At 72.3% G+C, this 198,737-nt stretch carries 57 protein-coding genes, 1 rRNA gene and 4 pseudogenes (1 of these 62 cut by a window edge); 39 read left to right on the top strand and 23 right to left on the bottom strand.

Annotated features, from left to right (window positions below; genetic code table 11):
• A 5S ribosomal RNA gene (gene rrf / locus QSK18_RS17960) occupies window positions 1–95 on the top strand; the annotation flags it as partial.
• Between the two features lie 170 nt (window positions 96–265).
• On the opposite strand, the gene QSK18_RS17955 is transcribed toward rrf, so the two are convergent.
• Both QSK18_RS17955 and QSK18_RS17950 read right to left on the bottom strand, forming a co-directional pair.
• Complete coding sequence (locus QSK18_RS17955) at window positions 266–646, bottom strand: ester cyclase (RefSeq protein WP_232814983.1); 381 nt, start codon at window positions 644–646, stop codon at window positions 266–268.
• A 10-nt stretch (window positions 647–656) separates the two neighbouring features.
• Window positions 657–1,301, bottom strand: a complete 645-nt coding sequence (locus tag QSK18_RS17950) for a LysE family translocator (RefSeq protein WP_232814982.1) — start codon at window positions 1,299–1,301, stop codon at window positions 657–659.
• Between the two features lie 175 nt (window positions 1,302–1,476).
• On the opposite strand from QSK18_RS17950, the gene QSK18_RS17945 reads away from it, so the two are divergent.
• A complete protein-coding gene (locus QSK18_RS17945; protein WP_285620789.1) occupies window positions 1,477–2,316 on the top strand; it encodes an SDR family oxidoreductase in 840 nt (279 codons plus the stop codon).
• A 108-nt stretch (window positions 2,317–2,424) separates the two neighbouring features.
• Here QSK18_RS17945 and QSK18_RS17940 read toward each other — a convergent pair whose 3' ends face one another.
• Window positions 2,425–3,441 (bottom strand): hypothetical protein, encoded by a 1,017-nt coding sequence (locus QSK18_RS17940; RefSeq protein WP_285620781.1) that lies wholly within the window; start codon window positions 3,439–3,441, stop codon window positions 2,425–2,427.
• Between the two features lie 93 nt (window positions 3,442–3,534).
• Between QSK18_RS17940 and QSK18_RS17935 the strand changes: the two genes are divergently transcribed.
• Entirely contained in the window at window positions 3,535–4,143 is a 609-nt protein-coding gene (locus QSK18_RS17935) for a TetR/AcrR family transcriptional regulator (RefSeq protein ID WP_232814979.1), read from the top strand.
• A gap of 59 nt (window positions 4,144–4,202) precedes the next feature.
• Here QSK18_RS17935 and QSK18_RS17930 read toward each other — a convergent pair whose 3' ends face one another.
• Window positions 4,203–5,027, bottom strand: a complete 825-nt coding sequence (locus QSK18_RS17930; RefSeq protein ID WP_285620772.1) for a helix-turn-helix transcriptional regulator — start codon at window positions 5,025–5,027, stop codon at window positions 4,203–4,205.
• Between the two features lie 144 nt (window positions 5,028–5,171).
• Here QSK18_RS17930 and QSK18_RS17925 point away from each other — a divergent pair, with 144 nt between their 5' ends.
• On the top strand, window positions 5,172–5,546 hold the full coding sequence (locus tag QSK18_RS17925) for a nuclear transport factor 2 family protein (RefSeq protein ID WP_285620767.1): 375 nt from the start codon (window positions 5,172–5,174) through the stop codon (window positions 5,544–5,546).
• A 70-nt stretch (window positions 5,547–5,616) separates the two neighbouring features.
• On the opposite strand, the gene katG is transcribed toward QSK18_RS17925, so the two are convergent.
• The 3 genes from katG to QSK18_RS17910 all read right to left on the bottom strand — a co-directional run bounded on the left by katG (window position 5,617) and on the right by QSK18_RS17910 (window position 8,771).
• Complete coding sequence (gene katG / locus QSK18_RS17920; protein WP_285620765.1) at window positions 5,617–7,851, bottom strand: catalase/peroxidase HPI; 2,235 nt, start codon at window positions 7,849–7,851, stop codon at window positions 5,617–5,619.
• Window positions 7,848–8,303, bottom strand: coding sequence for a Fur family transcriptional regulator (locus QSK18_RS17915; RefSeq protein WP_232814975.1), 456 nt, complete (start codon window positions 8,301–8,303; stop codon window positions 7,848–7,850). Before QSK18_RS17915 ends, katG begins: the two co-directional genes overlap by 4 nt.
• 201 nt (window positions 8,304–8,504) lie before the next feature.
• Complete coding sequence (locus QSK18_RS17910; RefSeq protein ID WP_232814974.1) at window positions 8,505–8,771, bottom strand: GlsB/YeaQ/YmgE family stress response membrane protein; 267 nt, start codon at window positions 8,769–8,771, stop codon at window positions 8,505–8,507.
• A 639-nt stretch (window positions 8,772–9,410) separates the two neighbouring features.
• On the opposite strand from QSK18_RS17910, the gene QSK18_RS17905 reads away from it, so the two are divergent.
• The 5 genes from QSK18_RS17905 to QSK18_RS17885 all read left to right on the top strand — a co-directional run bounded on the left by QSK18_RS17905 (window position 9,411) and on the right by QSK18_RS17885 (window position 14,838).
• Entirely contained in the window at window positions 9,411–11,684 is a 2,274-nt protein-coding gene (locus QSK18_RS17905) for a rhamnogalacturonan lyase (RefSeq protein ID WP_502894211.1), read from the top strand.
• Window positions 11,685–12,142: 458 nt separating this feature from the next.
• Complete coding sequence (locus tag QSK18_RS17900; protein ID WP_285620751.1) at window positions 12,143–12,526, top strand: hypothetical protein; 384 nt, start codon at window positions 12,143–12,145, stop codon at window positions 12,524–12,526.
• Between the two features lie 107 nt (window positions 12,527–12,633).
• A complete protein-coding gene (locus QSK18_RS17895; protein WP_285620748.1) occupies window positions 12,634–12,993 on the top strand; it encodes a hypothetical protein in 360 nt (119 codons plus the stop codon).
• 123 nt (window positions 12,994–13,116) lie between these two features.
• Window positions 13,117–13,653 carry a hypothetical protein gene (locus QSK18_RS17890; protein ID WP_285620746.1) on the top strand — a complete coding sequence of 179 codons (537 nt, stop codon included), beginning with the start codon at window positions 13,117–13,119 and terminating at the stop codon, window positions 13,651–13,653.
• 141 nt (window positions 13,654–13,794) lie between these two features.
• A complete protein-coding gene (locus QSK18_RS17885) occupies window positions 13,795–14,838 on the top strand; it encodes a hypothetical protein (protein ID WP_285620743.1) in 1,044 nt (347 codons plus the stop codon).
• Between the two features lie 3 nt (window positions 14,839–14,841).
• Here the strand turns inward: QSK18_RS17885 and QSK18_RS17880 are convergent, their stop codons facing one another.
• The 4 genes from QSK18_RS17880 to QSK18_RS35980 all read right to left on the bottom strand — a co-directional run bounded on the left by QSK18_RS17880 (window position 14,842) and on the right by QSK18_RS35980 (window position 18,688).
• The gene (locus QSK18_RS17880) at window positions 14,842–15,156 is read right to left on the bottom strand and encodes an immunity protein CdiI family protein (protein ID WP_502894206.1); all 315 of its coding nucleotides are present in this window, start codon (window positions 15,154–15,156) and stop codon (window positions 14,842–14,844) included.
• 137 nt (window positions 15,157–15,293) lie between these two features.
• Window positions 15,294–16,862: a TROVE domain-containing protein gene (locus tag QSK18_RS17875; protein WP_285620737.1), complete on the bottom strand. Its 1,569-nt coding sequence runs from the start codon at window positions 16,860–16,862 to the stop codon at window positions 15,294–15,296.
• A 269-nt stretch (window positions 16,863–17,131) separates the two neighbouring features.
• Window positions 17,132–18,388, bottom strand: a complete 1,257-nt coding sequence (gene fmdA, locus QSK18_RS17870; protein ID WP_232814968.1) for a formamidase — start codon at window positions 18,386–18,388, stop codon at window positions 17,132–17,134.
• A 24-nt stretch (window positions 18,389–18,412) separates the two neighbouring features.
• Complete coding sequence (locus QSK18_RS35980) at window positions 18,413–18,688, bottom strand: FmdB family zinc ribbon protein (RefSeq protein WP_352396575.1); 276 nt, start codon at window positions 18,686–18,688, stop codon at window positions 18,413–18,415.
• A gap of 174 nt (window positions 18,689–18,862) precedes the next feature.
• On the opposite strand from QSK18_RS35980, the gene QSK18_RS17865 reads away from it, so the two are divergent.
• A complete protein-coding gene (locus QSK18_RS17865) occupies window positions 18,863–20,236 on the top strand; it encodes an L-lactate MFS transporter (protein WP_285620664.1) in 1,374 nt (457 codons plus the stop codon).
• A 22-nt stretch (window positions 20,237–20,258) separates the two neighbouring features.
• Window positions 20,259–20,396 carry an MFS transporter small subunit gene (locus QSK18_RS17860; RefSeq protein ID WP_232814966.1) on the top strand — a complete coding sequence of 46 codons (138 nt, stop codon included), beginning with the start codon at window positions 20,259–20,261 and terminating at the stop codon, window positions 20,394–20,396.
• Window positions 20,397–20,458: 62 nt separating this feature from the next.
• Here the strand turns inward: QSK18_RS17860 and QSK18_RS17855 are convergent, their stop codons facing one another.
• From QSK18_RS17855 to QSK18_RS17845, 3 genes and pseudogenes are all read right to left on the bottom strand, one after another.
• Window positions 20,459–22,663 (bottom strand): MMPL family transporter, encoded by a 2,205-nt coding sequence (locus tag QSK18_RS17855; protein WP_285620662.1) that lies wholly within the window; start codon window positions 22,661–22,663, stop codon window positions 20,459–20,461.
• A gap of 310 nt (window positions 22,664–22,973) precedes the next feature.
• A pseudogene (locus QSK18_RS17850) lies at window positions 22,974–25,297 on the bottom strand (galactose-binding domain-containing protein).
• 370 nt (window positions 25,298–25,667) lie between these two features.
• On the bottom strand, window positions 25,668–26,462 hold the full coding sequence (locus QSK18_RS17845; protein ID WP_232814963.1) for a MerR family transcriptional regulator: 795 nt from the start codon (window positions 26,460–26,462) through the stop codon (window positions 25,668–25,670).
• A gap of 78 nt (window positions 26,463–26,540) precedes the next feature.
• Here QSK18_RS17845 and QSK18_RS17840 point away from each other — a divergent pair, with 78 nt between their 5' ends.
• From QSK18_RS17840 to QSK18_RS17830, 3 genes are read left to right on the top strand one after another with little or no spacing between them, the layout of a single operon-like run.
• Window positions 26,541–26,903 carry a nuclear transport factor 2 family protein gene (locus QSK18_RS17840; protein ID WP_285620654.1) on the top strand — a complete coding sequence of 121 codons (363 nt, stop codon included), beginning with the start codon at window positions 26,541–26,543 and terminating at the stop codon, window positions 26,901–26,903.
• A 14-nt stretch (window positions 26,904–26,917) separates the two neighbouring features.
• Window positions 26,918–27,706: an SDR family oxidoreductase gene (locus QSK18_RS17835; protein ID WP_285620651.1), complete on the top strand. Its 789-nt coding sequence runs from the start codon at window positions 26,918–26,920 to the stop codon at window positions 27,704–27,706.
• Between the two features lie 30 nt (window positions 27,707–27,736).
• Window positions 27,737–27,994, top strand: coding sequence for a hypothetical protein (locus QSK18_RS17830; protein WP_285620648.1), 258 nt, complete (start codon window positions 27,737–27,739; stop codon window positions 27,992–27,994).
• Between the two features lie 113 nt (window positions 27,995–28,107).
• Here QSK18_RS17830 and QSK18_RS17825 read toward each other — a convergent pair whose 3' ends face one another.
• From QSK18_RS17825 to QSK18_RS17810, 4 genes are all read right to left on the bottom strand, one after another.
• Window positions 28,108–28,560 (bottom strand): peptidase inhibitor family I36 protein, encoded by a 453-nt coding sequence (locus QSK18_RS17825; RefSeq protein ID WP_232814959.1) that lies wholly within the window; start codon window positions 28,558–28,560, stop codon window positions 28,108–28,110.
• Between the two features lie 103 nt (window positions 28,561–28,663).
• Window positions 28,664–29,503 (bottom strand): sugar phosphate isomerase/epimerase family protein, encoded by an 840-nt coding sequence (locus tag QSK18_RS17820; RefSeq protein ID WP_285620645.1) that lies wholly within the window; start codon window positions 29,501–29,503, stop codon window positions 28,664–28,666.
• Window positions 29,500–30,660: a dihydrodipicolinate synthase family protein gene (locus QSK18_RS17815; protein ID WP_232814957.1), complete on the bottom strand. Its 1,161-nt coding sequence runs from the start codon at window positions 30,658–30,660 to the stop codon at window positions 29,500–29,502. The genes QSK18_RS17820 and QSK18_RS17815 overlap by 4 nt, the downstream gene beginning before the upstream one ends.
• Window positions 30,660–31,829 (bottom strand): Gfo/Idh/MocA family protein, encoded by a 1,170-nt coding sequence (locus tag QSK18_RS17810; RefSeq protein WP_232814956.1) that lies wholly within the window; start codon window positions 31,827–31,829, stop codon window positions 30,660–30,662. Before QSK18_RS17810 ends, QSK18_RS17815 begins: the two co-directional genes overlap by 1 nt.
• A gap of 396 nt (window positions 31,830–32,225) precedes the next feature.
• Here QSK18_RS17810 and QSK18_RS17805 point away from each other — a divergent pair, with 396 nt between their 5' ends.
• From QSK18_RS17805 to QSK18_RS17770, 8 genes are read left to right on the top strand one after another with little or no spacing between them, the layout of a single operon-like run.
• On the top strand, window positions 32,226–33,140 hold the full coding sequence (locus QSK18_RS17805) for a carbohydrate ABC transporter permease (protein ID WP_352396585.1): 915 nt from the start codon (window positions 32,226–32,228) through the stop codon (window positions 33,138–33,140).
• Complete coding sequence (locus QSK18_RS17800; protein WP_232814955.1) at window positions 33,130–34,044, top strand: carbohydrate ABC transporter permease; 915 nt, start codon at window positions 33,130–33,132, stop codon at window positions 34,042–34,044. The genes QSK18_RS17805 and QSK18_RS17800 overlap by 11 nt, the downstream gene beginning before the upstream one ends.
• Window positions 34,044–35,357: an ABC transporter substrate-binding protein gene (locus QSK18_RS17795; RefSeq protein ID WP_232814954.1), complete on the top strand. Its 1,314-nt coding sequence runs from the start codon at window positions 34,044–34,046 to the stop codon at window positions 35,355–35,357. The genes QSK18_RS17800 and QSK18_RS17795 overlap by 1 nt, the downstream gene beginning before the upstream one ends.
• A gap of 53 nt (window positions 35,358–35,410) precedes the next feature.
• Window positions 35,411–36,532: a Gfo/Idh/MocA family protein gene (locus QSK18_RS17790; protein ID WP_285620629.1), complete on the top strand. Its 1,122-nt coding sequence runs from the start codon at window positions 35,411–35,413 to the stop codon at window positions 36,530–36,532.
• The gene (locus QSK18_RS17785; RefSeq protein WP_285620626.1) at window positions 36,529–37,428 is read left to right on the top strand and encodes a DUF6807 domain-containing protein; all 900 of its coding nucleotides are present in this window, start codon (window positions 36,529–36,531) and stop codon (window positions 37,426–37,428) included. Before QSK18_RS17790 ends, QSK18_RS17785 begins: the two co-directional genes overlap by 4 nt.
• Window positions 37,425–38,177 carry a cupin domain-containing protein gene (locus QSK18_RS17780; protein WP_285620623.1) on the top strand — a complete coding sequence of 251 codons (753 nt, stop codon included), beginning with the start codon at window positions 37,425–37,427 and terminating at the stop codon, window positions 38,175–38,177. Before QSK18_RS17785 ends, QSK18_RS17780 begins: the two co-directional genes overlap by 4 nt.
• Window positions 38,178–38,217: 40 nt before the next feature.
• On the top strand, window positions 38,218–39,333 hold the full coding sequence (locus tag QSK18_RS17775; protein ID WP_285620620.1) for a LacI family DNA-binding transcriptional regulator: 1,116 nt from the start codon (window positions 38,218–38,220) through the stop codon (window positions 39,331–39,333).
• Between the two features lie 44 nt (window positions 39,334–39,377).
• Window positions 39,378–40,118 (top strand): class I SAM-dependent DNA methyltransferase, encoded by a 741-nt coding sequence (locus QSK18_RS17770; protein ID WP_285620616.1) that lies wholly within the window; start codon window positions 39,378–39,380, stop codon window positions 40,116–40,118.
• Between the two features lie 10 nt (window positions 40,119–40,128).
• On the opposite strand, the gene QSK18_RS17765 is transcribed toward QSK18_RS17770, so the two are convergent.
• On the bottom strand, window positions 40,129–41,385 hold the full coding sequence (locus QSK18_RS17765; protein WP_285620613.1) for a hypothetical protein: 1,257 nt from the start codon (window positions 41,383–41,385) through the stop codon (window positions 40,129–40,131).
• A gap of 136 nt (window positions 41,386–41,521) precedes the next feature.
• Window positions 41,522–42,187 carry a hypothetical protein gene (locus tag QSK18_RS17760; RefSeq protein ID WP_285620610.1) on the bottom strand — a complete coding sequence of 222 codons (666 nt, stop codon included), beginning with the start codon at window positions 42,185–42,187 and terminating at the stop codon, window positions 41,522–41,524.
• A gap of 85 nt (window positions 42,188–42,272) precedes the next feature.
• Here QSK18_RS17760 and QSK18_RS17755 point away from each other — a divergent pair, with 85 nt between their 5' ends.
• A complete protein-coding gene (locus QSK18_RS17755) occupies window positions 42,273–42,848 on the top strand; it encodes a hypothetical protein (RefSeq protein ID WP_285620607.1) in 576 nt (191 codons plus the stop codon).
• On the opposite strand, the gene QSK18_RS17750 is transcribed toward QSK18_RS17755, so the two are convergent.
• Window positions 42,825–43,262, bottom strand: a complete 438-nt coding sequence (locus QSK18_RS17750) for a MarR family winged helix-turn-helix transcriptional regulator (RefSeq protein WP_232814945.1) — start codon at window positions 43,260–43,262, stop codon at window positions 42,825–42,827. The genes QSK18_RS17755 and QSK18_RS17750 overlap by 24 nt on opposite strands.
• 71 nt (window positions 43,263–43,333) lie before the next feature.
• Between QSK18_RS17750 and QSK18_RS17745 the strand changes: the two genes are divergently transcribed.
• Together QSK18_RS17745 and QSK18_RS17740 are read left to right on the top strand one after the other, a co-directional pair.
• Window positions 43,334–44,278 carry an NAD-dependent epimerase/dehydratase family protein gene (locus tag QSK18_RS17745; protein WP_232814944.1) on the top strand — a complete coding sequence of 315 codons (945 nt, stop codon included), beginning with the start codon at window positions 43,334–43,336 and terminating at the stop codon, window positions 44,276–44,278.
• A 134-nt stretch (window positions 44,279–44,412) separates the two neighbouring features.
• Window positions 44,413–45,396 (top strand): oxidoreductase, encoded by a 984-nt coding sequence (locus tag QSK18_RS17740; RefSeq protein ID WP_285620603.1) that lies wholly within the window; start codon window positions 44,413–44,415, stop codon window positions 45,394–45,396.
• 4 nt (window positions 45,397–45,400) lie between these two features.
• On the opposite strand, the gene QSK18_RS17735 is transcribed toward QSK18_RS17740, so the two are convergent.
• Window positions 45,401–45,892, bottom strand: a complete 492-nt coding sequence (locus QSK18_RS17735; protein ID WP_232814942.1) for a hypothetical protein — start codon at window positions 45,890–45,892, stop codon at window positions 45,401–45,403.
• Between the two features lie 182 nt (window positions 45,893–46,074).
• Between QSK18_RS17735 and QSK18_RS17730 the strand changes: the two genes are divergently transcribed.
• Window positions 46,075–46,299 carry a hypothetical protein gene (locus tag QSK18_RS17730; RefSeq protein WP_232814941.1) on the top strand — a complete coding sequence of 75 codons (225 nt, stop codon included), beginning with the start codon at window positions 46,075–46,077 and terminating at the stop codon, window positions 46,297–46,299.
• Between the two features lie 2 nt (window positions 46,300–46,301).
• Here the strand turns inward: QSK18_RS17730 and QSK18_RS17725 are convergent, their stop codons facing one another.
• Window positions 46,302–49,019: an FAD/NAD(P)-binding protein gene (locus tag QSK18_RS17725; protein WP_285620591.1), complete on the bottom strand. Its 2,718-nt coding sequence runs from the start codon at window positions 49,017–49,019 to the stop codon at window positions 46,302–46,304.
• A gap of 707 nt (window positions 49,020–49,726) precedes the next feature.
• On the opposite strand from QSK18_RS17725, the gene QSK18_RS17720 reads away from it, so the two are divergent.
• The 13 genes and pseudogenes from QSK18_RS17720 to QSK18_RS17660 form a co-directional block, all read left to right on the top strand.
• Window positions 49,727–62,692, top strand: coding sequence for a type I polyketide synthase (locus QSK18_RS17720; protein WP_285620587.1), 12,966 nt, complete (start codon window positions 49,727–49,729; stop codon window positions 62,690–62,692).
• 42 nt (window positions 62,693–62,734) lie between these two features.
• Window positions 62,735–81,469: pseudogene (locus QSK18_RS17715) on the top strand (type I polyketide synthase); the annotation flags it as partial.
• A 34-nt stretch (window positions 81,470–81,503) separates the two neighbouring features.
• Window positions 81,504–91,586 carry a type I polyketide synthase gene (locus tag QSK18_RS17710; protein ID WP_285620581.1) on the top strand — a complete coding sequence of 3,361 codons (10,083 nt, stop codon included), beginning with the start codon at window positions 81,504–81,506 and terminating at the stop codon, window positions 91,584–91,586.
• A gap of 27 nt (window positions 91,587–91,613) precedes the next feature.
• Window positions 91,614–110,285 carry a type I polyketide synthase gene (locus QSK18_RS17705; RefSeq protein WP_285620578.1) on the top strand — a complete coding sequence of 6,224 codons (18,672 nt, stop codon included), beginning with the start codon at window positions 91,614–91,616 and terminating at the stop codon, window positions 110,283–110,285.
• A gap of 35 nt (window positions 110,286–110,320) precedes the next feature.
• The gene (locus QSK18_RS17700) at window positions 110,321–130,057 is read left to right on the top strand and encodes a type I polyketide synthase (RefSeq protein WP_285620573.1); all 19,737 of its coding nucleotides are present in this window, start codon (window positions 110,321–110,323) and stop codon (window positions 130,055–130,057) included.
• Between the two features lie 48 nt (window positions 130,058–130,105).
• On the top strand, window positions 130,106–146,638 hold the full coding sequence (locus QSK18_RS17695; protein WP_285620570.1) for a type I polyketide synthase: 16,533 nt from the start codon (window positions 130,106–130,108) through the stop codon (window positions 146,636–146,638).
• A 55-nt stretch (window positions 146,639–146,693) separates the two neighbouring features.
• On the top strand, window positions 146,694–168,191 hold the full coding sequence (locus QSK18_RS17690; RefSeq protein WP_285620567.1) for a type I polyketide synthase: 21,498 nt from the start codon (window positions 146,694–146,696) through the stop codon (window positions 168,189–168,191).
• A 178-nt stretch (window positions 168,192–168,369) separates the two neighbouring features.
• Window positions 168,370–187,749 (top strand): annotated as a pseudogene (locus QSK18_RS17685) (type I polyketide synthase); the annotation flags it as partial.
• Window positions 187,750–187,760: 11 nt separating this feature from the next.
• Entirely contained in the window at window positions 187,761–188,663 is a 903-nt protein-coding gene (locus QSK18_RS17680; protein ID WP_285620561.1) for a 3-hydroxyacyl-CoA dehydrogenase family protein, read from the top strand.
• Window positions 188,660–188,923: a hypothetical protein gene (locus QSK18_RS17675; RefSeq protein WP_285620558.1), complete on the top strand. Its 264-nt coding sequence runs from the start codon at window positions 188,660–188,662 to the stop codon at window positions 188,921–188,923. Before QSK18_RS17680 ends, QSK18_RS17675 begins: the two co-directional genes overlap by 4 nt.
• Window positions 188,916–190,028, top strand: coding sequence for an acyl-CoA dehydrogenase family protein (locus QSK18_RS17670; protein WP_285620556.1), 1,113 nt, complete (start codon window positions 188,916–188,918; stop codon window positions 190,026–190,028). The genes QSK18_RS17675 and QSK18_RS17670 overlap by 8 nt, the downstream gene beginning before the upstream one ends.
• A gap of 10 nt (window positions 190,029–190,038) precedes the next feature.
• Complete coding sequence (locus QSK18_RS17665; protein WP_285620555.1) at window positions 190,039–191,121, top strand: HAD-IIIC family phosphatase; 1,083 nt, start codon at window positions 190,039–190,041, stop codon at window positions 191,119–191,121.
• Between the two features lie 141 nt (window positions 191,122–191,262).
• Window positions 191,263–198,737 (top strand): annotated as a pseudogene (locus tag QSK18_RS17660) (SDR family NAD(P)-dependent oxidoreductase); its annotated part runs 10,768 nt beyond the window's last position; the annotation flags it as partial.

Genomic DNA, 198,737 nt, shown 5'->3' with positions numbered 1-198,737 from the left:
AAACGCCCGGTCCCATTCCGAACCCGGAAGCTAAGCCTGCCAGCGCCGATGGTACTGCACTGGTTACGGTGTGGGAGAGTAGGACATCGCCGGACAAAAATTGAAGACAGTGATGGCGGCCCCCGCCCTCGAGCCCTTAAAGGCTCAGGGTGGTGTGGGCCGCCATCACTGCGTTTGCCGGTCCTGAATCGGAATAATGAGTGACCGGATCACCGGGTCGGCCTCGGTGTTCACGGACAGGATCGGTCCCCCCTCGGGACGAGAGTCACAGGCGCAGCCGCGCGTTGTCGGCGGTACCCCAGACCTCATGGATATGACCGTCGGCGACCCGGTACATGACGAATTCGTCGGTCTCAACCGCGGATTGATCGCCCGGGGCACCCAGGAACGGCTGATGCCGGGTTCCGCGCGTGTGCAGGTGGACGGCGAACCACGGGGGCTGATGCAGCATCCGCTGCAGTTCCCAGAAGTAGTCGGGGAACACCTGCGTCGTCTTCAGGATGTCGTCCACGTACTCCTGCCGGCTGCGGACCACACCGTTCACCAGGACCGACGAATGAACGAAGGTGGCCAGGCGATCCCAGTCCCGGTCGTTGCAGGCCGCGAGATAGGACTCGTACAACTCGGTGAACTGGTCGGCGCTCATCGGTGCGCGCTCACGCGGCCACAGCGCGCGAGCGGTCGGTCGCCAGTCGGACAGCGAGGGCGCCCAGGACGCCGCCCATCAGATAGCGCTGGCCACGCATCCAGGCCGGCCGTTGTGAGAGGAACCGGGCCAGGGAACCGGCCGAGCAGACGATCAGGCCGTTGACGATGAGTGCGATCAGGATCTGCATCGAGCCCAGCGCCAGACTCTGCAGCGCCACGGAGCCGCCGTGCGGGTTGATGAACTGCGGCAGCAGCGACATGTAGAGCACCGCGACCTTCGGGTTGAGCAGGTTGGTCACCAGACCCATGACGAACAGCCGGCGGGGCGGGTCGGCCGGGACCTGCTCCGGGGCGAAGACATTGGTGCCGCCGGGACGCAGGGCGTGCCAGGCCAGGTAGAGCAGGTACGCGGCGCCGACGAACTTCAGCGCTGTGTAGGCACCGGGCACCACGACGAAGATGGCGGTCAGCCCGGCGGTGGCGGCGGCCAGATAGACGAAGAACCCGGCCGCCACGCCCAGCAGCGACACGAATCCCGCGCGTCGTCCCTGGGTGATGGATCGCGAGACCAGATAGATCATGTTCGGGCCGGGGGTCAGGACCAGGCTGAGTTCCACCAGCGCGACGCCGGCCAGGGCGGAAGCGGAAACCATGAGTAGGCGGTCCTTTCGGTGGGGACGAGGCCGTCGCGAGCCTGTCACACCTGCGTTCCGGGATCACCCGTTTTTCCTGGGACCGCGATGCGGTGACGTGATCAGGAACCGAGCTGACCTGATGGCTTCCTACGCTCGGGCGATCATCCGTTCCGAGACAGGAGACCCGTCCGCCATGACGATTCTGATCACCGGCGCCACCGGGGCCGTGGGCCGCCGTCTGGTTGCCGATCTGCTCGCCCAGGGCCGGTCGGTGCGGGCGCTGACCCGTCGGCCGGAGCAGGCCGGGCTGCCCGCAGGGGCCGAGGTGGTGCCGGGGGATCTGGCCGCGCCGCTGGAGGCCGGGTTGTTCGAAGGGATCGATCAGGTCTTCGTGTTTCCCGCGGAGGCCGGGGTGGACCATCTGGTCGAGTCCGCGCTGGCGGCAGGCGTTTCGGGCTTCGTGGTGCTCTCCTCGCTGGCTGCGGCGGCCGAGCACCCGCGCGACATCGGCTCGGCCAGCCACCGGCACCATCTCGCAGTGGAGAAGGCGGTCTCCGGCCGGACCGGCAACTTCACCCTGCTACGCCCCGGCACTTTCGCCAACAACCTGCTGGCCTGGGCGTTCCCGGTCAAGACGGGCAGGCCGATCCGGGCCCCGTACCTGGCGTCCGGGCAGGCCCCGGTGCACGAGGCGGATGTGGCGGAGGCGGCGGCGTTCCTGCTCGCGCGCGGCGAACACACCGGTGAGGCCTACCCGCTCACCGGCCCCGCCACGCTGACCCGCCGCCAGCAGATCGAGGCCATCGCTCAGGCTGTGGGCCGGCCGATCGAGGCGCAGGAGATCACCGAGGAGGAGTTCCGCCAGGAGTTCGGGCAGTTCGTGCCGGCCGAGATCATCGACATGCTGCTGGACTACTGGCGGGACACGGTCGACGAGCCCGACGTGCCCCGGCCGCTGTCTGCCATCACCGGCACCCAGGGCCGCCCGCTGGCGCAGTGGGCCCAGGACCATCGCCAGGACTTCCTCTCCTGAAACCTCCGGCCACGCTGACGGATGCGACGAGCCCGCGGGCCTCGGGTGCGAGGCCTGCGGGCAAGGTCCTGATCATGAGATCGAGAGCACGACGCTCTCCGGCCGGGCTCACACGGTCACGGGCGACGCAACCGTGCTTTCGGCAGCAGATGAGGTACGACGGCGCTGACTGCGCAGCCCCGCGACCGTGACCAGAGCAGCGCCGACCACGAGCCAGACCGTCAGGACGAGGACGGGCTGGGTCACGTCGTGGCTGTCGAAGAAGGCGGTGGAGCGCAGCAGGTGCCCGGCCGCGCCCGGCGGCAGGAACTGGCCGATCTGGCCCGAGATGCCCGGCAGCATCTCGGGGGCGCTGGTCATCCCGGAAAGCGGGTTGCCCAGCAGCATCATCAGCACCGCGCCGATGGCGAAACCGGCCGTGCCGAGCAGGGCTTCCAGGCCGAGGATGGTGAACGAGGTGGCTGCGACCGCCAGGGCGATGGCCCCGGCGTTCGCCCAGTAGTCGCCCTCCAGCGAGCCCAGCCCGAACTGCAGGATGGCAGCCATGGCCAGACCGCCGGTCACTGAGTAGGCCGCGGCACCGACCAGGCGCTGGGCGGCGCCCCGGATGCGGCTGGTCAGCAGGACGGCGGCGAGCATGCCGCCCAGCACCAGCGGCAGCGAACCGGCGGAAAGACCGGCGCCGCGGGGGTCGTCGGCGGGCAGGGGAGCAAGGTCGCGCACCTGCGCGGCGGCCGTCTGCTGCTGGCCGAGACCGCCGGCCACGGCCTGCAGGGTCTGGGCGATGGCGGGGGAGGCGGCCGAGGCGATGAGCACGCTGGGCGTGCCGGTGCTCACGTCGATCGCGCCGTAGACCTCGCGCTCGCGCACCGCGGTCTCGGCGGCGGCGGTGTCGGCCACCTGGGTGATGTCGAAGGCGTCGGCATCGCGCTGCTGCAGGGCGGCGATCACCGGTTGGGTGGCCGCGGCCGGCCCGGCCACCGCGATCGGTACGTCGTGCACGGTGGACTTGGCGGCGGGCCAGGCGAAGGCGGTGAGCACGAGGCTGATCAGGACGGTCAGCATCGCCACCACGGCGGCCACCTGGGCCCAGGGGGACCGGTACGTCGGCTGATCGGGGTTCATGGCGTCTCCCAAAGAGAACGGATGTTCGCTTTCGAAAGTAGGGACGGACGTCCCTGCTTGTCAAGAATGAACGTTCGCTTTTAGAGTGGCCGGATGCCCCGCGTCACCGAGGAGTACCGCGCCGCGCGCCGCCGGCAGATCGTCGTGGCCGCAGCCAACCTGTTCTCCAGCAACGGCTTCCATGCCACGTCGATGGCCGACGTGATCAGTGCCTCGCAGCTGTCGGCAGGGGCGGTCTACCGCTATTTCCGCAGCAAGGAGGAACTGATCGGGGCAGTGTCGGAGCTGGCTCTGGAGACCGCCGACGAGATCTTCGGGCGCCTGCTCGACGACGAGCGGGCCGCGCCCTCACCGGGTGAGGTCATCGAGACGGTCGTGCGTACCCTCACGAACCGGAACGAGGTGATCGGGGTCGACCTGCCCCGGATGGCCCTGCAGGTCTGGGCCGAGGCGATCCGCAGCCCCGAACTCGCAGAACGCGCGCACCTCGCCTTCAGTGGCCTCAAGGCACGCCACGTCGAGGCCGCCCGTCGCTGGCAGGCGGCCGGCAACCTGCCCGCCGACGCCGACCTGGAACAGGTGGGGTCGGCCATGCTCGGCCTGACCCAGGGCTTCCTCGTACAGAACCTGCTGGTGCGCGGCACCAGCGCGGACGGCTACGTCGCCGGCGTTCATGCTCTGCTGGGCTCGAAGAGCAACTGAGCAATTGAGGACGACGGTGCCGCCTCGGGCGGCTCCGGCCCCTCTTGCGCGGGTCACTTTCAAGCAGAAAAGCGGGCAGGACTGAGCCCCAGGGCCGTGGCAGTAGCCGCGTCGGCCGGGTAGAAGGCCTCGATCGCCAACTCGGACACGGTGATCTCGGTCGGGGTGCCGAAGACGGTGGTGGTGCTCAGCAGCGACAGCTCAGTGCCGTCGACCCGGTAGCGCAGCGGGATCAGCACCTGCGTGGCCGGGCCGGTCGCGCCGAAGTGCTCACCACCCTCCTCGCCGCCCGGATAGCCCCGCAGTTCGGCCAGCAGCTCCACCAGCACCGGGTCGCCGCCGGCCAGCACCTGTGCCTCCAGCCGGGCGAGGAGATGCGCCCGCCACTGGCCGAGATTGACGATCGCCGGGGCCATTCCGTCGGGGTGCAGGCTCAGCCGCAGCACATTCACCGGCGGCTCGAGCAGTGCCGGCGCACACCCTTTGGTCAGCGCCGCCACCGACGACGTCGCCGCGATCATCTCCCACCGCCCGTCCACCGCCAACGCCGGCAGCGGCTCGTGCGCGGACAGGATGGCCGTCACGGCCGAATTCACCGCAGCGAGAGGAGTATCGGCCAGACGATGCTCCGCGTAGGCCGGTGCGAAGCCCGCGGCGAGCAGAATGTCGTTGCGGCGCCGCAAGGGCACATGCAGATGCTCACACAGCTGCAGGATCAGCCGGCGAGAGGGACGGGCGCGACCGGTCTCGACGTAGCTCAGGTGGCGCGTGGACACCTCGCTGATCCCGGACAGCTCGAGCTGGGTCAGACTGCGCCGCTCGCGCCACCAGCGGATCAGGGTCCCGGCATTCCCCACCGGGGGCGCCCCTGCCGTCGTCGTCATGGTCTGGACGATAACCGCCGAGGGTCGGGCCGTACATGACCTTTCAGGTCATGCCCGGTTGACCTCGCAGGTCGTCGACCGCGGCCGGCAGGACAGCGAGGATTCCCGGTGTCCGCAGGCCAGCAACGTCTTTCGGAGGTACCGATGACCGATTACACCGCCCTCGCCGAGCAGTACCTTCAGGTCTGGAACGAAGGTGACGCCGCCCGGCGCCGCGAGCTGGCCGGCGACCTGTTCGCCGCCACCTGCGTGTTCACCGACCCCCTGGCCAGCGTCCAGGGTCCCGACGGGATCGAGGCCGTCATCGCCCAGGGACAGCAGCAGTTCGCCGGGCATCACCTGCGCCTGGCCGGGCCGGTGGACGGTCACCACGACCAGCTCCGGTTCACCTGGGAACTGGTGAGCGACGGCAACGAGCAGGCGCCACCGGTGGTGGTCGGATTCGACGTACTGGTCGCCGGCCCGGACGGAAAGATCGCTCGGGTGCTGGGATTCCTGGACCGGGCCCCGGCAATGTGAGGCACGACGAAGGGGGCCCGGCCCCGTGGGCCGGACCCCCTTCGCTCGGGATCAGTTCAGATCATGCGGTTCAGCGCAGGTCGAACCGGTCCGACTCCATGACCTTCACCCAGGCCGCGACGAAGTCCTTGACGAACTTGGCCTTGGCGTCCTCGCTGGCGTAGACCTCGGCGAGGGCGCGCAGCTGGGAGTTGGAGCCGAAGATCAGGTCGACCGCGGTGGCGGTGTACTTGACCTGGTCGGTGGCGAGGTCGCGGATCTCGTAGACGTGCTCGCCCTCGGCCGCGGCCTTCCACTTGGTGCCCGGGGCCAGCAGGTTGATGAAGAAGTCGTTGGTCAGCTGACCGGGCTTGTCGGTGAGCACGCCGAGCTGGCTGCCCCCGAAGTTGTTGCCCAGCGCCCGCAGACCGCCGACCAGCACGGTCGTCTCCGGCGCGGTCAGGTTCAGCATGTACGCACGGTCGACCAGCAGGACCTCGGGCTGGGTCTTCTCGTCGGCCCGCAGGTAGTTGCGGAACCCGTCGGCCCGCGGCTCCAGCACGGCGAACGACTCGACGTCGGTCTGCTCCTGGGTGGCGTCACCCCGGCCGGCGTGGAACGGCACGGTGACCTCGACGCCCGCGTCCTTGGCGGCCTTCTCGACCGCGGCCGAACCGGCCAGGACGATCAGGTCGGCCAGGGAGACCTGGGCCCCACCGGCGGCGTTGAACTCGCTGCGGATCTCCTCCAGCTTGCCGAGCACCTTGGACAGCTGCTCGGGCTGGTTGACCTCCCAGCTCCTCTGCGGCTCGAGGGCGATCCGGGCACCGTTGGCGCCACCGCGCTTGTCGGTGGAGCGGTAGCTGGCGGCGCTCGCCCACGCGGTCTGGACCAGCTCGGCCACGCTCAGGCCGGACTCCAGCACCTTGGCCTTGAGGGCGCTCACGTCGGTGTCGGAGACCAGCGGGGTCTGCGGCGCGGCGATCGGGTCCTGCCACAGCTGCGCCTCGGGCACCCACGGGCCGAGGAAGCGGCTGATCGGGCCCATGTCACGGTGCAGGAGCTTGTACCAGGCCTTGGCGAAGGCCAGGCGGAACTCCTCCGGGTTCTCCAGGAAGCGCTTGGAGATCGGGCCGTAGATCGGGTCGAAGCGCAGAGACAGGTCGGTCGTCAGCATCGTCGGCCGGTACTTCTTGGCCGGGTCGTAGGCGTCCGGGATGATCTCGTCGTCGGTCTTGGCCACGTAGTGCTTGCCGCCACCGGGGCCGGTGGTGAGCTCCCACTCGTAACCGAAGAGGATCTCGAAGAACCGGTTGCTCCACTCGGTGGGCCGGTCGGTCCAGGTCACCTCGATACCGGAGGTGATGGTGTCCTTGCCCTTACCGGTGCCGTGCGCGTTGAGCCAGCCCAGGCCCTGCGCCTCGATGCCCTCGGCCTCCGGCTCGGGGCCGACGTCGGCGGTGTGCGCGCCGTGGGTCTTGCCGAAGGTGTGACCACCGGCGATCAGCGCGACGGTCTCCTCGTCGTTCATCGCCATCCGGCCGAAGGTCAGGCGGATGAACTCGGCCGCCTGGCGGAAGTCCGCGTTGCCCTTCGGGCCTTCGGGGTTGACGTAGATCAGGCCCATCTCGGTGGCGCCGACGCCCGGCAGCATGTCCTTCTCGGACACATAGCGGGTGTCCGCCAGCCAGGTGTCCTCCGGGCCCCAGAAGATCTCTTCCGGCTCCCACACGTCGGGGCGGCCGAAGGCGAAACCGAAGGTCTGGAAGCCCATCGACTCCAGCGCGACGTTGCCGGCCAGGACCAGGAGGTCGGCCCAGGAGACCTTCTGGCCGTACTTCTGCTTGACCGGCCACAGCAGGCGGCGGGCCTTGTCCAGGTTGGCGTTGTCCGGCCAGCTGTTCAGCGGCGCGAAACGCTGCCCGCCGTCACCGGCGCCACCCCGGCCGTCCTCGATCCGGTAGGTACCGGCCGCGTGCCAGCTCATCCGGATCATCAGGCCGCCGTAGTGCCCGAAGTCGGCCGGCCACCAGTCCTGCGAGGTGGTCAGAACCTCAGTGATGTCGGCCTTCAGGGCCTCGACGTCGAGCTCGGCGAACGCCTCGGCGTACTTGAAGTCCTCACCCAGGGGGTTGCCCTTGGAGGAGTGCGCGTGCAGCACGCTCAGGTCGAGCTGGTTCGGCCACCAGTCCCGGTTGCCACGCGGGTGGTCCACCTTCGGCTTCGGCGAGTCGATCGCCGGGTTCTCGCTCTCGCTCCCGGTGGCGGTCACCGAGTCGTGCGCGACCGGGCAGCCGGAGGCCTTCGGGTCCTGGGTGTCGCTCATCTGTTTCCTTCCGGACTGGCAATTCGGTGAGAGTTGCGCATCGCCGTGCAGTCGGGGCAGGTGCCCCAGTAGACGACCTCCGCCTCGTCGACCACGAAGCCGTGGCTGTCGGAGGCGGTGAGACAGGGGGTGTGGCCGACGGCGCACTCGACGTCGGCGATCGCGCCGCAGCTGCGGCAGACGATGTGGTGGTGGTTGTCGCCGACCCGCGCCTCGTACCGGGCGGTGGCCCCCATCGGCTGGATGCGCCGGATCAGGCCCGCCTCGGTGAGCGCCTTGAGCACGTCGTAGACCGCCTGGTGGGAGACCGTGGGCAGTTCGTCGCGCACCAGCTGGATCACCGTGTCGGTGTCCACGTGCGGGTGGTCGCGCAGGGTGCTGAGCACCGCCACGCGAGGTCGCGTCACGCGCAGCGAGACCGAGCGCAGCTGGGCCTCGAGGTCGGACGTCATGCGACGACCCTAGGGCACTTGTTTGGAGTCAATCAAGTTTCTGGGGAGTGCGTCGTCCCAATGCCGAGTTAACCCTGAGCGGCCCGCCCGGTGCGCCGGACAGGCCGATGGCCTGGGCATGTTCCCGACCGGTTCACGGTCAGAACGGCAAAGATCGGGCCACCCGTGCAAGGGGTGGCCCGGTCCGGACGTGCCAGTGGCTCAGCGGTTCACGGAGCGGCGCGACCAGTACGGCTCGATGGCCGCGATCAGCAGGGCGGCGGCACCGATCTGCAGGAAGTGGCGGATCCAGTCGATGCCCCGGGTGTCCTCCACGCCGAGAGCGCCGGCCAGGGCGTTGCCGATGACTGCGCCGAGGATGCCGAGGACGATGGTCAGCCAGAGGGGGATGTACTGCTTGCCCGGCAGAACGAGTCGGGCGAGGCAGCCGATGATCAGACCGGCAATGATGGCCCAGATGAACGACATGACGGGGAAAGAACCTTCCGATGGGCTGAAAGTAGTGTCCCGGTGGGATGCAACAACCGTACTTAGTGGTTCACAGGCTCGCATTTCGGTGGCTATTCCGTACCTTTGACCTGGGAATTCAGCTCAGATTAAGGTTTTCGCGCGGCCGCATCGCATCACGTCCCTTCTTCCGTTGCCTGGCGCAGGATTTGCTGATGCCTGGAAGGTAAGGCGGATGCCGGCCGTATTCGGAAACTCGGAAAAGACCGGGGATGCGTTCGCTCATCGTGCTCCGGCTCTTCTTGGTCAGGTTCCACTCTGCTGTGACCGTCGTCGCTCGTCTATGACCGCCGGATCTCGGAAAACGACCGGTAACCGCTTTCCGCAAAGTCGTTGACGCGGGTGAAACGCCCGGGCAAAGCTGTGGCCCGCACACCTGAATCGATTCACCGGAAGCGCCGTCCCAGAAGCGAACAGCGCTTACCCAGCCGATCCGGCCCGCAGCAAGATCCGCGCGCTCCGGACACGAGATCCAGTGCTCGAGGAGACCCAGTGACGAGTCCCCGGTCCTACCGCCCAGATGGCCCACTTCCGCTCGACCCAGCCACCCCGCGGGGTGCCGGTCGCAGAAACGGTGCCCACCGGCGTCCTCAAACAAAACTGCTCAGGGGAGTGCTGGCCGCCACCGCCGGGCTCGGCCTGATCCTGACCGGAACCGGTACCGCGACGGCCGCCCCGGCCAAGACCCAGCTCGAGAAGCTCGACCGCGGCCTGGTCGCCGCCACCACCGACGAAGGCGTGTTCCTGAGCTGGCGCCTGCTCGGGGAGGAGGCCACCGGCCATTCCGCGACCGGCCTGACCGGCACCGACTTCAACGTGTACCGGGGCGGCAAGAAGATCGCCACGGTCAAGGACAGCACGAACTACCTGGACAAGGCCGGCGACCCGAAGGCCACCTACCGGGTGGTGCCGGTGCGCAAGGGCTCGGAGTTCGGCAAGAGCGCCAGCGTGAAGCCCTGGGCCGGCGAAAGTGTCGACCTACCGCTGAAGAAGCCGGCCGACGGCACCACGCCCGCCGGGGAGGCCTACACCTACTCGGCCAACGACATGAGCGTGGGCGACGTGGACGGCGACGGCGAGTACGAGTACGTGGTCAAGTGGGACCCGAGCAACGCCAAGGACGTCTCGCAGGTCGGGTACACGGGCAACACCTACATCGACACCTACCGCATCGACGGCACCCTGCTACACCGCATCGACCTGGGGGTGAACGTCCGCGCCGGCGCGCACTACACGCAGTTCCTGGTCTACGACTTCGACGGCGACGGCCGCTCGGAGATGATGTTCAAGACCGCCCCCGGCACCAAGGTCACCCGCTACGACAAGGCCGGGAAGGTGACCTCCGAAAAGTTCGTCACCCTGCCCCAGAAGGATGTGCAGGCCGGGTACGCCAACTCCGACGACTACCGGCTCAGCAAGGCCGGCTACTACCAGCACGTGGTGAAACTGTTCCAGGGCTGGGACAAGCACCCGCAGGTGGTGGCGGGCGACTGGCCCAAGACGCTGGAGCAGGCCTTCGGGATCGAGCCGCAGTACCAGTACCCGCTCAGCACGGCCGACGCCGAGAAGCTGACCGACTACTTCATGGACGTCTACGCCCCCTCCCGCAGCGCCCGCAACGTGCTGCGCAACTTCGAGGGCTTCATCGTCGACGGCCCGGAGTACCTGACCGTCTTCGACGGCGCCACCGGCAAGGAACTGCAGACCGCCGACTACAAGCCCGGCCGCACCGACGACGGCCTGCTGTGGGGCGACTACGCGATGGCCCGGATCGAGCCGGGCAACCGGGTCGACCGCTTCCTCAGCGGGGTCGCCTACCTGGACGGCCGACGTCCCTCGGCGGTCTTCGCCCGTGGCTACTACACCCGCACCACGCTGGTGGCCTACGGCTGGAACGGCAAGAAGCTCACCGAGCAGTGGTTCGTCGACAGCGGCTTCGCCCCGATGAAGAACCCGTTCAACGACTCCCCGCACGGGGTGGACGGCACCAGCAAGGAGTTCGGCAAGCTCACCACGCAGGGCTTCCACTCGCTCAGCGCGGCCGATGTGGACGGCGACGGCAAGCAGGAGATCGTCTACGGCAGCGCCACGATCGACCATGACGGAAGCCTGCTGTACTCGTCCTTCGCCGAGATGCCGGCCGGGAGCGCCACTCCGGGCGTGAGCGCGCGGCTGGGTCACGGCGACGCCATGCACGTGACCGACATCGACCCCGACCGGCCGGGCCTGGAGATCTTCACCGTGCACGAGGGCGCCACCTCCGCCCCCTACGGCCTGGCGATGCGCCAGGCCGAGGACGGCAAGGTGCTCTTCGGCACCTACTCCGGCCGGGACACCGGGCGCGGCATGATCGGTGACGTACTGCCGGAGGAACGCGGCCTGGAGTCGTGGGCCAGCATGCCCGGTGGCTCGGAGGCGCTGGGCCTGCACACCGCCAAGGGCAAGGTGGTCACCAACACGATCCCCGGCACCAACCAGAGCATCCGCTGGGCCGGTGACCTGACCACGCAGATCCTCAACGGCTCGGGCACGGCCACGCCCACGGTCGACGACTGGAAGCGCGGAAACCTGCTCACCGCCACCGGAACGCTGGCCAACAACGGCACCAAGGGCAACGCGGGCCTGATCGCCGACGTGTTCGGCGACTGGCGCGAGGAGCTCCTGGTGCGCACCGCCGACAGCACGGCGATCCGGGTCTACCTCAGCACCGAGGTCACCCAGCACAAGCTCTACACGCTGATGCACGACCCGCAGTACCGGGCCGAGGTGGCCCGCCAGCAGACCACCTACAACCAGCCCTCCTACCCGGGCTTCTACCTGGGCGCGGACATGACCGAGGCCGACTGGGCGAAGGTGCCGCTGACCCGGCGCTGATAATCCGTACGTACACAGGAGCCGGTCACGGGACGTTCCCGTGGCCGGCTCCCGCATTTTGAAAGCCTTTCGGGCAGATCTTCGCGTGGGGCCTGCTCGTCGTCGTGTTCTCAAGAGCTTTTACGGACGCCCTTGGGCACCTCGGTGCCCACCGCGACAAGGCGGTTGATCCGCTTTGGGTGACTGTGCCGCCTCCGGCAATCGCTACCGGTGACTGGCGCGGATCACTTCGTAACCGCCCCGCATGTCTCACCTTTCACGCCAGGGGGAAACCCTGTGTGCGAAAAACCGGCCAATGTGGGAATGTTCGCCCCGTAGGTCGGCACCGAGTCCGTGCCGGCCCGATACATCCGGGAGGGGAACCCAACGTGCGTGCTCGTGCGCTCAGAGCGCTCGCGGTCGTCGCGGCCGTGCTGGCAACCATCGTCGGTTGCGGGGCGATACAGGAAAATACTGATGTGCAAGGGGAGCTCGTCAAGGCGGGCTACGCCGAGGCCCGTGGCGGAGTGAAGCTCGCCCTGCCCGTCGAGCTGCCCGAGGGTTACCAGCTGAAGAAGTTCTGGTCGGTGGCCAACGTGTACGACGAGGCGGGGGTGCGGACCTCGATCGCCCGCAGCGCCGAGTTCGACGGGCCGCAGGGCCCGGTGCGGGTGTGTGAGGAGGTGGAGTCGGTGCCCGGCCGTCTCTGCCCGAAGTCGAACGCGGGTATCACCGAGAAGAAGGACGGCCTGGTGCGGTCGGTGTCGGTGGACGGCGGCGAGAAGGCCGACTCGCGGGCGGTCTGGGGAGAGGTGCACTACTCGGCCGCTCTCGAGGACTGGTCCTGGATGGCCGGCGCCTGACCTGGGCCCTCTGTTCCAGAAAGTCGTGATTCGGGAGAACCGACCCCGTCGCCCGTGCGTCCAAGCAGGGCGCCGGGGTCGGCCCGGCCGTCACGCGAGGGGGAACCATGCGTCGAGTTCTGATGGCTCTGGGCATCACCACGGCTCTGCTGACCGGAACGGCCCTGGCCGCCGATGCCGCTCCGAAGACCGGCTCCTGCGTCACCATCGCGGAGTTCGCCGAGGTCAGGGAGGGTGCGTCGAAAGCGTCGGTGGCCAAGACGTTCGGCACGAAGGGCAAGCGGGTCGCGATCGGGACCGACCAGGACGACCACACGGTCGAGGTCCGCAGCTACAAGGTGTGCAAGATGGTCGCCGCCAAGGTGACCGTCGAGTTCGTCTCCGGCGGCGGCCTGGCCACCACCAAGGTCGGCTACGCGCAGGAGAAGGCGTGGGTGCAGCACTGGCAGCGCGCTGAGCCTGCGTAGCTACGGGGAGTGGGTGACTACCGCTCAGGCAATTGGGATTATCACGAACTGTGTGGCATATTCCTGAATGCGGAGCGGGGGTGCTCTGCTGACTCACCGAATGCCGAAGGGCGGGGTTCAGCGATGGCAGATCTGGAGCGCCGGATGATCATGGTGGAAGAGGTACTCGGGCTCGAGGACGGGGTCGTCACGGCGCCGGAGGGTAGCCTCATTGCCGTGGTGCGATCTCACAGCAGAATTCTCGAGGTGCAGCAGGATCATCTGGCCGAGTTGCGCCAGGGGCAGCACAGGGTGCAGGACGAGGTGACCGGCCTGCGGATCGATGTCCGTGAGCTGAAGGTCGGTCAGGACGAGCTGCGGGCCGATGTGCGCGAGCTGAAGACCGATGTCCAGGTCCTGAAGACCGATGTTCAGGTCTTGAAGACCGATGTTCAGGTCTTGAAGACCGATGTTCAGGTCTTGAAGACCGATGTTCAGGTCTTGAAGACCGATGTCCAGGACCTGAAGGCGGGGCAGGAGGAGCTCAAGATCGGCCAGGCAGAGATCCGGGCCGAACAGGTGGAGATGAAGGCGGAGATCGGAGGGCTTAAGGCAGACACCCAGCGCATCATCGGGATGATCACCGATCTGGCGATGCGCGTGGCGCCCGGCCGAGAGTAGCCGCAGAATCGTCTCGTTGTTGGTGCCCCGCTGTCAGCTGACGGCGGGGCACCAACGCTTTTGGCGGGAATGTCGGGGCATCAACCCGGCCGCCCAAGTGAGGACTGGTCCTGGCTGGTCGCTGCCTGGTCTGATCTGCGGATGGACCGCCCGATGAACGGCAGCTGGAACCTGCGTGTCCGCCTCGTGCCACCGCCCCAGGCGGGGCCGACCGGGGCGGTCACCCGGGTCGGGGCGACGTCGTTGGCGATGATGCATCTGGGCGGTCTGCCGCTGTCTTTCAGCAGGTACGCGGTCGACGCGGACGAGCTCACGGTGCTGCTGACGGTGATCGACGAGGACCGCTCGGCGGAGGACATCCAGGCGGTGGCGCAGACCGCGGGCATCGCCCTGATGGAGTCGGCGCCCGAGCTCGCAGACTGGTTGTATCAGGTAAAAGTGTCGGAATGTCCGGATCCGCGGTTGGACAGTCCGGTTACCGCTGAGACGGAGCCTGGAGTGCCGGACCACCAGGCCTCGATCTACGCGGCTGCCGGCCTGCTGCGCGGTCTGCCCGCCGCCGCGCTCACCACCGAGGACCTGGACGGCCCGGGCGGCCCGGCCCGCGGGGAGGCCCTGCGCCGCGCCGAGGCCCTGGCCGGCTGCCTGATCCAGGGCGCCGACCTGATGCTCGACCAGCTCTTCGACGAACTGCACCTGCTCGAGGCCGCCTACGAGGACGCCCTGGAGAACGGCGAGAGCGGGATCCCGCTGGGTCTGGAGTTCGACGACCTGCCCCAGCTGGCCGGCCTGCCCGCCCGCTACCGCGAGCGCTACACCCCGGAGTGGGTGCGGGCCTTCGTCGTGGCCGTCATCGACCTGACCACGCGCCTGACCGGGGCCTGGTGCGAACCCGCCTGCCTGGCCCAGGACCTGGCGTTCTACCGACTCCTCGACACAGCCGAGGAGATTGCCGACGCGGTCCAGATCGACCTGCCCCCGCAGTGGCGCGAACTGCTCCTGAGCACCCTGGTCACCAAGCCCGAGGCCGCGCTGCTCTACGAGCTGGACGACGACCTCGACGACCTCAGCGACCCGGCCGAGCCCATCGACGCCGACGTGTCCCTCGCCTTCGACAGCTGGCTCACCCCCTACGACCCCGAGCGCACGCTGCCGCCCTACCTCGTGCCGTACCCGACCGACTGAGCGCTAATCCATGCGGTCCCGGCGCCTCAGCAGACCCTCGCTGAAGTAGCTCACCTTCGATCCCCGAGGAAGGTGGCCGGTCAGCTGAGACACGAGAGCCAACCCCAGCCGGTCGAGCCGGTCGATCTCAAGGCGCGTCCCGGGCTGACCCCGTTGCTCAGGGCTCATCTGAATAATTGCCTGATATTGGCCGTTCCAGGCTCGCAAAGATTCTCGGAGAGTCGGAGGAAGCCCCAACTCGTCGTCGCTCACGGCCCCTCTTTCGAGCTCCACGAGGCTGGGGGACAAATAGTCGGCGGAGAGGGTCAGATAGAGCACCTTTTTCCAATCACTGCGACAACCGAGGCCCGCCCGATGACAACGATGATTCGACCACCCGAGGTCGGCCGTTGCGGTCTCGCGGGACTTTCTCAACGGTGCTCAGCGCGGCAACATTACGAATCGTCCGGCGGTGGTCAGAACGGCCAGTCCTGCGACCGGCCAACCTCGAGCAGCGGGATCATGGCGAAGGCGGCGTCGCTCAGCCCGCCGAAGACGTGCCGGTTGGCGTTGCCCGAGGGAGCGTGGCCGACCCGGTAGCCGGCCAGGTTCCAGGTGTACATGGGCACGTGGGGTGGCACGGCCCGGTCCACGTCCTGGCCGTGGGCCACCTGCTCGTCGGTCACCACGACCACCCGGTCGTGCCCGGCGTAGTGCTTACGCAGGGCCTCGGCCGTGTAGGTGCCGCCCAGTTCCTCGAACTCCTCGAGCACCCGCAGCACCGACCGGCCCTTGGTGAAGGCGACCTGGTGGCTCTTGAAGCCGAACTGCACGAGGTCGGCCTGCTCGGCCCGTACCGCGAGGGCGGTGCCGAAGATCGCGGCTGCATCGGCCCGGATCAGGTCGGAGCGCTGCGACAGCGGTGCCCACATCGAGCCGGAGCGGTCCACCAGCACCAGCGTGCGGCCCGGGAGTGCCGGCACGTTGGCCAGGCTCAGGTTGAGGGCCTGCTCCAGCGGCTGCGCCCAGCGCGAGGCGGACGCGGCCCGGGAGGCAGCCAGGAACCGGAACGGCAGCTGACGCGATCGGGCGACGCTCGGCCGGCTGCTCAGCATGCGCACGACCGGGGCCACGTCAGCGTCGCTGAGCCCGGCCTGGTCGAAGTTGCGCAGGTTGCGCAGCCGCGCCATGAAGCCCATCGACGGCAGCACCGCCCGCCAGGTCTGCTCGTCCATCGGACCACCCACCCAGCCGGACAGCTCCTCCCAGGTGACCCCGGCGTCCTTCAATTTCGCCGGTGCGTCAGCGCCACCCAGGAAGGAGCGCCGCTGCTGCGCGGGAATGTTGTCGAGCGCGAGGTTGGCCCGGATCATCGGTAGCTGATCCAGGTCGGCCCGGATCTCGTCCGGGTGATGACGGCGGTCGAGCAGGTACTGGTACAGCTGGCCCTGCGCCGGAGTCTGGGCCGAGGGGTGCGCGAGCTCGATCACGTCGCCCAGGCGGATGCCCCGGCCCTTGCCGTCGTACTTCAGTGCGGCGTACTCGGTGAAAAGCCGCGCCACGGCGTCTGCTACGCCACGCTGCACCCCGCCCGGCAGTGTCACCCGGCCCGTGCGGAGCTTCCAGTACCCGATGAACTCGCCCGGCTCGTCCGCGCGGAGCATCGCTGCCGAGATCACCGAACGCACCGAAGGTGCCTGCGCGCGAACCGGATCCGGCGCCGTGCGCAGCGTCAGGGCGTACTCGGCCGCCATCACGACCGCGGCCGAACGCATGTTCATGACGCCCCGCAGGTACGGAACGAAACGCGCCACCCACGAAGGGTCCTCGAGCGTCACCGCCCGCACCAGCGTCCGAAAACGCTCGTCGCGCTCCCGGCTGCCCTCGTAGAACGAGTCCTCGGACACCATGTTCGAGACGGCGAGCAGGAACAGTTCCGCCTTGGCACTGCGCCGGAAACCCCGACCGCCCTCGTGCGTGGACGCGCGGCCGGGGCTGCTGCGCACCGGAGAGGCGACCGCGGCCTTCGACGAGAACTTGGTCATGACGCTTCCTGTTCAGGACGTGCTCACAACCGGATCCCGAGATCCTGGGCGACGAAGGTACAAGCTGCTCTACCAGGCTGAGCTACACCGGGGCGTTGGTCCCGGCGACGGGATTCGAACCCGCGACATGCCGATTAGGAGTCGAAGTAACCCGCGTCTGCGCTTCGGGATCCGGTTGTGAGCACGAGTTCGGTGTCGGCGAGAGGTCTCTCACCGGCGCTTCGTGCCGGACCAAGACTCCCAGGCTCTTTCCGGGCGCAGCAAGCGAATTACCCGCGGGAGGCGTGCGGTGCGCCGATCCCTGGGTCGATCTGCGCCGGCCCGTGCACCGAGGGTGTCACGGGGAAGTCGAAGATCGCGGTGGGCAGATACACCGTGGCGCAGGCGTTGGGGATGTCGACCACGCCCGAGAACCGCCCCTCGATCGGCGCGGCGCCCAGGATCAGGTAGGCCTGCTCCGGCGAGTAGCCGAACTTGGTGAGGTAGTCGATGGCGTGCAGGCAGGCCCGCTGAAAAGCCAGCTGTGAGTCGAGATAGCGCTGCTCACCGTCGAGCGTGACTGAAGTTCCCGAGAACGCCAGCCAGTCCGAGTAGACCGGCCCTTCGTTCCCGGGCATGAAGATCGCGTTCTCCGAGACCCCGTACGTGCTCATCCCGCCCGGGATCAGGTCGACCCGCAGATCGATGAAGCCACCCATCTCGATCGCCCCGCAGAACGTGATCTCCCCGTCGCCCTGGGAGAAGTGCAGATCACCGACCGAGAGGTTCGCGCCGTCGACGAACACCGGATAGAACACCCGCGAGCCGCGCGTCAGGTTCTTGATGTCCTGGTTGCCGCCGTTCTCACGAGGCGGTGCGGTGCGGGCTGCTTCGGCGGCGGCCCGGGTGAAGGCGTCTCCGGTCAACGACCCGAGGACGGCGTCGGTGGGCAGAGGGGGCAGCGCCAGCGGGGGGACGCGGTTGGGATCGGTTGCGATCAGGGCGCCTTCGCGGGCGTTCCACTTGGCCAGCAGGGCCGCAGACGGCGCCGTGCCCATCAGACCCGGGTGCATGATTCCGGTGAACGAAACCCCCGGGACATGGCGGGAAGTCGCGACATGGCCGCTGAAGTCCCAGATCGCCTTGTACGCGTCGGGGAAGCGCTCGGTGAGGAAGCCGCCGCCGTTGTCGGTGGCGAAGATGCCGGTGTAGCCCCAGCCCTGCCCGGCCAGCGGCCCGCTGTCTTCCTGCGGGATCGGGCCGACGTCGAGGATGTCGACGACCAGCAGATCGCCGGGTCTGGCGCCCTGCACGGCGAACGGTCCCGAAAGACAGTGCACGGTGCTCAGCGGTGCGTTCAGGATGTCCTCGGCCGAGTCGTCGTTGACGATCGCGCCGTCGAACCATTCGCGCACGTGCACCCGGAACTCGTCGCCTGGCCGCACGGTCACCGCCGGCGGGATGTCGGGGTGCCAGCGGTTGTGGCCCACCTTCTCCTGGTCGGTGAAACGCTTCGTCGAGTCGAGGGGGTACAGCAGTTCGGGCATGTAGATCCTCCTTCGAAGAGCGAACTAAGGACGAGGGAGCTGGGCATGGCGGGGATCGCGGCTCACGCGGTGGCCGGGTCCGGGTGGAGGCTGCCGGACCACGGCGGGCTCGTGAGCGCTGCGGTGAGTGGCTTCGACGGCACGGGCGACGGGGGAGGAGCCGCGACCCGGTGAACCACCGGGGCGCCGGACGGCCGGTTCCGCGCAGTCCGGGCAGGCCAGGGACGGGGGCATGGTGCTCATCGGGAAGGTGCGCTCGAACGAACCGCAGGCACTGCAACGGAATTCGTACAGTGGCATGGCACCTCCGCGACGACGGGCCCATCCGGTAGGACATCACCGGCGCCCGCGGTTGGCAAGGGTTTGCCGGTGAGGACCGGATTTCGGAGCTGATCACAAGAGGCCCTTCGGCCTCACTTGTGCCAGCCTGTTCCCGAAACGCCCAGCGGAGAGCATTTAGGAAGCGAACCCACAATGCCGTCAGTTCTCGACCGTGAACGCACCGTAGCCCCTCCCGGTTACAACCGGTGGCTGGTGCCTCCCGCCGCGCTCGCGGTGCATCTGTCGATCGGTGAGGTCTACGCGTTCAGCGTGTTCAAGGGCCCCCTGGTCACCCACTTCGACTCCAGCCTGACGGCGATCGGGATCGTGTTCTCGATCGCGATCGTCATGCTCGGGCTGTCGGCCGCTTTCGGCGGGACCTGGGTGGAGCGCAACGGCCCGCGCAAGGCGATGGCCGTCTCGGCGCTCTGCTGGGTCACCGGCTTCCTGGTCAGCGCGCTGGGCGTGGCCTCGAACCAGCTCTGGCTGGTCTACCTGGGCTACGGCGTGATCGGCGGGATCGGCCTGGGCATCGGGTACATCTCCCCGGTGTCCACGCTGATCAAGTGGTTCCCCGACCGGCCCGGTCTGGCCACCGGCCTGGCCATCATGGGCTTCGGTGGTGGGGCACTGGTCGCCTCCCCGCTGACCAGTGAACTGCTGGCGCGCTACGCGGACGCTCCGGAAGACGCGATCGCCCCGACCATGCTCACGCTGGCCGTGATCTACGCGGTGATGATGGCGCTGGGCGCCTGGGTGATCCGGGTTCCGGCCGCCGACTGGACGCCTCCGGGCTTCAGCTCCGCCTCGGCCGTGACCGCTGCTGCCCGTCGCCCCGGTCTGGGTGGGGGAGCGCCGGCTGACCTGACGGCCGACCAGGCCATCCGCACGCCGCAGTTCTGGCTGCTCTGGACGGTGCTGTTCTGCAACGTCACCGCGGGCATCGGCATCCTCGAGCAGGCCGCGCCGATGATCCAGGACTTCTTCTCCGACGTGGACGCCACCGAGGCCGCAGGCTTCGTGGGTCTGCTGTCGCTGTGCAACATGGCCGGCCGCTTCGTCTGGTCCACCACCTCCGACACCATCGGCCGCAAGCCCATCTACGCGGTCTACCTCGGTGTCGGGGCTCTGCTGTACCTGGTGCTGGCGCTGAGCGGCACCAGCAGCGTGGGCCTGTTCGTGGCCACCGCCTGCCTGATCCTGAGCTTCTACGGCGGCGGCTTCGCCACCATCCCGGCCTACCTGAAGGACCTCTTCGGTGGTCTGCAGGTCGGCGCCATCCACGGCCGGCTGCTGACCGCCTGGTCGGCCGCCGGGGTGGCCGGGCCGCTGGTGGTCAACGCCGTGGCCGACGCCCAGATCGCCGACGGCAAGGAGGGCGCGGACCTGTACACGCTGTCCTTCGCCATCATGGTGGCGATCATGGTGGTCGGCTTCGTGGCCAACGCCCTGGTGCGCTCGATCGGCAGCGCCCGGCAGACCGCCCCGGCGGCCGCCGGAGACGCGATTCCCGGTAAGACGGCCTGACTTTCGGAAGACGAGGAACGCGATGAGTGACGAAGTGAAGGCCGCGGGCACCCAGGGTGCGGCGGTCGCCGCGATCGCCCTGTGGGTGATCGTCGGTGTGGCACTGGCCTACGGCATCTTCGAGACCGCGCAGAAGGTGACCGCCCTGTTCGGAGGCTGAACACACAAGAAGGGGGTCCCACCCGGGTTCGGGTGGGACCCCCTTCTTCGCGTTCGGGCGACTTACGAGCTGTGTTCCGGCTCGACCGGCCGGAGGGGCTCACCCGGGTCACCGGGTTCGCGAGGCTCTCCCGGTTCCCGCTTCTCGCCGGAGTGACCGGGAGGAGCAGTGTCCCCGTGCCCGGGCCACCAGGCCGCGTGGCCCAGCAGCGCGGTCAGGGCCGGGGTGAAGAACATCGACATCACGAACGCGGCGATGAAGATGCCGAACGACACCGCGAAGCCCATCGTGGTCAGCAGCGAGTTGCCGGCCAGCATCAGCGAGGCGAACGTGCCGGCCAGGATCACACCGGCCGCGGCGATGGTCGGGCCGGCGTGCTCGACCGCCTTCGCCGCCGCGTCCCTCGGGCTCCGGCCGTCCCGGGCCTCCTCGCGCAGTCGGGCCACCATCAGAATGTTGTAGTCGGTGCCGAGGGCGACCACGAACAGGTAGATGTAGATCGGCAGCAGGAAGATCAGGCCTTCCTCGCCCTTGATGTTCTGGAAGACCAGGACGGCGGCGCCCAGGGTGGCGGCGAAGCCGAGGCCGACCGAGAGCATCAGGTACCAGGGCGCGACCAGGCTGCGCAGCAGCACCGCCAGGATCAGGAAGATGATCACGGCGGCGACCGGGAAGACCACCGAGTAGTCCCGGTTCATCGCAGCCTGGAAGTCGACGAACACCCCGGCGGTGCCGGCCACGTAGGCGACCGTCCCCTCCGGTGCCGCCTCGTCGGCCGCCGGGCGCAGGTCGTCCTTGACCGTCGCCAGCGCCGCGTCGGAGGCCGAGTCGCTCTCCAGGATGGTCATGATCATCGCGGTGCTGGGGTTGTCCGGCGAGATCACCGGATCGGTGACCTGCCCGACGCCGTCGACCGCGGCGATCTGTTCGCTGAACGTGGCCACCGCGTCCTCGGCCAGCGCCTGACCGTCGTTGCGGTGCAGCACGATCGGCGTCGGGTCGGTCGCCCCGGCGCTGAAGCCCTTCTCCTCCATCGTCGCGGTGGCGGTGGCCGACTCCACGTCGGAGGCCGAACTGCTCTCGCCCAGGTCGAAGCTGGGCTGGAACTGCAGGGCGAACACCGACAGCACGATCAGGAACGCGCCCGAGCCCGCCGCGTAACGCACCGGGTGCCGGCCCAGCGAGGCGCCGACGGCCGCGAACCGGGTGCCGCGCGGCGGCTCCCGCCACTTCTTCGAGGGCCAGAACAGCGCCCGGTTCAGCACCGTCACCGTGGCCGGAACCAGGGTGAGCGCCGCGACCGCGGTGACCGCGACCGCGATCGCCAGTGAGGGACCGATCGACTGGAAGATCCCCAGGGTGGAGAGCACCAGCGTCATGAATGCCACGAACACCGCGCCACCGGCCGAGGCGATGGCCTCACCGGCCCGCTCGATCGAGCGGGCCACCGAGGCCCGGTGCTCGATGCCGTCGCGCCGGGCCTCGCGGTAGCGGTAGAGGAAGAACAGGATGTAGTCGGTCCCGATACCGAACAGCACCACGATCAGGATGACGCTGGTGGACGGGTCGTGGTTGAGGTCGAACGCCTTCTCCACCATCGAGATCAGGCCGCCGGCGACGGCCGAGACGATGCCGACCAGCACCAGCGGCATGAACGCGATCAGCACGCTGCGGAAGATGATCCCGAGCAGCACGACGATCAGCAGGATGGTGGCCACGAACACGATGGCCTCGGCGTTCTGGCCGGACTGGGTCTGGTCGTAGGCCTGGGCCAGCGAACCGGTGACCCCCTCGTTCAGCCCGGACCCCTCGACCGCCTCGTCCAAGTCCTCGCGCAGATCGGCGACCTGCTCGAACTCCTCCGGGTCCTGGCCGGTGGCGTCCGGCGCCAGGCCGATGTTGACGATCGCCGCCTCGTTGCTCGGCGAGGGAGTGGGCTGACCCACCGTGCCGAACGCGTCGCCCAGCTGCAGGCTCTGGGTGATCTCACCGATCTTGGCCAGGTCCTGCTCGGTCAGTGCGGCGCCGTCGCTGCGGTCGAAGACGATCGTGGCGCCCGCCTGTTCCTGCTGCGGGAAGGCGTCCTCGATCAGCTCGTAGCCCTTGATCGAGTCGTAGCTGTTGGGCAGGAAGTCGGCCTGGTCGGTGGTGGCGGTCACGGTCGGCGCCGTGGCCACCACCAGGACCGCGAAGACCACCCAGGAGCCGAGGACCCACCACGGGCGCTGGGCCACGAGGTGCCCCAGACCTCTGAAAACGCGATTCACTGCTTACCCCTCCATCGCACGCCCTACGGCGCGCCATCACCGGGTCTGCGTGCAGACACGGCAAAAGCCCCATACGTAACACGAGGACCCTACTAAGGCCGGGGGATCAGATCCCACGGAATATTGCAAGGGCCGTCGGGCGACCAGCATGCCGTTGGTGGGCACCGGCACACGGGTGTTGGGCTTTCAGAAGAGGGAGGCGGGCGTCAGGTCGTTACGAAAACCGCACATGCGGATGGGGCTGACCCGAGGCGCTTTCGCTGGATCCTGGGGCCCGGGGGAACGGGCCCCAGGATCGGTCAGCGTTCGTTCAGCGGGCGTACACCTCCACCTCGGACGCCTGCCCGGCCGGCCAGGCGGTGTTGGCCGTGAAGGTCAGGCGCAGGTAGCGGGTGTTCGTGGAGGGGACGGCGATCGTGACGCTGTTGCCGGTGGCCGGGTCGAACTTGTACGACTTGGCCGCCACGACGCTGGAGTAGGAGGTGTTGTCGGTGGAGCCGGACACGGCGATGGTCTGGCTGCGAGTACCCCAGGCGGCCGGGGGCGGGAGCTTGACCACGGCCCGGCCCACCGCCTGAGCTGAACCGAGATCGACGGTGATGGACTGCTGGAAGGCGTTGTTCGAGCTCTCCCAGTAGGTGGAGGTGTTGCCGTCGACCGCGTTGGTGGCCCGGTAGACGTCAGTGAAGCTGGTGGCGTTGACGTTCTTGCCGGCCGCCAGGTTGCCGTTCGCCGGGGGCGTGGTCGTGGTCGGCGTGGGGGTAGGGGGGGCGGCGTGGGCGTCGGGTTGTTGTTGCCGCCGCTGTAGTTGGGCGCGGGCCACGGGCCGCAGTAGGGGGTACCGGTGTACCAGCCGGAGTTGCCGGCGCCCTGCGTGATGGTGAAGCCGGAGCCTGTGCAGCTGTAGATCGGGTTGCTGTAGCCGATGTTGGTGGCCTTGACGTTGGTGAAGCTGGCCGCTCCCGGACTCTGCAGCTGTAGGGCGAAGGTGCCGGTGCCGTTGATGTTCACGTCGGAGAAGCTGACGCCGCTGGTGCTGCCCTCGATGAAATGGATGGCCGAGTAGGAGCTGTCGATGATGTCGGTGTTGCTGACCCGGATGTCGGCCCCGCTGATCGGCTGGTTCAGGCCGTTGAACCAGATCGCCCCGACCCCGAAGTTCCAGTTGTAGTCGGAGTTACCGGCCCGGATCAGGGTGTTGCCGCTGATCGTGAACCGGCCCTGGACGGCGGTGCTGCCCTGGACACCGGGGTAGCGGTTGCCGACGTGGATGCCACCGCCGTTGGTGACGGTGTCGGACACGACGTTGTCGGTGACCGAGATGTCCTCGCCGCCGTAGACGGCGATGTTGTTGGCCAGCACCGGGACCACGACGGTGTTGCGCGAGAAGGTGTTCCGGACGTTGTCGTCGGTCTCGGCCCACATGGCCAGGCCGTCGTCGCCCATGTTGCGCACGAAGGTGTTGGTCACGGTCGAGTCGGTGACGCCCCGGTGGAAGTTCACCCCGTCGGCGGTCTGGTCCAGGATCCGGCTGTTCCTGATCGTGAAGTTCGTCATCGGGCCGTCCATCCAGGCCCCGACCTTGGTGTGCTGCATCCAGACGTTGTCCACGACGGAGTTGCTCATCGCCCCGCCGATCGCGTTCACCTGGGCGCTGTCGTTGCGCTCCTTGACCTCGCCGAGGATGGCGAAGTCCCGGAGCGTGACGTTCGTGCTGGGCCCGCCCTCGCCCACGTACTTGCCGTAGACCCCTACCCCGGTACCGGTCAGCACGCTGTGCCAGGGGCCGGCTCCGGCGACGGTCACCCCGTCGACGATGATGTGGCCGGTCACCCTGAACGTGCCCTTGGGGATCCAGACGGTCTTGTTCTGGCTGCGGCTGTCGTTCACGGCCCGCTGGACGGCGCTGGTGGCATCGGCGGCCCCGGTCGGATCGGCGCCGTAGCCGGTCACGATGTTGAGCGCACCGGCCGGTGCGCTCGCGGGGGCGGCCACGTTCTCGAAGTCGGCCAGGTCGATGGTGAACGTGGGGGAGGCGGCGGTGGAGGTCACCCGGACGCGCACCACGCTGCCGGCCGGCAGCGTGCGGTCGAACAGGGTGCGGGCCTCGTCGTAGAAGTGGTGCGGGTTGTTGCCGGGCGAGTTGCTGAACGGGTAACCGCCGTAGTACCAGCCGTATCTGGAGGTCACGGCCAGATCGGTGAGCTTCTGGCCGCCGGTCTCCACAGCCAGGGTGGCGTCGCGTCCGGTGCCGGCTGCGTTGTCGGGCAGGCTGTAGCGCAGCACCATCGAGTTGGCGGCGGCGGGCAGGGTGAAGTCCACGTACTCGCCGGTGGCGTCGAGGGTCACGGCCTTGCGCCCGGACGCCTCGGAAGGCAGACGACCGTAGGTGCGGTCTGGGCCGATCAAGGTGCCGTTGGTGGCGGCGTCCTCGGCCTCGATCTCGCGGAACGGGACTGAGGCTCCCCGCCCGGGTATGCCGATGGGGGAGATCGCTGCGGACGCGGAGGCCTTCTGCTGGCCGGCCTCGTCCGGGGCGTTGGTCTGAGCTGCAGCGCTCACGGCGGTGACCGTTGCGCAGAGGAGGCCGGTGACCGTCAGGGCGGCCACCGCCCTCCGGCGAACTGTGAACATGGTTGAGCTCCTTTGCTCAAGAGTGCAGCCCACGAGAAAGCGGTCAGGGAAGTGCTTTTCGGATACGCAGGCGCTCTTGAAACGGTAGTCACCCGTAGTGTCCTTTTGCAAGAAATGTATGAATGAAAGAAAGCTGTCGGCATTTCGTCGAATATTGCCGTGTGCGCAGAGGAACCGGGACAGGGACGTCGCTGCTGCTCACGCCTGGGGACGGGCCGCAGAGGGCGGGTGGGCGCTGCTGCGCGTACTCCGGATTGACCACGGGATCCGCCGACGAGCCGGAGCAAGTGTTGCAAGTGGCTTGCGCCTTGGCGTCGGGTTCCTGGCGGTAGGACGGCAAGCGACGGAAAGGGGCCGAGGGCTGATCTGATCAGGTCACGCGGAACACGGGCCACCCGATCTCGGTGCGCCAGGCGGCCGGATCGCTCACGTCCCGAGGGCCGACCAGGTAGACCTCCCGCACCGGCCCCGCCACCGACATCGCGTTCTCCACGACCCAGGTACCGAGCTCGCCGTAGGTGACCTCGATGCCGTTGTGCTCGCCGACATGGGTGGTGACCGCCAGTTCCGCGGCGGGCAGGGTCGCGGCGTGCACCCGCCCGGTGCCAGGTGGGGCGGCCGTCGGTAGGTAGAGCATCACCTGGCCGCGGCCCTGCTCGAACAGAGCATTGTCGTAGCTGCCTCCCGGAGGCCCGGTCACGGCGTCGCCGACGGCCGCCTGCAGTTCGGCCATTGCACCCGCGTACCAGGCGTCGACATCGCTCTCGCCGATCACGTCGGTCACCGCCGCGACCGTGCGGGCGGGCTCGGCGCGCAGCTCGACCTCGATCGGAGCGGGGGCGGGTCGCAGCAGGCGACGCAGTGATGCGACCGCGGCCCGGGTGCGATCGAGCTCGGCCTCCAGCCGCTGGAGGTGATCCGCGACCAGGGTCGCGCGGACACCCGGGTCCGGGGACCGCAGGATCCGCTGCACGTCACCCAGGGGCACGTCGAGTTCGCGGAGCCGGTTGATGACCTGCGCGGTCGGGATCTGCTCGACGGCGTAGTAGCGGTAGCCGGTGCTCTCGTCCACCACCGCGGGCTCCAGCAGGGCACCTTCGTGATAGCGGCGCAGGGTCCGCACGCTCAGGTGGGTCAGGCGCGAGAACTCTCCGATGGTCAGCACCCCCGCAGTCTGGACCCTCTCCCCGGGGGAGAGTCCAGCGCTTGACCCTCCGCTGACGCGAGGTCCCACGGTGGGCTCATGACACAACACGGCAACCTCCGGTCCGACTCCCTCCCCAGCACAGTCCGAGAATTCCTGGCCGCCCACATCGCTCGCGACGCCGGCACGGCCCTGTCCTTCCTCGCCGAGGACGCGGTGATCGTCGACCAGAGCGAGTCCTTCCGTGGCCGGGAGCAGATCCGCGCATTCCTGAGCGACGCCGGCTCCGAGTTCCAGTACACGACCGAGCAGATCGGTGCGGCCCGCGTCGACGACGACCACTGGGTGGTGACCCTTCGCCTCGAAGGAACCTTCCCGGGCGGCGTGGCCGACCTCGACTACCGGTTCTCGCTCCGCGACGACGTCATCAGCGAACTCGTCATCGCCAATCACGGATCCTGACCGGAGGAAATGCAATGTCCGTTTCGGACCGAGACCGTCTCGACGGGCGCCGGGCGCTGGTCACCGGCGGGTCGAAGGGCTCAGGCAAGGCCGTGGTCGAAAGGCTGCGGGAGCTGGGGGCCGACGTCTACGTGACGGCCCGCACGATGCCCGAGGGGTACGAACACCCTGAGCGGTTCATCGCAGCCGACACCTCGACGATCAAGGGCGCGCGCACCGTGGCGGCCCGGATCGCCGAGACCGGGGGCGCCCTGGACATCCTGGTGCACGTCGTCGGTGGGGCCTCGACGCCGTCCGGTGGGTTCGCGGTCATCACCGAGGAGCAGTGGCTCACCGAACTCAACCTGAACTTCCTGGGAGCGGTGCGCCTCGATCGGGCTCTTCTGCCGGCGATGATCGGGGCCGGATCGGGCGTGGTGGTGCACTTCACCTCGATCCAGCGCGAACTGCCCCAGTACGAGGCATCTTTGGCCTACGCGGCGGCGAAGGCCGCGCTGCGTACCTACAACAAGGGACTCGCCAACGAGCTCGCCCCGCACGGCATCCGCGTCAACGCCGTCAGCCCCGGCGGAATCCAGACCGAAGCCTACGAGCGGTTCGTGGACCGGATCGCCGAGGGCAACGGCATCAGCCGCGAGCAGGCCAAGCAGAACATCTACGACTCCCTGGGCGGCGTGCCCCTGGGACGGTTCGCCGAGACCGAGGAGATCGCCGACCTGGTCGGGTTCCTGGTCTCCGACCGCGCCTCGGCCATCGTGGGCGCCGAGTACGTGATCGACGGTGGAACAGTCCCGACCGTCTGAAGAGCCTGAACCGTCTGGAGGAGAAGACTTATGACCACACAGATCGCGAACCCGTCCTCCACCCGGTCGGTCGGGGCGCCACCGCCCTTCGACCCCGAGCTTGCCCCGGTCGCCGAGGTGCTGGCCGGTCTACGCGCCGCCGACGCCTACCGTCCCGACAACATCCTCGAGCCCAGCCAATGCTCGACGACCGCAATGCTTCGCCTTCGGCTCGGCCGCTGCGCGGCCGGTGGGTTCCACGGATTCGACGTGGTGGCCCTTCGGCGGCGATCTCCCAGGACGCCGTGAACGCCTGGGCAGCCTGGCTACGCCGTCAGCTCGCCCGGTAAGCGGGGCGCAGCTCCCGGCAACGACCCAGCGGCCGGCTACCCCGTAGCCGGCCGCTGTGTCGTCACCGACGATCAGCAGATCGCGCTGATCGCGTTGTCCATGTTCCGCATCGTCCAGGCGCCTCCGGGGCCGTACCAGGTCCGGATCCAGGAGAGGTCCGCGTAGGACTGCTTGTTCGTGACGTAGAAGTACGGGCTCGTGTTGGCAGTCGGCCACCGCGTGCCCATGTACGCCGTCACGATCCGGTTGCTGTCGTTGTTCTTGATCGACGAGACGTGCTCGTCGACCGCGTTGCCGTTGTCGAACTTGTTGTCCACCAGGTAGCGGTCGCAGGGGGACCCGAACTGGTCGTCGTGACCGACCACGAACATCCCGCCCTGGAAGTTGGGCTTCTCGAACAGGCAGAGGCTCTTCGGCGGGCACGTCGATGCTGCCTGCGCGGTCGTGGGGGCGGCGAGGACCGCCAGGATCACCATGGCTGCCGCCGCGAGAGCGGCGCAGGCGGCCCGGATCTGGAAATGCACGTACTGAACTTTCTTTCGAGTGACGGGGCTCGAAGAAAGTTACGCACGGGCACTGGAGATCCACTGGATTGCCGGCAGATTCCGTCTGAGCGCACCACCCGTCTCAGAGGCCGACGGTGGCGGCGAAGGCCTTGGCGGTGCGCTCGGCGACCGCGGCGGGGTCGGAGTTCCAGATCTCCTGGTTGAAGATCTCCACCTCGATGTCGCCGGTGTAGCCGGTCTTCTCGACCATCGCGGTGATTCCGGCGAAGTCGATGTGGCCCTCGCCCATCATGCCGCGCGAGAGCAGGGCGTCGCCCGGGAAGGGGGTGATCCAGTCGCAGACCTGGTAGGTGGCGATGCGTCCGGCCGCCCGGGCGATCTGCTGTTGCAGAGCCGGGTCCCACCAGACGTGGAAGGTGTCCACGGCCACCCCGGCCACGGCGGCCGGCAGTTCCTCGACCACGTCCAGGGCCTGGCCCAGGGTGGAGATGACCCCGCGGTCGGCGGCGTAGATCGGGTTCATCGGTTCCACGGCGAGCACCACCCCGGCACCCGCCGCGTCGGCCGCCAGTTCCCCGACCGCGTCGGCGGCGCGGGCGCGGGCCCCGGCCAGGTCGCGGTCGCCCTCAGGCAGGCCGCCCGCGACCAGCACCAACACGGGGGACGAGCCGGGGGCGCCGGCCTCGGCCAGGGCTGCCGTCTCCTCGATGGCGCGGCGGTTCTCGTCGAGGGCCCGGGCCCGCAGGGTGGGGTCGGAGGCGGTGAAGAAGCCGCCCCGGCACAGGCTGGAGACCCGTAGGCCGGAGTCCGCCACCAGAGCCACGGCCTGGCGAAGGCCCACCTCGGCCACCGGCTCGCGCCACAGGCCGATCGAGGCGATCCCGGCCTCGCGGGTCACCGTCAGGGCGGTGGCCAGGTCGGCGTACTTGATGGTGGCCTGGTTGAGCGACAGCCGGCTCACAGCACCACCCCGTGCAACGCCAGGAAACGGTTCCAGCGGTCCGCGGCCAGGTCGGGGTCCTCCAGTGCGTTCGCGGCGTCGGCCAGTTCCACCAGGTGCGAGAGGTGGGGCAGGCTGCGGGCCCCGTGCAGGCCGCCGACCATGGTGAAGGCCGGCTGGTGGCCGTTGAGCCAGGCCAGGAAGGCGATCCCGGTCTTGTAGTGGAACGTGGGGGCGGCGAAGACGTGCCGGGCCAGTTCCTCGGTGGGGCCGAGGATGCGCCGGTAGTCCGGCACCGACCCGGCGTCCAGGGCCTGGATCGCGGCCGAGGCCTGCGGGCCGAGGGCGGCGAAGGCTCCGAGCAGGGCGTCGGAGTGGTGCGTGCCGTCGCCCTCGATCAGGCTCACGTAGTGGTAGTCGTCGCCGGTGAACATGGTGGCGCCGGCGCCCAGCCGGGCCCGCAGGTCGATCTCGTGCCCGGCGTCGAGCAGGCTCATCTTGATCCCGCGCACCTTGCCCGCGTTCTCGGCGATGATCCGCGCGACCACCTCGATCCGCCCGGCCACGTCCAGCTCGGGCCCGAAGTAGCCGGCCAGCTGCGGGTCGAAGGCCTCACCGAGCCAGTGCAGCACCACCGGGGTACCGGCCCGCTCGAGCACCTCGCGGTAGACCCGCTCGTAGTCGGCGGCCGAGGTGGCGGCACGGGCCAGGTGGCGCGAGGCCATCAGGACCACGCCGGCGCCGTGGTCCTCGGCATGCTCCAGCTGTTTCAGGTAGGCACTGACCACCCCGTCCAGACCGACGTCCTCACTCAGGTGGTCGGTGTTCACCCCGACCACCAGGGCGCCGCCCACCTCACGGGCCTCGGCGGCGCTCCGGGCGATCAGCTCGCGCACGGCCACCGGGTCCAGTCCCATGTTGCGCTGGGCGGTGTCCATCGCGTCGGCCACACCCAGACCCCACGACCACAGGTGGCGGCGGAAGGCCAGGGTGGCTTCCCAGTCGATGTCGGCCGGGGCGCCGGGCACGTTCTCCCCGGTCACCTTGGGCACCACATGCGCGGCTGCGTAGGCGGTACGTGAGCGCAGCGGCCCCGTAGGTCGCTTGAAATTGTGGACGCCGGTGAGCTCGCGGGTGCCTACGGTCCCGTTTGCGTGGAGGGTGGTGACGGCGGGCATCAGGCCTCCTTCACCGCAGGCGTCTGCAGCGCCGGCAGTTCGATCCGGCGGCCGGTGCGGGAGCTCTCCAGCCCGGCCTCGGCCAGCCGTACCCCGCGGGCGCCGGCCAGCAGGTCGTAGGAGTAGGGGGCGTCTTCGGCGACGTGCCGCAGGAACTGCTCCCACTGGGTGCGGAAGCCGTTGTCGAAGGTGTCGTTGTCCGGCACCTCGGCCCAGTCGGTGAAGTAGTCGTGGGTCTCGGCCAGGTCGGGGTTCCAGACCGGCTTGGGCGTGGCGGTGCGGTGCTGGGCCCGGCAGCCGAACAGGCCGGCCACCGCGCTGCCGTGGGTGCCGTCGACCTGGAACTCGACCAGTTCCTTGCGGTTGACCCGGACCGCCCAGGAGGAGTTGATCTGCGCCAGCACGCCCCCGGCGAGCTCGAACACCGCGTAGGCGGCGTCGTCGGCGGTGGCCGGGTACTCCTGGCCACGCTCGTCCACCCGGGTCGGCACGTGCGTGACGGCCCGGGCGTAGACCGCCTCGACCGGCCCGAACAGGTTCTCCAGCACGTAGTTCCAGTGCGGGAACATGTCGGCCACGATGCCGCCGCCGTCCTCGGAGCGGTAGTTCCAGCTGGGCCGCTGGGCGGGCTGCCAGTCGCCCTCGAAGACCCAGTAGCCGAACTCGCCGCGGATCGACAGGATGCGCCCGAAGAAACCGGACTCCACCAGGCGGGCGAGCTTGCGCAGGCCGGGCAGGTAGAGCTTGTCGTGCACCACGCCGTTCTTGACGCCCGCGGCCCGGGCCAGGGCGGCCAGCTCCAGCGCCTCCTCCAGGGTGCCCGCGGTCGGCTTCTCGGTGTAGATCGCCTTGCCCGCCGCGATCGCCCGGCGGATCGCCGCCACCCGGGCCGAGGTGATCTGGAAGTCGCCGTAGACCTGCCAGCGGGGGTCCTGCAGGGCCGCGTCCAGGTCGGTGGTCCAGTCCGGGATGCCGTGCTGCTTGGCGATCTCGGCCAGCTTGGACTCGCTGCGCCCGACCAGGAGCGGTTCCACCTGCACACGGCTGCCGTCGGCGAGGAGCACCCCGCCGGCCTCGCGAATGGCCAGTACCGAGCGCAGCAGGTGCTGGCGGTAGCCCATGCGCCCGGTGACGCCGTTCATGATGATCCCGATGGGGTCGTGTGCCATGCCGACTCCTGTTCCAAGAATGCCGATGTCCCGCGCGCCGGAGGGACTCTCGGTGAGTACCCGGTCGGGGGCAGGCCGCGGCGGGCACCCGTGCCGGATGCCCGCGCCGCAGCCACGCGGTAAACGCTTTCCAGCAGCCTGGCAGCTCGCCCGGGCCGGGTCAACAGCCGCGGGGCGTTCGTCGCCGGGTTGCCGACGAGCGGTCCCGCCGCAGGTCTGTGACGGTTTCACCGATCTGCGGTGTCCGGTTCGTGACGAAGAGATGTTTCCCAGGCATTGCCCCGATGCAGGTGAGCTGCTTCACTGGGTGCCGCGCTGGATAGCGCTTTCCCCTGCAGCAGTGTGGCTTGGCAGGCAAGGAGGTCGGCCTTGAGTGTGGTCAGTGAGTTCCGGGCGCTGAAAAAGGCTCCCGGGGGCTCAGGACGCAAGGGACGGGTGCAATCCCGGGACGGCCGGGCCGCCGCCGTCTTCCTTGCTCCCTGGGTGCTGGGTCTGGTCGTGATCACGGCCGGCCCGATGTTGATGTCGTTGTACCTGTCCTTCACGGACTACAACCTGCTCAGCAACGCGAACTTCACCGGGCTGGAGAACATCCAGCGCATGCTGGACGACGAGCGCCTGGTCAAGTCCCTGACGGTGACGATGGTCTACGTGTTCGTCTCCACCCCGATCCAGCTGGCGGTGGCCCTGGGCCTGGCCGTGGTGCTGGACCGTGGGTTGCGGGGGCTGGCGTTCTACCGCTCGATCTTCTACCTCCCCTCGCTGCTCGGCTCGAGCGTGGCGGTGGCGATCCTGTGGAAGCGGGTGTTCGGCGTCGACGGGCTGTTCAACCAGTTCCTGTCGCTGTTCGGGATCGACGGCCCGGGCTGGATCTCCTCGCCCTCGACCGCCCTGTCCACGCTGATCCTGTTGCACGTATGGACTTTCGGGGCGCCGATGGTCATCTTCCTGGCCGGCCTGCGGCAGATCCCGCGGGAGTTCTACGAGGCCGCCTCGGTCGACGGGGCCTCGAAGAAGCAGCAGTTCCGCAGCATCACGCTGCCGATGCTCTCGCCGATCATCTTCTTCAACCTGGTGCTCGGGATCATCGGCGCCTTCCAGTCGTTCACCCAGGCGTTCATCGTCTCGGACGGCCGCGGCGGGCCCAGCGACTCCACCCTGTTCTTCACGTTGTACCTGTACCAGCAGGGTTTTCAGAACTTCAACATGGGTTACGCCTCGGCGCTGGCCTGGCTCCTGCTGGTGATCATCGCGGTGTTCACCGCCATCAACTTCTGGGCCTCGAAATACTGGGTTTTCTATGACAACTGATGCCTCGGTGGCCCCGCCGGTCGCCGCGCCACCGCCGAAGAGCCCCACCGTGCCACCGATCCCGCCGCGCAGCGCGCGCTCGCGGCTGGTATCCGTCGTCCGTCACGCCCTGCTGATCGTGGCCGCGTTCGTGATGCTGTACCCGTTGCTGTGGATGGTCGCCAGCTCGCTGCGGCCCGACAGCGACATCTTCAACAGCTACGGCCTGTTCGTGAACACCTTCGACACCACGCACTACCCGGACGGGTGGAACGCGCTGGCGCAGCCGTTCAGCAGCTACCTGCTGAACTCGGCGATCGTGGTGCTGGGGTCGATCGTCGGCAACCTGGTGTCCTGCTCGATGGCCGCCTACGCCTTCGCCCGGCTCGACTTCCCGTTCAAGCGCTCGGCCTTCGCGATCATGCTGCTGACCATCATGCTGCCGGTGCACGTGGTGATCGTGCCGCAGTACATCCTGTTCGCGAACATGGACCTGATCAACACGTTCGTGCCGATGATCCTGCCCAAGCTGCTGGCCACGGACGCGTTCTTCATCTTCCTGATGGTCCAGTTCATCCGCGGCATCCCGCGGGAGCTGGACGAGGCGGCCCGGATCGACGGGGCCGGCCACGCCCGGATCTTCCTGCGGATCATCCTGCCGCTGATGACCCCGGCCCTGGCCACCACCACTATCTTCACGTTCATCTGGACCTGGAACGACTTCTTCACCCAGCTGATCTTCCTGACCGACCCGGATCTCTACACCGTGCCGGTCGCGCTGCGCTCGTTCATCGACGGCCAGGAGAACAGTTCCTTCGGGGCCCTGTTCGCGATGAGCATCGTTTCCCTCGTTCCCATCTTCCTGGCGTTCCTGCTCGGTCAGCGCTACCTGATCCAGGGCATCGCCACCACCGGAGGCAAGTGATGAGCACCCCCTTCTCCCGCCGCGCCCTGCTCGGCGGCGGCCTGGCCACCCTGACCCTGGCGGCCTGCGGAGTCAGTGAGGACGCGGCCGACGTCGAACTGTCCGACAAGGAAGTCACCCTGCGCTTCTCCTGGTGGGGTTCGGACGCCCGGCACGAGCTCACCCAGCAGGTGATCGACGCGTTCCAGAAGCAGAACCCGAAGATCAAGGTGAAGGGCGAGTTCGCCGACTGGGTGGGCTACTGGGACCGGGTGGCCACCACGTTCGCGGCCAACGACGCCCCCGACGTGGTCCAGATGGACCAGCTCTACCTGCGCACCTACGCCGACCGGAACTCGCTGCTGGACCTGGGCACCACCAAGGAGTTCCTCGACACCGGCAAGTTCGACGACCGCACCCTGGCGGCCGGGCAGGTCGAGGGCAAGCTGTTCGGGCTGCCCACCGGCAACGGCTCGCTGTCGGTGGTGACCAACCGGAAGATCTTCGAGAAGTACGGCCTCGACCTGCCCGACGACAAGACCTGGACCTGGGACGACTTCGCCGAGATCAGCGCCGAGATCAGCAAGGCCTCCAAGGGCGAGGTGGTCGGCAGCGGCCTGCTCGGCTCCGAGATGTCCGGGCTCACCCACTACGCCCGCCAGCACGGTGGGGCGCTGTTCGACGAGTCCGGTCAGGTCGTTCTGAAGGCCGAGCACGTGGCCCCGTTCTGGGAGATGAACGTGGCGCTGGCGGGCAAGGGCGCGCCCTCGGCCGAGGCTTCCGCCGAGCTGCTGACCGCACCGCTCAACCAGACCTGGCTGGTGCTCGGCAAGCAGGCCTTCAACTTCAACTGGAACACCCAGATCACCTCGCTGCAGGCGGCCGCCCCGGACGCCGACTTCGTGCTCCTGCAGATCCCGCAGAGCGCGGACGGCAGTTCCAACGGGTTCTACTACAAGCCCTCGATGTACTGGTCGGTGGCGGCCCGCACCGAGCACCCGGCCGAGGCCGCGAAGTTCGTCGACTTCCTGGCCAACTCGCCGGAGGCGGCGAAGATCATGGGCACCGACCGGGGCATCCCGGCCAACGCCGAGACGCTGGCGGCGGTGAAGCCGGACCTGGACGCCGTCGGGCAGAAGGCCGTGGCGTTCAACGACCAGGTGGCCTCCCTGGTGGGCGAGCCGCCCGCGCTCACCCCGGCCGGCGCCAGCGACATCGACGCGCTGATCCAGCGGCACATGCAGGAGGTGCTGTTCGGCCGGGCGGAGGCGCTGGAGGAGGCGCAGAAGTTCGTCGACGAGCTGACCACCGGGGTCAAGAACGCCGCGTCCTGACCGCTCCGCCCGTACGTCACCGGCAACCGGTCACCAGCTCCAGGAGGTAGGAAATGCCCAGCGGTAAGAAGTACCGGGTCGCGATCGTCGGAGCCGGTGCCGTTGCCCAGTCGCACCACAAGTCGTTCGCCAGTCAGGACGACCGGGCCGAGGTCGTCGCGGTCACCGACCTGGACGCCGGCCGGGCGGCGGCCTTCGCCGCCGAGCGCGGCATCGCCCGGTCGTACGGCGACCTGACCACGATGCTGGAAGAGGTGCAGCCGGACCTGCTCTCGATCTGCACCCCGCCGGCCGCCCACCGCGAGGCCGTTCTGGCCGGCCTCGCGGCGGGCGCCTGGGTGTGGTGCGAGAAGCCACCGGTGCTCTCGCTGGCGGAGTACGACGAGCTGGCCGCCGCCGAGCCGGCCGGCGGGCCCTACGTGGGGTACGTCTTCCAGCACCGGTTCGGTTCTGCGGCAACAACTCTGCGCAAGCAGGTGGCCGAGGAGACGCTGGGACGCCCGCACGTCGCGGTCTGTCACACGCTCTGGTACCGGGACGCGGCCTACTACCAGGTGCCGTGGCGGGGCAGGTGGGAGACCGAGGGCGGCGGGCCGGCGATGGGGCTCGGCATCCACCAGATGGACCTGATGCTGTCCCTGCTCGGTGACTGGCACGAGGTCCGCGCCCTGATGGGCACGCTCGACCGCGACGTGGTCACCGAGGACGTCTCGGTGGCAGCTGTCTCGTTCGAGAACGGGGCGCTGGCCTCGGTGGTCAACAGCGCGCTGTCACCGCGCCAGGAGAGCTACCTGCGCTTCGACTTCACCGACGCCACGGTCGAGGTCTCGCACCTGTACGGCTACGACAACTCCAACTGGAAGTGGACGCCGCGCGACGGTGTGGACGCGGCCCGGGCGGCCTCCTGGGCGCCCGAGACGGACACCCGCAGCTCGCACCGGAACCAAGCGGTGATGTTCCTGGACGCGATGGACGCCGGGGAACGGCCCCCGGCCAGCGGTCAGGACGGGCGCCGCAGCCTGGAACTGGTCACCGGCCTGTACCAGGCCGCGATCACCGGCCAGCCGGTGCTGCGCTCGGAACTCGTCCCCGGCAACCCCTTCTACACCCAGCTCGACGGGGGCGGCCGCTACAAGCCGGCCCGTCCCGGGATCACGCCGGAGGGTCAGCGATGAGCCGGCTCACGGTCGAGCACGACCAGGGCCACAGCATCGGCCTGGGCTTTGGGCAGGTGGAGATCCTGCGCTACGTCTACGGCGCCGACATCCCGCAGTTCGAGGCGCCCAAGCCGTACCTGCACCCGATCGGGACCCTGTCCGGGGCCCTGGTCTCGGCCCACCGGCCCTGGGACCACCGCTGGCACAAGGGCCTGCAGATGACCTGGTCGCACGTGTCCGGCCAGAACTTCTGGGGCGGCAACACCTACATCCACGGCCAGGGCTACACCCCGCTGGAGAACGTCGGCGGGATGCGGCACGACAGCTTCGCGGTGATCGAGCACGACGGCACCCAGTTGACCCTGGACGAGAAGCTCACCTGGGTCACCCAGGGTGGTGAGGAGTGGGTGGCGGAGCAGCGCAGGCTGCGGGTGCACAGCATCGACGCCGCCACCGGCTCCTACGCCATCGACGTCCAGAGCGCCCTCACCAACATCCGGGGCGCCGACCTGAACCTGGGCAGCCCGACCACGCACGGGCGCGAGAACGCCGGCTACACCGGCTGGTTCTGGCGGGGCCCGCGCAATCTCACCGGCGGACAGGTGCTGGCGGCCGACGGGGCAGGCCCGGAAGCGATGGGCACCGCCTCCGCCTGGCTGGCCTACACGGGCAAGAACGACGACATCGACGGGGAAGTGACGATTCTCGCGGTTGCCGGGACCTCGTCGCACGGCACGCTGGAATGGTTCGTCCGCAACGACCCCTTCCCCGCCATCGCCCCGTCACCCGCTTTCCACAAGGAGATCGTCCTCCCGCCCGAAGAGACCCTGACGCTGTCGCACCGCTTCGTGGTGGCCGACGGCGCCTGGAGCCGTGAGACGGTCGAGAGCTACCTGGCCGGGCAGGCGTCGTGACCGGGCAACTGCCCGGGGGAGTGGGGCTCAGCGCCCTGCGGGTCTACCCCTGGGAGGCGCTCGACGGCCTGTGCGGCGGCTCGCCCCACCTCCACCTCTGCTGCACCGAGGCCTACGTGGTGGTCTCCGGTGCCGGGCGGCTGCAGACTCTCACCACCGAGGGGTTCAGCGAGCACCCGCTGCACCCCGGCGACGTGGTCTGGTTCACCCCCGGCACCATCCACCGCGCGATCAACGACGGCGACCTGCAGGTGCTCGTGCTCATGCAGAACTCCGGCCTGCCCGAGGCCGGCGACGCCGTGCTGACCTTCCCACCCCAGCACCTGAAAGACCGGGCCACCTACGAAGCCGCCCGAGACCTGACCGGCCCCGACGGCACCCCCAGTGTCGAGCGCGCCCGCCGGCGGCGCGACCTGGCCGTCGAAGGGTTCCTCGCTCTTCGCCAGGCCGCCGACCAAGGCGACCTCCGCCCACTCGAGGCGTTCCACGCGTCCTCTGCTGGTCTGGTCGAACCACTGCTCGGGCAGTGGCGCACCATCCTGGCCGACGGCGCGGGCGCAACCGTCGACGACACCGCGGCCCAGCTCGCCGCCCTGGCCGGTGGAGATCACTCACATCTGCGCCGCGCCTCGGTGCAGCGGATGCCGCGACCGACTGAGGAGAAGTTCGGCATGTGCGGTGTTCTCAACGCCTACCCCGTCCCGGACGGCACCCCGGTGCCATCCGGCCGACCCTCTGAACAGCCATGACAACGGCACGGGCCGACCGGGCTACGGCAGAATCGCGAGTATGCGTGAGCTCGGCAGTCTTCCCGGCGACCCCTCCGGCGCAGTGGCCCTGGTGACGCTCGCCGACGTGGCCGCCCTCGCGGGGGTGTCGCTGGCCACGGCGTCGCGGGCCCTGAACGGCAGCAAGAACCGGCGGGTGGCCGAGGAGCTGCGCGAGCGCGTGGTGGAGGCGGCCAAGCGGCTGGACTACGCCCCCAACCCCAACGCCCAGGCGGTGGCCCGCGGGCGCACCGACTCGGTCGGCCTGGTCATGCACGACATCGCCGACCCCTACTTCTCCTCGATCGCCTCCGGGGTGATCGCCGGGGCCGAGGAGCAGGGGCTGGCGGTCACGATCGCGACCACTGGGCGCAGACCAGGTGCGGAACTGGAGTACGTCGCCCGGCTGCGGCGGCAGCGGGCGCGGGCGATCGTGCTGGTCGGTAGCCGGATGTCCGACCAGGTCGCCACCGCGCGGCTGGTCGAGGAGTTCGAGGCCTACGTGGAGGGTGGCGGCCGGGTCGCGGCGATCACCCAGCCGGTGCTGCCGGTGGACACGCTGGCGATCGAGAACCGGGCCGGGGCGATGGCGCTGGCCCAGGCCCTGGTCGACCTCGGGCACCAGGACTTCGCCGTGCTGGCCGGAGACCCGGCCGTGCTCACCTCGCAGGACCGGCTGGCGGGTTTCCGCGACGGCCTGCGCAAGGCCGGCACCCGCCTGGCCCGCGAGAACGTGCTGCGCGCGGCGTTCACCCGTGACGGCGGCTACGAGGCGATGAAGCGCCTGATCGCCCGCGCCCCCGACGTGTCGTGCGTGTTCGCGGTGAACGACGTGATGGCGGTCGGCGCGATGGCCGCACTGCGCGAGGCCGGGCTGGTGGCCGGACGGGACGTGGCGATCGCCGGGTTCGACGACATCGAGACCCTGCGCGACGTGACCCCGGCGCTGAGCACGGTCGGCGTACCCCTGCGGGAACTCGGTCTGCGCGCGATCGAGCTGGCCCTACGGGAGTCGGGCACCCCCACCGAGGTGATCCGGGTGGCCGGGCGGGTGCAACTGCGCGAGAGCACGCCGCCGGCCAACGGCAACACTCTGGCGTCGGTCCTGCGAGCAAAGGAGGCTCAGGCCGTCGGCTGAAAACCGTTGGCCTCGGCGGGGCGCCTGGGCCGACGATGGCCGGCATGACGGAAATCGATCAGTGGGACGAGAAGATCGCCGCGGGCTACGACGACCACGCGCGCGACATGTTCACTCTCGAGGCGCTCGCTCCGACGCTCGATCTTCTCCAGCGTCTGGCCGACGGTGGGCCGGCCCTGGAGTTCGCCAGCGGCACGGGGCGCGTCTGTGTGCCGCTGAGGCAGCGCGGGGTGCCGGTGCACGGCATCGAGCTCTCGCAGCCGATGACCGACCGCCTGCGGGCCAAGATCAGTGAGCACGAACTTCCGGTGACCATCGGGGACATGGCCACCACCGACGTCCACAAGCAGTTCGCTCTGGTGTACCTCGTGTACAACACGATCGGGAACGTGCGCACCCAGGAGGCCCAGGTGGCCTGCTTCGCCAACGCCGCCCGTCATCTGGCCCCTGGTGGCCGCTTCCTGATCGAGGTGGGCACGCCGCAACTGCGGCGGCTGCCGCCCGGCCAGCTGGCCGTTCCGTTCCAGATCAGCGACGAACACACCGGTTTCGACACCTACGACGTGGCCTCGCAGGCCGGCGCGTCGCATCACTACCACCGCCAGGCCGACGGCAGCTACGAGTACGGCGTCCACCATTTCCGGTACGTGTGGCCGTCCGAGCTCGACCTGATGGCTCAGCTGGCCGGACTGGAACTGGAGCAGCGGGTGGGCGACTGGGACGGTTCGCCCTTCACCGCCGACAGCGAGAAGCACGTCTCGGTCTGGCGCAAGCCGCTGAGCTGAATGCTGCAGATCAGAAGCTTCCGCCGAACCCCCCGCTGTGACCTCCGCTGCTGTACCCACCGCCGTAGTCGCCGCCGCCCGCGTGATCACCGACGCCGCCCACGTCCGTGGGCCAACTGCCGCCCGCGTGCTGGGCGCCGGCAGAAGGCCTGCGCCGGTGAGCCTTCTGCTGTTTCCGTCGATCCTTGCGGTCCTGGTCCAGTTGCCGGCCATTGGTCAGCTCGTCGTGTGGGAAGCCGAAGCACGAGCGGTACACCAGGGCGAACGTGGCTGGCCTGAGGTAGACCATGGGTTGACCTGATGCCGTCAGAGCCGGCCGTCGCCAGGTGGTCTGGCCGTTGCGCGGGCTGCGCCGGTGCGGCTCGTGGGCCGTGGTGGGAAGTTCGGCCGACAACGCGGTGAGCTCACGGGCGCACAGGTCGAGCGAGGGCTGGTCCCAGAAGATCGCCTTCAGGTTCTGGTGCCGCAGCAGATACGCGTGCTGACGAACGTCGTGCAGGCTGCCGCGGTGCCGGCGGTGCTCGACCGGGGTGCCGACGGCCAGTTCCTCACGCACGATCCGGAACCGCTCCTGCTCCTGGACCAGCCACCAGCACGTGCGCCGGCACCAGTCGTTGACCACCTGCAGGGCAGCCGTGACCTCGGTCCGGGCCGCTTTCGTGTCCTGGATCGCCGCCTCGATCTCGGGCAGGGCCGGCCGGTAGGCCTCGTAGGCCGTGCTCAGGCGCTCGAACCGCTGCTGCATCGACTCCTGCCAGGCTCTGCGCCGGGAGGGCTGCCACCACGGGCGATGGACCGGCCGGCCGGCCGGGGCCCACTCGTCGCCGATCTCCTGCGCCAGCTCGGCCACCGTATCGGCGAAGGTGTTGCGCATCGCGTCCCAACGCTCGAACTGGGCGGGATCGGCGAGTACGGGCACGGGCTCGGAGCGGACCTCGCGTGCCGCTGTCCCGGCCCGGGACCAGCTCCTGACCTCGGTGAACACGTAGACCTCGCCGAGAGCGGCCAGCCGGGGGCGGTAGACCGCGGGCCACTCCTCGAACAGGGGACGCAGCAGGCGGGCCTGGGCACCGGGCGCCTGCCAGAACACGCGGAACGTGGGTATGGGCTGCCGGACCGGGACGTGGGCTGGAGCCAGGATCTCCTCCTGGGCAGTGGGCAACCAGGTCGCGTTCTGGAAGAGCCTGACGTTGGGGATCCTGACCTGGGTGGACGCCTGCGCGGGCGTCCAGGCCGACCACGACTGGTCCCGTTCGGTCTCGATCACGGCCAGGACCTCCCCTGCGCCTCGGGCCTTCCACGGTAGACGCCGGGGTGTGACCGATCCAGAGGGCGACGCGGTACCGGTCCGGCAGCCTGTCCAGGCGAGACGGCCGGAGTCCGGGTGTTCCCGCCCGACCTCGTCAGCGGGGGCTGCCCCCACCGGCCGTGGTCGCCTGTCGAGCATTGCGCGCCAGTGGCAGGGACGGGCGGACCGTGCCGTTCACGCCGTCCAGGTGGTGGCTCCATCCGTCGGTCTCGGGCAGTGCAGCCCGCAGTTCGGCCCCGTAGACGGCAGCCAGACGCGGGTTCCCGGCCCGGAAGCGGACCACGGTGCCGGGGTGATGCGCCAGGGTCTTGGCCAGGTCGGGCGCGAGAGTTTCCCTCAGCCGCCTGCCCTGGCCGCTGCCCACCCGCCGGGCCAGGTGCGAATCGAGGATGAGCTGCACGGCCCCGTCGTGGTGCCAGGTCCGGAGGCCGATGACCGCCGTGTGCTGTTCGTCGATCAGCAGGTTCCAGGAGCCGCTGAACGTGATGTAGGCCGAGACCAGGGCCATGACCGGGAAGTAGCCCACAACCAGGGCGAGGGTGATCCAGGCAGCCACCGGGAACAGGATCGCGAGAACGGCAGCACCGGCGACGAGCAGCCACGTCCGGGGATTCCGGGCCCACGCGAACAGCGTCCAGAGGCCGAGCGCGAGCCAGGTCCGGCGGAACGACGCGATCCGGACCGGGCCGCCGGTGGTCGCGCTGAGGAGGTCGTTCTGCAGCGTTCGGGCAGCATTCTCGAGTTCTGGTGCGGTGCTCACGCGCAACGATTGCACATGATCGTTCCTCGCCGCAGCGCAGATTCCTGGGTCTGGGGCAAGCCGCGGGGGGTGAATACTGTCGCAGGTGTTCAGGCGTACCGACTTCTGGCTGATTGAAGACGATCTACGCGCCTTCGCCGCTCGGGTCGCCTCGGTGTTGCCTGCGGCTTGGTGGATGTGCAGTCGGCCGGGTCCGTACGGGCTGCAGCAGGTTCACGCCCACCGTGAGCTGGGGGAGGCGCTGCACTGCGGGGGTGGTGAACAGGCCTTCTTGCCGTTGCCCGCCGGAGCGGAACCACCGGCCGGGGCCCTGGTCGGCTCCGGCGTGCAGGTCGAGCGGGGGTTGGGGGTTTCGGCCATGGTCACGCTCCGGCCGACCGTGCGTCGTGCGGCCGATCTGTTCGGGCCGGGGCATCTACAGGCCGGCCACGTGAGTGTCCGCTGGAACCCGGCGCAGGACCGGCTCGACGTTCTGCAGGAGCAGACCGATCAGGTGTGGGCGGCGCTCGACGAGCTCACTGTCCCGGCGCTCGGTGACGGAAGAATCGGCCGCATGACCCGGGAACGGGTTGCGGCTGAGCAACTTTTGCTGAGCCTGGGCGTCCAGGAACGCTTTTCGCTGCCTGAGGAGGCCGGCTCAGCTCTCGACGAGGGCCCGTAGCATCCGGCGGAACTGCCCGGTCTCGCTCGGGCTGATCCCGGCCAGGAAGGCGCTCTCGGCCTTCTCGTAGGCGATCTGCGCCGCGTCGAAGGTCTGGGTGCCCTCTTCGGTCAGCGTGACCACGTTCCGGCGCCGGTCGGCCGGGTCCGGCCTGCGCGTGACGATGCCCTTGCGTTCGAGCACGTCCAGCAGTGCCACCATCGTGGTGCGGTCGATGCTCAGCGTCTGCGCCACGGCCAGCTGGGACGTCGGCTCGCGGTGGGCCAGGACCCGCAGGGCGCCGAAATCCTTGCTGTCGATCCCCAGCGGCTCGAGCGCCGCGTCGGTCGACGCCGTGAGCTTCGCGGTGGCGTGCTTGAGCAGATACCCCAGCACCTCGTGCGGGTCGGAGCCGGCGCTCGCTTCGGTGGACATGGGCAGCATTCTATGCCTAGTCTGATCGTCAGTACTACTGACGATCAGCCATTCCAGTGAAAGGCACGACCTTGATCCTCGTCACCGGCGGGGCCGGCTTCATCGGCTCCCACACCGTCCGCGCCCTCACCGAAGCCGGCGAGGAGTGCGTCCTGCTCCAGCGCCGCACCCCGCAGGTCCCTGCGCACCTCGCCGACCTGCCCATCCACGTGGTCCAGGCCGACGTGGCCGACCTCGACGCCCTGCTCGCCGTCGGCCGGCAGTACCCCATCACCGGGATCGTCCACCTGGCCGTCGCGCTGCCCTGGCCGGTGACCGACGGCCATCCGATCGACGCCACCGGCCGGGCGCTGGAGGCGTTCCTCAACATCGTCCGCGCCGCCCAGGCCTGGGGCGTGCGCCGGATTGTGAGCGCGAGCACCATCGGCGTCTACGGCTTCGCCTCGGAAGGCGCTCTGAGCGAGGACATTCCGCTCAGTCTGGAGTACTCCCACGTCATCCCGACCTTCAAGAAGATCACCGAGCTGCTCGCCGGGCACCTCTCGGACGTGACCGACGTGGAGATCGTCAACGCCCGCATCTCCGGCACCTGGGGGCCGGGCGGCCACCTGCCCGACCCGTTCTTCGCCGCCCCCTCCCTGGCTCATGCCGCCGCCGGGCGCAGCGAACCCGACCTGTCCGGACTCGTCGCCCCGCCGAAGGCCGAAGACGCGCTCGACCTGCTCTACGTCAAGGACACCGGGCGGGCGCTCGCACTGCTGCAGCTCGCCGAGAAGCTGAACCACTCCACCTACAACGTCGCCTCCGGCCGCGCCACGAGCAACGTTGACGTCATCATCGCGATCAATTCGGTCGAGCCCGACTTCCAGTTCGAGCTTCCATCGGCGGGGGAGCAGCCGGTGCGGTGGCTCGACATCACCCGCCTGCGCGAAGACACCGGTTTCGAGCCCAGCTTCGACACCGCCGCAGCGGCCGCCGACTACATCGCCTGGCTGCGAGCGGGAAACGCGCGATAGCCTCGGACGTTCCGGCCGCCCTGACGGTAAGGCGTGAGCGGGTTGTCCCGGTTCGCCGGGTTCAAGAAGGTCAGGAAGTAGACCCCGATCATGCGCCGGCGTGCTGGGGTAGCGCTTTCGGGTGCTGCCCCAGCATGAGTGAGCCCCTGGCCGGCAATCTTCGAGGGCGTCGTTCGAACGCGTTCTCGAGAAGCGCTGCTATCTTCGCAACGATCTTGTCAAAGACGTGGCCGGGGGGCACAGACATGACCGGATCGCGAGTGTGGCTCATCACGGGGACCAGCAGTGGGCTCGGGCGCGCAATGGCCGAAGCCGCCGCCGAGGCAGGCGATCTGGTGGTCGCAACCGCTCGGCGTCCGGAGACTCTGGACGATCTGGTGGCCCGGTTTCCGGACCGGGTGGTGGCGATGCGACTCGACGTCACCGACCGCCCGGCCATCGAGCCGTTGGTGACCGAGGTACTGGCCCGGCACGGCCGGATCGACGTCCTGGTCAACAATGCCGGCCATGGTTACCTCGCTGCCGTTGAGGAAACCGGAGACTCGGACATGCGAAGGCTTTTCGAGCTTCACGTGTTCGGTCCGGCCGCGTTGACCCGGGCTGTGCTGCCCGGAATGCGTGCGCGCCGCAAGGGGGCCATCGTGCAGATGTCCTCGGTGGCAGCCGATTTCCCGCTGCCGGCCTTCGGGGTCTACGGCGCGAGCAAGGCCGCGCTGGAGGGGATGTCGGAGACTTTGGCCGCTGAGGTCGGGCCTTTGGGCATCACCGTAATGATCGCTCAGCCGGGCGGATTCCGGACGAAGTTCTGTGGCGAGACCCTGCCCACCCACAAGTCGCTGCCCGACTACGCCGGAACGGTCGACGTCATGCAGCAGATGGCGAAAGAGGCTGACGGCAATCAGGCCGGCGACCCGGCAGCGGCAGCTCGGGCGATTCTGTCCGCTCTGTCGGGTGACCGGCCTCCGTTGCGCCTGCCCCTGGGGAGTGATGCGGTGGGCATGCTGCGCGGTGCTCTCAGTACTCGTCTGGCCGAGATCGAGGAGTGGGAAGCGGTGGCCCGGTCAACCGACTACGCCGACGTGGACGCATCCCTTGTCGCTGGGAAGGTCTTGTCCTGATTGGCTAAGGCATTTCGTGCAGTTCGGCGGTGCGGATCTGCTCGAGGGCCGCGCGCAGGTACTGCGGCAGCGTCAGAGGAGCAGAACGGGGCTGGGACAGCAGTTCGGCGATGAAGAGCGGCGCGTGCCGGGCCACGTCGGCGGGTGAGTAGCGGGGTTCCTCCTCGTCCTGCATGCCGAGCGCCCCGGTGATCACGATGACCAGGGCGTTGACGTCGACCTTGGGGTACCAGGCGAACACCCGGCGCACGCAGCTGCGGATCAGCTCCTGCAGGTCGTCGGCTGCGAGGCCGTCCGGGTGCAGGTGCTCGAGCAGGTCACGCACCACCACGCCCAGCACCAGCCGTACCTGTTCCGGCTCGCACGCTGCCAGTTCGGTGGTGGCTGCGTCGAACGCCTCCGCGTCGCCTGCCCGGGCCGCTTCGACCGCTTCGATGGAGGTGCGGGCGATGGTCCGGGCGGGGGCGGGTAGGTCAGCCAGTTCGTCGTGGGGCACGAGCAGCGAATCTACAGGGGGCCAATCCGGCGGGGTAGTGATGGCCTTGGAACTGCATCCAGTGCCCCCGAGCAGGCTCGGTCGGCTGTAAAGGGCAGAGGCGGGACTAGCCTCCCGGACTGTGGGATGGACGGGGTCGAGGGACGACGCAGCCGAGTACGAACGATGGGAGGCCAGCCGCCATGAGTAAGGGCGATGCCGACTTCGACCTGACGACGGCCCGGTTTGCTCCTGAGGATGCCAGTCAGTGGGCTTTGGAGGATCTGCCGGCGCCGGGCGAGGATCTGACCGGTTCGGAACTGCTGTCCGTCCCGGCCGACCTGGCCGCACGGTTGCGGCAGGTGGCGGCCAGGGACGGGCTGACGGTGGCTGAGGAGCTCGAGCGTTTGCTGGGGCGCGGGGCCTGAGCTCAGCAGCCTTGGCGGGAGGGGCGGGCGGCTAGGAGGCGGGAGGCCTCTTCCTGGCGGCCGTCCTGCACCAGGCAGTGGATCAGGGTGTCCTGGAAGACCTCGCGCTGGGCGGCGGAACCGGCGATGTTGTCCAGCTTGGGGTAGAGGTCCTCGAGTATCTGCGCGGCGTGCGACCAGTTCTCCTGCACCACCGCGGTCAGGGCCTCGCACGCGGCCACGACCAGTGTGTGCATGGCGGCCTCGGACGAGCCGAGGGCGTGCTCGCGCAGTTCGGCCAGACCGGCTGCGTCGTTGTTGGCCGTGAGCGCGATCGCTGCGTGCAGGGCGATGAACGGGGTCTGCGGGGTCTTCAGCAGGGCCGGGCCGATGGCCTCGATCACCGGGGCGGCCGAGGGCGGCTGGTCGCCGACCAGGCGCCAGCGCCACAGCAGTGAGGCCGAGTCGATCAGGGCGCGCACGCCGGTGACGGCCGGGGGCGCCAGGTGGGCCTTGTAGCGGCGGCGCACCGCGTCGAGATCGCCCAGGGCGAGTTCGTGCAGGGCGGCGTGCCAGGCGAAGTGTGCCCGGTAGCCGGCCGAACGCCCGGTCTCGGTGACCCAGTGATCCAGCCAGACCCGTCCTTCGTCGTGCTGTCCGGTCTCGTACATCACGTGGGTCTGGGCGTGCACGGCGTGCCCGGACGAGGGCTCGCAGGCCAGGGCGCTCTCGGCCAGCAGCGCGGCCTCTTCGAAGCGGGACTGCTCCTGGCGGGTGAAGGCCAGCAGCGAGATGTACCACCAGTGGTCGCCGTAGGCCGGGGCCAGGCCCTCGACCAGGGCCCACGCTTCCTGCTGCAGGTCGGTGACGCCGGAGAAGGCGATGGTGGGCACGGCCGCTGACACGGCCAGCACGTCGCGGGGGTAGGCGGCGATGTGGGCGATCAGGGCCTGGGCGCCGGAGCGGCGAACGTCGCTGACCCGGCGGTCGATCACGTCGACGAAGCTGCGCTCGCGGTCGTCTCCGCGCACCTGGATCGCCCGCTTGGCCTCGGCCAGGGACGCCTGCACGTTGGCCGTGGCGCCGGCCTCGTGGCCCAGCATGGCCAGGGCGGCGTGGGCCAGGGCGAAGTCGGGGTCGTGCTCGAGGGCCTCGCGCAGCAGGTCTTCGGCGCCTGCCTCCAGGCGCATGACCCGCTCGAGGCCGCGGTTGAAGATGGCGGCGGACTCGGCCGTGGTGGACAGGGGCAGCCCGAGCAGGTCGCGGGGGCGGGCGACGGGGTGGTGGCCGCTGACGACCCGGCCGTCCGCGAGGCGGCGGGGGAGCGGGGCGAGGGTGTCGAGCAGAGTGGTGGCCAGAGCGAGCGCCTGGGTACGGATCTCGGGGACGGCCGTGGTCTCCCACAGTTCGCCCCGGCGCAGCGCCCCGAGGGTCCACAGCGGCGCTTCGGGGCTGCCGGCCGAGTCGATCAGGCGGCCGTTGACGGTACGGAATCCCATGCCGCCGGTTGCCACGGTGGCCGAGGCGACGCCGTAGACCGGGGTCAGCAGGTCGTTCAGCAGGGGGTTGCCGAGTTCGCGGATGTCGGTGCGCGGGCCCGTACAGTTCACCACCCAGCCCACGTCCTGCGTGGACCCGTCGCTCAGGCTGACGCGCAGGCCGCCCCGTCCCAGCGGTTCGGCCCCCACGACGCTGGCCCGGTGCAGGAACAGTTTCTCTGCCGAGCGCAGTTCGTTCAGGCGGTCGGCGCTGGAGAGCGGCATGCGGTGGCGCAGCACGTTCCAGTAGGCCGACTCGTCGCGTACGAAGGCCAGACGCTCCTCATCGCTCATCCGGCCCCAGAGCGTCTGCACCTGAACGCGCAGGCCGTCGAGCGCCGGGCGCCAGTCGCCGGATGCCCGCACGACGTCCGCGAAGTGCCGGGTGACGTGCTTACGCAACTCGGCCACCGACGTCCCCCATTCACTGACATCGGGGATGTTGGGCAGCTTCGGCGCCCGGGCGTGGGTGCGCGGCAGTCGGCCGCTGCGGGAGATGGCGTGCAGGACCCGGTCGTCGCGGCCCGCGTCCTGGCCGGAGAGCGACAGCGCGACGTCGACCATTGTCAGGCCGGCGCCCACCATGAGGACGGGGGCAGGGCCGCTGCGGTCGCGCCGGATCACGTCGAGTGCACCGGGAGCCCACGGACTGGGGACGAAGAACGGTGAGTTGCGCAGCTCTTCCGGCGCCCAGTCCCAGCCGGCGGCGGGCAGGCCGGTGGCGATGACCACCGCGTCGGCCCGGAACTTGCGCCCGGTGGACGTGGTGACTTCGGCACCGGCACCCCAGCGGCGCACAGTCACGGCCTGCTGCTGCACGTGGCGCAGCGAAACCAGGTCGGCAGCGGCCTGCAGAGACTCGGTGAGCAGTTCACGGACGTAGCGGGAGAACTCGCGCCGTCCGGTGAAGTCGTAGGGGTGGGTGGGTTTGTCCGGGTCGTCCTCGGCCCGCCAGGCCACGAAGTGCCCGGGCTCTTCCGGCAGGGCGCTCATGCCGCTGGCGGGCACGTTGAGCAGGTGCCGGTCTTCCGGGGTGCCGAACGCGACGCCCCGGCCGAGCAGGTCGGACGGTTCCAGCACGACGATGTCGAGTCCGGTGGAGCGGCGGGCGGCCAGCCGGGCCAGGTGCAGGGTGACGAGCGTGCCCGCCACGCCACCGCCGGCGATCAGGATGGTCGGCCTGGTGACCCGGTCAGCCGGCATGTCGGTGCTCCTCGTCGCTACTGCTCCACCCACCGGTGACCCGGAAAGCTGAGTTTTCAGACTAACAAACTAGAGAATGCTGGTCCCGGGGCAGGGAGCGGTCTCCTGAGGTGAACGGTAGAGGGTCGGCGAGGCGGGCCGCCAACCCGCCGTCCGGGTGGGTCGCCGCAGGCCAAGGGCTGCTTGGGGGCAGGCCAAGGGGGTCTTTCCGATGGGCGGGTCGGACGAGAGGCTGAGCGCGCGCAGGTGTCTGGTCCGTCCTTGAACGGACGCGGGCGGCAGGGGAGACCGGCGACCTTGGGTGCCCTACGGGTACCTCCTCTCGGATCCGCACGGCGCTGCCCAGGTGTGGGACAAGGTGCTGCGGCGCTGAAGAGGAGTTCGGCCAGCGCAACGGGTCAGCGGCAGGTAGCCGCTGACCCGTTGCGTCGTGCTACTGCCTGGGTACTGCCTGAGGAACGACGACCCTCTCAAACTGAGGACGATCGGCGCCAGCTCTCGTGCTCGGCAGCAGTTGAACATCCGGTCGGGTAGCCAGGTTTGAGGCGACCCAGCGCCAGTTGAACGACCCCCGGCCGGGCACAGTTGAAACAGTTGCGCCCGGTGAAGCCCCGCACGTACGTTTCCCGCCGAAACAGCGTCCCGGCAGTTGCGATTGCGTCCTGCCTTCGTTCGTGGGGCATCTACTCGGAAGGTATCGGGCCGGGATGAGTAACGAAGACAAGCTTCGCGATTATCTGAAGATCGTCACCGCCAACCTGCAGCAGACCCGGCGGCGTCTGCGCGAGCTGGAGGACGCCGAGCGCGAGCCGATCGCGATCGTCGGTATGGGCTGCCGCTTTCCGGGCGGGGTCGACAACCCGGCTCGGCTGTGGGACGTGCTCGAGGCCGGCGCCGACGCGATCGGGCCGTTCCCGCGCACGCGCGGCTGGGACCTCGAGGCCCTCGCCGCCCCCGGCGGCTCGGACGTGGCCGACGGCGGATTCGTCCAGGAAGCAGGGCAGTTCGACCCGTCGTTCTTCGGGATCAGCCCGCGCGAGGCGCTGGCGATGGACCCGCAGCAGCGGCTGATGCTCGAGGTCTCCTGGGAGGCGCTGGAAGACGCCGGGATCGACCCGGCCACGCTGCGCGGCTCCTCGACCGGTGTGTTCGCGGGCGCCAGCTTCTCCGGCTACGGCACCAGCCAGGTCGACGGCGGCGGTGACCTCGAGGGTCACCTGCTCACCGGCACCGCCAACAGCATCATCTCCGGGCGGGTCTCGTTCACTCTCGGCCTCGAAGGCCCTGCGGTCTCGGTCGACACGGCCTGCTCGTCGTCACTGGTGGCTCTGCACCTTGCAGTTCGGGCGCTGCGGGCCGGGGAGTGCGACCTGGCCCTGGCTGGCGCGGTCACCGTGCTCGCCAGCCCCACCTGGTTCGTCTGGGGCAGCCGCCAGCTCGGCCTGGCTCCGGACGGGCGCTGCAAGCCGTTTGCTGCCTCGGCCGACGGCATGGGACTCGCCGAGGGCGCGGGTATGGTTGTGGTGGAGCGGCTTTCCGACGCTCTGCGCAACGGGCACGACGTGCTGGCCGTGGTCCGCGGCAGTGCGGTCAACCAGGACGGCGCCTCGAACGGGCTCACTGCGCCGAACGGGCCCTCGCAGCGCCGGGTGATTGCGGCCGCACTGGCCTCGGCCGGGCTCTCGGCCGCGGACGTGGACGCGGTCGAGGCGCACGGCACCGGCACCGAACTCGGTGACCCGATCGAGGCCCAGGCCCTGCTGGCCACCTACGGCGAGGGCCGCGAGGCCGACCGCCCGCTGTGGACCGGCTCGGTGAAGTCGAACATCGGCCACACCCAGGCCGCGGCCGGGGTGGCCGGCCTGATCAAGATGGTGCTGGCGCTGCGGCACGAGAAACTACCGCGCACCCTGCACGCCGACGAGCCGACCACGCACATCGACTGGAACGGCGGCCTGCGGCTGCTGCAGGAGCCGGTGGCCTGGGCGCGTAAGGCGGAACGGCCGCGCCGGGCCGGGGTCTCCTCTTTCGGGCTGAGCGGCACGAACGCGCACGTGATCCTCGAAGAAGCACCGGTCCTGGAAGCCTCGATTGAGGACGATCGGAGAGCCCCGGTACTGGTCGGCGGCCCGGTTGCCTGGCTGGTTTCGGGACGCTCGGCTGCTGCCCTCGCCGGCCAGGCTTCCGCCCTCGAAAGTGTTGCATCGCAAGGTTCCTTGGACGATGTGGCCTGGTCGCTGGCCGCCCACCGCAGCACCTTCGAGCACCGCACCGTGGTGCTGGGACGCGACCGGGCGGCCCTGCAGGACGGGCTGTCCGCGCTCGCCGCCGGTGAGCCCTCGCCGCTGGTCGAGTCGGGGGTGGTTCCGCCCGGTGGTACGGCCCGGGTCGGCTTCGTCTTCGCCGGACAGGGGGCGCAGCGGGCCGGGATGGGGCGTGAGCTGTACGCCGCGTCGCCGGTCTTCGCCGAGACGTTCGACCGGGCCTGCGTTCTGCTGGAGGCCGAACTGGGCCTGCCGGTGCGTGAGGTCGTGCTGAGCGAGTCCGAGGACCCGCGCGCCGACCAGACCGTGTTCGCCCAGGCCGGGCTGTTCGCGGTGGAGACCGGTCTAGTGGCGATGCTGGCCGCCGCGGGGATCGTGCCGGACGCGGTGGCCGGGCACTCGGTGGGCGAGATCGCGGCCGCGCACGCGGCCGGGGTGCTCAGCCTGGAAGACGCGTGCAAGCTGGTAGCCGCCCGCGGCCGGTTGATGCAGGCCCTGTCCGTCGGTGGGGCCATGGGGGCGTTGCAGGTCGGTGAGGACGAGGTCCGGGCGTCGCTGGAGGGCGTCTCCGGGGTCGAGATCGCAGCGGTCAACGGGCCGAACGCGGTCGTGGTCTCCGGTGACGAGGCCGGCGTCGAGCAGGTGATCGAGCACTGGCGGGCGCAGGAGCGCCGGGTGCGCAAGCTGCGGGTCAGTCACGCCTTCCACTCGGCCCGGATGGACCCGGCCCTGGACGAGCTCACCGCCGTTGCGGCCGGGCTCTCCCACCAGACGCCGACGCTGCTGTGGGCCGGTGCTGCCTCCGGCGCACTGATCACCGAACCCCAGGCTTCCTACTGGCCGGAGCAGGCCCGGCAGCCGGTGCGGTTCGCCGACGCCGTGGCTGCGCTGGCCGACCAGGGCGTCACCGTCTTCGTCGAGATCGGCCCGGACGCCACCCTGACCTCGATGGGCCCGGCCACTCTGGGCGAGCGTGAGGGCACGTTCTTCCCGGTGCTGCGGCCCAAGACTGGCGTGCCCGAGTCGGTCATGGGCGCCTTCGCGCGGTTGCACGTCGCCGGGGCTCCGCTGGACTGGAAGGCCGTGCTGCCCGCCGGCCGCCGGGTCGGGCTGCCTACCTACGCCTTCGCCAAGCAGGAACTGTGGGCCATGCCCGCGGCCAGCTCTCGGCCCACCAAGCCTTCCCGGCCGCTTGAGCTGCACACCGAGGCCCGGGACGCCGGTTCCGCTCTGGGGCAGCGTCTGGCCGGGCTGCCCGAGGCCGAGCAGGACCGGGTGATCTCCGACCTGGTGCGCACCTGGGTCGCTGGCGTGCTGGGCCACGCCTCGCCTGAGGAAGTCGACCTGGACTGGCCGTTCGGCGAGCTGGGCTTCACTTCGCTGATGGCGGTCGAGCTGCGGGACCGCCTAAACGCCGCCACCGGCCTGCGGCTGTCCGCCACCCTGGCCTTCGACCACCCCACCCCCGCCGCCGTCGCCCGTCACCTGCGCTCGCGCCTGGTCGACGGCGAACTGGTGGACCTGTCCGCGTTCGCCGCCCACACCTCGGGGACTGACGACCCGATCGCCGTGGTGGGCATCGGCTGCCGCTACCCGGGTGGTGCCAGCAGCCCGGAGGCGTTCTGGAAGCTGCTCGCGGACGGCCGCGACGTGGTGGGGCAGTTCCCCGGCAACCGCGGCTGGAACACCGACGACCTGTTCGACGAAGACCCCGACAGCGCGGGCAAGACGCACATCCAGAACGGCGGTTTCCTGCACGAGGCCGACCAGTTCGACGCCGGCTTCTTCGGGATCAGCCCGCGCGAGGCCCTGACTATGGACCCGCAGCAGCGCCTGCTGCTGGAGACCACCTGGGAAGCGCTGGAGCGGGCGGGCATCGACCCGGCCGGGCTGCGCGGCTCCCGCACCGCCGTCTTCGCCGGCGGCACGGCCTCCCGCTACGGCGCCGACCAGCCCGAGGGCGCGCTCGACGGCGGCCTGGTCACCGGCACCGCCACCAGCGTGCTGTCCGGACGTATCTCGTACACGCTGGGCCTGGAAGGCCCGGCCATGACGGTAGACACGGCCTGCTCCTCCGGCCTGGTCGCGGTGCACCTGGCCGCCGCCGCCCTGCGCTCCGGCGAGGCCAGCCTGGCCCTGGCCGGCTCGGCCTTCGTCACCGCCAGCCCGGTCATGTTCACCGACTTCAGCCGCGCCCTGGGCCTGGCTCCCGACGGGCGCTGCAAGGCGTTCGGCGCCGGGGCCGACGGCATGGGGGTGGCCGAAGGCGCCGGAATGATCGTGCTGGAAAGGCTTTCGGACGCTCGTCGCAACGGCCACCCGGTGCTCGCCTTGGTCGCGGGGTCGGCGGTGAACCAGGACGGGGCCTCCAACGGGCTCACGGCCCCCAACGGGCCCTCGCAGCAGCGGGTGATCCGGGCGGCCCTGGCCTCGGCCGGACTCTCGCCCGCGGACGTGGACGCGGTGGAGGCGCACGGCACGGGCACGCCGCTGGGTGACCCGATCGAGGCCGGCGCGCTGATCGAGACCTACGGTCAGGACCGCCCCGAAGACCGGCCGCTGTGGCTGGGGTCGGCCAAGTCGAACATCGGACACGCCCAGCAGGCGGCCGGATCGGTCGGTCTGATCAAGATGATCCTGGCCCTGCGCAACGACCTGCTGCCGCGCACCCTGCACTCCGAAGAACCGTCCCCGCACATCGACTGGTCGGCCGGCGCGGTCTCGCTGCTGTCCGAGGCCCGCGCCTGGCCGTCCGAGCTGGAAAATGAAGGACGGGTGCGGCGGGCCGGGGTGTCCGCGTTCGGCATCAGCGGCACGAACGCTCACGTCATCCTGGAAGAAGCTCCCCTCGAGAACGCGACGGTCGACCCGTCCATTGTTGGAGCTCCTCTGCTGAGCGAGGTTCCGCCGGTCTGGTTGCTCTCCGGTCGTTCCGCTGCGGCTCTGACGGCCCAGACCGAACGTCTGGCCGCGTTCGCCGCCGAGCCGACCTTGGATCCGGTTGACGTGGCCTGGTCCCTGGCTGCCACCCGTTCGACCCACGAATACCGGGCCGCCGTAGTTGGCCCGGTGGCCGACTCGTCCTCGGGCGCTCGCGAGACCACTGCACTCGCTGTCTCGGGAACTGGTGCGCCCGCTGTCTCGGGGACTGGCGTGCCCGCTGTCTCGGGGACTGGCGTGCCCGCTGTCTCGGGGACTGGCGTGCCCACCGTCTCTGAGGCCGGTCTCGCCGTCCAGACCACTAACGGGACCGTTGCTGAAACCGCTCGCCCGGATGTCCCGCAGGCGGCACTGCTCGACGGCTTGACCGCCCTGCTGACCGGCGAGCGCACCCCAGGCGTCATCCCCGGCCCGGCCAACGGCACCGCCTCCGGTACCGGCCGTGTGGTCTTCGTCTTCCCCGGCCAGGGTACGCAGTGGCTCGGCATGGGCCGCGAACTTGCCGCCGATTCCCCGCTTTTCGCTGCGCGTCTGGCCGAGTGCGGTCGAGCCCTGGCCCCGCACATCGACTGGTCCTTCGACGACGTCCTGAACGGCGTCGAAGGAGCCCCGGGCATCGAGCGCGCCGACGTGGTGCAGCCTCTGCTGTGGGCGGTCATGGTTTCCCTCGCCGCCCTCTGGGAGGCGGCGGGCGTGCGTCCTGAAGCGGTTGTCGGGCACTCGCAGGGTGAGATCGCGGCCGCGGTTGTGTCAGGCGCGTTGTCGTTGGAGGACGGCGCCCGCGTGGTCGCCGTCCGCGGCCGCGCCCTGTCCAGCCTGGCCGTCTCAGCCGGAATGCTGTCGGTCGTCATGCCGGTGGCTGCGGTCGAGGAACTGCTGGCCTCCAAAGAGTCGTGGGGTGAGCGACTCTCGGTGGCTGCGGTCAACGGCCCGGCCACCACGGTGGTTTCCGGCGACCTGGACGCGCTGGACGAGTTCGAGCGGGCCTTGTCCAAGCGGCGGGTGCTGCGCTGGCGGATCCCGCAGACCGACTTCGTGGCCCACTCCGCCCGCGTCGAGGTGCTCGCCGAGCAGATCGTCAGTGAGCTGGAAGGGATTGAGCCGCGGGCCGGACGGGTGCCGCTGTACTCGACCGTGACCGGTGAGCGGATCGACGGCTCGGCGCTGGACGCTGCGTACTGGTACTCGAACGTGCGGGAGCGGGTTCGCTTCCAGGACGCTGTGGTCGCGCTGGCCTCGACCGGCCACCGCACCTTCGTCGAGGTCTCGCCGCAGCCGGTGCTCACCGGGCCGATCGGGGAGACGTTCGAGGAACTGTCCGGCCGTCCGGTGATCGTGGGCACGCTGGAACGCGAGGACGCCGGTGCACGCCGGTTCGTGACCGCGCTGGCCCAGGCACATGTGCAGGGGCTGAAGGTCGACTGGCTGCAGGTGCTGCCCCAGGGCCGCCGCGTCGATCTGCCCACGTACGCCTTCACCCGGCAGTCGTACTGGCTCAAGTCGCTGGCCCGGCAGACGGTCTCCGAGCAGCCCAAGCGTGAGGCCGTGATCGAGGACTGGCGCTATCGGGTCTCCTGGCCGCTGGTGGCCGGTGCGGACCGGGTGCGCCTGTCTGGTTCGTGGCTTCTGGTCACCGGTGAGGCCGGGGCTGCTTCGGCCGCCGCGGTGGCCCGGATGCTCGGCGAGTTCGGCGCGACGGCAACGGTCTTGTCTGTCGATTCGCTTGAGCGAGAGACGCTCCTGGCGGGCGTCGGCGAGACCGGAAAGCTAGCAGGTGTGCTGTCTTTCCTGGCACTGGACGAGACCCCTGTGCTCGACCAGGTCAGTGCTGGGCTGGTGGGCACCATGACGCTGTTCCAGGCCCTGGGCGATGCCGGGATCGCCGCGCCGCTGTGGGTGTTCACCTCCGGCGCGGTCTCTACGGGGCCCGAGGATCTGCTGGCCCGGACCGTGCAGGCTCAGGTCTGGGGTTTCTCGCGGGTGGCCGGGATCGAGAACCCGCACCGGTGGGGCGGTCTCATCGACCTGCCGATCGATGATCTGGACGAGCTCGCCCTGCACCGGGTGGGCGCTGTGCTGGCCGGCCTTCGCGAGGACGCGGTGGCGATCCGGCCGAGCGGGATCCATGCCCGGCGTCTGCAGCGCGCCCGTCGGGCCGGTGCTCCGGCCGGAGACTGGAAGCCGCGCGGCACGGTACTGATCACCGGTGGTACCGGTGCGATTGGCCGGCACGTGGCTCGGTGGGTGGCCCAGCGTGCCGAAGGGCCGGGTGCGCTGGGTGCAGCGCCGGGTCTCGCGGGCCAGAGCCTGGTCCCCGGTTCCTCCCTGGTGCCGGCTCAGCCTCGCGGAATCGGCCAAAGTCTCACGCAGCCCGGTGACCGACTCAGCGATGCTTCGCTCAACGGAGATCCGGCCGCGCTGGAGGCCGGTCCGGGCCGTTCTGTGGCTGCGCCGAGTGCTGGCCTGGAGACTGGGCTACGTGCCGGCCGGGTGGTGCTCACCAGCCGATCCGGTGCCCGTGCGGCCGGTATCGCTGCGTTCGCCGCCGAACTGGCCGAGTCCGGCACCACCGTCGACGTGATCGCCGCGGACAGCGCGAACCGGTCCGACCTGTCCGGGCTGCTCGCCCGGATCGGCTCTGACCTCAGCTCGGTCATGCACACCGCCGGTGTGGTGGACAACGGTGTGGTCGACTCGCTCACCCCGGACCGCCTCGGCCCGGTGCTTGCTGCCAAGGCGACCAGCGCGCAGCTCCTGGACGAGCTGACGGCCGGGCTGGACCTCGACGCGTTCGTGCTCTTCTCCTCTGCCTCAGCCACTTTCGGCGCCGGTGGTCAGGCGAACTACGCTGCGGCCAACCACTTCCTGGACGCCCTGGCCCAGAATCGTCAGGGCCGGGGCCTTCCCGCCGTCTCGGTGGCCTGGGGTCCGTGGGCCGGCGGCGGTGTGGCGGCGGCCAGTGAGGCCACGCGCAAGCGGCTGAGCCGCAACCGGTGGGAGGTCCTGATGGACCCGAAGCCGGCCCTGCGGGCCCTGGCCGACGCCCTGGAGGGCCCGGACAGCGCCCTGACCGTGATGGACATCGACTGGGACCTGCTGGCCACGGCCGGTGGCGAGACCGGTCTGCAGCACGCCCCGTTCGTGCGGGACCTGCCCGAGGTGCAGCGGATGAACGCTGCCGGCGCCGCCGACGGTGCCCTCTCGACCCAGCTGGCCGCGCTCTCCCGCGAAGAGCAGCTGCAGAACCTGATCGGCGTGGTGCAGACCGAGGTCGGCGCCGTGCTGGACTACTCGTCCCCGGAGGACGTGGACGCCGGAAGGGCTTTCAGCGAGCTCGGGTTCGACTCTTTGACATCGGTCGAACTACGCAACCGGCTCAGCGGCGTCACCGGCCTGCGACTTCCGGCCGGTCTGCTCTTCGACCACCCCACGCCGAGCGCCCTCGCCGAGTACCTGCGGAGCGAACTGCTCGGCCACGTGGCCGAGGTGGCGGCCGTGCCGGTCACGGCGGTGGACAACGAGCCCATCGCGATCGTCGGCATGGGCTGCCGATACCCGGGCGGCGTGAGTTCGCCGGAGCAGCTGTGGCAGCTGCTGGCCAGCGGCACTGACGCCATCTCGGGCTTCCCCACCGACCGCGGCTGGGACCTGCAGGCCCTCTACCACCCCGACCCCGCGACCGCCGGGACGACCTACGTGCAGTCCGGCGGATTCGTCCATGAAGCAGGCGAGTTCGACCCCGCCTTCTTCGGGATCAGCCCGCGTGAGGCCCTGGCCATGGACCCGCAGCAGCGCCTGCTGCTGGAGATCTCGTGGGAGGCGCTGGAACGGGCCGGGGTCGAACCGTCGTCGCTGCGGGGCTCGCGGACGGGTGTGTTCGCCGGCGGCTACAGCTCCAACTATGCGGTGGTCGGCGCCCAGACCGGGCACGAAACGGCCGACGCCATCGAGGGCCACCTCATGGCCGGCAACGCCACCAGCGTGATCTCCGGGCGGGTCTCCTACGTGCTGGGGCTCGAAGGGCCCGCCGTCACGATGGACACGGCCTGTTCCTCCTCCCTGGTCGCCCTGCACCTGGCGGCCCGGGCCCTGCGCTCGGGCGAGTGTGACCTGGCCCTGGCCGGTGGCGTGACCATCATGGCCACCCCCTGGGACCTGGTGGTGTTCTCCCGCCAGCGAGGCCTGGCCACCGACGGACGTTCCAAGGCCTTCGGGGCCTCGGCCGACGGCATGGGCATGGCCGAGGGCGCGGGAATGATCGCGCTGGAACGGCTTTCCGACGCGCGGCGCAACGGCCATCCGGTGCTCGCAGTGCTTCGGGGCACGGCGATCAACCAGGACGGCGCGTCGAACGGGCTGACCGCGCCGAACGGTCCTTCGCAGCAGCGGGTGATCCGGGCCGCCCTGGCCGACGCCCAGTTGACGGTGGACGACGTGGACGTGGTCGAGGCGCACGGCACGGGCACGCCGCTGGGTGACCCGATCGAAGCCGAGGCGTTGTTCTCGACTTACGGCCGCGGGCGTGACCAGGACCGGGCGCTGTGGCTGGGCTCGGTGAAGTCGAACATCGGGCACACGCAGGCGGCGGCTGGTGTGGCCGGCGTGATGAAGATGGTGCTGGCCCTGCAGCACGGTGAGCTGCCCCGTTCGCTGCACAACGACGAGCCGACGCCGCACGTGGACTGGGCTTCCGGTGGGGTGCGGCTGCTGCAGGCTGCGGTGCCGTGGGCTGCCGGTGAGCGGGTGCGGCGGGCTGGGGTGTCGGCGTTCGGCATCAGCGGGACCAATGCGCACGTGATTGTGGAAGAGGCGCCGGCAGAGGTTGCCGGAGTCGATGGGATCGACGCCGGCGGGCTCGGTGCTGGTGGGTTCAGGGCCGGCGGGTTCGAGGCCAGCGGGTTCGAGGCCGGTGAGCCGCTTACGGGTAAACAAAGTCTTGCTGGAGCCTGCTTTGTTGACACGTTGTACCCGGCGGGCAATAACAGGCCGTCGCCGGATGGGGTGGGGGAAGGAGCGGACGTCACGGCTCCGATCGGGTGGCTGGTGTCGGGGCATACTCCGGCGGCGCTGGCGGGGCAGGCGCGGCAGTTGGCGACCTACCTCAAGGCGGACCAGCTTGAGCTGGCGGATGTGGCCTATTCCCTGACTCGGCGCACCCTTCTGGAGCACCGGGCGGTGGTGCGCGGCACGAGCCTGGACGAGCTCATGGCAGGCCTGAGTGCGCTGGCGGAGGGGCAGTCGGCGGCGAACGTGGTCAGCGGCAAGGCGGGGCGCGCGAAGGTGGGCTTTGTGTTCGCCGGGCAGGGTGCGCAGAAGGCGGGGATGGGGCGGGAGCTGTACAACGCCTCGCCGGTCTTTGCTGAGGCATTCGACCGGGCTGCTGCTGCGGTCGAGGCCGAGCTTGGTCACTCGATCCGCGATGTGGTGCTGGCTGAGGCGTCGGACGAGAAGCCCGACCCCCGGGCCGACCGCACGCTCTACGCTCAGACCGGTCTTTTCGCGGTCGAGGTCGGGCTGGTCGCGGTGCTGGCCGCGGCGGGCATCCGGCCGGACGTGGTGGCGGGTCACTCGGTGGGGGAGATCGCGGCCGCCCATGCGGCCGGGGTGTTGAGCCTGGACGACGCGGCCAAGCTGATCGCGTCCCGGGCCCGGCTGATGGAGGGCCTGCCGGACGGCGGGGCGATGGGGGCGATCGAGGCCACTGAGGCTGAGGTCCGGGCGTCGCTGGGAGGCATCGAGGGCATCGGGATCGCGGCGGTGAACGGGCCGACCGCGGTCGTGGTGTCGGGTGACGAGAACGCCGTCGAGCAGGTGGTCGAGCACTGGCGCGAGCAGGGGCGGCGGGTGCGCCGGCTGCGGGTCAGCCACGCCTTCCACTCTGCCCGCATGGAACCGGTGCTCGAGGAACTGACGACGGTGGCCCAGTCCCTGCCGCATGCCACGCCGAAGCTCACCTGGATCGGCGCGCTGACCGGTGAAGCCGTGACCGAGCCGACGCCGGGGTACTGGCCAAAGCAGGCGCGGGAGGCCGTGCGGTTCGCCGACGCGGTGACGTCCATGGCCGACGCCGGGGTGTCCGTGGTGATCGAGATCGGTCCGGACGGAACGCTTTCCGCGATGGGCGCCGGGGTGGTGGGCGAGCAGGTGGAGTTCGTGCCCGTGCTCCGCCCACGCTCCCAGGCCGCGGACTCGCTGATGGCTGCCTTCTCCCACCTGCACGTGAATGGCGCGGTCGTGGACTGGACGCGGGTGCTGCCGGCCGGGCGCCGGGTGGAGCTGCCCACGTATGCCTTCCAGAACCAGCGGTACTGGGCCGTGGGCCCGCGCAAGCTGCGGCTGGACGGCGGTTCGGCTGCGGTCGCGTCGACAGGCAGTGAGGCCGGGTTCTGGAGCGCGGTCGAGGACGGAGACCTGAGCGGTCTGGCCAAGACCCTGGAGATGGACGACGAGCGCCTGGGTGAACTGCTGCCCGCGCTGACCTCGTGGCGTCGGCGCGAGCTGAACCGGTCGGCGACCGAGGGCTGGCGGCACCGCGTGGTCTGGGCCGCCCTGGCTGATCCGGAACCCGCAACCTTGGAAGGCACCTGGCTGCTGGTGGTCCCCGAGGCTCCGAACCCGCTGATCCAGGCCTGCGTCAACGGGTTGCGGACCGCGGGAGCCGAGGTGAGCGTCGTCCATTGTTCGACGACTGAGGTGACCCGAGCCGAACTGGCCGCTCAGATCCCCGCCGACCTCGCCGGAGTGGTCAGCCTGCTGGCGCTGGACGAGACGCCGCGGGCCGACTTCGCTGCCGTGGACGGCGGCCTGGGCGCCAACCAGAATCTGGTGCAGGCGCTGGGGGATGCGGAAAGTGTTGCGCCGCTCTGGATCGTGACCTCCGGCGCGGTCGAGTCGGTGACCAACCCGGCGCAGGCGCAGAACTGGGGCCTGGGACGGGTGGTCGGGCTGGAACACCCGGAGCGCTGGGGTGGCCTGGTGGATCTGCTGCCTACGGCCGACGAGCGGGCGATCGCCCGGCTGGTCGCGGTTTTGTCCGGTGCACTGGGTGACGAGGACCAGATCGTCATTCGTGACGAGGCTCTGCTGGGGCGTCGGCTGGAGCATGCCGGGGCGCCGGAAGCCGAGAGGGTGTGGACGCCTCGGGGATCCACACTCATCACCGGCGGAACCGGGGCCATCGGTGGGCATGTCGCGCACTGGCTGGCCGATCGGGGCGCCGAACGGATCGTGCTCACCAGCCGGTCCGGTGCGCACGCCGAGGGGGCGGTCCAGCGTGCGGCGAAGCTTGCCTTGCAGGGCACGACTGTGGACGTCGTCCAGGCCGACATCTCCCGGCGCGCCGATGTTTCCGGGCTGGTTGGGTGGATCCAGGACTCGGGCCTGCCGTTGCGAGCAGTGATGCACACCGCCGGCTCGGGTCAGGCCACAGCGCTTGCTGAGACAAGCATCGAACAGTTGTCCGCGATGGCCGCGGTGAAGACCGCGGGCACGCGGCACCTGGACGAGCTGACCGCGGACCTGGATCTGGATGCGTTCGTGCTCTTCTCGTCGATCTCGGCGGTCTGGGGTAGTGGTCTGCAGCCCGGCTACGCCGCGGTGAACGCCTTCCTCGACGCCCTGGCCGAGAACCGGCGGGCCCGTGGCCAGACCGCGACATCGGTGGCCTGGGGTCCGTGGGACGGCGGCGGTATGAGCGACCGCGAGGGCAAGGCCGCGATGGTCAAGCGCGGTCTGCGGCTGCTGGACCCGGAACCCGCCGTACGAGCGCTGAGTCAGGCGCTGGACGCGGACGAGACCACTCTGGTGGTGGCCGACATGGACTGGGCCACCTTCGCCCCGGCCTTCACCCTGCGTCGCCCCAGCCCGCTGATCGAGAACCTGCCGGAAGTGCGGGAGGCGCTGCAGGCGTCCTCTGGTGGTACTGAAACTGGCGAGACCAACGAACTGGCCGAGGAACTGGCCGGGCTGGAACCGGCCGATCAGGACCGGCGCCTGGTGGAACTGGTCCGGATCCAGGCCGCGGCCGTGCTCAGCTACCCCTCGCCCGAGGACGTGGACGCCGACCGGGCCTTCACCGACCTGGGCTCGGACTCGCTGACCGCGATCGAGCTGCGCAACCGGCTGAACACGGCCACCGGGCTGCGCCTGTCGGCCACCCTGCTGTTCGACCACACCAGCCCGCGGGCGGTGGCCTCGCACCTGCGCACGCTGCTGGTGCCCGAGGGTCTTTCGGCCGCCCAGCCGGTGCTGAGCGAACTGGACCGGCTCGAGGAGATGCTCGACGGCGCCGTGAAGGGTGATGCGGACGCGGCCGAGGCCGCCCGGATCACCGCGCGGCTGGAGTCGGTGCTGGCCCGCTGGAAGGAGACCCGCGCCGGAAAGGGCGGCGAGGACGTCTCCAAGAAGCTCGAGTCCTCCTCCGACGACGAGGTCTTCGACTTCCTCGGCAAGGAGCTGGGGATCTACTGACGTGACGAACCGCTGCTGCGCGAAAAATGGAGTCCGCAAGTGAGTGATGACGACAAGCTCCGGTATTTCCTGCGGCGGGTCACGGCGAACCTGCACGAGACCCGGCAGCGGCTCGCCGACATGGAGTCCGCGGCCGGGGAACCGATCGCGATCGTCGGGATGGGCTGCCGCTTCCCGGGCGGCGTGACCAGCCCGGAGTCGTTCTGGGACCTGATCGCCGGCGGGGTGGACGCGATCTCGCAGTTCCCCGACGACCGCGGCTGGGACCTGAGCGACTCCCAGGTCGAGGCGGGCGGTTTCATCGAGGGCGCCACCGAGTTCGATCCCGGCTTCTTCGGGATCAGCCCGCGTGAGGCCGTGGCGATGGACCCGCAGCAGCGCCTGATGCTGACGGTCGCCTGGGAGGCGCTGGAGCGCGCCGGGATCGACCCGCTGACGCTGCGCGGTTCGTCGACCGGTGTGTTCGCGGGCGCCTCGCACTCCGGCTACGGCTGGGGCTCCGGCGCGCTCGAGGGGCACCTCGTCACCGGTACTTCTGCCAGCATTTTGTCCGGCCGTATCGCCTACACCCTGGGCCTGGAAGGGCCCGCCGTCACGGTCGACACCGCCTGCTCCTCGGCCCTGGTCTGCCTGCACCTGGCCGCTCGCGCGCTGCGCGCCGGCGAGTGCTCGATGGCCCTGGTCGGCGGCGTCTTCGTGGCCTCCACGCCGGTCATGTTCACCGACTTCAGCGCCCAGCTCGGCCTGGCCCCGGACGGGCGCTGCAAGGCCTTCGGCGAGGGCGCCAACGGCATGGGGGTGGCCGAGGGCTCGGGCATGGTCGTGCTGGAACGGTTGTCCGACGCACGCAAGAACGGTCACCAGGTGCTCGCGGTGATCCGCGGCAGCGCGATGAACCAGGACGGCGCCTCCAACGGGCTCACCGCGCCGAACGGCCCCTCGCAGCAGCGGGTGATCCGGGCGGCGCTGGCCGACGCCAAGCTCTCGCCGGCCGACATCGACGCGGTCGAGGCCCACGGCACCGGCACCTCGCTGGGCGACCCGATCGAGGCGCACGCCCTGCTGGCCACCTACGGCCAGGACCGCCCGGAGGACCGGCCGCTGATGCTGGGCTCGGTCAAGGCCAACATCGGGCACGCCCAGCAGGCCGCGGGCATGGCCGGGCTGATCAAGATCGTGATGGCGCTGCGCAACAACCTGCTGCCGCGCACCCTGCACTCCGAGCAGCCCTCGTCGCACATCGACTGGGACTCGGGCAACGTCCGTCTGCTCACCGAGGAACGGCCCTGGGAGCCGGGGGAGCGCCCGCGCCGGATGGGCCTTTCCGGGTTCGGGATGAGCGGGACGAACGTCCACGTGATCCTCTCGGACCCGCCGGAGCCCGAGGCCGCCGCAGCCGAGGAGCCGGAAGAGGGCGCGGCCCCGGCCGAGGAGATCGAGGAGGAGGTGCCGGTCCTGCCGGTGCTGTCCTCCGCGCCGTCGGTTTGGGTGGTTTCGGGGCGTACCGAAGCGGGTCTGGCCGAGCAGGCCACCCGCCTGGCTGCTTTCACCCAGGACCGGCCCGAGCTGGAACCGGCCGACGTCGCCTGGTCGCTGGCGCACACCCGTTCCCTGTTCGAGTACCGGGCGGCGGTGCGCGCCGAGAGCCGCGAAGACCTGATCGCCGGTCTGCAGGCGCTGGCCGCAGACCGCCGCGACCCCAACCTCACCTCCGGCATAGTCACCACCACGGGCAAGACCGTGTTCGTGTTCCCCGGCCAGGGCGCGCAATGGGCCGGCATGGGCGAGGAGATGCGCCGCACCTCGCCCGTCTTCGCCGCCCGCCTGGCCGAGTGCGCCGCCGCCCTGGCACCTTACGTCGACTGGAACCTGGAAGACGTTCTCGCCGGGCGGGAAGGTGCACCCGGCATCGAGCAGGCCGCCGTGGTGCAGCCCGCCCTGTGGGCCGTCATGGTCTCGCTGGCCGCGGTCTGGGAGGCCTCGGGCATCGTCCCGGACGCCGTCGTCGGGCACAGCCAGGGCGAGATCGCGGCCGCGTGCGTGGCCGGGATCCTGTCGCTGGAAGACGCCGCCCGGGTGGTCGCGGCTCGCAGCCGGGCCCTGTCCGGTCTGGCCGTCGAGGCCGGGATGCTCTCGGTCGTGATGCCCGTGGCGGCGGTCGAGGAACTGCTGGCTACCAAGGAGAGCTGGCCTGAGCGGCTCTCGGTCGCGGCCGTCAACGGCCCGGCCACCACGGTGGTCTCCGGTGACCTGGACGCCCTCGACGAGTTCGAGCGGGCCCTGTCCAAGCGACGCATCCTGCGCTGGCGCATCCCGCAGACCGACTTCGTGGCGCACTCCGCCCGGGTCGAGCCGCTGGCCGCCGTGCTGCGCGAGCAGCTGGCCGCGATCACACCGCAGGCCGGCCGGGTGCCGCTGTTCTCCACGGTGACCGGTGAGCGGATCGACGGGCTCACCATGGACGCCGGCTACTGGTACTCCAACGTGCGCGAGCGCGTTCGCTTCCAGGACGCCGTCGTCGCGGCCGCCCGCTCCGGTGCCCGCACCTTCGTCGAGGTCTCGCCCCAGCCGGTACTGGCCGGGCCCATCGGTGAGACCTTCGAGGAACTGGCGCTGCCCACCGCGCCGGTGGTCACCGGCACTCTCGAACGCGAGAACCCCGGCGCTGCTCGCTTCCTCGCCGGACTGGCCCATCTGCACGTGCACGGGGTGAAGGTCGACTGGGCGCGGGTGCTGCCGTCCGGCTCGGTGGTCGACCTGCCCACCTATGCCTTCCAGACCGAGCGCTACTGGCTGGAGCCCGCCGCGGCCAAGGCCGTGCAGCGCGAGATCGAGCGCACCGATACGGCCTCCTGGCGCTACAGCGTCGAATGGATGCCGGTGGCCGGTTCCGGCCCGGCCCGGCTTTCGGGCCGCTGGGGCCTGGTGACCGGCGACGAACCAGATGTGGCTCAGCACTGCCGCCAGATGCTCAGCGCTCACGGCGCTGAGGTGCTGGAGATCGCCGGAGCCGGCCTGGACCGGGCCGCGCTCGCGGCGGCGGTGTCGGGTCTGAACGGTGTGACCGGCGTGTTGTCGCTCCTGGCCCTCGACGAAACACCGGTTTCCGAAGCAGAGGACGTGGTGGCCGGGGTCGCGGGCACGCTTGCCTTGATTCAGGGGCTGGGTGACGCGGGCGTCGAGGCTCCGTTGTGGATGCTCACCTCCGGTGCGGTGGACGCGGTGGAGGGCGACGAGCTCACCTCTCCCGTTCAGGCGCAGGCCCGGGCCCTGGGCCGGGTGGCGAGCCTGGAACACCGCGACCGCTGGGGCGGTTCGATCGACCTGCCGGTGAGCGAGTGGGACGGCGCCCAGAGTGCCCGCCTGGCCACGGTGCTGTCCGGCACCACCGGCGAGACCGAGGTGGCGATCCGCTCCGAGGGCCTGTTCGGGCGCCGCCTGGTGCCGGCCGACGTCGAGCACGAGAGCGACTGGCGGCCCGAGGGAACGGTCCTGATCACCGGCGGCACCGGGGCCATCGGCGGGCACGTCGCCCGCTGGCTGACCACCCGCCAGGCCCGGCGCATCGTGCTCACCAGCCGCTCCGGCCCGGCCGCGGCCGACCCGGTCCTGCTCGCCGAACTGGCCGAGGCCGGGTGCACGGTCGAGGTGATCGCCGCCGACGTGTCCGACCGCGCTGCCCTGACCGCGCTGCTGGAGCACATCTCGTCCTCCGGCCCCGAGCTGTCCAGCGTCATGCACACCGCCGGGTTGGTGGACAACGGCACGCTCGATCGACTCGACGTGCCCCGTCTGGCCAAGGTGCTCGCCGCCAAGGCCACCAGTGCCGCCCTGCTCGACGAGCTCACCGGCGACCTCGACGCGTTCGTCCTGTTCTCCTCGGCCGCAGCCACCTTCGGCGGCGGTGGGCAGGGCAACTACGCCGCCGCCAACGCCTACCTCGACGCACTGGCCCAGAACCGCCGCCACCGTGGCCTTCCCGGCACATCCCTGGCCTGGGGGCCGTGGGCCGGCGGCGGCGTGGCCCAGTCCAGCGAGAAGACCAAGCAGCGCCTGGCCCGCAACAGCTGGGAAGTCCTGATGGACCCGGCCCTCGCCGTGAAGGCGCTGGGCGAGGCCCTGGACGGCGACGACACCGCGCTGACGGTGATGGACGTTGACTGGTCGAAGATGTCCGGCGTGCCGGGCATGTCCGACCTGCACACCGTTCCGCTCGTGCGCGACCTGCCCCAGGTGCGCGCGCTGGCCCCCGAGGTCGTGGTCGAGAGCAGCGGGGTCAAGGCCGACGGCGCCCTGGCACAGCAGCTGCTGCGCCTGTCGCGGACCGAGCAGGAGCGCATCCTCACCGACCTGATCCGCTCCGAAGTGGCTGCGGTGCTGAACTATCCGTCGCTGCAGAGCGTGGACGCGGCCCGGGCCTTCAGCGAGCTCGGCTTCGACTCTTTGACCGCCGTGGAACTACGCAACCAGCTCAGCAGCGCCACCGGGCTGCGGCTGCCCGCGAGCCTGCTGTTCGACTACCCCACGCCGTTGGTCTTGGCCGGTCACCTGAGGACGGGTCTGATCGGCGATGTGGGCGCGGCTGCGGTTGAGCCGGTGGCCGGGCACGCGTCGGCCGTCGACCTGGAGCCGATCGCGATCGTCGGGATGGGCGGGCGTTACCCCGGCGGCATCGACGGCCCCGAAAGTTTCTGGCAGATGCTGGACTCCGGCTCCGAGGGCATCTCCGGCATCCCGGTGAACCGGGGCTGGGACACCGCGAACCTGTTCGACCCGGACCCCGACCAGCCGGGCACCGCCTATGTGCAAGCAGGCGGATTCGTCCAGGAAGCCGGGCAGTTCGACCCGGCGTTCTTCGGGATCAGCCCGCGCGAGGCGCTGGCGATGGACCCGCAGCAGCGCCTGCTGCTGGAAACCTCCTGGGAGGCCCTGGAACGGGCCGGGATCGACCCGCTCTCGCTGCGCGGCTCGGCCACCGGGGTGTTCGCCGGCGGCTACAGCTCCGGCTACGCGATGGGGCTGCAGACCTCGCCGGAGGGCACCGCTGGGCTGGAAGGCCACATGGTCACCGGCAACGCGGGAAGCGTCATCTCCGGCCGGGTCTCGTACCTGCTGGGCCTGGAAGGGCCCTCGCTGACCATCGACACCGCCTGCTCCTCCTCGCTGGTGGCCATGCACCTGGCCGTGACCGCGCTGCGCTCGGGCGAATGCCGGCTGGCCCTGGCCGGCGGTGTGACGATCATGGCCACCCCGGCCGAACTGGTCGGCTTCTCCAAGCAGCGCGGCCTGGCCCAGGACGGGCGCTGCAAGTCGTTCTCCTCCTCGGCCGACGGCATGGGCATGGCCGAAGGTGCCGGGCTCATCGTGCTGGAGCGTCTTTCGGACGCCCAGCGCAACGGCCACCCGATCCTCGCGGTGATCCGCGGTACCGCCGTCAACCAGGACGGCGCCTCCAACGGCCTGACCGCGCCCAACGGCCCCTCTCAGCAGCGCGTCATCCGCGCCGCCCTGGCCAACGCCGGGCTGACCACTGACGACATCGACGCGGTGGAGGCCCACGGCACCGGCACGGTGCTGGGCGACCCGATCGAGGCCCAGGCCCTGGCCGCCACCTACGGTGCCGACCGCACCGATGAGCGGCCGCTGCTGCTGGGCTCGGTGAAGTCGAACTTCGGGCACTCGCAGGCCGCTGCCGGTGTGGCCGGAGTGATGAAGATGGTGCTCGCGCTGCAGCACGAACGTCTGCCGCAGAGCCTGCACTCGGCCGAGCGCTCCCCGCACATCGAGTGGGACGGCTCGGGCCTGCAGTTGCTGTCCGAGCCGGCCGAGTGGCCCTCCCGGCTGGCGTCCGAGGGGACGCCGCGCCGCGCCGGAATCTCGGCCTTCGGGATCAGCGGGACGAACGCGCACGTGGTGATCGAGGAAGCGCCGCTCCCGGTCAGTGAAGATCCGATTGAGGACGCCCGTGAGGCTCCGGGTGGCTCGGGCGCCCTGGTCGCTGCAGACGGTTCGATGGTGGTCGAAGCCGGGGCTGCTGCCGAACAGTCTGAGCAGTCCGGCCGGGCGTTGGTGGGTGGCCCCGTGGTCTGGCCGGTCTCGGCGCGCAGCACGGTGGCGTTGCCCGCGCAGGCTTCGCGGCTCGCGGAGTTCCTGCTCGCGCGTCCGGCGTGTGACGCGGCGGCGGTGGGGCGTTCGCTCGCCACCACACGCTCTTCGTTCGAACACCGCGCGGTTGTGCTGGGCTCAGGGACCGACGAATTGCTGGCGGGCCTTGCCCATCTGGCGGGTGGGGCTTCTTCGGCGACTGGTTCGGCGGGTCTGACCGGCGTTGGTGAGGCTTCGGACGCCGCTTCCGTCATCACCGGTGTCGTACCGGCCTCCGCCCCGCGCGTGGGCTTCGTGTTCGCGGGTCAGGGCGCGCAGCGGGCCGGTATGGGCCGGGAGCTCTACGCCGCCTCGCCTGTGTTCGCGGACGTGTTCGACCGGGTCTGCGCCCTTCTCGAGCCTGAGGTGGGCCTGCCCATCCGCGAGGTCGTGCTGAGCGAGGGGGCGGACCCGCGCGCCGACCGCACCGGTTACGCCCAGGCCGGGCTGTTCGCCGTCGAGGTCTCGCTGGTCGCGGTGCTGGCCGCGGCCGGGGTCGTGCCGGCGGCGGTGGCCGGGCACTCGGTGGGTGAGATCGCTGCGGCCTACGTGGCCGGGGTGCTCACGCTGGAGGACGCCTGCCGCCTGGTGGGTGCGCGGGCGCGGCTGATGGAGGCCCTGCCCGAGGGCGGGGCGATGGCGGCGGTCGCGGTCACCGAGGCCGAGATGCTCGCCGAGCTGGCGAAGGAGCTGCCGACCGGGCTGTCCGGCGACCCGTCGCAGGACCGTGCTGCTGGATCCTCGGTCCGTCTGTCCGACGTCGTTTCGGTCGCTGCCGTCAACGGCCCCTCCTCCGTCGTCATCTCCGGCGACGAGGCGGCGGTCGACGCCCTGGTCGAGTTGTGGCGCGAGCGCGGCCGTCGGGTGCGCAAGCTGCGGGTCAGCCACGCCTTCCACTCGGCCCGGATGGAGGCGGTGCTCGACGAGCTGAGCGCCGTCGCCATCGGCCTGCCGCACGCCACGCCGACCATCACCTGGGTGGGCGCGCTGACCGGTGACGTAGTGACCAACCCGGAGCCGGGCTACTGGCCCGCGCAGGCCCGTCAGGCCGTCCGGTTCGCCGATGCGGTCACGTCGATGGCGGCGCAGGACGTCTCGGTGTTCATCGAGATCGGTCCCGACGCGACGCTGTCGGGGATGGGCCCGGGCGTGCTCGATTCGGCCGAGTTCGTGCCGCTGCTGCGCGCCCAGGCGCCGGCCGCCGAGTCGGTGACCACGGCCCTGGCCCGCGCTCACGTGCGCGGGGTCGAGGTGGACTGGACGGCGGTGCTTCCGCCCGCGCCGATCGTGCCGCTGCCCACCTATGCGTTCCAGCACCAGTACTTCTGGCCCGGTGGACCGCAGCGGCTGCGCCCGGTGGGGGAGTCTGGATCGGGCACCAGCGACTGGCTGTACCGCACGTCGTGGGTCTCCGCGCCGGTGGCTCCCGCCTCCACGCTGGACGGGACCTGGCTGATCGTCACCGGCGAAGCGGGCCGCGAGCGGGCCGAAAAGTTCGCACGCGCAGTCACTGTCGCCGGTGGGGAAGCTGCATTCGTCGAGCTGTCGGCCGGATCGGTCGACCGTGCCGGTGTCGCTGAGCAGGTCCGGGCTGCCCTCGGCGACGGTCTGAGCGGTGCGGACGGGGTTGGGGGTGGTGCTTCGGGGGATGCCGTTTCGGGTGTGATCTCGTTCCTGGCGCTCGATGATGCGGTGCTGCCGGGTGCTCAAGCAGTTCCGGCCGGTGTCGCGGGCACCCTTCTGCTTCTTCAGGGCTTGGGCGACGCCGAGATCGCTGCTCCGCTGTGGGTGCTGACTCAGGGCGCCGTCTCCACCTCCGACTCCGACCCGCTCACCTCGCCCGCCCAGGCTCAGGTCTGGGGCCTGGGACAGGTCGCGGCGCTGGAGCACCCGGACCGTTGGGGCGGTCTGCTCGACCTTCCCACCGACCTCGGTGACTCGACGACGTCCACAATCATTGCTGTTCTGGCCAACCGCCCCGGTGAGGACCAGCTGGCGATCCGGGCGGACAAGGTCCTGGCCCGCCGCCTGACCAAGGCCGTGGGCGTGCCCGAGCGGGCGCCGCGCTACAGCGGCACCGGCACGGCCCTGGTCACCGGCGGCACCGGCGCGATCGGCCGGCGGGTCGCGCGCTGGCTGGCGGCGCACAGTACCCCGGGCCTGGTGCTGACCAGCCGCACGGGCGCCCTGGCCGGCGGTGTCGCCGAGCTGGCGGCCGAACTGGCCGAGGCGGGCAGCGCTGTCGAGGTGCTGCAGGCCGACGTCTCGCAGCGCACAGACGTCGTGGGTCTGCTGGCGCACATCGACCATCTGAAGACTGTCGTGCACACGGCCGGCATCGTTGACGACGGCGTGCTGGACCGGCTGGACCCGTCTCGGTTCGACTCCGTGCTCGCGGCCAAGGCCCAGGGGGCGGCGCTGCTCGACGAGCTGACCGTCGACCTCGACTCGTTCATCCTGTTCTCCTCCTCGGCGGCTACTTTCGGCGGTGGCGGGCAGGGCAACTACGCCGCGGCCAACGCCTATCTCGATGCCCTGATCCAGAACCGCCGCGACCGTGGTCTTCCCGGCACCTCCCTGGCCTGGGGGCCGTGGGCCGGAGGCGGTATGGCTCAGGCCGACGACGCCGTGCGGCAGCGCCTCGAGCGGGGCGTACTGCGGGCCCTGGCTCCCGACCGGGCGCTCGATGTGCTCGGCCACGCGCTCGCCGGCCACGCCGAGGGCGTGCTGACCGTGATGGACGTGGACTGGGCCAAGGCGGGCGCCACGGCCGGGCTCGCGCAGATGCCGCTGGTGCGGGAACTGCCGGAAGTCCAGGCGTTGCTGCGGGCGGCCGAATCGTCGGTGCCGGTCGTGCAGGCCAACGACCTGACGCGCCGGCTGTCCGGGATGAACCGGGCCGGGCAGCTGCAGAACCTCACCGATCTGGTGCGTTCCGAGGCCGCGGCGGTGCTCGGACATGCGGGCGCGGCGGCCGTGGACAGCGAGCGCCCGTTCAGCGACATCGGGTTCGACTCCCTGACCGCGGTCGAACTGCGCAACCGCCTCACCGCCCTGACCGGGCTGACGCTCCCGGCGACCCTGGTGTTCGACCACCCGAGCCCGGCCGTGCTGGCCGCCTTCCTGCGGGCCGAACTGCTGGGCGACGCCGACCAGGGCCAGATCGCGCGGGGCCCGGCCGCGGTCGACGACGACCCGATCGCGATCGTCGGTATGGCCTGCCGTTTCCCCGGCGGGGTGGAGAGCCCGGAACAGTTCTGGGAGCTCCTGGCCAGCGGCACCGACGCGGTGACCGGCTTCCCGGTGGACCGCGGCTGGGACCTGGACACCCTTTTCGACGACGACCCCTCACGGCCGGGCAGCTCGGTCACCCGCGCCGGTGGTTTCGTGCATGACGCGGCCGACTTCGACCCCTCGTTCTTCGGGATCAACCCGCGCGAGGCGCTGGCGATGGACCCGCAGCAGCGCATCCTGCTGCAGACCTCGTGGGAGGCCGTGGAGCGGGCCGGGATCGACCCCCGCTCACTGCGGGGGAGCGAGACCGGCGTGTTCGCCGGGTCCGGCTTCAACGGTTACGGCGTGGGCGCCGAGGACAGCGGGCTGGAGGGCTACCAGCTCACCGGCATGGCCGCCAGCGTCATCTCCGGCCGGGTCTCCTACACCCTGGGCCTGGAAGGCCCCGCCGTCACGGTGGACACGGCCTGCTCCTCCTCGATGGTCGCCCTGCACCTGGCCGCCCAGGCGCTGCGCTCGCAGGAGTGCAGTCTGGCGCTGGCCGGCGGTGTGACCGTGATGGCGGTGCCCACCGGGTTCTCGGAGTTCTCCCGCCAGCAGGGCCTGGCCTCCGACGGGCGCTGCAAGGCCTTCTCGGCCTCGGCCGACGGCACCGGCTGGGCCGAGGGTGCGGGCATGCTCGTGCTGGAAAGGCTTTCGGACGCCCGCCGCAACGGCCACACGGTGCTCGCCCTGGTCGCGGGGTCGGCCATCAACCAGGACGGCGCGTCCAACGGCCTCACCGCACCCAACGGCCCCTCGCAGCAGCGGGTCATCCGGGCCGCGCTGGCCTCGGCCGGTCTTTCCACGAGTGACGTGGACGTGGTCGAGGCGCACGGTACCGGCACCACGCTGGGCGACCCGATCGAGGCGCAGGCTCTGCTGGCGACCTATGGGCGCGACCGGGACGAGACCCGTCCGTTGTGGCTCGGCTCGGTGAAGTCGAACATCGGGCACACCCAGTCGGCGGCCGGTGTGGCCGGCGTGATGAAGATGGTCCTGGCCCTGCAGAAGGGGGTGCTGCCGCGCACCCTGCACGTCGAGCGGCCCACCGACCAGGTGGACTGGTCGGCCGGGCGGGTGCAGCTGCTGACCCAGGAACAGCCGTGGCTGCCCGAGGGCCGTCGGCGCCGGGCCGGTGTCTCCTCGTTCGGCATGAGCGGCACCAACGCTCACGTCATCCTGGAAGAACCGCCCGCCGTCGACGTGGTCGACGCCGTCGCACAGATGCCCCAGGCGGCTCCGGCGCTGGGCCGGGTGCTGGCCTGGCCGGTGTCCGCGCGCACACCGGAAGCCCTGCGGCGCCTGGCCGCCCGGCTCACCGACCGGCTCGAGCACGCCGACGGAATGGACCCGGCCGACGTGGCCTGGTCGCTGGCCACCACCCGCTCGTCGTTCGAGCACCGGGCCGTCGTGCTCGGCCTCGACCGTGACGAGCTGATCGCCGGACTGGCCGCCCTCGCCGAAGGAACGTCCGACGCCGGTGTGGTCACCGCCGCCTCCGGCTCGGCCGGTGCGCCCGTGTTCGTGTTCCCCGGCCAGGGCTCGCAGTGGGTCGGCATGGGCCGCGAACTGGCCGCAGCATCGCCGGTGTTCGCCGCCCGCCTGGCCGAGTGCGGTGCCGCCCTGGCGCCGTTCGTGGAATGGGACGGCCGCTCGCTCGATGAGGTCCTCGGCGACGAAGAGGCTCTGCAGCGGGTGGACGTGGTGCAGCCCGCCCTGTGGGCGGTGATGGTCTCGCTGGCCGCCACCTGGCAGGCCGCCGGAGTGGAACCGGCCGCCGTGGCCGGGCACTCGCAGGGCGAGATCGCGGCCGCCGTGGTGGCGGGCATCCTGTCCCTGGAGGACGGCGCCAAGGTCATTGCCCGGCGCAGCCGCGCCCTGCGGGCCATCGCCGGTCAGGGTGGCATGCTGTCGATCGCCGAGCCGGTGGAGGTCATCACCGGCCGGATCGAGCCGTGGGCCGGGCGGGTCGCGGTCGCCGCGATCAACGGCCCGGACGCGACGGTCATCTCGGGCGACCTGTCGGCCCTGACCGAGATCGCCGAGGTGTGCGAGAAGGCCGGGGTGCGGCGTCGGCTGCTTCCGGTCGACTACGCCTCGCACGGCCCTCAGGTCGACGCGTTGCGCGAAACCGTGCTGGAGGCGCTGGCCGGCATCGCGCCGCAGGCCGGGCAGATCCCGCACACCTCGTCGCTGACCGGTGGGCTGATGGCCGGGCAGGACGCCGGGCCGGACTACTGGTACGCGAGTCTGCGCGCCACGGTCGAGTTCTCGCACGCCATCCAGACGCTGCACCACGCCGGGCACAACGTGTTCATCGAGGTGTCGCCGCACCCGGTGCTGGTCAACGCGATCAGCGCCACGGTGGAGCGGGAGATCGAGGTCGCGGCCGAGGACGGCGCCGAGTTCGCCGAGCCGGTGGTGGCGGGCACGCTGCGCCGCGAAGACGGCACGGCGCAACGGTTCCTGACCTCGCTGGCCGAGGTGCACGTGCGCGGTGTGCGGGTGGACTGGGCCTCGGTGCTCACACCCGGCGGCACGGTCGCGCTGCCCACCTATCCCTTCGCCCGCGAGCGGTTCTGGGTGGAGGGACGCCTGGCGCCTCGGCGTTCGGACGTGGCTGCGGCGGGAGACTCGGGGGCGGACCTGCGATACCGGGTCACCTGGACGCCGGTTGCTGCGAGCGGGGCGGCCGGATCGGTGGAGCCGGATCAAAAGTGGCTGCTGGTCGTGGGCCCGGCCGGTGCCTCCTGGGCCGAGGTGGTGGCACGGACGCTGGCTGATCGCGGTGCGGACGTCGTGGTCGCCGCAGTGCCCGTCGGCGGGGTTGAGCCCCAGGTGGGCACGTTCGCAGCAGCGACGGTGGTCGAGGGCGCGGTTGTCGCTGCGCCGAGTTCGGCCGAGGTTGCGCGCTGCGTCATCATGAACCGGTTGCAGGAGGCATTGACCGGTGGCCCGGTGGCCGGGGTCGTGTCGTTGCTCGCCCTGGAAGAACTCACCGTGTCCGACGCCGGAGCACTGTCGACCGGGCTGGCCTCCACGGTCGGGCTCGTGCAGGCGCTCGGTGACCTTGGGCTCGATGCACCGCTGTGGGTGCTGACCTCGGGTGCCGTGGCGGCTGGGGCGGACTCGGCTCCGCACAACCCGGCGCAGGCGCCGGTGTGGGGCCTGGGCCGCGTGGCCGCGCTGGAGCACCCGGATCGCTGGGGCGGTCTGATCGACCTGCCGCAGGAACTGGACCCGGCTGCGGCGGAGAAGCTGGTCGGGCTCCTCGCCCAGGGGCCGATCGCGGCAACTGCCCAGGGCTCGCCGTCCGATGCGAAGACGGGGGCCGAGGACCAACTGGCCATCCGGGGCGCGGGCGTGCTGGCCCGGCGTCTGGCGCGGGCGGGACGCCCTCGCAAGCAGATCAACACCTGGACGCCGCGCGGCACGGTCCTGATCACCGGCGGCACCGGCGCCATCGGTGGCCGCCTGGCCCTCCTGGCGGCCGAGCGGGGCGCGACCCGGGTGGTGCTCACGAGCCGCTCCGGGCCCGAGGCCAGCGGCGTCGCGACCCGGGCGGCCGAACTGGCTCAGCAGGGCACAACAGTGGACGTGGTGGCCGCCGACGTGGCCCGGCGCGAGCAGGTTTCCGGGCTGGTCTCCTTCGCCGGGCACCTGAGCTCCGTCTTCCACGCCGCGGGCGTGGGTGGCGGCGACCCGCTGAACGAGCTCACCATCGAGGCGCTCGCTGCGGCGATGGCGGCCAAGGCGTCCGGTGGCGCCCACCTGGACGAGCTGGCCGGGGACGACCTGGACGCGTTCGTGACCTTCTCCTCCGGCGCGGCGGTCTGGGGCAGCGCGCACCTGGCCGGATACGCAGCCGCCAACGCGGCGTTGGACGCGCTGGTCGAGAGCCGGCGGGCACGGGGCCTGGCCGGTACGTCGGTGGCCTGGGGGCTGTGGGGCGGCGGGGGCATGGCTGAGGGCCGCTCCGGCGAGTTCCTGCAGCGCATGGGCCTGCGTGAGATGGATCCGGAGGTCGGCATCGAGGCCCTCACGGCCGCGCTCGACCACGGCGACGTCACGCTCACCGTGGCCGACGTGGACTGGGAACGGTTCGCATCGGTGTTCAGCGTGCACCGGCCCAGCCCGCTGATCACCGGCGTGGCCGAGGCGCGGGCTGCGCTCACCGCGACGCCCTCCTCGCCGACACCCCCCGCGGCACCGGACAACGCCCTGGCCGCCCGCCTGTTCGGGCTGACCCGCGCCGAGCAGGCCCGCACGCTCACCGACCTGGTGCGCACCGAGGCCGCGATCGTACTGGGCCACAGCTCGGCCGAGGCTCTTCCGGCCGGCAAGGCGTTCCAGGAGCTGGGCTTCGACTCGCTGACGGCGGTCGACCTGCGCAACCGGCTGGGCGCGGCCACCGGGCTCACGCTCCCGGCGACTCTGGTCTTCGACTACCCGACCCCGTCCGCCCTGGGCACCTTCCTGCGCTCCCGCCTGCTCGGCGACGAGACCCCGGCACGCGAGACCGGCTCGCGGGCATCCTCCGACGAGCCGATCGCGATCGTCGGTCTGGGGCTGCGGTTCCCAGGCGGCGCAGACACCCCGGAGTCGTTCTGGAAGCTGCTGTCCGATGGCGCGGACGTGGTGGCGGACCTGCCCGCCGACCGCGGCTGGGACATGAACGCCATCCTCGACGCCTCACCCGACGGCCGGGCCCCGAAGGGCGGCTTCCTCTACGGCGCCGGCGAGTTCGACCCGGGCTTCTTCGGGATCAGCCCGCGCGAGGCCCTGACCATGGACCCGCAGCAGCGACTGCTGCTGGAGACCTCGTGGGAGGCGCTGGAACGGGCCGGGATCGACCCGGGCAACCTGCGCGGATCGGCCACGGGCGTGTTCATCGGCGCCTCCTGGTCCGGCTACGGCCTGGACCGGCACGGCGGCGGAGACCAGGGGCACCTGCTCACCGGTACGTCGAGCAGCGTGCTCTCGGGCCGGATGTCGTACGTGCTCGGGCTCGAAGGCCCCGCGGTCTCCGTCGACACGGCCTGCTCCTCCTCCCTCGTGGCGATGCACCTGGCCAGCCAGGCGCTGCGCTCGGGGGAGTGCGGGCTGGCGCTGGCCGGTGGCGCCTTCGTCGCCGCCACGCCGGTCATGTTCACCTCGTTCAACACCCAGCTCGGCCAGGCGTCGGACGGGCGCTGCAAGGCGTTCGGCGCCGATGCCGACGGCATGGGCATGGCCGAGGGCGCCGGTGTGCTGGTGCTGGAGCGGCTTTCGGACGCCCAGCGCAACGGGCACCGGATCCTGGCGGTGATCCGCGGCAGCGCGGTCAACCAGGACGGCGCCTCGAACGGCCTCACCGCGCCGAACGGTCCCTCGCAGCAGCGGGTGATCCGGGCGGCGCTGGACTCGGCCGGACTGCAGGCGAGCGACGTGGACGTGGTCGAGGCGCACGGCACCGGCACCTCGCTGGGCGACCCGATCGAGGCCGGCGCTCTGATGGCCACCTACGGTCAGGATCGCGGCGAGAGCGCGCCGCTGTGGCTGGGTTCGGTGAAGTCGAACATCGGCCACACCCAGGCCGCCGCGGGCACGGCTGCGGTGATCAAGATGGTGCTGGCCCTGCAGAACCAGGAACTGCCGCGCACCCTGCACGTGGACGAGCCGTCCCCGCACATCGACTGGAACGCCGGGGACGTGCGCCTGCTGAGCGAGCCGGTCGCCTGGACCTCCGGTGGGCGAGTGCGGCGTGCGGGCGTCAGCGGGTTCGGGATGAGCGGCACCAACGCGCACCTGATCCTCGAAGAGGCTCCCGCGCCGGTCGAAGCGCCGATCGAGGACGAGTCGGGCGCGCCCGCGGTTCTGGCCGAACCGCTCGCGGTGTGGCCGGTTTCCGGACGGACCCCGCAGGCGCTCGCGGCGCAGGCCCAGCGCCTGATCGAGGGCCTGATCGAGGGCCTGAGCCAGGAGACCGGGGCCGAGGACGTGGCCTGGAGTCTGGCCACCGGACGGGCGGCGTTCGAGCACCGGGCCGTCGTCGTCGGCAGCGACCGCGCCGAACTCCTCGCCGGTCTGAGCGCCCTTACTGAAGGCGCATCTTCGTCCTCGGTGATCGGGGGAGTGGCTGACGGACGTCCTCGGGTTGGCTTCCTCTTCGCCGGCCAGGGCGCGCAGCGCGGCGGCATGGGACGCGAGCTGTACAGTGCCTCGCCGGTTTTCGCGGCGGCGTTCGACGAGGTCATGGCACTGCTGGAGGACGAGCTCGGGCCGCAGCTGCGGGAGCTGGTGCTGGGCGAGGCGGACGACCCGCGCGCCGACCAGACCGTGTACGCCCAGGCCGGGCTGTTCGCGGTCGAGATCGGTCTGCTGGCGGTGCTGAAGGCGGCCGGGGTCACGCCGGACGTGGTGGCTGGGCACTCGGTCGGTGAGATCGCGGCGGCCTGTGCGGCGGGCGTTCTGAGCCTGAGCGACGCCGCAGCCCTGGTCGCGGCCCGGGGCCGGCTCATGCAGGAGCTGCCCACCGGCGGGGCCATGGCGGCGCTGGAGGCCACCGAGGCGGAGGTACTGGGGACCCTCGTGGAGGGGACCTCGATCGCAGCGGTGAACGGACCGACGTCCATTGTTGTCTCTGGTGACCAGGACGCCGTGGACGCCCTGGTGGAGGGGTGGCGCGAGCGCGGCCGGCGGGTGCGGCGGCTGCGGGTCAGCCACGCGTTCCACTCGGCGCGGATGGAGCCGGTGCTGGCCGAGCTGGGCCGCACCGCCGAGCTCCTCGAGCACTCCTCGCCGACCGCGACCTGGGTGGGGGCGCTCACCGGTGAGGTCGTCACCGACCCGTCACCCGCCTACTGGCCGCAGCAGGCCCGGGAAGCGGTGCGGTTCGCCGACGCGGTGCGCACCATGCGGGCCGCCGGGGTGAGGGTGTTCGTCGAGATCGGACCGGACGGGACCTTGTCCGGAATGGGCTCGGGCGTGCTGGCCGAAGACACGGATGCGGTGTTCGTTCCGGTGCGTCGTGAGCAGCTCAGCGCTTCGGAGGGTGTGCTGACGGCGCTGGCCCGCATCCACACGCACGGCGCCGACGTGGACTGGGCGCGGGTGCTCCCGGCCGGACGCACCGTGGACCTGCCCACCTACGCCTTCCAGCACGAGCGGTTCTGGGTCGAGCCCGCCACCGAGCCCGCCACCGAGCCCGCCACCGAGGACTCCGCATTCTGGAAGGCGGTCGAGGACGGCGACGCAGACGCGCTGGGCCTGCAGGACCAGGCGCAGTTGGACGCGGTGCTGCCGATCCTGAACTCCTGGCGCTCGCGCCGCAGCGCGCAGTCGGCCACCGCCGGCCTGCGCTACCGGGTCGACTGGGAGCCGGTGCCGGCGCTGAACACCGCCGTACCTGCGGCTTTGGCGGGCACCTGGCTGGTTGTGACGGCCTCGGACAGTGGGTCGGGGGCGGATGCGGGCACGTCCGGTGAGGTGACCGGCGCGGTTGATCGGGTCTTGCGTGGGGGTGGCGCCGAAGTGTTCGGTGTCGCGGTGACCTCGGAGGACGACCGGCGCACCATCGCCGGGAAGGTGGCCAATGCGTTGGCCGCCCAGAGCAGCGACGGCGGCGATGCGCTGTCGGGTGTGCTCTGGCTGCCTCCGGCCGGGTCCGACGCGGGTCTGCTGCGCACCGTCGAACTGGTGCAGGCGCTCGGCGATCTGGCCGTCGAGGCCCCGCTGTGGGTGCTCACCCAGGGCGCGGTCTCGCTCGGAACGGACATCGCGGACGCCCCGGACCCTGCCCAGGCGGCGATCTGGGGCTTCGGCCGAGTGGCCGCGCTCGAACACCCCGAGCGCTGGGGCGGTCTGGTCGACCTGCCGGCCTCGCTCGACGACACCTCGATGGCTGCTCTCGGTGCGGTGCTGGCCCAGAGCGAGCCCGGTCACGAGGACCAGGTGGCCCTGCGTGGGGACGTCCTGGCTCGCCGGCTCGTGCATGCGGCACCTTCGCGTCCGGTCGCCTTGGACGAACAATGGACGCCGCGTGGCCCGGTCCTGGTGACCGGTGGCAGTGGGGCGCTGGGCGCCCGGGTGGCCCGCTGGGCGGCCGAGCGCGGCGCCGAGCACCTGGTGCTGACCAGCCGCTCGGGTGCGCTGGCGGCCGGTGTCGGTGAGCTGGCGGCCGAGCTGGCCCGCAGTGGGACTGAGGTGAGCGTGCTGGCCGGGGACATCGGCGAGCGCGACCACGTCGCCGGGCTGCTGGGCTGGATCGCCGACCACGACGCGCCGGTGGACTCCGTGTTCCATGTGGCCGGCACTCCCGAGGCGGTGGCGGTCGAGGCCGTGGACGCCGAGGGCCTGCGTAAGGTCACCTCGGCCAAGGCCGATGGCGCCCTGTGGCTGGACCAGCTCACCGCCTCGCTGCGGCTGAGCGCGTTCGTGGTCTTCTCGTCGATCTCGGCCACCTGGGGCAGCGGGCACCAGCCCGGCTACGCCGCGGCCAACGCCTACCTGGACGCCCTGGTCGAGAACCGCCGGGCCCGGGGCCTGGTGGGTATCTCGCTGGCCTGGGGACCCTGGTCCGGCGCAGGCATGGCGGCGCTGGGCGAGGCCGAGACCGCCTTCCGCTCAAGGGGTCTGCGCTACCTGGACGGCGACCGGGCCATGACGGTCCTGGCCGACGCCCTGGACGCGGGCGATGCCCTGCTGACCGTCGCGGACGTCGACTGGGACCGGTTCGCCGGGGTGTTCACCCTGCGCCGCCCCAGCCCGCTGCTGCTCGGTCTGCCCGAGGTGCGCACCGCCCTGGCCACCGAAGACGTGCCCGAGACCACCGGCGTGGTCCATGACCTGACCGCCCGCCTCGAGGGCCGCCCGCGGGCCGAGCAGGACCGTATCCTGACCACCCTGGTCCGCACCGAGGCGGCCGCGGTGCTGGGCTACGCCTCGATCGAGCCGGTCGGTGCCTCGAGGGCGTTCAAAGACCTGGGCTTCGACTCCCTGACCGCCGTGGAGCTGCGCAACCGCCTGATCGCGGCCACCGGGCAGCGCCTGGCCGCCACCGTGGTCTTCGACTACCCGACCTCCGCCGACCTCGCCGCGCACCTGCGCGGCAGCCTGCTGCCCGAGGTGAACACCGCCCCGCCGGTGTTCACCGACCTGGACGCCCTGGAAGCCCGTCTGTCGGACATCCCGCAGGACAGTGCAATTCGGGCGGACGTCACCGTGCGGCTGCAGACTCTGCTCTCGAGCTGGATCGGCACCGGCCAGACGGGCGACGTGGCCCAGGACGCGGCGCAGCGCCTCGAGACCGCGGACGCCGACGAGGTGTTCGACTTCATCGACCGGGAACTCGGGGTCTCACCCCTCGATGGCCAATGACCCGGTCGCCGCAGTTCCTGAGGGAGACCTGAAGATGGTTGAGAACGAGAAACTTCTGGCCTACCTGAAGCGGGTCTCCGCGGAACTGCACGAAACCCGTGCACGGCTGCGCCGGTTCGAGTCCGGCGAGGCCGAGCCGGTGGCGATCGTGGGAATGGGCTGCCGGCTGCCGGGAGGCGTCGACAGCCCGGAGGGAATGTGGGACCTGCTGGTCTCGGGCACCGACGCCATCTCTGGGCTACCCACCGACCGGGGCTGGGAACCGTCCACCGCCCAGGGCGGATTCGTCGAACGCGCGGCTGATTTCGACGCATCCTTCTTCGGGATCAGCCCGCGCGAGGCCCTCGCCACCGACCCCCAGCAGCGCCTGCTGCTGGAGACGGCCTGGGAGGCCCTGGAGCGCGCCGGGATCGATCCGCGCTCGCTGCAGGGCTCGGCCACCGGCGTGTTCGCCGGGGCCTCCACCTCCGGCTACCCCTCGGCCGCCGCGCCCGGTGCGGGCATGTACCAGCTGACCGGCACCGCGACCAGCGTGGTCTCCGGCCGGATCTCCTACACCCTGGGCCTGGAAGGGCCCGCAGTGACGGTGGACACGGCCTGCTCCTCCTCGATGGTCGCGCTGCACCTGGCCGCTCAGGCCCTGCGGGCCGGAGAGTGCTCGCTGGCCCTGGCCGGCGGCGTGACCGTGATGGCCGTGCCGGTGATGTTCTCCGAGCTCTCCCGCCAGCAGGGGCTCGCCCCCGACGGCCGGTGCAAGGCCTTCTCGGACGCCGCCGACGGCACCGGCTGGGCCGAGGGCGCCACCATGATCGTGCTCGAGCGCCTCTCCGACGCCCGCAAGAACGGCCACCCGGTGCTCGCCGTGGTGGCCGGCAGCGCGGTCAACCAGGACGGCGCCTCCAACGGTCTCACCGCCCCCAACGGTCCCTCGCAGCAGCGGGTCATCCGCGCCGCGCTGGCCTCGGCCCGGCTGACGGCCTCGGACGTGGATGCGGTGGAGGCCCACGGAACCGGCACCACGCTGGGCGACCCGATCGAGGCGCAGGGCCTGCTGGCCACGTACGGGCAGGACCGCGACCCCGAACGCCCGCTGTGGCTGGGGTCGATCAAGTCGAACATCGGGCACACCCAGGCCGCCGCGGGGGTGGCCGGGGTGATGAAGATGGTGCTGGCGCTGCAGCACGGCGTGCTGCCCGCCACCCTCCATGCCGACGAGCCCTCCGGGCACGTCGACTGGTCCTCCGGTGACGTCCGCCTCCTCACCGAGGCCCGCTCCTGGACTCCGGGCGAGCGCGTGCGCCGGGCCGGAGTCTCGGCGTTCGGCGTCAGCGGCACCAACGCCCACGTGATCATCGCCGAGGCCCCGGTGGCCGAACCAGCTTCTACGGGCGCGGCCAGCGGCTCGTCGGACGCGGCTCCTGATGCGCCGCGCGCGGCTTCCGGCCCGCTGGCGGTGCTCAGCGAAGCTCCCCACGCCTGGCTGATCTCCGGCCACACCCCCGAAGCCCTCACCGCCCAGGCTCAGCGGCTGCAGCACGCGGCTGGTGACCTGGACCCGCAGGACGTGGCCTGGTCCCTGGCCACCACCCGTTCGGCCTTCGAGCACCGGGCCGTGCTGCTGGGCGACTCCACCGCCCTACAGACCGATCTCGCCGCACTCATCTCCGGCTCGGCCGAGTCCGGCGCGATCGTCGGCTCGGTGCTGGGCGAGGACGCCGACCGTGTCGTGTTCGTGTTCCCCGGCCAGGGCTCGCAGTGGGTGGGCATGGGCCGCGAGCTGATCGCTTCCTCGCCGGTCTTCGCCGCGCGGATGGCCGAGTGCGAGCTTGCGCTCGCCCCTTTCACGAGCTGGACGCTGACCGACGTCCTCAATGATGCAGTTGCTCTTGAGCGCGTCGACGTGGTGCAGCCCGCGCTGTGGGCCGTCATGGTCTCGCTGGCCGCCGTGTGGCAGGCGGCCGGAGTCCAGCCCGACGCCGTGCTCGGGCACTCGCAGGGCGAGATCGCGGCCGCCGTGGTCTGCGGCGCCCTGTCGCTGGAAGACGGCGCGCGCGTCGTGGCCCTGCGCAGCCAGGCCCTGAAAGCCTTGTCGGGCCGAGGCGGGATGCTTTCGATCGCCGCGCCGGTAGACGTCGTGCGGCAGCGCCTGACCGCCTTCGACGCGCTCACCGTGGCCGCAGTCAACGGGCCCAACGCCACCGTGGTCTCCGGCGATCCGGCCCAGCTCGCCGCCCTGATGTCGGCGGTCGAGGCGGACGGCGGCCGGGCCCGGCTGCTTCCGGTCGACTACGCCTCGCACGGCCCGCAGGTCGACGAGCTGCAGGCCGAGATTCTCCGGCTGCTGGCCGCAGTCACGCCTCGCACCGCGCAGATCCCGATGATCTCGGCGCTGTCGGGTGCCTGGCTGGACGGCAGTGAACTGGACGCCGGCTACTGGTACGACAGCCTGCGGGGAACGGTCGAGTTCAACCGCGCCGTGCAGGCTCTCGCCGAGGAGGGCTACCAGGCCTTCATCGAGGTCTCGGCCCACCCGGTGCTGACCACTCCGATCAGCGAGACCGACGCCGCACTGACGGTCAACGGCACCCTGCGACGCGAAGAGGGCGGCGCGGCCCGCCTACTCACCTCGTTCGCCGAGGCCTGGGTGCGCGGTTGCCGGGTGAACTGGACCGCCGTCCTGCCCCCGGCCCAGCGCATCGCCCTTCCCACCTACGCGTTCCAGCACCGCCGCTACTGGCCCGACGTCGCTGCCGGTGCGGCCGACGTGGCCGCGGCCGGCCTGGGAACCGTGCGCCACCCTCTGCTCGGCGCCCGACTGGAGCTGGCCGACGGTGACGGGGTGGTCTTCACGGGTCGTCTGTCCACGGCTGCGCAGCCCTGGCTGGCCGACCACACCCTGGCCGGCACCACCATCTTCCCGGGCACCGGCCTGGCCGAGCTGGCCCTGGCCGCGGGATCACGGCTGGGCTGCCCGCACCTGGACGAGCTGACCCTGACCGCGCCGCTGGTTCTCAACAGCAGCGGCGTGCAGGTGCAGGTGGCGGTCGGTGCTGCGGAGGCTCACGGCGGCCGTTCGGTGGAGATCTTCGCCCGGCCCCTGGAGAGCAGCACGGTCTCCGGGGACGGCGCTGAACTGGACGGTGTGCCGGCCTGGACCAGGCACGCTTCCGGACAGCTGGGCCTGGCTGTCGCCGTCGAGGCGGAAGACCTGACGGTCTGGCCGCCCGCCGGGGCCGAGCCGGTTGCCGTCGGCGGCCGTTACGACGAACTGGCCAAGGCTGCCGGTCTGGGCCCGGCCTTCCGCGGCCTGCGGGCGGTCTGGCAGCGCGGCACCGACATCTTCGCCGAAGTTGCCCTGCCCGAAGGTCTTTCCACCGACGCCGAGTCGTTCGGTCTGCATCCGGCGCTGCTCGACGCGGCGCTGCACGCGCTGTGGGTGGCCGGGCCGCAGGGAGAGGGCGAGCCGCAGATGCCGTTCGCCTGGTCCGGGGTCTCGCTGCACGCGGTGGGCGCCGGGGTTCTGCGCGCCCGGGTGCGGCGTTCCGACAGCGGCGCGGTGTCGCTGGTGGCCGTGGACGCGACCGGGATGCCGGTGATCACCGTCGACTCGCTGGTGATGCGCCCGGTGACGCTGCCGGACTCGGCGGCCACGCCGGGCTGGGTGCGCGACGCGCTGTTCACCGTGCAGTACGCCCCGGTCAAGCTGCCGGTGGGCTCGGTACGGCGCTGGCAGTTGCTGGGCCTGGACCGCTGGAACCTGGCCGCCGGGCTGGAGCAGGCCGGAGCTGAGGTGGGCACATTTTCAGCTGCGGACACACCCCGCCCACCCGGGGAGACACACTCAGCTGAAGCAGAGGTTGAGGCGGCCGGCAGCCCTGGCGCTGCACCCGGTATCGAGGCTGCACCCGACGCCGCGTCGGTGGTGCTTGCCTTCCTGGCGTCGGAACCCGGGTTATCCCCGGCCGACGAGGCCACGCGCCTGGCCGGTGAGGCGCTCACCCTGGTGCAGCAGTGGCTGTCCTCCGAGACCACGGCCCGCCTGGTCGTGGTCACCCGGGGTGCGGTGTCGGTAGGCGAGAACGAAGAACTTACGGACGTGGGTGCGGCGGCTGCCCGGGGCCTGTTGCGTTCGGCTCAGTCGGAGAACCCGGACCGGATCGTCCTGGTCGACCTGGCTCCCGATCTCGACGGCGAAACCCTGGTGAGGACGCTGGCCGCGGCTGCGGAGGCGGGCGAGGCGGAGCTGGTGGTGCGGGAAGCAGGGACGTTCGCGCCCCGGCTCGCGCGCCCGGCCGCGCTGCCGGCCATCGGGTCCGAGGTGGGCGTGACCGCGGTCGGCGCCGAGACAATGGCGGCGGCCGGCGACGCCGATTCCGTACCGGCGACCGTGCTCATCACGGGCGGCACCGGCCGACTGGGTGGTGTCGTCGCCCAACACCTCGCCGACACCGGCCGCGCCGGCTCGCTGCTGCTGGTGAGCCGGTCCGGCCCCGCCGCGCCCGGTGTTGCCACCTTGGCGGCGGACCTCGCGAACGCCGAAGCCGACGTGACGATCCTCAGCGGCGACGTGGCGGAGCGCGCGGCCCTTGCCGCCATGCTCGACGGCCGCCGCGTCACCGGCGTGATTCACACCGCCGGTGTGGTGGACGACGGCACGATCGGCTCGCTCACCCCCGAGCGGGTGGCGACGGTCATGCGTCCCAAATCGGATGCCGCCTGGGCGCTTCACGAACTCACCCAGGACCTGGACTTCTTCGTGCTGTTCTCCTCGGCCGCAGCCACGATGGGCGCGCCGGGTCAGGGTAACTACGCCGCGGGCAACGCGTTCCTCGATGCGCTCGCCGCTCACCGCCGCGCTCGGGGCCTGCCCGCGATCTCGCTGGCGTGGGGCGCCTGGATGGCCTCGGAGGGAATCGGCCGGAACCTGAACCAGGGCCTGCTGAACCGGGCTACTGACGGCGGATCCGGTGAGCTGGACCGCGAAGAGGGTCTGCTGCTGCTGGATCTGGCCCTTCGGCGCCCGGACTCCCTGCTCCTGCCGGTGAGGTTCGACGTGGCCGGCCTACGGGCGCGGGCCGAGCAGGGCGCCGACGTCCCGCCCGTGATGCGTGCACTGGCCGGAGCGGCCGGGCTGGCCCGGTCGGCCCGGTCGGGAACGGACGGGCGCGCCGCAGCGCTGCGCACGCAGCTCGCCGGGCTCACCGTGGCCGAGCGCGAGCGGGTGCTGACCGATCTGGTGCGGGCCCACGTCGCGGCCGTGCTGGGGCACTCCTCGGCCGACGAGATCGACGCCTCCCGTGCCTTCACCGACCTCGGCTTCGACTCGCTGACCGCGGTGGAGCTGCGCAACCGGCTGAGCACGGCGACCGGCCTGCGGCTGCCCGCCACCCTGGTCTTCGACTACCCGACCACCGCGGTCCTGGCCTCCCATCTGGGAGGCGAGCTGGTCGGCGTCCTTAATGCGGTTTCCGCCCTGCCGAAGCCGGCCCGCGAGGACGACGACCCGATCGCCATCGTCTCGATGGGTCTGCGTTTCCCGGGCGGGGTGCGCGACCCGCAGGCGCTGTGGCAGCTGCTCTCCAGCGGCGGCGACGCCATCTCGACGCTGCCCACCGACCGGGGCTGGGACCTGGAGGGCCTGTACGACCCGGACCCCGACCAGGAAGGCACGTTCTACACCAGCCAGGGCGGCTTCCTGCACGATGCGGCGCAGTTCGACCCGGGCTTCTTCGGGATCAGCCCGCGTGAGGCGCTGGCCATGGATCCGCAGCAGCGGCTGCTGCTGGAGGTCAGCTGGGAGGCGTTCGAGCGCGGCGGGATCGACCCGGCCACTCTGCGCGGTTCGTCGACCGGCGTTTTCGCGGGCGGACAGTCCTGGGGTTATGGGCTCTTCGGTGACGCGGGCGGCTCCGAGGGGCATCTGCTGACCGGTGGCTCGACCAGCGTCCTGTCCGGGCGCATCTCGTACACCTTCGGCCTGGAGGGCCCGGCGGTCACGGTCGACACGGCCTGCTCGTCGGCGCTGGTGGCCATGCACCTGGCGGCCCAGGCTCTGCGCAGCGGCGAGTGCGAGCTGGCCCTGGCCGGCGGCGCGACGGTGATGGCCAGCCCGGGCGTGATGGTCGGCTTCTCGCGGCAGAAGGGCCTGGCGGTGGACGGACGCTGCAAGGCGTTCTCCGCCTCGGCCGACGGCATGGGCATGTCTGAGGGCGTGGGCATGGTTCTGCTGGAGCGTCTTTCGGATGCCCAGCGCAAGGGCCACCCCGTGCTGGCGGTGCTGCGCGGGAGTGCGGTCAACCAGGACGGCGCCTCGAACGGACTCACCGCCCCCAACGGTCCCTCGCAGCAGCGGGTGATCCGGGCCGCGCTCGCCAATGCCGGGCTGACGGCGGCGGAGGTGGACGCGGTGGAGGCGCACGGCACCGGCACCACGCTGGGCGACCCGATCGAGGCCCAGGCCCTGATCGCCACCTATGGGCGGGACCGGCCGCAGGAGCGTCCGTTCTGGATCGGCTCGGTCAAGTCGAACATCGGCCACACCCAGAGCGCGGCGGGTATCGCCGGCGTGATGAAGATGATCCTCGCCCTGCAGCACCAGGAGCTGCCGCGCAGCCTGTACACCGAGGCGCCGGCCGAGAACATCGAGTGGTCGGCCGGACATGTCGCCCTGCTGGCCGAGTCGCAGCGTTGGGAGACCGAAACCAATGGACGGCGGCGGCGGGCCGGGGTGTCGTCGTTCGGCATCAGCGGCACGAACGCCCACGTCATCCTCGAAGAGGCCCCGCAGGCCGCACCCGTCGAGCCGGACCAGCGCCAGGCGCTGGTCGAGGGCGCGACGGCCTGGGTGACCTCCGGGGTCTCGGCACCCGCCCGGCAGGCTCAGGCCACCCGCCTGAGTGAGCTGACTGGGCTCACAGAGCTGGAACCGGCCGACGTGGCGTGGTCGCTGGCCACGACGCGTTCGCTGTTTGGGCACCGGGCGGTCGTCGTGGGTGGGACGCCGGAGGAACTGCACGTCGGCCTGGCCGCGCTGGCCCAGGGCCGTCCGTCGGCCAATCTCGTGACCGGTACGGCCAGTGCTCGCGGCGCCGGACGCGTGGTCTTCGTGTTCCCCGGTCAGGGCTCGCAGTGGGTCGGCATGGGCCGCGAGCTGGCGGCCTCGTCCCCGGTGTTCGCCAGGCGTCTGGAGGAGTGTGCGAGCGCGCTGCGGCCGTTCGTCGACTGGTCGCTCACCGACGTCCTGGGCGACGAGAACGCCCTGGAACGGGTGGACGTGGTTCAGCCGGTTCTGTGGGCCGTGAACGTCTCACTGGCTGCGGTCTGGGAAGCAGCCGGGGTGAAGCCGGACGCGGTGATCGGCCACTCGCAGGGTGAGATCGCCGCCGCGGTCGTCTCGGGGGCCTTGTCGTTGGAGGACGGCGCCCGCGTGGTGGCGCTGCGCAGCCAGGCCCTGAAGGCGCTGTCCGGCCGGGGCGGCATGCTCTCGATCGCCGAGCCGGTGGCCGAGGTCGAGCAGCGTCTGGTCGGCGACGTCACGGTGGCCGCGGTGAACGGCCCGAACGCCACGGTGGTCTCCGGTGACCCGGCCGCGCTCGAGGCGATCATGCAGGCGGTCGAGGCCGAGGGTGGCCGGGCCCGGATGCTGCCGGTGGACTACGCCTCGCACGGCCCCCAGGTGGACGAGCTGCAGGACGAGATCCTGCGCCTGCTCGCCGACGTGAGGCCGCGCCGGGCCGGCGTCCCGATGGTCTCGGCGATGACCGGCGAGCACCTGGACGGCACCGAGCTGGACGCCCGCTACTGGTACGCCAGCCTGCGCGCCAAGGTCGAGTTCGCGCGCGCGGTGGCAGTGCTCGGCGAGGCCGGGTACGGCGCCTTCGTCGAGACCTCGGCGCACCCGGTGCTGGCCTCTCCCACGCTGGAGACGCTGGAGAACATCCACACCGACCCGATCGTGGTCGGCACCCTGCGCCGCGAGGAGGGCGGCCCGGCCCGGCTGCTCACCTCGCTGGCCGAGGCGTTCGTGCGCGGCGTACCGGTGAACTGGAGCCTGGTGCTGCCCGCCGCCGAGCGCGTCGACCTGCCCACCTACGCGTTCCAGCACCGGCGGTTCTGGATCGAGTCGGCAGCCCCTGGAGCCTCCGGCCCCGCCAAGGACGTGACCGCGTCCTGGCGCTACCGCATCACCTGGCCCCTGCTGACCGACCTGGCCCCGGCCCGCCTGGACGGCACCTGGCTGCTGGTGCACAACGGTCAGGACGCTCTCGCGTCGTCCTGCCGGGCCGCGCTGGAAGCCGCCGGGGCAACCGTCCAAACGCGGCAGTTCCCGGGTGTTCTGGCCGGGGGTGAGCTTTCGGGCGTGCTCTCGCTCCTGGCGGCCGTCCAGACCGACGTCACTCCCGTCCAGAGCCTGGAGCTGATCCAGGCGCTGGGTGCGGCGGGCATCGAGGCCCCGCTGTGGTCGGTCACCCAGGGCGCGGTGGCCACCACCTCCGACGACAGGGTGAACGCCCCTGAGCAGGCTTCGGTCTGGGGCCTGGGCCGGGTCGCCGCTCTCGAGCACTCCTCACGCTGGGGCGGCCTGATCGACCTGCCCCCGACCATGGACGAGCAGGCCGGGCAGCGCCTGGCCGCGGTGCTGAACGGCAGCGAGGACCAGGTGGCCGTCCGGCCCGCCGGGATTCACGCCCGCCGTCTGGTGCGGGCCACCCCGAGCCCGGCCAAGAAGCCCTGGACGCCGCAGGGCACCGTGCTGGTGACCGGGGGGACGGGCGCCATCGGGGCCCGCGTCGCCCAGCTGGCCGCTCGTCGCGGAGCCCAGCAGATCGTCCTGACCAGCCGCAGCGGCCCGGCCGCGACCAACGTTCCCACGCTGGCCGCCGAGCTGGCCGAGAACGGGGCGACCACCCACGTCCTCTGTTCCGATCTGGCTGTTCGCGACGACGTCGTTGCTCTGCTGAACCACATCGGCCCGGTGGACTCGGTGTTCCACGCCGCCGGCGTGGGCCAGGTGATCCCGCTGGAGGAATCCAGCGCCCAGACCCTGGCCGAGGTGTCTGCCGTGAAGGCGCTCGGAGCCAAGCATCTCGACGAACTGACCACCGACCTCAGCGCCTTCGTGCTCTTCTCCTCCGGCGCGGGTGTCTGGGGCAGTGGCCACCAGGGCGGCTACGCCGCGGCCAATGCCTACCTCGACGCGCTGGCCGAGAACCGGCGCAGCCGAGGCCTGAACGCCACCAGCGTGGCCTGGGGGCTGTGGGGCGGCGGGGGCATGGCCTCCGACAACGACGGCCGCCTGGAGCGGATGGGCCTGCGGGAACTGAACCCGGCCCGGGCCATCGAGGTCCTGGGATCAGTACTGGACGGCGGCGAAGCCGCTCTCACGGTCGCCGACGTCGACTGGCCCACCTTCCACCCGGTGTTCACCCTGCCCCGCCCCAGCGCCCTGCTGGCCGATCTGCCCGACCTGCGCGCCACCGAGCCGGAAACGGACGAGGCGGGCGGTTCGGACCTGCTGAACCAGCTGAACGCCACCGACCGGGCCGGGCAGGAGGAACTCCTGGTCGATCTGGTGCGGGCCGAGGCCGCCGCCGTGCTCGGGCACGCCTCGATCGACGACGTGGAGGCCGACCGGCCCTTCCGCGACCTGGGCCTGGACTCGCTCACCGCGGTCGAGCTGCGCAACCGGCTGGGCTCGGCGAGCGGCCTGCGCCTGCCCGCCACCCTGGTCTTCGACTACCCCACCCCGGAACTCGTGGCCGGCCACCTGCGCTCGGCCCTGGCCGGGCACCTCGGGCACTCCGGGTACTCCGGTCAACGGGGGCAACGGGGACACCTGGGCTTCGACGAGAACGAACCAACGTCGGTGATCGAGGAGATCGAACGGCTGCAGTCCGCACTGGGCCGGCTGAGCAGCTCTCAGCCGGACTTCGACCGGCGTGACGACGTCACCCGGCTGCTGCGCGGGCTGTTGTCGAACTGGATCGGCCAGGCGCCCGCGGAGGAACCCGCGGGCCCCGACCTGGAGTTCGGCTCGGCCACCCCGGAGGAGGTGTTCAGCTTCCTGGACACCGAGCTCGGGCTGAACGGCCCCGCCGCCGCCGACCAGACCAACTGAACCACCCCATCGCTTCGGGAGTCCGTCATGGATAGCCAGGAAAAGCTTTTCGACTACCTCAAGCGTGCGTCGGCCGAGCTGCAGGAGACCCGCAAGCGGCTGCGCCGGATGGAGGCGGCCGAGCAGGAGCCGATCGCGATCATCAGCCTGGGCTGCCGTTACCCCGGCGGCGTGAGCGACCCGGAGAGCTTCTGGCAGCTCCTGGAGTCCGGCACCGACGCGGTGGCCGGCCTGCCGACCGACCGTGGGTGGGAGAACCTTCGTCCCGAGAGCCTGGGCGAGGACGAGATCCCGTTCGCCCCGGTGGGTGGATTCCTCTACGACGCGGCGAAGTTCGACCCGGCCTTCTTCGGCATCAGCCCGCGCGAGGCGCTGGCGATGGACCCCCAGCAGCGGCTGATGCTGGAAGTGGCCTGGGAGTCGCTGGAACGGGCGCAGATCGACCCGCGTTCGCTGCGGGGCAGTTCGACCGGCGTCTATGTGGGCGCCGGTTTCGCCGGTTACGGCGAGGGCCTGGTGGAGGCCGACAGCGGCTCCGAGGGCTACCTGCTCACCGGCAGCCAGACCGCGATGATCTCCGGGCGGGTCTCGTACACGCTGGGCCTGGAGGGCCCTTCGGTGACGCTCGACACCGCCTGCTCCTCCTCGCTGGTGGCCCTGCACCTGGCCTGCCAGGCGCTGCGCTCGGGCGACTGTTCGATGGCCCTCGCGGGCGGTGTCGTGGTGATGGTCACCCCGGCCGCCTTCGCCGAGTTCACCAAGCAGCAGGGCATGGCCGCGGACGGGCGCAGCAAGGCCTTCGCCGCCGCCTCGGACGGCATGGGCTGGGGTGAGGGCGCCGGGATCCTGGTGCTGGAGCGCCTTTCTGACGCCCGCCGCAACGGCCACCCGGTGCTCGCGGTGATCGAGGGCAGCGCCGCCAACCAGGACGGCGCCTCCAACGGCCTGACCGCGCCGAACGGCCCCTCGCAGCAGCGGGTGATCCGCGAGGCCCTGGCCAACGCCCGGGTGCGCACCGACCAGGTCGCGGTGGTGGAGGCGCACGGCACCGGCACCACGCTGGGCGACCCGATCGAGGCCCAGGCCCTGCTGGCCACCTACGGATCACCCGGCCAGGAGCCCCGAAGGACAGCGCCGCTGCGGCTGGGCTCGGTGAAGTCGAACATCGGGCACACCCAGGCCGCCGGTGGCGTGGCCGGGGTGATCAAGATGGTGCTGGCGCTGCAGAACCAGCAGATGCCGCAGACGCTGCACATCGACGCGCCCACGCCGCAGGTGGACTGGTCGGCCGGCGAGGTCTCGCTGCTGACCGAGCCGGTGGCGTGGCCCTCGGTGCTGGCCGACGGTGGGGCCCCGCGTCGCGCCGGTGTCTCGGCGTTCGGGGCCAGCGGCACCAACGTCCACGTGATCCTGGCCGAGGCTCCGGCGGCTGCTCCATCGGACGAGGACGCGGAGCCGGCTCAGGTTGCCCCCGCGGCCGAGTCGGTGCTCAGCTCCGGAACCGCCTGGCTGCTCTCCGGCCGTACCGCCGACGCCCTGAGCGGTCAGGCTCATCGTCTGGCCGAGTTCTGCGGCGCCCGCGACGACGTCCCGGTCGTGGACCTGGGCTGGTCGCTGGCCACCACCCGTTCGGTGTTCGAGCAGCGCGCAGTGGTCGTCGGCACCTCACGCGAAGAACTGCTGAGCGGTGTGTCGGCGCTGGCTGCGGGGGAGCAGTCCGGTTCCGTCGTGCGTGGGGTTCCCACCAGTGGACGCTCGCGTTCGGTCTTCGTCTTCCCGGGGCAGGGTTCGCAGTGGGTGGGGATGGGGCGGGCGCTGCTGGCCGAATCGCCGGTCTTCGCCGCGCGCCTGGCCGAGTGTGCGGCCGCCCTGGCGCCGTACGTGGACTGGAACCTGCTGGAGGAGCTGGACGGCCCGCTGCAGCGGGTGGACGTGGTGCAGCCGGTGCTGTGGGCGGTGAATGTCTCGCTGGCTGCGGTGTGGGAAGCGGCCGGTGTGAAGCCGGATGCGGTGGTGGGCCACTCGCAGGGTGAGATCGCGGCTGCGGTGGTTTCTGGTGCGTTGTCGCTGGAGGACGGCGCGCGGGTGGTGGCGTTGCGCAGTCAGGCGTTGAAGGCTTTGTCGGGTCGGGGCGGGATGCTCTCGATCGCTGAGCCGGTGGCGGCGGTGCAGGCGCGTCTGGTTGATGGTGTGACGGTGGCGGCGGTGAACGGGCCGAATGCCACGGTGGTGTCCGGGGATCCGGCTCTGTTGCAGACGTTGGCCGAGCAGGTGGAGGCTGAGGGTGGCCGGGCGCGGATGCTGCCGGTCGACTACGCCTCCCACGGCCCGCAGGTCGATGAGCTGAAGGCCGAGATCCTGCGGCTGCTCGAGGGCATCACGCCGCAGACCGCCCGCATTCCGATGGTCTCGGCCATGACCGGGCTGAAGCTGGAGGGCACTGAGCTCACCGCGCAGTACTGGTACGACAGCCTGCGCGCCCGCGTGGAGTTCTCTCGCGCGGTCGAGGCGCTGGCGCAGCACCGCATCTGGATCGAGGTCTCCGCGCATCCGGTGCTGGCCTCGTCCGTGCTCGACATCCTCGAGGCCGTCCCGGCCGCGGAAGGCACCACCCGGCCCGCGCCGATCGTCACCGGCACCCTGCGTCGGGACGAGGGCGGCGCGACCCGGCTGCTCGCCTCGCTGGCCGAGGTGCACGTCAACGGCGGCACGATCGACTGGGCCAAGGTGCTCCCGGCCGGGCGCCGGGTGGACCTGCCCACCTACGCCTTCCAGCGTCAGCACTTCTGGCCGATCCCGGCTCCGCGGCAGACGCGCACGGTCCAGGGCCTGGAGTCCCCGGCCCAGGAGAAGTTCTGGAACGCGGTCGAGACCGGCGACGTGGCCGCGCTGGCCGACACGCTCGCCCTCGACGGGCAGCGGCTGGAGGACGTCGTCCCGGCCCTGGCCAGCTGGCGACGGCGCGAGCGCGACGACTCCGCGACGGCCGACTGGCGTTACCGGATCACCTGGGTGCCGGTGCCCGGCCAGAGCCTGAACAACGTGATCGGCACCTGGCTGCTGGTCACCCCGGCCAACGAGGCCGGCCAGTCGCAACTGGTCCAGGACGTGACCGCCGCGCTGACCGCCCGAGGCGCGCACATCGTCCACAAGCAGATCGACACCAGCCAGACCGACCCGGCCGTCGTGGCCGCGCAGTTCGCCGGCACCGACACGCCCAGCGGTGTGCTGTCGCTGCTCTCCCTCGACGAGACCCGGCTCGCCGGGCACGTCCACACCACGGGCGGATCCGCCTCCACCCTCACCCTCGTGCGCGCTCTCGGCCTGGCCGGGATCGAAGCGCCGCTGTGGCTGATGACTTCCGGTGCCATGGGGGCCGCGCCCGGGGAGACCCCCGCGAACCCGCCGCAGGCGCAGGCCTGGGGTCTGGGCCGGGTCGCCGGTCTGGAGCACCCGGAGCGCTGGGGCGGCCTGATCGACCTGCCCACCACTCTCGACAGCCGTTCGGCGGAGCACCTGGTCACCGCGCTGACGCTCGGGGAGGACCAGCTCGCCGTTCGTCCCTCGGGCCTTCTCGCCCGCCGCCTCACCCGCGCCGACGGCACCTCGGGCAACCGTTCCTGGAGCCCGCGCGGCACCGTTCTGGTCACCGGTGCCAGCGGCGAGATCGGACCGGAGCTGGCCCGCTGGCTGGCCGCTGCCGGCGCCCAGAAGCTCGTGCTGATCAGCCGCCGCGGCCCCTCGGTGGCCGGCGCCGCCGAGGTGATGGCCGCGCTCGCCGCGGCCGGGACCACGGTCAGCCTGATCACCTGCGACGTGACCGACAAACGTTCCGTGGCAGCTCTTCTGGACCACATCGACGCCCAGGGCCCGGCCCTGTCCAGCGTGATCCACGGCGCCCTGAACGTGAACCTGCAGCCCCTCACCGACACCGACGTGGACCAGCTCGACCTGGCCCTGGGCGCCAAGGTCACCGGTGCGCTCAACCTCGACGAGCTCACCGCCGAGCGCGACCTCGACGCGTTCGTGCTCTTCTCCTCGATCGCCGCCACCTGGGGCGTGCTCGAGCACGGCTCCTACGCCGCGGCCAACGCCCACCTGGACGCACTCGCCCAGAACCGGCGCGCGCGGGGCCTGCCCGCGACCTCCGTGGCCTGGGGGGTGTGGGACACCGGGCAGGAGTCCGAGGCCAAGGCCGGGGTGGAACGCGCACTCAGCGTGGACCCCGAACGCCTGCGGCGCCAGGGTCTTCGACTGCTCGAACCGGCCCGGGCCCTGACCGTTCTGGGACAGGTGCTGGCCGACGACGAGACCGCGGTCGCGGTGGCGGACGTGGACTGGAAGCGTTTCTCCGCGGTGTTCAACGCGGTGCGCTCCTGGCCGCTGCTGCAGGAGATCCCCGAAGCCCGCCAGGCCGAGAACACCGGCGAAGCAGCGGTTGTCGCCACCGGCGAGGCCGCGGATCTGTTGGGACGCCTGTCCGGCGCCTCGGTCGGTCAGCGCGAGCGCACGGTCACCGAGCTGGTGCGTCAGCACGCCGCCGCGGTGCTGGGCTTCGGCTCGGCCGGCGCGGTCGAGGCCGACCGGGCCTTCCGGGACATGGGTTTCGACTCGCTCACCGCGGTCGAACTGCGCACCCGGCTGAACCAGGCCACCGGCCTGCAACTGCCCTCCACGGTGGTCTTCGACTACCCGACGCCGCTGATGCTGGCCCGGCAGATCATCGAGCAGCTGCTGGGCAGCCAGAAGCTCCTCAACGGGGTCGTCGCCACGCGCGGCCCGGTCACCGACGACCCGATCGTCCTGGTCGGCATGGGCTGCCGCTTCCCCGGCGGGGTCGACAGCCCGCAGGCGCTGTGGCGGATGCTCGCCGACGGCGGTGACGCGATCGGTGGTTTCCCGGACGACCGGGGCTGGAACCTGGAGGAGCTGCTCGACGGATCGGCCGCCCGCGAGGGCGGTTTCATGTCCGGCGCGGCCGACTTCGACGCGAACTTCTTCCGGATCAGCCCGCGCGAGGCGCTGGCGATAGACCCGCAGCAGCGCCTGCTGCTGGAGACCTCCTGGCAGGCCCTGGAGAGCGCCGGTCTGGACCCGAACTCGCTGCGTGGCTCGCTGACCGGGGTGTTCGCCGGGGCGGCCTCGTCCGGCTACTCGGGTCAGGCCGGTTTCACCGAGGACGTGGCCGGTCACCTGATCACCGGGAACGTGACCTCGGTGATCTCCGGGCGGGTCTCGTACGCGCTGGGCCTGGAAGGGCCCGCCGTGACCGTCGACACCGCCTGCTCCTCGGCCCTGGTCTCGCTGCACCTGGCCGCCCAGGCGCTGCGCGGCGGCGAGTGCGACCTGGCCCTGGCCGGCGGCGTCATGGTGATCACCGACCCGGGCGAGTTCATCGGCTTCTCCCAGCAGGGCGCGCTGGCCCTGGACGGGCGCTGCAAGGCGTTCTCGGCCGACGCCGACGGCATGGGCCTGGCCGAGGGCGTCGGCATGGTGGTGCTGGAACGGCTTTCGGACGCCCGCCGCAACGGTCACGAGGTGCTCGCGGTGATCGCGGGCAGCGCGGTGAACCAGGACGGCGCCTCCAACGGCCTGTCGGCGCCGAACGGGCCCTCGCAGCAGCGGGTGATCCGCGCCGCCCTGGCCTCGGCCGGGCTGTCGGCGGTGGACGTGGACGCGGTGGAGGGGCACGGCACCGGCACGAAGCTGGGCGACCCGATCGAGGCTCAGGCGCTGCTGGCGACCTACGGTCAGGAACGGGCCGGGGACCAGCCGCTGTGGCTGGGCTCGGTGAAGTCGAACATCGGGCACGCCCAGCAGGCCGCGGGTGTGGCCGGTGTGATCAAGATGGTGCTGGCGCTGCAGCACGGGCTGCTGCCGGCCTCGCTGCACGCGGGCGAGCCGAGCGACCAGGTGGACTGGTCCAGCGGCGCGGTCTCGGTGCTGACCGAGTCCCGGCCCTGGGCCGCGGGTGAGCGGGTACGCCGGGCGGGTGTGTCGGCCTTCGGGATCAGCGGGACCAACGCGCACCTGATCCTGGAGGAGCCCCCGGCCGCCGAGGTCGCAGAGGTTGTGGAGGTCGCGGGCCGGCCCGGGCTCGTCGGCGAGACCGCCTGGCTGGTGTCGAGCCGGGCCCCGGGCGGGCTCGCCGTGGCGGCCGGGCGGCTGCTGGCCGAGCTCGACGGTGAGCCGGCGAGCGGGCTGGATGCCGGGCTGGATTCCGGGCTGGATGCCGGGCCAGATCCTGTGGATGTCGGCTGGTCGCTGGCCACCACCCGATCAACCTTCGAGCACCGCGCCGTGGTCACCGGTGAACTGCGCGAAGGTCTGCAGGCGCTGGCCTCCGGGCTGCCCTCGGCAGCAGTGGTGACCGGTACGGCGGCCGGGGTCGGCCAGACCGTGTTCGTGTTCCCGGGGCAGGGTTCGCAGTGGGTCGGCATGGGACGCGCTCTGGCTGCGGTCTCGCCGGTCTTTGCCGAGCGGTTGAACGAGTGCGCGGTGGCCCTGTCGCCGTTCGTGGAGTGGAACCTGTTCGAGGAGCTGGCCGGCTCTCTGGAGCGGGTGGACGTGGTGCAGCCGGTGCTGTGGGCGGTGAACGTCTCGCTCGCGGCGGTGTGGGAAGCGGCCGGGGTTCGTCCTGACGCTGTTGTCGGGCACTCGCAGGGTGAGATCGCCGCTGCGGTGGTCTCCGGTGCGCTGTCGCTGGAGGACGGCGCCCGGGTGGTGGCGCTGCGCAGTCAGGCGCTGAAGGCGCTGGCGGGTCGCGGCGGGATGCTCTCGATCGCCGAGCCGGTCGCTGTGGTGGAGGCTCGTCTGAGTGGTGATGTGACGGTGGCGGCGGTGAACGGGCCGTCGGCGACGGTGGTCTCGGGTGATCCGGTCCGGTTGGCTGAGCTGCTGGCTGAGGTGGAGGGCGAGGGTGGCCGGGCGCGGATGCTGCCGGTCGACTACGCCTCGCACGGCCCCCAGGTCGATGAGCTGCAGAGCGAAATCCTTCGCCTGCTCGCCGAGGTGAAGCCCCGGGCCGCGCGGATCCCGATGGTCTCGGCCATGACCGGGGAGCACCTGACCGGCACCGAGCTCACGGCGCAGTACTGGTACGACAGCCTGCGGGCCAAGGTCGAGTTCGCCCGCGCCGTCGAGGTGCTGGCCGACGAGGGCTACGGCGTGTTCATCGAGTCCTCGGCCCACCCGGTGCTCACCGCGCCGATCGCCGACATCCTCGACGAGCAGGAAGCGGTGGTGGCGGGCACGCTGCGCCGCGAGGACGGCGGGGCCGACCGGATGCTGGCCTCGCTGGCCGAGGTGCACGTGCGCGGGGTGCACGTCGAATGGCCCGAGGTGCTCCCGGCCGGGCGCCGGGTGGCCCTGCCCACCTACGCCTTCGAGCGTCAGCGCTACTGGCCCAAGGCCACGCCCAAGGCCGAGACGGGCGCGGTGCTGTCCGCCGAGGAGAGCGCGTTCTGGTCGGCGGTCAGCGGCGGCGACCTGAACGGCCTGGCCCAGACCCTGGCCGTGGACGAGGCGCACCTGCGCGAGGTGCTGCCCGCCCTGGCCGCCTGGCGCGAGCGCGAGCAGGGCGAGTCGGTGGTGGCTCCCTGGCGCTACCGGATCACCTGGACCCCGGTCGCGACGCCGGCCACGGCATCCCGGACCCCGCTGTCGGGGACCTGGCTGCTGGTCGCTCCGGCCGGTTCGGTCGAGGCGGCCGGCCTGGACGCGGCCGAGGAGTCGGGCGCGGTCCCGGTGCAGGTGGCCCGGGCGCTTGCCCAGGCCGGTGCGGCGCTGCTGATCTGCGAGGTCGCCCCCGGCGAGGTGTCCCGCGACGTGCTGCGCACCCAGATCGCGGCGGCCGGGCAGGACCTCGCCGGCGTGGTCTCGCTGCTGGCGCTGGAGGAGGCCCCGCTGGCGACGGCCCCGATCGTCCCGACCGGTCTGGCCGCGACCACCAGCCTGATCCAGGCCCTCGGCGACGCCGGTGTGCAGGCACCCCTGTGGGTGCTCACCACCGGCGCCGTGAGCACGGTGGCCGGCGAGCCGGCGAGCAACCCGGTGCAGGCCCGGACCTGGGCGCTCGGCCGGGTGGCGGCCCTCGAGTTCCCGACCCGCTGGGGCGGGCTCGTCGACCTGCAGACCTCCTCGATCGGCAACCTGGCCGCCGTCCTGGCCGGAACCACCGGTGAGGACCAGGTCGCGCTGCGCGACAACGGAATCCACGCCCGCCGCCTGGTGCGGGCGGGCCGGGCCAAGAAGAAGGGCGCCGGCTGGACGCCGCGCGGCACGGTGCTCATCACCGGCGGCACCGGGGGAGTCGGCGGGCACATCAGCCGCTGGCTGAGCACCCGCGGCGCCCAGCGAGTGGTGCTCACCAGCCGCTCCGGTGCCACGGCGGCCGGAACCGCCGCGCTGGCCGCCCAGCTGGCCCAGGCCGGCACGAGCGTGGCCGTGCTCAGCAACGACATCGGCGACCGCGAGCAGGTCGAGAACCTGCTGGCCTGGATCGGGCGCACCGGCCCGGCCCTGAGCTCGGTGCTGCACGCCGCGGGAGCGCCGGTCGGCGGTCCGCTGGAAGAGGTCGGCCTGGCCGACCTGGAGCGCGCTCTGCAGGCCAAGGTCGGCGGCGCCGAGCTGCTGGACGAGCTGACCGAGGACCTCGACGCGTTCGTCATGTTCTCCTCCGGCGCAGCGACCTGGGGCAGTGGGCGCCTGTCGGCCTACGCCGCGGGCAACGCCGCCCTCGACGCCCTGGTCGAACAGCGCCGCGCTCGCGGCGAAGCCGGAACCTCTGCCGCCTGGGGCCTTTGGGGTGGCGGCGGCATGGGCGAGGGCTACGCCGGTGAACTGCTGCAGCGTCTGGGTCTTCGCGAGATGGACCCGGCCCCGGCGGTGGCGGCGCTGGCCCAGATCATGGACGCCGGCGAGGACCTGGTCACGGTCGCGGACATCGACTGGGACAAGTTCGCGACGCTCTTCACGGTCCAGCGCCCGAGCCGGCTGCTGGCCGACATCCCCGATGCCCAGCAGCAGCCGGTCACCGAGGACGTCGGCGCCCAGGACACTGCGCTGCTGCGTCAGCTGCGCGGCCTGAGCGACGCCGACGCCGAGCGGGTCCTCACCGATCTGGTGCGCGGTGAGGTCGCGGCGGTGCTGGGGCACTCCTCCGGCGAGGTGGTGCTGCCCACCCGCCCGTTCAAGGACCTGGGCTTCGACTCTTTGACAGCGGTCGATCTGCGCACCCGGCTGAACACGGCCACCGGTCTGAAACTGCCCGCCACCCTGGTCTTCGACCATCCCACGGTGGCCGCGGTGGTGCAGTTGCTGCGCTCCGAACTGCTCGGCGAGCTCACCGAGCTCGACGCCCACGCACCCACCCTGCGCGCCGCCGACCTCGGTGAGCCGATCGCGATCGTGGGTATGGGCTGCAAGTTCCCCGGCGGGGTGAACGACCCCGAGGGCTACTGGCGGCTGATGGCCGAGGGCATCGACGCGATCTCGCCGTTCCCGACCGACCGCAACTGGGACAGCGAGGGCCTGTACTCCAACCTCGACGGCACCACCTCCGAGACCCGGGTCGGCGGTTTCCTCTACGACGCCGGGTACTTCGACCCGGAGTTCTTCGGGATCAGCCCGCGCGAGGCGGTCACCCTCGACCCGCAGCAGCGGCTCCTGCTGGAGACCGCCTACGAGGCGGTCGAACGGGCCGGCATCGACCCGGCCGCGCTGAAGGGCACGCCCACCGGCGTCTTCGTCGGTGCCGGCTTCGGCGGTTACGGCGCCGACCTGATCCACGAGGGCGGGCACGAGGGCTACATGCTCATCGGCGCCCTGACTTCGGTCATCTCCGGGCGCATCTCGTACACCCTGGGCCTGGAGGGGCCGGCCGTCACGGTCGACACCGCCTGCTCCTCGGCCCTGGTCGCGATGCACCAGGCCTGCCAGGCGCTGCGCGCCGGGGAGATCTCGATGGCCCTGACCGGCGGCGTGGCCGTGATGGCCACCCCCTCGGCCTTCGCCGAGTTCTCCCGCCAGGACGGCCTGGCCTTCGACGGCCGGTCCAAGGCCTTCGCGGCCGACGCGGACGGCATCGGCTGGGGCGAGGGCGCCGGGATCATCGTGCTGGAGCGCCTCTCCGACGCCCGGCGCAACGGCCACCAGGTGCTCGCGGTGATCGCCGGCAGCGCGATGAACCAGGACGGCGCCTCCAACGGCATCACCGCCCCGCACGGTCCCTCGCAGCAGCGGGTGATCCGGGCCGCGCTGGCCTCGGCGGGCCTGCGCCCGGACGAGGTGGACGCGGTCGAGGCGCACGGCACCGGTACCGCGCTGGGCGACCCGATCGAGGCCCAGGCGCTGCTGGCCACCTACGGCAGGAACCGTCCCGAGGGCCGGCCGCTGTGGCTGGGCTCGGTGAAGTCGAACATCGGCCACACCCAGACCGCCTCCGGCGTGGCCAGCGTGATCAAACTCGTTCTGGCGCTGCAGAACCAGCAGCTGCCGCGCACCCTGCACGCCGCCGAGCGCACCCCACAGGTGGACTGGTCGGTCGGTGACGTCGAACTGCTGAACGAGGCGGTGCACTGGCCCTCGACCCTGGCCGAGGACGGCCGGGCCCGCCGGGCGGGTGTGTCCTCGTTCGGGGTGAGCGGCACGAACGTGCACGCGATCATCGAAGAGGCGCCGGTCTTCGAAGAGCTTCCGACCCAGGACGAGGGTCAGCTCGCCGAAGCGGGGGAGCTGGTCGAGCCGGCTGTGCCCGTGCTCACCGGCGATGAGGTGCCGTGGCTGGTCTCGGCCCGTTCCGGCGCCGCGCTGGCCGCCCAGGCCGCCCGGGTGGGTGGGTTCCTGCGCAGCCACGAGCGCGAGGCCGCCGAGGTGGCCTGGTCGCTGCTGGCCAGCCGGTCGCTGTTCGAGCACCGCGCGGTCGTGATCGGCAGCGCCCCGCACGAACTGCTGGCCGGGCTCGGGGCGGTGGCCGGCGGTGAGCCGGCCGGGAACGTGGTGACCGGCGCGGTGCCGATCGGTGTCGGCATCGGCAAGGTCGCGTTCGTCTTCCCGGGGCAGGGCTCGCAGTGGATCGGCATGGGACGCGCCCTGCTGGCCGACTCGCCGGTGTTCGCCGCGCGGATGGCCGAGTGCGCGGCCGCACTGTCGGCCTTCGTGGAGTGGAACCTGCTGGACGAGCTCGCCGGCCCGCTGGAGCGGGTGGACGTGGTGCAGCCGGTGCTGTGGGCGGTGAACGTCTCGCTCGCGGCGGTCTGGGAGGCCGCGGGCGTTCGTCCGGACGCCGTGGTCGGGCACTCGCAGGGTGAGATCGCCGCCGCGGTGGTCTCCGGAGCGTTGTCGCTGGAGGACGGCGCCCGGGTGGTGGCGCTGCGCAGTCAGGCGCTGAGGGCGCTGTCCGGGCGCGGCGGGATGCTCTCGATCGCCGAGCCGGTGGCGGTGGTCGAAGCCCGTCTGACCGAGGGCGTGACGGTGGCGGCGGTGAACGGGCCGAACGCCACGGTCGTGTCCGGTGACCCGGCGGTGCTGGAGGTGCTGGCCGCGCAGGTGGAGGCCGAGGGTGGCCGGGCGCGGATGCTGCCGGTCGACTATGCCTCGCACGGCCCGCAGGTCGATGAGCTGCGGGAAGAGATCCTGCGCCTGCTCGACGGCGTCATGCCGCAGACCGCGCGGATCCCGATGGTCTCGGCCATGACCGGGCTGAAGCTGGACGGCACCGAACTCACCGCGCAGTACTGGTACGACAGCCTGCGGGCCAAGGTCGAGTTCGCGCAGGCGATCCAGGTGCTGGGACGCGAGCACTTCGGCGTGTTCATCGAGTCCTCGGCCCACCCCGTCCTCACCAACCCCGTCACCGACACCCTGGAGAAGGTGCTCGACGGCGCCGGTGCCCTGGCACTCGAACCCGTCGTGGTCGGCACCCTGCGCCGCGAGGACGGTGGCGCCGCCCGGATGCTGGCCTCGCTGGCCGAGGTGCACGTGCGCGGGGTCGAGGTGGACTGGACCCGGATCGTTGCCGAGACCCCGATCGTCGAACTGCCCACCTACGCCTTCCAGCGCCGCCGGTACTGGCCCAACCCGGCGCCCGCGCCGGTCGCGACGCCGGCCAAGCAGCACGACGACGAGTTCTGGGACGCGGTGGAGTCCGGCGACCTCGAAGGCCTGGCCGGGAAACTGGCGATCGCCTCGGACGACCTGGAGCCGCTGCTGCCCGCCCTGGCCGGCTGGCGTCACCGCGAGCGCGACGAGTCGCTGAGTGCGGCCTGGCGCTACCGGATCACCTGGGTGCCGATGCCGGACGCCGCGCCGGCCCCGCTGAGCGGGACCTGGGTGCTGGTGGTCCCGGACCGGACCGACGCCTCCGAACTGGCCGACGCACTCAAGTCCGCCTTGAGCGAGCGGGGTGCCCAGGTCGTCCTCTGTTCGGTCCCGACCGACAAGGTGAGCCGCGCCGCCATCGGCGAGCTGCTCGCCGACCGCGTGGGCGAACAGGCCCTGGCAGGCGTCATCTCGCTGATGGCGCTGGCCGAGGAGCCGCTGCCGGGCCAGGTGCACGTGCCCACCGGCACCGCCGGTCTACTCGCTCTGGCCCAGGCGCTGGGCGACCTGGGTGTGGGCGCGCCGCTGTGGGCCCTCACCCGGGGTGGCGTGGGTACCGACCACGCGCCCACGAACCCGGTTCAGGCGCAGACCTGGGGCCTGGGGCGGACCATCGGCGTCGAGCACCCGGACCGCTGGGGTGGTCTGGTCGACCTGCCCGAGGTCTTCGACGAGCGGGCGGCGACGCTGCTCGTCGGTGCTTTGCAGAACCGCAGCGAGGACCAGGTCGCGATCCGCCCGGGTGGTCTGCTGGCCCGGCGCCTGGTCCGCGCCACCCCGCGAAAGACCACGACAGACATCAAGAACTGGGCGCAGGGCAGTGTCCTGATCACGGGTGCCAGCGGGGCGATCGGGCCGGACCTCACGGCCTGGCTGGTCGAGGCCGGCGTGCAGCACCTGGTGCTGACCACGCGCCGCGGCCCCCAGACCCCCGGCGCTGCAACGCTGGCGGCCTCACTGGCCGAGGCCGGGGCGACGGTCACCATGGTGGCTTGCGACGTCACCAGCAAGCCCGCGATGCAGGGGCTTCTGGACCACATCCCGACCGTGGCGCCGAAGCTCTCGATGGTCATCCACTCGGCCGTGGCGGTCGAGCTGATGGCCGCGGACGTGACCGGGGTGGACGACCTGGCCCTGGCCCTCGGCGCCAAGGTCGGCGGCGCGCAGGTGCTCGACGAGCTCACCGCGGAGCTGGATCTGGCCGCGCTGGTGTTCTTCTCCTCCATCACCGCGACCTGGGGTGTGGGCGAGCACGCGACCTACGCCGCGGCCAACGCCCACCTCGACGCCCTGGCCGAGAACCGCCGCGCCCGTGGCCTTCCCGCGACCTCCATCGCCTGGGGCGTGTGGGGTTCGGGCGGACGTTTCGACGACGACAACGCCGCCGAACGCCCGCTCAGCCTGGTCCCGGAGCGCCTGCGGCGTCAGGGCCTGAGCCTGCTGGAGCCGCAGCGCGCCCTCGGCGTGTTCGGGCAGGTGCTGGCCGACGACGAGACCGTTCTCTCCGTGGCCGACGTGGACTGGGACCGCTTCTCGGCGGTGTTCAGCGCGATGCGCTCGTGGCCCCTGCTCAACGGTGTGCCCGAGGCCCGTCAGATCGTGACCCAGGCACCGGAAAGGGCCACGGGCGAGGGCGGCGCGCTGCAGGAACGTCTGCGTGGACTCTCGGCCGGGCAGCAGGAGCGGATCGTCACCGACCTGGTCAGCTCGCACGCGGCGGCGGTGCTCGGCTTCACCTCCGGCGACTCGGTGCAGGCCGCGCAGGCGTTCCGGGACATGGGCTTCGACTCGCTCACCGCGGTCGAGCTGCGCTCCCGCCTGAACCAGGCCACCGGCCTGCAGCTGCCGACCACGGTGGTGTTCGACTACCCCTCGCCGGTGGTCCTGGCCCGCCAGATCGTCACCGAGCTGACCGGCACCTCGGCAGCCGTCGCCCAGAGCCGGGTGGCGCCGATCGACGCCTCCGACCCGATCGTCATCGTCGGTATGGGCTGCCGCTACCCGGGCGGGATCGACAGCCCGGCGGCGCTGTGGAAGCTGCTGGACGAGGGCGGCGACGCCATCGGCGGCTTCCCCGCCGACCGCGGCTGGGACCTGGAGGAGCTGCGCGAGACCGCCTCGGCCACCCGCGAGGGCGGGTTCATGAGCGGCGCCGCGGACTTCGACCCGGCGTTCTTCCGGATCAGCCCGCGCGAGGCGCTGGCGATGGACCCGCAGCAGCGCCTGCTGCTCGAGACCTCCTGGGAGGCGATGGAGAACGCGGGCATCGCGCCCACCTCGCTGCAGGGCTCGCTGACCGGTGTGTTCGCCGGCGCCGCGGGCTCGGGCTACGCAGCGCAGGGCGGCTTCGACGCCGAGACCGCCGGGCACCTGATCACCGGCAACGTGACCTCGGTGATCTCCGGCCGGATCTCGTACACCCTCGGCCTGGAAGGCCCCGCCGTCACGGTGGACACGGCCTGCTCCTCGGCCCTGGTGGCCCTGCACCTGGCCGCCCAGGCGCTGCGGGCGGGGGAGTGCGACCTGGCCCTGGCCGGCGGTGTGATGGTGATCGCCGACCCGAGCGAATTCATCGGCTTCTCCCAGCAGGGGGCCCTTGCGGCGGACGGGCGCTCGAAGGCGTTCTCGGCCGAGGCCGACGGCATGGGCCTTTCCGAAGGCGCGGGAATGATCGTGCTGGAGAGGCTTTCGGACGCCCGCCGCAACGGGCACCCGGTTCTTGCCATGGTCGCCGGTAGCGCTATCAACCAGGACGGCGCCTCGAACGGCCTTTCCGCGCCGAACGGGCCTTCCCAGCAGCGCGTCATCCGGGCGGCCCTGGCCTCGGCCGGGCTGTCGGCGGCCGACGTGGACGCGGTCGAGGCGCACGGCACCGGCACCCGCCTGGGCGACCCGATCGAGGCTCAGGCCCTGCTGGCCACCTACGGCCAGGACCGGCCCGCCGAGCGCCCGCTGTGGCTGGGCGCGGTGAAGTCGAACATCGGCCACTCGCAGCAGGCCTCGGGTGCGGCCGGAATCATGAAGATGGTGATGGCCCTGCAGCACGGCCGGCTCCCGGCCACCCTGCACGCGGCCACCCCGTCGCCGCAGGTCGACTGGAGCGCCGGGAACGTGCGGCTGCTGCACGAGCCGGTCGACTGGAAGGCCGATCCCTCCGACGGACACGTTCGGCGCGCGGGCGTCTCGGCCTTCGGCATCAGCGGCACGAACGCGCACATCATCCTGGCCGAGCCGCCGGCGGCCGAAGAGATCGAGGTCGAGGACGAGGCCGCACCGGTGGTCTCCGGCCCCTCGACCGCCTGGCTGATCTCGGCCCAGTCGGCGCCGGCGCTGCACGAACAGGCCGCCCGCCTGGTCGCCTCGGTGCACGGCACCACCCGGCCGGTCGACATCGGCTGGTCGCTGGCCACCACCCGCTCGACGTTCGAGCACCGCGCGGTGGTCACCGGTTCCAGCGCCGAACTGCTCTCCGGCCTCGAGGCGCTCGCCGCCGGGCTGCCCTCACCGGCCCTGGTCACCGGGGCCGCCGGGGCCGCGGCCGAGCGGGTGGTGTTCGTCTTCCCCGGCCAGGGTTCGCAGTGGGCCGGCATGGGACGGGCGCTGGCGGCCTCCTCGCCGGTGTTCGCCGAACGCCTGAATGAGTGCGCGGTGGCTTTGTCGCCGTTCGTGGAGTGGAACCTGCTGGAGGAGCTTCAGGGTTCCTTGGAGCGGGTGGACGTGGTGCAGCCGGTGCTGTGGGCGGTGCACGTCTCGCTCGCGGCGGTCTGGGAGGCCGCCGGGGTCTCGCCGGACGCGGTGGTCGGGCACTCGCAGGGTGAGATCGCGGCTGCGGTCGTGTCCGGGGCGCTGTCGCTGGAGGACGGCGCTCGCGTGGTCGCCCTGCGCAGTCAGGCTCTGAAGGCGCTGGCCGGGCGGGGGGCGATGCTGTCGATCGCTGAGCCGGTGACGGTGGTCGAGGGGCGCCTGAGTGGTCTGAGTGAGCTGAGTGGTCTGAGCGGTGACGTGACGGTGGCCGCGGTGAACGGGCCGGGCTCCACGGTGGTGTCGGGCGATGCGGCGCTGCTGCAGGCGCTGGCCGGGCAGATCGAGGCCGAGGGGGGCCGGGCCCGGATGCTCCCGGTCGACTACGCCTCGCACGGCCCCCAGGTGGACGAACTGCAGCACGAGATCCTGCGTGTCCTGGCCGAGGTGAAGCCCCAGCCTGCCCGGGTCCCGATGGTCTCGGCCCTGACCGGGGCCTGGCTGGAGGGCACCGAGCTGGACGCCCGCTACTGGTACGACAGCCTGCGCAACCGCGTCGAGTTCTCCCGGGCGATCGAGGTGCTCAGCAACGACGGCTACGGCGCGTTCGTCGAGTCCTCCGCGCACCCGGTGCTCACCGCCGGGATCATTGATCTGCTCGAGAACCTGGGCCACGACGAGCCCGTCGTGACCGGCACCCTGCGCCGCGAGGACGGTGGCGCCGATCGGCTGCTGGCCGCGCTGGCCAGCGTCCACGTGAGAGGCATTGCCGTCGACTGGGCCTCGGTGCTGCCCAAGGGCGAGAAGGTGGCCCTGCCCACCTACGCCTTCCAGCGACGCCGCTACTGGCCCGAGCCGGTGCCCGGCACCCGCCGCGAGCGTCCCACGGTCAGCACCGCGGACTGGCGTTACCGGGTCACCTGGGCCGCCCTGCCCGAACCCCAGCCGGCCCAGCTGTTCGGCACCTGGCTGCTCGTGGTCCCCACCGGCTCCGGCGCCCTGGCCGAGCAGTGCGCCCAGGCCCTGATGGGCCACGGCGCCGAGGTTCAGGTGCTCGAGGCCGGCGGTGTGAACCGGGCGGCCCTGGCCACCCGGCTGACCGAGGCGGCCAGCGAAGAGCCGTTCGCCGGGGTGCTCTCGCTCCTGGCGCTCAACGAGAAGCCCATGGCCGAGCTGGGATCCGTGCCCCAGGGCCTGGCCGGGACGATGGTCCTGGCCCAGGCGCTGGGCGACAGCGGCATCACGGCACCGCTGTGGGTGCTCACCACCGAGGCGGTCAGCACCGTCAAGGGTGAGGTGAAGCACCCGCGTCAGGCCGAGACCCAGGCGTTCGCCAGGGTGATCGGGCTGGAACACCCCGACCGCTGGGGTGGGCTGGTGGACGTCCCCTCGCAGTGGGACCCGACCACCGCCCCAAGGCTCGCCGCGGCGCTCACCGCGGTGGCCGCCGACGGTGGCGAGGACCAGATCGCGATCCGCGAGGAAGGGCTGTTCGGGCGCAGGCTCGTCCGTATTACCCGCCCGGCGACCCAGAACGCATGGACGCCCGCGGGCACGGTGCTCGTGACTGGCGGTACCGGCGGGGTCGGCGGGCACGTCTCGCGCTGGCTCAGCGACAAGGGCGCCCGGCGGATCGTGCTGTCGAGCCGATCGGGCCCGAACGCCTCCGGAGCCGTGGCGCTCGCCGTCGAGCTGGCCGAGCGGGGCACCGAGGCAACGATTGTGGGCTGCGACATCGGTGAGCGCGGGCAGACCGCGGCCATGCTGAAGTGGATCGACGGCAGCGGCCCGGCGCTCAGTTCGGTGATGCACGCGGCCGGGGCCGGGCTGGCCGGCCCGGTCGAGGGCATGGTGCCGGCCGAGCTCGAGGGCTCGCTGAAGGCCAAGGCCGTGGGGGCCATGCACCTGGACGAGCTCACCTCCGGTCTGGACGCCTTCGTGGTGTTCTCCTCCGGTGCGGCCACCTGGGGCAGCGGACAGCTGTCCGGTTACGCCGCGGCCAACGGCGCCCTCGACGTCCTGGTCGAGAACCGCCGGGCCCGCGGGGAAGCCGGGACGTCGGTGGCCTGGGGTCTGTGGGGCGGCGGCGGGATGGGCGAGGGCCTGGCCGGCGACGTGCTGCAGCGGATGGGCATGCGCGAGATGGACCCGCGGGTCGCGGTCGGTGCCCTGGCCGAGGTGATGGCCGACGGCGAGGACGTGGTCGCGGTCGCGGACATCGACTGGGACCGGTTCGCCCCGGTGTTCACCGCGCAGCGGCCCAGCCGGCTGCTCGCCGAGATCGCCGAGGCGCAGGCCGCTCTGGGCCTGGCCGGGACCGAGGACGAGGCGGCTTCCGGCTCGGCGCTGAGCGAGCGGCTGGAGGGCCTGGACCGGGCCGGGCAGCAGGAGTTCCTGACCGACCTGGTGCGGGCCGAGGCCGCGGCGGTGCTCGGCTACGGCTCGGTCGCCGACGTGCCGGGCGACCGTCCGTTCAAGGATCTGGGGTTCGACTCGCTGACCGCGGTCGACCTGCGCACCCGCCTCAACGCCGCGACCGGGCTGAAGCTGCCGGCCACGCTGGTGTTCGACTACCCGACCCCGGCGGTCCTGGCGGACTTCGTCCGCTCCCGCGCGGTGGACGAGAAGTCCGACTACGCGCTGGCCCTGGCCGAGGTGAAGAAGCTGGAACTGGTGGTGGCCCGGGCCAGCTGGGACGCCACCGAACGGCAGGACCTGACCGCCCGCCTGGAGGCGCTGGGCCTGCGCCTGCGGGGCGAGGCCCCGACCGCAGACATCGACCGTGAGCTGGAGTCGGCGACCGACGACGAGATGTTCGATCTCGTCGAGGCGGAACTCCGCGACGTCGACTTCGACTGACTCGACTTTCCACAAGAACTCTAGGGGTACTGGCGATGGCTGCAGAGAACGACGACAAGCTCAGGGACTACCTCAAGCAGACGACCGCGGCACTGCGCCGCACCCGTAAGCGTCTGCGTGACCGTGAGCGCGAGCCGATCGCTATCGTCGGCATGGGCTGCCGCCTGCCCGGCGGCGTCCGGGCTCCGGAGGACTTCTGGAACCTGATGGACGCCGGGACGGACGCGATCTCGCCGTTCCCGACCGACCGCGGCTGGGAGTCCGACGCCCTGTACGCCGGGATGGTCGGCGACTCCCAGATCGGCCAGGTCGGCGGTTTCGTCTACGACGCGGCCGAGTTCGACCCGCAGTTCTTCGGGATCAGCCCGCGTGAGGCGCTGACCATGGACCCCCAGCAGCGGGTGCTGCTGGAGACCGCGTGGGAGGCCCTGGAACGCGCCGGGATCGACCCGCTGTCGCTGAAGGGCTCCTCCACCGGCGTGTTCGCGGGTGCGGGCTTCGGCATGTACGGCGGCGGCCTGTCCGAGGAGGCGGCCGCCGAGGGGTACATGCTGATCGGCAGCATCACCTCGGTCATCTCCGGGCGCATCTCCTACACCCTGGGCCTGGAGGGCCCGGCCGTCACCGTCGACACCGCGTGCTCCTCGGCCCTGGTCGCGCTGCACCTGGCCTGCCAGGCGCTGCGCGCCCGGGAGTGCTCGATGGCGCTGGCCGGTGGTGTGGCGATCATGTCCACGCCGTCGGCGTTCGCCGAGTTCGCGGCCCAGGACGGGATGGCCTTCGACGGCCGCTGCAAGCCCTTCGCCGACAGCGCCGACGGCATCGGCTGGGGTGAGGGCGCCGGGATGGTCGTCCTGGAGCGCCTTTCCGACGCCCGCCGCAACGGCCACCGGGTGCTGGCCGTGGTGGCCGGCAGCGCGATGAACCAGGACGGCGCCTCCAACGGCCTGACCGCCCCCAACGGTCCCTCGCAGCAGCGCGTGATCCGCGCCGCCCTCTCCAGCGCCGGGCTGCGCGCCGAGCAGGTCGCCGCGGTCGAGGCGCACGGCACCGGCACCCGCCTGGGTGACCCGATCGAGGCCCAGGCCCTGCTGGCCACCTACGGCCAGGACCGCCCGGCGGGCGAGCCCCTGCTGCTGGGCTCGGTGAAGTCGAACATCGGCCACACCCAGACCGCCTCCGGCATCGCCAGCGTGATCAAGATGGTGCTGGCCCTGCAGCACCAGGAACTGCCCCGCACCCTGCACGCCGAGACCCCCAGCAGCGACATCGACTGGAGCGCGGGCGAGGTCTCGCTGCTGCAGGAGCCGGTGCCCTGGCCCTCCAGCCTCGCCGAGGGCGGCCAGCCCCGGCGCGCGGGCGTCTCGGCGTTCGGCGTGAGCGGCACCAACGTGCACGCCATCATCGAAGAGGCGCCGCTGACGGCCGAGGTCGAGGAGGACGCCGACGCCCCGGCCCCGGTGGTGGCCGAGGACGAGGCGCCGCGGGTGCTCGACGACGTGGTGCCGGCCTGGCTGGTCTCGGGCCGCTCCCACGCCGCACTCGCCGCCCAGGCCGCACGCCTGGACGAGTTCGCCCGGCAGCAGCCCGATCTCGACCCGGCCCAGGTGGCCTGGTCTCTGGTGCGCACGCGGTCGCTGTTCGAGCACCGCGCCGTGGTTATGGGTGCCGATACCGCAGAACTGAGGACGGGTCTGGCGGCTCTGGCGGACGGGTTGCCTTCCGCCGGGGTGGTCAGCGGTGTCGTGCCCGCCGGGCGTGGGCGCATTCGCACCGCCTTCGTCTTCCCGGGCCAGGGGGCGCAGTGGGTCGGCATGGGCCGGGAACTGGCTGCCTCCTCGCCGGTGTTCGCGGCCCGGCTGGCCGAGTGTGCCGCCGCGCTGGCGCCGTTCGTCGAATGGGACCTGCTGGAAGAGCTCGAAGGCTCCCTGGAGCGGGTGGACGTGGTCCAGCCGGTGCTGTGGGCCGTGCACGTCTCGCTCGCCGCGGTCTGGGAAGCAGCCGGCGTGAAGCCGGATGCGGTGGTGGGCCACTCGCAGGGTGAGATCGCCGCCGCTGTGGTTTCCGGTGCGCTGTCGCTGGAGGACGGCGCCCGGGTGGTGGCGCTGCGCAGCCAGGCTCTGAAGGCTCTGTCGGGTCGGGGCGGGATGCTCTCGATCGCCGAGCCGGTGGCCGTTGTGCAGGCGCGTCTGACCGGCGACGTGACCGTGGCGGCCGTGAACGGGCCGAACGCGACCGTGGTCTCGGGCGACCCGGAGCTGCTGCAGGAACTGCTCGCGCGGGTGGAGGCCGAGGGCGGCCGGGCGCGGATGCTGCCGGTCGACTACGCCTCGCACGGCCCGCAGGTGGACGAACTGCGCGACGAGATCCTGCGCGTGCTCGCCGACGTCAAGCCCCGCCCGACGAACATCCCCATGGTCTCGGCCATGACCGGCGAGCACCTCACCGGCACCGAGCTCACCGCCCAGTACTGGTACGACAGCCTGCGCGCCCGCGTCGAGTTCTCCCGGGCGATCGAGGTGCTCGGGGGCGAGGGGCACAGCGTCTTCGTCGAGTCCTCGGCCCACCCGGTGCTGACCAACGCGATCGCCGAGATCCTGGCCCCGGCGCAGGACGCGGTGCTCGCCTCCGAGATCGTGACCACCGGCACCCTGCGCCGCGAGGACGGCGGGGCCGCCCGTCTGATCGCCTCGCTGGCCGAGGTGCACGTACGCGGCGTGGCCGTGGACTGGACCCGTGTCATCCCGGCGGCCGACCTGATCGAGCTGCCGACTTACGCGTTCCAGCGGCAGCGGTACTGGCCCAAGAGCCTGCCCACCTCGGCGGCCGAGGTGCGGGCCGGGTTCGGCGGCAACGCCGGTGAGGAGCAGTTCTGGAACGCCGTCGAGGCCGGTGACCTGGAAGGCCTGGCCCGCACGCTCTCGCTGGACGGTGAGGAGCTGGGCGCCGTCCTGCCCGCCCTGGCCTCCTGGCGGCAGCGGGAGCGGGACGAGTCGCTGATCGGTGACTGGCGCTACCGGGTCAGCTGGCAGCCCCTGGCCGACTCCGCCCCCGCCCGGCTGGCGGGTACCTGGCTGCTGGTCAAGCCGACCGGGAGCAGCGCCCTGGTGGACGCCGCCCGGCGGGCCCTGGGGGACCGGGGCGCAGACGTGCTCGAGGTGGTGACCGATGCCACCGAGCGCGTCGGTATGGCCGCCGCGCTCGAGCAGGCTCTTGCCGGTCGCGAGATCCCGCTCGTGGGCGTGGTCTCGCTGCTGGCCACGGACGAGGCCCCGATGGCCGCTCAGCCGGCCGTGCCGGTCGGGACGGCGGCCACGATGGCCCTGGTGCACGCCTTGGGCGACCTGGGCTCGCACGCCCCGCTGTGGGTGCTGACCCAGGGTGCGGTGGCTGCCGCAGGCGGGGAAGCGCCCAGCAACCCCGTGCAGGCTCAGGCCTGGGGTCTGGGCCGCACGGTCGGCGTGGAGCACCCGGACCGCTGGGGTGGTCTGGTCGACCTGCCCGGCACGCTGGACGCCAAGGCGATCGAGCGGCTGGGCGCGGTGCTCAGCGGCGCCGAGGACCAGGTCGCGATCCGCGCAGGTGGGGTGCTGGTACGCCGCCTGAAGCGGGCCGGTGCGGCCCGCGCCTCCGTCCCGGGCCGGGACTGGAATCGCGGCAGCGTGCTGGTCACCGGGGCCAGCGGTGCGATCGGCCCGGACCTGGCCTCGTGGCTGGTCGAGGAGCAGGTTCCGCACGTGGTCCTGGCCAGCCGCCGGGGCGCGAACACGCCCGGCGCCTCGTTCCTGGCCTCGATGCTGGCCGAGTCCGGCGCCGACGTCACGATGGTCGCGGTCGACGTGACGGACAAAGCCGCGCTCGCCGACGTCATCAGGTGGATTCCCCGCGTGGCCCCGCCGCTGTCGGCGGTGGTCCACGGCGCCGTCGCGGTCGAGCTCATGCCGGTCGACCAGGCCGACAACGACCAGCTGGCGATGGCCTTCGGCGCCAAGGTCATCGGCGCGCAGAACCTCGACGAGCTGACCGCCGACCTGGACCTCGGCGCGTTCGTGCTGTTCTCCTCGATCACCGCCACCTGGGGCGTGGGCGAGCACGCCACCTACGCCGCCGCCAACGCCCACCTCGACGCCCTGGCCGAGAACCGCCGCGCCCGTGGCCTTCCCGCGACCAGCGTGGCCTGGGGTGTGTGGGGCTCGGGCGGACGGTTCAGCGACGATGCTGACGGCAACGAGCTGGACCGCCCGCAGAGCCTGGTGCCGGAGCGGCTGCGCCGCCAGGGCCTGCGGCTGCTGGACCCGCAGCGTGCTCTGGGCCTGCTCGGTCAGCTGCTGGCCGAGGACGAGACCGTGATGGCGGTCGCCGACGTGGACTGGCCGCGCTTCTCGGCCGTGTTCAACGCGGTGCGTTCCTGGCCGCTGCTCGACGGCATTCCCGAGGCCCGCCAGGTCACCTCCGGCAACGAGTCCAAGGCCGTGATGGTCTCCGGAGACGGCGCCGCCCTCCTGGAGAAGATCACCGGTGTCTCGGCCGCGCAGCGCGAGCGCATCGTCACCGACCTGGTGAGCGGGCACGCCGCCGCCGTGCTCGGATTCGCCTCGGCCTCCGACGTCGACCCGGCCCGGGCCTTCCGGGAAATGGGTTTCGACTCGCTCACCGCGGTCGAGCTGCGTACCCGCCTGAACGAGGCCACGGGGTTGCAGCTTCCGAGCACGGTGGTCTTCGACTACCCGTCTCCGGTGGTGCTGGCCCGGCAGATCATCGCGCAACTGACCGGGAACCCGGCCGCGGCCACGCAGTCGCGGGTGGCCCAGGTCGACGCCGAGGACCCGGTCGTGATCGTCGGCCTCGGCTGCCGCTACCCGGGCGCCGAGAACCCGGACGGCCTGTGGCGCCTGCTGATCGAAGGTGGCGACGCGATCGGCACCTTCCCCTCCGACCGCGGCTGGGACATCGCCGGCCTGCTCGACTCGATCCCCGGCCAGGAGCGTTCCTCGTACACCAGCGAGGGCGGTTTCATCACCGGCGCCGCGGACTTCGACCCGGCGTTCTTCCGGATCAGCCCGCGTGAGGCGCTGGCGATGGACCCGCAGCAGCGTCTGCTGCTCGAGACCTCCTGGGAAGCGCTGGAACACGCCGGTATCGACCCGGTCTCGCTCCAGGGCTCGCTCACCGGCGTGTTCGCCGGAGCCGCCTCGTCCGGTTACGCCTCGCAGACCGGCTTCGGTGCCGACCTCGACGGCGCCGAAGGGCACCTGCTGACCGGCAACGTCACTTCGGTGATCTCTGGGCGCATCTCGTACACGCTGGGCCTGGAGGGCCCGGCCGTCACGGTGGACACCGCCTGCTCGTCGGCGCTGGTCTCCCTGCACCTGGCCGCCCAGGCGCTTCGGGCCGGTGAGTGCGACCTCGCCCTGGCCGGTGGCGTGATGATCATCGCCGACCCGGCCGAGTTCATCGGTTTCTCCCAGCAGGGCGCCCTCGCCCGGGACGGCCGGTGCAAGGCGTTCTCGGCCGAGGCCGACGGCATGGGCCTTTCCGAGGGCGCGGGCATGATCGTGCTGGAAAGGCTTTCGGACGCCCGCCGCAACGGGCACCCGGTTCTCGCCACGGTGGCTGGTAGCGCCATCAACCAGGACGGCGCGTCCAACGGCCTGTCCGCTCCCAACGGCCCCTCGCAGCAGCGCGTCATCCGCGCGGCTCTGGCCTCGGCCGGTCTGACGCCGGCCGACGTGGACGTGGTCGAGGCGCACGGCACCGGCACGGTGCTCGGTGACCCGATCGAGGCCCAGGCCCTGCTGGCCACCTACGGCGCCGAGCGCGGCGACGCCGGACCGCTGTGGCTGGGCGCGGTGAAGTCGAACATCGGTCACGCGCAGCAGGCCTCGGGCGCGGCCGGGATCATCAAGATGGTGCTGGCGCTGAAGAACGGCCGGCTGCCGGCCACCCTGCACGCCGGTACCCCCTCGCCGCACGTCGACTGGTCGGCCGGCGAGGTCTCGCTGCTCACCGAGTCGGTCGAGTGGGGTGCCACCGAGGGACGCACTCGCCGGGCCGGTGTCTCGGCTTTCGGCATCAGCGGCACGAACGCCCACATCATCCTGGCCGAGGCCCCGGCGGAAGACGCCGTGGCCTCCCCGGACGCCGACGCCACGAACAACCCTGGCCACGCGGACGAGCTGACCGGGGTGCTGGAGGGCGAGCCCGCTTGGCTGATCTCCAGCCAGACCCCGGCCGGTCTCGCGGACCAGGCCCAGCGCCTGCTCGCCCACCTGGGCACGCACCCGGAGCTGGACCCGGTGGACGTCGGCTGGTCGCTGGCCACCACCCGTTCCACCTTCGAGCACCGGGCCGTCGTGACCGGCGCCGACCTGCTCTCCGGCCTGCGTGCGCTGGCCGCCGGTGAGCCCGACCCGGGCGTGGTCGCCGGCAACGTCGGCGGCTCCGGACAGGTCGTCTTCGTGTTCCCCGGCCAGGGGTCGCAGTGGATCGGCATGGGGCGCGCGCTGGCCGCTGCCTCGCCGGTGTTCGCCTCCCGCCTGGCCGAGTGCGGGGCTGCGCTGGCTCCGTTCGTGGACTGGTCGCTGGAGGAGGTGCTGGGCGACGAAGAGGCTCTGCAGCGGGTCGACGTGGTGCAGCCCGTGCTGTGGGCCGTGATGGTGTCGCTGGCCGAGTTCTGGCAGGCGGCGGGGGTCACGCCGGACGCGGTGCTCGGGCACTCGCAGGGTGAGATCGCCGCGGCGGTGGTGGCCGGGATCCTGTCGCTGGAGGACGGCGCTCGGGTGGTGGCGCTGCGCAGCCAGGCGCTGAAGGCGTTGGCCGGTCGCGGCGGGATGCTCTCGATCGCCGAGCCGGTCGAGGTTGTGCAGCGTCGCTTGAGTGGCGATGTGACGGTGGCGGCGGTGAACGGGCCGAACGCCACGGTCGTGTCCGGTGACCCGGCGGTGCTGGAGGTGCTGGCCGCGCAGGTGGAGACCGAGGGCGGCCGGGCGCGGATGCTGCCGGTCGACTACGCCTCGCACGGCCCCCAGGTCGACGAGCTGAAGGAAGAGATCGAGCGGCTGCTGGCCCCGGTCAGCCCGCAGGCCGGGCTGGTTCCGCTGGTCTCGGCGATGACCGGCGAGTTCCTGGCCGGGCCGGAGATGGACGCCGGTTACTGGTACTCCAGCCTGCGTGCCCCGGTGGAGTTCGCCCGGGCCACCGAGGTGCTGGGCCGGGCCGGCTACCGGGTCTTCATCGAGGCCTCGGCGCACCCGGTGCTCACTGCGCCGATCGCCGACACCCTGGAAAGCCTGGAGGGCCTGGAGATCGAGCCGGTCGTCACCGGCACGCTGCGTCGCGAGGACGGGGGCGCCGACCGGGCGATCGCCTCGCTGGCGGCGGCCCACGTCAAGGGCGTGTTCGTGGACTGGACCGCGGTGCTGCCCACCGGCCGCCGGGTCGAACTGCCCACCTACGCCTTCCAGAAGCAGCGGTTCTGGCCCAAGCACAACCCGCTGGCCCAGCCTGCCCAGGACGACGCCGCAGTGGCGGACAGCGCGTTCTGGAACGCGGTCGAGGGCGGCGACGTGGACGGCCTGGCGCAGAGCCTGGCGGTCGACGGCGCGAACCTCGCCGAGATCCTGCCCGCGCTGGCGGCCTGGCGCCGTAAGGAGCGCGGGGAGTCCGAGGTGGCCGACTGGCGCTACCGGATCACCTGGACGCCGGTGGTGGCCAAGGCGCAGTCGAAGCTGTCGGGCATCTGGCTGCTGGTCGTCCCTGCCCACACGTCCACCGGGACCGACTCCGCCACCGAGGCACCGACGTCCTCTGGTCTGCTCTTCGACGTCGAAGCGGCGCTGGGGGAGCGCGGTGCGCACGTTGTGCGGGTCGAGGTCCCGGCCGGCCGATCCGCGCGCTCCGAGCTCGGTGACCACCTCGCCACCGCCACGTCCACGTTCTTCGCCGACCAGACGGCCTGGCCCGAGGGCGTCCCCGCCGTCTCCGGCGTCGTCTCCCTCCTGGCCCTCGACGACCGCCCGCTGCCGGACGCCCCCGTCGTGCCCACCGGCCTGGCCTCGACCACCGCGCTGGTCCAGGCCCTCGGCGACGCCGCGATCGAGGCGCCGCTGTGGGTGCTGACGCAGGGCGCGGTGGCCGCCGCCGCCGGCGAGAGCGCTCACAACCCCCTGCAGGCGCAGACCTGGGCCCTGGGCCGGGTCGCCGGCCTGGAGCACCCGAGCCGTTGGGGCGGCCTGATCGACCTGCCCGCCACGTTGGACGCACGCGCGGCCGACCGTCTGGCCACGGTGCTGAACGGCGACGAGGACCAGGTCGCTGTGCGGGCCGGGGGTGTGCTGGCCCGCCGCCTCGTGCGGGCGCCGCGCCCGCAGACGTCTCACATCTGGAAGCCCGACGGCACCGTCCTGATCACCGGCGGAACCGGTGGCGTGGGTGGGCATCTGGCCCGCTGGCTGGTCACCCGGGGCGCGCAGAAGGTCGTGCTCTCGAGCCGGTCCGGCGCCCGGGTCGGCAGCGTGCCCGCACTGGCGGCTGAACTGGCCGCCGCCGGCACCGAGGTCAGCGTGGTCGCCGGGGACATCGCCGACCGCGCCCAGGTGCAGAACCTGGTGCGCTGGATCGGCGAGAACGGCCCACAGCTCAGCTCGGTGATGCACGCGGCCGGGGCCGGGGTCGCCGGGCCGGTCGAGATCATGACGCCGGCCGACCTGAACGAGGCCTCGCTGGCCAAGGTCGGCGGCGCTCAGGTGCTCGACGAGGTGACCGCCGGGCTCGACCTGGACGCGTTCGTGCTGTTCTCCTCCGGCGCCACCACCTGGGGCTCGGGCCAGCTCTCGGCCTACGCCGCCGCCAACGCCGCGCTCGACGCGCTGGTCGAGGACCGGCGCGCCCGCGGCCTGACCGGCACGTCCGTGGCCTGGGGCCTGTGGGGCGGCGGTGGGATGGGCAAGGGCACCGCCGGTGAGGTGCTGCAGCGCCTGGGCCTGCGCGAGATGGACCCGGACAAGGCCGTGCTGGCCCTGGCCCAGATCCTGGATGCGGGGGAGTCGCTGGTCGCGGTCTCGGACACCGACTGGACCCGGTTCGCGCCGGTCTTCACCGTGCAGCGCCCCAGCCCGCTGCTGGCCGACCTGCCCGACGCGCAGAAGGCGCTCGAGGCGGCCGGTGGCACCGAGGACGCCGGGGTCGCCCGGTCCGCGCTGGACCAGAAGCTGGCCGGGCGGGCCCGCAACGAGCAGGAGCGCATCCTCACCGAGCTGGTGCGCTCCGAGGCCGCGGCCGCGCTCGGGCACGCCTCGATCGATGCTGTTCCGGCCTCGCGGGCCTTCCGTGAGCTCGGTTTCGACTCGCTCACCGCGGTGGACCTGCGCACCCGCCTGAACACGGCCACCGGGATGAAACTGCCGGCGACGCTGGTGTTCGACTACCCCACGGCCGCAGCGGTCACTCAGCTGCTGCTGAGCGAACTGCTGGGCGACCTTTCGGCCCCGAGTCAGGCCCGCGTGACCGCAGCCTTCGACGACGGGGAACCGATCGCCGTGGTCGGCATGGCCTGCCGCTACCCCGGTGGTGTGAGCGACCCGGAAAGCTACTGGGAGATGCTGGTCTCCGGCACCGACGCCATCGCCGCGTTCCCCACCGACCGTGGCTGGGACGTGGACGGCGTCTACGGGGGCGGCGGGAAGTCCACGCCCAAGCAGGGTGGCTTCGTCTACGACGCGACCAGCTTCGACGCGTCCTTCTTCGGCATCAGCCCGCGTGAGGCGCTGGCCATGGACCCGCAGCAGCGGCTGCTGCTGGAGACCACCTGGGAGGCGCTGGAGCGCGCCGGGATCGACCCGTTCTCGTTGCGAGGCAGCCAGACCGGTGTGTTCGCCGGCGCGACCTACTCGGCCTACGGCAACGCGATCGCCGACAACCCGGCCACCGCGGGCTACATGCTCACCGGCAACGCCGGAGCGGTGATCTCCGGCCGGATCTCGTACACGCTGGGCCTGGAGGGCCCGGCCGTCACGATCGACACGGCCTGCTCGTCGTCGCTGGTGGCCACCCACCTGGCCGGTCAGGCGCTGCGCGCGGGGGAGTGCGACCTGGCTCTGGCCAGCGGTGTCACGGTGATGGCGACGCCCGGCGCGTTCGCCGAGTTCGCCCGCCAGGACGGCCTGGCCTTCGACGGGCGCTGCAAGTCCTTCGGGGCGGACGCCGACGGCACGGGCTGGGGCGAGGGCTCCGGTGTGCTGGTGCTGGAAAGGCTTTCGGACGCCCGCCGCAACGGCCATCGCGTGCTCGCCCTGGTCAGTGGTAGCGCGGTGAACCAGGACGGCGCGTCCAACGGGCTCACGGCGCCCAACGGCCCCTCGCAGCAGCGGGTGATCCGGGCGGCCCTGGCGTCCGCGGGCATCGAGCCCAAGGACGTGGACGCGGTGGAGGCGCACGGCACCGGAACCGTTCTGGGCGACCCGATCGAGGCCCAGGCAGTGCTGGCCACCTACGGCGCCGAGCGCGCCGGAGCGGGCGCGCTGCACCTCGGCTCGGTCAAGTCGAACATCGGCCACACCCAGGCCGCGGCCGGCGTCGCCGGGATCATCAAGATGATCCTGGCCCTGCAGCACGACCGGCTCCCGCAGACCCTGTTCGCCGAGCAGCCCTCGCCGCACGTCGACTGGTCGGCCGGTGAGGTCTCGCTGCTCACCGAGTCGGTGGCCTGGGAAACTGAACACGGACGTCCGCGGCGGGCCGGGGTGTCGGCCTTCGGCGTGAGCGGGACGAACGCCCACGTCATCATCGAGGAGGCACCGGCTCCCGAGCCTGCCGCCGAACCGGCCGAATTCGCCGAGCCGGAGCCTTCGGGGCTGCCGGTGCTCGACCCGGCCCCGCAGGCCTGGCTGGTCTCCGGCCGCTCCGGCGCCGGGCTGCTCGCCCAGGCCGGGCGCCTGGCCCAGCACCTCTCCGTTGAAACCGAGCTCGACCCGGCCGACGTGGGGTGGTCGCTGGCGGCCACCCGCTCGCAGTTCGAGCACCGCGCGGTCGTGCTCGGGGATGCCCTGGTTCAGGGCCTGTCTGACCTGGCCGCGGGAGCTCCGTCGAGCGATGTCGTGCGCGGCGTCACGCCGGTGGGTGACTCGGCCCGCGTCGGCTTCCTCTTCGCCGGCCAGGGCGCCCAGCGCGCGGGAATGGGACGCGAGCTGTACGCGTCCTCGCCGGTGTTCGCCGAGACCTTCGACCATGTCTGCGCCCTGCTGGAGGCCGAGACCGGCGTGCCGGTGGGCGAAGTGGTGCTCAGCGCTACCGAGGGCCCGCGCGCCGACCAGACCCTCTACGCCCAGACCGGCCTGTTCGCGGTCGAGCTCGGCCTGGTCGCCCTGCTCGAGGCCGCGGGCATCCGCCCCGACGTGGTGGCCGGGCACTCGCTCGGCGAGATCTCGGCGGCGCACGTGGCCGGGGTGCTCAGCCTTCAGGACGCCTGCCGCCTGGTCGGCGCCCGCGCCCGGCTGATGCAGGCCCTGCCCGAGGGCGGGGCAATGGCCGCGATCGCGGTGACCGAGGACGAGATCCGCGCCTACGTGGCCGGGATCGACGGCCTGTCGGTGGCGGCGGTGAACGGGCCGACGTCGGTGGTGGTCTCCGGTGACCAGGACGCGGTCGAGCAGGCCGTGGAGCACTGGCGCGAACAGGGCAAGCGGGTGCGGCGCCTGCGGGTCAGCCACGCCTTCCACTCCGCCCGGATGAACCCGGCCCTGGACGAACTGGGGCAGGTGGCGGAGAACATCTCGCACAGTGCGCCTTCGGTCAGCTGGGTCGGCGCCCTCACCGGCCAGGCCGTGGACGCGCCGGAGCCGCAGTACTGGGTGGCTCAGGCCCGCGAGGCGGTGCGTTTCGCCGATGCGGTAAGGACCATGGCCGCCCGTGGTGTGACGGTCTTCGTGGAGATCGGCCCGGACGGGACGCTCTCGGCGATGGGCTCGGGAGTGCTGCCCACCGACAGCGCGGCGCCGCAGTTCGTGCCGGTGCTGCGCCCCGACTCGGCCTCGGCCCCCTCGGTGCTGCGGGCCCTGGCCCGCGCCCACGTCAACGGCGTCGAGGTGGACTGGAGCCGGGTGCTGCCCACGGGCGGCCCGGTGCACCTGCCCACCTACGCCTTCCAGCGCGAGCGCTTCTGGCCCGACGCACCGGCCCTGCCGGCCCAGCGCACGGGTTCGTCCACGCCGGGCGAGGACCGGTTCTGGGCCGCGGTGCAGGGCGGCGACCTGGCCGGGCTGGCCGGTGCCCTGGACGTGGACGGCGACCGGCCGTTCAGCGAGGTTCTGCCCGCGCTGGCCTCGTGGCGGGCGCGTGAGATGGAGGAGTCGCGCACCGCGGGCTGGCGCCTGCGGGTGAGCTGGTCGCCGCTGGCCGAACCCGCGTCGGTGCGGCTGAGCGGGGCCTGGCTGGTGCTGGCTCCGGCCGGTCCGCTGGACGAACTGGTGGCCGGTTGCGTGCAAGCCCTGGAATCGCGCGGTGCCTCGGTTGTTCTGGTGCGAGCCTCGGCCGAACCGACCCAGCCGGAGACGCTGGCCGCGAGCATCCGCGAGTCGCTCACCCAGGCGTCCGTGACGATGCCGTCCGGCGTCCTGTCACTGCTCGCGCTCGACGAGACCCCGCTGGCCGAGGCCCCTTCGGTCACCGCCGGCCTCGCCGCCACCGCGATCCTGGTGCAGGCGCTCGGTGCGCTCTCCTTCCAGATCCCGGTCTGGGTGGCCACCACCGGCGCGGTCAGCACCGGCCCGGCCGACCCGCTGACCCGTCCCGAACTGGCCCAGGTCTGGGGCCTGGGCCTGGTCGCCGGACTGGAACACCCCGAGCACTGGGGCGGCCTGATCGACCTGCCCGAGAACCTCGACGAGCGTTCCGCCTCCCGCCTGGCCGCCGTTCTGGCCGGTCAGGTCGCGGGGGAGGACCAGATCGCGGTCCGGGGCAGCGGTGTTCTCGGGCGGCGGCTGGTGCCGGCCGCACCCGTTGCCGAAAAGGCCCAACAATGGACGTCGGTGGGCTCGGCTCTGATTACGGGGGGCACCGGCTCGGTCGGCGGACACGTGGCCACCTGGCTGACCGGGCGCGGCGTTCCGCGGATCGTCCTGGTCTCGCGCTCCGGCGCGGGCAGCCGGGGCATCGCCCAGCGGGTCGCTGAACTGGCCCAGCAGGGCTCCGGCGTGGCCGTGCTGGCCGTGAACATGGCCTCCACCGAGCAGGTTTCCGGAGCGCTCGACTGGATCGACCGCACCGGCCCGGCCCTGCGCGCTGTGTTCCACGCCTCCGGCGTCTCCCAGGGCGCCCCGGTGATCGCGACCGACGTGGCCGAGCTCGCCAAGGCCGCCGACGCCAAGACCGCCGGCGCCCGCAACCTCGACCGGCTGACCACGCACCGGGACCTGGACGCGTTCGTGGTGTTCTCCTCCGGCGCCGCGATCTGGGGCTCCCGCCTGCAGGCCGCCTACGGTGCGGCCAACGCCTACCTCGACGCGATCGCCGAGAACCGCCACCACCGAGGCCTTCCCGCGACCTCCGTGTCCTGGGGCCTGTGGGGTGGCGGCGGTATGGGCGACAGCGAAGGCGGCGCCCAGCTGCAGCGCCTCGGCCTGCGCGAGATGGACCCGGAGCAGGCGATCAACGCCCTGGCCGCGGTTCTGGACCACGGCGAGCGCCTGCTCACGGTGGCCGACGTGGACTGGGCCAAGTTCGCCCCGGTGTTCACGCTGCACCGGCCCAGCGCCCTGATCAGCGAACTACCCGAGGTGGCCCGCGCGCTCGCGGCGGGACCAACGTCCTCTGGTGGTGGCTCTGAAGCTCTGGCCACCACGGAACTGGGGCAGCAGCTGCAGACCCTGGACCGCGACGGGCAGGAACGCCTGCTGGTGGACCTGGTGCGCAGCGCGGCCGCCGGTGTGCTCGGGCACGCCTCGGCCGACGCCGTCGATGCCGCCAGGCCCTTCCGCGAGCTCGGTTTCGACTCGCTCACCGCGGTCGAGCTGCGCAACCAGCTGGGCGCCGCGACCGGTCTGGACCTGCCCGCCACGCTGGTCTTCGACTACCCGACCCCGGCCCTGCTGGGCGAGTTCCTCACCGACGAACTGGTCGGCGCCGTCGCGGCCCAGGTCAGCGTGGTCTCCGCCGCGAACACCGACGAGCCGATCGCGATCGTGGGCATGAGCTGCCGCCTGCCCGGCGGCTCGAACAGCCTGCCGGAGTTCTGGGACCTGCTGCGCACCGGCGCCGACGGCATCACCGCCTTCCCCACCGACCGCGGCTGGGAGGCGTACGTCACCGAGGAGCAGCAGAACTCGCAGTTCGCCCCGGTCGGCGGTTTCGTCTACGACTCGGGCGACTTCGACCCGGCGTTCTTCGGCATCAGCCCGCGCGAGGCCCAGGCGATGGACCCGCAGCAGCGCGTCCTGCTCGAAACCGTCTGGGAGGCGCTGGAACAGGCCGGGATCGACCCGAACACGCTGCGCGGCACCTCGGCCGGCGTGTTCACCGGCGCCTGGTCGTCCGGCTACGGCATGAGCCTGCAGCCGGGCGCCCCGCAGGTGGAGGCGGCCGAGATGGCGGGCGGCGGCACCGAGGGCTACTTCCTCACCGGCAGCGCGACCAGCGTGATCTCCGGCCGGGTGGCGTACACCCTGGGCCTGGAAGGGCCGGCCGTCACGATCGACACGGCCTGCTCCTCCTCGCTGGTGGCCCTGCACCTGGCCGCCCAGTCGCTGCGCTCGGGCGAGTCCAGCCTGGCCCTGGCCGGTGGTGTCACGGTGATGGCCACCCCCGGCTCGTTCGCCGAGTTCGCCCTGCAGAACGGCCTTTCCGGCGACGGACGCTGCAAGTCCTTCGGCGCCGACGCGGACGGTACTGGCTGGGGTGAGGGCTCGGGCATGCTGGTGCTGGAGAGGCTTTCGGACGCCCGCCGCAACGGCCATCGCGTGCTCGCCCTGGTCAGTGGTAGCGCGGTGAACCAGGACGGAACGTCCAACGGGCTCACGGCGCCCAACGGTCCCTCGCAGCAGCGGGTGATCCGGGCGGCCCTGGCCTCGGCGGGCATCGAGGCCCAGGACGTGGACGCGGTCGAGGCGCACGGCACCGGAACGGTCCTCGGCGACCCGATCGAGGCTCAGGCCCTGCTGGCCACCTACGGTGCGGCGCGCGACGCGGCCGACCCGCTGTGGCTGGGCTCGGTCAAGTCGAACATCGGGCACACCCAGGCCGCGGCCGGGGTGGCCGGGGTGATCAAGATGGTGCTGGCGATGCAGCACGACCTGCTGCCGCTCTCGCTGCACTCGGACGAGGTCTCCCCGCACGTGGACTGGTCGTCCGGCGGGGTGCGGGTGCTGAACCAGCCGGTGCCGTGGCCCTCCTCGGCCCACCGGCCGCGCCGGGCCGGCGTCTCCTCGTTCGGGGTCAGCGGCACCAATGCCCACATCATTCTCCAGGAGGCTCCGGCCCTGGAGGTCCCGGCCGACGAGTTCGACGAGCCCGACCGTGGCGTGAAGGTGTTCGACGACGCCGCCCCGGCGGCCTGGCTGATCTCGGCCCGTACCGCCGAGGCACTGGCCGGACAGGCCGGGCGCCTGGCCTCGTTGACCGAAACCGCGAGCCCGGCCGACGTGGCCTGGTCGCTGGCCACCACCCGGGCCCGCTTCGACCACCGCGCCGTGGTGATCGGCTCGCCGGCGAGTGGCCTGGCCGCGCTGGCCTCGGGTCTGCCCGTGCCCGAGGTGGTCTCGGGCCAGGTGATCAGCGGCGACAAGCGGGTGGTGTTCGTCTTCCCCGGCCAGGGTTCGCAGTGGCTCGGCATGGGCTGCGACCTGGCCGCCACCTCGCCGGTGTTCGCCGCCCGCCTGGCCGAGTGCGAGCGGGCACTGTCGCCTTACGTGGACTGGAAGCTGTCCGAGGCACTGGACGGGCCCCTGGAGCAGGTGGACGTGCTCCAGCCCGTTCTGTGGGCGGTTCATGTGTCGCTCGCTGCGGTGTGGGAGGCGGCCGGGGTGCGGCCTTCGGCCGTGGTGGGGCACTCGCAGGGTGAAATCGCGGCGGCTGTGGTCTCCGGTGCGCTGTCGCTCGAAGACGGCGCCCGGGTGGTCGCTCTACGCAGCCAGGCACTGAAGGCGCTGTCCGGGCGCGGCGGGATGCTCTCGATCGCCGAGCCCGTGGCTGTGGTGGAGGCTCGTCTGAGTGGTGATGTGACGGTGGCGGCGGTGAACGGGCCGTCGGCGACGGTGGTCTCGGGTGATCCGGTCCGGTTGGCTGAGCTGCTGGCTGAGGTGGAGGGTGAGGGTGGCCGGGCGCGGATGCTGCCGGTCGACTATGCCTCGCACGGCCCGCAGGTTGAGGAGTTGCGTGAGGAGATCTTGCGGTTGCTGGCTGAGGTGCGGCCGCAGGTCGCGCGGATTCCGATGGTTTCGGCCATGACCGGGCTGAAGCTGGAAGGCACCGAGCTCACTGCGCAGTACTGGTACGACAGCCTGCGTGGCAGGGTCGAGTTCTCCCGTGCTGTCGAGGCTCTGGCCGATCATGGCGTGTTCGTCGAGTCCTCGGCCCACCCGGTGCTCACCACGCCGGTCACCGAGATCCTCGAGGCGCTCGGCGAGCCGGTGGTGACCGGAACGCTGCGGCGCGACGACGGCGGCGCCGAGCGCATGCTGGCCTCCCTGGCCACGCTGCACGTGCGTGGCGTGCCGGTGGACTGGACGGCGGTCCTGCCCGAGGGCGAGCGCGTCGACCTGCCCACCTACGCCTTCGAGCACCGCCGCTACTGGTCCAAGGCCATGCAGGCGGGCGCCGGCGACGTGCGCTCGGCCGGGCTCGGCGCGGTTGGTCACCCGCTGCTCAGCGCCTCGGTCGAACTGGCCGGAGGGGACGGCGTGGTGGTCACCGGTCGGGTGTCGCTGCGCACGCACCCCTGGCTGGCCGACCACGCCGTGGGTGGCGCGGTGCTGCTGCCCGGCACGGCGTTCGTCGACCTCGCGATGCGGGCCGGCTACGAGGTGGGCTGCGCCCGGGTGGTCGAGCTGACCCTGGCCGCGCCGCTGGTGCTGCCGCCCAGCGGGGCCGTGGCCGTGCAGGTGGTGGTGGGTGCGGCCGACGCCGACGATCAGCGCACGGTCGACATCTACTCGCGTCCCGACGACGCGGCCGGCGAACCGTGGACGCAGCACGCCACCGGCCGGCTCGCCCCGGACACCCGGGTCGGCCTGCCCTCGGCGGGCGACTTCCTGATCTGGCCCCCGCTGGACGCCGAACCGGTCGACGTCAGCGACCTCTACGAGATTCAGGCCGCCGGCGGCTACGGCTACGGCCCGGTGTTCCAGGGCCTGAGGGCGGCCTGGCGCAAGGACGAGGCGATCTTCGCCGAGATCGCCCTGCCCGAGTCGGCCGGCGCCGACGCCGCCCGCTTCGGCATCCACCCGGCCCTGCTCGACTCCTCCCTGCACGCGGCCGGCCTGCTGGCCTCCGCGTCCGAGGAGGGCGTGCGCCTGCCGTTCGCCTGGACCGGTGTCTCGCTGATGGCGGCCGGCGCCTCCTCGCTGCGGGTGCGGCTGGCCCAGGACGAGGCCGGTGGCCTCACCCTGACCGGCGCCGACCCGACCGGCCGCCCGGTGGTCGCGGTCGAGTCGCTGATCCTGCGGGCGGTGAGCGCCGATGCGCTGAACGCCGCGCAGGGCAGCCTGAGCAACTCGCTGTTCGCCGTGGACTGGGTCCCGGTGAACGGCGGCTCGGCCGAGCTGCCCACGCGCTGGGCCCTGCTCGGCGAGGACCACTTCGCCGTGAGTGACGCACTTCCGGGCGACGGGCTGCACGTGGCCGACCTGTCCGCGCTCGCCGAGGCGGTCGCCGACGGTGCGGCGGCTCCGGAGCTAGTAGTTATTACTTTGAGCGGTAATGGTTCAAGCGCGGACGCCCCTGACGAATCCGAGCTCGGCTCCAGGACGCGATCGGTCACCGCCGAGGCGCTGAGCCTGGTTCAGCAGTGGCTGACGCTCGACGCCCTGGCCGATGCCCGCCTGGCGTTGGTCACCCGAGGAGCGGTGGCCGCAGCGGACGGGGACGGGGTGGACGACCTGGCCGCCTCGGCGGTCTGGGGTCTGGTGCGCTCGGCACAGTCGGAGAACCCGGACCGGCTCATCCTGCTCGACCTGCCGGCCGTTTCTGATAACAGGCCGACGCCATCCCTAGCCCCCACCCTCCCAGGGGAAGAGACACGTGAAGACGGGTCTGCGGTTGAGGCTGAGGACGGCGTCGGCGCTGCACTCGTGAGTGCTCTGGCCTCGGGGGAGCCTGAGGTGGCGCTGCGGGGTGGCGTGGCGCTGAGCCGGCGGCTGGTGCGTCCGGCGAGTGTTCAGGTCGGCGAGACCGGCGAGACCGGCCAGGTCGGGGAGTCCGGCGAGTCCGGCGAGTCCGGCCGGGCCAGCGAGGTCGGCGAGGTCGGCGCGGTGCTGATCACCGGCGGCACCGGGCTGCTCGGGGCCCTGGTGGCCCGTCATCTGGCCGAGCGTGGCCGGGCCGAGGAGCTGGTGCTGATCAGCCGGTCCGGGCCGCGCGCGGCCGGGGTGGCGGCTCTGGCCGCGGAGGTGGCCCAGAGCGGCGTCGCCGTCCAGGTGACCGCCGCCGACGCCGCTGACCGCTCGGGGCTGGCAAGCGTCCTCAAGCCGTTGGCCCCGCGGCTCACCGGCGTGATCCACACGGCCGGGGTGCTCGACGACGGTGTGATCGGCTCGCTGACCTCCGGGCGGCTCGACCAGGTGATGCGGCCGAAGACGGACGCGGCCTGGAATCTGCACGAACTGACGGCAAACTCCCCGCTGCAGCAGTTCGTGCTGTTCTCCTCCGGCGCGGCCACGTTCGGCTCGCCGGGGCAGGGCAACTACGCCGCGGGCAACGCGTTCCTCGATGCGCTGGCCGCGCACCGCCAGGCCGCCGGGTTGCCGGGGCAGTCGCTGGCCTGGGGCCTGTGGGCCGACGCCAGCGCGATGACCGGCCACCTGAACGAGGCCGACCGTCAGCGCAACAACCGCAGCGTGATGAGCGAACTGAGCACGCAGGAGGGCCTGGCCCTGATGGATGCGTCGCTGGCCCGGCCGGAGGCGCTGCTGGTGCCGGCGAAGGTGAACGTGGCCGGGCTGCGGGCCCAGGCCGCCCGGGGAGGCCGGTTCGCCCCGGTCTGGCACGCCCTGGCGGGCCGCCCGGTGGGGGCCGCTCCGACGGTGGATCCGCAGGCCGGACGACTTCTGCGGGCGCAGTTGAACGCTGTAGCGGACCCGGACCGTGACCGGGTACTACTGAGCCTGGTTCGGACACATGGGGCCGCAGTTCTGGGTCACTCCTCGGCCGACGCCGTGGGGGCCCAGAAGGCCTTCAACGAACTGGGATTCGACTCGCTGACCGCTCTGGAGCTACGGAATCGCCTGAATGCAGCCACCGGGCTGAAGTTGCCCGCCACCCTCGTGTTCGACTACCCGACGCCGGCCGCGCTCGCCGGCCATCTCAAGGAACAGCTCGTCGACGGAAACGACGAGCAGGCCGACTCCGGGGCCCTGGCCCTGGCCGAGGTCGGCCGCCTGGAGGAGATGGCCCGTGCGATCAAGGCCGGTGACGGATCGCGATCCGCCCTGGCAGCCCGCCTGAAAGCCCTTGTCCTGACTCTGGAGACGGAGCAGGACCCGAAGGCCGAGGGGGGTGCCGACACCGATCTCCGGGCAGCCACGGTCGAGAACATCTTCGATCTTCTCGACAACGAGCTCGCCGACTGACACGCGGTCCGGGCCCCCGGACCAGTAAATGGTTCGAGGAGCTGTTTCATGGACACCGAGGACAAGTTTCTCGACTACCTCAAGCGGGCCACCGCCGACCTGCGCAAGGCCCGCAGGCGGGTGCGCGAGCTGGAGGACCGCGAGGCGGAGCCGATCGCGATCGTCGGGATCGGCTGCCGCTTCCCGGGCGGCGTGAACGACCCGGGAAGCTTCTGGCGGCTGCTGTCCTCGGGCACCGACGCGATCGCGGACTTCCCCACCGACCGCGGCTGGGACGTCGAGGGCCTGTACGGCTCAGCCGGCCCGCGCGAGGAGTCGTCGAACACGATCCAGGGCGGGTTCGTCCACGACGCGTCGGGTTTCGACGCCGGGTTCTTCGGGATCAGCCCGCGTGAGGCGCTGGCGATGGACCCGCAGCAGCGGGTCATGCTGGAGACCTCGTGGGAGGCACTTGAGCAGGCCGGGATCGACCCCTCGAAGCTGAAGGGGTCGGCCACCGGCGTGTTCGCGGGCGCGGGCATGACCGCCTACGGCGCGCAGGTTCCCGCCGCCGACGCCGAGGGCTACGTGGTCACCGGCAACGCCACCAGCGTGATCTCCGGCCGGGTCGCCTACAGCCTGGGCCTGGAGGGCCCGGCCGTGACGGTCGACTCGGCCTGCTCCTCGGCGCTGGTCTCGATGCACCTGGCCGCCGCCGCACTGCGTTCCGGCGACTGCACGCTGGCCCTGGCCGGCGGTGTCACCGTGATGGCCGAGCCGGGCAGCTTCGCCGAGTTCTCCCGGCAGGGCGGCCTGGCCTTCGACGGCCGCTGCAAGGCGTTCTCGGCCGAGGCCGACGGAACCGGCTGGGCCGAGGGCGCCGGTGTGCTGGTGCTGGAGAAGCTTTCGGACGCCCAGCGCAACGGCCGCACGATCCTCGCGGTCATGCGCGGGTCGGCTGTCAACCAGGACGGCGCCTCCAACGGCCTCACCGCTCCCAACGGCCCCTCCCAGCGGCGCGTGATCCGCGCCGCGCTCGCCAGCGCCCGGCTCTCGCCGGCCGAGGTCGACGCGGTCGAGGCACACGGCACCGGAACGGTTCTCGGCGACCCGATCGAGGCGCAGGCCCTGCTGGCCACCTACGGCCAGGACCGCCCGGAAGGCCGCCCGGTGCGGCTGGGTTCGGTCAAGTCGAACATCGGTCACACCCAGGCCGCGGCCGGTGCGGCCGGGGTGATCAAGATGATCCTGGCGCTGCGCAACGAGATGCTGCCGCGCACCCTGCACGCCGATCAGCCCTCTCCGCACGTGGACTGGAGCGCCGGTGACGTCGCGCTGCTGACCGAGGCCGAGCCCTGGCCCTCGCGGCTGGCCGACAACGGCGCCCCGCGGCGGGCGGGCATCTCGGCGTTCGGCATCAGCGGCACCAACGCCCATGTCGTCCTCGAAGAAGCTCCCGCCCCGGTCGCGGCTGCGGCCATCGACGACGCCGACGCCGAGAAGCCCCTGGCCGTTCTCGACGGCGAGCAGCACGCCTGGCTGATCTCCGGCCGTAACCCCGAGGCCCTGCGCGCGCAGGCCACCCGGCTGGCTTCCCACGTCGCCGATGCCGCGGTGGAACCCGCCGACATCGCCTGGTCGCTGGCCACCACCCGCACGGCGCTGGAGCAGCGCGCCGTCGTGGTCGGCCGCACCACCGCCGAACTCACCGCCGCCGTCAGCGACCTGGCCACGGGCGTCCCCACGGGCTCGATCGTGACGGGCGCCGCCTCCACCACGCCGCGCGTGGTCTTCGTCTTCCCGGGCCAGGGTTCGCAGTGGGTCGGCATGGGCCGCGAGCTGGCCGCCTCGTCGCCGGTTTTCGCCGCTCGTCTGGCCGAGTGCGGCGCCGCGCTGGCGCCCTTCGTGGACTGGTCGCTCGAGGACGTACTGGGCGACGAGGAGGCCCTGCAGCGGGTCGACGTGGTCCAGCCCGCGCTGTGGGCGATCATGGTCTCGCTGGCCGAGTTCTGGCGCGCCGCGGGGGTGCGGCCGGACGCGGTGCTGGGGCACTCGCAGGGTGAGATCGCCGCTGCGGTGGTGGCCGGCATTCTCTCGCTGGAGGACGCCGCCCGGGTGGTGGCGTTGCGCAGCCAGGCGCTGAAGGCGCTCTCGGGCCGCGGCGGGATGCTCTCGCTCGCCGAGCCGGTGGCCGTGGTCGAGGCCCGGATCGCCGGCCTGGCCGGTGTGACGGTGGCGGCGGTGAACGGGCCGAACGCCACGGTGGTGTCGGGTGATCCGGCGCTGCTGCAGGAACTGCTCGAGCGCGTGGAGGCCGAGGGTGGCCGGGCGCGGATGCTGCCGGTCGACTACGCCTCGCACGGCCCGCAGGTCGATGAGCTGCAGGACGAGATCCTGCGGGTCCTGCAGGGGCTCACCCCGCAGACCGCGACCACGCCGATGATCTCGGCGATGACCGGCGAGTGGCTGATCGGCCCTGAGGCGGACGCCGGGTACTGGTACGCCAGCCTGCGCGCCCGGGTCGACTTCGCCCGCGCGGTGGAGACTCTCGCCCGGGACGAGTTCGGTGCGTTCGTCGAGGTCTCGGCCCACCCGGTGCTGACCAACGCGGTCACCGACATCGTCGAGACCGCGCTGGCGGTGACCGGCGACGAGGGACCGGTGGTGACCGGCACCCTGCGCCGCGAGGACGGGGGTGCCTCCCGGGCGCTGCTGTCACTGGGCGAGGCCTACACCCGCGGGGTGGCCGTCGACTGGACGGCGGTGCTGCCCCGGGCCCGGCGCGTGGACCTGCCGGCCTACGCCTTCCAGCGGGCTCACTACTGGCCCCTGCCCGGCACCGACCTCCCGGCCGCGAGCACGCGTGAGCTGACCGAGGGCGAGGCGCAGTTCTGGGCGGCCATCGAGGCCGACGACATGGAGAGCCTGGCCTCGGCGCTGGCCGTGCAGGGCGACGAGTCGTTCGCCGAGATCGTGCCCAAGCTGGCGGCCTGGCGCCGCCGCGAGCGCGACGCCAACGCCGTGGCCGACTGGCGCTACCGCGTCACCTGGACCTCCGTCGACGCCCCCGAGGCCACGCCGCTGGCCGGCACCTGGTTGCTGATCACCCCCACCACCCCGGCCGACCACCTCGTCACGCAAGCTCTGCGCGCTGCCGGGGCGGACGTCCGAACGCTGACCGTCACGCCCGCAGACCTGGACCGGGCCGCGCTCACCGCGCTCCTGGACGGCCTGAACCCGGCGGGAGTGGTGTCGCTGCTCGGCCTGGACGAGGCGCCGACGGCTGAACTGCCGGTCGTCACCCAGGGCCTAGCGGGCACGCTCGCCCTGGTGCAGGCGCTGGGCGACACCGGGATCAAGGCCCCGCTGTGGCTGCTCACCAGCGGCGCCGTGCTGTGCGGCCGGACTGACACCACGCCGAGTCGTCCGCTGCAGGCGCAGATCTGGGGTCTGGGCCGGGTCGCCGGTCTGGAGCACCCCGACCGCTGGGGCGGCCTGATCGACCTGCCGGAGACCTTCGACGAGACCGCCGCGCAGCGCCTGACCGCATTCCTGGGCCAGAGCTCCGAGGACCAGCTGGCGATCCGCTCCACCGGCGTGCAGGCCCGCCGCCTGGTGCAGGCCCGCCCGCGCGCCTCCCGGCCCGGTGACGAGCGCTGGAGCACCCGCGGCAGCGTCCTGCTCACCGGCGCCTCCGGTGCGATCGGCCCCGACCTGGCCGCCTGGCTGGCCGCCTCCGACGTGCCGCACGCCGTGATGGCCAGCCGCCGCGGCCCGCACACCCCCGGCGCCGCCTACCTGGCCGCACTGATGGCCGAGGCCGGCACCGGCGTCACCCTGGCCCGCACCGACGTGTCCGACCGCGACCAGGTGGCCGGTCTGATCGACTGGATCCCCACGGTCGGCCCGGACCTGTCCGCGGTGATCCACGCCGCCGTCTCGGTCGAGCTGCTGCCGCTGATGCGCACCGACGCCGAAGGCCTGGCCCTGGCCTCACAGGCCAAGGTCGCCGGCGCCGCGCACCTGGACGAGCTCACCGCCGACAAGGACCTGGACGCGTTCGTCCTGTTCTCCTCGATCACCGCCACCTGGGGTGTGGGCGACCACGGCGCCTACGCCGCGGCCAACGCCTACCTCGACGCCCTGGCCGAGGACCGCCGCCTGCGCGGCCTGCCCGCCACCTCGATCGCCTGGGGCGTGTGGGAGTCCGGCGGCCGCTTCGACGAGACCCCCGCCAACGACCCCGCGAGCGCGCCGCAGCACCAGGAATGGCTGCCGCAGAGCCTGATCCCCGACCGCCTGCGCCGCCAGGGCCTGGTGCTGCTGAACCCGGACCGGGCGCTCACCGCGATGGGCCAGGTGCTGGCCGACGACGAGACCGTGCTCGCGGTCGCCGACGTGGACTGGCCGCGCTTCTCCGCCGTCTTCAACGCCTCCCGGCAGTGGCGCCTGCTCGACGAGATCCCGCAGGCCCGCCAGGTGGAGAGCACGCCCGGCGAGGTCGCGGTCAACGGTGAGGCCGCCGCTCTGCTGGCCAAGCTGCTCGGGGTCTCCCAGCAGCAGCGCGAGCGCATCGTCACCGACCTGGTACGCCAGCACGCCGCCGCCGTTCTGGGCCACAGCTCGGCCGGCGAGGTGCAGGCCGGGCGTGCCTTCCGCGACATGGGTTTCGACTCCCTCACCGCGGTCGAGCTGCGCACCAAGCTCAACCAGGCCACCGGTCTGCAGCTGCCCAGCACCGTTGTCTTCGACTTCCCCTCCCCGCAGGTCCTGGCCCGGGAGATCCTCACCCGGCTGATCGGCACGCAGGCCACCGCCGACGCACAGGCCTCCCGGGTGACGCCGGTCTCGGCCGACGACCCGGTCGTGATCGTCGGTATGGGAGCCCGTTTCCCCGGGGCTGTGGACAGCCCGGAGGCGATGTGGGATCTCCTGATGAACCGCGGGGACGCGATCTCGGAGTTCCCGGCCGACCGGGGCTGGGACGCCCTGGGCGAGACCGGTGGTTTCACCCCCCGCGGCGGCTTCATGTCCGGGATGGCCGAGTTCGACCCGGCCTTCTTCCGGATCAGCCCGCGCGAGGCGCTGGGCATGGACCCGCAGCAGCGGCTGCTGCTGGAGACCTCGTGGGAGGCGCTGGAGCGGGCCGGGGTCGACCCGGTCACCCTGCGCGGCTCGCTCACCGGGGTCTTCGCCGGTGCCTCCAACTCCGGCTACGCCGGCCTGGCCGGTTACGGCGCGGGCGTGGAGGGCTCCGAGGGCCACCTGATGATCGGCAACCTGACCAGCGTCGTCTCCGGCCGGGTCTCGTACACCCTGGGCCTGGAGGGTCCGGCCGTCACGGTCGACACCGCCTGCTCCTCGTCGCTGGTCGCCCTGCACCTGGCCGCCTCGGCCCTGCGCGCGGGGGAGTGCGACCTGGCCCTGGCCGGCGGCGTCATGGTGATCACCGACCCGGCCGAGTTCATCGGCTTCTCCCAGCAGGGCGCCCTGGCCGCCGACGCCCGCTGCAAGGCCTTCTCGGCCGACGCCGACGGCATGAGCCTGGCCGAGGGCGTGGGCATGTTCGCGCTGGAAAGGCTTTCGGACGCCCGTCGCAACGGTCACCCGGTGCTCGCGGTGATCGCCGGCAGCGCGGTGAACCAGGACGGCGCCAGTAACGGTCTTTCGGCCCCCAACGGGCCTTCGCAGCAGCGGGTCATCCGGGCCGCTCTGGCCAGCGCCGGGCTCACCCCGGCCGACATCGACATCCTCGAGGCGCACGGCACCGGCACCAAGCTGGGCGACCCGATCGAGGCCCAGGCCGTGCTGGCGACCTACGGCCAGAACCGGCCGGAGGACCGACCGCTGCTGATGGGTTCGGTCAAGTCCAACATCGGCCACGCCCAGCAGGCCGCGGGTGCGGCCGGGGTACTGAAGCTGGTGCTTGCCCTGCAGCACGGGGTGGTCCCGGCCACGCTGCACGCGGACGTCCCCACCCCGCATGTGGACTGGGCCGCCGGTGACGTGGAACTGCTGAACGAACCGGCGCAGTGGCAGCCGCAGGCCGAGCGAGTCCGCCGGGCCGCGGTCTCGGCGTTCGGGATCAGCGGCACCAACGCGCACATCATCCTGGCCGAGCCGCCCGCCGACGAGCCCGCCGGCATCGAGCCCGCCGGCATCGAGCCCACCGACGAGCCGGCTCTGCCGGTCCTGACCGGCGACGACCTGGCCTGGCTGGTGTCGGGCCACACGCCGGACGGCCTCACCGCCCAGGCCGAGCGTCTGGCCGCGCACGTCAGCGACCAGAACCCGGCCGACCTGGCCTGGTCGCTGGCGGCAACCCGCTCCGCGCTGGAACACCGGGCCGTGATCCTCGGTTCCCGGACCGGCCACCTGCTCGCCGGTCTGGAGGCACTCCGGGCGGGCACCCCGTCCTCTGCCCTGATCTCCGGAACGGCCGCCGCGGCCGGCCCGGTCGTGTTCGTCTTCCCCGGCCAGGGTGGTCAGTGGGTCGGCATGGGGCGTGAGCTTCTCGCTCAGAGCCCCGTTTTCGCGCAACGGATGGACGAGTGTCGCGCGGCTCTGGCCCCTCATGTCGAGTGGGACCTGCTCGAGGTCCTGGACGACGAGGAGCAGCTGGCCCGCCTCGACGTGGTGCACCCGGCGCTGTGGGCGACGATGGTCTCGCTCGCGGCGGTCTGGGAGGCCTCCGGAGTGGTGCCGGACGCGGTGATCGGTCACAGCCAGGGCGAGATCGCGGCGTCTGTTGTGGCCGGAGTGCTTTCGCTGGAAGACGGCGCCCGCGTGGTCGCCCGTCGGGGTCAGGCCATGCTCGCGCTGGCGGGCCAGGGCGGTGTGCTGTCGATCGCGGCCTCCGCAGAGGTTGTCGAAGGATTGGTCGCGGCCTACGACGGGGTCACCGTCGCAGTGCTGAACGGCCCCGAGGCCACCGCCGTCTCCGGTGTTCCGGAGCAGCTGCAGGCCCTGGCCGCCGACTGCGAGAAGGCCGGTCTGCGGGCGCGGTTCGTGCCGATGGACTACGCCCCGCACGGCCCGCAGGTCGAGAGCATCCGCACCGAGATCCTCAACGCGCTCGAGGGCCTCACACCGACGGCGGCGCTGATCCCGGTGGTCTCCGGGATGACCGGCGACTACCTCGAGGGGCCGGAGGCCGACGCCGGCTACTGGTACGAGAGCCTCCGCGCCACGGTCCAGTTCACCCAGGGCATCCGGACGCTCGAGCGCGACGGCTACGGCGTGTTCGTCGAAGTATCCCCGCACACGGTGCTCACTGCCGCGATCGGCGCCACGCTGGAGCGTGAGGACGACCGGCCCGCCCCGGTGGTCACCGGCACCCTCAAGCGCGACAACGGTGGGGCCGCGCGGTTCCTGGCCTCGCTCGCCGAGGTGCACGTGGGTGGCGGGCACGTGGACTGGAAGGCCGTACTGCCCGAGGGCAAGCGGGTCGACCTGCCCACCTACGCCTTCCAGCGCCAGCGCTACTGGCCCAAGACCATCGCCGCCACCGGCGCCAGCGTTCAGGCGCTGGGCCTGGAGGCGGCCGGGCACCCGCTGCTCGGTGCCGCCGTGCAGCGGGCCGACGGGCAGGGCCTGCTGTTCACCGGTCTGCTCTCCACCCGCACCCAGCCCTGGCTGGCCGACCACGTGATCGCGGGCGCGGTGCTGCTGCCGGGCACCGCCTTCGTCGAACTGGCCGTGCGGGCCGGGTACCAGGCCGGAGCGCCGCGCCTGGAGGAGCTGACTCTGGCTGCACCGCTGATCATTCCGGCCGACCGGCCGGTGCGGATCCAGGTCGCGGTCGGTGCCCCGGACGAGAGTGGTCAGCGTTCCGTCGAGATCTATGGAAACGTCTACGAGAGCTCCGAAGAAGGATGGACGCGTCACGCTGGTGGTCTGCTGGCCCCCTACGTGGCCGCGGGCGACGCCGAGGCGGGCGACTTCCTGGTCTGGCCGCCGTCCGACGCCGAGCCGGTAGACGTGTCCGACCGTTACGAGGCGACGAGCGCCGGCGGCTACGCGTTCGGCCCGACGTTCCAGGGGCTGAAGGCGGCCTGGCGCCGCGGCACCGACGTGTTCGCCGAGGTGGCGCTGCCGGACGAGGCAGCTTCGGAAGCATCTGCTTTCGGGGTGCACCCGGCTCTGCTGGATGCCTGCCTGCACGCGGCCGGGGTTGCCGGTGACGCCTGGGCCGGGCACCTGGACGCCGAGCCCGGGCAGATGCTGCTGCCCTTCGCCTGGACCGGTTTCTCGCTGCACGCGGCCGGTGCGGCCCGGCTGCGGGTCCGGCTGCGGCCGGAGGCTGCGGGTGGGATCGCCCTCACCGCAACCGATGTCGCCGGTACACCGGTCGTCACCGCACAGTCGCTGGTGCTGCGGCCGGTCTCGGCCGCTTCGATGCCCGCCACCGGCTCCTCGGTGAACGAGGCGATGTTCGCGGTCGAGTGGGTGTCGGTCGAAGCAGGAACAACGGACGCTTCCTGGGCCGTGGCCGGTCCGGACGCCTTTGGTCTGGTGGCCGGGATCTCCGGTGCGGGCCAGACGCCCGCGCTGTACCAGGACCTGGGCATGCTGGCCGCGGCCGTGAGCGCCGGCGCCCCGGCGCCCGCACTGGTCGCGGTGGCGGTCGACGGCCCCTGGGACGCGGCCGATCCGGCGGTGGCGGCCCGTGAGGTGACCGCCCAGACCGTGGCGCTGCTGCAGGAGTGGCTGGCGCTGACGGCTCAGGACGCGCTCGCCGACGCCCGCCTGGTGCTGGTGACGCGCGGGGCGGTGGCCACGAGCACGGGTGAGGACGTGTCCGACCCGGCCGCCGCGGCGGTCTGGGGCCTGGTGCGCTCGGCGCAGTCCGAGAACCCCGGCCTGATCACGATCGTCGACCTGGCGGCGGCGTCGGTCGACGCCGAGCACCTGCCCGCCGCACTCGCCACCGATGAGCCGGAACTGGCCATCCGTGAAGGCCGTCTGCTGGCCCGCCGCCTGACTCGTCCCTCCACAACGCTTCTCAGCCCCGAGACCGACGGGCCCTGGCGGCTGGACGCGGCGCAGAAGGGCAGCCTGGACGGCCTGGCCCTGGTTGCTGCCCCGGAGGCCGAGGCGCCGCTGGAGCCGGGCACGGTCCGGATCGCCGTGCGTGCCGTGGGTCTGAACTTCCGCGACGTCCTGATCGCGCTGGGCATGTACCCGGTCGACGCGCTGGTGGGCACCGAGATCGCCGGCGTTGTCACCGAGGTGGCCACCGACGTCCTCAATTTCGAAATCGGCGACCGCGTGCTGGGCATGGGCTCGGGGGCCGCCGGCCCGCTGACCGTCACCGAGGCCCGGCTGCTGACCAAGATGCCGGACGCCTGGTCGTTCGCGACCGCTGCGTCGGTGCCGATCGCCTACTCCACCGCCTGGTACGCCCTCGTCGACCTGGCCCAGGCCCGGCCCGGCCAGAAGCTGCTGGTGCACGCGGCCGCCGGAGGCGTGGGCACGGCCGCCGTCTCGGTGGCCCGGCACCTCGGCCTGGAAGTGTTCGCCACCGCCAGCCCGGCCAAGTGGGACGTGCTGCGGGCGATGGGACTGGACGACGAGCACATCGCCTCCTCCCGCGACGCCGCGTTCGAGGCGAAGTTCAGTGGCGTGACCGGTGGCGAGGGCATGGACATCGTGCTCAACGCCCTGGCCGGCGAGCTGACCGACGCCTCGCTGCGACTGCTGCCGCGCGGTGGTGCGTTCCTCGAGATGGGCAAGACCGACGTCCGCGCCGAGGACGACCTGGCCCGCGACTTCCCGGGTGTTCGCTACCACGCCTTCGTCACCGGTGAGGCCGAACCCCGCCGCCTGACCGCCATTCTCGACGAGACGACCGCCCTCCTGGCCGAGGGTGTGCTGGCCCTGCCGCCCAAGAGGATCTGGGACGTGCGCCGCGCTCCCGAGGCGTTCCGGTTCATGAGCCAGGCCAAGCACGTGGGCAAGCTCGTCCTGATCGTGCCGGCCCAGAACCGCGGCAGCGTGCTGATCACCGGTGGTACCGGCACGCTGGGCGGGCTGGTGGCCCAGCACCTGGCCGCCACCGGCCGCTCGAGCGAGCTGGTGCTGACCAGCCGCCGCGGCCCGAGCGCCTCCGGCGCAGCGGTTCTGGCGGCGGGGGTGGCCGAGGCCGGCGCCGACGTGCGGGTGCTCGTGGCCGATGCCGGCGACCGTGAGGGCCTGGCGGCGGTGCTCGCCTCGCTGCCGGTCCTGACCGGAATCATCCACACCGCAGGTGTTCTCGACGACGGTGTGGTGGAGTCCCTCACGCCGGAGCGGATCGACGCGGTGATGCGCCCGAAGGCCGACGGCGCCTGGAACCTGCACGAGCTGACCCTCGGCCGTGACCTCGACGCCTTCGTTCTGTTCTCCGCCGGTGCGGCCACCTTCGGCGGCGCCGGTCAGGGCAACTACGCCGCGGCCAATGCCTTCCTGGACGCGCTCGCCGCGCACCGGGTGTCGCAGGGCCTGCCGGCCGTGTCGCTGGCCTGGGGCCTGTGGGCCGACTCCAGCGGTATGACCGCCAACCTCAGCGGCGCCGACAAGGACCGGATGGCCTCGGGCGGTGTGAAGCCGCTCAGTTCGGCCGACGGCCTGGCCCTGCTCGACCTCGCGCTGACCCGCGACGAGGCCCACCTGGTGCCGGCCCGCCTGGACCTTGCGGGCATCCGCCAGCTCGGGGCCGACCTGCCGCCGCTGTGGCGCGGTCTGGCCGGTTCCGCGCGACGCGCGATCCCGCAGGCCGCCAGCGCTGCCGGCTCGGGCAACCTGGGTGCACAGCTGGCTGCACTGAGTGAGTCCGACCGTGAGCGGGTTCTTCTCGACCTGGTCCGCGGCCACGTCGCGGCCGTGCTCGGTCACGCCTCCCCGGACGCGATCGAGCCCCGCCGGGCCTTCCGCGACCTGGGCTTCGATTCATTGACATCGGTCGAACTACGCAACCGGCTCTCCACCGCGACCGGCCTGCGGCTGCCCGCCACCGTCGTCTTCGACCACCCGTCCTCCACCGCGCTGGCCGAGCACCTGCGCGGGAAGCTGCTCGGGGCCAAGGGTTCCGGGGCGACGGTGACGGCCAAGCCGGCGGCCACCGGTGAGCCGATCGCCATCGTCGGCATGAGCTGCCGCTTCCCGGGCGAGGTCCGCGACCCCGAGTCGCTGTGGCAGCTGCTGGCCGAGGGCGTCGACGCGATCGGTGACCTGCCCCGCGACCGCGGCTGGCCGGTGACCGGTTCCAGCACCGGGCAGGGCGGTTTCATCAGCACCGCGGCCGACTTCGACCCCGGCTTCTTCGGGATCAGCCCGCGCGAGGCCCTGACCATGGACCCGCAGCAGCGGCTGCTGCTGGAGACCGCGTGGGAGGCCGTCGAGCGGGCCGGGATGGACGCGAGCGTGCTGCGCGGCACCCCGACCGGCGTCTACGTGGGCGCGGCGTTCTCCGGCTACGGCGACGGCCTGCCGCCCGAACTGGCCGGGCACATGATGACCGGCACCGCGGCCAGCGTGATGTCCGGCCGGATCTCCTACACCCTGGGCCTGGAGGGCCCGGCCGTCACGATCGACACGGCCTGCTCCTCCTCCCTGGTGGCCCTGCACCTGGCGGTGGCGGCCCTGCGTTCCGGCGAGTGCACGATGGCCCTGGCCGGCGGCGCCACGATCATGGCGACCCCGGGCGGGCTGGTCAGCTTCTCCCAGCAGCAGGCCCTGGCGGCGGACGGCCGTTGCAAGGCCTTTTCCGACTCCGCCGACGGCATGGGCATGTCCGAGGGCGCGGCCATGCTGGTGGTCGAGCGGCTCTCGGACGCGCAGCGCCGGGGGCACCCGGTGCTGGCGGTGATCCGCGGCAGCGCGATGAACCAGGACGGTGCCTCCAACGGCCTGACCGCCCCGAACGGGCCCTCGCAGCAGCGGGTGATCCGCGCCGCGCTGGCCAACGCGCAGCTCAGCGCGGCCGACATCGACGTGGTCGAGGCGCACGGCACCGGCACCGAGCTGGGCGACCCGATCGAGGCCCAGGCCCTGATGGCGACCTACGGGCAGGAGCGCCCGGACGGGCAGCCCCTGCTCATCGGCTCGGTGAAGTCGAACATCGGCCACACCCAGTGCGCGGCCGGCGCGGCCAGCGTGATGAAGGTGGTGCTGGCGCTGCAGAACGAGCAGCTGCCGCGCAGCCTGTACGCCGAGAACCCGTCCGACCACGTCGACTGGAGCGAGGGCGACGTCCAGCTGCTCGCCGAGGCCCAGCCGTGGACGGCCGGGGACCGGGTGCGCCGCGCGGGTGTCTCCTCGTTCGGGATCTCCGGCACCAACGTCCATCTGCTGATCGAAGAGGCCCCCGCGGTCCAGCCGCCGAAGGTCTCGGTGGGGTCCCCCAGCCCCGAGGGGGCCGGGAGGGGCCCCCAGCCGGTGCTCACCGGTGACGCCGGCGCGTGGGTCGTGTCGGCGCGGTCCGAGGACGGGGTCGCGGCCCAGGCCGACCGGCTCGCCTCGTACGTCGCCGCGCAGCCGCTGGGCGAGGCCCGGCCGGCCGAGGTGGCCTGGTCACTGGTCACCAGCCGGTCGGTGTTCGAGCACCGGGCCGTGGTGATCGGTTCGGAGCCCGACGACTTCCTGGTCGGCCTCGACGCCGTGGCTTCGGCTCTGCCGGCCGCGGGGGTGGTGACCGGTTCCGTGCCGGCCGGTGGAGCTGCCGGCCGCAAGGTCTTCGTCTTCCCCGGGCAGGGTTCGCAGTGGGTCGGCATGGGCCGGGCGCTGGCGGCTGCTTCGCCGGTGTTCGCTGAGCGGTTGAACGAGTGTGCGGTGGCGCTGTCGGCCTTCGTGGACTGGAACCTGCTGGAGGAGTTGGACGGCCCGCTGGAGCGGGTGGACGTGGTGCAGCCGGTGTTGTGGGCGGTGAATGTCTCGCTGGCTGCGGTGTGGGAAGCGGCTGGTGTGAAGCCGGATGCGGTGGTGGGGCACTCGCAGGGTGAGATTGCGGCTGCGGTGGTTTCTGGTGCGTTGTCGCTGGAGGACGGCGCGCGGGTGGTGGCGTTGCGCAGTCAGGCGTTGAAGGCTTTGTCGGGTCGGGGTGGGATGCTCTCGATCGCTGAGCCGGTGGCGGCGGTGCAGGCGCGGCTGGTTGATGGTGTGACGGTGGCGGCGGTGAACGGGCCGAATGCCACGGTGGTGTCCGGGGATCCGGCTCTGTTGCAGACGTTGGCTGAGCGGGTGGAGGCTGAGGGTGGCCGGGCGCGGATGCTGCCGGTCGACTACGCCTCCCACGGTCCGCAGGTCGACGAGCTGCGGGAGGAGATCCTGCGGCTGTTGGCCGAGGTCAGGCCTCAGGTCGCGCGTATTCCGATGGTCTCCGCGATGAGCGGCGCGAAGCTTGAAGGCACCGAGCTCACCGCGCAGTACTGGTACGACAGCCTGCGCGCCCGGGTCGAGTTCGCCCGTGCAATTGAGGTTCTCGGGCGGGATCACTACGGCGTGTTCATCGAGTCCTCGGCCCACCCGGTGCTCACCGCCCCGGTTGCGGACGCCCTCGAGAACCTGGGCGTGGAAGCGGTCGTCACCGGCACCCTGCGCCGCGAGGACGGCGGAGCGGACCGGATGCTGGCCTCGCTGGCCGAGGTGTACGTGCGCGGCGTCGAGGTCGACTGGCGTTCGGTGCTGACACCGGCCGTCCGGGTCGACCTGCCCACCTACGCCTTCAGCCCGCAGCGCTTCTGGCCCACCGCGAGCGTGGCCGGTGCCGACGTGGCCTCGGCCGGTCTCGGCTCGGTCGGGCACCCCCTGCTGGGCGCCCGGGTCGAGCTCGCCGACGGCGAGGGTGTCGTGGTCACCGGCCAGCTCACCCCGCGCAGCGCCCCCTGGCTGGCCGACTACGAGGTGGCCGGCGTGACGCTGGTGCCCGGCACGGCCCTGGCCGAGCTCGCGGTGGTGGCCGGTCACCAGGTCGGCTGCCCGCGGATCGAGAAGCTCACGCTGACCACCCCGCTGGTGTTGTCGGAGAACCCCACCCAGGTGCAGATCGCGCTGGGCAACGCGGACGACGAGGGACGCCGCACCGTCCAGATCTACGCCCGGGTGGACGAGCCCACGCAGACCGACGAGGGCGGCTCCTGGACCTGGCACGCCAGCGGTGTGCTGGCCCCGGCCGTCGAGGCCGCGCCCGGCACGGCGCGTGACCTGCTCACCTGGCCCCCGGCCGACGCCACCCCGATCGCGCTGCCCACGCTGCACGAGGCCCTGGACACGGCCGGTCACCGCTACGGCCCGGCGTTCCAGGGGCTGCAGGCGGCCTGGCTGCGTAACGGCGACATCCTCGCCGAGGTCGCCCTGCCGGAACCGGCCGCGGCCGACGCGGGGGTGTTCGGGGTGCACCCGGCCTTGCTCGACGCGGCCGTGCAGGCCCTGATCATGGCGCCGGACACCACCACGCCGGCCGACCAGACCCGCGTGCCCTACGCCTGGACCGGAGTCTCGGTCTATGCGCCGGGCAAGAACCGGCTGCGGGTGCGGCTGAGCCCGACCGACGCCGGCTGGTCGCTGACCGCCGCCGACGCCACCGGAGCCGCCGTGCTGGAGGTGCAAGAGCTCATCCTGCGCGGAGTGTCGGCGGCCCAGCTGCGGATCGCCGGAAACACGCTGCGCGACGCGCTCTTCTCGCTCGGCTGGGCCCCGATCCCGGACCCGACCGTGGCCGTGACCGGCCCGTGGGCGGTGCTCGGCGAAGACCACCTGGGCCTGGCCGAGGGCCTGGCGGGGATGGGCGTCACCGCGGCGCTGCACCCCGACCTGGTCTCGCTGCTGACCGCGGTGCAGGCGGGGGAGCCGGTGCCGCAGTTCGTGCTCACCGCACCGCGCCTGCCCGAGAGCGCCGCTGCTGCTGATGCTGGCTCGGCGGCGCAGTCGGTCGAGAAGCTGCTTTTCGAGTGGCTGGACCTCACGGCGCTGGCCGCGGCGCGGCTGGTGCTGATCACCCGGGGGGCCGTCGACACCGAAGACCTCTCGGCTCAAACGGGCGATCGGCGTGGCTGGGAGTCCCGCCCTGAACTGGCCGCCATCTGGGGCGCCGTTCGTGCGGCCCAGCGTCAGAACCCGGGGCGGATCACCCTGGCCGACCTTTCCTCCGGCGCCCAGGCGGCCAACGACCGGCTGAGCATGCTCGCCGCCTCGCTGACCACTGAAGAGCCGGAACTGGCGCTGCGCGGCGACGTCGTGCTGGGCCGGCGGATCACCCGCCCGGCGCAGGTCTTCGACCCCACCGCGACGGTCGAGGGCACCCTGCTGGTCACCGGTGCGGCCGGCACCGCGACTGCCACGGCGGTGCGGCACCTGGCCCGAACCGGCCGCGCCCCCGCGGTGATCCTGGCTCTGTCCGGCGGCCCGTCCTCGGCCACCACGGCCGAGCTCGCGGCTGAGCTGGTCGGGCTCGAGGTGCCGGTGTGGTCGGTCGACCCGAGCACGCTGCTCGACCCGGCCGACACCGAGGGCCTGTCCCGGCTTCTGGCCCGCATCGGCCACCCGCTCACCACCGTGCTCCACTCGGCCGAGGACGAGACCGGCGAGACCGGCGAGACCGGCGAGATTCACGAGACTGCCTGGGGGGTCCACCGGCTCACCCAGGCCCTCACCGACGTCCACAAGTTCCTGGTCTTCACCCCCCTGACCGCCACCCTCGGTGCCGCTTCGGCGGAAACCAGCCAGGCCGCGGCCGGTCTCGGCGCACTCGTCGCGCAGCGGCGGGCGGCTGGACTGCCGGCCACGGCCCTGGCGTGGGGCCCGCTGGAGGGTGACAGCGAGACAGCGCTGAGCGGGGCGGCCGCACTCACCGCGCCGATCACCGGGCTGATCGGGACCCTGGGCGTGGACGACGCGGCGGCCCTGCTCGACCTGGTGCTCGAACGCGGCGACGGGCAGCTGGTGGCGGCCCGGCTGAACCTGACCCGGCTGCGCCAGACCACCGGCTCGGCGTCGATCGCGCCGACCGTGTGGCGGGCCCTGGCCGGCGCGCCGGTGCAGGCCGAGGCCGACGACGAGGAACGCTCCAAGGTCACCGAGGCGCTGCGGGCACAGCTGGCCGAGCTGTCACCCGCCGACGCCGAGCGCACCCTGCTCACCATGGTGCGCGGGCACGTCGCGGCGGTGCTCGGGGAGTCCTCGCCCGAGTCGATCGACCCGCGGCGGGCCTTCAGCGAGCTCGGCTTCGACTCGATGATCGCGGTCGAGCTGCGCAACCGGCTGAACACCGCCACCGGCCTGAAACTGCCGGCCACCGCGGTGTTCGACTACCCCTCGACCGCCGCCCTGACCACCTACCTGCTGGACAACCTCGGCCCGGACGGCGAACGCGCCGGCGACGCCGAGGAGGCCCGCCTGCGCCGGGTCCTGGCCACGGTGGCGATGTCCCGCTTCCGCGACGCCGGGATCCTCGACGAACTGCTGCGTCTGGCCGACCCCGACCGGCCGGCCGAGAAGACCGGCGCCGAGAACGGCCACGCCGCCGTGGAGATCGACGACCTGGACGCCGACAGCCTGATCGCCCTGGCGATGGGCTCGGGCGACGACGACCTCGACGGCCGGGTGCCCGAAGGTGCTGACCACTGATGCTTGAACTGTTCCGCGACGTGCGTGGACCGGGCAACGACTGGAGTGTCTCCTGATGACCAAGCCCGAGGACAAGGTTCTCGACGCGCTGCGGGCCTCCGTGAAGGAGACCGACCGGCTGCGCCGCCGCAATCGGCAGCTGACCGAGCAGGTCGAGGCCACCTGGGAGCCGATCGCGATCGTCGGGATGGGCTGCCGGTTCCCCGGCGGGGTCCGCAACCCCGAGCAGCTGTGGGACCTGGTCTCCGGCGGGGGTGACGCGATCTCGCCGTTCCCGACCGACCGTGGCTGGGAGGCCGTGGTCGCCGCGGCCGGCACGAACTACGTGCAGACCGGTGGTTTCGTCGAGGAGGCACCGCAGTTCGACCCGGCGTTCTTCGGCATCAGCCCGCGCGAGGCGCTGGCCATGGACCCCCAGCAGCGGATGCTGCTGGAGGTCACCTGGGAGACCCTGGAGCAGGCCGGGATCGACCCGGCCGCCCTGAAGGGCAGCCGCACGGGCGTTTTCGCGGGCGGCACCAACTCCGGTTACGGCTTCAGCGTGGCCGGCACCGAGGGCACCGAGGGCTACATGCTCACCGGTGGCCTCACCGCCGTCATCTCCGGCCGGATCGCCTACACGCTCGGCCTCGAGGGCCCGGCCGTCACGGTCGACACCGCCTGCTCGTCCGCGCTCGTCGCGCTGCACCTGGCCTGCCAGGCGCTGCGCGCGCAGGAGTGCAGCATGGCCCTGGCCGGCGCGGTGACCGTGCTGGCCACCCCCGACTCGTTCGCCGACTTCGCCCAGCAGGGCGGGCTCGCCGCGGACGGCCGCTGCAAGGCCTTCTCCGGTTCCGCCGACGGCATCGGCTGGAGCGAAGGCGCCGGAATGTTCCTGCTGGAGCGGCTTCCGGACGCCCGTCGCAACGGTCACCCGGTGCTCGCGGTGATCTCGGGCAGCGCGGTCAACCAGGACGGCGCCTCCAACGGCCTCTCGGCGCCGAACGGGCCCTCGCAGCAGCGAGTGATCCGGGCCGCGCTGGACAGTGCCCGGCTGTCCCCGGCCGACGTGGACGTGGTCGAGGCGCATGGCACCGGAACGGTTCTTGGCGACCCGATCGAGGCCCAGGCCATCCTGTCGACCTACGGCCGGGACCGGGCGGCCGAAAAGCCGCTGTGGCTGGGCTCGGTCAAGTCGAACCTCGGGCACACCGGCGCCGCCGCGGGTGCGGCCGGGCTGATGAAGATGGTGCTGGCGCTGCGGCACGGGCAAATGCCCCGCACGCTGCACGTCGACGAGCCGACCCCTCGCGTGGACTGGTCGGTCGGTGAGGTCGAACTGCTCACCAATGGACGCTCGTGGGCACCGGAGACGGAACGCGTGCGTCGGGCGGGTGTTTCGGCTTTCGGAATCAGTGGGACGAACGCCCACCTGATCGTGGAGGAGGTGCCGGCCGAGCTTCCCGCCGAGCAGGCGGACTCGGACGAGCAGGTTCCGGTGCTGAGCGCGACCGTGCCGGCCTGGCTGGTCTCGGGCCGCACCGAGCCTGCGCTGAGCGACCAAGCTCGGCGCCTTACCGGCTTTTTGGCGGAACGGCCCGAGATCGAGGCCACCGATGTGGCCTGGACTCTGGCCACCGCCCGCTCGCACTTCGAGCACCGCGCCGTTATCACCGGCGACCTGACGTCCGGCCTGACCGCCCTGGCGGAAGGCGCCGAGGCCGCGAACGTGCTGCGCGGCAGCGTCCCGGTCGGCGGGGACACCGGCCGCACCGTGTTCGTCTTCCCCGGCCAGGGCGGCCAGTGGGTCGGCATGGGCCGGCAGATGCTCTCCGAAAGCCCGGTCTTCGCGGCCCGCATGGACGAGTGCCGCTCGGCCCTGGCACCGCACGTGGACTGGGACCTGTTCGAGGTTCTCGACGATGAGGAGCAGCTTTCCCGCCTGGACGTGGTCCACCCTGCGCTGTGGGCCGTGATGGTCTCGCTCGCGGCGGTCTGGGAAGCCGCCGGAGTGAAGCCGGACGCGGTGCTCGGGCACAGCCAGGGCGAGATCGCGGCCGCCTGTGTGGCCGGGGTGCTCTCGCTCGAGGACGGCGCCCGGGTGGTCGCCCGCCGCGGCCAGGTCATGAAGGCCGGGCTCGCGGGCAAGGGCGGCGTGCTGTCGATTGCGGCCACTCTTGAGGACGTCGATGCGCGCCTTTCGCGCGGATCGTTCGATGGGGTTGCGGTTGCGGTCCTGAACGGCCCGAACGCCACCGTGGTCTCCGGGCCGGTGGCCTCGCTGCAGGCCCTCGCCGAGGAGTGCGAGAAGGACGGCCTGCGCGCCCGCTTCGTGCCGATGGACTACGCCCCGCACGGCCCGCAGGTGGAGTCGATCCGCGACGAGGTGCTGGCCGCGCTGGACGGCGTGATCGCCCAGGCGGGTCGCGTGCCGATGCTGTCGGCGATGACAGGGGAGTACCTCGACGGCCTCGAAGCCGGCGCCCAGTACTGGTACGACAGCCTGCGCGCCACCGTCCAGTTCTCCCGGGGCGTCGAGCGCCTCGGCCGCGACGGCTACGGCGTCTTCGTCGAGGTCTCGCCGCACCCGGTGCTCACCGCCGCAGTCACGGACACGCTCGAGCACGCCGGCATCACTACGGCGGTGGTCGGCGGCACCCTGCGCCGCGAGGACGGCGGCTCCGAGCGGCTGATCGCCTCGATGGCCGGCTTCCACGTGCGCGGGGTCAAGGTCGACTGGTCGGCCGTGCTCCCCGCCGGCCGTCACATCGATCTGCCCACCTATGCCTTCCAGCACCAGCGCTTCTGGCCCGCCTCCCTGGCCGGTGGCCTGGGCGACGTGCGCGCCGCCGGGCTCAACCCCGTCGGCCACCCTCTGCTCGGCGCCGCGGTCGAACTGGCCGACGGCGACGGCGTCATCCTCACCGGACGCCTCTCCATCGCCACCCAGCCCTGGCTCGCCGAGCACACGATCAACGGCACCCCGGTCTTCCCGGGCACCGGCCTGATCGAGCTCGCCGCCGTGGCCGGGCACCTGGTCGGCTGCACCCGGATCGACTCGCTCGACGTCGAGGCCCCGCTGGTCCTCACCGACGACGTCCAGGTCCAGGTGACCGTCGCAGAACCGGGCGACACCGACGTCCGTACGCTCGAGATCTTCGCCCGCACGATGGACCCGGCGCTCGACCAGAACGAGTGGACCCGCCACGCCGTGGGCCAGGTGCGCCCGGTCTCCGCCGCTCCTTCCGCCGCCGACCTGGCCGTCTGGCCGCCCGCCGACGCCGAGGCGGTGCCGGTCGAGGGTCTGTACGAGTCCCTCGCGGCCGTCGGCCAGGAACTGGGCGAGTCGTTCCAGGGCCTGGACGCGGTCTGGCGCCGGGGCGAGGACGTCTTCGCCGAGGTCCGCCTGCCCGAGTCCGCCGCCGCACTGGGCGGCGTCTTCGGCCTGCACCCCGCCGTGCTCGACGCTGCGCTGCAGGCCGTGCGCCTGGCCCGCCCCGCCGACGCCCCGCTCATGCCGCTGCGCTGGGACGAGGTCTGCCTCTACGCCGCCGGCGCCACCGTGCTGCACGCCCGGCTGCGGGTGGACGCCGCGGGCGTCGTCTCCTTGCTGGCCGTCGACACCGCCGGCACGCCGGTGGTCTCGATCGGTGGACTGACTCTGGGACCGGTCGAGCTCGCCGCCGAACTGTCGGTGCTGCGCGATACGCTTTTCGCAGTCGAGTGGAAGCCCGTCACCGGCGGCGAAACCCCCTCTGGCGCCTGGGCCGTGCTCGGTGCCGGAGGTTCTGAGGAACCTGGGCAGGGTGCGTCGGCGGATGCGTCGGCGGATGCACTGTCGGGTTCGCTGGCCGGCCTGCTTGAGGACGCCGGTGTCGAGGTGTCCTCGCACGCGGACTTCGCGGGGCTGCTGGCATCGGTAGGGGCGGGTGCCGGCCTTGGCGACGCCGCTGTTGTCCCCTCCGTTGTCCTGGCCCCGTTGACCCCTCTGACCCCGCTGACGCCACTGGCCGTGGCCGACGACGGCTCGGTCGGCAGCGACCAGGCCGCCGCGGCCCACCACCTCGCCACCCAGGCGCTCGAGCTGGCCCAGCAGTGGCTGGCCGCCGAGGCTTTCGAGGACAGCCGTCTGGTGATCCTCACCCAGGGCGCCGTCGCCGCCGAAGCCGACGAGGACGTCCTCAATGTGGGCGCCTCGGCCGTCTGGGGCCTGGTGCGCTCGGCGCAGGCCGAGAACCCGGGCCGCTTCGTGCTGGTCGACCTCCCGGCGACGTCAGCGGCTCCGGTCGATGCGGCCAACGCGGCCACCTCGGCCAACGCGGCCACCTCGGTGGCTCGGGCTGGGCTCGCCGCCTCGTCCGCGTCCGCTCTGGTCGCCGCGCTCGGCACCTCCGAGCCCGAGCTCGCCGTCCGCGGCAGCCGGGCCTTCGCCCGCCGCCTCGTTCGTGCCGCCTCTGCCCCGGCCTCCGTCAGCGAGAGCGCCACCAGCGAGCTTGCCACCAGCCCGGCCCGGGGGCCGCGCACCGGTGGCACATTCCTGGTCACCGGCGGTACTGGCGTGCTGGCCGGCATCACCGCTCGGCACCTGGCCGCCACCGGACAGGCCGCCCGCCTCGTCCTGGTCAGCCGCTCCGGCGCCCGGGCCGAGTCCGCAGCCACCCTGGCCGCAGACATTGCCGAGGCCGGGGCCGACGTGCAGATCGTCGCCGCCGACGTCACCGACCGCGCGGGCATGGGCCACCTCGTCGCCGCCACCGAAGACCTGCGGGGCGTCCTGCACACCGCGGGCATCGTGGACGACGGCATCATCGGTTCGCTCACCGCCGAGCGGCTGGGCGCGGTGCTGCGTCCGAAGGCCGACGCCGCCTGGATCCTGCACGAACTCACCGCCGGGCTCGACCTCGACCACTTCGTCCTCTTCTCCTCCGCCGCCGCCACCTTCGGCGGCCCGGGGCAGGGCAACTACACCGCCGCCAACACCTTCCTCGACGGCCTCGCCGCCCACCGCCGCGCCAACGGCCGGGCCGGGCAGGCGCTGGCCTGGGGCTCGTGGATGGCCGGCGAGGGCATCGGCCGGCACCTCAGCCAGAACCTGCTCAACCGCGCCAACAACACCGGTGAGCTGAGCACCGAGGAGGGCCTGGAGCTCCTCGACGAGGCGCTCACCCGCGACGAGGCCCACCTCGTCCCGTTCCGCCTCGACGTCGCCGCCCTGCGGGCCGTGGCCGCGCGGGGCGGGGTGCTGCCGGCGCTGCTGCACGAGCTCGCTCCGGTGCGCGCCGGGGTGGCCACCGCCGTCAACACCGGCGGCAACTCCGGGGCCCTGCGCCAGCAGCTGGCCGGGATGCGCCCGGCCGAGCGCGAGCGGGCCGCCGGCCAGATGGTGCGCACCCACGTGGCCGCCGTGCTCGGGCACGCCTCGCCCGACGCCGTCGACCCGGAACGTGCCTTCACCGAGCTGGGTTTCGACTCCCTCACCGCGGTCGAGCTGCGCAACCGGCTGAACCAGGCCACCGGGCTGAAACTCTCGGCCACCCTGGTGTTCGACCACCCCACTCCCAAGGCCCTGAGCAAACACATCGTCGGCGAGCTGACCGGCGAGCAGGCCACCCGCTCCACCTCGAACATCAGCGTGCTGAGCGACGACCCGATCGCGATCGTCGGCCTGGGCTGCCGCTTCCCGGGCGGGGTGGACTCGCCCGAGGCGATGTGGCGGATGCTGGCCGAGGGCACCGACACGATCACCCGCTTCCCCGGAGACCGCGGCTGGGACCCGGCCCTGTTCAGCGCAGACCCCGATGATGCGGAGAACCTGGGCACCTCCTACGCCGACGAGGGCGGCTTCATCGAGCGGGCCGGCGACTTCGACCCGGGCTTCTTCCGGATCAGCCCGCGCGAGGCCCTGGCGATGGACCCGCAGCAGCGGCTGCTGCTCGAGACCAGCTGGGAAGCCCTGGAACACGCGGGCATCAACCCCGACGGCCTGCGCGGCTCCAGCACCGGCGTGTTCGTCGGCGCGGCCGCCTCGGGCTATTCCGCGCTCGGGGTCAACGGTGCGGACGGCGCCGAGGGACACCTGCTCACCGGCAACGTGCCCAGCGTCATCTCCGGCCGCGTCTCCTACACCCTGGGCCTGGAGGGCCCGGCCGTCACGATCGACACGGCCTGCTCCGCCTCGCTCGTGGCCCTGCACCTGGCCGCCGCCTCCCTGCGCACCGGGGAGAGCGACCTTGCTCTGGCGGGCGGGGTGATGGTGATGGTCGACGCGGCCGAGTTCCTCAGCTTCTCGCAGCAGAAGGCGCTCGCCGCGGACGGCCGTTCCAAGGCCTTCTCCGCCCAGGCCGACGGCATGGGTCTCGGCGAGGGTGCCGGAATGGTCGTGCTGGAGAGGCTTTCGGACGCTCGTCGCAACGGTCACGCGGTGCTCGCGGTGATCGAGGGCAGCGCGATGAACCAGGACGGCGCCTCGAACGGCCTGACCGCGCCGAACGGCCCCTCGCAGCAGCGCGTCATCCGGGCCGCGCTGGCGCAGGCCGGGCTGGAGCCCAACGACGTCGACGTGGTGGAGGCGCACGGCACCGGCACCTCGCTGGGCGACCCGATCGAGGCCCAGGCGCTGCTGGCCACCTACGGCGAGAACCGGCCCGAGAACCGTCCGCTGTGGCTGGGCTCGGTGAAGTCGAACATCGGCCACGCCCAGCAGGCCGCCGGTGTGGCCGGGGTGCTGAAGATGGTGCTCGCACTGCAGCACGCCCAGCTCCCCGTCACCCTGCACGCCGACGAGCCCAGCTCCCACATCGACTGGTCGGCCGGCGACGTGCGGCTGCTCACCCAGCCGGTCGCCTGGGAGTCCACCGACGACGGGCGCCCGCGGCGGGCCGGCATTTCCTCGTTCGGTATCAGCGGCACGAACGCCCACCTGATCCTGGCCGAAGCCCCGGCAGCCCCGGCTCCGGCGACGCAGGAAACCGAGCCGGTCCGCCCGTCTGTCATGGGTGTTCGGGAAACAGGCATGACAGCCTGGCTGGTGTCGGGTCGCTCCCCGCTGGCCCGTTCGGCCCAGGCCGCCCGCCTGGCCGGCCGGGTCACCGAGGCCGCCGACGAGTACGCGGTCGAGGACGTGGCCTGGTCGCTGGCCACCACCCGGGCCACCTTCGAGCACCGGGCCGTGGTGCTCGGCTCCACCCGCGGCGAGCTGCTGGACGGCCTGGCCGCCCTGGAGACCGGTGAGCCCGGGGCCGGCCTGGTCACCGGCACCGCCGTCAGCACCGACCCGATCGTGTTCGTCTTCCCCGGCCAGGGCTCGCAGTGGGCCGGGATGGGCCGGGAGCTGGCCGCGTCCAGCCCGGTCTTCGCCGCCCGCCTGGCCGAGTGCGAGGCCGCGCTCAGCCCGCACGTGGACTGGTCGCTGACCGAGGTGCTGGCCGGGGCCGAAGGCGCGCCCAGTCTGGACCGTGTCGACGTGGTGCAGCCGGCGCTGTGGGCGCTGAACGTCTCGCTGGCCGCCGTGTGGCAGGCCGCCGGGGTGGAGCCGGACGCCGTGGTCGGGCACAGCCAGGGCGAGATCGCCGCCGCCGTGGTGGCCGGGATCCTCTCGCTGGAAGACGCGGCCAAGGTCGTGGCCCTGCGCAGCCAGGCGCTGACCGCGCTGTCCGGGCGCGGCGGGATGCTCTCGATCGCCGAGCCCGCCGAGACCGTCGAAGCACGGATCGCGGCGCTGGGCCTGGCCGGCCTCACCGGCCTGACCGGCATCAACGCGGTGAACGGGCTGGCCGGGCTGCACGGTGGCACAGACACTGGTGCCGATAACAGGCTGGCCGACGCCCCCGCCCTTACGGGGGAGACACGCGCACCCGCCCCGGAGGTTGAGGACGAGAACGGCCCGGGCGCTGCCCTGAGGGATGGCGCGGGCGCTGACCTGGAGGCTGAGGACGGTAACGGCCTGGGCGCTGGCCAGAGGAACAGTGCAGCGCTGAGGAGCACGGGCCTGAGCATCGCGGCCGTCAACGGCCCCAGCGCCACGGTCGTCTCCGGCGACCCGGCGCTGCTGGAGGCCCTGATGGCGGCGGTGGAGGCGGACGGCGGCCGGGCGCGCATGCTGCCGGTGGACTACGCCTCGCACAACGCCCAGGTCGACAGCATCCGCGAGCGGGTGCTCGGCCTGCTCGAAGGGCTGAACCCGCAGCCGGCCCGCCTGCCGATGGTCTCGGCCATGACCGGGCAGCTGCTCGCCGGGACCGAGGCCGACGCCGGTTACTGGTTCGCCAGCCTGCGCGCCTCGGTCCAGTTCGACCGGGCCGTGCGGGTTCTGCGGCGCGACGGCTACGGCGTGTTCGTCGAGGTCTCCGCGCACCCGGTGCTCACCAACGCGGTCGCCGAGACGCTCGAAGAGGTCGGCGGTGCCAAGGAACCGATCGTCGGTGGCACCCTGCGCCGCGACGAGGGTGGCGCCCGGCGGATGCTTGCCTCGCTGGCCGAGCTGCACGTGCGCGGGGTCGACGTGGACTGGGCCGCGGTGCTGCCGCGCGGCGAGCGGATCGCGCTTCCCACCTACGCTTTCGAGCCCCAGCGGTTCTGGCCGGCCGGCGGCGGGCACGTGGCCGACCTGCGCTCGGCCGGGCTCAGCACGGTCGGCCACCCGCTGCTGAGCGCCGCGGTCGAGCTGGCCGAGGGCGACGGGCTGATCCTGACCGGCCGCCTGGCGATCAGCGCCCAGCCGTGGCTGGCGGACCACACCGTGGGCGGCACGGCCTTCTTCCCCGGCACCGGTTTCGTCGAACTGGCCGTGGTGGCCGGGCATCTGGTCGAGTGCACCCGGATCGACGAGCTCACCCTGGCCGCGCCGCTGGTGCTGCCGGCCGAGGGCGAGGTGCAGATCCAGGTCACGGTCGGTGGCCCGGCAGAGGACGGCCTGCGTGCCGTCGAGATCTTCGCCCGCCCCGGTGCGGGCGAGGGGTGGATGCGCCACGCGAGTGGGCGCGTCGGTCCCGTTGCAGTCGCTCCGGACGCCGGTGACCTGGCGATCTGGCCGCCGCTCGACGCCTCCCCGATCAGTGTGGACGGCCTGTACGAGGCCATGGCCGCGGCCGGGCAGGGACTGGGCCCGGCCTTCCAGGGGCTGGACGCGGTGTTCCGGCGGGGCGACGACGTCTTCGCCGAAGTCGCGCTGCCGAGCAGCCCCACCGGGATGTTCGGTTTGCACCCGGCCGTGCTGGACGCGGCGCTGCAGGCGATCTGGGTGGCCAACCCGGAAGAAGCCGCGCAGGGCCCGCGGATGCCGTTCGTCTGGTCCGACGTGTCGCTGTACGCGGCCGGAGCCACCGCTCTGCGGGCCCGCCTTCGCCGCGACAGCACCGGCGCGGTGCAGTTGCTCGCCGTCGACGCGGCCGGTTCGCCCGTGGTCTCGGTCGGCTCCCTGGTGCTGCGGCCGGTCTCGGTCGCCACGCCTTCGGGTCCGGATCACCTGCTGCGCGAAGTGATGTTCGGGGTCGAATGGACGCCGGTGACCGTCTCCAGCGCGCCGGTGGCGACTTACGGTCTGCTTGGGGACGACGTGCTGGGCCTGGGAGGGCTCGGCACCGATGTCGTCGGTTACCCGGACATCGACGCCCTTGCCGGCGCGCAACTGCCCCCCGTGATCCTGACCGGGTTGCAGAGCAACACCGAGGACCAGGGACAGGCCGCGCGTGAACTGGCGGCCTCCACCCTGGCTCTGCTGCAGGACTGGCTGGAGCGCGGCCCGGAAGACACCCGCCTGGTCGTGGTGACCCGCGGCGCGGTGGCGACCTCACCGGCCGAGACGGTCACCGACCTGGCCGCCGCCGCGGTCTGGGGTCTGGTCCGCTCGGCGCAGACGGAGAACCCGGGCCGCTTCGTCCTGCTCGACCTGCCCACGGACGCCACCACCGTCGCTGCGGCTTCTGTGCTGGCCAGCGCCCTGGCCACGGCCGAGCCCGAGATCGCCTTCCGCAACGGGCGGATCCTCGGCCGCCGGCTGGTCCGTTCGTTCGCCGGTGCTCAGGACGAGAACCCGGTTCAGGCCCAGACCCCGGGCGCGGTCCTGATCACCGGTGGTACCGGCACCCTGGCGGGGCTCACCGCCCGTCACCTGGCCGCCACCGGCCGGGCTGCGCACCTGCTCCTGGTCAGCCGTTCCGGCCCGGCCGCGGCCAAGGTCGCCGAGCGTGCCGCCGCGATCGCCGAAGCCGGGGCCGATGTACAGGTGGTCGCTGCCGACGTCACCGAGCGGACCGTCGTCCGTAATCTTCTCCGCGCCCTTCCGGCCCGGCACCCGCTCACCGGGGTCGTGCACACCGCAGGCATCGTCGACGACGGGCTGATCGGCTCGCTCACCCCGGCCAAGGTCGGGGCCGTGATGCGGCCCAAGACCGACGCCGCCTGGATCCTGCACGAGCTGACCGCCGGGCTCGGGGTCGACCTGTTCGTCATGTTCTCCTCCGCGGCGGCCTCTTTCGGTAGCGCCGGGCAGGGCAACTACGCGGCCGGCAACGCGTTCCTCGACGCGCTCGCCGCACACCGCCGCGCGGCCGGCCTGCCGGGTCTGTCGCTGGCCTGGGGTGCCTGGGTGGCCAGCGAGGGCATCGGCCGCAACCTGAACCAGGGCCTGCTGGCCCGGGCCACCGGCAGCGGAACGAACGAGCTGTCGGCCGACGAGGGCCTCGTGGTGCTCGACCACGCCCTGGCCCGGGACGAGGCCCTGCTGGTGCCGTTCCGGCTCGACGTGGCCGGCCTGCGGGCGGTCGCGGCCCGGGGCGGGGCCCTGCCGCCGCTGCTGCAGGCGCTGGCGCCGGCCCGGCCCGGGGTGGCCACGGCCGCCAACACCGCAGCCACGGCCACCGCTCTGCGCGACCAGCTCTCCCGGATGCCGGTGGCCGAGCGCGAGCGGCGTCTGGTGCAGCTCGTGCGTGACCACGTCGCGGCCGTGCTCGGGCACGGCTCGGGCAGTGCGATCGAACCGGGCCGGGCGTTCAGCGACCTCGGCTTCGACTCGCTCACCGCGGTGGAACTGCGCAACCGCCTGAACGAGGCCACCGGTCTGCGCCTGCCCGCCACGCTGGTCTTCGACTACCCCTCGACCGCCGTGCTGGCCGCCCACCTGGGTTCTGAGCTGCTCGGTGTGCTGGTCGACGGTGCCGCTCCGCAGACCGTTGCGGTGAGCGCCGATCCGGCCGAGCCGATCGCGATCGTGGGCATGGGCTGCCGGTTCCCGGGCGGCATCCACGACCAGGAGGGTCTGTGGGAGCTGCTGGCCGAGGGCCGCGACGCGATCACCGGCCTGCCGAGCGATCGCGGCTGGAACCTCGATGCGCTGTTCGACCCGGACCCGGACAAGCCCGGCACCTTCTACACCGCCTCCGGCGGGTTCCTGCACGACGCCGGTCTGTTCGACCCGGGCTTCTTCGGGATCAGCCCGCGTGAGGCGCAGGCGATGGACCCGCAGCAGCGGCTGCTGCTGGAGGTCAGCTGGGAGGCGCTGGAGCGGGCCGGGATCGACCCGGTGAGCCTGCGCGGCTCGCAGACCGGGGTGTTCGCCGGTGGCTCGTCGTGGCACTACGGCTCGACCGGCGGTGGCGGCGGGGCCGAGGGGCACCTGATGACCGGCGCCTCGACCAGCATCATCTCCGGCCGGGTGGCCTACACCTTCGGCCTCGAGGGCCCGGCCGTCACGGTCGACACCGCCTGCTCCTCGGCGCTGGTCGCCATGCACCTGGCCGCCCAGGCCCTGCGGGCGGGGGAGTGCTCGCTGGCCCTGGCCGGTGGCGTCACTGTGATGGCTACCCCCGGTGCTCTGGTCGGCTTCTCCCGCCAGCGCGGCCTGGCCGCCGACGGCAAGTGCAAGGCGTTCTCGGCCGAGGCCGACGGCATGGGCATGGCCGAGGGTGCGGGAATGATCCTGCTGGAGCGGCTTTCGGACGCCCACCGCAACGGTCACCCGGTGCTGGCGGTGATGCGCGGGAGCGCGATCAACCAGGACGGCGCCTCCAACGGCCTGACCGCGCCGAACGGGCCCTCGCAGCAGCGGGTGATCCGGGCCGCCCTGGCCAACGCCCGGCTGAACGCCGACGACATCGACGTGGTCGAGGCGCACGGCACCGGCACCACCCTGGGCGACCCGATCGAGGCTCAGGCCCTGATGGCCACCTACGGCCGCGACCGCGCCGCCGACAACCCGCTGTGGCTGGGCTCGGTCAAGTCGAACCTGGCTCATACCCAGAGCGCGGCCGGTGCCGCCGGGGTGATGAAGATGGTGCTGGCCCTGCAGCACAACCTGCTGCCGCGCAGCCTGCACGCCGACCAGCCCGCGCCCTACGTGGACTGGAGCGCGGGCACGGTGGCTCTGCTGGCCGAGGAACGGCCCTGGGAACCGGCCGAGGGCAAGGTCCGCCGCGCCGCGGTCTCGTCGTTCGGGATCAGCGGCACCAACGCCCACGTCATCATCGAAGAGGCCCCGGCCCAGGACCGCCCGGCCCTCGCCGACCCGAAACCGCACGTGCTCGCCGAAAGTTCGGCCCTGCTGGTCTCCTCCCGCTCGACCACCGGCCTCGGTGACCAGGCCGACCGACTGGCAACATTCGTCCTAAATTCCCCGCAGGCCACCCCCGCCGAACTGGCCTGGTCGCTGGCCACCACCCGTTCCACGTTCGAGCACCGGGCAGTTGTGCTGGGCTCCACCCGCGCCGAGATCCTGGCCGGCCTGGCCGCGGTGAGCAGTGGTGAGCCTTCGGACCAGGCTGTGTCCGGGGTGATCCCGGCCGGTGGGGGCGGCGGGCGCACCGTGTTCGTCTTCCCGGGCCAGGGTTCGCAGTGGCTCGGCATGGGCCGCGCGCTGGCCGCTGCTTCGCCGGTGTTCGCTGCTCGCCTGGCCGAGTGCGGCGCCGCGCTGGCGCCTTTCGTGGACTGGTCGCTCGACGAGGTTCTGGCCGACGACGAGGCCCTGCAGCGGGCCGATGTTGTCCAGCCCGCGCTGTGGGCGGTCATGGTCTCGCTGGCCGAGGTCTGGAAGGCCTCGGGCGTGTACCCGGACGCCGTGGTCGGGCACTCGCAGGGTGAGATCGCGGCCGCCGTGGTGGCGGGCATTCTGAGCGTCGAGGACGGCGCTCGGGTGGTGGCGCTGCGGAGCCAGGCGCTGAAGGCGCTGTCCGGACGCGGCGGGATGCTGGCCATCGCCGAGCCGGTGGCGACGGTGGAGGCGCGCACTGCCGACCTGGCCGGGGTGACGGTGGCGGCGGTGAACGGGCCGAACGCCACGGTGGTGTCCGGGGAGCCGGCGCTGCTGGAAGTCCTGGCCGCCCAGGTGGAGGCCGAGGGGGGCCGGGCGCGGATTCTGCCGGTCGACTACGCCTCCCACGGCCCGCAGGTGGAGGAGCTGCGCGAGGAGATCCTGACGCTGCTGGCCCCGGTCACGCCGATGGCCGGGCAGACGCCGATGGTCTCGTCGATGACCGGCGAGATCATCGAGGGCACCGAGGCCGACGCCGAGTACTGGTACGCCAGCCTGCGCAACCGCGTCCGCTTCGCCGACGCCGTGCAGTTCCTGGCCGACGGCGGCTACGGCGTGTGGATCGAGACCTCCCCGCACCCGGTGCTGACCACCTCGGTCGAGGCGATCGCCGGGGACGCCGTGATCACCGGGACGCTGCGCCGGGACGAGGGTGGCCCGCAGAACCTGCTGGCCGCGCTGGCCGCTGTGCACACCCAGGGCGTGCGGGTGGACTGGCCGAGCGTGCTGCCGCAGGCCCGCCAGATCCCCCTGCCCACCTACGCCTTCCAGCACGAGCACTTCTGGTACCTCGGTAGCGGCGGCCCGGCGACCGACGTCTCCTCGGCCGGCCTCGACCCGGTGCCGCACCCGCTGCTGGGCGCGGCGGTCGAACTGGCCGACGATGAGGGTCTGGTGGTCACCGGCCGGCTGGCGCTGAGCGAACAGCCTTGGCTGGACGTGAACGTCACCGAGGGAACTTCGGCGACCGTGCTCGCGGAGCTGGCCGTGGTGGCCGGGTTCCAGGTCGGCTGCCCGCGGATCGCGGAGCTGACCGTCACTGAGCCCATCGTGCTCACGGCCGGCGAGCAGCTGCAGGTACAGGTGCAGCTGGGCCGACCGGAAGACAACGGCCGGCGCCCGGTCGAGATCCGCGCCCGGCGAGCCCGCTCGGACGCGGCCTGGACCCGGCACGCCAGCGGTGCGCTGGAGTCGGACAGCCCGGAGGTGCACGCGGCGGTCAAGCCGGTGAGCACCGGGGCCTGGCCGCCCGCCTCCGCGGTGCCGCTGCTGGGCACGGCCGAGGGCCTGCTGAAGGGCGCGTGGCGGGACGGGCAGGACATCCTGGCCGAGGTCTCGCTGGGCGAGGACACCGCAGCGGCCATGTTCGGCGTGCACCCGGCGCTGACCGCGGCCCTGCTGGACGTGCTGCCGCTGGCCGGTGAGGGTTGGCCCACCGCCGGTCACTCCGACCTGCTGCTGGCCTCGGCCTGGAACGGGTTTACCGTGCACACGCCCGGCGCCACCACGCTGCGGGCCCGGCTCACGCGCACCCAGGGCGGTTCGCTGAGCCTGGTCGCGGCCGACGCCGAGGGCACTGCGGTGCTGTCGGTGGAGTCGCTCAACCTGCGCCCGATTCCGGCCGCCAGCCTGCATTCCGGGGCGGCCCGCCTGCACGACGCCCTGTTCGCCCTGGACTGGGCGCCGGTGCGGATCCCCGTCGCGGCCTCGGCCGGACGCTGGAGTGTGCTCGGCACCGACTCGATCAACCTGGTCACCGGGCTGGCCGCGGCCGGTGTGGACGTGGACGCGCACAGCGATCTGACCCGGCTGGTCGCCGCCACCGAGGGCCAGAAGGCCCCAGAGATGGTGCTCGCCGTCGTCGAGACCTCGGACGAGCTGGACGGGCGCCTCGGCGACGGCACCCCGCAGGCCGCTCGCGAGACGGCCGGTAACGTGCTGCTCCTGCTGCAGCAGTGGCTGTCGCTGGAGGGCTTCGAGGAGTCCCGCCTGGTGCTGGTCACCCGGGGCGCGGTCGCGGCGCACGAGGGCGACCCGATCGCCGACCTGCCCGCCGCCTCGGTGTGGGGTCTGGTGCGCTCGGCCCAGTCCGAGAACCCGGACCGGATCGTGCTGGCCGACCTTTCCGGTTCTGCGGAGCAGGCTGATCCGGACCTGGACGTCGCCACCCTGGCCGCCGCGCTCAGCACGAGCGAGCCGGAACTGGCGGTCCGCGACGGTCACGCCTACGGCCGCCGCTTGATCCGTCCGGCTGGGTCAACCGCTGTGCTCGCGGCTGGGGAGGCCACCGGCACGATCCTGATCACCGGTGGCACCGGCACCCTGGCGGCCCTGGTCGCCCAGCACCTCGCCGCCACCCACCGCGCGGCCCACCTGCTCCTGGTCAGCCGCCGCGGGCCTTCGGCCTCCGGCGCTGCTGCTCTGGCCGCGAGCATCGCCCTGACGGGCGTCGACGCCCGCATCGTCACCTGCGACGTCACCGACCCCGACACCACCTCCGGACTCCTGGCCGCCGTCGCCACCGACCCGGGGCAGGCTCCCCTGATCGGCGTCGTCCACACCGCCGGCGTGCTCGACGACGGTGTGATCGGCTCGCTCACCCCCGAGCGGATCGACACGGTGATGCGGCCCAAGGTCGACGCGGCCTGGACCCTGCACCGCCTGACCGCCGGCCTGGACCTGCGCATCTTCGCGCTGTTCTCCTCGGCCGCGGCCACCTTCGGCGCGGCCGGGCAGGGCAACTACGCGGCGGGCAACGCCTTCCTCGATGCCCTGGCCGCCCACCGCCGCAGCACCGGCCGCCCGGCCGTCTCGCTGGCCTGGGGCCTGTGGGCCGACGCCAGCGGCCTGACCAGCCACCTCAGCGACGGTGACCGCGAGCGGATGTCCCGCGGCGGCGTCACCGCACTGACCGCCGAAGAGGGCCTGGCCCTGCTCGACGTGGCCCTGGCCCGCGACGAGGCGGTGCTGGTCCCGGCCCGCCTCAACGTCACCGCGCTGCGCTCGCAGGTCGCCCAGGCCGGCACCAACGCCCTGGTCCCGCCGCTGCTGCGGGTGCTCTCGGGCGGCACCGACCGGCCGGTGGGCGGGGCCAAGGGTGCCAGTGCGGCCGCCCAGGCGCTGCAGGCCCAGCTGGCCGGGCTGTCCCCGGTGGAGGCCGACCGGATGCTCACCGACCTGGTGCGCACCCACGCCGCGGCGGTGCTCGGGCACGCCCCGACCGACCTGATGGAGCCGAACCGGGCCTTCCGCGAGGTCGGGTTCGACTCGCTCACCGCGGTCGAGCTGCGCAACCGCCTGGCCATGGCCACCGGCCTGAAACTGCCGGCCACGCTGGTCTTCGACTACCCGGCCCCGGCCGTCCTGGCCGCGCACATCCGGGCCGAGCTCAGTGCCCGCCCGACCCCGGTGACGGCCGAGGTGGTCAAGGGCGCGGTGTTCACCGACGAGCCGATCGCCATCGTCGGCATCGGCTGCCGGTTCCCGGGCGGGGCCAACACTCCGGAGCGCTTCTGGGAACTGCTGCGCTCGGGCACCGACGCGATCGCCGGCTTCCCGACCGACCGCGGCTGGGACATCGAAGGCATCTACGACGACGGTGCCGACCGGTCGTCCACCACGATGCAGGGCGGATTCCTCTACGAGGCGCCGGAGTTCGACCCGGGCTTCTTCGGGATCAGCCCGCGCGAGGCGCTGGGCATGGACCCGCAGCAGCGCCTGCTGCTGGAGACCTCGTGGGAGGCCCTGGAGCGCGCCGGGATCGAACCGGCCACCCTGCGGGGCAGCAACACCGGAGTGTTCGCCGGTGGCTACGGATCGTCGTGGTACGGCATCGGCTCGGACAGCTACGGCATGACCGGAACCTCGGGAAGCGTCATCTCGGGCCGGGTCTCGTACACCCTCGGTCTGGAGGGCCCGGCGGTGACGGTGGACACCGCGTGTTCCTCGTCGCTGGTCGCCCTGCACCTGGCCGCCCAGGCCCTGCGGGCGGGGGAGTGCACGCTGGCCCTGGCCGGCGGCGCCACCGTCATGTTCAACACCGGCCTGTTCACGGACTTCTCGCGGCAGGGCGGTCTGGCCTCGGACGGACGCTGCAAGGCGTTCGGCGCCGAGGCGGACGGCACCGGCTGGGGTGAGGGCGCGGGCATCCTGCTGTTGGAGCGGCTTTCGGACGCCCAGCGCAACGGCCGCCAGATCCTGGCCGTGATCCGGGGCAGTGCGGTCAACCAGGACGGCGCCAGCAACGGCATCACGGCCCCCAACGGTCCGGCCCAGCAGCGGGTGATCCGCACCGCCCTGGCCAGCGCCGGACTGCGGCCCGCCGACGTGGACGCGGTCGAGGCCCACGGCACCGGAACGGTTCTGGGTGACCCGATCGAGGCCCAGGCCCTGCTGGCCACCTACGGCCAGGACCGCCCGGAAGGACGTCCGGTCTGGCTGGGCTCGGTGAAGTCGAACATCGCCCACACCGGCGCCGCAGCCGGCGTGGCGGGTGTGATCAAGATGGTGCTGGCGCTGAACCACCAGCTGCTGCCCAAGACCCTGCACGCCGAAGAGCCCAGCCCGCACGTGGACTGGACCGACGGCGACGCCCGGATCCTGACCGAGGCCAAGCCGTGGCCGAAGAACGGGCAGCCCCGCCGGGCCGGCATCTCGGCCTTCGGGATCAGTGGGACGAACGCGCACCTGATCGTCGAAGAGGCGCCGGCCGCTGTGGTGGCCGAGAGCGAAATTGAGGACGGGGGTGCGCGCCTCCTGCGAGAAGCGCCGGTCGCGTGGGTGGTTTCGGCTCGCTCGGCCGGTGCGCTCGCGGCGCAGGCCGGTCGCCTGGCCGAGGTCGCCGCGCTCGGTTCCGACGCGGGCGTGAGTGCCGTGGGCGAGTCGGGTGCACGGGCGGGCGTGGCTGCCGTGGGCGAGTCGGGTGCTGGTGCGGATGAGCGCCGGGATGAGCGCCGGGGCGAGGCTGTCGCGGGTCTGCGGCCGGCGGCCGGCCCGGAGTTGGCCGACGTGGCCTGGTCGCTGGTGACGACCCGTTCACAGTTCGAGCACCGTGCGGTTGTGCTGGGCAGCGACCTGGTGGCCGGTGCGCGAAGCCTGAGCGCCGGCACCTCGACCGGTTCGGTGGTGACGGGCTCCATTCCGGCGGGCACCGTTCCGCGGGTCGGGTTCCTGTTCGCCGGGCAGGGGGCGCAGAAGGCCGGAATGGGGCGTGAGCTGTACGCCGCGTCGCCGGTCTTCGCCGAGACGTTCGACCGGGTGGTGGCGCTGCTGGAGACCGAGCTCGGTCTGCCCATCCGCGATGTGGTGCTCGGGACCGAGGCCGCCGAGCTGGCCGACCAGACGCTCTACGCCCAGACCGGTCTGTTCGCGGTCGAGGTCAGCCTGGTCACCATGCTGGCCGCGGCCGGGGTCACGCCCGATGTGGTGGCGGGTCACTCGGTGGGTGAGATCGCCGCCGCGCACGCGGCCGGGGTGCTCACGCTGGAGGACGCCTGCCGCCTGATCGCCAACCGGGCCCGTCTGATGCAGGCCCTGCCCACCGGCGGCGCGATGGCCGCGATCGAGGCGACCGAGGACGAGGTCACTCCCACCCTGGTCGACGGCGTCTCGACCGGCGCGGTCAACGGGCCCACCGCGGTGGTGGTCTCGGGCGACGAGGCGGCGGTCGAGTCGGTGGTTGCGCACTGGCAGAACGAAGGACGTCGGACGCGCCGACTGCGCGTCAGTCACGCCTTCCACTCGGCCCGGATGGATCCGGTGCTCGACGAGCTCTCCGCGGTCGCCTCCGGCCTGGCCCACAACGCGCCTCGTGTTGCCTGGGTCGGGGCGCTGCCGGGCGAGCTGGTGAGCGCGCCGGAGCCGGGCTACTGGGCCGAGCAGGCGCGTCAGGCCGTGCGGTTCGCCGACTCGGTGCAGGCCATGGCCGACCTGGGCGTGACCACGTTCATCGAGATCGGCCCGGACGGGACTCTGTCGGCCCTGGGTCAGAACGCCCTGCCCACGGACGAGTCCGGGGCGCCCGCCGCGGCTGACTTCGTGCCCCTGCTGCGTCCCAAGACCGCGGCTGGCACCTCGGTGCTGAACGCGCTGGCCCGCGCTCACGTGCGCGGTGTGACCGTGGACTGGACGGCGATCCTGCCGCGGGGCAAGAAGGTCGACCTGCCCACCTACGCTTTCACCCGCAAGCACTTCTGGGCCGAACCGGGCGTTCCCTCGGGTGCGCCGGTCACCGCGGGCAGCGGGACCGAGGCCGAGGCCCAGTTCTGGGCCGCGGTGGAGTCCGGCGACCTGGCCGGCCTGTCCGGCGCGCTCGACCTGGACGGCGACCGGCCGTTCAGCGAGGTCCTGCCGATGCTGGCCGGCTGGCGTCAGCGCGACCGGGAAGAGATGGCGGTGGCCGACTGGCGCTACCGCATCGCCTGGAGCCCGGTGGCCGACCCGGAACCGGCTGCCTTGAGCGGGACCTGGCTGCTGGTCACCAACGCCGCGCACCGCGCCGACGCCGACGAGGCCGCCCGGGCGCTGAGCGCCCGTGGGGCCGAGCCGGTGATCGCCGAGGTCCCGGACGGTGAGATCACCCGGGAAGGGCTCGGTGCTCTGGTCGCAAGGGTCCTGACCGAGGCGACCACCCAGCTTCTCCCGGACGAGGTCCTGGCTGCGAACGGGAGCCTGAACGGTTCTGTCAACACCGATGACGCAGGCGCCGGGATGCTCGACGGCGCCGGGACCGAACAGTCCCAGCCACCCGCGGACCTGAAGACTGCCCTCGCAGGTGTGGCCGGCGTTCTCTCGTTCCTTGCTCTGAACGAAAGCCCGCTGACCGAGAACCCGGAGGTCTCGACCGGTCTGGCCGCCACCGTGGGCCTGATCCAGGCGCTCGGCGACGGGCGCAGCAGCTCCCCGCTGTGGCTGCTCACCCGGGGCGGCGCCGCCGCCAAGACCGACGAGGTGCCGATCAGTCCTGCCCAGGCGCAGATCTGGGGTCTGGGGCGGGTCACCGCGATGGAACACCCGGACCGCTGGGGCGGCCTGATCGACCTGCCCGCAAGCCTGGACGAGCGGGCCGGTGCCCGGCTGACCGCGGTGCTGGCGCGGGCGGTGCCCGAGGATGCGGTGGCGATCCGTTCGACAGGTATGAATGGACGGCGGCTGGTGCGGGCCCGGCGGGCTGCCGGTCTCAAGGCCGTCGAACTGACCGGAACGCCCGTGGGAGAGGCCTTTGCCAAGGGGACGGTGCTGGTCACCGGCGGTACCGGTGCGATCGGCATGCAGGTGGCGCAGTGGCTGGCTGAGCAGAACACCGCGCAGGTGACGTTGTGGAGCCGGTCCGGAGCGCGAGCGCGGGGCGTGGCCGCGCTGGCCGCGAAGGTGGCCGAAAGTGGCTCGACCGTGCAGGTTCTGGCCGGTGACGTGGCGCAGCGCGAGCACGTGCAGGCGCTGCTGGGCTGGATGGGCGAGCACGGCCCGGCCCTGACCGGGGTGATGCACACGGCCGGCGTCAATGACGACGGTGTGCTGGACCGGATGACGCCGGAGCGGCTGGGTGGGGTGCTGGCCCCCAAGGCCGCCGGGGCGGTGCACCTGGACGAGCTCACCAGCGACCTGTCGGCCTTCGTGCTGTTCTCCTCGGCCACGGCCATCTTCGGCGGTGGCGGTCAGGGCAACTACGCGGCGGCCAACACCTTCCTCGACGCGCTGGCCGAGAAGCGGCGCCTGCGGGGCGAGGTCGCGACCTCACTGGCCTGGGGCGTCTGGGCCGGTGGCGGTATGGCCGAGGCCGACGCCACCGTGCGCAACCGGGTCAGCCGGGGCCCGCTGAAGGCGATGGAGCCGGAACCGGCGCTGCGGGTGATGGGCCAGATCCTGACCGAGGACCAGACCACCGCGGGCGACTTCGGGGTGATGGACGTCGACTGGATCCAGATCGCCCAGCAGCTGGGTGACCTGACCCAGGTGCCGATGATGCGCGAGCTGACCGACGTGCACGCCCTGGTCCCGGTGAGCGCCGGACCGAACACCAACGCGATGGCCGAGCTGCTGCAGTTGCTGTCCGAGCAGACCCCGCTGGAACAGGAACGTTTCCTCACCGACCGGGTGCGCGGCGAGGTCGCGGCGGTGCTCGGGCACGAGTCGCCGGACGCGGTCGAGGCCGGGGCCTCTTTCTCCGACCTCGGTTTCGACTCGCTCACCGCGGTCGAGCTGCGCAACCGGCTTTCCATCGCGCTGGCCCGGCAGCTGCCGGCCACGCTGGTGTTCGACTACCCCACGCCCCTGGCCGTGGCCAAGTACCTGCGCTCGGAACTGGTTCCGGACGCGGCCGAAGTGACCCCGCAGGACGCCGAGGAGGCCGAGCTGCGGGCCGTGCTGGCCAACGTGCCGATCGGCCTGCTGCGTAGCGCCGGGTTGCTGCAGTCCATCCTCGAGCTGGCCGGGCCGGAGGCCGAGAAGGCCGAGCCGGAGGAACCTTCGGTGAGCATCGCGGAGATGGACGTGGCCGACCTGATCCGGATGGCCCGCGGGGTCGACGGTTCCGACGACGACGACCAGTTCTGACCGCCCTACCAAACTTTCCGCAGCAGACGATCCGTCCGGATCCCCGCGGCGAACGCACGGATATCAGGAGATCACGATGACCTCGTCCACCGAAGACCTCGTCGCCGCACTCAGGGGCTCGCTGCTGGACAACGAGCGCCTGCGCAAGCAGAACAAGCGCTTCATGGCCTCGCTCAGCGAGCCGATCGCGATCGTCGGTATGGGCTGCCGGTTCCCCGGCGGGGTGCGTAACCCCGAGCAACTCTGGGAGCTTTTGGACGCCGGTGTGGACACCGTGGGTGGCTTCCCCACCGACCGTGGCTGGGACACGGCGATGCTGGGCCAGCTCGGCCTGGACGCCAGCACCTCGGCGCAGGGTGGTTTCCTCTACGACGCGGCCGAGTTCGACCCGGCGTTCTTCGGGATCAGCCCGCGCGAGGCGCTGGCGATGGACCCGCAGCAGCGGCTTCTGCTGGAGACCTCCTGGGAGGCTCTGGAGCACGCCGGGATCGAGCCGAAGTCGCTGCGCGGCAGCAAGTCCGGTGTTTTTGTGGGCGGCGGTTTCCTGGGCTACGGCACCGGCCTGGAGGGCAGCGGCTCCGAGGGCTACCTGCTCACCGGTACCGCTTCCAGCGTGATCTCCGGCCGGGTCTCGTACACCCTCGGGCTGGAGGGCCCGGCCGTGACGGTGGACACGGCCTGCTCGTCGTCGCTGGTGGCGCTGCACCTGGCCGCCCAGGCGCTGCGCTCGGGCGAGGTGTCGCTGGCCCTGGCCGGTGGCGTGACGGTGATGGCCACGCCCGGTTCGTTCGCGGGCTTCGCGCTGCAGCAGGGGCTGGCCGGCGACGGGCGGTGCAAGTCCTTCGGTGCGGGTGCGGACGGCACCGGCTGGGGTGAGGGCGCGGCGGTCCTGGTGCTGGAAAGGCTTTCGGACGCCCGGAAGAACGGGCACGAGGTTCTGGCCGTGGTGCGCGGCAGCGCGGTCAACCAGGACGGCGCCTCGAACGGGCTCACCGCGCCGAACGGTCCCTCGCAGCAGCGCGTGATCAAGGCCGCGCTCTCCAGCGCCCGGCTGAGCACCGCGGACGTGGACGTGGTGGAGGCACACGGCACCGGCACGGTGCTGGGCGACCCGATCGAGGCCCAGGCGCTGCTGGCCACCTACGGCCAGGACCGGCCGGAGGACAAGCCGCTGTGGCTGGGCTCGGTGAAGTCCAACCTCGCACACACGCAGGCCTCGGCCGGTATCGCCGGCGTGATGAAGATGGTGCTCTCGATGCACCACGACCGCCTGCCCAAGACCCTGCACGCCGACGAGCCCACGCCGCACGTGGACTGGACGGCGGGCAACATCAGACTGCTCGCCTCGCCGGTCGACTGGACGAGGGCCGAGAACCCGCGCCGGGCGGGCGTTTCTGCTTTTGGGATCAGCGGCACCAACGCGCACGTGATCATCGAGGAAGCCCCGGCCGCGGTGGCCGAGGACAAGCCGGTCGAGCGGGGCCCGCAGGTCCTGACCGGGCAGGCTCCGGTGTGGCTGGTCTCCGGTCACACGCCCGAGGCTCTGGCCGCGCAGGCCGGCCGGCTGGTGGGGCGCCTGCGTTCCTGCCCCGACCTGGACCCGGCCGATGTCGCCTGGTCGCTGGCCACCAGCCGGTCCACCTTCGAGCAGCGCGCGGTGGTCTTCGGCGACCTGCCCGCCGGTCTGGCCGGGCTCGCCGCCGGCACCGCGGGCGCCGACGTGGTGGCCGGAGAGGTTCCGGCCGGGCGGCCCGCCCGGGTCGGGTTCGTCTTCGCCGGTCAGGGCGCTCAGCGGGCCGGGATGGGCCGTGAGCTGTACGCCGCCTCGCCGGTGTTCGCCGAGGCGTTCGACCGGGCCTGCGCCGTGCTGGAGGCCGAGCTCGGCGTGCCGGTGAAGGACGTGGTGCTCAGCCCGGCCGAGGACCCGCGGGCCGACCAGACGCTGTACGCCCAGACCGGCCTGTTCGCCGTCGAGGTGGGCCTGGTGGCGCTGCTGGCCGCAGCCGGGATCACCCCGGACGCGGTGGCGGGCCACTCGGTCGGCGAGATCGCGGCCGCCCACGCCGCCGGGGTGCTCAGCCTCGAAGGTGCCGCCCGGCTGGTGGCCAACCGGGCCCGGCTCATGCAGGCCCTGCCCGAGGGCGGGGCCATGGGCGCGGTCGGGGTGAGCGAGGATGCGATGCTCACCGCCCTCGGCGACGTCGAGGGCGTCTCGATCGCAGCCGTGAACGGCCCGGAGTCGGTCGTGGTCTCCGGCGATGCGCAGGCCGTGGACGGGCTGCTGGAGGACTTCCGCGCCCGCGGCAGCCGGGTGCGTCGGCTGCGGGTCTCGCACGCCTTCCACTCGGCCCGGATGGACGCGGCCCTGGAGCCGCTGACCGCCGTGGCCAACGGCCTGGAGCACAACCGGCCCAGCGTGCGCTGGATCGGCGCGCTCACCGGTGAGGCGGTCAACGAGCCCGATGCCTCGTACTGGGCATCCGCAGCGCGACAGGCGGTGCGCTACGCCGACGCCGTCACCAGCATGGCCAAGCAGGGCATCTCGGTGTTCATCGAGATCGGCCCCGACGCAACCCTCTCGGGGATGGGTGCGCCGCTCGTCGAAGGTGCCCCGTTCGTCCCCTTGCTGAGCCCCAAACTGCCCGCGGGCGAGGCGGTTCTGCGGGCGCTGGCGGGCGCCCACGTGCGCGGTATCCGGGTGGACTGGACTGCGGTACTCACCCCCGCGCGGCGTGTGGCGCTGCCGACCTACGCCTTCCAGCACGAGCGCTTCTGGCCGCAGGGCTCGGCCACCTCGGCCGTGCCCACCAGCCGCGGCGCCTCCCAGGCCGAGAACGCCTTCTGGGCCGCGATCGAGGCCGGTGACCTGGCCAGCCTCTCCGGTGCCCTGCAGGTCGACGGCGAGCAGCCGTTCAGCCAGATCCTGCCGGTGCTGTCGGCCTGGCGGCAGAAGGACCGCGAGGAGTCGGCCGTGGCCGACTGGCGCTACCGGATCAGCTGGAGCCCGCTGTCCGAGAGCGAGGCCCCCGCGCTGAGCGGGACCTGGCTCGTGGTGCATTCCGAGGCCCGCCGCGAGCTGGCTGAGGCCGCCGTCGCCGCGCTGCCGACCGAGACCGTGCTGGTCACCGCCGACGGCGCCCGCGAGGTGCTGGCCGCCCGCCTGCTCGAGGCCCTCGGCGGGCGCACGCCCACCGGGGTGCTGTCGTTCCTGGCCGCCGACGAGGCGCCCCTGGCCGAGCACCCCGACGTCGCCGCCGGGGCCGCCGCCACCGTCACGCTGATCCAGGCCCTCGGTGATGCCCGGATCGACGCGCCGCTGTGGGTGGCCGCCCAGGGCGCGGTGTCTGCGCGTTCCGGCGAGAACCTCTCCAACCCGGTGCAGGCCCAGGTGATCGGCCTGGCCCGGGTGGTCGCCGTGGAACAGCCCGACCGCTACGGCGGCATCATCGACCTCCCGCTCGAGGTCGACGCCCGGGCCTGGGAACGGGTCGGATGCGTCCTGGCCGGTCTCGGCGAGGACCAGGTGGCGATCCGCTCGGTCGGCATCCTCGGGCGCCGGCTGACCCGGATGCGCCGCGGGATGCGCCCGGCCGGTGTCTCCGAGATGCCGGTGGCCGAAAGCTTCCAGCAGGGCAGCGTGCTGATCACCGGTGGCACCGGCGCGATCGGCAGCAACCTGGCCCTGTACCTGGCATCGCGAGGTGCCGCACGGGTCGTGCTTCAGAGCCGTTCCGGCGCCCGCGCCGGACACGTCGCCCGGCTCGCGGCCCAGATCGCCTCCGAGGGCACGGCGGTCAGCGTGGTCGCCGCCGATGTGGCCGTACGCGAGCAGGTTGCCGGCCTGCTCGACTGGATCGGGGCGGACCTCACCGCGGTCATGCACACCGCCGGTGTGCTCGACGACGGTGTCCTCGACCGGATGACCCCGGCCCGGCTGGCGGGCGTGCTCTCGCCGAAGGCCGGCGGTGCCCGCCACCTCGACGAGCTGACCGCCGACCGTGACCTCAGCGCGTTCGTCCTCTTCTCCTCGGCCACGGCCACCTTCGGCGGCGGGGGCCAGGCCAACTACGCCGCCGCCAACGCCTACCTCGACGCATTGGCCGAGAACCGGCGTGCTCGCGGTCTGGCCGCCACCTCGCTGGCCTGGGGCGTGTGGGGCGGCGGCGGTATGGCCGCCTCGGGCGATGCGGTGCAGCAGCGCCTGGGCGGTGGCCCGTTCCGGCCGATGGCCCCGGACCTGGCTCTGCCCGTGCTCGGCCAGGCCATCGAACCGGGCCAGCCCGCCGCACTGACCGTGATGGACATGGACTGGGCGATGGCCGCCGCCGGAATGGGCGACCTGCGCCAGGTTCCGCTGCTGCGCGAGCTTCCCGACGCCGCCGAGACCGCGCCCATCGCCGCCGCCGTCGCCCCCGGGGCTGCGGCCGCGGGCGGGGTAGCGGCCCAGCTGTTCGGGCGCAGCTCCGCCGAGCAGGACGAGATCCTGGTCGAGCTGGTGCGTTCCGAGGCGGCCAACGTGCTGCACCACGCCTCACCCGAGGCGATCGAGGCCGGGCGGGCGTTCAGCGACCTCGGCTTCGACTCACTGACCGCGGTCGAACTGCGCAACCGCCTCTCCGCGGTCTCCGGGCTCACCCTGCCCGCCACCCTGATCTTCGACTACCCCAACCCGTCGGTGCTCGCCGGCTACCTGAAGGGCGAGCTGCTCGGGCAGTCCGACGTGGCCGAGACCGCCCTCGCCGTCCGCGCGGTGGACGACGACCTGATCGCGATCGTCGGCATGGGCTGCCGCTACCCGGGCGGGGTCCGCAGCCCGGAACAGCTCTGGGAACTGCTGGTCTCACGAACGGACGCGGTGGCCGGGTTCCCGGCCGACCGCGGCTGGGGCAACGGGGGAGTGGAGTCCGAGTCGGCCCAGCAGGGCGGGTTCCTCTACGACGCGGCCGAGTTCGACCCCGGCTTCTTCGGCATCAGCCCGCGCGAGGCGCTGGCCATGGACCCGCAGCAGCGCCTGCTGCTGGAGACCTCGTGGGAGGCGCTGGAGCACGCGGGCATCCAGCCCGGCACGCTGCGCGGCAGCCGCACCGGCGTCTTCTCCGGCGGCGCGGCCCTGGGTTACGGCGGCGGGCTCGAGGGCAGCGGCTCGGAAGGGTTCCTGCTCACCGGCACCGCCGGTGCCGTGCTCTCCGGCCGCGTCTCGTACGTCCTCGGGCTGGAAGGGCCCTCCGTCACCGTCGACACCGCCTGTTCCTCCTCGCTGGTCACCCTGCACCTGGCCGCCCAGGCCCTGCGCAGCGGCGAGTGCAACCTGGCCCTGGCCAGCGGAGTCACCGTGATGGCGACGCCGGTCGCGTTCGCCGGGTTCGCCCTGCAGCAGGGGCTGGCCGGTGACGGGCGGTGCAAGTCGTTCTCGGCCGACGCCGACGGCACCGGCTGGGGTGAGGGCGCCGGCGTGATCGTGCTGGAGCGCCTGTCCGACGCCCGCCGCAACGGTCACCGGGTGCTGGCGGTCGTGGCCGGCTCGGCGGTGAACCAGGACGGCGCCTCCAACGGCCTGACCGCCCCCAACGGTCCCTCCCAGCAGCGGGTGATCCGCCAGGCCCTGGCCTCGGCCGGGCTCACCACCGCCGACGTGGACGCGGTCGAGGCGCACGGCACCGGCACCGTGCTGGGCGACCCGATCGAGGCCCAGGCCCTGCTGGCCACCTACGGTCAGGGACGCCCAGACGACCAGCCGCTGCGGCTCGGCTCGGTGAAGTCCAACCTGGCCCACACCCAGGCCGCGGCCGGTGCCGCGGGTGTCATGAAGATGGTCCTGGCCATGCAGCACGGTCTGCTGCCGGCCTCCCTGCACGCCGGTGAGCCCTCGCCGCACGTGGACTGGAACGCGGGCCGGATCCGGCTGCTGGCCGAGCCGGAGCAGTGGCCGGCCGCCGTCGGCCGGCCCCGCCGCGCGGGCATCTCCGCCTTCGGCATCAGCGGCACCAACGCCCACGTCGTCATCCAGGAACCGCCCGCCCTCACCGAGAACGAAGGCGAGCAGACCGCTGCGGCGCCGCGAGCGTCCTCTCGTGTGCTGAAGGACGCCCCCCGCGTCTGGCTGGTCTCGGGCCGCACGCCGGCCGGACTCGCCGCCCAGGCCGGGCGCCTGCTGCACCACGTGGCCGCCCGCCCGGAACTGGACAAGCGCGACGTCGCCTGGTCGCTGGTGCACAACCGCTCCACCTACGAACACCGCGCCGCCGTGCTCGGCGGCTCCACCCCCGAACTGATGACCGGCCTGGAGGCGCTCTCCGACCTCAGGCCGGCCAAGCGCGTCATCACCGGCGCCGGTCGCAGCGGCCGGGTCGGATTCCTGTTCGCCGGCCAGGGCGCCCAGCGCGCCGGTATGGCCCGTGACCTGCACGCCGCCAGCCCGGTCTTCGCGGCCGCCTTCGACCACGCCGTCGACCTGCTGGAGATCGAGCTCGGCCTACCGGTGCGGGACGTGTTCCTGGGGGAGGTCGGCGACGAGCGTGCCGATGCGACCCTGTATGCCCAGACCGGGCTGTTCGCCGTCGAGATCGGCCTGCTGGCCCTGCTCGCGGCCGCCGGGGTGCGCCCGGACGTGGTGGCGGGGCACTCGGTCGGTGAGATCGCGGCCGCCCACGCGGCCGGGGTCCTGCGGCTCGAGGACGCCTGCCGTCTGGTGGCCGCGCGGGCCCGGCTGATGCAGGACCTGCCGGCCGGCGGGGCGATGGCGGCGATCGAGGCGACCGAGGACGAGATCACCCCGGCTCTGGGTGCCTCGCTCTCCCTGGCCGCGGTGAACGGGCCGAAGTCGGTCGTCGTCTCGGGTGATTCGGCGGCGGTCGAGGCGGTCGTCGAACAGTGGCGGGCCCGGGGACGCCGGGTGCGTCGCCTGCGGGTCTCGCACGCCTTCCACTCGGCCCGGATGGAGCCGGTTCTGGCCGAGCTGGCGGCCGTGGCCGAGGAGCTGCCGCACGCCGCGCCCACGGCTACCTGGGTGGGTGCGCTGAACGGGGCGGTGGTCTCGGCGCCGGAGCCGGCCTACTGGCCCGCCCAGGCCCGGGAAGCGGTGCGCTTCGCCGACTCGGTGAGCGAGATGGCCGGCCTGGGCGTGACGCTCTTCGTCGAGATCGGACCGGACGGCACGCTCACCGCGATGGGTGAGAACGCGCTGTCCGGTGAGGGACTGGGCTTCGTCACGCTGCTGAACCCGGTGCTGCCCACCCCCGAGTCGGTGTTGGCCGCCCTGGCCCGGATGCACGTGCAGGGTGTGGACGTGGCCTGGCCCGCCGTGCTCGAGCCGGGCAGCCCGGTGGACCTGCCCACCTACGCCTTCCAGCGCCAGCGTTTCTGGCCCGAGGTGAACCTGTCCGGCTCTGCCGTCGTGAACGGCGGCACGGTGGGCACGGTGGCCGAGGAACAGTTCTGGTCGGCGGTGGAGTCCGGCGACCTGGCCGCGCTCGCCGGCGCCCTGGACCTGGACGGCGACCGGCCGCTCAGCGAGGTGCTGCCGCTGCTGGCCTCCTGGCGGGTCAAGGACCGCGCCGAGGCCGCGGTGGCCGGCTGGCGCTACCGGGTGACCTGGTCGCCGGTGGCCGAGCCAGAGGCCGCGCGCCTGTCCGGGACCTGGCTGCTGGTTGTCGGCGGTGCGCAGGAGATGGCCGAAGGAACCGCGAAGGCCCTCCGAACCGCTGGGGCCGACGTTGTGCTGGTCTCCGTCGCGGACCCCTCTCGTGAGGCCCTGGTAGCGCGGCTGGCCGAGGTGAGCCAGGCCCCGGTCTCCGGTGTGCTCAGCCTGCTGGCCCTGGAGGAGTCCCCGCTGCCCGGCCACGCCGAGGTCAGCACCGGTCTGGCCGCGTCACTGGCCCTGCTGCAGGCGCTGGGAGAGGCCCGGATCGGGGCGCCGGTGTGGCTGCTCACCCAGCAGGCGGTCGCGGCCACCCGGCACGACCTCGGCACCGAAGGACTGCCCCACGCGGTGCAGAGCCAGGTGTGGGGGCTCGGGCGCTCGGCGGCGATGGAGTACCCCGACCGCTGGGGCGGCCTGATCGACCTGCCCGCAGTGCTCGACGAGCGCGCGGGTGCGCGACTGGCCGCCCTCCTGACCGGCACCTGCGGCGAGGACCAGGCCGTCATCCGTCCCTCGGGCATCTTCGGCCGCCGCCTGGTGCGGGCCACCCGCCCGGCCGGCGCGCCCGAAGGTGGGGCCGCCACGGTCGAGGGCACAGCCCTGATCACCGGCGGCACCGGCGCCCTCGGCGGCCGTCTCGCCACCTGGCTGGCCGAGCGCGGAGCCACCCGGATCGTCCTGCTCAGCCGCTCCGGCGCCCGGGCCGCAGGCGTGGCCCGGACCGTGGCCGCCCTGGCCGAGGCCGGCGCCGGCGTGCAGGTCGTGGCGGCCGACGTCTCCCACCGCGAGCACCTGGCCACCGTGCTGGGCGGCATCCCCGACCTCACCACGGTGATCCACACCGCCGGTGTGCTGGACGACGGTGTGCTGGACCGGATGACGCCCGAGCGCCTGGACAACGTCCTGGCCGTGAAGGCGGGCGGGGCCCGGCTCCTGGACGAGCTGACGGCCGGGCTGGACCTGACCTCGTTCGTGCTGTTCTCCTCCGCCGCAGCGACCTTCGGCGGCGGCGGGCAGGGCAACTACGCCGCGGCCAACGCCTACCTCGACGCGCTGGCCGAGAACCGGCGCTCGAGGGGTCTGCCCGCGACCGCGCTGGCCTGGGGCCCGTGGGCGGGCGGCGGTATGGCCCAGTCCGACACCACGGTGCGCGAGCGCCTGGGCAGCGGCCCGTTCAAGGCGATGGACCCGGACCGGGCGCTGCAGGTGCTGGGGCAGTCGCTGAACGACGGTGACACCACGCTGACCGTCTCGGACGTGGACTGGGCGCAGATCGCTGCTGCGGTGGGCGACATCAGCCAGGCCCCCTTCCTGCGTGAGCTCACCGACGTCCACACGCTGATGCCGGTCTCGGCATCGGGCGCCGCCGAGGTCGTGGGCACCCAGGAACTGGCGCGACGCCTGAACGGGCGGCCCGCCGAGGAGCAGGACTCGATCCTGACCGACCTGGTCCGCGCCGAGGCCGCCGCGATCCTGCGGCACGACTCGGCCGACGCCGTCGAGGCCGAACGAGCTTTCAGCGAGATGGGTTTCGACTCGCTCACCGCGATCGAGCTGCGCAACCGGCTGTCCGAGCTGGCCGGCGTACCGCTGCCCTCCACCCTGATCTTCGACTACCCCACCCCGGCCGGTCTGGCCCGCTACCTGCGTGAGGAGCTGCTCGGCGCCGACGTCTCGGCCTCGACGGTCCAGCCGGTGCGGGTCTCCGCCGCCGTGGACGACGACCCGATCGCGATCGTCGGTCTGGGCTGCCGTTACCCCGGTGGTGTGCGTAGCCCCGAAGACCTGTGGGAGCTGCTGGTCACCGGGACCGACGCGGTCTCGGGCTTCCCCAGCGACCGCGGCTGGGGCGACCTGACCGCGGGCGGGGTGGACGCTCCGGCCCAGCAGGGCGGTTTCGTCCACGACGCCGGCTACTTCGACCCCGGCTTCTTCGGGATCAGCCCGCGTGAGGCGCTGGCGATGGACCCGCAGCAGCGCCTGCTGCTCGAGACGTCCTGGGAAGCACTGGAGCACGCGGGGATCCGCCCCGGCTCGCTGCGCGGCAGCCTGACCGGTGTGTACGCCGGCGGCGGCCCGACCGGTTACGGCGTCGGGCTGGAAGGCAGCGGTTCCGAGAGCTTCCTGATGACGGGTACTGCGGGCGCGGTCTTCTCCGGCCGGGTCTCGTACGTGCTCGGGCTGGAAGGCCCGTCGGTGACGGTGGACACGGCCTGCTCGTCCTCACTGGTGGCCATGCACCTGGCGGCCCAGGCCCTGCGCTCGGGGGAGTGCGACCTGGCGCTGGCCGGTGGTGTGACGGTGATGGCGACCCCGATGGGCTTCGCCGAGTTCTCCCGTCAGCAGGGCCTCGCCTCCGACGGCCGGTGCAAGTCGTTCGGCGCCGGTGCCGACGGCACGGGCTGGGCCGAGGGCGCGGGAATGATCGTGCTGGAGAGGCTTTCGGACGCTCGCCGCAACGGTCACGAGGTCCTGGCGGTGATGCGCGGCAGTGCGATCAACCAGGACGGCGCCTCGAACGGCCTGACCGCGCCCAACGGCCCCTCGCAGCAGCGGGTGATCCGGGCTGCTCTGGCCAACGCCCGGCTGACGGCCTCGGACATCGACGTGGTCGAGGCGCACGGCACGGGCACCGTGCTGGGCGACCCGATCGAGGCTCAGGCGCTGCTGGCCACCTATGGACAACCCGGTCAGGCGCCCCGAACGAACGGCCCGGTGCGGCTGGGCTCGGTGAAGTCGAACATCGCCCACACCCAGGCGGCCGCGGGCGCGGCCGGCGTGATGAAGATGATCCTGGCGATGCGGCACGGCCTGCTGCCGCAGACGCTGCACGCCGAGGAACTGTCGCCGCACGTGGACTGGAACGCGGGCAACCTGGCCCTGCTGACCGAGGCCGAACCGTGGACCGGTGAGAACGGGCCGCGGCGGGCGGGTGTCTCGGCGTTCGGCATCAGCGGGACCAACGCGCACGTGATCATCGAAGAGGCCCCGAGGACGGAGACCACGGAGTCCGGGGAATGGAGCGAAGCGCTGCCGGGGGCCGAGGCCGGCCGAGTCGAGGCCGACACGGCCGACACGGCCGACACAGCTGAGGTGGCTGACCTGGCTGACCTGGCTGGGGTGGATCGGACCGCCGTCGCTGAGAAGCCCTGCGTCTGGACGCTTTCCGGCCGTTCCTCCGAGGCCCTCGCGGCCCAGGCCGGCAAGTTGCTCGAGCACGTGAAGGCCCACCCCGAGCTGAACCCGGCCGATGTGGCCTGGTCGCTGGCCACCACCCGCACCACCTTCGACCACCGCGCAGCAGTGGTGGGCAGTGACGCCAACGCCCTGCTGGCCGGACTGAGCGCGGTGGTGGAGGGCCGGTCCGGCGCGGTGGCCACCTCTACTGGTTACGTCGCGTCCGGCAGCGTCCCCTCCGGCCGCCGGGCCCGGGTCGGCTTCCTCTTCGCCGGCCAGGGCGCCCAGCGCGCCGGGATGGGCCGTGACCTGTACGCCGCCAACCCCGCCTTCGCCGCTGCCTTCGACGAGGTGTGCGCGGTGGTCGAGGCCGAGCTGGGCCTGCCGATCCGTGAGGTCGTGCTGGCCGAGCCCGACAACGAGGACGAGCGAGCCGACCAGACTCTCTACGCCCAGACCGGGCTGTTCACGATCGAGGTCGCCCTGGTGCGGATGCTGGCCGCGGCCGGTGTGCGCCCGGAGGTGGTGGCCGGGCACTCGGTCGGTGAGATCGCGGCCGCGCACGTGGCCGGGGTGCTCAGTCTGGAGGACGCCGCCCGACTGGTCGCGGCGCGGGCGCGGCTGATGCAGGAGCTGCCCGCCGGCGGTGCGATGGCCGCGATCGCGGCGAGCGAGGCCGAGATCAGGAAGACCCTGCCTGAGGACGGCGGTGTCGGCGTCGCGGCGGTCAACGGGCCTTCGTCGGTGGTCGTCTCCGGCGACGAGCAGGCCGTGGACGCCCTGCTGGAACGGTGGCGCGAGCAGGGCCGGCGGGTGCGCCGGCTGCGGGTCAGCCACGCCTTCCACTCGGCCCGGATGGAGCCGGTCCTCGAAGAGCTGGGCCGGGTGGCGCAGGGACTGGACCACCAGGCGCCGAGGATCACCTGGGTCGGCGCCCTGAGCGGTGAAGTCGTGGCCGGCCCGCAGGCCCACTACTGGCCGGCCCAGGCCCGCGAGGCGGTGCGTTTCGCCGACGCGGTGACCACGATGGCCGGGCACGACGTGGATGTCTTCATCGAGATCGGCCCGGACGGAACTCTTGCCGGTCTCGCGGCCGGCGTGATCGACGAGGCCGTGTTCGCGTCGGTGCTCAACCCCGCCCTGCCGGCCGCCCAGGCCGTGCTGGCGGCGCTGGGCCAGGCCCACGTGGCCGGGGTCAACGTCGACTGGGCCAAGACGCTCCCGGCCGCCCGCACGGTGAAGCTGCCGACCTACGCCTTCCAGCGCCAGCTGTTCTGGCCGCAGGGACTCCCGGGCGGCGCCGTGGCCACCGCCAGTGCCTCGTCCGCCGAGGCCCTGTTCTGGTCGGCCGTCGAGCAGGGTGACCTGGCCGGCCTCACCGGGGCCCTGCAGCTGGACGGCGACCGGCCGCTCAGCGAGGTGCTTCCGGCGCTCGCCTCCTGGCGGGAACGGGACCGCGAGGAGTCTGCGGTGGCGGGCTGGCGTTACCGGATCAGCTGGACACCGGTGAACGACGCCGCAACCGTCTCCTTCGAGGGCAACTGGCTGATCCTGACCGGCCCCGCGGGCGCACAGGCCGCGGCCGCCATCACTGCGGGTCTGGCCGAGCGCGACGGCACGCCGATCCTGGTCGAGGCCGGGGCCGAGCACGTGGACCGTTTCGCCCTGGCCGCGCTGCTGAGCGAGGTGCGCTCGCCCAGCGGCGAACCCCTCTACTCGGCCGATGCACCGTCGCCCGCCCTGCGCGGCGTGATCTCGCTGCTGGCGCTGGAGGAGAGCCCGCTGCCGCACCTGGCGTCGGTGCCCACCGGTCTGGCCGCCACTCAGGGCCTGATCCAGGTTCTGGGTGACGCCGGGGTGGCCGCCCCGCTGTGGATCCTCACACGCAGCGCCGTGGCCGCCGGATCCGGTGAGAGCGTCGCCGGCCTGGCGCAGGCTGCGGTCTGGGGCCTGGGCCGGGTCGCTGTCCTCGAGCACCCCGAGCGGGTGGCCGGTCTGGTGGACCTGCCGGCGGAACTGACCGAGCGCGTCGTGACCCGCCTCCTCCCGGTCCTGGCCGGTGCCACCGGCGAGGACCAGGTGGCCGTGCGCGGATCCGGTGTCCTGGCGCGGCGGCTGGCCCGTGCGGGGCAGCCGGACCCGACCCGTCCGTGGGCCCCGGGTGGGACGGTTCTTCTCACCGGTGGCACGGGTTCCATCGGTGGACGGGTGGCCCGCTGGGTTTCCGGTCGTGGTGCCGAGCGGGTGGTCCTCACCAGCCGCTCGGGTGCGACGGCGGGCGGCGCCGCGCAGTTGGCGGCCGAGCTGGCCGAGGCGGGCACGGCGGTCGTCGTGGCCGCCTGCGACACGGCCGTGAAGAGCGAGGTGGCCGGGCTGCTGGCTGCCCTCCACGGGACCGGCCTAGGTTCGGCAAGGACTGTCAGGGGTCTCGCCGGTTCACCCATTACATCCGTCTTCCATGCCGCCGGGGCCGAGGTCGGCACCCCGCTGATCGCCGCCGACCCCGAGTCCCTCGAGGCGATGCTCGCGCCCAAGGCCGCCGGTGCCGCCCACCTCGACGAGCTGACCGGCGACCTGGACGCGTTCGTCCTCTTCTCCTCGATCGCCGCCACCTGGGGCAGCGGCAGCCAGTCGGCCTACGCCGCGGCCAACGCCTACCTCGACGCCCTGGCCGAGAACCGGCGGGCCCGGGGCCTGGCCGCGACCTCGATCGCCTGGGGCCTTTGGGGCGGAGGCGGTCTCGGTTCCCGGCAGCCGGAGTCCGGGGCCCAACTGGCCCGGATGGGCGTGCGCACGCTCGACCCGGACCGGGCGGTCAGCGCCCTGGCCGGTGCCCTCGACGGCGGCGACCGGGTGGTCACGGTGGCCGACATCGACTGGGACCGGTTCGCGCCGGTCTTCAACCTGCGCCGGCCCAGCCGGCTGATCGACGACCTGCCCGAGGTGCGCCGCGCCCTGAGCGCAGCCGCCGAGAACAGCACCACCGCCACCGACAGCGAGTTCGCCCGCGAACTGGGCAAGGCGGCACCGGCCGAGCAGGAGCGGATCCTGCTGCGCCTGGTGCAGTCCGAGGCCGCGGCAGTGCTGGGCTACGGCCCCGAGGAGGCCGCGGGCGTGGTGCAGCCCGGCCGGGCGTTCCGCGATCTGGGCTTCGACTCCTTGACGGCCGTCGAACTGCGCAGCCGCCTGGGTGCGGCCACCGGGCTCCGGTTGCCCGCCACGTTCGCCTTCGACCACCCGGCCCCGGTGGACGCGGTGCGCTACCTGCGCGCCGAACTGCTCGGGGCCGACGACGCAAACGCGACCAGCACCGCTGTGGCGACACAGACGTCCTCTGATCCGATCGTCATCGTCGGTATGGGGTGCCGCTTCCCCGGCGGCGCGGGCAACCCCGACGAGTTCTGGGAACTGCTGGCCAACGGCACCGACGCGGTCGCCGGCTTCCCGGCCGACCGGGGCTGGGCGATCAGCGACGAGGCCCAGGCACAGGGCGGTTTCGTCTACGACGCGGCCGCCTTCGACCCGGACTTCTTCGGGATCAGCCCACGCGAGGCCCTGGCCATGGACCCGCAGCAGCGGATGCTGCTGGAGGTCTCGTGGGAGGCCCTCGAGCACTCCGGCATCGACCCGACCTCGCTGCGCGGCAGCCGCACCGGCGTCTTCGCCGGCGGCAGCCACTCGGCCTACGGCATCGGCTCCAGCGATCCGTCGTCGCAGGGCTTCCAGCTCACCGGCAGCGCGATGAGCGTGATCTCCGGCCGCGTCTCGTACGTGCTCGGCCTCGAGGGCCCGGCCGTCACCGTGGACACGGCCTGCTCCTCCTCGCTGGTCGCGCTGCACCTGGCCGCGGCCTCGCTGCGTACCGGCGAGAGCGACCTGGCTCTGGCCGGGGGAGTCACCGTGATGGCCACCTCAGGCGCTTTCGCGGAGTTCGCCGCCCAGCAGGGCCTGGCGGGCGACGGCCGTAGCAAGTCGTTCGGCGAGGGCGCGGACGGCACCGGCTGGGGCGAGGGCGCGGGTGTCATCGTGCTGGAAAGACTTTCGGACGCCCGCCGCAACGGTCACCGGGTGCTGGCCGTGGTCGCGGGCAGCGCGGTCAACCAGGACGGCGCCTCCAACGGCCTGACCGCGCCCAACGGTCCCTCGCAGCAGCGGGTGATCCGGGCCGCGCTGGCCTCGGCCGGACTGTCCACGGCCGACGTGGACGCGGTGGAGGCACACGGCACCGGCACGGTGCTGGGCGACCCGATCGAGGCCCAGGCGCTGCTGGCCACCTACGGCCAGGACCGGCCCGAAGACCGCCCACTGTGGCTGGGTTCGGTGAAGTCGAACATCGCCCACACCCAGGCCGCGGCCGGGGCCGCGGGCGTGATCAAGATGGTGCTGGCCCTGCGCCACCAGATGCTTCCGGTCTCGCTGCACTCGCAGACCCCCTCGCCGCACGTGGACTGGAGCGCGGGCCGGGTGAGCCTGCTCAACGCCGCTCGCGGGTGGGAGGCAGAGGCGGGCCGCACCCGCCGGGCCGGTGTCTCGGCCTTCGGCATCAGCGGCACCAACGCTCACGTGATCATCGAAGAGGCCCCGCAGGAAGACGGCTCCGGCGAAACGGCGCAGCCGACCGGGCCGAACCAGCCGGTGGAGCGGGGCCGAGGGGCCCTGGTCACCGGTGCACCGGTGACCTGGCAGCTCTCCGCCCGTACCCCAGCGGCCCTGGTGGCTCAGGCAACCCGCCTGGCCACCCACGTCCGCAAGCACGAGAACCTCGACCCCGCCGACGTGGCCCGCTCGCTGGCCGAGACCCGCACGTCCTTCACCCACCGGGCCGTCGTGCTCGGCGCCGGCCGCGAAGACCTGCTCACCGGGCTGACGTCTGTTTCCGACCAGAGGACGGGTGCGCGGACTTTCGCGGACGTGGTGCCCCCGGCCGGTGCGGGCCTGATCGGCTTCGTCTTCGCCGGGCAGGGCTCGCAGCGCGCCGGTATGGGCCGTGAGCTGCACGCCGCAAGCCCGGTGTTCGCCGAGGCCTTCGACCGGGCCTGCGCCCTGCTGGAGGCCGAACTCGGCCTGCCGGTGGCCGAAGTCGTACTGGGCGAGCCGGGCGACGAGCGGGCCGACCAGACGGTGTTCGCCCAGACCGGGCTGTTCGCCGTGCAGGTGGGTCTGCTGGCGCTGATGGACCACGCCGGGGTCGTTCCCGACGCGGTGGCCGGTCACTCGGTCGGAGAGATCGCAGCGGCGCACGCGGCCGGGGTGCTCACCCTGGCCGACGCCTGCACGCTGGTGGCCGCCCGGGCCCGCCTGATGCAGGAACTGCCCACCGGCGGGGCGATGGCCGCGATCGAGGCCACCGAGGCCGAGGTGACGGCCGACCTGCCCGAGGGCGCGGAGGTCGCGGCGATCAACGGGCCGACGTCCGTGGTGGTTTCCGGTGATGGCGAAGCGGTCGAGGCGGTCCTGGAGCACTGGCGCTCGGCCGGCCGGCGGGTGCGGCAGTTGCGCGTCAGCCACGCCTTCCACTCCGCCCGCATGGAGCCGATGCTCGAGCAGTTGCATCAGGTGGCCGCGGGCCTGACCTACTCGGCCCCGCTGATCAGCTGGGTGGGAGCGCTCACCGGGGCGGCGATCACCGACCCCTCGGCCGGCTATTGGGTCGAGCAGGCGCGCCAGGCGGTGCGGTTCGCCGACGCCGTCACCACCTTGGCCGACCTCGGCGTGCGCTCGTTCATCGAGATCGGACCGGACACAACGCTTTCGGCGCTCGGCCCGAACAGCGCGCCCGATGCCGCCTTCGTGCCGTTGCTGCGCACCGACCAGGCCGCCGCCGACACCGTCACCGCAGCACTGGCTCGCCTGTACGTGCGCGGTGTGGAGGTGGACTGGGCGCGGGTCCTGCCCGCGGGGAGGCACGTGGAACTGCCCACCTACCCCTTCCAGCATCGCAATTTCTGGCTCATTCCCGACCTGTTCGACGCGTCCTCAATGCTTTCCCTTCCAGGAAGCGCAGAGTCGCAGTTCTGGGCCGCGGTCGACCAGGAAGACGTGGCCGGGCTCACCGGCGCCCTCGGGGTGGACGCGGACCGCTCGTTCGGTGAGGTTCTGCCGGTGCTGGCCTCCTGGCGACGACGCGAACTGGAGGACGCGGTGGGGTCGGCCTGGCGCTACCGCGTCACCTGGGCTGCCGTGCCCGACCCGGAAGCCGCTGCGCTGAGCGGAACCTGGGTTGTGGTGGCACCCTCCGCGCTGCTTGAGGACAGCCGCACCACCGGCGTCCTGGAAGCCCTGACGGCCGGGGGCGCCGAGGTCGAGATCGTCGGCCTCGACGCGGACGAACTCGAGCGGGGAGCCGTGCTGGCCCGCGGGTCGGCCGCGCTGGCCGAGGTGGAGAAGCTGGCCGGCGTGGTCTCGCTGCTGGCCCTGGCCGACACCGCCCCGGGCGAGGTCGTCCCGGCCGGGGTGCTGGGCACCCTGGCCCTGGTGCAGGCCCTGGGCGACGCCGGGATCCAGGTCCCGGTCTGGGCGCTGACCCACAACGCAGTGCAGACCGCCGCCGACCAGCCCGGCGATCCGGCCCAGGCCGCGGTCTGGGGCCTGGGGCGCGTGGTCGCCCTGGAGCACCCCGAGCGCTGGGGCGGCCTGATCGACCTGCCGACCGTGCTGGACACCCGGGCCGCCACTCGTCTGGTGGCGGTGCTGGCCGGGGAGACCGGTGAAGACCAGGTGGCGATCCGGGGCGCGAGCATCCTGGGCCGGCGCCTGACCCGGGCGGCACGGGCCGAGACCACCAACCAGTGGACGCCCGCGGGCACGGTCCTGGTCACCGGCGGCACCGGGTCGATCGGCTCGCGGGTCGCCCGGCTCACGGCCGAGCGCGGGGCTCAGCGCGTCGTGCTGACCTCCCGCTCCGGCCCGGGAGCGGCGGCCACCCTGGCGGCCGAGCTCGCTACGGCCGGGACCACCGTCGAGGTGCTGGCGGTGGACAGCGCCGACCGCGACGCCCTGGCCGCCGTGCTCGAGCGGGTGGGTCCGCTGAGCTCGGTGTTCCACGCGGCCGGAACCTCCATGGACCGGCCGGTGCGCGACCTCACCGCGGGCGACCTGACCCGCCTGATGGCGGCCAAGGCGGCCGGTGCGGCACACCTGGACGAGCTGACCGCCGGGCACGACCTGGACGCGTTCGTACTCTTCTCCTCCGGCTCCACGGTCTGGGGCAGTGCGATGCTGGCCGGGTACGCGGCCGCCAACGCCTACCTCGACGGCCTGGCCGAGGGCCGCCGGGCCCGCGGTCTGACGGTCACCTCGGTGGCCTGGGGGCAGTGGGGCGGTGAGACCGGCCTCGGCGCCGGTGCCGGAGCCGCCCAGCTGGAGCACCTGGGGCTGCGGGCGATGGAACCCGGCCGGGCCCTCGCCCAGCTGGCCGCCGCCCTGGACGCGGGGGAGACGCTGCTCACCGTCGCCGACATCGACTGGGACCGCTTCGCCCCGGTGTTCACCCTGCGCCGGCCCAGCCCGCTGATCGCCGCGCTGCCGGAGGTGCGCCGGGCCCTGGAGGCGGCCCCGGCCCGGGCCGCCGAGACCGGTGACTCACTGGCTCAGCGGTTGAACGAGGCCGGTCCGGTTGAACAGAAAACGCTGCTCCTGGACGTCGTCCGGGCCGAGGCGGCGGCCGTCCTCGGCCACGTCGACGGTGAATCCATCGACCCGGAAACGGGTTTCATCGAGCAGGGCTTCCACTCGCTGACGGCGATCGAGTTCCGCGACCGGCTGGCCGCGCTGACCGGGTTGCGGCTGTCCGGATCGCTGGTGTTCGATCACGCCACACCCGCCCAGCTGGCCCAGCACCTTCGCGGTGAGCTGGTCACGACCGGCCGGGTGGACGGTGAAGGACGCACGGGTGAAACGGCTTCCGGAACCGGCGGCTCGTCGCTCAGCGGGCTGTACGTGGAGGCGACGAGGACAGGACGGTCGGCGGAGGCGGTGAAACTCATCTCGGGGCTGGCCGCGTTCCGGCCGCAGTTCCAGGGCGCCGGCGACTTCGGCGCCCGGCCCGAACCGCTGCGCGTGGCCCGTGGCCCGCAGGCTGGTTCGCAGCAGGCGCACCTGGTCTTCCTGACCTCGTTCTTCGGCCGCTCCGGGGTCCGGGAGTACGCCCGCATCGCCGGCCGGTTCCAGGGTGAGCGCGACGTCTCGGTGCTCGCCGAGCCCGGGTTCCTCACCGGCGAGAAGCTCCCCGCCGACATCGCCGCCCTGGCCGACCTGCAGGCCCAGAGCCTGCTCGAGGCCGGCGTCGGTGACGAGTTCGTCCTGGTCGGCCACTCCACCGGCGGCCTGGTGGCGCACGCCCTGGCCGCCCACCTGGAACAGCTCGGCCGGGCCCCGAAGGCCCTGGTCCTGCTCGACACCCCGACCGTGGGCGAGGAGGGCTTCTCCGGGGACTGGCCCGCGTTCCTGGACGCCACCCTGGCCCTGACCGCGGACTACTCCCAGGACGACACCTGGCTGACGGCAACTGTGCACTATCTGTCCCTCCCCTGGCAGAACGTCGGCGGTACAACCGTTCCGGTGCTGCACCTGCGGGCCTCGGACACCTCCGGCGACCTGCCCGCGATCGCCCACGCCGACGGCCCCGCGCCCGGTTCCGGCCCGTTCACGGTGCTGGACGTGCCCGGCAACCACTTCTCGATGATGGGCGAGGCGGCGGACACCACGGCCCTCGCGATCGACCAGTGGCTCTCCGAACTGTGAAGGAACTCCAGATGAGCAGCGAAGTTTCGCAAGGCCCGCTCGCGATCGTCGGGGCCGGCGTGATGGGCACCAACATCACCACCCTGGCGCTCGGGCACGGCGTGCCGGTGGTCCTGGTCGACGTCGACGAGGAGGTCCTGGCCGAGGCCCGCAGGACGATCGGGCTCAAGCTGCGCCACGGCCAGCTGATGGGCAAGTTCGACGCGCAGCGGGTACTGCACCCGAAGACCGCGCTCACCACCACGGTCTCGCTGGCCGACGCGGCCGGTGCGTTCGCGGTGATCGAGGCGGTCACCGAGCTGGCCGAGACCAAGACCAAGGTGCTGTCGGAGATCTCGCAGCTCGTCGCCCCGGGCACGCTGACCGTCTCGAACACCTCGTGCATCCCGATCGACGAGATGGCCGAGGCGGTGGCCCGTCCGGAGGACCTGGTCGGGGTCCACTTCATGAACCCGGCCTACATGATCGAGATGGTCGAGGTGATCCGCGGCCCGCGCTCCGCCGAGGCCACCATGACCGCGGTCACCGAGCTGCTCACCACGCTCGGGCGTAGGTGCCTGGTGGTGAACGACGGCCCGGGCTTCGTGATCAACAAGGTCCTGCACCCGATGATCAACACCGCGGCGAAGCTGGTGCAGGACGGCGTCGCGAGCGTGGAGGTGGTGGACGGCCTGATGGAGGGCTGCCTCGGCCACTCCACCGGCCCGCTGGCCACCGCCGACCTGATCGGCCTGGACAACCTCGTCGACTCGCTGAACGTGCTGTTCGAGCGCACCGGCGACGAGAGCTGCCGGCCCTGCGACCTGATGCTCGGCCTGGTCCGCGACGGTCACTTCGGCCGCAAGACCGGCCGGGGTTTCTACGACTACTCGAACCCCTCGAACTCCTCGAACAATGTGAAGGTGGCGTCATGACCCAGGTTTCCGGTCTGCAGGCGGAGATCGTCGAGAAGGACCTGACCGAGTACCTGACGGCCAAGATCCGCACCGAGATCGCCCCGGACGACGACATCTTCGCCACCGGCCTGGTCTCCTCGATGTTCGCGATGGAACTGGTCGTGCACCTGGAGTCGACCTACGACATCGCGATCATCGGCCCCGAGCTGAAGCTCGACAACTTCCGCACCGCCAAGGTGATGACCGCCCTGGTGCTGCGGCTGGCCGAAGATGACTGACCAGCTCTCCGGGCTGAAGGAGTTCGCCGCCGGGCTGATCGGCGACCAGGCCGGGGCCTGGGACGTGGCCGGGCAGCTGCCGCTCTCGGAGCTGCGCAAGCTCGGCGAGCGCGGCCTGCTGTGCGCCGAGGTGCCTCCCGCGATGGGCGGTCTCGGGCTCACCAGCGGCGAGAACGGTGAGCTGACCGCGTTCGTCGGCAGCCTGTGCAGCTCCACCCGCAGCATCATGACCTCGCACGGCATGGCCGCCTGGATGGTCTCCCGGTTCGGCGACAAGACCCAGCGCCGCGACTACCTGGCCGAGCTGACCAGCGGCAAGCTGGCCGCGGTCGGCTTCAGCGAGCCCGGCGCTGGCAGCGACCTGGCCGCACTGTCCACCGAGCTGCGCAGTGACGGTAACGAGTTCGTGCTCAGCGGCCAGAAGATGTGGGTTACGGGCGCCTCCTACGCCGACTACGTCATGGTTCTGGCCCGTTTCGGCGACGCGGCCGCGGTGGTCGCGGTGCCCACCGACGCCCCGGGCGTGGAGCTCGAGCCGATCGACGTGGCCGTGCTCGGCTGCCGTGCCGCCGGCCACATCAACGTGCGCCTGGACGACGTGCGCCTGCCCGCCTCGGCGGTGCTGGGCGGCGGCGGCCAAGACCTCACCATGCTCTTCACGGTCGCGCTCTCCTACGGCCGGATCTCGGTGGCCTGGGGCTGCACCGGCATCGTCCGGGCCTGCCTGAAGGCTGCCGTCGAACACGCCCGCCGCCGGGAGCAGTCGGGCAAGAAGATCGGCGAGCACCAGCTGGTCGCCCGGCACCTGGCCGAGCTGTTCGCCGCCGAGCAGGTCAGCACCCGGGTCTGCGAGCAGGCCAGCGCCGCCTGGCAGGCCTACTCGCCCGACCTGGTCACCGCCACCGTGCTGGCCAAGCACGTGGCCGCCGGCCACGCCGCGCACGGCTCGAGCACCGCCGTGCAGGTGCTGGGCTCGGCCGGGGCGGTGGACGGGCACGTCGTGGCCCGCGCCTACCGCGACTCCAAGGTCATGGAAATCATCGAGGGCAGCAACGAGATCAGCCAGCTGATCCTCGCCCACCACGCGCTTTCCCAGACGTACTAGGAGATCTCACGTGTCCGAGAAGCCCGTTCTGGTCAAGTGCCTGGTCTGGGACCTGGACAACACCCTGTGGAAGGGCACCCTGCTGGAGGACGGCGAGGTGCACCTGCCCGAAGAGGTCCGCGCCGTGATCGCCGAGCTGGACCAGCGCGGCATCCTGCAGTCGGTGGCCAGCCGCAACGACCACGACCTGGCCTGGAAGCAGCTCGAGGCGCTCGGGGTGGCCGAGTACTTCCTGCACCCGCAGATCGGCTGGGGCAACAAGTCCGACTCGGTGCAGCGGATCGCCGACAAGCTCCAGTTCGCGCTGAAGACCATCGCCTTCGTCGACGACATGCCGAACGAGCGGGCCGAGGTCGAGTACCACCACCCCGAGGTACGCACCTACACCGAGGCCGACGTCCTGGCTCTGCTGGACCGCCCGGAGTTCAGCCCCGAGGTGGTCACCGTCGACGCCCGCCGCCGCCGGGAGATGTACCGCGCCAACGCCGCCCGCGACGAGGAGAAGTCCTCGTTCGACGGCCCCGACGAGGCATTCCTCAAGTCGCTCGAGCTGGTCATGCAGATCAAGCGGGCCGACGGCGAGGACCTCTCCCGGGTCGAGGAACTCACCCTGCGCACCAGCCAGATGAACGCCACCGGCGTGCACTACGGCGACGAGACGCTGCGCGGTCTGCTGTCCGACCCGCAGCACGAGGTCCTCACCATCACGCTGTCCGACCGGTTCGGCACCCACGGCGCGGTGGGCGTGCTGCTGCTGGAGCGTCACCCGCAGGTCTGGCACCTCAAGCTGCTGGCCACCTCCTGCCGCGTGGTCACCTTCGGCGCGGGCTCGGTGCTGCTGAACTGGCTGGTCGACCAGGCCGCCCGGGCCGGGGTGCACCTGGCCGCCGACTTCCGGGCCACCGACCGCAACCGGATGATGGAGATCGCCTACCGGTTCGCCGGTTTCACCTCGGACGAGTGCGAGTGCCTGAACGAGGTGCCGAAGGCCGGTGGCGACATCCAGTGCCTGCACCTGGTCACCGAGCGCCGTCCCGAGCCCACCACGATGCGGCTGACCTCACCCGACCTGGCTGCGGCGGGCATCGCCTAGTCACCTCCGGAAAGCCAGTGTCCTTCGCGGCGGCCGGCAGTCGGGTACCCACCCGACGGCCGCCCCCGCGAGCGGCCGTTCCGGTCTGAGCGTCATCCAGGGAGCACAGTCATGAGCCAGCCCGAGCAGCAGTCCTCGGTCCCCCTTGCCGTCGTCGGCATGGCCTGCCGTTACCCCGGCGGCGTCCGGTCACCCGAAGACCTCTGGCAGGTCGCGGTCTCCGGGCAGGAGGTCATCTCCGGCCTGCCCGGCGACCGGGGCTGGGACCTGGACTCCCTGGCTGAGACCAGCTACCTGGACCGCGGCGGTTTCCTCGACGACGTGGCCGGTTTCGACCCGGCCTTCTTCGGCATCTCCCCGCGTGAGGCCCTGGCCATGGACCCGCAGCAGCGGGTGCTGATGGAGGTCGCCTGGGAGGCCCTGGAACGGGCCGGGCTGGATCCGGTGGCCCTGCGCGGCAGCCGCACCGGCGTCTTCGTCGGCGCCGAGCCCCGCGAGTACGGCCCCTCGCTCTACAACGCCCCCGAGGCGATCGAGGCGCACCTGCTCACCGGCACCACCACCAGCGTGATGTCCGGCCGGATCGCCTACACCCTGGGCCTGAATGGGCCCGCCCTGACGGTCGACACCTCGGCCTCCAGTTCGCTGGTGGCCATCCACCTGGCCGCCCAGGCGCTGCGCCAGAGCGACACCTCGCTGGCGATCGCCGGTGGTGTGTCGGTGATGGCCACCCCGGGCAACTTCGTCGCGTTCAGCCGCCTGCGCGGCCTGGCCCCGGACGGCCGGGTCAAGGCCTTCTCGGCCGACGCCGACGGCACGGTCTGGTCCGAGGGCGCCGGTCTGCTGGTGCTGGAACGGCTGGAGGACGCGGTGCGCAACGGCCACCGCGTGCTCGCCGTGCTGCGCGGCACCGCGATCAACAACGACGGCGCGAGCACGGCGCTCACCGCGCCCAACGGCACCGCGCAGGAAGCCGTGATCCGCGACGCCCTGGCCGCCGCCGCACTGAGCGCCGCCGACATCGACGCGGTCGAGGCGCACGGCACCGGAACGCCTCTGGGCGACCGCACCGAGGCCCGCACGCTGCTGGCCACCTACGGCGCCGCCCGCCCGGCCGATCGTCCGGTGCACGTCGGTTCGGTGAAGTCGAACATCGGCCACACCCAGGCCGCCGCCGGGGTGGCCGGGGTGATCAAGACCGTGATGGCGCTGCGCCACGGGATGCTCCCCGCCTCGCTAAACATCAGCGACCCCACGCCGCACGTGGACTGGGCCGCCTCCGGGCTGAACCTGCTCACCCAGCCACAGGATTGGCCGCAGACCGGCCGCCCGCGCCGGGCCGGCGTGTCGTCGTTCGGTATCAGTGGCACCAACGCCCACGCGATCCTCGAAGAGGCCCCCACCCAGAGCGCGACCCCGAGCCAGATTGAAAACGTCGGTGGGCCTGGTTTGTTCGCAGGTGCGCCCGCCCCGGCCGCCTGGTTGCTCTCGGCCCGGTCGGAGGCCGCGCTGGCCGGCCAGGCCGCGCGACTGAGCGAGCACCTGGCCACGGCAGTGGCTCTCGAGCCGGCCTCGGTGGCCTGGTCGCTGGCCACCACCCGCACCGCCCACGAGCACCGCGCCGTCCTGATCACCAGCCGCCCGGACGCCTCGGTCACCACCGACCCCGCGGCCACGGCCGCCGTGGACACCGTCGAGGCCGTCGGGGCCACGAGCACGTCCTCCGGCTCGGGCAATCCGGACTCAGCGAACCTGCCGGGCGCAGCCGACCTGCTCGCCGACCTCGCGGCCGGTCGCCCCTCGCCCGCCATCGTGGCCGGCACCGCTCACTCCGCCACCGACCCCCGCGTCGTCTTCGTCTTCCCCGGCCAGGGCTCGCAGTGGCTCGGTATGGGGCGTGAGCTCGCCCAGTCGTCGCCCATTTTCGCGGCCAGGCTCACCGAGGCCGAACGTGCCCTCGCCCCCCACCTGGACTGGGACGGCGCCGCTCTCGATGACGTGCTGGCCGGTGCTGACAACGCGCCCAGCCTTGAGCGCGTCGACGTGGTCCAGCCCGCACTCTTCGCGGTCACCGTCGCCCTGGCTGCGCTCTGGCAGGAGTCCGGCGTCGCGCCCGCCGCGGTGGTCGGGCACAGCCAGGGCGAGATCGCCGCCGCCCACGTGGCCGGTCTGCTCACCCTGGAAGACGCGGCCCGCATCGTGGCCCGCCGCAGCCGAGTACTGCGGGCCCTGGCCGGGCGCGGAGGTATGCTCTCGATCGCCGAGTCGGCCGAGGCCGTCGCCGCCCGCATCGAGCCGTTCGCCGGGCAGGTCGCGATCGGCGTGATCAACAGCCCCGACGCCACCGTGGTCAGCGGTGACCCCGAGGCGCTGGCCCGGATCGCCGCCGGGTGCGAGCGCGACGAGGTCCGTCACCGCCTTCTACCGGTCGACTACGCCTCGCACAGCCCGCAGGTCGACGATGTGCGCCCGGAGCTGCTCGAGGAGCTTCGGGGGGTGCAGTCGCTGGGCGGCGGCACCACGATGGTCTCGTCGGTGACGGCCGAGCCGGTCGAGCTGCTGGACGCTGCCTACTGGGTCGAGAACCTGCGTCAGCCGGTGCGTTTCGCCGACGCGGTGGCCCGGCTGGAGAGCGACGGCTACGAGATCTTCGTCGAGATCTCCCCGCACCCGGTGCTGACCGGGCCGATCACCTCCACCATCGAGCACGCCCGGGCCGGCCGGGCCGCCCTGCGCCCGGCGCCCGTGGTCACCTCGACGCTGCGCCGCGAAGACGGTGGCGCCGAGCGATTCCTGACCTCGCTGGCCGAGGCCCACGTGCGGGGCGTGCCGGTCGACTGGGCCCGGGTGCTGCCCGCTGCCGCCCCCGTCGACCTGCCCACCTACGCCTTCGAGCACCAGCGGTTCTGGCTCGACCCGGCGAACCGGGGCGCCGACGTGCCGACGGTGCAAGCGTTCGAGACCGCCACCGTCGGCGGCATCCGCGAGCGCATCACCGGCCGCGCGGCGGGGGAGCAGGCCCAGCTCGTGCTGGAGCTGATCCAGGCCCACGCGGCGGCTCTGCTCGGCCTCGCCACCCCCGACGCGATCGACCCCGGACGCACCTTCAAGGACAGCGGGTTCGACTCGCTGGCCGGGGTCGAGCTGCGCAGCCGGCTGAACACCGCCACCGGTCTGACGCTGCCCACCACGCTGGTGTTCGACTACCCCACCCCGGCCGTCCTGGCCGGGTTCCTGCGCGCCCAGCTGCTGGGTGCCACCGAGCTCGCGCAGTCGCGCCCCGTTTCCACTGTGGCGGCGGCGATCGACGAGCCGGTTGCCATCGTTGCCATGAGCTGCCGTCTGCCCGGCGGCGTCCGGGACCCCGAGGGACTCTGGCAGCTGGTCTCCCAGGGGGTGGACGCGATCGGCGAGGCACCGGCCGACCGCGGCTGGGAACTCGAGGGGCAGGCCGCTCAGCGCGGTGGTTACCTGCCCGATGTCGCCGACTTCGACGCGGCCTTCTTCGGGGTCAGCCCGCGCGAGGCGCTGGCGATGGACCCGCAGCAGCGCCTGATGCTCGAGACCGCCTGGGAGGCCCTGGAGCGGGCCGGGATCGACATCCCGGGCCTGCGCGGCTCGGCCACCGGGGTGTACATCGGCGCCGCCTCGTCCGGCTACGGCGACGACGGCCCGGCCGACCTTCAGGGGCATCTGCGCACCGGTAGCGCCACCAGCGTGCTGTCCGGGCGGGTGGCCTACACGTTCGGGTTCGAGGGCCCCGCGGTCACGGTGGACACGGCCTGCTCCTCGTCGCTCGTCGCCCTGCACCTGGCCGCCTCGGCCCTGCGCAGCGGTGAGTGCGACCTGGCGCTGGCCGGTGGCGTCACCGTGCACGCCACCCCCTCGTGGCTGACCTGGTTCACCCGCCAGCAGGGGCTTTCCTCCGACGGGCGCTGCAAGGCGTTCGGGGCGGGCGCCGACGGCATGGGAATGGCCGAGGGCGCCGGCGTGATCGTGCTGGAACGACTCTCGGACGCCCGCCGACTGGGCCATGACGTGCTGGCCGTGGTGGCCGGCTCCGCAGTGAACCAGGACGGCGCCTCGAACGGCCTGACCGCCCCGAACGGGCCCTCGCAGCAGCGCGTGATCCGTGCGGCGCTGGCCGGAGCGGGCCTGGACGCGGCCGACGTGGACGCGGTGGAGGCGCACGGCACCGGCACCGGCCTGGGCGATCCGATCGAGGCGCAGGCGCTGATCGCGACCTACGGCTCGGCCCGCGACGCGGGGCACCCGCTGCTGCTGGGCACGATCAAGTCGAACATCGGGCACACCCAGTGGGCGGCGGGCGCGGCCGGGATCATCAAGACGGTCCTGGCCCTGCAGCACGCCGAACTGCCCCGCACCCTGCACGCCGACGAGCCCACCACGCACGTGGACTGGTCGGCGGGCACGGTGAAGCTGCTCACCGAGGCGGCCGCCTGGCCCGATCGTGGCCGGCCGCGGCGGGCCGGTGTCTCGTCGTTCGGCATCAGCGGCACCAACGCACACGTGATCCTGGAACAGGCTCCCGACCCGGTCGCAACCACGGTTGCCGAGGCGCCCGACGAGGCCCGACCGGTCACGGCCGGTTCCGGTGCCCCGGCCGCAGGCGTCGAGCAGGTCTCGGCCGGAGCGCCGAACGGCCGGGCGGCGGACCCTGCCGTACCCCTGATCATCTCGGCCCGCACCGCCGACGCCCTGCCGGCCCAGGCCCACCAGCTGGCTGAGTTCCTCGCGAACCGCCCTGCGGTCACCCCCGCCGACCTGGCCTGGTCGCTGGCCTCGGTGCGCACCGGTCTACCCGAGCGGGCCGTGGTCACCGGAGCCACCCGCGACGAGCTCATCAGTGGGCTCAGAGCTGTCGAACCCTCCGGCACCATCACCCAGGGCGCCGGGCTGCTCGGCTTCGTCTTCACCGGCCAGGGGGCTCAGCGCGTCGGCATGGCCCAGCAGCTGTACGCTGCCTTCCCGGTGTTCGCCGCCGCCTTCGACCAGGCCTGCGCCGCGCTGGACGAGCACCTGGCCCAGCCCGAGTCGCTGAAGAGCGTGCTCGACGGTCACGCCGGCCCGATCGACGACACCATGTGGGCCCAGACCGGACTGTTCGCCGTCGAAGTGGCGCTGTTCCGGCTGCTCGCCTCGTTCGGCGTCGAGCCGCAGGCCCTGGCCGGCCACTCGATCGGTGAACTGGCCGCCGCCCACGTGGCCGGCATCTGGAACCTGGACGACGCCGCGAAGGTGGTGGCCGCCCGCGGTCGGCTGATGCAGGCTCTGCCCCGCGGCGGGGCGATGCTGTCGGTGCGGGCGGGCGAGGCCGACGTGCTCGCCGCCATCGCCGACATCCCCGGCGTCGGTCTCGCGGCGGTCAACGCCGCCGAAGCGGTGGTGGTCTCGGGAACTGAGGACGCGGTGGCGTCGCTCGAGCGCGCACTCTCGGCCACCGATGTGCGAACCAGGCGGCTGCGGGTCTCGCACGCCTTCCACTCGGCCCTGATGGAGCCCATGCTCCAGGAGTTCGCGGCGGTGACGGCCTCCGTCTCCTACGCGCCCCCGCGCATCCCCATCGTCTCCACGCTCACCGGCGCACTGGCGTCCGAAGAACTGCTCGACCCGCTGTACTGGGTGCGGCAGGTGCGCGAGGCCGTCCGTTTCGCCGACGCCGTCACGGCCATGGAACGCATCGGCGTAAGGACTTTCGTCGAGATCGGTCCCGACGCCGTACTCACCTCCCTGGGCGCCGTTCACGGCGCGGGGGTGTGGATCCCGGCTCAGCGGCGCGACCGTGATCAGAGCGTCGCCGTCGTGGCGGCGATCGGCGCCCTGGGGGCTCGCGGCGTCGAGGTCGACTGGGCCGCCGTCCTCCCTGGGGCCCAGCGGGTTGCCCTGCCCACCTACGCCTTCACCCGGCAGCGGTTCTGGCTCTCGCCCCGCACCGGCGCCCGTCCCAAGGACAGTGGCCTGGGTGCCTCCGGTCACCCGTTGCTGGGCACCGTCGTGGAACTGCCCGCCAACGGCGGCCTGGTCCTGACCGGGCGCCTGTCCCGCAACGTGCCGCCCTGGCTGGCGGATCACGTCGTGGCCGGACGAGTCGTGGTGCCCGGGGCGGCGCTGGTCGAGATGGCGATCCGGGCCGGCGACGAGACCGGCTGCTCACGCCTGGCCGAGATGGTGATCCAGGCGCCGATGGTGGTGCCCGCCCGCGGCGGCATCCAGGTGCAGATCACCGTCGGGGAACCGGACGAGCGGGGCGAGCGGCCGCTGGCCATCCACTCCCGGCCCGAGGACGAGAGCGCGCCGTGGACCGAGCACGCCACCGGTGTGCTCGCCCAGGCCGAGAACGCTCAGACCGAAACCGCCCAGACCGAAACTGGCCGGATCGAAACCGCCCAGACTGAAACTGCCCAGGCCGAAACGGCAATGGCGGTCTGGCCGCCGGCCGGAGCAGTGGCCCAGGACATCGGCGGACTCTACGAGCGGCTGGCCGGTCTGGGCCTGCCCTACGGCCCGTCGTTCCAGGGGGTCCGGGCGGCCTGGCGGCGCGACACCGAGCTCTTCGTGGAGGTGGCGCTCGGAGCCGGTACCGAGGTCGAGGGCTACGGCCTGCACCCGGCGCTGCTGGACTCGGCGCTGCACCTGATCGCCGGGGAGGAGACCGCCCACCTGCCGTTCGCCTGGAACGACGTGGTGGTGCAGGCCACCGGCGCCTCGATGGCCCGGGTGCGCATCGCACCGGTGGCCGACGGTTTCGGGCTGACGCTGGCCGACGAGCAGGGTGCGACGATCGCCACGGTCGGCTCTCTGACGCTGCGGCCCCTGCCGGCCGGTGGACTGGCCGAGGACCCCCTGCTCGCCGAGGCGCTGCACCGGCTGACCTGGGTGCCCGTGCCCGACCGGGCCGAACCGACCGACGAGCAGGCCGTGCGCTTCGCCGTGCTGGGCGCCGACCGCAGCGCAGCCCCGTCCGATGCCCCCTCGTTCGTGGACGTGGCCGCAGTGGTGGCGGCCGTGGCCGACGGCGCCCCGGCACCCGACGCGCTGATCTTCCGGGTCGCCGAAAGCCCGCAACAGGCCGACGTTCCCGCGCGCGCACACGCCCTCACCGCGTCCGTACTCAAGACTTTGCAGGACTTCCTGAAGGCCGAGGAGCTGGCCGCTACCCGGCTGCTGGTGCTCACCGAACGGGCCGTCGACGCCGGTGCGGTGGCGGTCTCGCCCGCGGTGGCCGGGGTGGTCGGCCTGGTCCGGGTGGCCCAGTCCGAACAGCCCGGACGGGTCGTCCTGGCCGACCTGGACGATGCGCCCCCGGCGGACCTTCTCGCACAGGTCATGGCCTGCGGTGAGGCGCAGATCGCGGCGCGCGGCGGCCGGCTGCTGGCTCCGCGGCTGGCCCGGGTCGAGACCGGTCTGGCGGTGCCGGCCGGGGAGCCGAGCTGGCGGCTGAACGTCACCGAGCGCGGCACGCTGGAGAACGTGGCGCTCAAGCCCACCGACACCGATGGACGTCCGCTGGCCCCTCGGGAGGTCCGGGTGGCGCTGCGGGCGGCTGGGGTGAACTTCCGGGACGTGCTGAACGTGCTCGGCATGTACCCGGGCGA

The organism is Kineosporia sp. NBRC 101677 (assembly GCF_030269265.1).
Lineage (GTDB): Bacteria > Actinomycetota > Actinomycetes > Actinomycetales > Kineosporiaceae > Kineosporia > Kineosporia rhizophila.
Note: the sequence above shows the minus strand (reverse complement) of the source record. Positions and strands in the feature narration are given on the sequence as shown.

Excerpts from the sequence above, each read along its gene's own strand:
- QSK18_RS17810 (WP_232814956.1), bottom strand. The coding sequence starts at position 31,829 with ATGGCACACGACCCCATCGGGATCATCATGAACGGCGTCACCGGGCGC.
- QSK18_RS17730 (WP_232814941.1), top strand. The coding sequence starts at position 46,075 with ATGAGTAAGGGCGATGCCGACTTCGACCTGACGACGGCCCGGTTTGCT.
- QSK18_RS17815 (WP_232814957.1), bottom strand. The coding sequence starts at position 30,660 with ATGCCCGCCGTCACCACCCTCCACGCAAACGGGACCGTAGGCACCCGC.
- QSK18_RS17840 (WP_285620654.1), top strand. The coding sequence starts at position 26,541 with ATGACACAACACGGCAACCTCCGGTCCGACTCCCTCCCCAGCACAGTC.
- QSK18_RS17795 (WP_232814954.1), top strand. The coding sequence starts at position 34,044 with ATGAGCACCCCCTTCTCCCGCCGCGCCCTGCTCGGCGGCGGCCTGGCC.
- QSK18_RS17955 (WP_232814983.1), bottom strand. The coding sequence starts at position 646 with ATGAGCGCCGACCAGTTCACCGAGTTGTACGAGTCCTATCTCGCGGCC.
- QSK18_RS17695 (WP_285620570.1), top strand. The coding sequence starts at position 130,106 with ATGGACACCGAGGACAAGTTTCTCGACTACCTCAAGCGGGCCACCGCC.
- QSK18_RS17950 (WP_232814982.1), bottom strand. The coding sequence starts at position 1,301 with ATGGTTTCCGCTTCCGCCCTGGCCGGCGTCGCGCTGGTGGAACTCAGC.
- QSK18_RS17675 (WP_285620558.1), top strand. The coding sequence starts at position 188,660 with ATGACCCAGGTTTCCGGTCTGCAGGCGGAGATCGTCGAGAAGGACCTG.
- QSK18_RS17750 (WP_232814945.1), bottom strand. The coding sequence starts at position 43,262 with ATGTCCACCGAAGCGAGCGCCGGCTCCGACCCGCACGAGGTGCTGGGG.
- QSK18_RS17710 (WP_285620581.1), top strand. The coding sequence starts at position 81,504 with ATGGTTGAGAACGAGAAACTTCTGGCCTACCTGAAGCGGGTCTCCGCG.
- QSK18_RS17925 (WP_285620767.1), top strand. The coding sequence starts at position 5,172 with ATGACCGATTACACCGCCCTCGCCGAGCAGTACCTTCAGGTCTGGAAC.
- QSK18_RS17670 (WP_285620556.1), top strand. The coding sequence starts at position 188,916 with ATGACTGACCAGCTCTCCGGGCTGAAGGAGTTCGCCGCCGGGCTGATC.
- QSK18_RS17790 (WP_285620629.1), top strand. The coding sequence starts at position 35,411 with ATGCCCAGCGGTAAGAAGTACCGGGTCGCGATCGTCGGAGCCGGTGCC.
- QSK18_RS17890 (WP_285620746.1), top strand. The coding sequence starts at position 13,117 with ATGGCAGATCTGGAGCGCCGGATGATCATGGTGGAAGAGGTACTCGGG.
- QSK18_RS17725 (WP_285620591.1), bottom strand. The coding sequence starts at position 49,019 with ATGCCGGCTGACCGGGTCACCAGGCCGACCATCCTGATCGCCGGCGGT.
- QSK18_RS17865 (WP_285620664.1), top strand. The coding sequence starts at position 18,863 with ATGCCGTCAGTTCTCGACCGTGAACGCACCGTAGCCCCTCCCGGTTAC.
- QSK18_RS17800 (WP_232814955.1), top strand. The coding sequence starts at position 33,130 with ATGACAACTGATGCCTCGGTGGCCCCGCCGGTCGCCGCGCCACCGCCG.
- QSK18_RS17680 (WP_285620561.1), top strand. The coding sequence starts at position 187,761 with ATGAGCAGCGAAGTTTCGCAAGGCCCGCTCGCGATCGTCGGGGCCGGC.
- QSK18_RS17705 (WP_285620578.1), top strand. The coding sequence starts at position 91,614 with ATGGATAGCCAGGAAAAGCTTTTCGACTACCTCAAGCGTGCGTCGGCC.
- QSK18_RS17940 (WP_285620781.1), bottom strand. The coding sequence starts at position 3,441 with ATGAACCCCGATCAGCCGACGTACCGGTCCCCCTGGGCCCAGGTGGCC.
- QSK18_RS17740 (WP_285620603.1), top strand. The coding sequence starts at position 44,413 with ATGAGTGAGCCCCTGGCCGGCAATCTTCGAGGGCGTCGTTCGAACGCG.
- QSK18_RS17785 (WP_285620626.1), top strand. The coding sequence starts at position 36,529 with ATGAGCCGGCTCACGGTCGAGCACGACCAGGGCCACAGCATCGGCCTG.
- QSK18_RS17700 (WP_285620573.1), top strand. The coding sequence starts at position 110,321 with ATGGCTGCAGAGAACGACGACAAGCTCAGGGACTACCTCAAGCAGACG.
- QSK18_RS17885 (WP_285620743.1), top strand. The coding sequence starts at position 13,795 with ATGGACCGCCCGATGAACGGCAGCTGGAACCTGCGTGTCCGCCTCGTG.
- QSK18_RS17895 (WP_285620748.1), top strand. The coding sequence starts at position 12,634 with ATGCGTCGAGTTCTGATGGCTCTGGGCATCACCACGGCTCTGCTGACC.
- QSK18_RS17935 (WP_232814979.1), top strand. The coding sequence starts at position 3,535 with ATGCCCCGCGTCACCGAGGAGTACCGCGCCGCGCGCCGCCGGCAGATC.
- QSK18_RS17915 (WP_232814975.1), bottom strand. The coding sequence starts at position 8,303 with ATGACGTCCGACCTCGAGGCCCAGCTGCGCTCGGTCTCGCTGCGCGTG.
- QSK18_RS17835 (WP_285620651.1), top strand. The coding sequence starts at position 26,918 with ATGTCCGTTTCGGACCGAGACCGTCTCGACGGGCGCCGGGCGCTGGTC.
- QSK18_RS17875 (WP_285620737.1), bottom strand. The coding sequence starts at position 16,862 with ATGACCAAGTTCTCGTCGAAGGCCGCGGTCGCCTCTCCGGTGCGCAGC.
- QSK18_RS17945 (WP_285620789.1), top strand. The coding sequence starts at position 1,477 with ATGACGATTCTGATCACCGGCGCCACCGGGGCCGTGGGCCGCCGTCTG.
- fmdA (WP_232814968.1), bottom strand. The coding sequence starts at position 18,388 with ATGCCCGAACTGCTGTACCCCCTCGACTCGACGAAGCGTTTCACCGAC.
- katG (WP_285620765.1), bottom strand. The coding sequence starts at position 7,851 with ATGAGCGACACCCAGGACCCGAAGGCCTCCGGCTGCCCGGTCGCGCAC.
- QSK18_RS17910 (WP_232814974.1), bottom strand. The coding sequence starts at position 8,771 with ATGTCGTTCATCTGGGCCATCATTGCCGGTCTGATCATCGGCTGCCTC.
- QSK18_RS35980 (WP_352396575.1), bottom strand. The coding sequence starts at position 18,688 with ATGCCACTGTACGAATTCCGTTGCAGTGCCTGCGGTTCGTTCGAGCGC.
- QSK18_RS17690 (WP_285620567.1), top strand. The coding sequence starts at position 146,694 with ATGACCAAGCCCGAGGACAAGGTTCTCGACGCGCTGCGGGCCTCCGTG.
- QSK18_RS17770 (WP_285620616.1), top strand. The coding sequence starts at position 39,378 with ATGACGGAAATCGATCAGTGGGACGAGAAGATCGCCGCGGGCTACGAC.
- QSK18_RS17720 (WP_285620587.1), top strand. The coding sequence starts at position 49,727 with ATGAGTAACGAAGACAAGCTTCGCGATTATCTGAAGATCGTCACCGCC.
- QSK18_RS17930 (WP_285620772.1), bottom strand. The coding sequence starts at position 5,027 with ATGACGACGACGGCAGGGGCGCCCCCGGTGGGGAATGCCGGGACCCTG.
- QSK18_RS17830 (WP_285620648.1), top strand. The coding sequence starts at position 27,737 with ATGACCACACAGATCGCGAACCCGTCCTCCACCCGGTCGGTCGGGGCG.
- QSK18_RS17860 (WP_232814966.1), top strand. The coding sequence starts at position 20,259 with ATGAGTGACGAAGTGAAGGCCGCGGGCACCCAGGGTGCGGCGGTCGCC.
- QSK18_RS17775 (WP_285620620.1), top strand. The coding sequence starts at position 38,218 with ATGCGTGAGCTCGGCAGTCTTCCCGGCGACCCCTCCGGCGCAGTGGCC.